The sequence below is a fragment of the Gluconobacter sp. DsW_056 genome (genome assembly GCF_002153595.1).
GTDB lineage: Bacteria > Pseudomonadota > Alphaproteobacteria > Acetobacterales > Acetobacteraceae > Gluconobacter > Gluconobacter albidus.
Window position 1 is genome coordinate 343,790 of the sequence record NZ_JOPF01000009.1, and the last position, 182,387, is coordinate 526,176.

Sequence of the window (182,387 nt, forward strand, 5' to 3'; positions counted from 1 at the left end):
TGGGTTCTGCTCAAGGGTCTGGAAACGCTCCAGCTCCGGACGGACGCCATGGCCCGCAATGCCGCTGCCGTCGCCGATGCGCTGGCCGAACTGCCGGGTGTTGTTCAGGTCCGCTACCCGGGTCGCGCCGACCATCCGCAGCATGAACTTGCCGCAAAACAAATGAGTAATGGTGGCTCCATGGTGGCGTTCGTGGTGGACAAAGGCCGTGAAGGCGCATTCGCCTTCATGAATGCCTTCAAGGTCATCGCGATTTCCAACAATCTTGGCGACGCCCGCAGCCTTGCAACGCATCCCGCCACGACGACCCATATGCGCGTCAGCGAAGACGAACGCGCGCGCCTGGGCATCACGGACGGAGCCATTCGCCTCTCCGTCGGCCTCGAAGATCCTGCAGACCTGATCGACGATCTGAAGCGCGGTGCCGCAGCAGTTGCGGCCCTTGCATAAGTTTTCCTGACAAAAGGGCGGGATGGCTTTACAATGGCATTATGCCTGACAAGTCATCCCACCCCCTTCTCCATGCCGACCCCGAAACGGCACTCGCCGAAGCCATGGAAACTGCACCATGCTTCAGCAAAACCACGGACGACGTGACAGTCACGGTCCGGACCTTCTGGCTGGACGACCAGTCCCATCCTGAAGACCACCAGTACGCCTGGGCCTATCACATCAGCATCGAGAACGAGCGGAAAGACACCTTCCAGCTCCTGTCCCGGAGTTGGGAAATCGTGGATGGACTGGGCCGCAAGGAGCATGTCCATGGCGATGGCGTCGTCGGCGAACAGCCGGTGATCGCCCCGCAGGAACAGTTCGACTACACGTCCGGCGCAATGCTGACCACGCCCTCGGGATTCATGCACGGCACCTATCATATGCTGGAGCCGCGTTCGGGCCATCGCTTCGACGTCAGCATCCCCGTGTTCAGCCTCGACAGCCCCCACGACAGCACGCTGATCCACTGACAGGCCGTGCCGGGAACCTGCGCAGAACGGCGCGGACAGCAGCGCGACCTTGACGTCCCTGCCGTCCCGGCCCATTCCTCCCCCATGCGTATCGCTGCCCTTCTTCTCGCTGCCGGTCGTGGCCGGCGCTTCGATGCGTCCTCGCCGAACGGGGACAATTCTTCCAAGCAGTTTCGGATGCTGCGGGGCAAACCCGTCATCCGCAGAGCCGCCGAAGCCCTCCTGCCGCATGTGGACGTGCTCCTGCCGGTTGGGGACGATCCCCTGCTGGCCGACAGCCTGAAAGGGCTGGACGTGTTGCCGCCCGTCAGTGGTGGCGCGGAACGCCATGACAGCGTGCGCAACGGCCTCGAAACCCTTGCTGCCCTCCCCGAGCCGCCCGATCTGGTGCTGGTTCATGACGGCGCCCGCCCCTGCGTCCCGGCAGACGTCGTACAAAACGTCATCAACGCGCTGAAAACCCATGAGGGCGTGATCCCGGCCGTCGCCGTCATCGACACGATCAAGAAGGCCACCGACGGCATCATCGTCGACACCGTCCCGCGGGACGGACTGTGGCGTGCCCAGACCCCGCAGGGCTTCCGCTTCGGCACCCTGCTCGAACTTCACCGTACCCTGCGCGATGCCCGCACCGACGACGCCGCCCTGCTCGAACAGGCAGGCCATCCGGTGGCGATCGTTCAGGGGTCGGAAGACAATATCAAATTGACTGTTGCGGAGGACCTGATGCGTCTTGAAGGTGTGATTGACCGGAACCTGCTGCCCCGCGTCGGACTGGGCTATGACGTCCATGCCTTCGAGGAAGGCCGCAAGCTGATCCTGTGTGGTATCGAGGTGCCCCATACGAAGGGCCTCGCCGGGCATTCCGACGCCGATGTCGGCATCCACACGCTGTGCGATGCCATTTACGGCGCACTGGCTGAAGGCGATATCGGCCGCCATTTCCCGCCTTCCGACAATGAATGGAAGGACATGGACTCGGCACGCTTCCTAATCCACGCTGGCGAACGCATCCGCGAGCGCGGCGGATTCCTCGTGAACGCCGACATCACGCTAATCTGCGAACGCCCCAAGATCGGCCCCCATGCCGAAGCCATGCGTCAGCGCCTTGCCGATCTGCTGAAGGTCAGCGTCAGCCGCATCTCGGTCAAAGCCACGACCTCCGAGCGCCTGGGCTTTACGGGCCGTGAAGAAGGGATTGCCGCCACCGCGACCGTCAGCATCATGGTCCCGGATAACGGAGAAGCCTGACCGGCAGTTCCGGTTACGAAAAAGCCCGGCCTTCCTCACGGAAACCGGGCTTTTTTATTGCCTGAATAACCGGAAAATCAGCCGTGAATGGCGCACACCACTACGATCAGCGGTGTCGCAGCCAGAAAAAGCCAAGCTCCTATGGAGCAGGTTTTCACGATACGGGTACCCATGTGACGCAGCAGGGGCTTACGAACGGATACAGACATAATTTCCTCGACTCTGACAGTATTCGACAGAACCGGAAATAGCGCCCGGGCCCTGGCGGGGGCGAGTCACCAATCATCTCGTTCTGTCACATGGCAAGGCCTTCAATGATCCCCGAATATGGCAAGATCATGCCCCATTCAGGGCATTTTCCTCTCAGATCGAAACCTTGCGCCCCAGTGTCAGGAACAGTCCCGCATCGAGAATATCTTTCTCGCGATTTTCCATCGTGCGGACGAGTTCCTCATCCTGCCCCCATGTCGCAAGCTGGGACTTTTCGTCGTGATTAGCCCAGAAAACCGTATCCACGAGGCTGACAGCCCCTCCCACGACCGCAAGCGACAGAAGCAGGCTGCCCGTCGCCTGTGCCAGAACGCCCAGAACCGCAAGTTCCAGATCGTCCCGCCCTGCCAGCAGCTGGGCCAAAGCGTCCAGATATCCCTCCTGCTGTACGACCGGCATGAGACCATCGGTTACACTCGGGTGGATCCCGTAACCCGAAAGCCAGGCAAAAACCTGCTTCGCAACTGGCCCGATCCCGTCTTCGCAATAACAGAGTCCGTCATCCACCCCGAGTCCGAGGAGCATGTCCCGTGCTGCCCGCGGCTCCGGCGCGATCCTCTCGATCATCGTCCCGGCGATCCGGGTCAGGGGCAGCGCATCAGGCGTGAAGGACGCATTTTCCGCAATCCCTCCCCACTCCCCGGCAATAGCCTCGGCCAGAGCAGACGACCGGACGGCCAGAACCCGTCCCTGCGGCAGACGGATCGGCCGTCCATCCAGACGCGGTTCGAACAGGCCGTTCTCGGATACTACCGAAACCGCTTTCCAGAAACGCTTGTGCCCGCTCAATGCAGAACTCCCAGAGCGCGCAGGATGTCCCCGGCTTTCGAATGATGGACCTTGACCGCCTCGGGGGCCGGACCCGGCTGTCCCTCACGCGCAGCAGCGAGGGGCGCCGTGCATGGATCGGCAGCATTGCCATCCCCGCCGATCGTTACATGGAAATTGCCGCCCGCATCCCGGTCCTGCGCGACATGCGGCGCCTCCAGCGTGCCCGTCAGAACCACGGGTGTGGACGCCCCCGCGCCTTCAAAATCCACCACCGGCAGAAGGCGCAGATCCAGAACCTGCGTCCCAAGACCGACCGTCCCACTCCCGGAGACAGAAAAGCGCCCGGACTGGAGCCCCAGCGTGTCGATATGCGCCATATCGTTTGCAATACTCATATGCAGCCCCAGACAGCGCAGCGACCAATCCCCTTTCCCAAGGACCACACTGGCCGCAGACCCTGCCATCTGCCCGAGCAGCGCGCTCTGCACCTGACCGTCCACCATCGAGAGGCCCAGATGTCCCTCCAGCGACTGCCGCATTTCGTCAGCGCTGTTGCCCCGGGCCGAGAGATACCCCACGACCTGCACAGGCCCCTGAAGCAGAAGCGGCATTCCAAGCCGCGTCTCCAGCAGACCGGCCGGCAGAATAAGCGGCTGGAACGTCACGTTCCCCGTAACCGGAAGCGCACCGGCATCCAGCTCCGCCATCCCTGAAAGCGTCAGCCCCTGCGCCTGCCCGGAAATCGGGTCCAGACGCAGATGGCCGCCCGAAAGCGTCAGGCGCGTCGCCAGACCGGTATACTCCCGCCCCGCAAACACGACGTGATCAGCCGCCAGACGCAGGTTCAGATCCTGCGCCCGCAGACGCCTGACCCAGACTGGCGTGGGATCCGGAGCGCTCTGGATCCCGGCGGACGGATGTTCCTCCGCCTGGGCCGGAACGCTCTTCACGTCCTGCGACGGGCTTTCCGTCGCATTCGGAGCGGCCGCAACCGGCGCAGCAGCAGCTTTGGGGGCCGGCTCAAGCCAGAGCCCCTTGAGCACGTCCAGATCCATGTTCGCGGCATGAATGTTTCCGCTCACGACCGGCGGCACGCCCTGCCCCAGAACCACCTTCAGAGCCCCATCCACAGACAGTTCCTGACTGCCGAATGTCAGGCCATCAAGCGAAAGGCTTTCGCGGTCATGTGTCTCCAGCGTGCCATGCAGGCTCACATCATGCAGGAGCGCACCCGGCAGATGGAGTGTTTTGCCGCTCCCTTCCGCCACCAGATGCCCACTCTCCGCACCAACCGTTCCCGAAACGGCGACACGGGCCTTGTCCTGCGCATTGAGGGATGGCGCACCGGAGAGGAGCGTGGTCTGGCTGCGCAGTTCCGCCGTCAGCGGCACCGCAGTCTGCAGGCCATTCCGCCAGGCCGTAAGCGCCTGCTGCATCGTTCCGGCCCCGGCTTCCACATGCCACCCCGTATCGCGCCACTGCGTATCCGCCGTGACCGTCAGCGCCGCATCCGGAGCCGCAGCATCAAGATGGAGATTCTGGACCGCACCCTGTCTCAGCCCGACAGAACCGGCATGCAGATGAACGCGCGTGGGCGTCATCGTCTCCACAAGCCGGTGCAGCAGCGCGCTCCCGTCCAGACCGGCCAGCGAACCGGGGCTGCCCTGAAGCGCGACATCTCCGCCCAGAGACGGAACATTCGGCAGGTTGGCATGCGGGAACAGACGATGCGCGTCCTGAAGGTTGGGCCACTCGCCCTGGACCGTCAGCAGCACGTTTTCCATCCGGGACGGATTGCCGATCCGCCCGTCCAGATTGAGCCAGTCCCGCCTGTCGCCCTCACCCAGCGTCGTGCCGACGCTGAACGCCCAAGGCTGTACATTCCCCGGCTGGGTACCCCGCAGCTGCGACAGATTGCCGATATGCCCCTTGAGCGTGAACGGCGTCCCGGCATGATGTCCCTGAAGGCTGATCCACGGACTGGGGCTGCGCAGCCCCGCCAGATCCAGCACATCCAGACCGAACGATCCGCTGGTGCGGGTCAGACGATCATTCCAGAGAACAGCGGTCTGCGTGACATGCAGCCCATCAAGCGACAGGTCCCAGTGCGCATGAATCCGCTGGCCGCTCCGTGTCTTCACCGGCAGGGAGGCATCCTCGTCCTCACGATCCGGCGTCAGAGACCAGTTGGCCTGTCCATCCGAACCGCGCACCAGATTGACCGTCGCCTTCTCGATCACAACGTCCTGAAACCGCACCTCACGGTGTAGCAGGGCGAAAATGGCAATCCCCGCATGGATCGTATGAGCCTTGAGAACCGGCGTCTGTCCATCGCGCGTCAGAACGACATCGGAGGCCTCGAAGGCCGGCCAGGGCAGAAGCTGCACCGACGAATGACGGACCTGCATCGAAAGCCCGGTCTGGTGCCGGAGCGCCACGGCCACACGCTCGCGGAGCGCATCCTGATCAATCAGGACATGGGTGGCCACGCTCACACCGACAAAAGCAACGATGACGGCAATCAGACCGCCGGTGAGCTTCTTCATTTCGCAGGCCCCCGGCCCTTGCTGCTGCTCCCGCTGCCCCGAACGCGCTTGGGCGCGGGCGTTTCACCCGGCACGAAGCCCAGCGTCCGGAACGTCTCGCGCATATGCGGCGGCAGAGGGGCCGTCACGATCAGGCGCCCACCGGCAGGATGGGGAATATCAAGCTGGCGCGCATGCAGATGCAGCCGGTCGATAAACCCTTCCGGATGCGCGGCCTTCCCGCCATAGCGCGGATCGCCAAGGATCGGTGTGCCGATGGATTCGGTATGCACACGAAGCTGATGCGTCCGCCCGGTCAGCGGAGACAGCTTCAGCCAGCTCAGCTTCTTTCCGGCCGCGTCCAGCGTCGCATAGTCCGTCTTGGCCGACGCCGCGTCTTCCTCATCGCGTGAGGCCGCGATCACCAGAGCCGCGCCACCCGCACCGATCTTGGCCAGAGGCTGGTCGATGATGCCGGATTCCGGCGAAGGCCGCCCGACAACCACAGCCCAGTACGTCTTCTCCACATCGCGACCGCGGAACGCCGCCGCAAGCTTCGCCGCCACACCTGGCGTGCGCGCAATTAGCAGGATGCCGGACGTATCACGGTCGATGCGGTGCACCAGACGCGGACGATCCCCGCCCTCGGGCCGCAGGCCGTCCAGCATCATGTCCACGTGCTTCGTAATGCCCGGACCGCCCTGCGTCGCAAGACCGGACGGCTTGTCGAGAACCAGCAGATGCTCGTCCTCGTAAATCACCATCTTGCGGATCTCGCGCTCCAGCATCGGGTCCGGTGGGGGCAGCGGAGCGGGCTTGTCCACATCCGGCAGCGGCGGGATGCGAACGCTCTGTCCGGGGATCAGGCGCGTATTGGTCTGAACACGGCCTCCCTCCACGCGGATCTGTCCCTTGCGGCACAGCTTCTGGAGCGCGCCCTGCGTCAGATTGGGGTAGTGACGTCTGAACCAGCGGTCGAGGCGAATATCGGCCTCATCCTCGGTCACGATGCGGTTGGTAACTGTCATGGTTCGCGGGATGCCCTCTTGGCGGCCCGCATGTCCAGAAGTTTTCTGATACGCCCCTCATGTCCGCGGTCCGTGGGATGATAAAGGGACGCTCTGGGCATCCCTTCCGGAAAGTAGTTCTGACCCGAAAATGCGTCCTCGCTGTCGTGGTCGTATTCATAGCCCTTGCCGTACCCGATATCCTTCATCAGGGACGTCGGCGCATTCAGAATATGCGACGGCGGCATCAGACTACCGGTATCACGCGCCAGAGCCCGGGCCGCTTTATAAGCCGCATAGACCGCATTGGATTTCGGCGCTGTCGCCAGATGCACAACGACCTGCGCCAGCGCCAGCTCCCCTTCCGGAGAGCCCAGCCGCTCATAGGTCTGCCATCCCGCCACGGCCATCGGCAGCGCGGAGGGATCGGCCTGCCCCACATCCTCGGCCGCGAACCGCGTCAGACGCCGGGCGATGTAGCGCGGGTCCTCCCCGCCCTCCAGCATCCGCGCAAACCAGTACAGAGCCGCATCCGGATCACTGCCCCGCAGCGATTTGTGCAGGGCGGAAATGAGGTTGTAGTGCTCTTCCCGGTCCCGGTCATAGAGGATCGCCCGGCGGGACAGGATCGCTGCCAGATCACGCGGCGTCAGCACTTTTGATGGATCAAGCGCCACAAGCTGCTCGACCATGTTCAGCAGATAACGCCCGTCTCCATCCGCCATGGCGCGCAGACTGGCCCTCGCTTCGGGATCGAGCGGCAGCGGACGGCCGACTTCCTCTTCCGCATGTTCCAGCAGACTTTCAAGGCTCGCATCATCCAGCCGGTTCAGCACCAGAACCTGACACCGCGAGAGCAGCGCCGCATTCAGCGCAAAGGACGGATTTTCGGTGGTCGCTCCCACCAGAACCACCGTTCCGCGCTCCACATAGGGCAGAAACCCGTCCTGCTGTGCGCGATTGAAGCGATGGATCTCGTCCACGAACAGCAGCGTGCCCTTGCCGGTCGCCGCCTGTTTCTGATCCGCTTCCTCAAACGCCCGGCGCAGATCCGCCACGCCCGAAAAGACCGCCGAAATCTGGGAATAAAACAGCCCGGCCCGTCCTGCGAGCAGCCGCGCGATCGTCGTCTTGCCACATCCCGGACCGCCCCACAGGATCAGGCTGGACAGCGTCCCGCGCGCCAGCATCCGCGTTAACGTGCCCTCAGGCCCGAGCAGATGATCCTGCCCCCGCACGTCTTCCAGCCGCTTCGGCCGAAGACGATCCGCCAGAGGCTGCGTGCGCGAGGGCGGACGGCGCTGCACCTGCGGCGCTTCGACCGAACGCTCTCGCCGCGCAGGCTCCGGAGCATGGCTGGACGGACGCTTCCCCCCGGGAGCGCCGCCGAAAAGATCTGTCATGTCCGTCACTGGCGTCCCCCGCTCCGCGAATGTCCTTCGAATTCTTCCTCAGATATGGGACGTCCGGCCCGTCAGGATAATCCCTGACCGCTCTCTTAATGCAGAATACGCCGCAGAACGCCCGGCAACAGCATCGACAGCGGATTGACCGACAGATCGGGTTTTTCAACCGTTCCATGCAGCTCAAACGTCGCCGCAAGCAGTCCGCCGCCCTTTTCGGGGGCCATCAGATGCCCCAGAACCGGCAGCTTTCCCGGAAGCGCATTCAGCCCGAAAACCGGCACGATCGTCCCGTTGAGGTTCAGTCCGGACGTCTTCAGATCAATCGGCCCTTCCATCGTGGCGCCCAGCGCCTGATTGCCAATCACCCCGTCATGCAGCACCAGCATGTTCCCCGCCAGACTGAGCCGCGTGGAGAGGTGGCTGATCTCGAAGCGGTCCAGATGATTGGTCAGCCAGTGCAGCGGTGAGAGGTCGGAGACTGCCGTCAGCGTCAGCGGCGGCCTCAGGAACTCCGACGGTCCCATGTCCACATGCCCCCGGAACGGCGGCAGGCCTCCCCACAGACCCGCCGACTTCGCACTCCGCCCTTCCGGAACCTTCCGCACGCTGGTTTCGTCCGGCGTAAAAACCCCTTCCAGATGCGTCTTCCCGCCCTGGATACGATCATACAGCCCCAGATTTTTCAGCAGCAGGCCCAGATTGTCGATATCCAGCACGAACGGATGCTCACGCCCCGTATCGTCCAGAACCGCCCGCACCCGGGTCGGCGCATCCAGCGCAAACCGCCCCGATGTCAGATGTCCGTTGCGCAGTTCGATCTGCGAGACGACACCCCCCACCTGCGCCTTCGGACCATAATAGACATGCGGCGCGTTCAGCGCGATGGACCAGCTGTCGCCCATGGACGCGCTTTTCCCGCCCGGTCCGCCCTGCGATCCGGTATCCGCCACCGCTGGATGCGGCGCGAACATCGGCGCCAGATCCAGCGGATCGGCATCGACCGTCACGCCGACCGGCTGTTCCGCACTCTGCGGCAGGGCAATGCGTGCATCTCCCTGCGTCCGCCCGATACGGAAACCTTCCAGCACGATCCCGGTCAGCTTGCCTGCACGTGTGACGCCCCTGCCCGCCACGGAAAGATCAGTCCCGTGCGCCTGCAAGCCGTCCAGAGCCGACATTTTCCCGTTCTGAAACGCGATATGCACCATGGCCGTCGCAGGCTCACCCAGCGGCTTGGCCCAGATCGGCACGCTCAGAGCGGCCTGGGCCATGTCCAGCGACAGTTTCAGATCAGACGCCTCGTTGGCCTGCTGCACGAAATGCGCATTCAGGACCGCATGGCCATCAAACAGCCCCACCGGCGCGATCCGCGCCTTGGCCACAGACTGTGGGTCCAGAACCGAGCGCGCATCAATCGTCTGCAACACGCGCGACGGCGCCCCGCCCCGGAAATTCTCGTGCAGGACGACATGCGTGGGAATCCCCGCAAGCTGGCCGTCTCCCGTGAGGTCCAGCGCGTCCTCGGTGGCGGACATCCTGCCCGCAGTGCCATCCACCGCACGCCCCATCAGGACATTACCCAGATGCACGCCCGAGAACGCAGCCTGCGTCCAGACATGCAGCGCCCCGTCCGGAATATGCGCCACAAGCGGCAGCGTCATGCGGACATGCGCGTCCACCATGCCCGCGGGCTGTGTGAACGGCAGCGGATGCCGCGACAGCAGATGCAGCCTCGGATGCGCCAGAGCGGACATGAACGCCGCCAGAGACCCCGTCAGATGCGTGGAAATATCGCCCGTCTGGTCCTTGGCGTAGAGCTTGCCAATCCGAATTTCCCCCTCGGGCAGCAGCACGTTCTGCTTCACATCTGTGGGCTGGACACCATGGCTCAGATCAATAACGAGCGTTTCCGGACCATCAAAATGCAGGGACGCATCAAGCCCTGTGGCCGGAGGAACAGGACGCAGCCAGTGGACTGTCAGGCCATGTCCCGTCAGCTTTCCCTCGACGGAAGTCGGCAGGATCCTGTCCAGGCCATGATCGCTGTGCAGATGGGCTTTGACGTGAAGATCCCGCCCGTTCCCATCCGTAATGTTCTTTGAAACCCAGCGGCGGCCACCCTTGACGATCGTTGCGGGCCAGATGGACCCCAGCGTTGCAAAACGGATCGTATCCAGCCCGGCCTCCGCGTCGCCATCCAGAACGTTCGGCCTGAGCAGATTGTCCAGCCTGACACCGGCTGAAGCCTGCAGATGGGTCAGCTCACCGTTGGTATCCGCCACGTCCAGCGTTGCTGACGGCACGTCGAGCCGCGCGCCACCCTTCAGCCCCGGACGGTCCATCTGCAGATGCACACGCGCCTGTCCCGCATGAAGGTGGAGCGGATCGGCGGTTTTCTGAAAAACCTTCCCCTCCCCGAGAGACAGGTTCAGCGTCAGTTCCGACGGCAACGCATCCATGCCCTGCGGCACAAAGACCGCATCCGCCCCGATGGACACGGGAACGTGCCAGTCCGCAGCCACGGGGTTGAAAACCCCGAGCTGTGCCGGCTCAAAGGGCGTCGCCTCCAGATGCAGCACACCGTTATGCCCGACCTGGCGCGCCTGCGCCGTCAGGGTGGTGCGGAAACCGTCGAGCGCAATCGTGGTATGCCCGGACCCGACCCAGACGAAATCCCGTGAATGCGGCGCCACCCGGATCCGGCGCGCTTTCATGTCCACGTCTCCGATCACAGCGGTCCGGTCCTTTGGAAGCCCGGCAAAGGTGATGGACACATGATGGACATCTACGGCCCGCAGACGGTCGAGCCGTGTCGGCACGCCCCGGCCACCCCGTTTCTGCTCCGGCAGATCCATGTCCACATCGCCGTCTGGCAGACGGCGCAGGGCCAGAGTGGCGCCTTCAAGACGCAGGGTCCGAGGCGCAATCACGCCTTCAAAAAGCGCACTCAGCGAGAGAACAGCATCGGCCTCAGTCGCGCGTTCTGCCACCAGATTGTCAAACCGGGTGACTTTCAGTCCACGCGCCATCAGCACCAGCCCGGCCGGAACACCGCCCGCGCTCGGCTGCCACTGGATCCAGAGCCTGTCCCAGCTCAGGCGGCCAGCCGGATGTCCGGGACGTTTGCCCGCCGCAATCGAGACCGGCTCCACGAGATGAGAGACGCGCGTGATATCCACGGGGCCATGGGCCAGTTTCCACAGGAACACGCTGCCTGTCGCAGCCGCGAGCGCGACCGGCGTCACGCAGATCAGCGCGGCCCAGCGCGCCACATGCCAGTGTCGCGGCATATGCGGCCCCGGGCAGAACGGATGCAGACGCCTGCGAGGAGGAAGCGGGAAGTCGTGGACGGCCATAGACGGTCATCGGCGCGTTTCCGGCCTGTCTCCCTCGTGAGAGTTGGGGGTGTAAGCCCTCAGGCTTCCGGAAGGTTCCGGGAAGCCTCCGCCACCAGAGCGGCATGTGCAGCAGGTTTTACCTTCCGCCACACGTTACGGATGACGCCCTGGCCATCCACCAGAAAGGAACTGCGCTCCATCCCCATATAGGTCCGGCCATACATGGATTTCTCAACCCAGGTTCCGTAAGCCTCAGCGACGGCATGGTCCTCGTCCGAAGCCAGCGGGAACTTGAGACCATATTTGGTGGAGAATTTCTCAATTTTCGCCACAGGGTCCGGGCTCACACCGATGATCGTCAGACCCTCGGCATCAAATTCGGGCAGAACGTCCTGAAGACCACAGGCCTGCGTCGTACAGCCGGGTGTGTCTGCTTTCGGATAGAAATACAGCAGATAAGGCTTCCCGCTCAGTGCGGCACTGCTGACAGTCCGCCCGGCGGAAGCGGGAAGCGTAAAATCTGGCGCCCGGTCGCCCGGTTGTAGGTCTGTATTCTGTGAAGAAACGGTCATAAGCGGCATGATTGCCCGACCCGTCCGATCCGATCAAGGCAAACCGGACGAAAACCGTTCAGTATTCCGGGATCAGTATCCCGGATACATCACAACAGGGGGCGGCCCGTAAACCACCCGTGGCGGAGGCGCATAGACGACCGGCGGCGGAGCATAGACCACCTGTGGCGGCGGAGGCGGCGGAGCATAGGGCTGGGCCAGAAGGGCACCGCCTACGGCGCCCAGAGCCAGACCACCCAGAATGCCGCCAACAATGGCGCCGGAATGGTTGTGATACCCGCCATGCCAGCCACCGCGCCCACCGCCGGGAGGGCCACCATATCCATAACCGCGACCGTAGCCCGGACCATATCCCGGCCCGCCCCCATGCCAGTGAGCCTGTGCCTGCGGCACGACAGCATTCGGGACGATTGCGGAACCGATCAGCAGCGGAGCGGCCATAAGAACTGCACGTGTGATGCGACGCATGGCATCTTTCTCCTCGAAACACGTGGTCCGGAAGAGCCGGTCAAAAACAGGCTTTTCCGTCCATGAGAAAGATCATGCCCGCTGAAAATGGCAGCAAGAGGCGCCAATCATGGCAGGAGCCGGACAAATTGTAACAGACACCGGCCCCATCCCGGAGCCTCCGGCTCAGCGCGGCGACTCGACCCGGCGATAACCCGGCGGCGGGTCGAAAACCTCCAGCGGCTGCGGAGAACGACTGACCGAAACCGCTTCCACGACCGGCTTTCCGTCATGAACCGCCCCCAGCATCAACCCGTCCTCCGTGTAACAGAAGGTGGTCGGATGGCGGTCGGTGTCCGTGCTTTCCCAGATCGTGCAGGCTTCCCCGGCGATCCGGCCCTGCCCCATTCTGCGCCATGATCCGGCGGCGGGAGTCCCGGGGGCCGCAAAGCTCCCGCCCGGCGCAGGCATGACCGTGGCCGTGCGCTTCGTCCCGTCCAGCACCATCAGAATATGGGTGTGATAATCCGTCAGCATGACCGTGGCCGACCCTTCGGGCTCGATCCGCTGCCGCCACGACGTGGACGTCCAGCGCATCCGCTGATGCAGATGCTGCCCGGCAGGGCCCGTCAGGACATAGTCGATATCGGCATCATGCAGCGGCGTCACGAGCGGGGCCTGCGCCTGAAGCGGAGGGGAGGCTGCAACGTCCGCCTTTGCTGAAAATCCGACCACAGCCCCCATCAGCACACAGACCGCCGTTCCCGCTGCACGCAACACCGTCAGTCTCATTTGCGATTTCCATTGGCCGGGCCACTCGGCGGTTGATCCGGCGCGGACACGGAGCCATCCCCTGAAGAATCATTGGAAACGGAAGGCTGCGTCGTATCGGGCTGAGCACTCTGCCCCGGTAGTAATGTCGTATGCGCACCCGGCGTTGTCGTGGCCGGGGCGGGCGTATCCCTGTCTCCGATCACGGGCGTATCGGAATCTGACACATCGGGGGCCGCAGCCTCATGCGTGGTCGTCTTCATCTCCGAGCCGGCATCAGTACCCGACGCCTCAGGCACCGGAGAGGGCGTCGCACTGCCCGCCTGGCTCTGATGGGCCGGACGCATTTTCGGCTCCAGTACATGAAACCCTGCCGGAGGCTCGAACGTGGAGGACGGAATGTCCTGATAGGACACCGAAAGCGCCTTTATGGAGCCTTCCACCCCGTCCGCATCCACGCCGTTTTCCGCCAGGATGACGCCATCCTGCGTCACGCAGGCGCTGGCCTTACCGTGGCTGCTCTGGATGGTCCAGCGGTCGCACGCCACGCCCGCCACGGTGTCATGACCGGCGGCCTTATACTGCATGTCCAGGTCGAGCATGAACGGATTGTGCAGACCGTGGCTCGGATGAAGGCGCGTATAGACCTGCTGCTTCATCATTACGAGCGTGACCTGCTGCGCCGGACGATCAAGAATCGTCACCCCGTTGCCATCCTGCGAATCGATCCGCAACAGGTCTCCCGCGCCCGAGAACGCTACCCGGACGGTATCGGGATGGCCTTTCGCCGTGCTCGACGGCGTGGAAAGCTCATACACCACCGTAACATCCCGCGTCGGCGTCAGACGTGGATGGTCGTCTGCACGGGCGGGGCCCGCCAGAGACAACCCGGCCGCCAGCAGCCCGAACGGCGCGACAGACATGAGGAGGGAGCGCGTGAAAACAGTCATGGCGGATCTCCGGCAGGCGCGCGCCCGGGAAGCGAACGCAGGGACGCGATGGATTCACGCAGGGCCTGAAGGCTGAAATCGTCAGGCCAGACCGCACGCACGGTCAGCGCCTGATGAAGCAGGGACTGATAATCCTCCGCCGGAATCCCGATCCCACCCAACCCCGTCAGATGGGGCGTGGTGTATTGCGTATCCAGCAGCGTGTATCGCCCCTGTCGCAGCCCTGCGACAAGATGGACCAGCGCCACCTTAGAAGCATCACGTTCCCGCGAAAACATGCTCTCGCCGAAAAAAGCCCCCCGCAGCGACACACCATACAGGCCACCCACCAGCGCCTCACCGTCCCAGACTTCAATGGAATGGGCGTTTCCCTGACGGTGCAGGACACCATAAAGATGTCGGATGCGCGCGCTGATCCATGTCGTCTCGCGCCCCGGAGCAGCTTCGGCACAGGCGAGCATGACGTCATCGAACGCCCGGTCCGCCGTCACCGTCATCCTGCCCGACATCACGAGACGCATGAGCTTTTTCGGAACATGCATCCCGTCCAGCGGCATGATCCCGCGTTCTTCAGGCAGATACCATGTCAGTTCCGCGCTTTCCGCGTCCGGGGCCATGGGAAAAATTCCCGAGGCATAGGCCTGAAGCAGCAGGTCCGGCGTTATCTCGTCCATGATGACACAGTCTTTACCCGTTTCCTGAACCGCGGCGTCGCAGACCACGTGCGTGAAGCCCCCGCCATGGAGCCTGCCGCGCGAAATCATGGCCGTACGGCCAGCGACCATGATAAGGGTGGCATGCCATAGGGAGACCGCCAGTGCCGCTTGCCTTCATTTACGCCATCATTCTCGTCATACTCGGCGTCCTGCGCCTGCTGATGCCCGAAACACACGGCCTGATGATGGTTCTGGCCAAAGTCAGCGCGACCTGTCTGGTCATCTCGGCCCTCATAGACCTGTGGATGATGCGTGAGGGCAAGCCTCCCCCGTCCCTGACCGAGGCCTCCTTCACAGCAGACTGATCAGCACAAGCATCAAACCAGCCATTGAAATGCCCCAGATCAGACTGCGGATCGCACCCCATCCCAAGGCATAGGCCGGGATATAGATTGCCCGCATCAGAAAATAGATCCCGCCCCCCCAGCCCGTCAGCGGGCTGTAACGGCCCGAGACCCAGGACAGCAGGACGGCGCCGATGAAAATCGGTAGCGTCTCCGCCAGATTGGCCTGCGCACGTTTCAGCCGCGCCGCCATCCCGGTGTAACGGGGAGGTTCCCCGTCACGGTTGCTGCTCGCCCATTGCAGCCCGTCCTGCTGGCGGCAGGCGGCAGCGGTCAGGAAGAGCTGAACGAACGCCAGCACCAGTGTCCATCCAAGCCAGACAAGACCGATCGGCATGGGCGTTTCTCCGGGAAATCCTGAAAATCAGGAAAATGTTTCAGATGTGCCCATTCCCCCTGCACGCAGGTCGGCAGCAGCCTCCTTAACGGCCAGCCCATGGGTGCGTTCCAGACGACGGATTGTGAAATGGGCCCGCGCCAGCGCCCGGTAATGCGCCAGAAATGCCGTGTTGAGCGACGCCCCGCACAAAGCCCCCGCCACCGGCACCATCTGCAACGCGAACTTGCGCGACAGGCCGATTCCGTAATGCGACGCCACTTCCGCCATCAGCATCACGATGGGGCGTCCCCGCAGCAGCGCACGCGCCGAGAAGAAACCCAGTTCACCTTCCTCGTCGCTCTGACGCGCCGGGAAACTACGCAGCGCAAAGACTTCCAGACACGCCCGGCGCGTATCCTCGTTGCGCAGATCCTCGCCTTCCTCGCGGGCGATGCGGGCGATTTCGCGCATGATGGCCAGCGTCGTGAAGCCGACATCCGGCGCAAGACCAAAAATCCCCCCGAAACCACCCAGCGCACCGGAGACGGCAACCGCGGCCTGCCCCAGGTTCTCACGCATGGGATCACGCGGGGCGGGCGCATCGTTGTCAATACCCAGAACAGCCACGCGGAATGCACGTTCGATGGCCATTTCCGCCGTCTTGTGGAATTTTTCCTGCACCGCCGGGGCCAGTCCGAGTCCCTGCATGCCGAGTCGCGTGGCCTGTCCGACCGCGCCACCCATCAGGTCGGCCAGCCGCACGAGAACCCCACGGCCCTGCTCCACCTTTTCAAGGACCGACTGAAGCTGTGCCAGGGAATCCCCGTCCAGCGCCGCCGAGGCGAATTTGCTGGTCGGAAGCTGCGTGTCATTCACTGAGGTCATGACGATCAAAACTCCTGTTCGTAAGACCCGAAACCGTTTACCGGATAGCAGGTTTCATATCCTAACATGGCACCATCATGGGGATATCGGCGCCATAAGACTACCCGGGCCAACTATCCGGACGAGCACCGTCGGGGTGAGGAGAATTATACCAATGACCGCATTATCGCGCTGGATCCTGTCTGCTCCGCTGGCCGTCAGCCTCCTCGTTCCGGCCGGTTCCTCGGCTTTTGCCGCCCAGGCCCACCCCCGCCATCACGCCTCTCACGGGACCGCCAACCTGCCGCAGATGGGGCCGACTGCCGGACAGATCGTCGGCGCACCGGCAAAGCCGCTGACTCCGGCCCAGCAGGCCGCGCTCCCCGATGAAGGCGCTCCGCCCCCGCCGCACGGCTATACGGAAGTGGAAGACTCGGAAACCGCCCTCGCCAGCTACAGCGACCGGGTGCGGACGCATCTTCCAGTCGGCATGCCCGGCCCGAACGCGCAGCAGAAAACCAACGGCCCCAACAACCTGCCGTCCCATTTCTCCCTGTTCGGCATGCCGGTAAAGTTCAACGCGCCCGTGCAGTCGCCTTATGAAGATGAAGACTCACCGACGAGCTATGCCGGTCATCCGGTCAATGGCCAGACGAACATCCTCGTGAACGGCGACGCCTCTCCCATTCATTAAGAAAGACGCACCCACCCCCCGATCTGCGTCAGGTGACGGAACTCCTCCTCCGTCACCGGTGCTACGGACAGTCTGGACTGTTTGAGCAGCGCCATGTCCGCCAGAGCCGGGTCAGCCTTGATCTCGGCGAGGCTGACGGGACGGCTCAAAGCCCCCATCGCCTTCACATCCACACAGACCCAGCGCGGATCGTCCGCAGTCGGGTCCGGATAGGCCTCCCGCACGACTTGCACCACGCCCACAATCCGTTTTTCGCTGACGGAATGATAGAAAAACGCCAGATCGCCGTTTTTCATGGCCGAGAGGTTGTTGCGCGCCTGATAGTTGCGCACCCCCGTCCACGGCTCGACGCCGTTCTGGACCTGCTGCGCCCACGAGAATGCCTCGGGTTCCGATTTCACCAGCCAGAAAGCCATCTCTCACTCCCGCCACAAAGGCCGCCCCAAGGGCTGCCTCGGGGCCGCCCTGGGGCATTTAGCGCTCAATTCCGTGAAACGTGATAACAGTGATCGGAACAATGGGACAACGCGCCTCTTCCGAATATGATTGCTTCGGACTATTTCAATGGGGAACCTGTCGCGGGGAACCCATCGCCGCGTTGCCACTCTGCCGAGGTCCGTGTCCCAGTGCGCCCTACCCCCAACCTGCTCCATCGCTATGCCAATCCGGGGCAGTTCCTGCGTCTGGCGCGCACGCTGCTGCCTTGGCTGACGGCTGGCGCGATCGTGTTTCTCGTGGTCGGCGTCATCTGGGGGCTGTTCATCGCCCCGGCCGACTGGCAGCAGGGCGACACCGTGCGCATCATGTATGTGCATGTTCCGATGGCCTGGCTGGCATCGTCCTGCTACCTCGGGCTTGCAGCCTGCGGCGTGCTTTCGCTGGTCTGGCGACACCCGCTGGCCGATCTGGCCGCCATTGAAATCGGACCCGTCGGCGCCTGCGCCGCCGCTTTGTGCCTGATTACGGGCTCGCTGTGGGGTGAGCCGATGTGGGGCACCTGGTGGGTCTGGGACGCGCGCCTGACATCCATGCTGGTGCTGTTCTTCCTGTATCTCGGCCATATCGCCCTGATCCGCGCCTTCGATGAGCCTGCCCGCGGCCAGCGCGCCGCCGCGATCCTCGCTCTGGCCGGCGTCATCGACCTTCCGATCATCAAGTTCAGCGTCCAGTGGTGGAACACCCTGCACCAGCCCGACAGCATCACCCTGACCGGCGCACCCACCATGTCCATGATGATGCTCTGGCCGCTGCTGATCTGCACGATCGGCTTCACACTCGGTGTTGCGGCCGTCATTTTCACCCGGCTCAGCGCCGCCATCCATGAAAGCCGCGCACGCCAGATGATGGCCCGTTCGCGTCTCGACCGCAGGGACAGTCAAGCAGCATGATGCATCTCCCGAACCACTGGCCGTATATCGCGGCCTCCTATGCCCTGACGCTGGGCTGCTCCCTTGTCCTCGGTGTTGGTGCCGCCCTGCGCCTTCGGAAGTCCAAGGCCCGTCTGGCCGCCGTCGAAGGCCATGCCCGCCGTCGTGAAAGGTCAGCCTCATGACCCGCAAGACCCGTCGTCTCTGGATCGTCATTGCCTGTCTGGCCTGTGTCGGCTCCGCCGCCGCCCTGACGCTGCGGGCCTTTTCGTCCAACATCGTCTTTTTCATGGCGCCATCGCAGGTGAAGGCCAGTCCGCCCTCACCCGATCGCACCATCCGCCTCGGCGGCATGGTCATGGCCGGCAGCCTGCATCGCATCAACGAAAACGGCACCCCCGTGAACGCCTTTCAGGTGACGGACGGACAGGCCGCGGTCGAGGTCCATTACACCGGAATCCTCCCCGACCTGTTCCGCGAAGGACAGAGCGTTGTCGCCCTCGGCACCGTCCAGAAAGACGGTGGCTTCACCGCCAGCGAAGTCCTCGCCAAGCATGACGAGACCTACATGCCCAAGGAAGTCGCGGACGAACTCAAGCGTACCGGCAAATGGGACCCGCGCTTCGGCAAAGCGCCGGACGCGTCGAGCTGGGACACCATGACCGCAAAGAAAGCAGGGGGCTGATCGCCTGATGTTCGGACCAGAACAGGGCCATTTCGCCCTGGCCCTCGCCTGCGTGCTCGCCCTCGTGCAGTTCGCCGTCCCGCTCTGGGGCGCCAGCCGCCGCGACGCGCGCCTCGTGGGGCTTGCGCCCTATCTCGCGGTCTCGCAGTTGCTTGCGCTGGGCTATTCGTTCCTGTGCCTCGTAATGTGCGCCGTCAGCGACGATTTCTCGGTCCAGAACGTTGCGGCGAACTCCGCCGTCTCCAAGCCGCTGCTGTATAAAATCACGGGCGTCTGGGGAAACCATGAAGGCTCTGTACTGCTCTGGACGCTGATCCTCGCTGTCTGCGGCGGGGCGGTCTCACTGTTCGGCCGCAACCTGCCGGATATCTTGCGCGGGCGCGTTCTGGCCATTCTCGGCGGCGTCTCCGCCGGATTCCAGATGTTCTGCCTCCTGACGTCAGATCCATTTGAGCGCGTCTTCCCCGCTCCAATGGACGGTCAGGGCATGAACCCGCTCCTTCAGGACCCGGGCCTCGCCTTCCATCCCCCCATTCTCTACACCGGCTATGTCGGTTTCGCCGTTCCCTTCGCCTTCGCCGTCGCCGCCCTGATCGAAGGCCGTGTCGATGCCGCATGGGGCCGCTGGGTCCGTCCCTGGGCCGTGGCCGCCTGGTGCTTCCTGACCTGCGGCATCGCACTCGGTTCGTGGTGGTCCTATTATGTGCTGGGCTGGGGCGGCTACTGGTTCTGGGACCCGGTGGAAAACGCCTCCCTCATTCCATGGCTGACGGGTACGGCCCTCGTGCATTCCGCCATCGTCGTGGAAAAGCGCGAGGGCCTGAAGATCTGGACGGTCCTGCTAGCCATCGCGACCTTCTCATTCTCCCTGTCCGGCACGTTCCTTGTCCGCTCTGGCATCCTGAACTCGGTCCATGCCTTTGCCAACGATCCCGCCCGCGGCGTGTTCATCCTCGCCCTGCTCGCCATCGTCATCGGCGGCTCGCTCGCTCTGTTTGCGTGGCGCGCGCCCTCCCTCACCTCGACAGGCCTGTTCTCGCCGGTCTCGCGTGAAGGCTCGCTGGTCCTGAACAACATCCTGCTGTGCTCGATCTGCGCCGTCGTCGTGACGGGCACGATGTACCCGCCCTTCATGCAGCTTCTGGCCGGGCGCACCATTTCCGTCGGCAAGCCGTTCTTTGACGCCGCCACGATCCCGCTGACCCTGCCGCTTCTGCTGGCCATGGGCATCGGCACCGCCCTGCCCTGGAAACGCGCGCAACTCGCCCGGACATTCTCGCATCTCTATGCCGCCGCCGGCATTGCCGCGATCGGGCTGGCCCTGTGCTTCTGGAAGCTTTCCGGCATCCTGCCCATCGCATGCGGCGCGCTGGCCGTCTGGGTCATCGCGGCTTCCATGTCGGACGTGCTGCGCCGGATTGGCATCGGCCATACGTCCGCCCAGGGCGTATGGGAGCGCATGAAGAACCTGCCGCGTTCAAGCTGGGGTGCAGCGCTCGCCCATATCGGCGCAGGCATCACCATCCTTGGGCTGTGCGGCATGTCTCAGGCCGAGCACGCCATTGTCGAAGTCCATATCGGCGAAACGCGCTCTCTGGCCGGGGACGACTGGACTCTTCTCGATGTGCACGACTATATCGGCCCGAACTACAAGGCCATGCAGGCCGACATCGCCATCCGTCACAACGGCAAACTCGTGACCATCCTGCATCCTGAAAAGCGCGACTTCACGACGCAGAGCCAGACCACGACCGAAGTCGCCATCCACACCAATTTCATCACCGACCTGTACGGCGTGGTCGGTGACCGGCACGGTACGGGCAAGGACACGACCTATGTCCTGCGCCTGCACCGCAATCCGCTCGCGCCCTGGATGTGGCTGGGCGGACTGGTCATGGCCATCGGCGGCGCATTCTCGCTCTCCGACCGCCGGATGCGGATTGGCGCCCCCAAGCGTGCCGCTGCCCGCAACATGGCCCGCGCCTGAGGAGAAACGGACATGAGCGTAACACGACGAGGCATCCTCACGGCCGTGCCCATTATCGGCGCAGGCGTTCTGGGCGTCGGGTTCTGGCGGATGCTGAGCGACATGCGCAGCGGCGCCTTCGACCCGCGCGCGATCAAGAACCCCAATGTTGGCAAACCCATCCCGAGCTTCGCCATGCCGGGCCTCCCCGGCCTTGGGGACGGCTTCACGGATGCCGAACTCAAAGCCCAGCACCGCCCGGTTCTGGTCAATTTCTTCGCCTCATGGTGCATTCCCTGCGTGGCGGAAATGCCCGGCCTGCGCGCCATTTCGCGCAACATGCCGATCTGGGGCATCGCCTATGAGGACAAGCCCGAAAACGCCAGTGCCTTCATCCAGCGCGACGGCTCGCCTTACGCCCGCGTCGCCTCAGACCGGCATGGCCGCGTGGCCATCGACTGGGGCGTAACCGGCGTGCCCGAGAGCTTTCTGGTTGCCCCAGGCGGCCGCATCATCTGGCACGGCAGCGCTGCCCTCGACCCGCAGATCTACGAGGCGGAAATCCGCCCAAGGCTGGCCGGATTATGAAGGCCTCCAGACGTTTTCCGGCCCTGCTGCTTGCGGTTGGCCTGATCGGCGGCGGCGTAGCCCTTGCCGTGGACGATCCCGCCGAAATGCTGTCCAACCCGGCGCAGGAAAAACGCGCCGAAGCCATCGGCGCCCATCTGCGCTGTCTGGTCTGTCAGAACGAGAGCATCGAGGACAGCAGCGCTCCCCTCGCCCGCGATCTGCGCAAGGTTGTCCGCGAACAGGTCGCGGCAGGCAAAAGCGATCAGCAGATCATGGACTGGATGACCGAACGCTACGGCGAATTCATCCGTCTGGCCCCACAGTTTTCATGGTCCACCGCCCTGCTCTGGCTGATGCCGGCGCTCGCGCTGGTGGCCGGACTTGTCATTGCATGGCGTACGGCCAGACGCCGCGTCATCGCCACGCCTGCGCCGCTCACGGATGACGAGCGCGCGCGTCTGGATGCCCTTTCGGGCCGGGAGTAGTCTTGTTGTTCTGGTTGGGAATCCTGATTATCGCCGCGGTGGCCCTGTGCCCCGCATTTCTGGGCCTACGGACCCTGCGTCGCCGCGTGAACGCCCGCGACTCTGCCCTGACGCTGTATCGTGGACAGCTTGGTGATCTGGAGCGCGATCACGCCCTCGCACTCATCAATGATGAAGAATACCACGCCGCCCGCCTTGAAGTTCAGCGACGCCTTCTGGCCACTGACGGAGAAGCCGCCGTTGAGGATCTTTCGGCTGAACCCGCAAAGCGCAGCCGGATTCTTCCTGTTCTGGCGGTCGGACTTAGTATCCCGGTACTGGCTTTTGCGCTCTATATCGTTAATGGACACCCGTCCCTCCCGCCCCAGCCGCTGAGCGGGCGTCAGACGGGACCAGACGCGAAGGGTCTGGAAACAATTCATAAACTTCAGACCGAAGTCGCCATGATTCCTGCCACGTCATCGACTTATGCGACCGGACACTTCATGTTAGGAGAGGTCGAGGCCAAGTCCGGTCTGACGGAAGATGCGATCCGGGACTGGAAAGCTGCCCTCGACGCCCATTTCGAGCCCGAGCTTGCCATTCGTCTCGCCGAGCTTGAAAGTCGTAACGGCAGCCATATTTCTGCCGAAAGCCTCGACCTCTATCGCCGCGCCCTGGCCGCGGCACCGGCCGATGCGCCCTGGCGTATGGCCGTGGAAGCCCGTATCGCGGTTGGCGAACATCAGGAGAATAACGGTCAGTGAGAAAACCCGAAGCCAACGCCATCGCGCTGTGCCCCGTCTGTCGCAAACCCATGCGTCCGACATCGGAGAAATGCCCACATTGCGGTGCTGAACGTCATTACGGCCCACGGCTCCTCGAATCCGCCGTCTGCGCCTTTGCCGGAATGGTCCTGCTTTCGGCGGTTTCCACCCTGCTCCTGCCGATTTCGCTCTGGACCATCATGTTCGCCGCCATCGGGCTGGTTGCTGGTTTTCTCTTTTCCCACAACCGTTTCAGCGGCGATCGCTGGCTGAAATAAAGGCTCGGGGTGCCCGGCGCGGTACGATCCGGCCATCCCGCTTCCGACACTCTTCCCGGATCCGGAACATTCCTGCTAATGGGCAGGAATGACCCAATCTTCCGGACGTTCCCTGCCCTTTTTCGTCGCCGTGGCCATCCTGTCCTGGGCGAGCGCCTATCCCGTCGTCCGGATTGCCTTGCATGATTTCGCGCCCGTACCTCTGGCCGCATTACGCTACGCCGTCGCGGCTGTCATGGCGGCTCTCTGGCTTTTCTGGAAACGCCCCGCCCGCCCCCTGACATCCGATATCCCGCAGATCCTCGCCTGCGGCATGATCGGGATCATGCTCTACAACATCCTGTTCAACTGCGGGGAAGTGACCGTCTCGTCCGGAGCGGCCAGCCTTCTTATCAGCGCAGCGCCCCTGATGGCCGGGCTTCTGGCCATGGCATTCCTTGGCGAGCGCATGTCCCGCTGGGGCTGGGCCGGGTCGATCCTGAGCTTCAGTGGCGTCGCCATGATCGCCAAAGGACAAAGCGGCGGTCTTTCCTTTGGTTCCGGCGCCACACTGGTGTTTGGCGCGGCCGTCTGCGCGGCGTTTTACACGATCCTCCAGAAAGGCCTGATCCGCCGCTACGGCGCCCTGCCGACAATCGCCTATGTCCTGATTTCCGGTGCGATTTTCCTTACTCCCTGGCTGCCGCAGGGCCTCACGAATTTCTCCCATGCCTCATGGCAGGGACAGGCGGCTGTGCTGGAACTCGGGATTTTCCCGGCGGCGTTCGGCTATGCCGCCTGGGGTTTCGTCATCGGGCATCTCGGCGCCTCACGCGGTGCAGCCCTGCTTTACCTGCTGCCACCCGTGACGATGGTTCTGGCCTATTTCCTCACTGGCGAAATCCCGTCCCTACGCACCCTGATCGGCGGCGCAATCGTCATGGCCGGCGTGATCCTGACCAATACCTATGGCCGCCACCTGGTCGCTCAGATCGTGGAATCCTGAAGCCGTTTCCTCGCTGTGACGGCATCCTGATTTTCTATGGCTGTCTTCCTTTGTCTTGCGGCGATTGTGCGATAATTTCCCTCGTGAAATGAGCCGGATCACCCGCAGGAAAGCCGAAAACAGACAATGAGCCGTACCGAAACCGATGGCATGGGCCCGATCGAAGTCGCTGACGATGTGCTGTGGGGGGCCCAGACCCAGCGCTCCCTGAAATATTTCAGCATCGGCCGCGAACTGATGCCGCGTGAAATGATCGAGGCCTATGCGATCATGAAGCGCGCCTGCGCCACGGCCAATGCCGCAAGCGGCCGTCTGTCTCAGGAGCGCGCGGATCTGATCCATACGGTCTGCGACGAGATCACGAAGGGCGAGCATGACCGGATGTTCCCGCTTCATGTCTGGATGACGGGCTCGGGCACGCAGTTCAACATGAACGTCAACGAGGTCATCGCGAACCGTGGCTGCCAGATCACCGGCAATCCGCTGGGCAGCAAGACGCCGCTGCACCCGAACGATCACGTCAACATGTCGCAGTCCACCAACTGCAACTTCCCGACCGCCATGCATATCGCGGCCGTCCTCGGCACGCATCGTCGCCTGATCCCGGCCCTGACGCGCCTGCGTGACGCCATGGCCGCCAAAGCAGAGGAGTGGCGCGATCTGGTCAAGGTCGGCCGCACGCATCTTCAGGATGCCGTGCCCATCACGCTGGGTCAGGAATGGCACGGCTATGCCGGGATGCTGACGGACAATATCGTCCGTCTGGAACAGGCCCGCGACGGTCTGTTCCCGCTCGCCCTCGGCGGCACGGCACTCGGCACGGGTGTGAGCACGGATGAAGGCTTCGACCGCCGCGCCTGCGCGGAAATTGCCCGCCTGACGGGCCTCGGCTTCACGGCTGGCGAGAACAAGTTCGCACTTCAGGGCGCGCATGACGCGCTGGTGCATCTGTCGGGTGCGCTGCGCACGACGGCGGGCAGCCTCTTCAAGATCGCCAATGACGTCCGCCTGCTCGCCTGCGGACCACGCGCCGGTCTGGGCGAACTGCACCTGCCGGAGAATGAGCCGGGATCGTCGATCATGCCGGGCAAGATCAACCCGACGCAGGCCGAGGCGCTGGCCATGCTCGCCCTTCAGGTCATGAGCAATGATGTTGCGGTAGGCCTGGGCGGGGCTGCGGGCATGCTGGACATGAATGTCTACAAGCCGCTCATGATCCATAACATCATGCAGGGCATCACCCTTCTGCATGACGGCTCGGAAAACTTCCGCCGCTTCCTCGTCGAAGGCACGAAAGCCAATACGGACAAGCTGAAACAGGACCTGGAACGCTCTCTGGTCCTCGTCACGGCCCTTTCGCCAGCCATCGGCTACGACCGCGCCGCACAAGTCGCGCATCACGCCATGGAAAAGGATCTGAGCCCGCGTGAAGCCGCGCTGGAACTGGGCTTTATGACATCCGAAGAGTATGACCGCGTCGCCGATCCGCGCCTGATGCTGCGCCCCAACATCACGCTCCCCGGAACCTGATTGAACGCCAGCTTCAAACTGCTTCCGCATGACGAAAACTTCATGCGGAAGCGATGGCCGTTACGTCTCAGGACTGATACGGCGGACTCTTCTGCTTTTTTCCCGGAGATGCCCGTCAGATGATGACCCGCCGCGCAGCCCTGCTCGCTTTAACGCTCCTCTCCCCCGTCTGTACGGCTGCGGCGGCCGATGCCCCCAAGACCGACGCCAGCAAGCTCGAAGCCGGCAAGGCAACCGACGCCTTCACGGGCGAACCCGCCCTGCTCCCGGCGGATTCCGTCACGCAGCATCATCTGAACGGCATCGCCTACACTGCCCATGCCGGCACGCTCATCCTGCGCGGCCCTGACGGCAAACCCACGGCCCGCATGTTCTACGTGTCCTACACGAAGGATGGCGTCCCGGCTGGCACCCGTCCGGTCTCGTATTTCTTCAACGGCGGACCGGGCGCGGCCACGGCCTATCTGAACCTCGGTGCTGCAGGCCCCAAGGCCCTGACCATGCCTGCCAAGGACCCGACGGACGGCACGCACGCCACGATGGGTGACAACCCCGACAGCTGGCTCCCCGTCACCGACATGGTCTTCATCGACGCCGTGGGCACGGGCTATTCCCGCCCCACCGATACGGCCAAGGCCGGAGACCAGTTCTATGGCGTCAAACAGGATGCCAGCACCTTTGCCAAGGCCATCGGCCTGTGGACGGCAGCGAATGGTCGTGAAGCCTCGCCGCATTATCTCGTAGGCGAAAGCTATGGCGGCATCCGCTCCATCCAGGTCGCGAATGCGCTTCAGATGGAACAGGGCATCCTGCTCAACGGCATCGTGATGATCTCCCCGGCCATCGAGATGCCCCTGCTGGATTCGGACGAAAATCCGCTTTCCGCAGCTCTCATGATGCCGAGCCTCATCGCCGCGCATCAGAGCCCGAACGTGACGGAAAAAACGGCTGAAGACGCCTATCAGTGGTCCCTGAGCACCTACCTGCCAAAGATCGCCGGAAAGCTACCGTCCGGCAGCGAAGGTCAGGCCCTCTATGCCGAGATCGCCCAGCGCACCGGCCTCCCGCAGGACGTGATAGCCCGTCAGCACGGCATCCCGGCCATCGGCTCGCATGACATCATGTCCCGCAACGGTCGCCTGTACGGACTGTACGACTTCACGCAGTCCATCGCCGACCCCTCGGCCGATGGTCTCGACGAAAGCCCCGATCCGACGCTGTTCGGCTTTGGCCGCGCCTATGGCAACGCCTTCTCGGGCTATGCCGCGAACGATCTGGGATTCAAGACACCCCTGACCTACGATCTGCTGTCTTTCAAGGTGAACGGAAGCTGGAAGTGGAGCTCAGGCGGCCCGTCGCCGATCCATCAGATCCCGGTTCTGAACCGCCTTCTGGCCCTCGATCCGGGACTGCGCGTCTTCGTGGCGAATGGCTATTATGACGTCGCCTGCCCGTTCGCGACCGCGCGCTGGATGAAGGATCACCTGACGGTCGGCGCCGACCGCGTGTCGCTGCATCTCTATCAGGGTGGTCATATGCTCTACACGCGCCCGGCCAGCCGCCATGCCCTCTCAGCCGATGTGGCATCCTGGATCCAGGCAGACGGTCGCCAGCCCTGAAATATCCAAACCTGAAATACAATGTCATAAATTGACAGCCGACGGTGAGGAACAGATAATGCACAGAGTAACTTCTGGACCTCACCTGACCGGGCCTCTCCCTACTGAGAAGGCCGCCTCTAACAGGGAGCCTTTCATGTCAGACGCTTTTCAAACTGCCTCGGCGCACTGGAGACCGTCTGCCCGGCAGGCAGTCTCTTCCTCCCTCAGGCGGACCGCCGCTTGACGGTGCAGCGTCAGGCGGGCTCGGAGCCGGGCTATTCGCTGGAACATGCCGTCACAACCTCCTGTGACCGGGAGCCCATTCAGCGGCCGGATGCCATTCAGCCGCATGGCCTTCTGCTGATTGCCGACATCGCGAGCCTCACCGTGCTTGGCGGCGCGGGAGACATCGAAGGCCGCCTGACCCCCGACTGGCTTGGACGTAATCTCGCGAGCATCTTGGACGTCCCGACCGGGCGCTTTGAAGACGCAAGACATGTCTCCCTGTCCGATCTTCGGATTTCAGGGCTCGCAGGCGAGACCTTCAGCGTCGTCTGTCACGCCCAGGACACGCATTTTCTCGTCGAACTTGAACCCATCGAGTCCCACAATCTGCTTACTTGGGATATTTTTGGCGAGATCGACAGGACGGCAGACCGTTTTGAACGCTGCCCGGATATCGCGTCCGTCTGTCGTCATGGTGCAACGATCTTTCAGCGCGTCACCGGCTTTGACCGCGTTCTGGTCTATCGCTTCATGGAAGACGGCACGGGCCGCGTTGTGGGCGAAAGTCGTAACGACACCTTCCCGTCCCTGATGAACCACCATTTCCCGGCCAGCGACATCCCCACGCAGGCCCGGGCTCTCTATGTCCGCAACCGCATCCGCGTTATCCCGGACATCACCTACGAAGCCGCCCCCATCCGTCCATCCGACGCCGGACTTGCGGGCCTCAATCTCAGCGACGTCCAGCTCCGCAGCGTCTCGCCGATCCACCTTCAGTACATGGCCAATATGGGCGTCCGGGCCTCGGCCTCCGTCTCGCTGGTCGTCGATGGCGTGCTGTGGGGGCTGATCGCCTGCCATAATTCGTCTCCGAAACCTCTGCCCGAAGACATCCGAGCCGCCTGCCGGACTCTGGCCGGCGTCATGTCCCGCCAGTTGCGGAACAAGGAAGAGCTGGTCACCTATCAGGAGCGTCTGCGCCTGCGCAACGCGATGGAATCCGTCACGTCCCATTTCGACGTGCGCCGTCCGCTAGAAAACAATCTTCGCAGTTGCATCAACGAGTTGCAGGCCCTCTTTCCCTGCAACGGCTTTGCGGTCATCAGTGACGAAACCATCAGTGCAACCGGCATACTTCCCGATACGAAAAGCCTTCACCAGCTGCATGACTGGCTGAGAGCGGGCAACCATGGCGGCATCTTCAGCAGCGCCCTGCTGGGCCGGGATTATCCCCCGGCAGCCGACTGGCCTGAACGCTGCGCCGGGCTCCTGGCCATCACACTCCCGCTCCGCACGCCCATCTGTCTCCTCTGGAGCCGGGTCGAAATCATCCAGACGATCGAATGGGCCGGAAATCCCCACAAAGACGATGCAGACAGCGACGGCATCCTGCGCCCGCGCACGTCTTTCAGAACATGGGAGCAGACCATCCGCGGGCACAGCACCCGCTGGACCGGCGAGCAGAAACAGGCCGCCCGCCGCCTGCGTCGCGTCCTGATTGCGGACGACCAGACCCAGCAGCTCCGCGAACTCAACGCGACCCTCGCCGCCACGCTGGAGGAACGCGAAGACCTGCTGCGCCAGAAGGACTTCCTGATCCGTGAGGTCAATCACCGCGTCCAGAACTCGCTTCAGATGGTCGCATCCTTCCTCAAACTTCAGGCCCGCAGCGCATCAAATGACGACACCACCACCGCCCTGAAGGAAGCCCAGCACCGGATCGCCGCCATCGGGCTCGTGCACCGTCGCCTGTATCGTGACGAACATGTCGGCGTCGTGGATCTGGGCCGGTATATCGAAGAGTTAATGGAGGAACTGTGCACGTCACTGGGTGAGGGCTGGCACGACCAGATGCATCTCTCTCTCTTCCCGATCATGATTGCCGCAGACCGCGCCATCAATATCGGCCTGATCCTGACGGAACTGATCATCAACACCAGCAAATACGCCTATAGCGGCCATGCCGGGCCGCTGTATGTCGGACTGGCCCAGGCGGGCACCCGACTGGTTCTGACGGTCTCGGATCAGGGTGAATGCACCCCCCAGCTCAAGGGAACGGGGTTCGGGACACGCATGATGAATGCCGTCGTCAGCAGCCTTGCCGGCACCCTGACCTACACGACGCTGAATCCGGGGCTGGAAGCTGTCATGACACTGCCTCTGGACTCTCTGCTCCCTACGGAAACGCAGCCCCGTCCCAGGGACACGTCCTCACAGACGCCCTATCCATATCCCTGAACACCACCCAACAAAAAAGGCGCCAGACCAGCAGGTCGGGCGCCTTTCTCACAACACGTCGCCGTCAGCGGGTTACGCGACGAGATTGCCTTCCTTGTCCACCAGCTGGATCGGATAATCCCCGGTGAAGCAGGCGTCGCAATAACGGCGCGCACCCTCGGCACGGTTCGCATGGCCCAGCGCACGGTAGAGCCCGTCGAAGCTGACAAACGCCAGACTATCCACACCGATCGCCCGCGCCATTTCCTCAAGCGTATGGGTCGCAGCCATCAGCTTGCTCTCTTCAGGCGTATCAATGCCATAGAAGCAGGCATGTTTCGTCGGCGGAGACGTGATGCGCATATGCACTTCCGTCGCCCCCGCGGCACGGACCATGTCCACAATCTTGCGCGACGTCGTGCCACGGACGATCGAGTCATCCACCAGAATGACGCGCTTGCCAGCCAGAACCGGCCGGTTGGCCGAGTGCTTCATCTTCACGCCGAGATTGCGGATCTGGTCGGTCGGTTCAATGAAGGTCCGACCCACATAGTGGTTGCGGATGATACCGAGTTCGAACGGAATACCACTTTCCGCCGCATAGCCAATCGCGGACGGCACACCGGAATCCGGCACTGGCACCACAACATCGGCCTCGACTGCGCTTTCCCGTGCCAGTTCGCAACCGATCTGGCGGCGTGCTTCATAGACCGGCTGGCCTTCAAGCACGGAATCAGGCCGCGCGAAGTAGATGTATTCGAACACACAGAACCGGCCGCCCTGATCCCCGAAAGGACGCAGCGAGCGCAGACCGTCATTGTTGATGACGACAATCTCGCCCGGTTCGATGTCGCGGACATAATCCGCCCCGATGATGTCCAGCGCACAGGTCTCGCTGGCCAGAACCCAGCCACCATTGCCCTGCTCATGACCCGGCATCCGGCCCAGAACGAGCGGACGCACACCGAGCGGATCGCGCATGCCAATCAGACCGTCATCGGGGGTCAGCGTAATCAGCGAATAGGCACCCTTGACCTGTTTGACCGCATCAATGAAGCGGTCGAGCACGGTCGTATAGAGCGAAATGGCGATCAGATGGATGAAGACTTCCGTATCCGTCGAGGAATGGAAAATGCATCCCCGCTTGACCAGCGCCTGCTTGAGCGTCGCGGAATTCGTCAGGTTGCCATTATGCGCAACCGCCAGACCACCGAACTCATAATCGGCATAAAGCGGCTGAACGTTACGGACATGCGTTCCACCCGTCGTGGCGTAACGGTTGTGGCCGATGGCGACCGTGCCGGGCAACGTCGCCATGACGCGGCTGTCTCCGAACACATCGCCCACCAGACCCAGACCCTTGTGCTGGTGGAATCGTTCGCCATCGAAACTGACGATACCCGCAGCTTCCTGTCCACGATGCTGGAGGGCGTGCAGGCCCAGGGCTGTCAGGGCCGATGCATCAGGCACACCCCAGACGCCAAAAACCCCGCATTCTTCATAGGGGCGGTTGAGACTGTCGGACTGGGTCATGCGGCGCGGCCTTTCCGGACTGGTTTCACAAGGACGCCTCATGGCCGCTTGTGACCTCAGACGCAAGATGCGGTTGCAGGAAATGAGGCAGATAACCTGTCAGATGGGTCGCCCCGGCGGCAATGTAAGGGCCGATGAGGCTTCCCTGCATCACATAGGACATCCACGAGCCAAAAAAAGAGCCTGCCAGCAGATAAAGGACGATCAGGGCCACATAACCCCGCGCCACACCGAACACGGCCCCCAGAATGCGGTCTACGCCCCCGAACAGAACACCCCGCGCCGCAGCCCCCACCCTGGCACCGATCATGGTGAAAACCAGCAGCACGACAACGAACAGAATTGCTGTACTCGCACTTCCGGCCAGCGCAGCCTGATGGAGGTAGGGCGCCAGATAGGGTTCAAGCAGTCCATGAAACCGGTAGGTCAGAACGATCGCCCCGACCCATGCCAGCAGTCCGGCAAGTTCGGTTGCAAAACCACGCGTCAGCCCCCAGAGGGCCGAAAGCGCCATGATGCCCAGAGCGACGAGATCGAGACGGGTCAGATCGGCAGGCGTGATATGGGAAAGGTCTGGCAGGGGCGGCATGTCACGGCAGCTTCGTCGAACGAAAACGGCCCCCCTTGTAGGGACGTATTCCACCAACGCGCAACTCGTCCGCCAGGCGGATGCGCTCCTCGATCTCCGCCCAGACCAATCCGGCCTCGACGTCCCGCGCTTTCCAGATTTTCTCCAGCAACACAATAAACGCTGCGCTGTCGCGTACCAGAGCAGGCCGGTCGTTGATCATGACATCAAGAACACAGGCCGCACTCGAAACTCCCAGACGCTGCGAAAGCTTCGTTACTTTTCGATTCTTACGGAATGGAACTGATTTTTCCTGTGGTGTCATCACGACATGATGAGCGGAAGACCGATGTCAGGCAAGCCGTCGCTGCGCTTTTCCGGGGCATACTGCGGACGGTTTTCCTGAAAAAATATTTATTCCGGCACAGGAACACATTTCAGAACAAATATTGCCGTGATGATTTGTCATTGATGTTTTCTTTTTTGAAATATGCGTGATCTTGAACCCGCATCATCCAATAATTAACTCTTTTCGTGAGAAAATGCTCAACAGGTCAGGTGTGGAACTCCTTCCTCTCGCTCCTGACACCATCAGGACATCATGAGATGACGAACTACTGGATTGGCGGTGTAAACGGCGACTGGTTCGCAGCGGCAAACTGGAGCGAAGGTGTGGCTCCTCCCAATAAAGGATGGGTGGACGTCCTGGCCGGAAAGCCCGACGGAAGCGCGGTGACAATCAATGTCGCGCAGGCCAACGCAACACAGATCACCACCTTAAAGGTCGGCAGCAATGCCACACTCAACGTCACCGCAACGTCCGCCACGCCCAGCGCTACGGCATTTTATGCCAACAGCCTGACCGTTGCGCAGGACGGAACGATGATTGTTGACACCCCAAGTGCCGTCAATCTCGGTAGCAATCCGACCATCAATGGCACCCTCCAGATTTCGGGCAACCCGTCCATTTCAATCAGCAGCAACAGTGTCGGCGGCACCGGAATGCTGATTCTGGATCATACAACTCTGGGCAGCACCAACGCCCAGTTCCAGATGGGCTCCTCCCTGACAACGGTTCTTCAGAATGGCGCGTCCCTGTACGTCAACAACGCCACGGCTGGCGGAAGGATCGTGTTTGGCCGCGACGCCGTGGACGGTTCTCCGAACCAGCTGCTTCTGGCCGACTACAACCAGACAGTCTCCACCCCGATCACGGGCTACGATGCCGCTTCGGTCATCACTGTCGGCCACGGCGGATCGCCTCCCATCAGCGCGACATTCGTTGCCAACAGCAACGGCACCTACACGCTGAAAATTGCCTTCGACCAATACAATAACGGCATCACGCTCTCGAACGTCTCTTTCGGCCCCAACTCCACCCCCGGCACACCGAAAATCGTTCAGAACACGAACGGAAGCTGGAGCGTCGTCGGTGGGGCGACCGGGTATAATGGACAGATCTGCTATCTGGCTGGATCCATGATTCTCACCCCCGACGGCGAACGCGCAATCGAGACCCTGCAGGCCGGAGATCAGGTTACGGTTTGCGAAAACGGAGACCTCCACAGCCAGACGATACTGCGCGTCGGGCATGCCCATACGACAGTCGGCACCACCGGTCTGGCGGACATGGACGCTGTGCCCGTCCGCATCCGCGCGGATGCTCTGGCAGATGGCATTCCAAGCCGCGATCTTCTGGTGACGCCGGAGCACTGCATGATGCTCGAAGGCACCTTCATTCCCGTGCGGATGCTCGTCAACGGCATGACCATCGCCTATGACCACTCCATCACCGAATATGACTATTATCACCTCGAAACCGAAAAGCACGCCATCCTGACTGCAAACGGCGCGCTGTCAGAAAGCTTCATGGATGTCGGCCATCGTCCAGATGCCCTCATGCAGGGATATCAGATCGAGCGTTTGCATGCCCTGAGCTGGGAAAAGGACGCAGCCGCACCGCTGGTCACCGACCGCTCGCATGTCGAACCGATTTTCGCAGCACTCGCACTGCGTGCGCAGGCTCTTGGCTACACCGGCCCTCAAACTCTTCCATTGACGGAAAGCGCGGATGAAACCCGTCTCGTTCTGGAAGATGGAACGGTTCTATACCCCATTCGCACCAACGGCGAACAGTTCGTCTTCATGCTGCCCGAAGGCTGCCAGAGTGTCCGCATCCTGAGCGCCGCAGCCCGTCCGGCTGACCGGATCGGACCTTTCGTGGACGATCGCCGGATGCTGGGCGTTCTGGTGGGAGACGTTACCGTCTGGAGCGATGAACAGACACAGCATCTGTCCCGCCATCTGTCAGACCCTTATGCTGACGGCTGGTGGGGCGTCGAAAGCAGCTACGTCCGCTGGACCGCAGGCAATGCACGACTGGATCTTGGGAACGTGCTGAAAACGTCGGGAGGAATCCTGAGCCTCCATATTCTGTCGCATGGAGCTCAGACAGCCGCTGCGGCCTGAAATCCTCCCAAGCCTGAACGAAACAAAAAAAGGCAGACCCTTTACAAAAGGTCTGCCTTTTATGACCTGAAAAAAGAGAGCGGAAAAATCCGCCCTTTCCTCATTCAGGCTGCTACGGATTTGGACGTCTTGAGCTGGCGCTCCTGCCACAGCGTGGCCAGCGCCTCCACCAGTTCGTCGATCATCTCGTTCGTATGAAGCGGCGTCGGCGTAATGCGCAGACGTTCCGTGCCACGCGGGACAGTCGGGAAATTGATGGGCTGGATGTAGTTACCGAAACGGTTCAGCAACTCATCCGACAGGCTGCGGCACAGTTCGGCTTCACCTACCATGACCGGCACGATATGGCTCGGGTTCATGACATGGGGCAGGCCCGCCTTGTCGAGAGCCTGTCGCAGATAGGCCACGGCCCGCTGCTGGCCTTCACGCTCGGCACTGCTGTTGCGCAGATACCGCACGCTGGCCAGAGCGCCAGCCGCGATCATCGGCGGAAGGGCCGTGGAAAAAATGAACCCGGACCCGAACGAGCGGACAAAGTCGCAAAGCGCAGCAGAGGCAGCAATATAGCCGCCCACGACGCCATAGCCCTTGCCCAGCGTTCCCTCGATCACCGTCAGACGGTGGGACAGGCCCAGCTTCTCGGCCACACCCGCACCATGGTCGCCATACATGCCAACCGCATGAACCTCGTCGAGGTAGGTCATGGCGCCATATTTGTCGGCTAGGTCACAGAACGCCTCAATCGGAGCGATATCGCCGTCCATCGAATAGACGGACTCGAACGCGATGATCTTGGGAACGTCCGCAGGAAGTTCCTTCAGCCGACGCTCCAGATCCGCAACATCATTATGACGGAAGATCTGTTTCTCGGCCCGCGAGTGACGGATGCCTTCGATCATGGAGGCATGATTGAGCTCGTCGGACAACACGACACAGTTGCGAAGACGTCCTGCAATGGTCCCGAGCGTCACCCAGTTTGACAGATAACCGGAGTTGAAAAGCAGTGCGCTTTCCTTGCCATGCAGGGAAGCGAGCTCTTTTTCCAGCTCCACATGATAGTGGTTGGTTCCCGAAATATTGCGGGTTCCACCAGCTCCGGCGCCCGTTTCGTCCAGTGCGTCGTGCATGGCCGTCAGGACTTCGGGGTGCTGGCCCATGCCGAGATAGTCGTTCGAGCACCAGACCGTTACATCACGGCCCAGGCCATGATGGAAAGCCTTGGGAAAATGACCTGCCCGGCGTTCCAGATCCGCAAAGTAACGGTAACTGCCATCCGCATGCAGACCGTCGAGAGCGGACTGAAACATCGCATCATAGTTCATCGCGTTTTCTCCTGCCCGGCACTGTAATCCTGTGACACGGTCTCGCCAAGATCTCCCACCGGATAAGACCGTAACCGCAGCCGTTTATTTCCCACCCCTGGAAGTCAACCGACCTGCATGACGTGACGGATCTACCATGTCGTTCCTGGAAACTGTGCATTTCCATACTTTCCATTTTCTCCCTGACCACCCCACCCCATTATCTTCAGCAAGACATCAATCAGGAGCATAACGCCATGCTGGACATCAGACCCTTCGCCACTCTCGGTCATGCCGATCACGGCTGGCTCGACGCCCATTATCATTTTTCCTTTTCCGACTATCAGGATCGTAACCGGATGCACTGGGGGCGGCTGCGCGTATGGAACGACGATCGCATCGCGCCCCATAACGGCTTCGGCGCACACCCGCACCGCGACATGGAAATCATTACTTATGTCCGCACAGGCGCGATCACACATGAAGACAGCCTCGGCAATCGCGGCCGGACCGAAACGGGGGATGTGCAGGTCATGTCGGCAGGCAGCGGGATCACGCATTCCGAGTTCAATCGAGAAGACGAAGCCACAACGCTCTTTCAGATCTGGCTGATCCCGGATGGGACGGGTGGCAAACCATCATGGGGCACCCGTCCGTTTCCACGTCATGAGCGCAACGGGCGCCTCGTGCCCCTTGCTTCGGGTTTTCCGGAAGATAACGCCCTCCCCATCCGCACACGCGGGCGGGTCTGCGGCGCCACACTCAGGGCAGGAGAAACCCTGACCTTCCAGACGGACAGCACCATGTTTACCTATCTCGTTCCTGCTACAGGCAGCGTGGAAATCGACGGACGGATCGTTGGACACCGGGACGGTGCAGCCCTTCATGATGTGGAAAGCATCACGATCACCGCGCGGGAAGATGCGGAAATCGTCCTCGTGGAAAGCGCGGCCTTGCGCTGACAGGAAGGGCAGTCAGGCTTTGTGACAAGAGGAGGAATTTCTGTGACAAACAACACAGAAAGGTGTTTCTTCCTTCTCGCATCCCGATCAGGGAACAGACGTTATTGTGAGAGGGCCACCAGCCCGGAAAAGGCCCGTTTTCTTCTGACAGAAGGAACCTGACAATGACCATCCAGAGCACATACACAACGAAGTCCGGCAAGGGCCAGACCGAAGCCCAGGCCTCAACATCCGTTTTCACCCGTTTTGGTGACTGGCTGAGTGGAGCCAGTACTGATCGCTCGGGTCTGACTGAAGTCACGATCAGGATGATGAAGGAAGACTGTCAGTTTGCCACGACGATCAGTGAAGTCCGCGTTCCCCCCTCGACCCCGCTTTCACCGGAGCAGGTCGAGGATCTCATGGGGGAAAAAAGGATAAACCACATCTGCGAGCAGACAGGCCAGTCGCCGGAAGCTGTTGAGACAGCCCTCACCGAAGTGCTTCCCATGCTGGCTTCCATGCTTCGGGAAAACCCGGAACGCCTCTTCAGTTACCAATGCAAGATCAACTGAATTCTTCCTTCGGTCACTGATCAGAAATTGCAGAGACCGGGAATTGCAGGTTTTTGAACGGCGGAGGTCTCGTCAGAGACCTTCCGCCGTTCTCGCCATACGTCGACGACGCGGCCGCCCTGCGTTTTCTTCAAATCGTTCACTGATCTGGGCGGTCGTTTCCGGCGCAGCCAGAACAGCCCCGGATGCTTCAACACATCCGACTTTCTGTACGAATGCAAGAAGATCCGGAAAGTCCACTCCCACACCCCGTACCTTCAAGCCGAGCGCTTTCACGGCTTCAAGGGCCGCCCGGTAGAAAAGCATAGCGCTTTCATCCAACAGCGGAGCCTGCCCCGACTGCCGCCATGTCATGTCCGAGGGTGCCAGCAGAGACGCGTCGAACTGAACGCCGTCCAACAACCCCCCGACAGCACGCTCACGCAAAAGGCTCAGGCTGGAGGGGGCACTTCCAAACCCACCAAGAAAAATCTGGCATCCCTGATCGCGCAGGGCGGAGAGCGTGTAACAGGTCTCCTTGTCCTCCTGAGCCAGGCCGCTTTCCTGAAAAACCAGATCCAGACGGCTGACAGGAAAGTCGCTACTTTGAAGAACCGCATTCAGGCGACCGTTAAAGTCTCCGTCAGGAGCCTGATCGTCCTCCAGAGAGACCATCAGACGCATCCCATCCGGCCATGTCGCGGCCTGTGAACACGCATTTCCCAGCAGATCCGAGTCAAACTCCCTCTGCTGCTGGCCCAGACTCTTGCGCCGACTCTTGCGAAGGGTCCGACGTGGGACCGAGAGCCAGAGCTGGCTCATGTCCACCTGCGCCCCGAGCACCTTGTCTGTTCCGCTGCGTCCCAGCACGAAGCGCGGCAGCCATCGCAGAGGCGGCAGGGCACTTTTCTGCCGGGCCCTGCGACTCCGCAGCGTCGTGGCAAACATTCCCGCACTGGACTCAGCCATGGAAGCTGCATAGTCCGGTTTACCTTCGGGCGGTTCGGACAGCCCATCCACCCTGCCTGTCTGACCGACATACAGGTCCTGAGGAGTTGCCGCCACCGAAGTCGCTCCCCGTCCTAGATCATCCAATGCGGACACCTCCGTTCTTCATGTCGGGACATTGCCGCTCAACACCCTAATTTTTCCTTAATGGTGCAGGCTTTTCTGATGTCGTTTGAACCCGGATTACCGGCCTATACCCGCCTGGCCTATCGCCCCCGGCATGCCGAAACTCTTCGTTCGATCAATCCGTACAAAGCTGCTACGGTTTCGTGTCCGGACCTTCTTCCGGGCCTGTGACACCCTTGGGCGTGGGGTCTTTTCCCCTCCGAGACAGGACCATTCTGCATGACGGATGCCACAACCCGCTCCGCCGTATCTTCATCTTCCCAAGGCTCCCTTGTTGCGCTCCTGCCCTACTGGCAGGTCACTTTTGCCTCGTTTCTGGGCTGGTTTCTGGATGCCTTCGACCAGACGACGCTCATGTTCACGCTCCCCGACATCGCCCATGATTTCGGATGCACGATCTCTGATCTGGGAGCTGTGCTGATGGGGCAGTCCATCGGTCGGGCCGTCGGCAATACCGGCTGGGGATGGCTGGCTGACCGCTACGGTCGCAAGCCGGCTTTCATGCTCGGCGTGGTCTGGTTTGCGGTCTTTTCGGCCATGACCGGCCTCTCGCATCACTTTTATGTGCTGATGGCCGTGCAGTTCATGTTCGGAATCGGCTTTGGCGGCGAATGGACGGCCTCTGCCGCCCTCCTGATGGAAAGTGTCCCAGCCTGGACGCGCCCCATGGCCTCCGCACTCATGATGTCCGGCTATGAAGTCGGCTATTTCGTCGCGGCTGGCGTACAGGCCCTGATCCTGCCGCATTATGGATGGCGCGTACTGTTCTTCATCGGCCTCGCCCCTGCCGCGCTGGCACTGTTTATCCGGATCGGTGTACCGGAAAGCCCGGTCTGGCTGCGCAATCGCGAAGAACGTCTGGCTGGCAAGCAGCACCATGCAGCCCCGCCACCGCGCCCCAAATTCCGCCTGACGGGCGCGGCCCTTCAAGCCATCGCTTTCATGAGCTTTCTCGAATTCCAGAAGGCCGCGATCTACACCTATTACCCGACCATCCTGCGTGGCAGCCACCATCTCACGCAACAGGCGGTTTTCTGGCCTGTGACACTCTATTGTCTTGGATCGTTTGGCGGAAAGGTCCTGTGCGGCTGGCTTGCTGAACTGTTCGGCGAGGTCCGCGTCATGATCAGCGCGCTTGTCGTCGTGATGCTCGCGATCTGGCCGTTCCTGAGCGCCCCAACCTGGAACATGCTGCTGGTTGCGGCCTTCGTCATGGGAGCTGCGGCTTCGGGGATTTTCGCCCTTGTCCCGCATTATCTGGCGCAGCGTTTCCCGTCCGACACCCGCAGCTTCGGCATGGGGCTGGGCTATGCGCTCGGCTCCATCGGACAGGGCATGGCCCAGAAACTGGTGCCCATGTTCGGCCCGACCATCCTGACCCTGCCGCTCTCAGCCGAGCTTTTCGTACTGGGCACCAGTGTCGTGACAGGCGCCATCGCCCTGATCCGTCCGAAGGAACTTCCCGGCAAGCATATGTGAAGGGTGTGCAGCGGCTTCTTAAAGAGAGGCCGCAAGCCACTCCGCCGCCCGGATGCCATCAATCCCGGCGGAAAGAATGCCACCGGCATAGCCCGCCCCCTCGCCCGCCGGAAACAGCCCGCGCAGGGTCGGGCTTTGACCGTCACGGTCACGCCGCAGGCGGATCGGCGATGATGTCCGCGTCTCCACGCCTGTCATGACGGCGTCATCCATGGAAAAACCGCGCAGCTTGCGCTCGAACTGCGGCAGGGCTTCACGGATGGCGTCCGTCACGAAAGCCGGCAGGCACAGCGTCAGATCCGTCGGCGTTACACCGGGCTGATAGGACGGCACGACATCCCCCAGTGACGTGGACGGACACCCGGCCAGAAAATCTCCAACCCGCTGGGCGGGGGCATTGTAGTTGCTCCCCCCAGCGATGAACGCCGCCTTTTCCCACTGGCGCTGAAACGCCATGCCGCCCAGAACGTCGTCCGGGAAATCCAGCTCGGGCTTCACCTCAACGACGATACCGCTATTGGCATTGCGCTCGGCCCGCGAATACTGGCTCATCCCGTTGGTGACGACCTGCCCTTCCTCGGAGGTCGCCGCCACAACCTGGCCGCCCGGGCACATGCAGAACGAATAGACTGCACGGCCATTCGACGCATGATGGACGAGCTTGTAATCCGCAGCCCCCAGCATCTCGTGTCCGGCACTGGCGCCGAAACGGGCCACATCAATCACGGACTGGGGGTGTTCGATCCGTACGCCGATGGAGAATGGCTTGGGGTCCATCTCCACATGGGCCTGACGCAGCATTTCAAACGTATCGCGCGCTGAATGCCCGACCGCCAGAATGACCCGTTCCGCCGGAAGCGTTTCACCCTTCGACAGATGCAGTCCGCGCAAACGCCGTTCCGTCCCTTCGCCGTCCATCTCAAACCCCTCAACCCGGGTCTCGAAACGATATTCACCCCCCAGACGCTCAATCTCGGCGCGGATGAACATGACCATCGTGACCAGCCGGAACGTGCCGATATGGGGCTTGGAAATGGTCAGGATTTCTTCCGGGGCCCCCGCACGGACGAATTCTTCCAGAACATGCCGCCCCAGATGCCGCGCGTCCGAAACGCCGGAATAGAGCTTGCCGTCCGAGAACGTCCCGGCTCCACCTTCGCCAAATTGAACGTTGCTCTCAGGCGTCAGGACGGATTTGCGCCACAGGGCGAACGTATCGACCGTCCGCGCCTTCACGTCCTTGCCGCGCTCGATAATGATCGGCTTCAGACCGGCCTGCGCCAGTGTCAGCGCCGCCATGATTCCGCACGGCCCCGCCCCGATCACGACAGGGCGCGGCATCCCTTCCAGCAACGTCGCCTTGGGCAAATGATAGGTCGTGTCCGGCGTCGGGCGGATATGCTGATCGCTCGCATGCGCGGCCAGAACTGCGGCCTCGTCCGCAACGTCACAGTCCACACTATAGACCAGCACGATATGGCCACGCTTGCGGGCATCATATCCGCGGCGCGCCACGGTCAGGCTGTTCAGATCTTCAGAAGCAATGTTCAGACGCGCAAGCACGGCTTCGCGCAGCGCCTCCGCCGCATGATCGAGCGGGAGGCGCAGTTCGGTTATGCGGATCATCAGCGGTGTCCGTTCCCCGAATCATTCCCTGCCTTTCCCGCAACCGGCGGCGCGGGATCGGCATGATGCGTATCCGGTGAGCCCTCCATGATCCGGTCCATGATGGCCATCAGCACACCGGAGACGACGAAGGCCAGATGGATGCCGACGCTCCATTCCAGAGCGCGTGTCGAGGTCTCGTCCACGCGGATGAAATCCGCCAGCACATGGATCGCGGACATCGCCACGATCGACGCCATCAGCTTGATCTTGATGTCCCCGAACGTGACATGCCCGATCCAGCTCGGGTAATCCTCATGACTGCGGATATCGAGCCGCGAAACGAAGTTCTCGTAGCCCGAGAACATCACGATCAGCAGAAGATTGGCCAGCAGGACCAGATCAATCAGATCCAGCACACCGACGAACACATCGTCGAAATCCAGCCCCGTTGCCTTCAACACCAGTCCAATCAACTGCTGGAAGAATTTGAACGCCACCAGCAGCAGCCCGATCGTCAGGCCGAAATAAAGCGGTGCGGCGATCCAGCGGGTCGCGAAGAAGGCGCGCTCCATCATGCCCTCGGCACGGCCGAAACTGCCGGTACGTCGGGTGGACTGCGGATCGGGAGAAGGAGAGGAAGTCGTCATGCTTCCTCTCTACGATTTCAGGGGGCGTTTCGCCACCATGTTGTGAGCATGGGGGCGTGAGCGATCCGCTGCCCATCCCTTACGGTGTGATCTGCGTACCCAGAACCTTGAGGAACTGCCCGATCCAGGCCGGATGCGCGGGCCATGCCGGACCGGTGACAAACTGCCCGTCCGTCACAGCGCCATCCATCGGAAGGGCCTGATATTCGGCCCCGGCGAGCAGCACTTCCGCACGACAGGCCGGATAGGCCGAAATCTTTTTGCCTTTGATGACGCCTGCCGCCGCCAGAAGCTGCGGACCGTGACACACGGCCGCCACTGGCTTGCCGCTCTCGACGAACGCCCGGACCAGATCCAGCACACTCTCATCGGTGCCGAGCTGCTCCGGCGCACGTCCACCCGGAATGACCAGCGCGTCGTAAGAATCTGCCGTCACGCCGGCATAGGTCGCGTTCAGCGTGAAATTATGGCCGCGCTTTTCGGTGTAGGTCTGATGGCCTTCGAAGTCATGGATCGCCGTGGCGATCTGCTCCCCGGCCTTCTTGCCCGGCGAGACCACATCGACCTTGTGCCCGACCAGAAGCAGCATCTGGAACGGCACCATGATTTCGTAATCCTCAACGAAATCACCCGCGATGATGAGAATACGTTTTTCGGCCATCGTTTCCTGTCCTTCTTCATAGGCGCAGTCCCAGGGGCTGCGGCCAGTCTTCACCCTGTAACGACACCACGCCCCGTGCCGTTCGGCAATATCGTCACGCATGGGGATATAGAGATGGGACGGTCGCGTCACATGGGGTAAGGTCATGCCTTCATTCTTGCAGCACTGGCTTCCATGACTTCAGATCCCCACCACGCCTGCGATCACGCCCATCATGACGCCGCCCCGCATGACCATGCAGGACACGACCACGCGGACCATGACCACCACGATCATGACCACGGGGATTGCGACGGGCACAGTCATGGCTTCGGATTCGGCCACCAGCACGTCCATGCTCCGGCAAGTTTCGGTGCGGCCTTCGCCATTGGCATCGCCCTGAACGCGGCCTATGTCGCAGGCGAAGCACTTTGGGGCGTCTGGGCCCATTCGATGTCCCTGCTGGCCGATGCGGGACACAACCTGTCCGACGTATTGGGTCTCGCGGGGGCATGGCTGGCGCAGGTTCTGGCGACCCGTCCCTCCAGCGCACGCTTCACCTACGGGCTGCGCCGCTCCACGATCCTCTCGGCCCTTGCAAACGCCACGATCCTGCTGTTGGTGACCGGCGGCATCGTCTGGGAATCCGTCCTGCGCCTGTTCTCCCACGAGATGGTGCAGGGCGAGATCATCAGCTGGGTCGCGCTGGTCGGGATCGCCGTCAACACCGTCACGGCCCTGCTGTTCATGAAAGGCGCCTCGAACGATCTCAACATCCGTGGCGCCTTCCTGCACATGGCAGCGGATGCCGTCATGGCGTTTTCGGTCGTCATCGCCGGACTGCTCATTTCGTTTACGGGTTATACGATCATCGACCCGATCATGAGCCTGATCGTCTCTGCGTCCATCGTCGCCGGCACATGGTCCCTGCTGCGCCATTCGCTGGATCTGGCGCTGGATGCGGTCCCGGCGGGGATCGACCCCGGGGCGGTTCAGACAGCCCTCCTGTCCGTCGAAGGCGTGTCCGGTCTGCATCATCTGCATATCTGGGCCATGAGCACGACCGAGACTGCCCTGACCGTTCATCTCCTCTGCGATCCTGCACATCCCGTTTCTCCGGACCGGATCATCGCGAGCGCCGCCGCGCTGCTGCGGACGCAGTTTGACATCGCCCACCCCACTTTCCAACTTGAAACACAGCCCTCTGTCTGCGACACGCACCAGCCCTGCTGCTGAGGACGCGTCATGACATCAACCCGCATCAAGGTCGCCCGGGCCTCCATCACACTGAGCGTGGTGGTCCTTGCCATCAAATACGCGGCCTATGCGGTCTCGGGCTCCAGCGCCCTGCTTTCGGACGCGATCGAGACCATCCTGAACGTGGTGGCGGCTGTCGGAACGCTCTGGGCCATGTCCGTCGCGGCCCTTCCGGCCGACGACAACCATCCCTACGGCCACGGCAAAGCGGAATATCTGTCCGCCGTCCTCGAAGGCGTTCTGGTCGTCCTGACGGCCATCGGCATTCTGGTCATCGCCGTTCATGACTGGCGCCATCCCGAACCCATCCGCGCGCCCTTCTCCGGCGTGGCCCTCAACGCACTGGCCGGGCTGGTCAATCTCGTCTGGGGCCGCATCCTGATCGCGGTTGGCCGCAAACAGTCCTCACAGGCGCTTCAGGCGGCGGGCGAACACGTCGTTTCGGATGTATGGGCGACCGTGGCGCTCGTGATCGGCGTCTCCCTGATCCCGCTGCTCAAATGGGACCGCCTCGACGCCGTTCTGTCCGGACTGGTCGCGCTGAACGTCATGCGCGCCGGTTTTTCCATGATGAAGCATTCCCTGTCCGGCCTGATGGACGAAGCGCCGTCGCCCGAGCAGATGGAGGCGGTCAAGGCCGTGATTTCCGCCAGCGCCACTGGCGCGCTGGAGGCCCACGACCTCCGCATCCGCAAGGTCGGCGCCCTATCCTTCGTGGAATTCCATCTCGTGGTGCCGAGCGCCCTGACCGTCCATGACGCCCATGAAATCTGCGACCAGATCGAGGCCGCCATCCGGTCCGAACTGGGCCGTGCCTCCATCCACATCCATGTCGAGCCTGAAGACAAGGCCAAACATTCTGGCGCCCTTGTCCTGAGCTGAAGCCACAGACTCACTTCATGGGGACAGCGGACGCTACTGTGCGGTTTATGACACAGCCCGGAACGGATTCGATCCATCGCGCCTCATCGGCGGAGAACCCTTGACCCCCCTCCTGCGTTGGTGGCAGGTGCACATCATCAGCGCACGGGCCTGAACCGGGCGTATCCTCCACAGCCCGACCCTCCTTCCCGGACGTCCGAATATTGGCCGATACACCGCCTCCTTCTCCCGTTGCCGCTGTTCCCGCAGAGCTTCCGGCCACGGACGTACGTTCCTCTGCCCATGCCATGCGCCGCAAAGACCGCATTCTGCATCTGAAGCGTTCGGCACAAGTAACGACAAACCAGTGGCGCCGCACGGCGCTCTACTGGCTGGGCGCAGTTCTGGTCGGTACTGTAGCTGTGCTGTTTGCGAGACTGGGCGACTGGGCGGCGGGTGTGCGCCATCAGATCATCGCTTGGCACCCTGCGGCCATGCTGGTCGTGGCCCCGGTCGGACTGGCGCTTATTACATGGGCCACACGGACCATCTTCAAGGGTGCACAGGGCTCCGGCATCCCCCAGACGATCGCAACCCTGCATATCGAGAATGTTGCGGTCGTGGATCGCGTGCTGTCTCTCAAGACCTCACTTGGCAAGATCCTGCTGACGTCCTTTGGCCTGATCTGCGGCGCGTCCATCGGCCGTGAAGGCCCGAGCGTGCAGGTCGGGGCGTCCATCATGCACGCCTTCTCGCGGCTGCTGGGACAGTCGAACATCGCCGCGCGGCGCAGCATGATTCTTGCGGGCGGCGCAGCAGGCATGGCCGCCGCCTTCAACACGCCCCTCGCCGGAATCATGTTCGCCATCGAGGAACTTTCGCACTCTTTCGAACAGAAGACCTCGGGCCGCACACTCACGGTTGTCGTCCTGTCCGGCGTCACCGCCATCGCGCTGATCGGGAACTACACGTATTTCGGCCATGCGGATGTGGACGTTCCGGTTGGCACTGCCTGGATCGCGGTTCTGACCTGCGGCATTCTGGGTGGCCTTGCGGGAGGCAGCTTCTCGGCCATCCTCATTAAAGCCTCACGCGGCATTCCCGGCCGCGTGGGCCACTTCGCCGCCACGCGGCCCATCGCCTTTGCGGCATCCTGCGGCTTCGTGCTGGCCCTGATCGGCCTTCTCTCCAAAGGCGCGACCTATGGCACGGGCTACGATCAGGCCCGCGCCATTTTCAACGGCACCGAGCATTATCCCGCTTCGTTCTTCATCCTCAAATATCTGGCGATGATCGTCTCATACTGCTCCGGCATACCGGGCGGCATGTTCGCCCCCTCCCTTGCCATCGGCGCGGGAATTGGCGGCTGGGTGGAGCAGTTCCTGCCGCATACCACACCCGGCGCGGTCGTCCTGCTTGGCACGGTGGCTTATTTCTGCGGCATGTCGCAGTCCCCCCTGACCGCAACCATCATCGTCATGGAAATGTGCGACAACCAGCAGGTTACACTTGCGCTGCTGGCCACGTCCTTTCTGGCCTTCGGCGTATCAAAAATGATCTGCCCGCATTCGCTCTACAGCTGCCTCGCCGACCGCTTCATGGAGGCCAATGATCGCGGTGCCCATCATAGGCCGCCCGCCTCTGACAAGGAAAAACCGGCGCCCTGATTTTTCAGAAGCGCCGGCCCTCCCTCTCTTACGGCTCGCTCAAAAGGGAGTGCGTCGCAGCCTCCTGTTCCATGGCGCAGCGCGCCGCATCGGGCGCCACAGGATGCCCCTGCATCGCCAGAAGTTCACGACGCGCCTCTGCCAGATCATCCTGAAGCTCCGGGTTTGCCAGAAGCGCATCCATCAGGGACGATGCATTCAGATAGCCCGCCTGAACGTCAGATTTCCAATGTGCGCCACAGACAATCCGGCTCTCCCCGAAGACGCGGCCGCGCTGGAGAAGCGCCGTAGCGTGCTCCGGCATCAGATGTGCCAGAAGCAGCGCCATACCATATCCCGCCGTCGTATGCCCTGAGGGATAGGACGAATGCAGCCCGAGCCCATCAGGGGACGTGCAGATCGGCAGATTCGTGCCCACGAAGGGGCGCGTGCGATGCCAGTATGTCTTGGCTTCGGATGTCCGGTGTCCAACAGCTTGGCGGATGCGCTCCAGAACGCGTCTGAGATGCGGTGCCCGGGCAAGGTCGAGATCAAAACCGGCAGCACAGGAGAAATCCCGGACCAGATGCGTCGGGTCCAGATCCGCATCGCTCTGGGCCAATTGCCAGCGCGCTGTATCCTTCAGGGCGCGCGTGGCACGAAAGACCCGGTCATCGTCAAGCTGCGCTGCGCTCCCTGCCACGGGCGGAGGTGCCAGAACGAGCCGCTCGTCCGGTGCTGCGCTTTCAGGCAACGCTCCGTTGTGCCGCGCTGAGGGCGCACAGGCCGAAAGGACAGTCGCACATACAAGCAAGGCAACAGGCAAACGAGGGGCAGAACGCATGGGCCGGAAAATCCCGTCAGAGCATTGGAACAGAATAACACTCCGTACCCTTAACGTCGGGCGACCCTGACGCGAAGACTTTTCCGCGTGATGCCTTCATGACAGTGTCACTGCCTGAAATCCCAGAGCCCGACAGGATCGCCTCATGACGTCCACTGCTCCCCGCGTCTCCATCCGCTACTGCACACAGTGCAACTGGCTGCTCCGTTCCGGCTGGATGGCCCAAGAACTGCTTTCGACATTCGGTCAGGATCTGGGAGAAGTCGCACTGATCCCGGACACCGGTGGCCGCTTTGAAATTCATGTCAACGAAACGCTGGTCTGGGAGCGCAAGCGCGACGGAGGATTTCCCGGTCCCAAGGAACTGAAACAGCGCGTGCGGGACATCATCGCCCCTGAACGCGACCTCGGGCACACGGACCGCCCCTCCGGCCAGCAATCCTGATCAGGCCATCTTCTCGAAAGCCTTCCGCACCTTGTCGAGACTGTAGGGTTTGGGAACAAACAGACCGCGCACCGGCAACCGAACCTGATCGGCGGGAATATCCGCGGAGGTGAGGATGATTTTCACGGGCGGCCAGCGCCTGCGTGCGATTTCCGCCAGTATCTGACCGTCCTCACCATCAGGCAGATGAATGTCGGCAAACAGGTAACCGATCGTCGGATCCGTCTCCAGAAACGCAATGGCCTCCGACGTCGAGCGCGCGCTCAGGATCCTGAAACCGGCCGTCTCGAAGTAGTCTTCCGTCATCATGCGAATGAAGACGATATCTTCGACAATCAGGATCGTAGGCCGTGGGTCAGGGTCCTGGGGCATGAAAATCACGGGTCTCCGGTCAGTCTCAGAGTGTTGCGAGCGACAGCGTCGGGGCGGTCAGGTCCGCACATAAACCCGTTGACGCATAATGAAGTTCCGTTTTTCCGTGCCGACCCAGTCCGGCCTTGAGAAGACGCACACCAAATCCGGTCCGCTCCGGCGGTGTAACCGACGGCCCGCCAGCCTCCCGCCACGTGAGCGTCATGACGGCCTCGGCGCCCGTAATCGTCCAGTTCAGGGACACCTTCCCCTGCGGAACGCTGAGCGCACCATATTTCATGGCGTTTGTCGCCAGTTCGTGCAGCACCATTGAAAAAGATGTCGCCGTATCGGGACCAAGTTTGAGAAACGGTCCCGATACCTCGACCCGGTCTTCAACGCCCAGCGGCGTCAGCACACCACACACCAGACTGGCCAGATCGGTAGACTGCCAGTTCCGTCGCATCAGCAGATCATGCGCGGCGCTGAGGGCCACCAGACGGGACGTGAACGTCCTGAGCGGCCCCTGATCGTCCACGTTCCGAAACCCCTGATGTGCAAGGCTCTGGACGATGCTGAGCGTGTTCTTGAGGCGATGCAGGATCTCGTGATTGACGATTTCCTGCTGCGCTTCGGTATCCCATTCGTCCAGCGCCGTAAAAATCCGGTCGGCAGTCGTGCGGATGAAAGACGCTTCATCCAGCGTCCAGCCGCGCGGCGTGGCACTGTGGACGAACAGACATCCCGTCAGCTCGCCATGATCCATTTTTGGCACGACGATCTGTGCCTCCACTTCCAACGCACGGCAGGCATCCTGCTCTTCCTGCATCCAGGACGGGCTGGAGAGATCGTCCAGAATGAGAACGGCTCCACTTCGCAGGAAATCGGACGTGCGGCGAAACGTCTGGAACAGAAAATCACCCGAAATCGGCGACACATCCGGGCTGCACCAGCCATGATCAATGGTGAAAAGTTCATCACGCACCGTAATGGTCGCAAACCCGACACGCTGGACTTCAAGCCTGCGCCCCAGAAGGCCGCATGCCTCTGCCAGCGCCTGCCTGCGCGTCGTGGCGGCACGCAGGGCGTCCTCAACCGCCAGCAGGGTGGTCAGACGACTGGTCGCGTTTTTTTCGGGGGTGATATCCTGAAGCGTTCCAATCAGCCGGATCGCACGTCCGGCCCCGTCCCTGTCCAGAACGCCCTGTCGCCGGACCCAGCGTTCCTGCCGGTTATCATCCCGGATAATGCGGTAGTCCAGTTTCAGCGGCGCCGAACCGTCCAGAAGTTCTGACAGAAGGGGAATATGTACCCTGTCGTCCTGATGCACACGCTGGGCCCACTGCGGCGCCGTCACAATCTCGGTGACGGGCATACCGATAATGCGACAGACTTCCGGAGAGACCGTGATATCCCCGCTGACCAGATCGTATTCATAAATACCCACGCCACCTGCCGCGCCCGCGGCCTGCTGGAGAGCATATTTTTCGCGGGCGTGCCGCCGTTCCGCATCCGCCTGCCGGGCCTCTCGGGCGACACGCTTGCGGCGGAGCTGCTGTGCGGCCAGACGCCGCTCTTGGGCGATCGTCTCCCGACGCAGTTCCATCAGGCGCATGGCCTGGCGGGCCAGAGCGGCCAGACCGTCATTTTCCCGCTCAGACAACCCCTGCGGACGGCTGTACAGATCCACGACACATAGCGTTCCAAAAGTCTCGTTTTCGGCTGTAAACAGCGGATACCCGGCATAGAACCGGAGCCCCGGCCCTCCGCAGACAAGACTGTTCTTTCGCGTTTCGGGATCGGCCATCATATCGGGGATCACCACCGGAGCCCCTCGTGCGATGACGGCCGCACATCCGGAATTCGCCAGCGCTCCATACGTCTGGTCCGTTCCGACACGTGCGGAAAACCAGAGCTGATCTCCGTCCAGAATGCTGACCAGCGCAATGGGGGTGCGGCACAAGGCCGCCGCAGCAATGGCAAGATCGTCCAGATCGAGATCCGAAAAGGCTTCCAGATCTCCATAAGCGCCCGGTCCGGCAGCTCTGCCCGGCGGCGCAGCAGACGATGACACAGTCTCCAGATACGCCTCCTGAACAGGATCCCTGTCCTGCATCAGACAGATATAGCGTGTTTTCGCCGCTGCAACAATTGACCCGCCGCATCGGCCTGCATCTGGAGCAAGCTGTGGCTCAATTACCGCTGGAGAGGTCGATCGCAGCCAGAACCCCGTCTTCGGTCCCGAAAGCCAGCGCGCCCCCCTGAGGCGTAAAGCCCAGCGATGTCACCTTGCCGCGCTTGGTGTCCTGTCCCGAACACAGCGGCAATACGCGTTGATCGCCGCCGCCGATTTCCGCCAGAACGACCGTGCCGTCCTCATAACCCGCCGCGATGATATCTTCCTTCGGGTTCGGACAGACCGCGCTGACGAAAAGCCCTGGCAGTCGCGCCAGTTCAGCCGGCGCTTTGCCCATCGGGCCACCGCCCGTGAACGGCCACAATACGATCGCATCCGCCCCGGCCGTTGCCAGCCAGCGCCCGTTACGCGTGAAGCCCATGGACTTCACCTGCTTCGGATAGCCGCTCATGCGCATGTTGTGCCCGTCCGACAGGCGCCAGCCATGCAGGTCGTTTTCCTGCATGGACGTCACAAGCGCCTCCCCGCCCGGATGGATGGCAATCGCGATATGGCTGCCCTTCCACTCAAACGGCCGCACGCTGTCGACCCTGGCCTGCACGAACCACATCGACACACCATTATAATGTGACGCCGCAATCCGCTTGCCCTTCGTATCGAACACGATGCCGGTCACGGTCGAGGGATGTTCCAGAACCTTGAGCGTCTGCCGCCCTTCCGCCGCACGGACCTCGATCTGCTTGCCGGACGAGAACGCCAGATGGTCCGTCGTGCTGGCCACGCAGTCGATCCAGCGACGGCCCTCATGCAGAATTTCGCTTCGTCCATCGGCAAAGGTCCGGACGAGCTTCCCGTCCTCCCCGCCCGTCAGAAACACATCCGCCGCACAGTCCTGCGCCAGACACAGCCCGCCATCATGCACGGTCACGACCGTCCAGCTTTCCGCATCCCGCAGACGGTCCCGAGGAATGAGAACAAGCTCCCCATCCACCGTCAGCGCCGCAAAGCTGTGCCCATCGCGCGAGGACACCACATGCACAATCGGGCTCTCGAACCGGCGCTCCGCACCCCGGTCCGCCAGAAGATCACTCATCATCCTGCAATGCAGCTTTCAAAGCCGCGCCGAAGCTGCGGACGGTTCAGATTGCGCCCGATAAACACCAGACGGGAATCCCGGCTCTCGCCCTCACGGAACGGACCGATGAAGTCTCCGTCCGCCATCATATGCACGGCTTGGAACGCGAAGCGGTTCTGCTCGCCCTTGAAGTGCAGGATGCCCTTGGCCCGCAGAATGTCCGCCCCCTGCTCCTGGAGAATCGCGCCAATCCAAGCCTGAAAACGCGGCTGGTCGATCGGTTCCCTGATGCTCAGGGAAATGCTGGTAATGCCTTCCTCGTGGGAGTGATGCTCGTTTTCCAGAAAGTCGGGCATCGTCTTGAGCGCGCGCGCCAGGTCGAAGCCGCCACGATCAAGGATATCCGTCAGCTTCACGCCGCCATGCTGCGCCTCGTGGATCTGCGCCACGGCATTGATCTTGCGCAGACGCGCCACGATGTCGCGGCGACGTTCTCCGTCTGCCAGATCGACCTTGTTCAGCACAATCACATCGGCAAACGCGATCTGGTTTACGGACTCAGGGCTTTCGCCCAGCGTCTCCATGACATTGAACGCGTCCACAACCGTCACAACCGCGTCCAGACGCGCCTTTTCGCGAAGGTTCTCGTCCACGAAGAAGGTCTGCGCGACCGGAGCCGGATCGGCCAGTCCGGTCGTCTCGACGATGATGCCGTCAAACCGGTTCCGACGCCGCAGCAGACTGCCCAGAATGCGGATCAGATCCCCGCGCACCGTGCAGCAGATACAGCCGTTGTTCATTTCAAACACTTCCTCGTCAGCATCCACGACGAGGTCGTTATCAATCCCGAGTTCACCGAATTCATTCACGACAACCGCATATTTGCGGCCATGCTCGGCCGTCAGGATATGATTGAGAAGCGTCGTCTTGCCGGCGCCGAGAAAGCCGGTCAGGACCGTTACGGGAACGGTGCCACTCCGGTCAGACGCTGCAGTCTCGCGGGTGGTATCAGGGGTGCTGGACATAAGGCCTCCGTAATCTGCCTTACGATATAGGCCGGACCCCGCCCGCTTGAAACCCGTTCCGTATCGGGGACGGCCGATAGGCCAGGGCCAGCCCCAGAAGCAGGAACCCCCAGCCACTCAGCGGCAGGTTCAGGAAATCCGACGTGGAGGCGATCGGCCATTCCTGAATCAGCACCGCCGCAAACAGACCGATTGCAATCGCGCGCCCGTCCCTACCCGGCCAGATCGCCTTCAGCCATGTTGCGATCATCAGCACGAACAACAGAAGTCCCGGCACGCCGGCATTGACCAGAGCCTGAAGATAATGGTTGTGAGGGTGCTGCACGCACAGATCCAACCACCCTCTCGCCGGTACGGCCTCCGACAGCCCTGACAGCCCGTGGAAGGTGGACGGATCCGAACAGAAATGCCGGTAGGCATCATACCCCTGCCCGATCCAGGGATGCGCCTGTGCCATGACAACCGCATGGGTATAGATTTCCCCATAAGGCGACTGGCCGAAATGCGTGAGTTGCTCGTGCGCCAGTGTCACGAGATGAAAGAAGCTGCCCGGCGAAAACAGCCGCGCCAGCAGTACCAGAACCGGCAACATCGCCGCCGCCGCCAGCGCCGCAGGACGCATGGGTCGGTACAGCACCGCACATACGCCGATCCCCAGAAGCGAGAGCACAAGCGGCATCCGCTGCCCCGCCAGTACCATGATCCCGACAGCCAGAATTGTGGCGGCACACAGCCCGAGCGTCCGCCTCAGACGACTCCGCGCCCCCTCCGCCACCGCACAGCCCACCATCAGCAGCGGCAGAACCAGCCGGGACAGCGGCGCCGCAGCTCGGGGATGTGCGTAAGGGCCCGTCAGCGTTCCGTCATGAAAGCGCGGAATCCCGAAAAGATTGCGCCCGAACACAGCCTGAACCAGCATCTGCACCGCAATATAAACGCCACAGGCACAGGTCAGCCACAGCACACGCCTGCGCCAGACCACATCCCGGAGCAGCCAACAGCCCAGCGCGGCGGCCGAAAGTGGAAAACGGATCGCCAGCAGCGCCTGAACCAGCGCCCCATGTCCCGGCGACACCCACAGCGTGCACAGAACCTGCCAGCCCCACCAGCAGAACGTCGCGACAACCCATGGCTCGCGGAACCAGTCCCATCCGCCCTGCCGCCGCCCGGTCAGGGACGAATGGAGCAGCAGAAGAACTGCTAGAAGATCAAGATCGGCCTCACCTGCCACGCGCACATGCGTCAGGGCCAGAGGCAGAACCAGGGCGGCCCATCGGCCAATCCGGGTCACGGTGGAAGGAGAGAAGCGCATCTTCAGTGGATGGAAGGTTTCCGCTTCGCATGCAACCACTTACAGTCCGAAGCGCTTTTTCGTTACTGTCTATTTCCAGTGGAGACAATCATGGCATCCGACACCATCCTCATCCCCGGCATCGACACGCCCCTCTCCCGCGTAGCACTTGGCACATGGGCCATCGGCGGCTGGATGTGGGGCGGGCCGGACGATGACAATGGCGTCCGCACCATTCACGCGGCCCTCGACGAAGGTATCAACCTGATCGACACCGCCCCGGTCTATGGCTTCGGCCATTCCGAAGAAATCGTCGGCCGCGCCCTCGCCGAAAAACCGAATAAAGCCCACATTGCCACCAAGCTCGGCCTGCACTGGGTCGGTGAAGACGAAAAGAACATGAAGGTTCTCCGGGACTCCCGCCCGGCCCGTATCCGCAGGGAAGTCGAGGACTCGCTGCGTCGTCTGCGGGTAGAGACGATCGACCTCGAACAGATCCACTGGCCCGACGACAAGACCCCCATCGACGAGAGCGCCCGTGAACTCCAGAAGCTCCATCAGGAAGGCAAGATCCGCGCCCTCGGCGTCAGCAATTTCTCGCCCGAACAGATGGACATTTTCCGCGAAGTCGCCCCGATCGCCACGATCCAGCCGCCGCTGAACCTGTTCGAACGCACGATCGAAAAGGACATCCTTCCCTACGCCGAAAAGCACAATGCCGTCATTCTGGCTTACGGCGCCCTGTGTCGCGGCTTGCTGACCGGCAAGATGAGCCAGGACACGACCTTCCCCAAGGACGATCTGCGCTCGAACGATCCGAAGTTCCAGAAGCCGAACTTCGAGAGCTATCTTGCAGCCGTCGAAGAGTTCAAAAAGCTCGCCGAGAAGCGTGGCAAATCCACCATGGCCTTCGCCGTCCGCTGGGTTCTCGATCAGGGTCCGGTCATCGCCCTGTGGGGTGCCCGCAAGCCCGAACAGGTCTCAGGGGTGAAGGATGTCTTCGGCTGGACCCTGACGGACGAGGAAAAGAAAGCCGTGGACGACATTCTGGCACGCCACGTGCCGAACGCCATCGACCCGACCTTCATGGCCCCGCCCCAGCGGGACTGAGGCTCTTAGGATCGCGGCAGGCGCCCGGCAAATACAATCGCCGCCTGCCGCAGTTCTTCCACGCGAAAACGGGCCGCCCCGACATCAAACAGGGTCGCCCGCTCACGCCCTTTTGCGCCCAGCCTTACCCTCAGACCGTCATCGTCCATCAGACGGCTCAGGGCCTGCTCCAGCGCTCCTGGATCGTCCGGTGCCGCCAGAAGCGCCGCGTCCCCGACCAGATCAGACAACGCGCCCACAGGCGACGCCACAACCGCGGCGCCACACCCCATGGCTTCCAGCGCGGTCATGCCGAATGGCTCCTGCCAGCGACTCGGCACCACAACAATCGCGGCCTCCGCCATTGCGTCCAAAACCGCGTCATGGGGCCGGTATCCTGTCATCATGACCCCGGCAGCTGCCGCCAGCGGCCGAAGCTGCTTCAGATAAGGCGTTTCCGGAGAGTCTGGCCCGAACCGATCCGCCCCCATGATAACAGCCTGCCATTCCGGATGAGACGCCCGGATGTGCCCCCAGGCGCGCACGAACGCATCCACGCCCTTGTCCGCCACAACCCGCCCGGCAAACAGGACTGTCTTCTCCCGGTCTCGCGAAACCGGGAGTACGGACAGATCAAGGCAGTTAGGCTGCACTTCAGTCCGGATCGGACCGCAGCCTTCCCTGAAACGCTGGATGACCCAGTCCGAAACGCCACAAACCAGTACATGCCGCGCCAGAGCCTCACGCTGTCGGACCGACCGTGCACCTCGCATCCCGCAGGGATCATTATGCAGAACCAGACGGACCGGCCCGAACCGTGCCAGAAAACGTGCCAGATCGGGCCGATTATGAATTTCCGTCAAAGCCGGCTGGTACGACCGCATCATGGCCACGCACGCCAGCCGCAGACGCCAGGCGTGCGGCAGAGGAACCCGCGGCAGGACTAACGGCCGATATTGCCCGCCAGACAGAGGCACGCCTACCGCTCCGTTGCCCGCCACATGGTCCCCGGCGCTGGCGAGCCGGCTGACCAACAGGGAGATTGCCCCCGCATGGCCCGCTTCGTAACGCTCGCGGGGCGGCAGGATGGTCAGAATCCGCGCATGAATCGTGTCATATTCGTTCTCAGCAACATTTTGTTGCAGTTTGAGCGATTCCTGACTGTTCGACATTTCCAGTTTCTTAACAGAAGCCGAGGCATCTTACCTCGAGATTAAAGGATGGAAATGATTGTGCGTATTTCCCAGAGAACAGGTCAGGAAGGAGAACGCCCGTGCGCGGACATATGCCTTTCGAAGACTGCGTCCCGGGAAAACATCGCGACACTCTTTCCCATTCACCATCTCGCCGACGCCTCCAGCGAAGGACTGGCCATTCTGTATCAGGACCGGATCATTGAGGCCAACAGGCCTCTCCTTTCCTGCCTCGGGACCGATCTCCAGAATTCCCTCTTACTCGAAAATCTTCTTCCCGCAGCCCTGAAAGTCGCGCCGGACAATCAGTATCATTCCGGACAACTCATGACCCTGCAGGACGGAGCCGTTCCCGTCCAGTTCCGACTGGCTCCCCTTCGCCGGAACGACAAGGACTGCCTGGCGCTGGCCGTCACATTCCTCACACCCATCTCCGCTGCCACCGCCTTTCCGCCTCCTGAATCCGCTACGAATCTGTGCAGCAAGCAGGAATTTGAAAAGCAGCTGGAAGGCTTCTTCAACAACAATACGGTGCCGCAACCTGCAGGCATTCTTCTGCACGTCAACATCAACCGCTTCCGCACCATCAACGAGCGTTACGGCACCAGAATTGCCAATGACCTTCTCAGCGCGATCGGGCAACGGCTTCAGACATTTCTGACCGAGGACTGCATCGTCTCACGGTTCGGCGGAGACGAGTTCGGGATTTTCTGCCCTTTTCCCTACGAACATCCGGCTCAGGCCACGCGCTGGGCCCAGATTATGCGGGATGTCTTTCACACCACCCTTCCGGTGGATGGACACAGAATTCACATAACAGCCAGTATCGGCTGCTGCCTTCTGCCGTTCGATACCTACCGCTTCGAGACAGCGTGTCATTATGCCGAACTCGCCCTGAGTGAAGCCCGGCGCCTTCAGTCTCCGGACTGGATCAGCTTCAATCCGGTTATGCAGGCCGATGTCCAGCATCGCTGCGAGATGGAACACGACCTGCACCGGGCTCTTGAATCAAACGAATTTTTTCTAGAATTCCAGCCCCTGATCTGCCTGAAGACGAACAGGGTCGAATGTGTTGAAGCCCTGTTGCGCTGGCAGCATCCCGTAAGAGGCGTGATCGCGCCGAACGAGTTCATTCCGGTTGCTGAAGACTGCAATCTGATTGTCCCGATCGGCCGGTGGGTGCTTCTGGAAGCCTGTGCCCAGGCGAGCAGACTGCCGCCGCATATCAGGATCGCAGTCAACATTTCTGCCGTCCAGTTCGCGCATGACGACATGTATGCCGCGGTCATCCAGACCCTTTTTCAGACAGGGCTCGCTGCTGAAAGGCTCGAACTCGAACTGACGGAGAGCATATTTCTGGACGCCGTACAGCGTAATCTGGAAACCATGGGCAAGATCCGCGCTCTGGGCGTCAAGATTGTCATGGACGACTTCGGTATCGGGTTCTCAAGCCTCAACTATTTGCGCAGCTTTCCCTTTGACCGGATCAAGATTGACCGCTCCTTCATCCGGGACATGTTGAACGATCCACAGGCCCAGAGCATCGTCAGCGCCATCATGACACTGGGACATGCCATGTCGATGGAAGTGATCGCCGAAGGCGTGGAAACGGCTGCACAACTCGACATGCTGCGCCATACGTCCTGCACGACGGCACAGGGCTTCCTGATGGGGCGCCCTGCCCCTCTGGCAGATCTATCAGCCTGTCCGGGCATGACCGATACGACGGCCCTACCCCGGCAAAGCGCCAGAATTTCCAGAGATCATCTGTCCTGACCTCTTTCAGGTTTGCGTGTCTCAGCCAGACGCTCCCGTCTGACGATACGACGTGTCTCACGTAACAGACGATATTTCTCAACTGCGCTCAGAGAACTTTTTTCCGCAAGATCGCATCCTCCGGACTGCTGAAGCTTAGAGGAAATGCGAGGCAGGGATGTCTCCGTGTTCCTGTAAGACGCCATCATCTTTCCATTCAGACTATTTGATACAAATTGTAACTATCATATCGCAGCCTGTCGAGCGCTTTCCAGACCCCCGCTTTCATACAATGACACGCCCTCTTCCGGGACAAGAACGGCCAGACTGTCAGGGCCAACCATGATCCCCTGCACTCCTGCTGCTTGTGCAGCCTGCATGTCAGTCGGCTGGTCTCCAAACAGGACGCAGCGCGCAGGATCCAGTTCCCATCGTTGTAACAGGTCGAGAAGCATGCCGGCCCCCGGTTTACGGTCGGCGCTGTGTCCGCGATATCGCGCGATCCGGGCATCAGGATGCATGGGACAGTACCGCCAGTCATCCACGGTACCGCCGTATTCGCGAATACTATCGATGACCCAGTCCATAAGTGTCTCTAGGTCGCTTTCAGAATAAAATCCGCGCGCAATCCCGGATTGATTGGTCACGATAAAAACGTGATGACCGTTATCAGTCATCCGGGCCACGGCTTCGCGGGCACCCGGTTCCCATTCGAAGCGCTCTCGCGTTCCTACCCACCCGAAGTCCTGGTTAATGACACCGTCGCGATCAAGGAAAACAGCAGCACGACGCAACCGCAGCGACATCTCCTCTAGGATTTTTTCCAATCCGCTGTCACTGGCAGAGCTATAGAAATCTCCTGCCAGTGAAACCCCCCGGAGAGTCCCGTTTTTCGCCAGTTTCGGAAGCACATCCCGCTCAAGAGAGCAGGTTTCCGTCAGGATTTCACAAATCGCGGCATCGAAAAGACACAGTCCAGTGCTGAACTGTGCAGACTGGCCCGCAGTTCCAGGGCTCTGGTGAAACGACACAGATCCCTCTTCGCCCAAAAGGATTTCTGTCTGTTGGTCCCGCGAAGCAGCAGAACGCAACAGCATCCAGTGTCCATTCCGGGCGACTTTCAGAAAGTGTGCCAGATTGCAGGAGAACAGCGTGTTCGCAGGGCAGAGAAAAAACCTCTCATGCAGACATGACCGGACATGACGGAGAGCCCCTCCGGTTCCCATTCCGGGCGGTATAACGCTTGTGACCGTTGTTGCAGGTTTGGGGAGAAAAGATCCGAGATTCTCAATGGAGGTCAGAATGTCCACAGATCCATGCGCAGTCAGGACCACAAACTCCTCGACACCGAAGCGCTGCATTTCCCGCATGACCCAGGCGAGAAACGGCCTGTTTCCACAGAGAGTGAGCGAAAGGGGCAGCGCACCTGATACAGGGTCTTCAAGCAGAATGACGCACTGATGAACCGTAACGCTGTGCACAGCAGAACTCTCCCATGACCCAATCAATCCTGCGGGACAAAGCCTCTGCCTTTTCCCAATGCCCTTGCCCATCCACCGGTGCTTACCTAAACTTTAACACGAATATCGTTTGACAGACCGGCGTCCTTGTCGGCCGCCCCAAAGCTAGTCCGGACATATGCAAGCAGATTATACCATCTGGATCGACGTCGAAGACATTTTCCAGTATTTCGAAAACAACTCGCGCCCCAGCGGAATTCAGCGGCTTGTCTACGAAATCCTGCATGTCATCCGCAAACAGGCCGCGACCAAACCAGGCATCGGCAATATTTCACTGATCCGACGCGGGCAGGATAAAACGCAGCTTTTCTCCACGGTCTCCTTTGATGATCTGGAAAACCTTTTTGCCGTCCGCGCCGATGAAAAAGTCGAACAGATCAGCCGCCCGGCACCCCAATCACGGACGACACCCCGGGCCTTTGTTCGGAAGCTGCGTCATACCGTCATCAGGCGCATCGAGAGCCTGCCACCCGAGCTGGCACGCCCACTGCTGACGATAGCTGTCAACCAGTTGCGCGTCCTGCGTCTGCTGCGCCGTTTCGTACAAAAGCAGCTGACCCGCAGTTCGGAAACAGGAGCGGCACGGACGGCGGCTGTGGTGCAGCCTCAGGCAGTATCCTCTACAGCCCATCAGCCAAAGCCCGGCGATATCTTCCTGATCCTCGGTGCGGCATGGTCGGAACCCGACTTCGGCGAACGGCTGGCCCGGATGCGCAAGGCTTACGGCATCCAGCCTGTCCTCTTGCTGTCCGATCTCATTCCCGCCATCCGGCCGGAATGGTGCGCACTGTCCCTGATCCGTGATTTCCGACACTGGCTGGATACCACTCTGCCACAGTGCGGACGCCTTCTTGCTATCAGCCACGCCACAGCGAAAACCATTGATGACTACACCCGTAAGCACCGCCTGAAGCTGCTGGCGCCCGTACAGACCGTTCCAATCGGCAGCGGCTTCGGGCCACCTCGCAAGGTAACAGGGGAGCGGCCAAAGGGGCTGCCTGCGCCGGAAAGCTATGTCCTGTTCGTCTCCACGATCGAGGCGCGCAAGAACCACATTCTGGCGTTTCGTGTCTGGCGTCGTCTGGTCGCTGACCTGCCTCCCGAACAGGTGCCGACACTCGTTTTTGCAGGTCGGGTCGGCTGGCTCGTCTCCGACCTCATGCAACAGCTTGAAAACACCGACTGGCTACGCGGCAAGATCCGCCTCCTGCGGGACCCGTCGGATGACGAACTGGCGCATCTGTATGATGGCTGCATGTTCACGCTGTTTCCCTCCCTGTTTGAAGGATGGGGCCTTCCGGTGACGGAAAGCCTGATCAACGGGCGTCCCTGCGTGGCGTCGAACGCAACCTCCATTCCAGAAGCGGGCGGCCCGCTGTCGCGCTATTTCGATCCGGAAAACACCGACGATGCCTATCGCGTCGTCCGTGAAACGATCGAAGACCGCGAAGGCCTGACGAAATGGCAGGAGCAGGTCCGGACGCAGTTCAAACCCACCCCGTGGGAACATACTGCTGACGCCATTCTGGACGCCTGTCACGCCGCGTATGTGGACGGGAGAACGTCATGACCCTTTGGATCGACGTCGACGACCTGCTGTTCCACCTCGTGCATCATGGCCGTCCGAGCGGCATTCAGCGTGTGGTGTTCGAGCTCTGCGCGGGCCTGCGGACCCTACACGGCCACAACGTCCAGTTCGTACGCCGCGGGGCGAACAAACACGACCCGCGCGATTTCCGCACCATTGACTGGTCGGTAGTCGACACGCTGCTACGGCAAGTTATGAAAGACAGCGGCGCCAAAGCCGCAAAAGCCTCCGCGCCGCTGTTTTCCGCCATGCAGTTCGCCGAAAACGAAACACACCGTCAGGCATTAACCGGCATCCTGCAAACGGAAGCGCAGGTTCTGGGTGGGCTGGCGAGCCTGTGGGCCGGGCTGGGACGACTGGCAGTCAGCGGAGGCAAGGCGGCTCTGCGCCGCCGACGTCAGCAGTCGAGCACCGACGTCGCGCAGCACGCCGAGGGAACGCCTCTGACGCAAGCCGTGGAGGCCGGCGATGTCTTCCTGACGCTGGGCTCACCGTGGCATCACGGGAATTATGTCCAGACGGTCCGATGGCTGCGCGATGAACTGCGGGTCTCGTTCGGGCTTTTGATGCATGATCTGGCTCCCATCCGTTGCCCGGAATGGTGCCATATCGGCGTCATCACGACATTCCGGGCCTGGCATCATGCCGTGCTGCCTTTGGCGGACATGATCTTCGCCAACAGCCGTGCCACGGCTCAGGACGTCCAGTCCTATCTCGCGGAAGAAGGCATCGGAACGGGCATCACGGTCCAGCACGTTCCCATGGGAACTGAGTTCGGACTGGCGGAAACCGCCATGCCTGCCGAACGCCTGGTGAGTGAGCCCTATGTCCTGTTCGTCTCCACGATCGAGGCGCGCAAGAACCACATGCTCCTCTTCCGCATCTGGCGGCAGATGCTGGAAGACATGCCCGCCGAGCAGGTGCCGACCCTCGTGTTCGCCGGACGTCCGGGCTGGCTGGTTTCCGATCTCATGCAGCAGCTTGAGAATACGAAATGGCTGGATGGCAAGATCCGCTTCATCCAGAATCCGTCCGATGCCGAACTGCGACGCCTCTATTCCGATTGCAGCTTCTCGGTCTTCCCGTCCTTCTTCGAGGGCTGGGGCCTTCCGGTGACGGAAGGTCTGGCCATGGGCCGCCCCTGCATCGCCTCCAACACGACCTCCATCCCTGAAGCAGGCGGAGCACTGGGGCGCTACTTCAATCCCCGAAACCTCAGCGAGGCCTATGCCCTGATCCGTCAGGTTATCGACAATCCGGAAGATCTGGCTGCGTGGACCCAGAAGGTGCGGAGCGAGTTCAAACCTGTTCCGTGGACCACTGGTGCAAAAGTCATCCTCGACGCCGTCCAGCGCTGAAAATCCTGCGTCTTCAGCCCCCCTGCCCCCTGTGCATGAAAGTTTCACGCGCAGGGGCTTGAGTCAGGCCCGCAGATCACGCACATGCAGGAACCACAGGTTCCATCAGCATGGGGGCGTCCCGCACCCCGGCTGCAGCCCCGTCTTTCCGGCATTCCGAGGAGCGCTCCCTTGAAAATCAACGGCATTTCCTATCGCAGCCTCTGGCGCCCTTCCGATGATGCCAGCAGCATCCGGATTTTCGACCAGACCCGCTTTCCCTGGAACGTGGAGCTTCTGGAACTCCGGGACGTCGGCGGTGTGGCTGAAGCCATTACGTCCATGCAGGTGCGCGGGGCGCCGCTGATCGGGGCTGTTGCAGCCTATGGTCTGGTATTCGCCCTTCAGGACGATGCTTCCGACGATGCTCTGGACAAGGCCGCAGCTTTCCTCGTCGCCACGCGCCCGACCGCCATCAACCTGCGCTGGGCCATCGAGCGTATGGTCAAACACCTCAAGGCTGTTCCGGAAGCCGCGCGTGTCACCGCGGGCTATGCCGAAGCCGATGCAATCTGCGACGAAGACGTGCAGGTCAACGAATCCATCGGCCGTCACGGTCTGGAACTGATCCGCGAGATCTGGGAACGCAAGGGCCGTCAGGGGCAGGTGAACCTGCTGACGCACTGCAACGCGGGCTGGATCGCCACCGTCGACTGGGGCACGGCCCTCGCCCCGATCTATATGGCGCATGACGAAGGCATTCCGGTCCATGTGTGGGTGGACGAAACGCGCCCCCGCAATCAGGGCAGTCTACTGACGGCATGGGAACTTGGCAGCCACGGCGTGCCGCACACTGTCATCGCAGACAACGCGGGCGGCCATTACATGCAGACCGGACGGGTGGATATGGTCATCGTCGGCACGGACCGCGTCACGGCGCAGGGTGACGTGGCCAACAAGATCGGCACCTATCTCAAGGCCCTTGCCGCGCATGACAACAACGTGCCGTTCTGGGTGGCGCTGCCGTCCTCGACGATCGACTGGCGTGTGCGTGACGGCGTGAAGGAAATCCCGATTGAAGAGCGCAGCGCCGACGAAGTGCTGTTCATGACAGGCCTCGACAGCCGGGGAGACGCCAGCCGCGTCCGCATCGCGCCCCTCGGCAGTCCGGCCGCAAACCCGGCCTTCGACGTCACGCCAGCCCGCCTCGTGACGGGTCTCATCACAGAGCGCGGCCGCTGCGAGGCCAGCGAAATCGGACTGCGGTCGCTATTTCCAGACAGTCCGTGAAGTCTGCACACCCCTGCAAGGCCTGCGCTCCGCTATGGTTTCGGATCGTTCGGGCGTTCCTTGCAGGCCGTGGCCTCTCCATCAGCCCGCACCCGTCCTTGACGCTCTGTGTCACATGCCGTTCAAGTTGAAGTCATGATGGGTACACGAGGATAACAGTGCCAGATTCGCATCTTTTCAGGCGAGCAGCCGCTACGGCCGCCCTGCTCGCACTGGCTGCATGTTCCAGCCAGCAGAGTGTCAGCCCGTATCCGGCCCGCACGCCGAACGCCCAGTATGCGAACGGAACCACTGGTCCGGCAGGTTACGACGTCCATGTTCCGGACTTCGCCACCCGCAATTTCGAGCCGTTCAACCGGCAGGATGTCGCGGCCATCGCCCTGCGCGAATGGCGGATGTTCGGCTCCCCCGTCTCGGACGACAACCCCGAAGATCGTCCCGAACCCACAGATGCGGCGCTGAAGCCCGAACGGCTTCCGGGCCTTTGGCAGCGGATCGGCGAGTACTGGTGGATCGGACAGGACCCGTATGAGACGGAAGTCGGCTGGACGGGCAAGACGGATTCCCAGGGGACCCGCTTCGAGATCGCGCATGACGGCCATTATGCCTGGTCCGCTGCATTCATCTCGTATGTAATGCGCATCGCGGGCGCCAATGGGCGTTTTCCATACTCTCCCAATCACTCGACCTATATCAACGCCGCCGCCAGCGGGCAGTCCAGCGGCGTGACGGCCCATGATCCCGGAATCTATGCCCCCAGACTCGGCGATCTGATCTGCGTCGGGCGCGGCAAGAGCAAGACCGTCACCTTTTCCATGCTGCCGACCAGCTACGGCTTTCCAGCCCATTGCGGCATCGTGTCGGCCACCAACCAGAATGCTCAGCCTTTCGGACACGAGCTGAGCATTGTCGGTGGCAACGTGGATGATGCCGTGGCCCTTACCCATGTTCCCACGGACGCCAACGGCATGATCGCCGACAGTTCAGGGCACAGCTACGACAGCCGCTATCCCTGGTGCGCCGTGCTGGAAGTGCATTACGACGCGGATCAGGAACCCGACAGCGGCATGTAAGCCGACGGCAGGCCGCTGGAACGCCAGCCCTTGCCGGGTCCGTGCTGGTCTTCGAATCCGTCCACGATATTGCTGACATCCGCATAGCCGGCATTTTCCGCCAGCAGTGCGGCATGATGGGAGCGTACGCCCGACCGGCACAGGAACAGAAGCGGCGTCTGCTGGTCGGGAACGGCTTCGAGCAGGGCTTCAAGGAATTCGCGCTGAAGGTCCGGCTGCCAGGTCACGCACAGAAGCGGCGCGGTCATTGCATCTGCGTCGGGCAGTCCCACATGCATCCATTCCGGCGGGGTGCGCACATCCACCAGAACAGGCTGCGCGTCGTTTTCAGGGGCCGTTGCATGCTTTTTTTCAAGCATGTCCCACGCCTGCCTTGCTGTCAGAACCTTCATGCTCTTTCTCATCCTTCCAAAACGCGTTCTATAATTCATCCAGCACGGGCCAGCACAGGAGTTACCGTATGACCGACCTCTCTCCGAACCGCCAGGCTGCCACGATCGGATGGCAGACCGTCTCCCCGGGTATGACCGCCGCGATCGGGGGGACGCCCCTCATCCGCCTTGAACGCGCTTCCGAGGAAACCGGCTGCAATATCTACGGCAAGGCCGAATTCATGAATCCCGGCGGCTCCGTCAAGGACCGCGCCGCTCTTGCGATCATCAATGATGCCCTGAAAAGCGGCGCCCTGAAACCCGGCGGCACGGTCGTTGAGGGAACGGCCGGCAATACGGGAATCGGCCTGACGCTGGTCGCCCATGCGGTGGGCTGCAAGGCCGTGATCGTCGTGCCGGAAACACAGAGCCGTGAGAAGCTGGACTTCCTGCGCATGATCGGCGCGGATCTGCGGCTCGTGCCCGCCAAGCCTTATCGCGATCCGGGCAATTACGTCCATGTTTCGCGCCGTCTCGCTGAAGAAATCGGCGGGTTCTGGGCCAACCAGTTTGACAACACCGCCAACCGGGAAGGCCACCGCGCCACCACGGCCCGCGAAATCTGGGAACAGACGGACGGAAAAATCGACGCCTTCACCTGTGCCTGCGGCACGGGTGGCACGCTGGCCGGAATCGCGCTGGGCCTGCGCGATCAGGCTGCAGCAGCCGGAAAGGCCGCACCGCGCGTCGTTCTCGCCGATCCGGAAGGCTCGGCCCTTTACGGCTGGGTGAAGTCCAACGACCTTACCGCCACCGGAAATTCGATCACCGAAGGAATCGGTCAGGGCCGCGTGACCGCCAATCTGGAAGGCTCGGCCCCCGATGACGCAGAACGCATTCCTGACGCCGAGGCGCTGGAGCAGATTTTCTCCCTGACATCAAACGAAGGTCTCTCGGTCGGCGGCTCATCCGGCATCAATGTCGCTGCCGCAATCCGGACCGCACGTCGCCTTGGACCCGGACATACGATTGTTACAATTCTGTGCGACGGTGGTGCCCGATATCAGTCCAAGCTGTTCAACCCGGAGTTCCTGCGTGCGAAAAACCTGCCTGTCCCGCCCTGGCTGGCCTGACCTCGCCTCCGTGTCGCCCCTCGTCCGGGGCGACACCAGCAGTCCGAACGCGGTCACAGCATTCCTGAAAGGCCCCTGGTCATGAGCACGGAAACACTGCCCCATCTTCTGGTCGTGGATGATGACCGCGAAATCCGCGAACTGCTGAGCCAGTTCCTCGAGCGCAATCATTTCCGCGTGACGGCTGCCCGTGACGCCCGAGAAGCCCGCAAGGCCTGGGCCAACGGCCATTACCAGCTCGTGGTGCTGGACCTGATGCTGCCCGGCGAGAGTGGCCTTGAAGTCGCGCGCTGGCTGCGCACGCAGGACAATGTTCCCATCATCATGCTCACCGCCATGAGCGACGAGACCGACCGGATCATCGGCCTCGAATTCGGCGCGGATGATTACGTCGCCAAGCCCTTCAACCCGCGCGAACTTCTGGCCCGGATCCGCGCGGTCCTGCGCCGGACGAGCGATGTCGAAGACAAGCGGCAGGTTGCCGATACCCGCAAGATCCATTTCGCAGGCTGGTGCCTCGATCCCGTCCGCCGTCGCCTGCTGAACCCGGACGGTGCGGAAGTCTCCCTCACGGGGGGCGAGTACGACCTGCTGATGGCCCTGCTTGAGCGCGCCAACCGCGTTCTGACGCGCGACATGCTGCTGGAACTCCTGCGGGGCCGTCAGGCGGGCCCATTCGACCGCGCCATCGACGTCGCGGTCAGCCGCCTGCGTCGCAAGCTCGAAGATGACGGCCGCAACGCTCAGGTCATCAAGACGGTGCGCGGCGGGGGCTATGTCCTCGCGGCGGAAGTCGAGCGTCTCTGACCGTAATGCACATCCTTCCGCGATCTCTCGTCACCCGCACCAGCCTTCTGCTGATCGTGGGGCTTGCCATCGTGGAAGCCGCCGGACTGGCCATCCATGCGCTGGACCGCTTCGATCTGGAAGAGCGCAGCCAGGTCCATGAAGAACAGGTGCAGGTCTTTTCGATCTACCGCACGGTCGCGGAAGCCAGCCCCGCTGACCGTCACGATGCGATCGAAGACCTGCACATCCCCTCCAACGTCACAGTCCTGCTTCTCAAGCAGCCGGACCCGTTGATTGAGGGGCATGAAATTCCCCTCCCGCCGAAAGTATCCTCCCCTTTCCTGCACCATCCGCGCGACGGCTTTCCCCAGCCCGGCATGATGGACGAAAACGGCCCCCATCCCGGTGCGGACATGCCCCCACACATGGGACCACCGGGTTTTCCCGAACCCGGCATGAACGGGCCGGATTTCCACATGCTCCCCGGCTCTCCCGGTACGCCTCCGGGTGGCCCCATGGCAGGTCCAATGGGGAGCCCGATGGACAGCCATATGCCTCCCCCGATGGAAGGAGGCCCCCGCTTTCCAGGGAGCGTGCACCATCGCGACATGCCGCCCTTCGTGCGGTGGGCGCTGCTGCCGTCATCGCTTTATCCGCGCAAGGTCCTGATCGGCCAGAAACTGCGAACCCACTCCACTTCGATCCTCCTGCCGGACCGGGACTGCTGGATCGTCGTCCGGTTCGTCACCCCTCTGCCCAACCCGTTCGGATCGCCGACCTTCCTGATCGCGTTCCTCGTCATGTCCATTGCCGGCAGTGCGATGATCGTCTGGGCCACACGGCGCCTGATCGCACCCGTCACCACACTCGCCAATGCCGCCGAAGCACTGGGCCGGGATGTCAACACAGCGGCCCTGCCCGAAAACGGTCCCTCCGAAATCCGGCGCGCGGCCATTGCCTTCAACACGATGGCCACGCGCATCCGCCGTTTCGTGACGGACCGCACGCTCATGCTGACCGCCATCGGCCATGATCTGCGTACCCCCATCACGCGCCTGAAGCTGCGCGCCGAATTCATCGACGATGACGAACTGCGCAACAAGGTGCTCGCCGATCTGGACGAGATGGAAGCCATGGTCTCCGCCACGCTGGCCTTCGGACGCGACAGCGCCTCTGCCGAGCCCATCGTCACGCTGGACCTGCGCGCCCTGCTCCAGACCATCATGGACGAAGCTGCCGAAAGCCTGCCGGACAAGGCGGACGACCTGTTTTACGAACCGCCCAACGTACCCGTCCGCATCAAGGCCCGTTCGGTCGCGCTGAAACGCGCCCTGAACAACCTGATCCTCAATGCCATGAAATATGGCGGGAACGCGCATGTCACGCTCATTCCGGCCACCCGCCCCGGCGAGAAAGGCAATGCGGTCCGCATCCTGATCGAGGACAATGGTCCTGGTCTGCCTGAAAACGAGCTGGACCGCGTGTTCGAACCCTTCGTCCGCATCGAGAGCAGCCGCAATCGGGAGACGGGCGGAACCGGCCTTGGTCTCGCCATTGCCCGCACCATCCTGCACGGTCAGGGTGGAGATGTCCGCCTTGAAAACCGGACCGCCGGTGGCTTGCGCGTCATCGTCACGCTGGCCCCATAAACGGGGCGTGAAGACGGCCCCGCCTTGATCAATGGCCCGGCTCTGTCCATGCTAGGGGCTTCCCTATTTTTCTGATCAGGTCTTTTCCATGAAACAGCGTGAACTTGGCCGCACCGGCATTGCCGTCAGCGAAATCTGCCTCGGCACCATGACCTTCGGTCAGCAGAACACCGAAACCGAGGGCCACGCCCAGCTCGACATGGCGCTGGACCACGGCATCAATTTCATCGACACCGCCGAACTTTATTCCATCCCGCCCCGCGCCGAGACACAGGGCGCGACGGAAACCATTATCGGAAGCTGGCTGAAGGCACGCGGCGGCCGTGACCGCCTCGTCATCGCCAGCAAGGTCGTCGGACGGACGGCCATGCCGTGGTTCCGCCCCGATGGCGAAGAAGCACGCCTCACCCCGCGCCAGATCCGCTATGCGCTCGAAGGCTCCCTGCGCCGCCTCGGCACCGATTACATCGACCTTTACCAGCTCCACTGGCCCGACCGGAAGGTGGGTCTGTTCGGCGAAGGTGGCACGACCTTCCGCGACCTGCCAGAAGACTCTGCCGTTCCATTCGAAGATACACTCGGCGTGCTCGGCGATCTCGTGAACGAAGGCAAGATCCGCCATGTCGGCCTCTCCAACGAGACCGCATGGGGCGTTTCGAAATTCCTGGAAGCCTCCCGTACGGGCCTGCCGCGCGTCGCCTCCATCCAGAACGCCTATAACCTGATTAACCGGACCTTCGAAATCGGTCTTGCCGAAATGGCACTGCACGAAAAGGTCGGACTGCTGGCGTATTCCCCACTCGCACAGGGCTACCTGACCGGGAAGTATCTGAATGGCGCCCGCCCCGCCGGGGCCCGCACCACGCTGTTTGACCGTGGCCAGCGCTACCAGAAGCCCGGCGTTGACGATGCCATCACGGCCTATCACGCCCTGGCCCGCGAAGAAGGGATCGACCCCATTCAGCTCGCGATCGCGTTCGTGACCTCACGCCCGTTCGTGACGTCCAACATTATTGGCGCCACCAGCGTCGATCAGCTCCGTACCCTTCTCGGCGCGACGGATGTCATCATCACGCCCGAGCTGGAAGAAAAGATCAACGCCATCCATCAGGTCCATTCCAACCCTGCCCCCTGAAGGCAGCACATCAGGCATCGGGAAACACTCCCGATGCCGACCGGACTCAGACCTTGATCAGACGCGCGGCAAAGAAGCCGTCCATGCCGCCAAGTTCGCTCCAAAGGCCCGGATGGGTGCGGAACATCCCGTCCCATGTCCGGGCAACGGCCATATCGGCCAGTTCCGCTTCCGAGAACGGATCGAACTTCCAGCCACCGCGCGCAATCGCCGCCTTGATCCGCTCCGGACCTTCTTCGTCCTGAAGCGAGCAGACGGCATAAAGCAGCACGCCACCCGGTTTAAGCATTTCATGCGCGGCGTCGATCAGCGCATCCTGACCTTCCGCCAGCGCCGTCACGTCCCGCGGGCGTTTGATCCACAACACATCAGGATGACGACGCAGCGTGCCCGTCGCGGAACAGGGCGCATCCAGAAGAACCATGTCCACCGGAGCGTCCGGGCGCCATGTCGCGGCATCCGCAATAACCGTCTTCGCCGAGAGCTTCAGCCGCGCGATATTTTCCTCAAGCCGCTTCGCCCGCGCTTCCTCACGCTCAACCGCCACAACCTGCGCACCCGCCGTCGCAAGCTGCGCCGTCTTGCCGCCCGGAGCCGCGCAGAGATCCACGACGGTTTTGCCTGCCACGTCTCCCATCAGCTTCACCGGCATCGTCGCCGCGACATCCTGCGCCCAGAACGCGCCGTCCTCGAACCCTTCCAGCGCCATGATCCGCGTCCCGGCCGGATAGCGGACGGACCCTGTCGGCAGCACCTCGCCCCCCTCCGGTGCGACTGCTCCCGGACGCAGCGTCAGATCCAGCGGCGCCTCACGATGCAGGCCGCGCGAAATCGCCCGTGCCCGCTTGCCCCAGGCACTCCACAGCCAGGGCGGCACATCCAGCCGGTCCTCGTCCAGACCGTCCAGCAGCTCCTGCCCCTCACGCGAAACACGCCGCAGCACGGCATTGGCGAGCCCCGCGAACGGCGCCAGACCGCGACGGCGCAGAAGATCCACGATCGTGCCGACAGCCGCATGAGGCGGCGTTTCAAGATGCAGCAGCTGCGCCACCCCCATCAGCAGCGCGCAACGCACAGGCTCGGGCGGTTCACGACGCAGCAGCGGCTGCAGCAGTTCGGTCATGCTGCCGAGATGACGCAGGGTCGTCGCCGCCAGACGATGGGCCGACGCGCGATCCCGCGGGTCCAGTCCCTGCCCCGCACGATCCAGCGTCGTCTCCAGCATCCGGCGATGTTCGACCACGCCGCACACGATATCGAACGCAAGGTCGCGCGTCGGGTCTGGGGCAGGACGGCGCTCGGGCGTACGGCCCCCTTGCAAACGGCGGGGGCCGCCGTTCCGGGTTCCGGAGGCCGGATTACGGGGAGGCTTGTTGGATGGGGGCTGGGTCATGACAGGCTATCGATCTCTCGCATCCTGCCGAAATCGCATCTTGCGGCCACGGACGCAATGGCGTCTTCTCCCGACATGTCCGATCTTATTGCCCAAAACCTCGCCGCCATCCGTCATCGTATCGCTCAGGCCTGCGAAAAGGCCGGGCGCCCGGAGGCGGACGTTTCTCTCGTGGCCGTCAGCAAGTTCCACCCGATCGAGAGCGTCGAAGCCGCACTGAAAGCCGGCCAGCGCCTTTTCGGCGAAAACCGCGTGCAGGAAGCCGCCTCCAAGTTTCCGCAGCTTCGCAACCATTTTCCGGACCTGCGCCTACACATCATCGGCGGCCTTCAGACCAACAAGGCCCTCGAAGCCTGCCAGATCGCGGACATGATCGAGAGCCTCGACCGCCCGTCCCTGTCAGACGCGATTGAAAAAGCCGCGCAGAAAGCCGGGCGCCTCCCCGAGCTTCTCGTTCAGGTCAACACCGGCGACGAACCGCAGAAATCCGGTATTCCCCGCGAAGAAGCCGATGCGTTCATCGAAACCTCCCTTAAAAAATTCGGCCCGAAAATCCGTGGCCTGATGTGCATCCCCCCCGAGAACGAAGATCCCGCATCCCATTTCCGCTTCCTGCGCAGAACGGGCGACCGCCACGGACTTCCGGTGCTCTCGATGGGCATGTCCGCCGATTTTGAAACCGCCATTGCCGAAAACGCGACGCTCGTCCGGGTGGGAAGCGCCATTTTCGGAAGCCGTCCCGTGCCACAATCCTGACGCACGGCTTGCGTCCGTCGCAGAAATCTTGTCATGAGGGGAAGTTGCCGTGATGTGGAGCGCGCTTGACGAGTGCTGCGACAGGAGATGACGGCACTCTACTGACGCCCGTAAATGGAACCAGCAATGCCTGAACATGACGGTGACCGCGCCTCCAATTCTCCTCATGGCGTAGGGATTCCCAACGACTCCGGCGACATCGTCCAGACGATCGAGCAGGCCCGTTCGGACGGCCATACCCACGAAATCGGCGGCGAAAACGACGGCTCCAGCCACAAGCGCCCCGCAGGCATGGGCGCGCTGCTCACGGTTCTGGGCGTGGTTTACGGCGATATCGGCACAAGCCCGCTCTATGCGCTGCAATCCTCCGTCAGCATTGTCAGCTCCCCCAAGGCCCCCGCACAGCCCTGGGAAATCATGGGCCTTGCCAGCCTGACGTTCTGGGCGCTGATGCTCATCGTCACCATCAAATATGTCATCCTCATCATGCGGGCCGATCATGATGGCGAAGGCGGCATCATCGCCCTCATGTCCCTCGCCCAGCGCGTCTGCAAGTCGCAGCATTTCCGATGGCTGTTCGGCCTCGTGGGCATCGCGGGCACCTGCCTGTTCTTCGGCGACAGCATCATCACCCCGGCCATTTCAGTGCTCTCGGCCGTGGAAGGCATTGAAACCGCCGTGCCCTCGGCAAGCCACATCATCATCCCGCTGGCGATGATCGTGCTGGTGGGCCTGTTCTCGGTTCAGGTGCTAGGAACCGGCAAGATCGGCAAGGCTTTTGGCCCGATCATGGTCGCATGGTTTGCGGTTCTCGCCATTCTCGGCGTCAAGGGGATCTTGCTCTACCCCCATATCCTGCTCGCCCTGTCGCCGACCTTCGCGCTCGAATTCATCATCATGCACGGCTACCTATCGTTCATCGCACTCGGTTCGGTCGTCCTGTCCGTCACGGGTGCGGAAGCGCTTTATGCCGATATGGGCCATTTCGGGCGCGCCCCGATCCGCAAGGCCTGGCTGTTCTTCGTCCTGCCGTCGCTGACACTGAACTATTTCGGACAGGCCGCCCTGCTGATCCATAATCCGCATGCCCTGTCCAACCCGTTCTATCTGCTGGTGCCCCACTGGGCACAGATCCCGATGCTGATCCTTGCGACCTTCGCAACCGTGATTGCCTCGCAAGCCGGTATCTCGGGCAGCTTCTCGCTGTGCCGCCAGCTCATCCAGCTCGGCTACCTGCCCCGCACCCGCATCATGCACACCAACGCATCGGAAGAAGCGCAGATCTATCTGCCCTCCCTGAACTGGATCCTGGCATTCGGCGCGCTGGTTCTGGTGCTGTCGTTCCGCACGTCATCGGCCCTTGCCGCGGCTTACGGCATTGCCGTGACGGGAACGTTCCTGTGCACCTGCGTACTGGCGATGGTCGTGTTCCGCCGCGTCTTCAAATGGAAGACCGCAACGGTTGCGATCGTCTTCGGCTTTTTCTTCATCGTGGACAGCATTTTCTTCTCGGCGAACGTGCTCAAAATCCCCGATGGCGGATGGGTCCCGCTGGCGATCGGCATCATCAGCACCATCATCATGACCACCTGGAAGCGCGGACGCAGCCTCATCGCTGCCCGTCAGCAGGCGGATTCCATGCCGATGGGCTCCTTCCTCGCCCGTCTGCCGCAGTCGCGCACGATCCGCGTTCCCGGTCTGGCCGTCTTCCTGACCGCCAATCCGGACATCGTGCCGAACTCGCTGCTGCATAACCTCAAGCACAACAAGGTCCTGCACGACCATATCCTGTTCGTGACGGTCCAGAACCTCGACCAGCCGGAAGCCGAGCGCGGCCACCGCGCCATCGTTCAGGAACTGGCCCCCAACATTCACCGCGTCATCGTCCGCTACGGCTTCATGGAGATGCCCAACCTGCCTCGCGCCCTGCTGGAACTGAACGCGCTCGGCGTGGCGTTCGACGCCATTCAGGCATCCTATTTCACGTCCCATGAACTCGTCGTCCGCTCCCGCGTGCCGAAGATGCAGCTCTGGCGCATGTGGATCTTCCTCCTGCTCCAGCGCAATGCGGCCTCCACGACCGAGTTCCTGCGCATCCCGCCTGACCGCGTGGTGGAATTCGGCGTCCGGATCGCCATTTGACCTCCCGTCCTTTGGCCAAGCCGCTTTCCCTCTACATTCACTGGCCGTTCTGTCTGGCGAAATGCCCCTACTGCGATTTCAACTCCCATGTCCGGGACGTGATCCCGCAGCAGCGCTTCGCCGCAGCCCTGCGTCGTGAACTGGCCCATGACGCCGCCCGCCTGACCCGCGATGGCGTCAGACGCCCCCTGCGTTCAATCTTTTTCGGCGGTGGCACCCCCTCGCTCATGGCTCCCGAAACCGTCGCGGCCCTGATCGAAGACGCACACCGCCTATTCGACGCACAGGACGATCTGGAAATCACGCTCGAAGCCAATCCGACCAGCGTCGAGGCCGGAAAATTCGCGGCGTTCCGTCAGGCCGGGGTCAACCGCGTCTCGCTCGGCGTGCAGAGCCTGCGGGACGATGCGCTGCACAAGCTCGGCCGCGAACACTCCGCCACACAGGCCATCCGCGCCCTTGAAACCGCCCGCACCCTGTTCCCACGCATTTCCTTCGACCTGATCTATGCCCGCCCGGGCCAGAGCGACGCCGACTGGACGGACGAGCTGACCACAGCGCTCGACCTCGTGGCCGACCACCTGTCGCTGTACCAGCTCACCATCGAGCCCGGCACGAAGTTCGAAGCCATGCACCGTCGCGGCGAACTGACCCTGCCCGACGAAGACACCGCCGCCCGCCTCTATGACCTGACCGGCGACATCGCCGCCCGTCACGGCCTGCTGCCCTATGAGGTCTCGAACTACGCCCGCCCCGGCGCCGAAAGCCGCCATAACCTGACCTACTGGCGCTATGCGGATTATATCGGCATCGGCCCCGGCGCTCATGGACGCCTGACTCTGGACGGCGAACTGTACGCCACCCGCCGTCACCGTGCGCCCGAACCCTGGGCCGACCGGGTTGAAAAGACCGGCTCCGGCAGTACCGAGGAAACCCTGCTCACGCCGGAAGAAAAAGGCCGCGAAGCCCTGCTGATGGGCCTGCGCCTGTCTGAAGGCATCGACGAGGCGGCCTTCGCCACCCGTACGGGCCGCGCACTTATGGATTGTGTGGACCCTGCCCTACTTGAAGCCTGCATCGAGGAAAACTACCTCGAACGGGACAGCGGTATCCTGCGCGCGACCGGCGAAGGACGGCTTCGTCTTGAAGCGATACTGGCGCGCCTCGTCACTTGAGGGCATGATCCGGTCTTAATCCATCTGGAAGAGACCATGCGCCGATCCATTCTCTCTGCCCTTCTGGCTGCCTGCACCGTACTCGCCCCGCTTTCCGTTGCGACGGCTGCTCCTGCTCCGAATTACGTCGTGCTCGACAACGACTTCCTCGGTCCGGGCGGCTCCAACATCCAGTCCATCATTCCCCTGCTCAACCGCCCGGGCGTGACGCTGCTCGGCCTGACCTCCGTCGTCGGCGATGACTGGGAGAACGCGGGCACGGCGCATGCCCTGCGCTTTCTGGAAATCGCCCGCCAGACACAGATCCCGGTCGCCGATGGCGCCACCACGCCGCTGGTCAACACGGTCGCGGAGACGAAACTGCGCGAACAGCAGTTCGGAATCATTCCCTGGAAGGGTGCATGGGGTGGCCTCGGCTCCATCGAACACGTCCCGGCCACACAGCCTCCCGTCAGCAAACTGCCCGAAGGCGCGCCCCATACCGCCGCCGATGCGCTTCCAGCCGCCATGTTCCTGATCCGCGAGGTCCACGCCCATCCGCATCAGGTCACGATCATCGCCGCCGGCCCGCTGACAAACCTCGCCCTCGCCATCCGGATCGACCCGACCTTCGCCGAGACAGCCAAACAGCTCGTCTTCATGGGCGGCCTGCTCGATGCCAGCATGATGTCCGTCACCGGCAACGCCGACTTTGCATCCGATTTTAACCTGATCATGGACCCCGAAGCCGCCCGCATTGCCCTGACCGCACCATGGGCCGCCATCACCTGCGTCGGCAACGTCTCGAACGACATCATGATGACGCCCGAACTCGCAGACCGGATTGATACGAAGCACAACGCCGTCACGGACTATCTGAAAAAGTATCAGGCGCCCCTGCCGCTCTGGGATGAACTGACGTCGGCCATCGCCGTTGATCCGACACTGATCACGACATCCGTCACGGCCATCATGGACGTCAATATCGACCACGGGATGGATTACGGTCACGCCCATATCTGGCCGGATTCCACGGCGCCGAAGGGCATGGGCCTGCGGAAGGTGAAGATCGTGCAGTCCATCGACAAGGCGCGCTTCATCAATGAGTTCGTCTCGCAGTCCCAGAACGCCATGGGCACGCACTAAGAGCTTGCAGGAGGGCATCCGACACCTATGCTGAACATCATCAAACTGGCCGTCGGCTGCCCGAGCATCGAAGTCCTGCGCGAACGGCTGAACCACTACCGCATCAACGGCCACGCCACCGTCCAGACCCGCACCATGCCCAAACGGGCCGAGGAGATTCTGGACGGCGGTTCCCTGTATCGCGTGATGGACGGCATGGTCCTGTGCCGCCAGCCCATCATCGGGCTGGAGAGTGCCCAGCGCGCGGATGGCAGCACGGGCACGCTGATCGTCGTGTCCGACGAGATCATCCCTGTGCAGCCGCGGCCAATGCGCCCCTTTCAGGGCTGGCGCTATCTGGAACCCAAGGACGCCCCGCCCGATCTGGGCAGCAGCCTCGGTCAGGACGGCATTGCTGATCTCCCACCCCGGCTCCGCAAGGAACTGGCCGAACTCGCCCTGATCTGACCCCCCAGGGCCGCGCCACATTTTTGCTGCATTCCGGGAACGGAATGGGACATGAGACGTCATGCCCTTATTACGGGGAGCCACAGGACGTTCCCCTTCCGACCTGCCGATCGTCCCGAAGGCGCTCCGTGCAGATCCGAACAGAAGGAGTGCCGCCTTTGCCGCCCTTTTCCCACCCTTTCCGAGCCGGCACGGCCGCCGTCACGCTGTCGGCAGCCCTCACCCTTGGCTTAGGCCTGACAGTCTTCGCTTCCGATGCGCTTGCCCAGACGGCAGACACCGCTGAGACGCCAGCAGCCATTTCAAAAACCTTGCCCGGCAAGATCGTCTACACACAGCTCACAACGCCCGACCTGGCCAAAGCCAAGGCTTTTTATGGCGCACTGCTGGGCTGGACCTTTCAGGATCGCCCCGTCTCGCGCGGCCATTACGCCGAGGCGCTGGTCAACGGTCATGTCGTAGCCGGACTGGTCGAGCGTCCCCTGCCCGATACGGAAAACCCGCCCCAGCCGCTCTGGCTTCCGTTCATTTCGGCACTCGACGTTCCGACAGTGGCCAAAGCCTCGCTACAGTGGGGCGGCAAAGTGCTATATCGCCCGACCATCGTTCCGGGCCGCGGCGAACAGGCCATCATCGCCGACCCGCAGGGCGGACTTTTTGCCGCGCTGCACGCCCCTCATGGTGACCGGGACGATACGGACGCCACGGTTCAGGGGGACTGGATCTGGAATGCAATCCTGACTCCCGCCCCCGCAACCAGCGCCGGATTTTACCAGAAGCTCTTCGGTTATCAGGTTGAAGACGCGCCCCCTCCCGACACACACCAGCGCTACATTCTGGATTCACAGTCCATCGCCCGTGCGACCGTCAACCCCCTGCCAGCCCGCCTGCCGCCGGATGCCAGCGCGCGCTGGATCGGCTTCGTACAGGTAGACAGCGTCGGGAGTACCGCCGAAAAAGCCGTGCAGCTCGGAGGACGTGTTCTCGTGCAGCCCCATCCCGATCATCAGAACAGCATGATCGCCGTCCTCGCCGACCCGAGCGGCGCCGTCTTCGGCGTTATGGAATGGCATGATCCCAGCGCGGCAGGAGATGCGAAATGACCCGTTGGACAACAAAATCCCTCCTCCGCCTCGGTGGAGCGCTCTGCCTTCTGGGAGTTCTGTCGGGCTGCAGTGACTATGAATACGGCGGCCCCGGCCAATACGGCAGCTACTATGGCGGCGGGGGCTATTACAGCAGCACCTATAACCGCGGCTGGGGCAGCACGTGGGGCCCCGGATGGGGATGGGGACCGGGTTATGGCGTCGGCCCCTATCCCGGACGTGGACCAGGGCGGCGGCCTCCCGGTTTCCGCCCCGGACCTGGAGGCCCCGGTCATGGTCCCGGCGGACAGGGTAGACCCGGAAATGGACCCGGCGGCGGAAGGCCCGGGGGCGGTTCGGGACCAGGAAGGCCGGGAGGCGGAGGGCCGGGCGCCGGAGGCATGGGCGGCGGCAACCATGGCGGTGGTCCGGGCGGTCACGGTCATGGCCCCGGTGGACGTCGCTGAGCGTCTCCCTTCACGGGCACAAAAAACCGGAGGCATACAACCGCCTCCGGCATCAGTCAGCTTTGCGGCCTGCACGCTCCAGAGCTGCGATCTCGGCCATGACATCGCCGTTTTCGACCTTCCGGGCAATATCGTCGAAGGGAGCGCCTGCCTCCAGAGCCTTCGCCGTAGCACTCCAGCGCTCCCCGGCCTGCACATCGCCTTCGCATAGCCCTGCTGAAATATCAAACCGCAGCAGTGTCGCCTCTCCGCTCAGACGGCGCAGCGCCCGCAGCAGCGCATGAGCCTGCGTTGCGCGTTCCCCCACAGCCGAAACTCCACCCAGAACAGGCAATGAGCCTCTGGCGAATTCCGCCCGTGTCGTATCAATTCCGGCCTGACGCTGGACGCGATCCGTCATAACGGGATCTTCCCGTTTGAGCACAGCCGCCACATAGCGCAGATTGCCGACCACGGCCGTCTGCAACAGGTCGTCCATGTCCTGCCCCCGCCGCTGCGGACAGACCGTGAAAGCACACAGGAGCCCGATGACACTACCGAGCGTATTGTCGAGCATCCGCATCCAGGCCACGCCCTGCGAGGGCATGAGCATTTCGGTCACAACGATGAACTGAGCGCTGATGAACACCACCAGCATCGTGTAATTGACCGCACGCATGGCAATCGCGCCAATCACGAAGGCCGCCACGGCAACCAGCATTTGCGCCGATCCCGGCAGGAACGGCGTCAACAACAGTGCAAGGACACCACCACCGAGCGTCCCGAGCACGCGCTCAAGGGCCCGCACCAGCGTCGTCTGCCCGGAAGGCTGGACCACCAGCAACAGCGCCACCAGCGCCCAGAAGCCGAAATCCAGCTCCAGCCACCAGCTCGTCATATAGGTGGCCAAAAGCCCGACCACGAGGCGCAGCGCATGTTGCCAGATCGTCGGTGTCAGGCGCGCCACATGACGTGGCAGATCTCCATCGAACGGCAGACGCGCCTTCTGAGCCAGCCCCTCGGCCAGCGTTCCCAGCGTCCGGGCACTGGTCGCCACGAGCTCGCCAACCGGCCCGGCCGTTGCAGGAATACTCCCCGCAAGTGCCAGCCCTTCTGCGGCGAGATGTTCAAGATCCGGCATGGGCTCAAGGGCCGCATCGCTCGCGTGCTGGCAGAGAGAGGAAAAGGCGGCCAGCGTACCCCGCGCCTCGAAATCCAGCCCCCGTGTCTCGACAAGGTGCTCCACGGCCAGCATCGCCGTAAACAGGCGTTCAGCCCCGGCGAGCGAGGCAATCAGGCGCCCGCGCATACCATAACTCGCATGCCCGGCATCAATCTGAAGCGCCATCCCACGGGCACGCTCAATCGCCGCACGCACATTCTGCCGATGAACGGTTTCCTGAAGCCGTCCGGCCGCAATTTCCCCTGCCATGACCGAAAGCAGCCGGTAACAGGCTCCTACGGCCCGACGTGCGGGAGCATAGGGATGCTGCGGCCAGACAACGAGACACAGGAATGCAGCCCAGAGGCCGCCTCCTCCAAACGCCAAGGCGATCACGCCAGCGTCCTGAAGGGTCTGTGCCGGAAAGCCCGTGCCCGCAAGCATGACACAGCCCAGCAACGCACAGAGCAACGCCAGAGACGGTGTCAGCGCCCGGGACATTCCCACCATCAGGCCGGTTACAACCAGCCAGGGCAGCACCCCCCAGAGCGGGTAAACCGCAATCAGGGAGGTCACGCCCCCGAGGATCGCGCCGCAGACTGTAAAGAGTCCAAGAATGCGAAACTGTTCGCGCGCCGTCCCGCCCGGCTCGATCAGGCAGCTCCAGAAGGCGGCAAAGCCAGCCCAGGCCAGAACGGCCTGATGTTCATAAATCGCGGGAAGAAGCGCCACGACCGTCGCCACCGCCGCCCGGCTCCCTTCCGCCGGAGCAATCTGCTCCGGACTGACGGGAACCGAATGACGCGCCAGAAACTGCCTCAGGAACTCAAGCGGTCTCTCCCGGCCCTGAGGAGCCCGGGATGCTGACGTCTGGCGGGAAAGCGGCGGGTCGGAGGCCATCAGCGACCGGTCAGGATACGCTCCACGAGCTGGCCGACCGTCGGGACAAAGCCATTCGCGTAGAACGGGTCCGTTCCGAAACGCCACGCATTCGTGCCGCCGAACATGAGATTGTGATCCACCACATCATCTTCATCCGCACCGGTCGGAATATGGGAAATGGTCTGGAGCGTCTTCTGGATGCAGAAAGAGCGCGGATCAGCCTTCTGGCCGTTGGTATAGGGCTCGCGCTGCATCCAGTTGGAGAACCGGCATTGCGAGAGACATCCCATGCAGGCCGTCTGGTCGGCAAGGATCTCGCGGGCGCTTTCCGGCGTCACGAACACCAGCGTGTCATCCGGCGTCCGCAGAGCTTCCGTAAAGCCTGCGGCTTCCCATTCCGCAATCCGGGGACGATCGACCGCCGGCACGAACACTTCGCGCTTGCGGGCACCGACGCCATAGGACGCCTCGTAGCCATCACCGGTTTCCTGGCTGTACGCCACCTGACGCTCGGAGCGGTCGCACAGATCCTGCAGGAAGCTGTTGCGGACGGCCGAGGAATAGAACCCGGTCGGGGAGAAGCGGTTGAGATACACATCCCCCTTCTTCAGCGTCAGAAGGCGGCGCTTCCACGCATCGGGGATCGGGCTTTCCTGCGTCAGAAGCGGACGGGTCCCGAACTGGAACGCAATCGGCCCGAGTTCCGGGTTGCCAATCCAGTCCTGCCAGTCCTCAAGATGCCAGACGCCACCCGCCATGATGATCGGGGTCTCGTCCAGACCGTAGTTCCGCATGACGCGGCGCAGTTCGAGAACGCGCGGATAGGGATCTTCCGGAGAGAGCGGATTTTCCGTGTTGGACAGGCCATTATGACCACCCGCACGCCACGGATCCTCATAAACCACGCCACCCAGCAGTTCCGGCGCCTTGCCGTACGCACGGCGCCACAGGGCGTTGAATGCGCGTCCCGAAGACACGATCGGATAGTAGGGAAGCCCGAAACGAACCGCGATGTCGGACAGGCGATACGGCATCCCCGCACCGCACGTCACGCCATGCACCAGTCCCGGAGCACCTTCGAGAATCCCGATGATGACCTCTTCGGCCCCCCCCATTTCCCACAGGATATTGACGTTAATCCGGCCTTTGCCGCCTGAAATATCATGGGCGATCTTCGCCTGCGCAATACCGCCGTCAATCGCATAACGGATCAGTTCCTGCTGGCGCTCACGGCGCGTACGGCCATGGTAGACCTGCGGAACCGGATGACCATCCTGATCGTAGCTGTCCGCATTGACGGCAGAAATGGTCCCGATCCCGCCCGCAGCGGCCCAGTGTCCGGCCGAGACGCCCGTAGAGACGGAGACACCTTTGCCCCCTTCGATCAGAGGCAGCACATCCTGACCACCAAAACGGAGGGTATCAATAGATTTCATGGGGACTGGCTGTCTCCGAAACTCAGAAAAAAAAGGGCGGGGCCTTGTGAGCCCCGCCCCAACACTCACTCGGCGTCGCGACGGGGCGGACGGCCAGGTCTGGCCCCCACGCTTTCCGTAATATCGGCACCCGTAGCCTGATCGACAACCCTCATGGAGAGCTTGACTTTGCCCCGATCATCAAACCCGATGACCTTGACCTTCACGGCATCACCCTGCTTGACGACATCGGACGTCTTTGCAACGCGGCCTTCAGCCAGTTCGGAAATGTGAACGAGGCCGTCACGCGGACCAAGGAAGTTCACGAACGCGCCGAAATCGGCGGTCTTGACGACCTTGCCGTCATAGATGCGGCCGATTTCCGGCTCGGCGACAATGCCTTCGATCCGGGAGATGGCCTTCTGGGCCTGTTCGTCGTTCGCAGCAGCAATGGTCACGGTGCCATCATCGCCGATATCGACCTTCGCGCCCGAATATTCGACGATCTCGCGGATCACCTTGCCACCGGAGCCGATCACGTCGCGGATCTTTTCCTTCGGCACGGAAATCGTCGTGATCTTCGGAGCATTGCCCGAAACGTCAGAACGGCCTTCCGTCAGCGCCTTGGACATTTCGCCAAGGATGTGGATCCGGCCTTCGCGGGCCTGTTCCAGCGCGATCTTCATGATTTCCGGCGTGATGGACGTGATCTTGATGTCCATCTGAAGCGCGGTCACGCCGTCAGCCGTACCAGCCACCTTGAAGTCCATGTCGCCGAGGTGATCTTCATCACCCAGGATGTCGGACAGCACAGCGTAACCACGATCTTCCTTGATAAGACCCATGGCAATGCCAGCCACCGGACGCGGCAGCGGAACGCCGGCATCCATCAGCGCGAGCGACGAGCCGCAGACGGTCGCCATGGAAGACGAGCCATTGCTTTCCGTGATCTCGGAAACCACACGCATCGTGTACGGGAAGGCCTCCTTGGTCGGCAGCAGCGGATGGATCGCGCGCCATGCCAGCTTGCCATGACCGATCTCGCGACGGCCCGGGGATCCCATGCGACCACACTCGCCAACCGAATACGGCGGGAAATTGTAGTGCAGCAGGAAGTTGGAACGGTATTCCCCCTCCAGCGCGTCGATGATCTGTTCGTCCTGACCCGTGCCGAGCGTTGCGACCACGAGGGCCTGCGTCTCGCCACGCGTGAACAGGGACGATCCATGAGCGCGCGGCAGGATGCCGACTTCAGCCAGGATCGGGCGGACCGTCTTCAGGTCACGGCCATCAATCCGGATGCCCGTCTTGAGGATGGAACCGCGAACGACCTGTGCCTCAAGCTCCTTGAGCATCGGCTTGGCAAGTTCAAGGTCCAGACCTTCCTCGGCCAGAATCTCGTTGATCCGGTCCTTGGCTTCGGCAACCTTCTTGTAACGGGCCTGCTTCTGACGTTCCTTGTAGGCGTCCGCCATCAGCTTGTTGCCGACCTTCTCGACGCGCTTGCGAAGGGCGATTTCTTCCTTCGTCAGCGACGGCAGATCCCACGGAGCCTTCGCAGCGTGCTCGGCCAGTGCGATAATGGCGTCGATAACCGGCTGGAAGGAGGTGTGACCCAGCGTGACGGCTTCAAGCATCGTCTCTTCCGAAAGCTCGCTGGCTTCGGATTCGACCATCAGCACGCCTTCGGCCGTACCGGCGACCATCAGGTCGAGCGTGCTGTCCTTGAGTTCGTCATGAACAGGGTTCACAACCAGCTTGCCGTCGATGCGGCCGATACGGGCGCAGGCAACGGGGCCGAAGAACGGAATGCCGGAGAGCGTCAGCGCAGCCGAGCAGCCGATCAGCGACACAAGTGCCGGATCGTTCTCGTTGTCGTAGCTCAGAACCGTTGCGGTGATCTGGACTTCGTTGCGGAAGTTCTCCGGGAACAGCGGACGGATCGGACGATCGATCAGACGGGCGTTCAGGACTTCGGCTTCGGACGGACGGCCTTCACGCTTGAAGAACCCACCCGGGATCTTGCCGGCGGCGTAAGCCTTTTCCTGGTAGTTGACCGTCAGCGGGAAAAAGTCCTGTCCCGGCTTGACGTTCTTGGCGCCAACGGCGGTGCAAAGCACAACCGTGTCGCCGTATGTGATCATGACGGCGCCGTCTGCCTGGCGTGCGACCTTGCCGGTCTCCAGGATCAGAGGGCGTCCGGCCCATTCGATTTCCTTGCGGAAATAATCAAACATGCATGTTTTCCCAAATTAAGGATGGAACCATCCCCCGGGTAAACCATCTCCGGGCGTCCGGCAGGTGGCGGAGCAGCGTTTCGGACGGCATGGCGGTGATGGCGGGAAGTCCCCGGCATGACACCATGTGGCCTGAAACGCCGGTCGCGCACCCGCACCGCCGGACAGGCGATGGCGGGGGTGTCCGGGAGCGTGCTCCCGGACAAATCAGCTCAGCGACGCAGGCCGAGACGCTCGATCAGGCTCTGGTAACGAGCCTGGTCCTTGCGCTTCAGATAGTCCAGCAGGCTACGACGCTGACCGACCATCATCAGAAGACCACGGCGGGAGTGGAAGTCCTTCTTGTGGGTCTTGAGGTGCTCGGTCAGGTTGACGATACGCTCGGACAGGATTGCAACCTGTACTTCCGGCGAACCCGTATCCGTCTCGCTCTGCTTGTACTCAGAAATCAGTGCCGTGCGGCGTTCTGCGGTAATCGACATCGTGTTCTCCAAAAAACTCGTGGTTTTCCAGCATACGCGCTGCCCTGAGCCGCCCATGACGGACATGACACAGACCCAGCACGTGCTCTCCGATCATCGCGCGCCACAGGTGGTCCTCCCCCTGCGACGATGCCGGCAGAGGATGCACGAGGTCCAGGGGATCTATCGACTGCCCCCAGACAAGCATCCTTCCCTCCGCATCGGTGACGGCCAGCGCCGGGATGTCGACCAGCGCGGTCGCCGCATCCAGCAGAGGAGCCGGAAGAGCATCGGCGTTGTCCACAGTTTGAGTCGATTTGTCCAGTGATATCTGATCGATCGTCAGGGCGTGACCCAGATCGAACGGCCCACACTTCGTTCGCCGCAGCACCGAAATATGCCCGACCGTTCCACAGGCCAGCGCAATGTCCCGCGCCAGCGAGCGCATATAGACCCCTTTGCCCGACTGCACGTCAAAAACGGCTGTATCCGCATCCGGACGTTCCACAAGCGTTATCGAATCGATCCGCGCTGGACGGGGCGGAAGCTCGGGCGGACGGCCCGCGCGCGCCATATCATAAGCCCGCTCTCCCCCGACCCGAAGTGCCGAAAACACGGGAGGCACCTGCATGACATTGCCCGTCAGCGCAGGCAGGACGGCCAGGATCTGGTCATCGGTCGGACGGTTCGGCGATGTCGCCAGAACCTCGCCTTCAAGGTCATCCGTCGTACGGCTTTCCCCGAAGGTCAGAGTGAAGCGATAACGTTTTGTCGCATCCATGATGTAGGGAATGGTCCGCGTCGCCTTGCCGAACGCAATCGGCAGCACGCCGGAGGCCAGCGGATCAAGCGTCCCGCCATGCCCGGCTTTCTTCGCATCGAACGCCCATCGCAGCTTGTTGACCATATCCGTGGAGGTCGGACCCAGCGGCTTGTCCAGAATCAGCCACCCGTCGATATCGCGTCCACGTTTCCTGCCCATACATCCCGTCCTTGCTTGTGAAGGCCGCTGATAGACCAGCACAGGGACGGAATGCAAAAAAAACGCCCCTCACCGAACGGGAGGGGCGTTTCTGAAAATTATTCCGGATCTTTTTCCAGATCCCGCCGGACTTCCGGAGACCGCATGATCTCGTCGAGTTCCATGGCGTTATCCAGAGCCGTATCAGGCTGGAAGTGGATCTCCGGAACCGTCCGGAGATTAAGGGACTTGGAAAGTCCCGTTCTCAGGAATGGTGCCACCCGCTTGAGGGCGGGCAGAAGAACCTCCACGTCGCTCCGTCCCAGACGCGTCACGAAAGCCGTGGCATGCCTGAAATCCGGCGAGATGCGGACTTCCGTTACCGTGATGCGCACATCCAGAAGTTCCGGGTCACGGAACTCCGTCCGAGCGAACAGCTCCGCCAGAACACGGCGGACCTCTTCAGCCACTCGGAGCTGGCGGGTGCTTGGCCCCTGGGCGGTGACGCCGGCAGGGCCCTTCAGGTCATGTCTCGAACGCGAACTCAAGCCGGGATCACTTCCATTTCATAGCACTCGACCATGTCGCCTTCGCGCAGGTCGTTATAGCCCGCAAACGACAGACCACACTCATAGCCGCGGGCCACTTCCTTGACGTCATCCTTGAAGCGCTTGAGCTGGCTCAGCTCGCCCTCATGAATGACCACGTTGTCACGCAGCAGACGCACGCCACAGCCGCGCTTGACGAGACCTTCGGTGACATAGCAACCCGCGACCTTGCCGGTCTTGGTGATGTTGAAGACCTGACGGATCTCGGCATAGCCCAGGAACTTCTCGCGGTGCTTCGGCGCGACCTTGCCCTTGACCAGCTGCTCCACATCATCGGCCACCTGATAGATGATCGAATAGTAGCGGATATCCACACCCTCGCGCTGGGCCAGTTCACGGGCCTGCGTGGTTGCACGGACATTGAACGCCACGATGATGGCATTCGAAGCCTTGGCAAGCTGGATGTCGCTTTCCGTGATCTGACCGACACTGGCGTTCAGAACGCGAACCGCAACTTCCTCATGGGCCAGCTTCTGCACGGTCGCGGAAATCGCCTCGGCCGAACCCTGAACGTCCGCCTTGATGAGAAGGGCAACTTCCTTCTGCACACCGGCCTGGATCCGGGCCAGCATCTGATCGAGGGTTCCGCGAGCCGCAACCTGCGAGGCCGCTTCCTTGTCCTTGATCTTCCGCTGACGGAATTCGCTGATTTCACGGGCCCGTGCATCGTTTTCGACAACGACAAACGGCTCACCCGCACCCGGCACACCCGTTAGGCCGAGAACCTCGACCGGCATGGACGGACCGGCATCCTTGAGCTGGCGACCACGATCGTCGAGCACGGCGCGGACACGGCCCCATTCGGAACCGGCCACCAGGATATCGCCGCGACGCAGCGTTCCCTTCTGGACGAGAACAGCGGCAACAGGGCCACGCCCACGATCCAGACGGCTTTCGATCACCACACCTTCGGCAACACGGTCCGGATTGGCGCGCAGGTCCAGCATTTCGGACTGAAGCAGGATGCACTCTTCCAGCTTGTCCAGCCCGGTCCGCTTGAGGGCCGAAACCTCGACATCCTGGGTGTCGCCACCCATTTCCTCGACCACGATCTCGTGGCTCAGGAGTTCCTGGCGGACACGGTTCGGATTGGCACCCGGCTTGTCGATCTTGTTGATCGCCACGATGATCGGAGCATTGGCAGCCTTGGCATGCTTGATGGCTTCGATCGTCTGCGGCATCACACCGTCATCGGCTGCCACGACCAGCACCACGATATCGGTGACGGACGCACCGCGGGCACGCATGGAGGTGAAAGCCTCATGACCCGGCGTGTCGATGAAGGTGATCTTCTTCCCCGACGGTGCCGTGATCTGATACGCGCCGATATGCTGCGTAATACCACCGGCTTCGCTTGCCGCCACATCCGTGGTGCGCAGGGCGTCTAGCAGGGAGGTCTTGCCGTGATCGACATGCCCCATAACCGTCACGACCGGAGCACGCGGCAGCAGTTCCTCGGCGCTGTCTTCAACGCCTTCAATGCCGATTTCAACGTCGCTCTCGGACACACGCTTGATGCGATGACCGAATTCCTCAACCACCAGCTCGGCGGTATCGCCGTCGATGCTCTGGGCGGCCGTTGCCATGACACCCATCTTCATGAGCGCCTTGATGACTTCACCCTGACGGGACGCCATACGGTTGGCCAGCTCGGCAACCGTGATGGTTTCCGGCACGATGACATCACGCACGACGCGGACCTGATCGGAACGCAGACGCTCCAGCTCGGCCTGACGACGCTCACGGTCGCGCTGGCGGCGAACCGAGGCCAGCGAACGGGTCTTGTCGTCATCCCCTTCGATCGCAGCACGGACGTCGATACGTCCCGAGCGGCGGTCGCTGCCACCGGCCTTGCGGGACGGTGCCGACGGACGACGCGGCGGTGCCGGAGGCGCCCCCGGGCCACTACGGCGCGGCGCAGGACGACGTTCCTCTTCACCAGCAGCCGCTGCACCCGAGCGCAGATGCAGGGTCTCGTTATTACGGGCAGGAGCGGCAGAAGGCGCGGGACGCGACGGCTGAACCGGACGCGGCGGCATGATGGCACGCTCGGCCAGCGGACGCAGACGCTGCACCGGAGCGGCAAGCTGCACACCACCGGTCGAATGCGTACGCGGGTCCAGAGGAGCCGCACGCGCGGCTTCCTCAGCCTCACGGGCAGCCGCTTCAGCGGCCGCCTGCTCCGCAGCGCGTGCGGCGGCTTCGGCAGCAGCCTGTTCCCGCGCGGCCTGCTGCTCGCTTTCCTTCAACGCAGCGATTTCCGCTGCCTTCTGTTCGGCGATCAGACGCTCTTCCTCGGCGGCGCGACGCGCGGCCTCGGCAGCAGACATGATCTGGATCTTTTCTTCTTCGCGCCGCGCCGCTTCTTCAGCCGCAGCCTGACGCTGCCCTTCCAGAGCGCGCTGACGGGCTGCCAGCTCGGCTGCCGTCAGGGCACGACCACCCGGCCGGCCACCGCGTGCCGCCGCACCGGCGCCCGGGCCAGTGGCATTGCGTTTGGGTTTGCGCACTTCAACCTGCACGACCTTGGAACGGCCGTGACTGAAGCTCTGACGCACGGAGCCAGCATCCACAGTACGCCCGACCTCCGGCCGTCCAGCGGGGCGAAGCGACAGGCGGCTGCTTCTGGTCTGTTCGCCGCCCTGCGATGGGGTGTTGTTTCCGTCCTGGTTGCGCTCGTTGCCGTCGCTCATAGTTCCGCCTGTTCCTTACTGACCCCTTCGGGGTCTGGGAGCGGACGTCCTGCCACTCCCGAAAATCTCTCATGTTCGGCGATCAGGCGCTGTGCCAGCGCACCAGGCGCCATCACCGCATAGACCGCCCGGTCCCGGCTGAACGCCGATTCCAGGACCCGATCGGGAACTGTCACAACCGGCAGAGAACGCCGGCCCGACACCAGTCTGGAAAATTCGTCCGGACTTGCACTTTCCGAACGGATCACCACCCCTACCCTGCCGGAGGTAAGCCACTCCCGGCATTTCTGAAATCCGCAGACCGTCTGACCGGCTCTCCGGGCCAGACTGACTGCATCCAGCATCCGCTGTACCAGAGCCCCGCCGACAAGATCGGCAAGGTTTTCCGGTACGGTCACCTGGGCTTTTGCCGCTCTGGCGAAAGCCTGTCGTGTTCGGGCGCTATCTAACACATCCCGGCTGGCACTCAACCACATTCCCCGACCCGGAAGTTTTCCGGCGAGGTCGGGGACAACCCGGTTATCGGGGCTGACCACGAAGCGGATCATGCGTTCGGGCGGCTTCTGCTCTCGCGTTACGATGCATCGCCGCTCCGAGCCGCGACGCCCTAGAGCACCACGAACGGGACCATTATCAGTATCAGAAAGATCAGACGTCGGTCGACTCCCCGTCATCGTTTTCCGTTTTTACCGAGTCGGCTTCTTCACCATCGAACCAGTGTGCACGGGCTGCCATGATGATCTCATTGGCGGCATCCTCGTCGATGGCCTCGTCACCGAGGATCTCCACCAGTTCGTCACCTGCGAGATCGGCCAGATCATCGAGCGTCTTCACGCCCTTCTCACCCAGCGTGACCAGCATCTGGTTCGTAAAGGTTCCCAGCTCGGCCACATCGTCCGTAACACCCAGCGCCTTGCGCTGGTCGTCTAGAGCCTGTTCCTTGCTGGCCAGATAATCGTTGGCGCGATGCATGAGCTCTTCAGCCACGCTCTCGTCAAAGCCTTCGATATCGTTCAGCTCGCCCGGCTCCGTGTAGGCCAGTTCCTCGATGGTGTGGAAGCCTTCCGTCACCAGCAGGCCCGCGATCACGTCATCGACGTCCAGCGCCTCGACAAACTGCGAGGAGCGCTTGCGGAACTCTTCCTGACGGCGCTCCGATTCCTCGGCTTCCGTCAGGATGTCGATGTCCCAGCGAGTCAGCTGGCTGGCGAGACGCACGTTCTGTCCACGGCGACCGATGGCGAGCGAAAGCTGCTCATCTGGAACCACGACTTCGACACGTCCTGCTTCTTCATCCATCACGACCTTGCTGACTTCAGCAGGAGCCAGAGCATTGACGACAAACGTCGCGGCCTGCGGGCTCCAGGGAATGATGTCGATCTTTTCGCCCTGCAGTTCGGCCACGACAGCCTGAACGCGGGAGCCACGCATACCAACGCACGCACCGACCGGATCAATCGCGGCATCGCGCGAAATCACGGCCATTTTGGCGCGCGATCCCGGATCACGGGACACAGCCTTGATTTCAATGATTCCGTCGTAGATTTCCGGAACTTCCTGCGCAAACAACTTGGCAAGGAAGGCCGGATGCGTGCGGGACAGAAAAATCTGCGGACCGCGCGGCTCATCACGCACATCATAGATATAGGCGCGGATACGATCGGAATTGCGGAAGGATTCGCGGGGGATCAACTCGTCACGACGCAGCAGAGCTTCGGTATGACCGATCTCCACCATAAGGTTGCCGTACTCGGTCCGCTTGACGGTCCCGTTGACAATCTCGCCCACGCGGTCCTTGAACTCGTTGTACTGGCGCTTGCGCTCATATTCGCGCACACGCTGCACGATGACCTGCTTGGCGGTCTGCGCGGCGATACGGCCGAAATCAATCGGAGGCAGCGGATCGACCAGATGCTCGCCAGCCTTGATTTCCGGCTGGAACTTCCGGGCGATATGCAGCGGGATCTGCGTGTCTTCGTTCTCGACCTGCTCGACCGCCTCGGTCCAGCGGCTTAGACGGACTTCACCGCTCTTGCGATCAATCGTCGCGCGGATGTCCTTTTCATGCCCGTACTTTGCGCGGCCAGCCTTCTGGATGGCCTGCTCCATCGCTTCGAGCACTTCCTCGCGGTCAATATTCTTCTCGCGGGAGACTGCATCGGCAACCAGCAGCAGTTCGGGACGTGTAACAGACGTGTCCATCAGATCGGACCTCCAGCCAGCATGAGACGGGTCATCACTTCTTTCCCGGCTTTTTCGGATTCAGTTTGGGCGCCTGGCGCGCTTCGCCGCCATCTTCCCCTTCAGGATCGAGCCCTGCAAGAGCAGCGCTCGCCTCGATCAGCGCATCGGTCAGGACCAGGCGGGCCTTGCGAATATCTACCAACGGCAGCACCGCCTCGGTTCCGTCATCCAGGCGGATGAGGGCATTTCCGTCCCGCGCGCCCATGACGGTCCCCGAAAAACGGCGACGACCATTGAGCGGCACGTCCAGTTCCGCCTTCGCCAGATGGCCTGCGAATCGTTCCCAGTCCTTGGCGCGCGTCAGCGGACGGTCGATCCCGGAGGACGACACTTCCAGCATCCATGCACCGGGGATGGGATCGTCAACGTCCAGAATGGCGCCCACGGCGTGACTGATCTGTTCGCAGTCTTCCACTGAAATCAGGGAACCGTTCGCACGGTCTGCCATGATCTGGATCGTCGGGGTATCGCGCCCCAGCACCGAAAGACGCACGAGTTCGTAGCCCAGATCGGCCAGGGTCGGCGCGATCCGTTCCGCGATACGGGCTTCCAGCCCCGTAAGGTGAGGCAGTTCGATGTCGGAAGAGGCGTGCTGCTGAGACAAGACAAAAAAGGCGGCCCGTCAGGGCCACCCCCCAAATGAGCGGAAGATGAATGGAATGTGCCTTATGTAAGTCACCTCCTCTCAAGACGCAAGAGGAACGCAAATCCCTTTATTCCTGAAGGCCTTGTCCATTGGGCGAGTCGAAAGATTTGTTTACATTCCGATGCCCCGAAAGCCCTTGTCTTCGGACGCTGTCGGGAGTGAGATGGTTCTGAAATGACTGTCCAGCCCGAGCCCCGACCGGAACTGCGCCCCGAACCGCGCCCGCAACCTCTGCCCGCCGATCCCGCTTCCCGGAGCCGGGCTCTGTGGGGTGGAGGTGGCCTGATCGCGGCCCTGACCGTCGGTGCGGGTGCTTTTTTCTACACCCACAACACGGCCACACCCCCCGCGCCTGCGATGGCGCCCCCATCCCAGAACGTTCCGGCCATTCCCGCTGCCCAGACAGCCGCGGTTCAGCTTTCGATGCTGCCACCTGCCAAGGCTCCGGCCGCCCTTGCCAGAAGCGGCTTCAGTCCGGCGGACCGCGCCCGCATTCTAGCCGCTGTGAAGGACGGCAAGATGCGCCTCGTGGAAATGCCTGTGCTGGATGCGTCGGGCGCCGTCGGCCAGAGCATTGACGTCACGGTCTCCGGCCTGACACAGCGTATTGTCCTGACGGGCAAGTTCCAGCATCTCGTCATCCCCATTGTCGAAGCCGGACAGATTCTCATTGCTCCTATCAGCATCCCGCATGCACCTGCCCTCATCGTCGGCGCCCTCACGGCCCTCGGCCCCGAAGCTCTGCCTGCCCTGACGACGCTCGACCAGCGCGTCCTGCTCAATGTGATCGTCCAGTAAGGAACCGCCCGGTGTTCAAGTCTCTCGTGCCCATGCTCAACCGGGCCATGCCGCTGATGATGGCCGCCTTTCTCATTCTGGCGGTCATTCAGGTCGCGGTCATGCTACACCTGTCACTGAACGGGCTGTGGGCCGCCATCGAATGGGGACGGCGTTTCTATCTTCCGCTGGCAGGCATCAGCGCCCTTCTGGCAGTCACGGGGCTGGCGTATGAAACGTCAGCCGAAAAACTGGCGCGTCGCGGACTGCGCCGCAGGAAAGGTCTCATCATGGATGTTCTCAGCCGTCTGACGAACCGCGGAGCCCTTGAAGAGCTCATGGCCCGCGAACAGCGCGAAACCGTTCTCGACGCCGACGAACTGGCCGCGTCCCTCCGCGCCCGCGTCATCGGACAGGATCAGGTCTGCGAGGATATCGCCCAGCAGATGCGCCGCCGCTTAGCCCTTCAGGTCCGCGGTAAGCCTGTGGGCATTTTCCTGCTCGCAGGCCCTCCGGGCACCGGCAAGACCTACCTCGCCAAACAGATGGCCAAGCAGATGGAACGCCCCCTGCTGCATTTCGACATGACGCAGATGTCCAGCGCCCATGCCGCAACACAGCTCTTCGGCTCGCCCAAAGGCTATGTCGGCTCCGACACGTTCGGCAAGCTCACAGGAGGCCTCAAGGATCATCCGGACGCCGTGGTCCTGCTCGACGAAATCGAAAAGGCCCATCCGGACGTCTTCAAGAAGTTCCTCACCGCCTGGAACGATGGCCACGTCACGGAAGCCTCCACCGGCGAGCAGGTCTCGACCACGCGCGCGATTTTCATGCTGACGTCCAACATCGCCACCGAAGCCCTGACCGAAATCGCCGATCGTCTCGCCAACGAACCCGAAAAGATGCGTGCCGAGTCGGTCGAGGCCCTGCGCAAATCCGGCTTTGCTCCGGAAGTCCTCAACCGTCTGGACCGGATTTTCATTTTCCGCGCCCTGCGTGGGCTGGACCTTGCCCGCGTCGCGGCACTCGAAATCGAAGCCATGATCGAAGGTTATGGCCTGCATGTCGAAACCGGCGGCATCGACGCCGGTGTCCTGTTCCAGGTCATGGTCAAGCAGAAGAACCTTGGCACCGGCGCCAGCGCGCGCGATCTCGTCCGCTCCATCGAGGACATGGTCAGCGAAAGCCTGATCGTTGCGCGTCAGCAGGGCGCCAAGCGCGTGCGCCTCGTCACGCAGGACGACGGCACCGTCATCACGGAAATCGCCAGCGATTCCGAAGCCCAGCTCGGTCGGGTGAGTCACTGATCCATGACGGCATTCGGACGGCTCTGGCGACGCGCGCCCCTGTGGCGCACGAGCGTGATTGTAACAGTCGGCGCGCTCGGCATGGCCGCCTTCTATCCCACCCCCGCGCTCAAGAAGGCCATGCCCTGGCTTCCGGGGCATCTGCCGGGCGCGGCACCACCGGGTAATGCCGGTTCCGGCGCTTCACAGCCGGACGCGCAGGGGGCACAGCCCAATGGTGCGCCCGGCCTCGGTGACCAGATCGGCGTTCCCGATCCTGGCATCACCGAACACGGCAGCCTGACCATTGCCGGACGCATCCTCCCGCTTCCGGCCGGAGACTGGCATCCGATCCTGACCGCCCGCAGCGGGGCGCATGGAGAACTCTCCCAGCAGGTTCTGGCCCGGACCGATCGCGGCGTCGTCTCCGGGGTCATCGTCGTGCGCGCCACGCAGCAGCCCGTCCCGGCCGATCTGGCCGAACAGCTCGAAACCCCCTGTCATGACGACCGCGATTACGCTGCGCATATTTCAGACAGGCCCGGCATCTCGCAGGAATGCAGCTATACCAGCAACGCCGTGTTGGAAAACCAGAGCGTCAGCACGGACCCGTTCATCACGGCAGCGTTTTCGCGAATGCGCACCCTGGGCTTTCCGATCCCGAGCCTGATGATCAATGTCGGCTGGTATTATGCCGCAGCGGCTGGCAAGGGCACCGCTCATATCGAAACGGTCGAGACGCTCGTCGCCCCCATCGAGCGCGGATCGCGCCAGCTTCTGGCGCCCCCGCAATACTGGAACAAGGCCTCGGTTCACAAAAACCCGGAGGCCTCCCAGTTCATTGACGCTCTGGACCGATGGATGATCGGGTGGTCGCGTGTTCTGCGTCAGGGCTTTGACGGAACGCTGAATACGGCGACTCTTGTTTCCCCGCTCATCAACGATCCATCTGCCCCTCAGCCGTCCTGAACAGAGACCGGGCACCCGGTTTTAGTGGTGCCCGGCTCCCGAGAAACCGCGTCCGAGCCGTCGCTCGGCCATGCGCGCCAGCCGCACGAACGGCAGTCCGAGCAGCAGATACGCCATGCCCACCATGATCCCCGTTCCGAAATAATCGTAATAGGTGGACGACAGCCGCACATAGGTCTGGCTCAGTTCCGTTAACGTAATAACGGAAACGAGTGAGCTGTCCTTGAGCAGTGAAATGAAGTCGTTGGTCATGACCGGCACGACAGTGCGGAACGCCTGCGGCACGATCACGAGCCGCAGCGCCTGCCAGTGCGTCATGTTCAGCGCAATCGCCGCTTCCATCTGCCCGCGCGGGACGGACAGAAGCCCGGCGCGATAGTTTTCCGCTTCATAGGCTGCATAGTTCAGGCCCAGCGAAATCACACCCGCCACGAAAGGCGACAGCCGGATCCCGAATGCCGGCAGCCCATAGAAAATGAACAGCACCTGAATCAGAAGCGGCGTCCCGCGGACGACCTCGACATAGATCCCCGCAACAAAACGCAGCGGAGCCGCGCCATAGTGCCGCGCGAGCGCGAGCAGAAGGCCGAGCGCCACAGCCAGAACCATGGCCAGCGCCGAAACCGCCAGCGTCATCAGCGCCGCCTGCCCGATCAGCGGCAGGAAACTGACATAACGCCGCATCAGAACACGCCAGCCGCTGCCGGTCGTGTTTGCCATGGCCTCCTGATAACGGTTCCATTCCGTCGGCGCGATATCCGGCTGGCTGTTGTCCCCCGTGTAGTTCGCCATCAGCGGCGTCCACAGGTTCCAGCGCGCCAGAATGCGATGAAGCGTTCCATCCTTGATGATTTCGCCGAGCGCCGCATCCACCTGATCGCGCAACTCCCGGTTTTCGGGCGAGAACGCAATCCCGTATTCCATGCTCCCGATCGGCTCACCAACGAGCTTCATATCCGGCGAGATGCTGCCATAATAAAGTGCGATCGGCGCATCGAGTAGGATCGCATCCAGCCGCCCGTTCCGCAGATCCGAGAACGCATTCGTCTCTTCTTCATAGGACCGCACGTTCGAGCCACCTTGCCGACGCAGCATCCGCTCCGCCGTCGTGTCCTTGATCGTCCCGACGGTATGGCCCTTGAGGGCTTCCATCGTGTCCAGTCCGGTCTGGTCATGCCGGACAATGATCCGCTCACTCGTCACATAATACGGACGCGAAAACAGGACGGCCGCTTTATGCTCCGGCGTCATCTCGATGCCGTCCAGCACCATCCCGTACAGCCCGCGTGACAGGCCGGGAATCAGGCCGTCCCAGTCGTTCTGGATAAAGGTCGCCTTGCGATGCAGCCGCTCGGCAATCGCGTCCGCCAGTTCATATTCGAAGCCGGTCATCCGCGATTCATGGGCCGGATCATGAAAGACGTAAGGCACATTCGCCTCACCGTCAGACGCCCAGAGCAGTTCCTGAGGGGCAGCAGCCGGCGCATCGGCCAGCGCGACAGAAACAGGGCTGCCCGCAAGAGCCAGCACAAGCGCAAGAATTTTCTTCATCACAGAAGTGTCCGCAGGAACTGGCGTGTCCGTCCCTCCCTGGGGTTGGCGAACATCAGGTCCGGATCACCGCTCTCAACGATTTCCCCGCCCTCAACAAACAGAACACGGTCCGAAGCCGCCCGCGCAAAACGCATGTCATGCGTCACGACAAGCTGCGTCATGCCATCATCATCCAGCGCCCGCATCACGGACAGGACTTCTTCGGAAAGCTCGGGGTCCAGCGCGGACGTCGGCTCGTCATACAGCATGACAGACGGCTTCATCGCGAGCGCCCGCGCAATGGCCGCGCGCTGTTTCTGCCCGCCCGAAAGACTGTCCGGATAGCGGTCCTTGGTCGCGGCAAGGCCGACCTTTTCCAGCAGCTCGCAGGCAATGGACTGCGCCTCGTCACGGGACATCTTCTTGACCTGGATCGGCGCCATCATGACGTTATCGAGCACCGTACGATGGGGAAACAGATTGAAGGCCTGAAACACCATCCCGACATGCGCACGCAGTTTATGGGCCTCGGCCTCGTTGGCGCGGCTCCAGTGCTTGCCCGTACACGCAACCGTCACATCCTCGATCCGGACAGACCCCGCATCCGGATGCTCCAGAAAGTTGAGGCAACGCAGGAACGTGGATTTTCCACATCCCGAAGGCCCGATCATCGAGATCAGTTCGCCACGCTCCACATCGAGCGACAGGCCCTTCAGAACCTCGTTCCCACCAAAAGATTTGGCGATACCACTCGCCTGCAGCACCAGATCAGCCAGTTCCGGAAACCCTTGAAAAAAGACGCACGATCACACGACCGTGCAGCCCTCATAACGGACCTGAGCACGGGTATCGAGACCTTAATGCAGCTCATGTCACGATTCATACGATCATCATATTTCTTTCGCCCCTCCCGGCCACCTGCTCTACGCCAGCCCTTGCGAAGGACGCCCGCAGGGTCTCTAAAACAGAAAGACACACACCGGGACAGAACCGAACCCCGCGCATGAGACCTTCCGATGACCACCCCGTCTGATTTTCCACCACCTCCCACGCCCGGACGCCTGCTCGATGTAGAGGACGTCACGGTGTTCCGTGGAGACCGGCTGGTGCTCGACGGGGTGTCCCTGGCGCTGGACGGCGGGGACGCCATGATCCTCACGGGGCCGAACGGGGCCGGGAAATCCACCCTCCTCCGCACGATCTCCGGCCTGCGGCGCCCCGATTCAGGCGACGTCGTGCGTTATGGCGCCCTCGCCTGGCTCGGCCATCAGGATGCCCTCAAGCCAGGGCTGACGCTGGCGCAGAACCTCGCTCTGGCCGAAAAACTCGGGACAACCAGCCTGCCCGACGCGCTTGACGCCCTTGATCTCACACATCTGACCGATCTTCCCGCGCGCCTGCTGTCCTCGGGGCAGAAGCGCCGCGCCGCTTTCGCCCGCGTCATGCTGTCCGGCGCGCCGCTCTGGCTGCTCGATGAACCCACGGTCGGGCTGGACGTCGCCAGCATAGAGCGCCTCGGGGCCGTCATGGCCGCCCATCGCGCAAAGGGCGGTGCGATGATCGTCACAACACATGTGCCGCTTCCCCTCGACAACACCCGCTCGCACGAACTGCCCTCGCTCGCGCATGTGGAATCCTTCTGGCTGTCATGACCGCTTTTCTCGCCCTGATCGACCGTGACCTCCGTCTGGCGTTCCGCTTCGGCGCCGACACGCTCGCCTCGCTGCTCTTCTTTATACTGTGTGGCAGCCTGTTCCCGCTCGCCCTCGGCCCCTCGCCCGACCTTCTGCGACATATGGGGCCGGGCATCATCTGGGTCTGCGCGCTGCTGGCCTGTCTCCTGCCGCTGGACCGTCTGTTCGGAGCCGAACTCGAAGACGGCTCTCTCGATCTGCTGATGCTGACCGGTCCGGCCCCCGCCGCCGTGGCCTTCGCCAAAATGGCTGCGCACTGGCTGACAACCGGCCTTCCACTATTAATTGCCAGTATCCCGCTCGGCATCATGCTGGGCGTCAACGGTTCCGAACTTCCCCTTCTGCTGACCGGTCTTGCGATGGGCACGATGTCCCTCTCACTTCTGGGCGGCATGGCAGCCTCGATCGTGCTTGGCGCTCGGCGTGGCGGCGTGCTGCTCCCGCTGCTCGTTCTGCCACTGGCAACACCCGTCCTGATTTTTGGCGCGGCCTCGTCCTATGCCGGGCAGCTCGCAACTTCTCCTGCCGCAAGCCTTGATCTGCTGGGAGCATGCCTTTTCGCCTGCCTGCCGCTATGCCCCCTCGCCGCCGGACAGGGCCTCAAGGCCGCCGTGGGCTGAACGAAGTGTTATATCTTAACAGGATGTCATCCGGGGGCCTTTGACGCGATGACACCTTTATGAAACGACTGGACCATATTCGTTTCATATCGAGATCATCGCCATGCTCCAACGCTCCTCGCTCAGAAACTCCCTCCTGTCCTGCGCAGCCCTGATGGGCTTCAGTCTCGGCGTTGCCCAGGCAGAGCCGGGCTATCTGCGTGAGCCCTCGATTTCCGGCCAGACCGTCCTGTTCAACGCCGAACAGTCCGTCTGGAGCGTTCCCCTCGCAGGCGGTCAGGCCCAGCGCCTGACGACCGTGCCGCAGGGCGCCAACGCCATCGACCCGCATCCCGTCATTTCTCCGGACGGCACCCAGATCGCATTCGCCGCCAATTTCGACGGCCCGACCGAAATCTACGTCATGCCCCGCAGCGGTGGCACGCCGCACCGCCTGACGTTCGAGAACGTCGCGCGTCTGAAGATCATTGGCTGGGACGCGCATGCCGGGGTGCTCTATGCCAGCCCCGCCGCAACGGGCCCCTATTACACCCAGACCGTCTCCGCCATTGATCCGAAAACCGGCGCAACACGCGTCTTCCCGCTTTCCGGCGTGAACGATGCCACCCTCAGCCCGGACGGACACTGGCTTTATGCGGTCCGCTTTGGCCTCGCCACGACCGGCGATCACATGCGCGCCTATCGCGGCGGCGCGCTGTCCCAGCTCTGGCGCTTCGATCTTCAGAACGGCAAGGAAGCCGAGCGCATCGGCACGCATGACGCCAACCTGATCCGCCCGATGCCCTGGCGCGACCGCCTGATCGTCATTTCCGACGAAGATGGACGTTATAATCTGTGGAGCCTCGCCACCGACGGCTCGGACGCGAAACAGCTCACCCATTTTACGGATTACAGCGTTCTCGAAGCCTCCATCTCCGGCGATCACATCGTCCTGCGCAAAGGCGCGGACCTGTTCGATTTCAATCTGGCCAGCGGTGAGACCACGCCCGTCAAAGTCGATCTGACCTCCGACAACCTGCCCCGCAGCCCGTACTGGCTGGAAAAGCCGACGCGCTTCCTGACGTCCTCGACCATTTCTCCCAAGGGGGACGCCGCCGCCTTCACCATGCGCGGTCATGTTGTGGTTGCCGGCGCTTCACCCCGCCGGGTCGTCGTGCTCGCCACCCCCGATAACGTCCGCCTGCGTCTCGCCCAGATCACGCCGGACGGCAAATCCGTCATTGCCTTCAGCGATGCAGGCGGCGATTCCGCCCTGTGGCGCTTTGCAGCCGACGGCAGCGGCAAGGGCGAGGCCATCACCCAGCCCTCCTCCACCGAACCCGTGGCGCTGTCTCTTTCCCCGGATGGCAAATACGCCGCCCATACCGACCTTCTGGGCCGCCTCTGGCTGACGGACCTGTCCACAAAGGCCGACAAGTTGGTCGATAACGCCACGCTGGACGGCACCAACGTCTTTGACTCAGTATCATGGTCCCCGGATGGACATGTTCTGGCCTACGTCCGCACACGCGGCACGAACCTGCGTCGCCAGATCGCCCTTTACGTCCCCGCCACCGGCCAGTCGAACTGGGTAACGGACGGGCGCTATGAATCCTATACGCCCAGCTTCTCCCCGGATGGCAAATGGCTGTGGTTCCTGTCGGACCGCACGTTCTCGCTCGCCAATGGCTCGCCCTGGGGAGACCGCAATATCGGACCGGCCTTCCCCAAGCGCACCGGACTCTACGCCCTTGCCCTTCAGTCCGGCGAACGCTTCCCGTTCCAGCCCGCGACCGAACTGGACCCGACAGACAAGAAGCCCGACGCCGATAAAAAGGACGACAAGAAGAAAGACGGCGACAAGAAAAAATCCCTTCCCGCCATCGAATGGGCCGGGATCACCACACGCCTTTATCAGGCTCCCATCCCGGCCGGCGACTATGAAGGCCTTGGCGTCTCTGACGACTATCTCTTCACGATCGACAATTCCGGCTCAGGCGACGGTCCGGGCGATCTGAAGTCGATCCATATCGACAATAACGAACACAAGATCGAAACCTACGCGGCAAAGATCTCGGGCTTCGACATCACCCCGGACGGCAAGACCCTTCTGACCCTCAGCCGCCGCGGCAAAAACGCCCCCGAACTGCTCCTGACGCCCTCTGGCGAGAAGCAGCCCAAGGAACTGGCCGGCAAGAAGATCGAACTCGACCATCTGCGCCTGCGGATCGACCCCGGACAGGAATGGTCGGACGAATTCGTGGACGCCTGGCGCCTGCACCGCGACCACTACTATGACCGCGACCTGCACGGCGTGGACTGGAAAGCCGTACGCGCCCATTTCGCACCATTCGTGGACCGTCTTGGAGACCGTGCAGATCTCGACGATCTGCTCGGCCAGATGGTTGCGGAAATCGGCGCGATGCACTCGCAGCTCCATGCGCCCACGACATTCGACCAGCCCGCTTCCAGCCTCATTGCAGGCCTCGGCGCGCATCTGACGCATGAGGACAAAGGCTTCCGGATAGACCACATCTATCAGGGCGACCGCGACCTCCCCGATCAGCAGTCCCCGCTGGCCGCTCCCGGCGTGGACGCCCGGAACGGCGATCTCATCACCGCAATCAACGGCCAGCCGACCGCAGGACAGCCCGACCTCGGCTCGCTTCTTGCCGATCAGGCCGGAAAGCAGGTTCTCCTGACGCTCGCGCGCGGCGGGAAAGACCACAAGATCATCGTAACGCCCGTGCCTTATATGAAGGAGCGTGACCTGCGCGCGCGGGACTGGGAAGTCAGTCGCGCGGATATCGTCGACCGCGCCAGCCATGGCCGCATCGGCTACCTGCATCTGCAATCCATGGTCGGCGACGACATGGAAGCCTTCGCCCGCGAATTCTATGCCAATATCGACAAGGACGGCCTGATCGTCGACGTCCGCGGCAACACAGGCGGCAATATCGACAGTTGGGTCCTCACACAGCTCATGCGTCGCCCGTGGATGTTCTGGGGCCGCTACGGCAACGCACCGTCGGTGGATATGCAGCAGTCCTTTCAGGGCCGCCTGATCGTCCTGTCCGATGAAATGACCTACTCGGACGGTGAGACCTTCTCGCAGGGTATCAAGTCCCTGCATATCGCCCCGCTGCTGGGTGAGCGTACCGCAGGCGCGGGCGTCTGGCTCTCGGACGGAGACCGCCTGATCGACAACGGCAATGCCCGGACGGCCGAAAATCCCTATTTCGACCTGAACGGACAGTGGCTGGTCGAGAACAGGGGCGTCGCTCCGGACATCGAGGTCGAAAACATGCCGGTCGCCACCTTCAATGGACAGGACCAGCAGCTTGACGCCGCCCTCACATGGCTGGGCAAGGACATGGCCGACCATCCGCGTCCGGCCCTGAAACCGGCTCCCTTCCCGGTCCAGCAACCCGCTGCGCCTCGTTAATCCTCAAAGGTTCTGATGGGTCGGCTGACTGCTGATCCATCAGGATACGAAGACATGCCGGATGTTAAAGAAGTCATCAGATCTGCCGATGACTCCGTGAAATCAGGTCAGACCCGATGATGGAATTTTCGTTAGCGGTTCTGGCTGCAGTTTCAGGTCTTCTATTTACATATATTATATTCAATCGTAGAAATATTTTCGTTCATAAAAATAAATCCGGAAATATAATTCTGTTGCTATTTATAATTCTTCTGTTTCTAATTATATTCTATGCTTTTTATATAATTTATCTGCTTATTTTCACAATTCAATAAAGCACAACCTGCAAACTCTATGGACCAGCATTCAGAGCATCCGGTCCATGACCTTGTCCTTGCGGCCATAGCGATGCAGCAGTCCCGCAATTCCATGCCCGGCGATCAGGATACCCAGAATCCATGACGAAAACTGGTGCAGCACATTCACCAGTGGCACGAACACAGGCGCCTTGTGCGCCAGAGGCGGCAGATCGACGACCCACATCATGGGGATCGGCAGGCCATGAACGGAACTCCGCACCCACCCCGTCAACGGCACGAGCAGCATCATCGCATACAACCCGAAATGCCCGACCTGCACCGCCAGACGCTCTTCTTCGGGAATATCCGATGACATCGCGGGTGGCCGATGCGTCGCCCGCCAGACAAGCCGCAAAACCGTCAGGATAATGATGAACGGCCCGATTTCCTTGTGGATCAGCAGCAGAAGCGCTTTCTGCGGGGTTGCCGCATGCGGCATGATCCGCCCCACATAAAACCCCAGCAGCCACAGTGGAATGATGATCGCCGCCATACCCCAGTGGAACAGTCTGGCCACAGGGGAATAACGCTGAAACGACGCAAGGGTCTTGTCCATGAAACGGCAGCACTCCGGAAGAACGATTTCGCTTGCTATAGCCGTTCGCTTACCGAAACACATGTTGCACAGAGTTACGGATTTGCAAGCTCCCGCAGGCCGGGTAGGACAGTACGGACGTTTTTACTGGAAGATCAGACCATCATGCTGACACTGCTCTACACCCGCATCACCGAACTGGCCGCCTCTCCGCGGGCTGTCTGGTGGCTGATCGTCGTCGCCGTGGCAGAATCTTCCGTATTTCCACTTCCGGTGGACCTGATGCTCGTACCCATGCTGCTCGCCAATCGCGAACGGGCGTGGTTCCTGGCCTCCGTCTGCACGGCAGCCAGCGTCGTGGGCGGACTGATCGGCTGGGTGCTGGGGGCGTTTCTGATGGAACATGTCGGCATGCCGATCGCGCATTTCTATCATGCCGACCAGCGCATCCTGAATCTGGAAGCCATGTTCCGCCGCTACGGCGTCTGGATCATCCTCGCCAAAGGCCTGACCCCACTGCCCTACAAGTTCGTTACGCTGGCGGCAGGTGCGGCGCATTTCCCACTCCTGCCCTTCATTGCCGCCAGCGTCGTCACCCGGGGCGCACGCTTCTTTCTCGAAGCCGCCCTGCTCCGCGCTTTTGGAGAGCCCATTCGCGATTTCATCGAAAAGCGTCTGGCGCTGGTCCTGTTCGGGGCCCTGATCCTGATCGCAGGCGGCATCGCCCTGGTCGAATTTCTTTAAGGCACTCGAATCCTAGTTCCAGGCCTTAGTTCAGGACCTCAGTTGAGGGCCATGCGCTCATGCGCCATGGCCTGCTCTTCCCCAAAAGACGGCCATTCAGAACGCGTCAACGCCTTCAGCGACGGAGACGGCAGCCCCATGCGGTGCGCATACAGCCAGGTATAGGTCAGGGCGCGATGGACATAATCCCGCGTCTCGCCATTGGGCAACGTTTCCATGAAGAACAGCGGATCATGCATATCCGCCTTCTGCGCGCCTTCCCAGCGGGCAATCGCCCCCGGCCCGGCATTGTAGGACGCCAGAACCCGGACCAGATCGCCGCCCTCAGGCGGAGTCACCGTTGCAACCCGGTTCGACTGATTCGCCAGATACAGCACGTAAAGCTGTCCGATCTCCAGATTGGAAGACGGATTGTGCAGGCGGCTGACCATATCGGGCGCCACCGGTATCACCGCCACGCCATGCGAGTCATACGTCATGTGCGACGCGGTCACGAAACTCGCCGTCACCGGGCGGATCTGCATCAGCCCGTGCGCCCCTGCCCCTGACGTCGCCGATGGATCGAAGTTGGATTCAACCCGCGTCAGCGCATAGACCAGCGCCGGATTCATCCGGAAACCATGGCTTGGCTTCAGGGCGGGCAGAGGCAGCGGCGTCGGTGGCGTCACCTGCGATTCCCGATGCATGATAAGAGATGCAAGCTGCTCGGACAGGTCCTCGTAACCCGCGGCCTGAGCCACAAGCTGAAGCGAGCGCGAGCGCGCGCTGTCCGAGGCGACATCCACCCACATACGTCGGATCAGGTTCTCTGCCCGTGTGCGCTCACCAACCTGAAGGAGCGCAAAAAGCTGGCGTCCCTGCGACAGGGCGCCCACAGCCTCGACGTCGATTTCGGCAAGCACAGGCACCGGATCATGCAGCGTGACCTCGATCCGGCCGCCGGGCAGACGCGCATGACCATGGCGCCCAAGCTCCAGCGTCTGGGAGGCCAGCATGCCATAGAAGGTTTCGTGATGGGTGGCCGCACGATGCAGCCACTTCACATAGCCCGCCATATCATGACGACGCCCCTCGGCCCGCGCTGCCCAGAACGCGGCAGCCGCACGGATTTCCAGCGCCGTAACGGGCGCATTGGCCGCAGACTGGAACAGGTCATAGGCCGCCTCGACATGCCCTTCGCGCCAGGCAGCAAGCCCGGCAACATAAGCGGGCAGCCCAACCTGATGGTCCCCGCGACCAAATCCAGCACTTGCATTCCGCAACGCCGCAAGGGTTTCCCCCTGTGACAGCAGACCCAGTGCAATCTCGCCGTAAAGCTGCGCCGCATAAGGGGCGCTCATCCCCGGCGTGATGTCCACGAGATGCAACGCACTTTCCGCACCCCGCACACCCGTCAGAACCCGTTCCTGAACCGTCCGGTCCAGCAGCGGATTGCGGGCGAATGCATGCATCAGCGGATCGACGGGAGAGGCCGTGCCCTTCATATTGTCAGCCCGCGCATCAGCAGCAAGCGGACGAACGAAAGACTGCATCTGCACCGTTCCCGGCAGCGCGATTTTCAAAAGAAGAGCCTGAATGTTCGATGCATCGGGCTGGGACGCATAGTCATGCAGCCACTCCCGAAGCTGTTCGGCCGCAGGATGCGCGCCCGGTGCGAGATAACGCTCAGCCAGCACATCAGGCAGCAGGACATGGTCAGTCAGCAGACGCATCTGCTCCTGAACAACGCGGAAATTGCCTTGGCGCTGCGCCTGAAAGATCAATCGATACCGGCTAGCCATGGCCGCCGTCAGCGGATGGGGCAGCGAAACAACGCCATCCCCGCCCAGAGACGGCCGGGCTTCGGCAAACGCAGTCTCATCCCCGACCGGTTCCGGCTGGGGAGGGAGGTTGCGTGTGCTGTCCGCACGCGCCGGAGACAGTGAGCCGCCGGCCAGAATCAGTACGCTGACGAGCAAAGCCCGGGCGCTACTGCCTGAAATGAAAGGGGATGTCCTTCGCATAGCAGCGGGTTGCTACCTGCTTTGCAGGCCCTTGGCAAGAACTTGTTAAGTTCTACACATCCTTGGACTGGGCAATGATATAACCCAACCCTAAAACAATCCAGTGGCAAACACCTGTCATCGCGCGTTTTTTTACGTTTTTCCGAAGTTTTTTAACGGTAGTATTTGTACCCAATTAGTCCTCATTCTTCCGGAGAGAGTTTCTCCATCAGAATCAGCAGATCCTGCCAGGCATTCCGCCGTGCAGCCGCACTTGCCCGCAGTTGCAAAGGGTGTCGCATCGGCAGAAGCGGCAATGGAGTCGCAAGCCCCGGAACCGATACGTCCGTCCACCGACCCCGCATCCGTCCGACAGCAGCATCCGGCCCCACCAGCATCCGCAGCGGCGTCACACCCATCGTCACCAGAAACCCTGGCCGACACAGGGCGATCGTCCGCAACAGAAGCGGAAGACAGGCCTGCATTTCCGCATCGCTCGGCGTTCGCCCGCCAGGCGGACGCCACGGCAGGGCGGGCGCCATCGAAATCCGTCCGCGCTCCAACCCCGCAGACCGCAGCATTTTCTCCAGCAATGCCCCGCCCTCGCCCGCAAACAGCGTTCCGGAACGGTCCTCATCCGCATCAGGCGCCTCGCCGATCAGCATGAACGGCGCCCCTTCCACGAACACCGGCTCCAGCCGATGTGTGGCGGTCCGGGCCAGAAACAGGTCGCCCGGCGCTTCGGTCAGACGCATCAGCGTCGACAGATCCGGCGCTTCTTCCACTGCCCGCCCGGAAAGCCCGTTCGCCGACGCTCCGACCGCCTTCGCAGGCCTCAGGCGCGCTCCATCGCCTTCCGGAAAAGCATCTGGCAAACGTTGTGCAGCGTCCTGCCGCTCCGCGCTCACACGCGGCGGCAACTGTGGCGTCGCCTCGGACAGGCGATCCACCGGCATTTCGCACAAGGCCTCGTCCACACCCCAGTCATACTGAAGTTGAAGCGCGGCCAGCAGATCGGCACGGCTCGGCACGGCCGATACACTACTGACTGGGGGCGTCATGATTGATCCGTCCTGATGGCCTCCCACTCCGTCGCCAAACAGCCCCCGAAGGGATGCCGGTTGGCGTGGAGCCTCAAGAGGGCTAGAGTTTCTTCCATTATGCAGATCACACGCGGCTGGCCCAGATCATTCGAGGAATTTTCCCGCCCGCTCCGTCTGGTGCTTCCCGCCCTGGCGCTGGGCGGCTGCCTGACAGGGAGCGCGCAGGCCGCACTTCCTCCGGCCGTAAAACCCACCGTTAATCCGGAGAATTCCCTGACCGGCTGGATGCTGGCGGCAACGGTCATGATGGAACGTGGAGACGTTCCCGCCGCCAATCTTGCCCTCTCCCACGCCCTGCCGCTCGCACCACATAACCTTCAGCTACAACACGATGCGCTGCGCTATGCGGCCATGGCCGGTCATCAGACCGAAGCCGTCAAACTGGCCAATGCCCTACCCGATCAGGGCGCCGGCAGCGATATCGGCACGCTCATTCTCGCGCAGGACGCCTTTGTCCGTCAGGACTGGGCCGCGATGCGCCGCATCCTCACCCGCAGCCCCCATCACGGTCCACTCGTCACGATCGCAGCACCCGTCCTCATGGGCTGGAGCCTCGCTGCCGAAGGCCACCCCGACAAGGCCCTGAACCTGCTGGCGGAAGCCGCAGGTCAGCCCACGACCCGCAGGCTCTATCTCCTGCATGCGGCCATGGTTGCGGAACACCTGCCCACTCCTCTGCTCGCCGGACAGCTCTATCACCGCACAGGAAGCGCATCCGGAGACCCACTGACGCTCCAGATCCTTTATGCGCGGCTCTATGGCGGCTGGCTCGAACGGCACGGCCATCACAAGGAGGCCAGTGACGCCATCGCCGCTCTGGGCGTGACCTCGCCGCTGGCCGCCCTCGTCATCGGCCCGCTCCAGCAGAGCCTCCCGAGCCTGAAAAGCCCGACCCCGGCCCTTGGCGGAGCGGTGCTAAACCTTCAGATGGCCCTCATGATCACGGATGCCATCCAGCAGGACGGTATTCCGCGCGATCCGGCCATCATCGCCCTGCAACAGGCCATTTCCCTTGATCCCGGTTTGACAATCGCGCGCATCTTTCTGGCCGATACTTTCCGCGAGGCCAACCAGATCACCAGCGGCCTGGCCGAACTGAACACTATCTCACCCTCCGATCCCCTTGCCGCCCTGGCCGCACAGGAGCGCATCAACCTTGCCCTGCGCTCGGGAGACCTCGAACAGGAAGCTGATGCCCTGCACCGCGCGCTGGCCCTGCGCCCCGAAAACCCGGAATTCCTGATCCAGCTTGCTGAAGTTGAAGACCAGCAGGGTCATCATACAGACGCCGTCGCACTCTACACCCGCGCCCTCAAGGCCTCGCCGCCCCGCAAGGAAATCCTCTGGCCCATCCTGCTGGGGCGCGCGATGGCCGCTCAGGAAAGCGGGAACTGGCCCATGGTGCAGGATGACATGAAACATGCGCTGGAACTCGCCCCCGGCCAGCCCGAAGTCCTGAACTTCGTCGGCTATGCCAATATCGAGCATGATGCCGATCAGGCGCAGTCTCTCGCCATGCTGAAAAAAGCCGTCGATCTCCAGCCCGCGGACGCTTCCATTCAGGACAGCTACGCCTGGGCCCTTCTCAAATACCGCGCGGACCTCAAAACCGCGCTTCCCATACTGGTGCAGGCCGCCGAACACGCACCCGGGGATGCCGAAATCGGCTATCATCTCGGCGTCGCCTACTGGTATCTCGGACGGCACACCGAGGCGCAGGACCAGTGGAACCAGTCCCTCGACGATAACCCCCAACCGCAGGATCGCGCCCTTCTGATTCAGGCGCTCCAGAACGGCGGCCCCCATCTCGCAGCTTTCGAACAGAAACCATGACCTTCCCAGACGCACCCCAGAGCACGGCACACGCCAAAATCAACCTGTTCCTGCACATCACCGGCCGACGCGAAGACGGATACCACCTGCTCGACAGCCTCGCGGTTTTCGCAGGCGCCGCAGACCGCATCACGCTTGAAGGCCCCGCCGATGCGATGTCGCTTACAATCGACGGCCCGTTCGGTCAGGGGCTGGAAGCTGACAGCCAGAATCTCGTCCTGCGCGCCGCCCGCGCCCTCCAGGCCAAGGCCGGCACGACAGCCAACGGCCTGACCGAATCCTTTCGTCTGAAACTGGAAAAGAACCTGCCCGTCTCCTCCGGCATCGGGGGAGGTTCCGCGGACGCTGCAGCAACGCTGCGCCTGCTGGCCCAGGAATGGGACGTGGAACAGGCCACACTTTTCCCGATTGCGGAGACACTGGGAGCGGACGTTCCCGTCTGCATCGCGCAGCGTCCGGCCCGGATGCAGGGGATCGGAGAAATCCTCGCCCCGGCCCCGATCCTGCCTGATGCGGGTCTTCTGCTCGTCAATCCCGGCGTCGGCGTTTCGACACCCGAGGTCTTCCGGGCCTTTGCCGCAGGTGGCGGCATCACGGAACGGCCTGAAGCGCTTCTTCCAACCCGTTGGGACAGCGCAGCAGCCATGGTTGCCGACCTGAACGCCACAACCAATGACCTTCAGGCCCCGGCCCTGTCTCAGTGTCCGGTGATCGGCACGGTTCTGGCGTCCATCGCCAGCCTTCCCGAGTGCCTCCTCGCGCGCATGAGCGGTTCAGGCGCCACCTGCTTCGGCATTTTCCCCAGTCCCGACAGCGCCATGAACGCCGCCCGTGTCCTGAACAAACGAAGTGCACGCCTGAATTGGTGGACATGGGCGGGAGGCTTCCACCACACTGGGTCTTCAACCTGATCACATCACAACCGGGCAGGGAGCCGAACATCATGACAGCCCCACGCATGCAGGTCACACGTTCCGAAGACGGCAAGACGGCCATCCTGTCCTTTCTTGAAGGCAGCGGCGTTTCAGGCAGTCTTTCCCTTGACGAAGCCCAGTTGTCCCAGCTGATCGCAAGTTTGGGTCTGGCCCATGCCGCCCTGATTGAAAAACGCCCGCCGGCACCGATTGCAGGCGCGCGCTTTACCCCCGTCTACACCACGAACTGGGCCCTGCAGATCGACGCCCTGACCGAAGGATCAATGCTGGCATTCCAGCATCCGGCCTACGGTCCGGTCGGCGTTGTCTTTGGCCCCCAGGACGTCGAACAGATCATTCGCGGCCTGCAAAAACAGCGCACCATGATCCGCTCCAACCCCCAGGATGCCAGCACACCAAGCTGATCCCTCAGAACAGCTCAACCTCTCCTGAACCTACTGACGGCTGAGGGGCTTCCGCCAGCAGACGCTGACGGATCTCTCCCATCGTCAAACGATCCACAGCCGACCGCTGGACCTGCACAGCTTCTACGCCCGGCTCCCGGCTAAGCCCGTCACAGCACGTCGCCAACTGATCCAGAACCTGGGCGATCCTGTCGAAATCCTGCAACTCCAAAGGATTTTCTCCCAGAAGAGCCTTCAGACAGACGGCCTCCAGTCTCCGCAGTTCCTGAAGACTGACGGCAAGCTGTACCCCAAGCCCTTCAAGAACCTGCGGCAACGGAAGCTCCTTTGAATCCTCAAGCACCGCAGATCGGCCCAAACACGGCTTCGATGCGGGATTTGAGCGAGCTGGCCGTGAACGGCTTGGCCAGAAAATTATTCACGCCCTCCGCAATGGCCTGCTGCACCAGTTCCTTGCTCGCCTGTCCGGTCAACATGATGAAACCCGTTTTCGCAGTGCGGGCATTGCTTCTGACAGCCTTCAGCAATTCCAGCCCGTCCATGTCAGGCATGTTGAAGTCCGAAATGATCAGATGAACCGAATTGCCCTTCAGATGCTCCAGAGCCTCCACCCCATTCCGGACACCAGCAATCTGAACAAAACCGATCTGGGCAAGCGTATTGCGCAGGATCGAGCGGATGGAAGTCTGGTCGTCCACGAGGAGCACGGACATGGAAGATGCGGAAATCATGGATACGTCTCCAGAGAACGGCGTTCACAAAGATTGAGAATAGCGGGGCCAATGGCGGACAGCGGAAGCTGCGTGTCCACCGCGCCCAGTTCAAAGGCAGCACGTGGCATGCCATAGATGACAGAACTTGCCCGGTCCTGCCCGATCGTACAGGCGCCGGCATTGCGCATGGCCAGCAAACCCTGCGCGCCATCGCATTCCATTCCGGTCAGAATGACGCCCACAGCGTTTTTTCCCACTGTGGCGGCAAGAGAATAAAACAACTCATCCACAGACGGTCGATGCCCATTAACGGGTGGCGCCGTCACCAGCTGACAGACATACTCCCCGGGCCGTGCACCACTTCTAATACGCAGATGACGCTCTCCACCGGACGCGACATAAACGAGACCCGGCCTCAGCACGTCGCCCTCTTCCGCCAGTCTGACGTCAGGCTTCACAATCCTGTCCAGACGGCGCGCGAAGCTTTCGGAAAACTGCTTTGGCATGTGCTGCACGATGACTGTCGCGGGGCAATCCTTTGGAAAGTGCTCGAGCACATCCGTCAGCGCCTCTACACCGCCGGTCGAGGCACCGATGCCAACAACAGCTCCGGTTTTCGTGGCCGCCAGAACTCTGGCGCCCAGACTGACCCCTGCCGATACGGCAGGTTGCTCTTTTGTGGCGGCGGCCCGAACAATCGCGTCTCCCAGACCGGCAAAAGGCTCCTCCCCGCTTCCGAGCGCCATTTTCGAATACCATTCGGCAGCGCCCATCCGGAGCGCCTGCTCCACCAGCCCCTGATGACTGGAGAGACGCCCCGACACCATCACCACAGGCATCGGACGCAGGCGCATGATCTTTTCAAGAAACTGCAATCCATTCATGGACGGCATTTCGTAATCAAGCGTCAGCACATCGGGATTCAGCCGCACGATCAGGTCGCGTGCCTCAAAAGGCGTTCCAGCCGTTCCAACAACCTTAACGCGGAGATCACGCTTGAGCGCTGCTGCAATCAGCGCGCGTGTCGTCAGGGAATCATCGACAACAACAACCGTCAAAGGTTTTGAGCCACTCACGGAGACACCTCCGCGGTCGAGACCCTGCGATAGGCATTATATCCGATGCTTTCCATTCCGAAACGCTCAGGATGGGCGATACGCTCCGAGTGTCCCAGATAAAGCTCGCCCCCCGGAAAAATTCGCGCCGAAAGGTTGCCCCAGAGCCTATCCTGAGTTTCCCGATCGAAATAAATCGCGACATTCCGGCAGAAAATGGCGTGAAACCGCGATGAAAACGGCCAGGGCTCCACCAGATTGAGGCGCCGGAACCGGATCATGTCCCGAATTTTCTCAGACATGACGACCCGGTTTCTTTCAAGTCGGCAGAATGACAGAACACCAGCTTCAAACAGAGCTTCAGCTTCCACGGAATCATAACTGCCCAGTTTGGCCTGGCTGAGGATGTCGGAATCAATATCTGTCGCCAGAATTTTCGCCTTCAGCCCCGGCACTGCGGACAGACACTTCATGACCGTCATGGCGATCGAATACGCTTCTTCGCCGCTCGAACATGCGGCCGACCAGATCCTGAGTTCTTCACCACGTTCAACGCGAGAGTATAATTTCTGGCGCAATAACTGCTCCAGATACGCAAAATGATGCTTTTCACGATAGAAGCTTGTGACGTTCGTCGTCAGTGCCGAAACAAGATGATTTCTTTCATCAACCCCCGCACCGCTTACGAGAAAATTGCAATAATCGTCAAAGGACCCAAATCCTTCCTGCCTGACGCGACGTGAAATCCGCGAATAGACAAGACTTTTTTTCTTTTCGGACAGGGAAATCCCAGCAGATTTTTTTGCGATCCTCGCAATAATCCGAAAATTTTCATCTGATATTTCCTGTGCGTCCGGTAGTTCCATCACTGTCATTGCAGACTTCCTTCAAACAGCGACGAAACATTCACAGAAAAAACCAGACGCCCCCCCAAAGACAAAATCCCGTTTGAATAATATTTGAGATTATCACTGGAGAGCTCGGGAAGAGGTCTGAAGTCTTCCTCATCAATATCCGAGATGTCAGTGACATTCGAAACCGAAAAACCAATGATCTTTTTGTCGTATTTCAAAAAAATAATGGCTTTTTTCTCGTCATTATTGTTAGAAACTCCCATCATCTGCGCCATGTTCACGAGCGGGATCACCGAGCCGCGAACATTGACCACCCCTTCCACAAAAGCCGGAGCCGCGGGAAACGGGGTCGCCTTCGCCCATCCCTTGATTTCCTTCACGGCAGAAATTTGAACAGAAAATTCCTGGTTTCCCAGAGAAAAGACCAGAGCTTTTTCCATGATCATACTCTTTCCTCCAACGAACTTTCTCTTTTTTTCAGAAGCTCACCAAACAGAAATTCAACATCCAGAATAAATGCCACATTCCCGTCCCCAAGAATGGTTGCAGTCGAAAAACAGGCGATTTTTCTATAGTTGTCCTCAAGATTTTTTACTACAAACCTTGAATGATCAATGATTTTATCAACAATAAATGCCAATTTTTCTTCATTTTCATTTTCTATAACAAAGCAAATTTTCTGATTTAACCCATCAGATGAAGCCCCGATAATATCAGAAGCGTAAATTACAGATAAATAACCATCCCGATAAGGATATCCGTATTTACTTTCTCCTATATGAAAAGCTTTTCTGGAATCGAATATTATTGTTTCAAGAACGTTATTTACCGGAATAACAAAATCCTGACCTTCCGCCTTGAAAATAATTCCTTCAATAACCGACAGCGTAAATGGCAGCGATATCGAGAAGGTCGTTCCCTTTCCTTTTGCAGAGCTGATGAAAATCCTGCCGTTAATCTGCTGAAGGCTCTGTTTGACCACGTCCATTCCCACACCGCGCCCTGACACATCCGTGACCTCGGCAACGGTCGAAAACCCCGGCTCAAAAATCAGGGAATAGATTTCGTCCCGATCAAGCCTCTGCCCTCTTTCAATAATTTGCTTTTCAATGGCTTTCTCGTAAATCCTGTCAGGGTCCAGACCAGCACCGTCATCCTGAATTTCCACGATGATCCGTCCCGAACGCTGAAAAGCCCTGAGCCTGAGCAGACCTTCCGGATCCTTGCCAGCCTGTGCCCTGACCTGCGGACTTTCGATGCCATGATCGATCGCATTACGAACCATATGCGTCAAAGGATCAGACAACTTTTCGAGGATGGACCGGTCCACCTCCGTGTCTTCTCCCTCCAGCACAAGCCGAACCTGCTTTTCCGTTAGTCTTGCCGTTTCACGCACGACCCGGCCCAGCTTCTGGAAAACGGTTTTGATAGGATAGGCCCGCATGGTGATGACGTTTTCCTGAAGCTCGTGAATAAGCTGCTCCTGCGCCGTCACGACATTCCCCAGAACAGAATCTCCATGAACCTTGTTACGCCGCATCTGTGACTGGATGGCGCCCTGATTGATCACCAGTTCCCCAATCAGATCGACGAGTTTGTCGATCCTCTGGATGTCGACACGAACAGTCGCAGAATCCTTTCGGTCAACGGATTTTCTGACCTGAGGATCTGTTTTTTCTTCAACTGCCACGGGCAGAGATGCAGGGGCATCATCAACATTTTCAGAGGCAAGCGTAATCGTCGCCTGCAGATCGTCCCCGGACCATTCGAAAATTTCCTCGATATCGACTTGTGACTTCTGAGTTACCAGCAGGAGTTTCCACGTCAGATAACTCTGTTCAGGGAAGATATCGCCAATCAATGGAACGCGGTCAGTATCAACCTTAACCTGAAGCTGTCCCAGTTCCTCCAGCGCGATCAGAATATTCCGGACATCATCGCCGCGTTCGTAAAATTCCGGAGTTACTGTCAGGGTAATTGAAAAATTCTGCTCCATCGGAGCATCGATTTCAATTTTAACCGGCGCAAAGGCCATCCCGAAAATATCATCCATCTCGGCATCTTCAGGCGCCTGTTCCGGCTCAGATGTTTCGGAGTGAAGATACCTCTCAAGTTCAGAAATCGTATCAGGAGCGACCTCACAGTCTCCCCCGCCATTTTTAAAAGCCGCAACAATATCGAACAGCGCATCCTTACATTTCAGAAATGTGGAGACACTATCGTTTGTGACGGAGTGAGTTCCTGATCGAAACAGGTCAAGCACGCTCTCAAAAAGATGAGAAAATTTGACCAGTTCTTCCATTCCAAAGGCCGCTGCTCCGCCTTTGATGGAATGAACGCACCGAAAGATCGTATTGATCTTTTCTCCGTTCTCTAACTCTTCACCGAGCGTCGTCAGTTCTTCTTCAAGAAGCGCGAGTTGTTCGTCACACTCATCAAAGAAAATCTGCCGGATCGCATCCATGTCATCCGTAAATTCTTCAGTACTCATGAGCTGACCCGCCTTACTGCAGCGAGCAGTTTAGGGCCGTCAAACGGCTTGACGATCCATCCTGTCGCCCCGGCTTCACGTGCTGCACGGCGCAGTTCGTCTCCGGATTCCGTCGTCAGAAAGATGATGGGGACAAACTTCGTCTCGGCCTGGGCGCGCAGAGCCTGGGTCAGCTCCAACCCGTTCATGCGCGGCATGTTGAGATCCGTTATGATAACGGCGGGGGAAAAACCTTTTATTTTTCCTAGTGCGTCTATGCCGTCTTCAGCCGTTTCGACCTCATATCCGCCGTTGCGAAGTTCCCGGCTGACAAGGTCCCGCATGGTTCTGGAATCATCAACAACCAGAATATTCATGCCTCACCTGCCCCTTGCAGAAGAAAATCCCCACCCAGAAGCAAAAGGTTTTCTTTCATTCCCTCGGAAACGTTTCTGATTTCAAAAGGGACGTTCAACGCCTGCGCGGTCGTAAATGCTGAAACGAGCAGCTGAAAGCAGAGCCCTCCCACACGCGCCACGCTCCCCCCATCCAGAAGAAAACCGTCTTCCTGCTTTTTCAGGAGGTCCGAAAACGGCACCGAATATCTGGTGTCCAGTAATTCAGGAAGAATGAGCGCCTCCATTACCGGAACTCCTCCCAGCCTTCATCCGACGTCTGAAAAGAATTCTCCCCCCACTGCGGGGATGACGGCGCCAGAATGGTGTCCTTTTTTTCGAAACCGAGATCGTCATCTCCATGATCCTGCAAATGGAACCGCTGAAGACTTCCAACGAGCTCTCGGGCTTCAGCACTCAGATTATGACTGGCTGCCGTTGCTTCTTCGACCATGGCGGCGTTCTGCTGGGTGTTCTGATCCATCTGGCTGACGGCGACACTGATTTCCGACAGATCATTCGCCTGACTCCGTGCCGCCGTAGCGATTTCACCGATCAGGACACTGATCTCACTGACGTTTTCCACGATGGATTTCATCGCAACACCCGTCTCTTCAACCAGAGAACTGCCGCGACTGACCTGTTGTGCGCTGGAGGTAATCAGTCCTTTGATTTCCTTGGCTGCATCCGCTGACCGCTGGGCAAGCGCACGCACCTCAGCCGCGACGACCGCAAATCCCTTGCCCGCATCCCCGGCTCTGGCGGCCTCAACGCCCGCATTCAGCGCCAGCAGATTGGTCTGAAAAGCGATATCGTCGATCAGTCCGAGAATCTGTGCGATGTGGATGGAAGACTTCTGGATGTCCTGCATGGCCGCCGTGGCAGCCGTCATCACTTCTCCTGACCTTTCGGCGCGATCACGCGTCTGGCTGGCGACTTCGCTCGCATGAACCGATGCCGCAGCCGTCTTGCGGACGGTTTCTGTCACATTCCCGACGGAAATCGTCGTCTCTTCAAGACGTGCGACCTGAAGCTCTGTGCGACGGGCCAGATCATCCGCCGCTGAAGCAATTTCAGCAGACCCCGATGAAATGGTCGAAATACTGTCGTTCAGCGAAACCATCACTTTCTGAAGGGTTACTGCCGTTTCGTTGAAATCCTGTCGCAGCCGCTCATAGCGGGCAGGCAAAGCCTCTTCGAGACGGAATCCCAGTTCGCCATCGCGCAGATTCGCCATGGCATTCCCCAGAACCTCAATCACCCGCTCATGCTCGGCAGCTTCTTCCTTGGCCGACTGACGCGCATCTTCAGCTTCGATCCGAACAGCGGCAAGCGCGGACTGTGCCTGCGATGCCAGAACTTCGCTTCTCTCGGAATTCGTACGCGCCTCACCCAGCATGACCTGCAAGCGGACCAGACTGCCTTCCTGCGTATCTTTTGGCAGGGTTCCCTGTGCGGCCAACTGCCTGACCGCATCCGTCAACGCATCTCCGCGAGCCGCCACCTGAACAAATGCAAAAATTCCAGAAACTGCAAACAGTCCAAGCAGCGTGATCTCAGGAAAAAGCGACTGCCTGAGAAAGGCAGCGCCCCCGGTCGCCTGCAGTTCCCAGACCAGTCCACTGATCCCGACGACCACAGGAACGGCAAATGCCAGGAGCACCCGCCGACGAAGCAGGACACTCCCTTGCATGGGAACAGAGCGTATGTCGGACATGCCAGGCCGTCTCCAGAAACACAGATCACACCACGCCGGCCACAGGCAGCCGGCCAGATGCTTTCCTTCCTAGAGAACAGTTGATTGAAACTCCGTTAATGCCTCTTCAGACAATCGCAGGGGAGGAAGGCTGGCTCAGCGAGGAGACGCTGGAATATCGACATCATGCTGCACGAACATCTGGTTGCCGTAGCGGGGGATCCAGATCCGGTAATGCTTCAGAACATCCGCACCCAGAAGCGCATCCGTATCGGACAGCCCTTCCCCCACCCTCAGAGAAACATCGCGGAAAACGATGTCACCCACCTGAAGAGTATCAAAGTGATGAAGATAATTTTTTACCGGGTCCCTTGTGAGACCATATCCGATTGAAACAGGGTCTTTTTCCAGCATGGCACGCGTGACACCCGCCGCCCGCGCCGCGTCCAGACTGATCATGGTCGTTCCCGCCCCCGTATCCAGCGTCGCATCCGTCGGATGGCCGTTGAGGCGTATTTCCAGAGTGGTCTTGTGCCCTTCGTTGTAGATATGACTGATCCGCACCGTATGGACAGGCCCCTCCCATCCCGGAGTGGGAGTTTCACAGTCTTCTGTCTCGACCAGCCTGACACGATGTGAAGGCATGTCCACGACCGTATCGTACCGTCCGAGAAAATCGCGCCCGAACAGCCCCACAATTGGAAGGCCTGCAATTTTTCCAACAAACTTGCCCGCCCCGGCAACGGCGATGTTGGTCGCTTTGGAGCTGCCCATGTCCAGAGTGTCGATCGTCACGACACGTCCATAGTCCTGCCCTCCGACACCATGGATCAGCACCGTTGCCCCGGTATCATTCAGGCCGAGAGGCTCGACAAAACTCTGTCCAACCGTCGTGGAGAAAGCGCCCGTATCGACAATAAGCGCAACAGGATGTCCGTTGATCGCGGCCCGCACGATCGGGCTGCCCCAGTCATTCAGCACCAGCATGTTCCCGCTCGTGATCAGCTTGCACTGATGCGGACCCGTCTCGCATCCGGCAAGACCCGCCCCCAGCAACAGCAGTGCAGCCAGTCGTCCCAACCTCATGAGGCCCTCCCGCCTGTATCGTTCCGTTACACAGGACACGCCCCCTTCCTGCCGGGCAAGGCAGTTTTTTGATCCAAAAGGCTTTTTTTTGAAAAAACCCTCTTGTCACCCCAAGGGCAGACTGTTAAATCACCGCCACCGACCAAGAGGAAGCCAAACAGCTTCCAGATGGAAGGTCCCAAGGTACTGAAAAGTGCCTCTGCGGGTGTAGCTCAGTTGGTTAGAGCGCCGGCCTGTCACGCCGGAGGTCGCGGGTTCGAGCCCCGTCACTCGCGCCACTCCTCTCATGGAGTTGGCCACATTCTTTCCAAAAAAAATTCTTGAAGAAAATGCTCCCCGACTTCAGGGAAGAGTATGATTTTCTTTATTCTGAAATGCCTGATTTCAGGACTCCTGATCGCCGCAGCCTCAGGCATCGCACGCCGCTATCCGGGCTTTGGCGCGCTGATTGCCTCCCTGCCTCTTGTGTCGGTGCTGGGCATGATCTGGCTTTGGCTGGAAAAGCCTGACCGCGTTATCATGAGCCGTCATGCGGAAGCAACATTTTGGTATGTGCTTCCTTCCCTGCCCATGTTTTTGCTGATCCCGCGACTGCTTCGGGCAGGCATGCCGTTCTGGCTCGCCCTGTCGGCAGGATGCGCCCTTACGATCGTTCTGTATCTCTGCACGACATGGGCCCTCGCCCGTTTCGGTACGGGCGGCTGAGACTGACCTCTTAGCCAGCCTCTTGCAGATAGACGTCCAGAACCTCGTCCGGTGTTCCGTCCATTCGGATATGCCCGTTCTCAAGCCAGATGACGCGCGTACACCACTGTCGCATGACCTTGGGCTGATGGGTGGACAGCACGAGGATTTCCGCTTGTCGGACGAGTTCTTCGAGGCGCGCCTTGGCCTTGTTCATGAAAACCCCGTCCCCCGCGAGAAACCACTCATCCATCAGCAGGATTTCCGGAGCAGACGCCGTCGCCAGGCCAAACGCCAGACGAACACTCATGCCCGCACTATAGGCCTTCATGGGCATGTCCATATAAGGACCGAGCTCAGCGAAATCCTGTACGTCCTGCTCGATCCGAGCGATCTGCTGACGTGAAAGCCCCTCATATCGCCCCTTGAGGCGAATATTCTCACGCCCCGTCAGATCGGGATTCATTCCCAGACCGCTGTCCAGCAGCGTCCGCATCGTTCCCTCGAGCCGTACGCGCCCCGAAACAGGTTCGTAAATGCCTGCCAGTGCACGCAGAAGCGTGGTCTTGCCAGCGCCATTACTACCGATCAGCCCCAGCCGCTCGCCGGAATTCAGCGTAAAGCTGATCTCCCGCAGCACGCTCACGATCGTACGCTCCCGCAGGTCCTGCATCAGATGGGCCGAGGGCGACGACGGCGCAAACCGGGCCAGCGTCTTGCCGACCTGGCGCTTCAGGGAGCGGCTCTGCCCATGATACAGCGGAAAATCAATACAGAGGCGATCAACAACAATCCCGGGCATCAGATCAGATCCAGTAAGGAATGCGCGACCGCATCCGGCAGAACAGGACGGCCGCCAGAAGCCACAGAAGTACACTGTGCGCGATGGCCGCCTCCCACACGACGGGAGCCACCGTCTGCCCCAGAAGGGGCGCACGTACGATTTCAAGCAGCGGATAAAACGGATCCAGCAGCAGATACTGCCGTCCGGTCGTAATCAGTTCCGGCTTCCAGATCACCGGCGTCACGAAAAAGAAGATCTGCATCAGCGACGCCACGATGGGCGCAATGTCCCGAAACCGCGCGCCCAGCATCCCGATCAGCAGAATGACGCAAAAGCTGTCCATAATCCACAGCGACAGGCTGAACAACAGGCTCCAGACCTGCTGTGGCCAGACATGGAAGACCGCAAACACGGCAACGACCACCACCATATTATGAAGCAGGATCAGCAGATTCCTGACGATCACCTGCACCACTGGCAGGCTGACCGGAATCCGCATCGCATGAAACAGCGACGTGCTCTGCGTAAAGACCGTTCCCGCGTCGTTGATGACGGTACCGCCATATCCCCACAACACGATCGAAAGTGACAGGAACGGCAGATAGGCTTTCAGGTCCATATGAAAGAGAAAGCCATACACAACGCCCATCGCGCCGATCATGACAGCCGTGGAGAGCGTCAGCCACAGCGGCCCCAGAATGGAGCCGCGATACCGCATCTTGATATCCAGCCAGCCGAGCGTCACCGCCAGCGGCAACAGCCGCAGACCCGCCCGCAGATCGCTCCAGGCGGCGCGGACAAGCCCCCATCCCCGCAGGGGCTGAAGGGTCAGAACAGGAGAACGGGCATTCATGTCTTCCATGCGCCTTCCCTACCATGAAAGCAGGCCCTGCCCATCCCCCTTGCCTGCGAAACATCCCTCTTCGCATGACACCATCAGGCCGGGATGATGATTTCCCTTGCATCCTGCGCCAACCTCGCCGACATGCTGCGATCATGTCATATGCTGTGAAGGAAATGTTCGTGACCCTCCAGGGCGAGGGTGCACAGACAGGCCGTGCCTCGGTGTTCTGCCGGTTCGCGGGCTGCAACCTGTGGTCGGGCCGCGAACAGGATCGCGCCACGGCCGCCTGTACGTTCTGCGACACCGATTTCATCGGCACGAACGGTGAAGGCGGCGGCCGCTTTGATACCGCCGAGGCACTTGCTGCCACCATCGCGGCCTGCTGGACCGGCATCGCCGATGAGAGCGGCCGCCGCTACGTCGTCTTCACGGGCGGCGAACCGCTGCTTCAGCTTGAGGATGCCCTGATTGCCGCCGTAAAGGCCCAGGGCTTCGAGATTGCCGTGGAAACCAATGGTACGATCGCAGCCCCTGCGGGAATCGACTGGGTCTGCGTCAGCCCCAAACCCAGCAGCACGCTCGTCCAGACCGACGGCGCGGAACTCAAGCTGATCTACCCCCAGCCCGACCTGCCGCCCGAACTGTTCGAGAAACTTTCCTTCCGTCATTTCTGGCTTCAGCCGATGGACGGCCCCGACCGCATCGCCAACACACAGGCCGCCGTTGCCTACTGCCTGCGCCACCCGCGCTGGCGCCTGTCGCTTCAGACGCACAAGCTGATCGGAATCCCCTGACCATGAGCACGAACCCGGCCATCAGCAGCAACACCGCTCTTGTCCTGTTCTCCGGCGGCCAGGATTCCGCAACCTGCCTCGCCTGGGCCCTCTCCCGCTTTGATCGCGTCGAGACGGTCGGCTATGCCTACGGGCAGCGCCACGCCATCGAACTCGAATGCCGCGACACGCTACGCGAACAGATGGCCGCGTTTTCGCCGGAGTGGAAAGCGCGCCTTGGCGACGATCACACGATCGACCTTGCCTCCCTTGGTGCCCTGTCCGAAACGGCGCTGACCCGCGAAGCCGAGATCGGACTGAGCGAAAACGGGCTGCCAAACACGTTCGTGCCGGGCCGCAACATCATCTTCCTGACCTTCGCAGCCGCTCTCGCCGTCCGCCGCAATGCACGCCACATCGTCACTGGCGTCTGCGAAACTGACTATTCCGGCTATCCCGACTGCCGCGATGACACGATCAAAGCCCTTCAGGTCGCGCTGAACCTCGGCATGGACCAGCGTTTCGTCCTCCACACGCCCCTGATGTGGATCGACAAAGCCCAAACATGGGACCTGACCGAGCAGCTCGGCGGCCAGACGCTCGTGGACGTCATCAACCGGGACAGCCATTCATGCTATATGGGCGACCGCACCCATCAGCATGACTGGGGCTATGGCTGCGGCAGCTGCCCGGCCTGCAATCTGCGTGCCGACGGATGGCGCCGCTACCAGCAAAGCCGCCACCACGGAGGCGCCGCATGACCGCCGAACTCGTCTTCACCCGGCGTTTCTGCATGGGTCATAGGCTCATTACGGGCGCCAGCGAACGCTGCGCCATCCCGCATGGTCATAACGAATATGTCCGCGTGAAGCTGCGCCCGGCCAGACAGACCCGGCTGGACGGACACGCGAACATGATCCTGCCCTTCGCCGAAGCCAAGACACGCTGGCACCATTTCGTAGACAACAGCCTCGATCACGCGCTCCAGCTTTCGGAAACGGACCCGCTACTTGCGTGGTTCCGCGCCAATGAGCCCGAACGCGCCAGCCGGATTGTTGTGACGCCCGGCGATCCGACAACGGAGCTGATGGCGGCCCTCATGCTCGCCAAACTGACCGCCATCCTCGCGGATCAGGGCGACATCCTGCGCGTTCACGAGATCGAACTGGAAGAAACACCCACCAACACCGTGCGTCTCGGCGGCAATCCGCAGCATTACCTGCCCGCCGTTTCAAGGCCCCCGGAACAGTGCTGGTGGAATAAAGCGGACGCCAGTATTTCCTGACGTCCGGACGACGCCTCAGACCTTGTGGACCGAAGCGTCGTAGATTTCCTCAATCACCTCTCCCAGCGCTGCATCGAACTGCGCATCATCCATCTGATGACGCAGATCCCCGATCAGCGCGCGGGAGAAACTCGCAATCATCCGCTGATTGTGCCGCAGCTTTTCGCAGGCCTGATCCAGCGGATAGCCCCCTGACAGCGCCACGACCCGCACCATCCGCGGATCACGCGCGATGTCATCATACAGGTCCGCAACGTCCGGGATCGTCACCTTCAGCATGATCCGTGCGTCTTCGGGCAGCTTTTGCAGCTCTTCCAGAACATAATCATGCAGAAGCTGCTCACACGCTGCCTTGTCCGGGCTCTTGATGAGCACTTCCGGCTCCAGAATGGGCACCAGCCCATGTTTACGGACCTGTTCGGCCACTGCGAACTGCTGCCGGACAATGGCCCGGATGCCGCTTTCGGATGGCAGACGGATCGTGGAACGTTCCTTCGTCCCGTAAACGCCCAGCTTGGCCGCCCGCGCCAGCAGGGCATCCAGATCAGGCATCGGCTTCATGAGCTGAACGCCGTCCGCTTCCGCCTCCAGACCCTTGTCGATCTTCACAAACGGCACAACGCCTCGTTCGCGCCACAGATAGGCCGGAACGGGCTCACCGTTCACATCCCCATCCATCGTGCGTTCAAACAGAATGGCCCCGATCACCTTATCGCCGATAAAGGAAGGCGCCGTGATGATCCGAACCCGCATGTCGTGCATCAGCGCAAACATCTGGCTTTCATCAGAATATTCGCTCTCGGCAATACCGTACTGCTTCAGCGCGCCTGGCGTGGAGCCGCCACTCTGGTCCAGGGCAGCAATAAACCCGCCCTTATCCGCCATCTGTGACATCATCTTATCTGCGGTGCTCATCAAGATTCCCTTCGATACAGGAAGAACCGTCACCGCTTTCGAAGGACCTCACGGATCACCCCCTCGCAGTACGTTTCCCGACACAGTCCAATCGCGCCGATGCCCGGAATGGTTCCTGCCCGACCAGTTCGGTAAACCATAGCGCAGCCCCGACACCCGATGAAGCGGCTCCCCGCTCACCAAATCAGGATCAGCCGTCTTCAGAGCCGTTCGGGGCATTTTCATAAAGCTCAAGAAACGCCTCGATATCGTCGCTCATCAGCGCTCCGCAGCGCTCTTTCACAAGCGTTTCCGGCCATTCCCACCAGGCCAGCGCCAGCAGTCGCGCAATGATGCTTTCGGGAAAACGGTAGCGGATCACTTTTGCCGGATTACCTCCCACAATCGCATATGGAGGCACCGATTTCGTAACAAGCGCCTGCGCTGCAATCACGGCGCCATCGCCAATCGTCACTCCGGACATCAGGGTCGCATGCGCCCCGATCCAGACGTCATTGCCAATCACGACGTCCCCCTTGCTGGAATGATCGGCCTGCCCCTCTTCCGCGGATGGCCAGAAATGCGACAGCGTTTTGAAGGGATAGGTGCTCACCAGATCGGCGCGGTGATTGCCAAGGATGATCGTGACATTTGGCCCGATCGAACAGTAATCGCCGATGATCAACCCGGCCTCGCCTACTTCAAGAACAGCAGGGGCGCCATAGGTATGAGGACCGATCCGCCAGCCCCATTCATCAATCTGATACGCAAGCGCATACTGCGTCAGGGCCTGAAATGCGCGATTTCCGAATGCCATGCGGAATACTCCCAGCTTCTGCTGCCAGACTGGACGAACCCGAGTCCGCCCCCCGGCATCATGTCACCGAGCGGAGATCCACCATAGCCTGCATGTCCTCATCCCAAAGGACGTTGCTCCGGGCTTCACGAATTCCATCCCACCAGGTCAGGATCTTCACGTTCTGAAAGGCCGGATGGGCGTCATGACATGCCAGCAGCCTGTAATTCGGTATTCCCGGCGCCATGTGATGGACATGATGCGTGCCAATGTCTCCCGTGAACCAGCGCATGATCCGCGAGAAGCGCAGGAACGAACACCCCGTCACCACGGCATCATAATTGTTCCATTGCGGATGCTCGGCCCACTGCACACCCTCAAACTTGTGCTGGACAAGAAAGAGCCACACGCCCGTCACGGCGGCCGGATAGATCACCATGAAGCTGACCAGCAGAACGAGCTTCCATCCAACCAGCCAGGACAGCCCGCCGAACATCGCCACCAGACACAGATTGGTTGCGTACACGCCAGCCCGCTCGCGGATCCAGTGCCGGGGCGTATCGAAAGCAAACCGGTAGACAATAAAGAAAATCACCGGTGGCATCAGAAAGACCGTCAGGAGCGGGTTCTTGCTCATCCGGTACAGAAACTTCTTCAGGCGCGTCATTTTCCGGTATTCGGCAACGGTAATACAGTCGGAATACAGATCAGACAGCCGCCCGCGCGTATCCATGTTGTTCCAGGACCCGTGATGCAGCCCGTGATGCTTTTTCCAGTGGTCATAGGGCGTCAAGGTCAACAGAGAGCAAAGCCAGCCCGTCACGTCATTGGTCCAGCGCTTTTTGAACAGCGATCCGTGCCCGCAGTCATGCTGAAGGACAAACGTCCGGATGGACAGGCCCGATGCCAGTGGTGTGAGTACCAGAGACCACCACCAGCCCCGCATCAACCCCGCATAGATCAGCACATAACACAGCAGAAGCAGACTGATGGTTGACAGGACCTGAAACAGGCTGGTCCAGAAATGCGAGCCCTGATATTTCCGGACCGATCGCGCTGTCTCGTCGGAACATCCTGACGTTTCCAGTTTATTTTCCCCGAAACCTGTCATGATATTCCATAAATTATTTTATCTGTCTCAATAATACATGAACGAAATATTATCAATGAGATAAGAATTTAAGATTTGTAACATGCAATAATTATTTAATAATTCATAACATTACATCGCCGTTTCATATTTCTTCCAGCCAGGGTGTATTTTTAGGCTCAAGACCCAGAAGACTTCTGGCCCTCTGATTGCCCCCCCCGCTCAGAGCATTCTGATAATAGGCGGCCTCTTCGCCCAGACGCAGGACCGCGTCGTCTTCTGCAAGATGCCCTGGAGGTGCCGCCCCGACCCACCTTGCATAGGCGGGCAGCCATCGGGAGAATTCCGTCGGCTCATCATCGACCACAGTGTAGATCCCCGCAGGCGCCCGGAGCGCCGCAGCCGTTGCCTGCGCTGCATCATCCACATGAATGAACGAAAACATGCCCCGCCCTACGCCAATGACGGGGACCTCACCTTTACGGACATGCAGGCTGAACGCACCATCCGGCCAGTACCAGGTACGCGGACCGTAGAAAAACCCATACCGCAGCGCCACGCCTTCCATGACGCCGTCGCTCAGAACGCGCTTTTCCAGCGCTTCATACATCCGCGCGCTCTCCCCGATCCCGCCGGGAGCATCCGTTCTCAACGGGGACTCCTCGGTCGCAAGTCCTCCCTCACCATTCAGGTAAAACCCGCAGGACTGCTGGATATAACGCCGCACCCCCACAGCCCGGGCGGCATCATGGAGATTACCCCCGCCCTCCAGACGCAGCACCCGATCCGCAGGCAGCCTCTGCGCCAGATCGAACGGACTGGACGGGAGGGACGTCAGTTGGTCAATCACGACATCCGGCCGCACCCGATCCAGCAGAGCGAACATCCCGGCCCGGTCCAGCGCATCGCCTTCAACCGGAAACGCGCCCAGCGCCTGAATGACGGGCAGATTTTCGGCACGCCGCACCATGCCCCAGACCTCATGCCCCTCTCTCAGCAAACACGCGATCAGCGGACGCCCGACAGCGCCACTTGCCCCGGCCAGCAGAATTTTCATGACTTCTGTTCTTCAGCCATTACTTTGCAGGGAAGACAAACGGCGCAGCCTTGTCCTTGACGAAAACCGCCAGAAACTGCGCAGGCTCGGTCTGGCTGGCATTGCGCCCGACCAGATGAACATCGTCCGGCCCTTCAAAGAAGGTCTGCCCCGGATGCAGGGTCACGGCCTCTCCACCCCGGACCTGCATGACAACACAGCCCTTCAGCACATACACAAACACCGAGGCATTATGCCGATGGATCGGGTCGGAACCGCCGGGGGGATAGTCCACCGTCAGCATCGCGCCCTCTTTTCCGGGAATGCCTGGCAGGTCATGCGCCAGAAGCGGCGTGACTTTCGTCGCGGCATGAAGGGAAGGCGTGCAGACGCACAAAGCCAAGGCGCCAAGCGCAATAAAACGACGCATAATTCTGTTTCCTGATAGTGGATGTGAAAGAAAAATTCAGACCGTGTCCGGGTTTCGCCGCTGCCTGACCCTGCTGGTCCGGCGTGTCTGGACCCGGTTCTCAAGCCATCCCTGCGCCTCCCCCAGAAACGCAGGCGCCGCCTTGTCCCGGACAGATGCCGCCAGATCAGCCAAAGACGTCCGCGCCAGTTCCTCGCGCATGGTCTGCTCGGCCCGCAGCATGACCGCATGAATGCTGCACACACCCTTCGTGGCCCATTGCGGCGGCGTGTCGTCGAACAGGACGCAACGCCCGCGAATTTCCTGACAGTTAAAGAGGCTTTTGCGGCCTTCCGCCGCGTCCACAACGTCCAGCACGCTGATCTGCGCCGGAGGGCGGGCCAGCCTGTAGCCGCCCTTCAGCCCTTCGGAAGCCACCAGAATCCCGGCTTTCTCCAGCTTCGGAAGCTGCTTGGCCATAAATGCCGCCGGGATATCCTGAAGTTCCGCCAGATCCAGACTGCTGACCGGTCCGGGATGATCCACGAGCCACAACAGACTGTGCAGGACGTATTCGGTGCTTGCGCCATAAAGTGCCATACGCGGACCATATAAGTCCGCGTTTTGATTCGCAAGGCATCAACGCGCAAAAACGCGGGCATCAGAAGCTGCGAGACATCATCCGTTTTTTTAGTCTTACAAGCCGTCCGGCGCAGATCAGCTCCGCAGGAGCGACATGATCTCCATCCGCGCCGCACTGTCGCGCAGCCAGCTTCCACGCGCGATGGACGTCACGGTCGTGGAGCCGGGCGAGCGCACGCCGCGCATGCTCATGCACATGTGCTCAGCTTCAATGACAACCAGAACGGCTTCCGGCGCCAGAACATCTTCCATGCCCTGCGCGATCTGATCCGTCAGACGCTCCTGAAGCTGCGGACGACGCGCAAAGCCTTCCACAAGCCGCGCAATCTTGCTCAATCCCGTCAGACGCCCACCCGCTGGCAGATAGGCCACATGCGCCTTGCCATAAACCGGCAGCAGATGATGCTCGCACATCGAATGGAAACGGATATCCTTGACGAGCACCGCGCCATGATGCCGGTCCGCAGAGAACTGCGTCTTCAGATGGTCCCGCGGGTCCTGATGCAGGCCGCTGAACACTTCCAGATACATCTTCGCAACACGCTGCGGCGTATCCAGCAGACCCTCGCGATCCGGGTTTTCACCCAGCGCCTCAAGAATCTGGCGCACGGCCCCCGCAATCCGCACTTCCGCATCCGCAGGCAGCGGCAACGCTCCCATCGGGCGACGCTCCTCGGACGAGAGGCTCTCCTGACTGTCCGACTGATAGGCCGATGCGGTGGCTACGGTCGTGGCGTTCAGGTTGGTCATGCGGGTTCAGGCTCCTCTATGCCCCGACGACCCGTGCCGTCAGGGACGCGCCGGGTCACATCCCCCGGGCTCCGCGGCAGGACTGCTAGCGCGTCCCGCACGCGACGTCCACCAATGACATGATCTGGATCAATTTCCGCCAGCGGCTCCAGCACGAAAGCCCGCTCGAACAGACAGGCATGCGGCAGCGTCAGAACCCGGTCCCGAACCTCCCGCGTGCCATAATAAAGAACATCAATATCGACGGCCCGCGCGCCCCAGCGTACGCCCGGCACACGTCCCAGCTCCGCCTCGATCGCCTTGCACATCCGCAGAAGCGTATGAGGCTCCAGCGTCGTCCGCCCGGTCGCACAAATATTGACGAATGCCGGCTGCTCCACTCCGCCCCAGGGCGCACTGTCATACAGCGACGACACCTGCACGATCTCCAGCCCGTCCACGCCGGACAGCCGATCCACCGCCGCCGCCAGAACAGCCTCCCGCTCGCCCAGATTGCTGCCCAGCGAGAACGCCACGTCATGAACCCGGCCCTGTTCCACAGCCACCGCCGTTCCCGACACCACATACGGCACTGGCGCGGACGGTTTGCGCACTTCAACCCGAACCCACTCCACACGCTCCAGCCGCGCCAGAACGGCTTCGGCAATCCGTCCCGCTACCGTCTCGATGAGCTGAAGTGGCTTTCCGGTCACGATGTCCGAAGCGATATCGCACAGCGTCCCGTAACAGACGGCCTGTTCGTAATCATCGCCCGCAATCGCACCCGACAGATCTGCACGGATCTCGATATCCACTACAAAACGCTGCCCGATCCGCGTCTCTTCGGGCAGTACGCCATGATAGCCAAACAGACACAGGTCCCGCACGAAAACGGAAGTCAGGGCAGGTACGATCATCGGACATCCTTCAGAATCTGGCGAATTGTCAATGCATCCACATGCTCGCGCACGTCATGCACCCGCAACATCGCAGCGCCCTGCTCCACCCCGTACAGATGGGTCGCCAGCGTCCCCGCCAGCCGCTCGGACGCCGCACGCCCCAGAAAATGCCCGAACATGGACTTGCGCGACACCCCCAGCAGAACCGGCAGCCCATAGTCGGCCCGCAGATCGCCCAGCCGCGCCACGGCCTCAACATTCTGCGCCTGCGTCTTGCCGAACCCTACACCCGGATCCAGCACAATCCGATCACGCGCAAGTCCGGCGTGTTCCGCCAGTTCCAGAGACCGATCAAAGAAGCGCCGCCAGTCCGCCCGCAGATCCAGAGCCTCGTCCACGTCATGACGGTTGTGCATCACGATAGCCGTCGCCTCCGAATCCGCTACTACGGACGCCATGTCCGGGTCCGCCTGCAAACCCCAGACATCGTTGATGACCGCCACACCGGCCTCAAGCGCCCGTCTGGCGACGAAAGCCTTGGTCGTGTCCACCGAAACGGTCACTCCGTCGCCCACAAACTGCCCAACGACCGGTGCAAGGCGCGCCCATTCCTCTTCTGCCGGAACCGGTATAAAGCCCGGCCGCGTGGATTCAGCACCCACATCCAAAAGATCCGCCCCGTCCGCCACAAGCGTCCGACCATGCGCCAGAGCAGCCTCAGGCCGCAGAAAACGCCCGCCGTCGGAGAAGGAATCCGGCGTGATATTCACGATCCCCATCACTGCCACAGGCCCGTTTCCAAACCGGCTCATCCAGCTTTCCCCCATCCGCGTTTCCCCATTTTTTCAGGACAGATCAGCCACACGCCGCCCCCAGAAGAGCGGAACATCTTCCTCCGGCACCGGGCGCCCCAGATAGAACCCCTGCACTTCCGTACAGCCCTGTTCCTGAAGATGGCGGCAATGCTCCGGCGACGACACGCCCTCCGCCGTCACCGCAACACCGAGATCCCGCCCCAGCGCGATCACGTTCCGCACCACCGCCGCACTGCGCGCATCCTGCAACATGTCCTGAATGAAGGCTGCATCCAGCTTGATCTTGGAAAACGGAAACTGTCGCAGATACATCAGCGTCGAAAATCCTTTGCCGAAATCGTCCAGCGCAATCCCCACCCCCCTGCTTTCAAGCTCACGGAAAGCATGGTGCACAAGCGGTCCGACCTCCAGCGCCTGCGTTTCCGTCACTTCGATCTGCAACCGATACGGCTCCAGCCCAACCTGCTCCAGAACCCGAAAAATACGCACCGCAATATCAGGGAGGGAAAAATGCGTCGCCGTCATATTGACCGAAACCCATAAGGGAACAGGCCAGCGTCGCGCCACCCGGCACGCGTTTTCCAGAACCCAGAAGTCGAATTCCAGCCCGCTCCCGGTCTCGGCAATCGTGTCGATGACCTTCCCGATCGACAGATGCCTGTGCGCCGACCCTTTCCACCGTGACAGCGCCTCAAATCCGATCACCATCCCGGTCTGGGCATTCACGATAGGCTGGTACACCAGAGCAAAGGCTTTCTGCCGCAGGGCCTGCCGCACATCACGAAACAGGGTCTGCTGGCGGCTTCCCGCCATTTCCTCACAAGGATCGAAAATGCTGTAGCGCCCGACCCGCTCGCCCTGGGCATCGCGCAGCGCCGTCTCGACGGCTTCCACCAGAACCTCGCCGTCTCCGGTCGTCGAGACCGCCATGCCAATCGCAGGCTCAACGTCAATCACGTCCCCAGCCACCTCCCCAGCCACCTCCGCAGCCCCATCCTCGACCACACTGACGGGGCCACTCAGCGTCAACAGGAGTTCCAGAGCCAGGGCCTCCAGGAAATGACGCTTCCCTTCGCCCGGAATCCCCGTCACGACCGCCAGATCCATCGCGCCATACCGCGCTACAAAACAGCCCCCCGCTCCGTTCAGATCTGCAGGCACATGCCGGGCAAGACAGGCATTCAGACGCGACAGGCTTATCTGCAGAACCGCCGCCACCTCATCCGGCGTCATCACACGACGACGCCCGAGGCTGGAGACCTCCAGCGAAATAAGAATGACCACGAACGCCTGCGCGCCGCGCATTGTCTCCAGCAGGCTTTTCTGAAGATGCTCCTGACAGGCCAGCCGGTTCGGCAGCCCGGTCAGGACATCATGCCGCACGCGATAAAAATGCCGCTCCCTGATCATCTGTAGGGCCGTCACATCCGCGCCGACCCCCAGATACCCCCGGAACACCCCGTCCCGGAAGACAGGTTCTCCCGTCAGCATCCACCAGCGTGCCTCCGGCACGGCCACAGCGCGAACAACCAGTTCACGAAATGCCAGTCGGTTCGTCAGACAATACGCCAGATGCCGTTCCGGAGAGATCGGACCGGACAGCTCGGCACCAGGCACGGGAATATCCAGCAGACTTCCCAATGTCCTGCCCGCGATCTGCGTCTCATCGCGCCCCAGAAGGCGACAAAGTCCCGCCGAGGGATTACGCAGAACACCCGCCTCATCGGTCTCCCAGAGCCACCGCCCGGTCGGCGCCGCCGACCGCCGCGTAAGAAGCGACAGAATATCCGCCTGTTCGCGCTGTTTCAGACGCGCCATCTGCATCCGCCACAGCAGAACGCCCACCAGCCGGCTGATCCCAACGACAAAAAGCCCGCAGACCGTGGTCATCAGAAAAAACGACGTCGTAAACAGAACGGACCGGTAAAAACGGCCCTCCAGCAGAGCACCATACGCCCCTGCGATGATCGGCACCACCATGGCTTCGACCGCCCCGTTTACCGGAGCACAGAGCAGCAGGGGCGCCATAAATCCAAAACACACGCCGAGCGTCAGAAGATGGATGTCTTCACAGCGCAGCCGGAAGACCAGAATAATGAAAACGAACCAGACAGACCCAAGAACCCCGTTCAGTGCCCGCAGCGCCCATCGGAGCGCCGCGTAATCCGCAAGGCTCCTCATGGTTCTGACATTTGGCTGAACCCTGGAAAACCAGAGCAGCAGAACACCTTCGATCCCCGCAAGCAGCAGGAGGGCCAGCCAGGGGCTCGACGACCACACCCCGAGCGCCACCACCGGCGCGCTGACGGCCTGAGCCAGAAGATGAAGGGGGAGAAGAAGCCTCAGGGTCCGCAACTGGCCCCGGTTGAATGCGGTCTGAAAATACGCCGGAACCTGTGTCGCCCGGAAGAACAGGTCTTTCCCCAGACCGGAGGCACGGATGCGATTGAAAACCCGAAATAAGGCCCATCGCACAAACAGCGATCGCCGGAACCACCTTTTCAGGCGCTTTCCCCCGGAACCCTGCCGGTCAGGCTCTTCAGCGTGGGATCCATCCTGACACTCAGCCGCGCCGGAAGCCTCGGATCCCCGTTCCCCCCCAGCACTGCTCCCCGCGCCGGACCGTCTGTCGTCTGTCATACACCATCATACCAGTGGAGCACGTCAAAAGTCCGAAACGGCCCCCCGGATCAGAAGAATGCCGTTTCACGAAAACCGGGAAACCATAACGGCAAAAACGCACTTCCCCAAACCCCGGAAAAGCGGTTCTTCATGCGTTCCTTTAACGTTCACGAAGTTTCCTTCGGCGAACCCCGGCGACACCACCGATTTTGAACTTTCCAGAACGGCCTCCATGGCCCGATCCATCAGGCCTTCCGGGCGCGCTCCAGAAAAGCATCCATCTGATCTGCTTCAAGCGCGCCCGGAGCCACGGCGGCCGTCCCGAAAATGAACGTCGGCGTCCCGTCCAGACCAACAGCACGTCCCTGATCCAGATTGGTCGTGATCAGCGCCACCGTCTGGGGCGAACTCATATCCGCCGTCAGCTTCTTCGCATCCAGCCCATTGGCCTGTGCCAGGGCGACGATCCGCTCCATGCTGGGCTTGGTGGTGTCTTCCATCAGCGCCTTGCGCATAACGTCATATTTGCCCTGCGCACTGGCCGCGAAAATGGCCCGCGTGTCCAGAACACTGTTACTCCCCAGAACCGGCACAACCTTCTCGACAAGCCGCACATCCGGATGGCGGCTGAGGAAACTGTCCACCTGCCCCATCATGGAGCGACAGTACGAACAGCGCGGATCATAGAATTCCACAACCGTGATCTTCCCGTGCGGATTGCCCCGGATGGCAAAATCAGGCGCGGTCTGAAGCTCGGACTGATGCGCCTTCACGGCCGCCAGCGTCGAATCCTGCTTCTGCTCCTCGGCCTTTTCACGGATTGAACGGATGGCATCCGTGAGGATGCTCGGGTCATTCTGCAACGCATCGCGCATGATGCCGACAATCTCGGCGCGCTGGGCTGGCGTGAACGACGTGGCCGGAGCCGCCAGAGCCTGACCGCCCGCAAGAAAGGCCATTCCGGCAACAACAGCAGACGCCGTGGCAAGCAGATGGTGTTTCAATGGAAAGCTCCGGATCAGCTGAAAGAAAGACAGAACGTCTGATCCATACGCCATAAAGAACGTCCACCGCAAAGAGAAGACACCAACTCGCCCCTCCCACAAACAGCAGATTACCGTTATGAGGGAACAAGAGCCGGAACCGGACCCACGGCGCAGACCTGTCTGCCCGCGCCCGTACTCCGCCAAGGCCACGAGGCCGGACAGTCGTGACCAGACATTGGAGAAACGCCAGGTGGCGCATCGTCAGCACCAGATTTCCACCCCGGACGCCACACAGACCCGTCGCATCGCGTCCCGTCTCCCGGCCTCACTAATGGCCTCGGTGGCTTCGGGCCTGCTTTTGGGCGCCTGCTCATGGATCCCGGGCTCCCACCTCGTGGGCATCAGCGAAACAGCCGCGCCCGCAGGCGGCAGCATCGGCACGGTCGTCGCCGACGAGCCCCAGGCCGCGCTGGTCGGCCATGACGTGCTGGCCCGCGGCGGCAACGCTGCCGATGCCGCAACCGCCACGGCCCTCGCCCTTGGCGTTACCCTGCCCTCCCGCGCCTCCTATGGCGGCGGCGGCGCGTGCCTGATCAGCCGACCCGGCGAAGCGGCGCAGTCCATTTCCTTCCTGCCCCGCCCCGGCACCAGCAAGGGCGCCGACCGCCCGGCCGGCACGCCTGCCAGCTTCCGTGGTCTGTATCTGATGCAACTCCATTACGGCACAGTCGAGTTCAACGATCTGATCGCCCCGGCCCTGAACCTCGCCAGCACGGGCATCACCGTCAGCCGTGCTCTGGCAACCGATCTGGCCGCCGTCCACACCGCACTTCTCGCGGATGAAAGTGCGCGCACCATTTTCGGACGCGGCGAAGCCTCCACGCTCGCCGCAGGCGACAGCCTGGCCCAGCCCCGGCTCGCAGGCTTCCTCGAACGCATCCGCGTCGCAGGCGTCGGCGACCTCTATAACGGCGCCCTCGCCGACGTTTACGTCACCGCCGCCCAGAAAGCGGGTGGCGGCCTGAACGACGACGACATGCGACAGACCCTCCCCGTCCAGACGGATGCGCTGATGACCCATCAGGGTGGCATGACCGCCTCGTTCCTCGCCCCGCCCGCCGATGGCGGCCTCGGCGCGGCCATCCGATACACGACGGGCGCTTCCGCACAGGGCGCTGTCGCCGCATGGCGCGCCTCCGGCAACACGACCCTCGCCGCCGCTCAGGCAGCCCTCGACAGCGGCCGTTCCGGCAGCGGCAGCCTGCCGTCCCTTCCGGCTTCGACGTCCTTCGTCGTGACCGACCATTCGGGCATGGCCGTCGCCTGCGCCCTGAGCGAAAACAACCTGTTCGGAACAGGCCGCATCGCTGGCAGCACCGGTGTTGTCCTCAGCGCCTCCCCGGCCCGGACGCCACAGCCGCTGCTTTCCGCTGCAATCCTGCGTGACCAGCGCAGTCTGCGTGCCGTCATCGCCGCTTCGGGGCAGAACGAAGCTGCGGATGCCGTTGGAAACGCTGCCCGCGCCGCCGCCCATGACACCCCGATCCCTCATGAAGGAGCCGGCCGTATCAACGCAATTGTCTGCCACGGCGACGATTCGTGCCGCGGCGTGACGGACCCCCGCGCCGCAGGCCTCGCGGCCGGCACCACAAACGACAGCGCCCACTAACAAAAAAAGCCCCGCCGGTTTCTGAACCGGCGGGGCTTTTTCATATCCGGGTCCTATCCGGTAAAACTTCGCACCAGACTTCCCGCCACCAGTGACCATCCGTCAACGACCACGAAAAAGATCAGCTTGAACGGAAGCGACACGGTACTTGGCGGCAGCATCATCATGCCAAGGCTCATCAACACGCTGGACACCACCAGATCGATGACCAGAAACGGCAGATAGAGCAGAAATCCCATCTCGAAACCGCGGCGCAGTTCCCCGATCATGAACGCTGGAACCAGCACACGCCAGGGCGTGTCGCCGATCTTCGCAGGCGGCTTTTCATGCGCAATATTGAGGAACGTTGCCACATCCGCAGGCCGCGCCGTCACCGCCATGAAGTCGTGAAACGGCTGGGCCGCCGCCGTCAGCCCCTCCATTTCCCCGACATGCCCCGCCATCATCGGCTCGATCCCCGAATCCCACGATTTCTGAAGCGTCGGCTGCATCACGAACAGGGTCAGAAACAGCGACAGCCCGATCAGAACCGTATTGGGCGGCGTCCCCTGCGCGCCAAGCGCACTGCGAAGCAGCGACAGCACGATCACGATCCGCGTAAACGCCGTAATCATCACCAGCAGGCTCGGCGCCAGAGACAGAACCGTAATCAGCGCCGTAAGCTGCACCAGGCGACTGGTCGTCCCAGCCCCGCCCGCAGCCCCGTTCTGCCCCAGATCAATGCTCACGGCCTGTGCATGCGCCAGATGCGGCACACACACACACGCCAGCAGGATCATAAGCGGAAAAAGCGCCCCAAGCCGCATCAGAGCCTGCCTCACGCCACGTCCTCCGTAGCGGACTCATCCAGCGCCGAGGCAAAAGTCTCCCGCTCCGTCCAGTCCATCAGAATGTCCTGATTGCCCCCCGTGAGGACCAGAACCTCCCGCGCGCCATACCGCACAACCGAAAGACGCCGCGTCCGGTCGAGCGCCATCTGCCCCACAAGCGACAGCCCCGCCTGTCCACCCCGCGCACCGCTCTTTTTCTGCTCCAGAAAACGCAACAGGGGGCGGGCACAGAAAATCAGTACGACAATGAAAATCAGCGCGGCAATCGCATTCACGCATTCATGCAGGGTCATAGGTCAGTCATCCTCATTCCCCGGCATGATGCCCAAGATCGGTTAATGACCGCTTAATTGATGACGGATTCCACGCGAGAGGCTGACAACAGCCTTGGAAACACGCGGTGCATATCGAGCGACCACCCCCGAATCTGCGGCTCAGGCAACCATTTATTAAAGATTTCACGCCATCATGTCCCTCGCCGGCATTTTCCCGGCTCCTGCATGACGGAGACTGTCGCGATGCGGAATATCGACTCAACCAGCGCAGGCGGCACCGACCTCTTTTCCCTGGGCCGTGACCGCATGAACTGGCTTCAGGCCCGTCAGCAGGTGCTGGCTGGCAATATCGCCAACTCGGACACGCCGGACTATCAGGCCAGAGACGTCTCCCCGTTCGAAGCCGCCCTGGGCGAGTTCGACATCACCCCGACCGTCACGCAGCCCGATCATATCGGATACACCGCCTCCGGCGCGCACGTCATCGAGACGTCGTCGGAACAGTCCCTGGACGGAAACCAGATCTCACTGGACCAGCAGATGGAACAGGTCGCGGATGTCAACGACCAGCAGCACCTCGCTGTAAACGTCTATTCCAAATATCTGAGCATGTTCCAGACGGCGCTCGGAAAATAAAGGACGCTGACGGATGAACCTGTCCACCACCATCGGCATTTCCGCAAGCGGCATGGACGCACAGGCCCAGCGCCTGCGCATCGTTGCGGAAAACCTCGCCAATCAGGATACGACCGGCTCCCAGCCGGGCGCTGATCCCTATCGCCGCAAGACCATCACCTTTGCCGAACAGGTGGACAACGAAAGCGGCGCCTCGACCGTCGGTGTCCAGAACATCGGTCAGGACATGTCGGATTTCGACACCCGCTACGACCCGTCTCATCCCGCCGCCGACGAGCGCGGTTACGTCAAAGTTTCCAACGTGGATTCCATGACTGAAATGATGGATATGCGTGAAGCCGAGCGCTCCTATGAAGCCAACCTGAACGCCATGCAGAGCAGCCGGACCATGCTGTCCCGCACGCTCGACCTGCTGAAGTAACCCACATGCTCACCTCCCTCTCCCATGCCCATAACGCCTACGCCGTCCAGAGCCTCCAGAGCCGCCTGGAGGGCGTTACGGACGATATCGCGGACGGCATTCAGAACTCGTCCGCAACGGGCAGCAGCAGTTCCGGAACGGATTTCGGCTCCATCCTGTCCCAGTCCGTCAGCAGCGTCATCGACAGCGGTCATGATGCCGAGGCCAAGGCCGCTCAGGGCCTCAAGGGCGGTGGCGACATGACTCAGATCGTCACCGCCATTTCCAATGCACAGCTCGCCCTCCAGACCACGACCGTGATCCGCGACCGAATGGTGCAGGCGTATCAGGATGTGATGAAAATGACGATCTGACCATGCAGGCCATCGATCTCGGTGCCATTCTGGAGCAGACATTCATTGTTGCTCTCAAACTGAGCGCCCCAGCCCTGCTGACCGCACTCGGGGTCGGCCTTCTGGTCTCCCTCGTACAGGCCGTGACCCAGCTCAACGAAGCCACACTGTCCTTTGTCCCGAAGGTTCTGGCCATTGGGGCCGTCATGGTGATGGCAGGGTCCTTCATGACCGCAACGCTCATCAGTTTCGCCCGACACCTCTTCGATCAGCTCATTCTCGTCGGCACGACCTGAGCCTGCTGCCTTTCAGATCCGGATTTGACTGACATGTGCGTGCCCAAAGCAACCGTTCTGTGAACACGGGTCTTACCGATACGGCAGTCCCCACAGCGCTCCAGGGGCTTGACCTCAGCGGCCCGGTTCTGAGCGTCTGGGCGCTTGCTTTCGTTCTGGTTCTCTCCCGGACCGGCGGGGTCGTCATGCTCATGCCGGGCATCGGCGAACAGTCCATGCCCATGATGGTCCGCGCCGGATGCGCTTTCACCCTGACGGTCCTGCTCCTTCCGCTCGTCGCCCCCCTTCTGATGCAGACGCATCTGGACGCCCTCGCCCCCCTCGCCCTGTGCGGCATGATTGCCGTTGAGCTTTTCGCGGGGGTTCTGATCGGCTGGATGGCCCGCCTGATCTGTATGGCTCTGCCGATTTCCGGTCAGATCATCGCAGTCTGTATGGGAATTTCCAGCGTCCTTCAGCCCGATCCGGATCTGGGCTCCGGCAGCTCTGCTCCCGCCCGTTTCCTCAATCTGCTGGCGCCGCTCGTGCTGCTCGTGACGGGTGCCTATATTCTGCCCATCCGCGCGATCCTCGGGAGCTACACCATCATCCCCCCAGGCGGTGCGCTCCTCCTTGCCACGACACATGCCCACTGGAATTTGCTGGGCGATTCCGCGCAGGGCGTCATCCAGCTTACGGAACACAGCTTCGCTCTGGGACTGGAACTCAGCGCACCCTTTCTGATCCTGTCCCTCGTCTGGCAGGGCATGCTGGGCATCATGACACGCCTGCTCCCGACGCTACAGATCTACAACGCCGCCAGCCCCCTGCAACTTCTGGGCGGCATCGCCCTTCTCGGCCTCACCCTCAGCACCATGATCGCCATCTGGCAGGGACAGGCCTTCGACGTCCTCCGAGCACTTCCGGGTCTCTGAACGATGTCTGACTCCGACGACAAAACAGAAGCCCCATCAGCCCACCGCCTCCAGAAAGCGCGCGAGGACGGTCAGATTGTCATGTCCCGCGAGGCCATGAGCTTTGTGGCCCTTCTGGGAGGGTTCGCAGGAATTTTCATGATCCTGCCCCACCTCGTGACGGATTTTGTCCACAGCATGAAGGCCCTCATGGCCAATGCAGGCACGGTCCCGATGGCGCAGGGCGGTTTGCTGAGCAGTACCAATCACGCCATTGAGGCGGGGCTCTCTCTGGCCGTTCCCATGGCGGCCACCGTGGCGGCTTTCTGCCTCGGCGCGGGATTTCTGCAAACGGGCTTCCTCATCCATCCCGAGTCATTGCTGCCAAAGTTCGAACGGGTCTCTCCACTCGCCGGCTTCAAGCGCATTGCGGGCGGCGGAACCCTGCCGGACACGTTCAAGGCTCTCGCAAAATTTGTCATCTTCGCCGCCGTGCTCTGGCACATCACCAGAAATGCCATTCCAACCGCGTCCCGGATGGTCGGGCTGGAACCCGGCCCGCTCCTGAAAATGATGACAGACCTCGGATTCAGCGCCGCTGCCGCGATGATCGGCGCACAGCTGGTGATCGCGGGCTTCGATATTTTCTGGATGCGCTTCCGCCATACGTCCAAGCTGAAAATGAGTCGGGAAGACCTCAAGGACGAATATCGGAATGCGGAGGGCGACCCCCATGTGAAAGGCCGCCAGAAAGCCCTGCGCGCCAAGGCTGCCAAACAACGCATGATGGCAGCCGTCAAAACAGCCACCGTTGTCGTCACCAACCCTACGCACTACGCGGTCGCCCTTGTCTATGAAAAGGGCACAGGTGGCGCCCCAAGAATCGTTGCCAAAGGCATGGATGACGTGGCCGCCAGAATCAGGGAAATCGCACAGGACAACCGTGTCCCGGTTGTTGCCAACCCGCCTCTGGCCCGCGCCCTCTTCACCCTCCCGCTGGAAAGCGAGATCCCGGCCGAACATTTCAAGGTTGTGGCGGCCATTATTGCCTATGTCTGGAAACTTAAACGCCCTGCAGGCCTTTCCGCCCCACTGAGGTAAGCCAGCCCCTCGCCCACGGAAAAAATCTTCCACCAAAGCCTGTCTTCCCCTTGGCGTCGCGGGGGGCAAACATGATATGCCTCTCAGAAGAACATTTTGCGAACACGGGAAGGCGATAACCGTGACTGATGCAGTGCTTTGCGAGAATGGCTGCCCGGTCTATCGTACCCTGCACACGCCAGCCCAAACCTATTGCGAGGATTGAATGGACAAGACCAAGGCGCTTGAAGGCGCACTCAGCCAGATTGAGCGTGCTTTCGGCAAGGGCTCGATCATGCGCATGGGCCAACGGCCAAAAGTGGAAGCCAATGTGATTTCAACCGGCTCCATCGGACTGGACATTGCGCTTGGGATCGGCGGCATGCCGCGCGGCCGTATCGTTGAAATCTACGGACCGGAAAGCTCGGGCAAAACCACGCTCGCCCTGCATGTTCTGGCCGAAGCCCAGAAGAAGGGCGGCACCGTCGCATTCATCGACGCCGAACATGCGCTCGACCCCGGCTACGCCCGCAAACTCGGCGTCAATATCGACGATCTTCTTCTGAGCCAGCCCGATGCCGGCGAACAGGCTCTGGAAATCGCCGATACGCTCGTCCGGTCTGGCGCAGTAGACGTGCTGGTCGTGGATTCCGTGGCAGCCCTCGTCCCGCGCGCCGAGCTTGAGGGCGACATGGGCGACAGCCATGTCGGTCTGCATGCCCGCCTCATGAGCCAGGCCCTCCGCAAACTGACGGGAACGGTCTCGCGGTCCAACACGCTCGTGATCTTCCTCAACCAGATCCGCATGAAAATCGGCGTGATGTTTGGCAATCCCGAGACGACCACGGGCGGCAACGCTCTGAAGTTCTACTCCTCCATCCGCCTCGACATCCGCCGCATCGGGTCCATCAAGGACAAGGATGAGGTCGTCGGCAACCAGACCCGCGTCAAGGTCGTCAAGAACAAGATGGCCCCGCCGTTCCGCCAGGTTGAATTCGACATCATGTATGGCGAAGGCATCAGCAAGATGGGCGAACTGCTCGATCTGGGCGTGAAGGGCAACATCGTCGAGAAATCCGGCGCATGGTTCTCTTTCGACAGCCAGCGGATTGGTCAGGGACGTGAGAACGCCAAGCAGTTCCTGCGTGACCATCCGGACATGGCGTCCGAAATCGAACGACGCATCCGGGCCGAAGCCGGCGTCCTCGCCGACGCCCTGATGACGGACCCCGAACCCGACGCAGACGGCGCTTCGGAAGACTGAAACGAAAAAGGGCTCCCGCAACGGAGCCCTTTTTTATGACCTGTCTCTCCTGGGAAGAGAACCGTTCAGGCCGCAACCCGATTGCGAACCCGATCCCACAGCTTCGCACCTTTGATCATCGCCCGCGCAATCGCCGGTGTGGTCGTGGGTCGCAGCAGCCGCGGGTCATACCCCGCAAACCGGCGGTCGTTTTCATCCAGACAGAGCTGCATGAGATCCGGGACCTTGACGTCCATGGCCGTCATGTCCTTGGCGCCCGTAACGGTGAAATTATTGTCCTGAGTGTGCTCTTCGCCATTCTCGTCAATCGAACGGGCCAGCCCCATGCGCTCATAGGCGAGGAACAGCCACACGCCGATCACACGCAGCTCAAACCAGGGCCGCTTCCAGAACGGCATGGTTGCCCGATGCCAGGCCAGCCAGTTCGCGAACAGCAGGATATGGCGGCATTCTTCCTGCATCACCGGCTCGAACGTCTCAATCAGTTCCTGCGGAAACAGACCTGCCCGCTCGGCCAGCGCAAACAGACCGAATGCGAAGAAGCTGTCCACACATTCCGAAAAACCCGTAACCAGATAGGCCCATTCCGTGTCTTTCGGCGTGATGTACGGAGGCTCCGGCGCCATCGGAATCTTGTAGGCCTCGACCAGCTTGGACAGGACCTCTTTGTGCCGGTTCTCTTCCCACGCATTCCGCGAGAGCGCGTCCTTCATGTCCGGATCGGTGATCATATCCGCATAGGCGGCCATGCGCAGACGCGCCTTGCCCTCGGTCTGGACCGCAATATCCCAGATCGGCAGGGACGTGATGCGATGCAGCGTCTCGGGATCCAGCGTCGGCCAGTCGATCACGGAGGGCTTGTACGGATTGAACGTATCGCGGAACATCGCGGCGACGGCCCGCTTGTGCTCTTCCGTACCGGGCTTGAGCGGGCCCTGGATCGGGCTGCTCCAGTGGCGCGCTTCGTAATCAACGCGCTCTAGCGTCTTCTCCGACGGTGCGTCGGGAAGATGGGAATAGATTTCGGCCAGACTTTTCATAATGGTCTTCGCGGCGTGCCCGAAGACACGCCGTGCCCCTTGGAGCTTGTAGTTTTACTTCAGGTCGGTCGCAGAACTGATGATGCGGTTCACAAGCCCGTATTCGATCGCTTCCTGCGCCGACATCCAGTAGTTGCGGTCCGTATCCTTGGCGACCTTCTCGTAGGTCTGCCCGGTTTCCCTGGCGAAAAGACGGTTCAGACGCTCGCGCATCTTGATGATCTCGCGGGCCTCGATGTCGATATCCGTTGCCGGACCGCGCACTCCACCCATCGGCTGGTGCAGCAGAAAGCGCGTGTTCGGCAGACAGACGCGCCGCTCGGGACGGCCAGCTGCGTAAATCAGCGCCCCGGCTGAGGCGACCCAGCCGGTCCCGATCATATTGATCGGCGCAATCGAATCCACAAAGCGGATCATGTCATGGATGGTGTCGCCACTCTCCACATGACCGCCCGGCGAGTTCACATAGACATCGATCGGCTTGTCGGACGTCCCGGCCAGCGCCAGCAGGCGCCCCGTCACGTCACGGGCGATCTTGTCGTTGATACCGCCGAAAATCAGAACTTTCCGCTGATCGAACAGACGGCCTTCAAGCTCGCTGATCGGGCTGTTCAGCGTCTTGTTGTCTTCCTCGCGGGTTTCGCGCTCCGGAGCATCCGGCTCGTCGTCCAGGCGGGTCGGGTTCATTCTGGTGATATCCATATCGTTTCCAGATCCAGCATGCATCTTCATACCCCCTATCCTGCGCTTCGTTTTCGTCGGTGCCAAGTCCTCCTTCCATGTGAAGGGGACAGGAACACTCGCCATCCCGGTCCCGAACGGCTAGTGTCCGCCGTATTTCGACATTCCAAAGACAGCAGGAACGGCACAGTGGCCCCAGGGATCAGCAGGCAGCCCATGACAGCGGCAACACGCAGAACTGCGGGGAAAATCCCGTTTCTCCTGCTGATGACCGCGCCACTTCTGACGGCCTGCCAGCATCGGGACATGACCGATACCGTCACCGGCTGGTGGCATGGCTTCGAAGGCGGCGAAATCGCAAAACTGCGCGCCCCTCCGCCGGGGGAAAACCTGCCCTACCCCCATGTCGGCCGCACTCCCACGCAGGCACCGAACCTCCCGACCCCGGAAGCCCGCCTGTCGCTGACAACCCGCCTTGAGGCGCAGCGGAACCTCGCCCAGCGCGAAAGTGCCGCCCAGGGCGCCCTCCCGACCATCCCGCCGCCGCCCAAACCCACACCGGCCGCCGTAACGACCGCCAACGCCGAACAGAGCGGCATGACCATGACAACCGTTGGCCAGCCTGAGCCCGAAAGCCCGTCGGCCATCAATCCGGCACCCGACACACCCGCCACGGCATCTCCCGCGCCAGCTCAGGCTCCGGCAAAGAAGCCCCCCGTTCAGGCACAGTCACCGGCCCCTGAAGCCGAACTCCCTCCCGTGGTGGCCAAATCCATCCCGCCGACCCCTCCGGGCCAGTTTCCGAAAATCGGAGACCTGCCGCCCCCACCGCCGCAGTTTCCGGGGTTCGACCTCCCGCGTGACGCCATGCTGAGCGGTCCTGTCCAGCCGGATATCGACACCTCAACACCCGAAGGCACCCTGATCCGCTTTCAGCCCGCCACCGACCACGTCATGGGCAACCCGCAGGGCGATTACCAGCATATCGTCTCACAGCGCGGCAACCGCCCCCTGACCATCCGGGGGTTCGGCGCCTTCATGAGCGCGGACGCCGCTCTTGCCCCTGCGGACCAGAACCGGGAAATCGCTCTCGGCCTGCTCCGCGCCCGCGTGGTCGCCCGCGCCCTGATCGAACGCGGCGTCCCGGCCTCGGCCATCATTCTCAAGGCCGAAGCCATCGGCGACGGCGTGCGCGTCACCACGGGAGGCTGACAGAAGGCTTAGCCGAGAGGCCGAAAGACACATTGTGAGATCTGTCACAGTCAGACTGTTCCACTCCTGGAAAAACCTGTCTATCGTCGCGTCTCCCTTTCACCCTCTGCCCCAGAGCTGGTCATGACCGAAGAGTTCCACCGCATCCGCCGCCTGCCGCCCTACGTGTTCGCTGAAGTGAACAAGGCCAAGGCCGCCGCGCGAGCCGCCGGTGACGACATCATCGACCTGGGCATGGGCAATCCCGACAGCGCACCGCCCGCGCATGTCGTGCAGAAGCTGATTGAGACGGTCGGCAATCCGCGCGCGCACGGCTACTCCGTCAGCCGCGGCATTCCGGGCCTGCGCAAGGCCATGGCGAACTATTACGAGCGCCGCTTCAACGTCTCGCTGGACCCGGAAACCGAGGTCATCGCAACACTAGGCTCCAAGGAAGGGCTGGCGAACCTCTCCGCCGCCATCACGAGCCCTGGCGACACGATCCTAGTCCCGAACCCGTCCTACCCGATCCACCAGTTCGGCTTCATCATCGCCGGAGCCTCCGTCCGCTCGATCCCGGCCACACCGGACGAGGACATGCTTCGCGCTCTGGACCGTGCCGTCCGCCATTCCGTGCCCAAGCCGACGGCGCTGATCGTCAACTTCCCGTCCAACCCGACGGCTTTTGTCGCGAACCTCGATTTCTACAAGGAACTTGTGGCCTTCGCGCGACGGGAAAACATCTGGATCCTCTCCGATCTGGCTTACGCGGAAATCTATTTCAACGAGAACGAGCCGCCCCCGTCCATTCTCGCCGTTCCCGGTGCCAAGGACGTGGCCGTCGAGTTCACGTCCATGTCCAAAACCTATTCCATGGCGGGCTGGCGCATGGGCTTTGCGGTCGGCAATCCGAAGCTGATCCAGGCCCTCACACGCATCAAATCCTATCTGGATTATGGCGCCTTCACGCCCATTCAGGTCGCTTCGGTCGCCGCACTGAACGGCCCGCAGGACTACGTGTCCGAAATCCGCGCCATGTACAAAGACCGCCGGGACGTTCTCCTGCGCGGCCTTCAGACCGCCGGATGGGACGTGCCCGTTCCCGCGGGCTCGATGTTCGCCTGGGCCCCCATTCCCCCCGCCTTCGCCGAAATGGGCAGCGTCGCCTTCTCCAAACTCCTGCTCAAGGAAGCAGGGGTTGCAGTTGCACCCGGCCTCGGATTCGGGGAATACGGCGAGGGCTTTGTCCGGATCGGACTTGTCGAAAACACCCAGCGGCTGCGTCAGGCGACGCGGGCCATCAAGAGCTTCATGACCCGGCACGGCGCCGGGGCCGGAACCGCTGACCTTCTTGGAGCTGCATCATCGTGAAACCACTGCGGATCGGACTGGCTGGACTTGGAACTGTCGGAATCGGTGTCATTCGTCTCCTGCGTGAGAATGCTGACCTGATTACCGCCCGGGCCGGCCGGCCGATCGAAGTCGTGGCCATCACGGCCCGTGACCGCACGCGCGACCGCGGCGCCGACCTGTCCGCCATGCGCTGGCACGACAGTGCCATCGCCGTGGCACAGGACCCGGAGATCGACGTGGCCGTCGAACTCATCGGCGGATCCGAAGGCCCGGCGCATGACATGGTCCGCACCGCGCTCGAACGCGGCCTTCCGGTCGTGACCGCCAACAAGGCGCTCGTGGCCCTGCATGGCGACAGGCTCAGCCGCCTGTCTTCGGAAAAGAACGCCCCCCTCCTGTTCGAAGCCGCGGTGGCGGGTGGCATTCCCGCCATCAAGCTCGTCCGCGAAGGACTGGCTGCTGACCGCCTTCTCAGCGTGGGTGGCATCCTGAACGGGACCTGCAACTACATCCTGACCGAAATGCGCGCCACCGGCCGGGATTTCACGGACGTTCTGACCGAAGCGCAGGCCAAGGGTTATGCCGAAGCCGAACCCTCCACGGACGTGGATGGCTGGGATACGGCCCACAAGCTCGCCATTCTGGCCGGTCTGGCCTTCCGCCCCATCGCCTTCAGCACCCTCTCCGTTCAGGGCATCCGCGACATCACCGCGACCGACCTGAAATTCGCCGACGAACTCGGATACCGCATCAAGCTCCTCGGCATGGCCCGCCAGGCTGAAAACGGCAGCGTCGCAGCCTGGGTCCGCCCCTGCCTCGTTCCCGCCAAAGCCCCCATCGCCGCCGTCGAGGGCGTCTTCAACGCCGTCACCACACAGGGCGTCTTCAGCGGTCCGATGACCATCTCTGGTCGCGGCGCAGGCGAAGGCCCGACCGCCAGCGCCGTCGTCGCCGATTTGATTGATCTGGCGCGGGGAACCGCCATTCCGGTGTGGGGCACAACCACCGTGCCAGCCGCCGCCGACTGCGCCAGTCTCGCTGATTTGAACAGCGCTTTCTATTTACGTCTGAACGTTCAGGACCGTCCGGGCGTAATGGCAGAGCTGACATCGGTTCTCCGGGACCATGATGTCTCCGTTCACTTTGTTTCCCAGCATGATGCTGCAACCGGATGCGCCGACCTGACAATCATCACCCATCAGGTTCCTGAAAAAGCCATTCATGCAGCCGCAACAGCACTCGCCGTCCTTCCTGTCGTGACCGGAAAGCCGCTTGTGCTCAAAATCGAGGATCCCCTTGCGTGATCGACCCTCAGAACATCCCCCCCTATCGCGTCACTGACCGCAACCTGGCCCTTGAGCTCGTCCGCGTCACGGAGGCGGCCGCAATCGCCTCCGCGCACTGGACCGGTCGCGGCCAGAAGAACGAGGCCGACGGCGCAGCCGTACAGGCCATGCGCGCGGCCTTCGACACCGTCGCCATCGACGGCATCGTCACCATCGGCGAAGGCGAGATGGACGAAGCCCCGATGCTCTACATCGGCGAGAAAGTCGGCTCCGGCGGACCGGCGATGGACATCGCGGTCGATCCGCTCGAAGGCACGAATCTGTGCGCCAAGAGCCTGCCCAACGCCCTGACGGTCGTGGCGCTGGCCGAACGCGGCAAGTTCCTCCACGCCCCCGACATCTACATGGAAAAGATCGTCGTCGGCCCGGATCTTCCTGAAGGCGTCGTGGATCTGGACGCTTCGATCGGCAACAATCTCCGCTCGCTGGCCAAGGCCAAGAAGCGCAACGTGTCGGACATGGTCCTGTGCGCGCTTGACCGTGAAAGACATGAAGAGCTGATCGCCTACGCCCGCGAAGCCGGCGCCCGCGTGATGCTTCTCAGCGATGGCGACGTCGCGGCCGCCATCGCAACCTGCGTGGACGGCGGCGGCGTGGATCTGTACGCCGGTTCCGGCGGTGCGCCCGAGGGCGTTCTGGCCGCAGCAGCCATCCGCTGCATGGAAGGCCAGATGCAGGGCCGCCTCCTGTTCGAGGACGACACCCAGCGCCAGCGGGCGCGCGAAATGGCGAATGGCCTCGACCCGGCCCGCAAGCTCTACCTGCACGACATGGCCTCCGGCAACGTTCTGTTCTCCGCAACGGGCGTCACATCCGGCCCGCTCCTGAAGGGCGTGGAACGTCCGAGCGCGACCCGCGCGCGCACGCATTCCATCGTGATGCGTTCAAAATCCCGCACGGTGCGCTATATAGAGAGCCATCACAGCTTCAAACCACAGGCAGAACCCGCGTCCTGAACGGAGAACCATGCTCGCAGACGATACGGGCGCCGTCCTCGGCGTAACCCGAAGTGCAGGAAACCGCCGCTGGATCTGGCGCGATCCCAGGCTGGCGGAAGCAGACAACCGCCTGGCCCTCGCTCTCGCCCAGCAGGCCAACATTCCTGAGCTTCTGGCCCGTATCCTCTCGGCACGGGGCGTCGCACCCCACGACGCCTCCTCGTTCCTCAATCCCCGCCTGCGCGACGCCATGCCCGACCCTTCCTGCCTGCAGGATATGGACCGGGCCGCCGAACGCCTCGCACAGGCCGTCCGCAACCACGAGCATGTCGGTCTGTTCGGCGATTACGACGTGGACGGCGCCTGCGGCACGGCCCTCGTCTGCGACACCCTGCGCGAACTCGGCTGTACCGTCAGCACCCATATCCCCGACCGTCTGACCGAAGGCTACGGCCCCAACACCGCAGCCCTCGAAAACCTGCTGTCGGAAGGTGCCACCCTGCTTGTCTGCATCGACTGCGGCACCGCTGCGATCGACATCCTCAACGGCCTGACAGACCGTGCCGACATCATCGTCCTCGATCATCACAAACCCGATGGCGCAGCCCTGCCCAAGGGGGTCGTGGTCAACCCGAACCGGCTGGACTGTGCATCGGGCCTGAACAACATCTGTGCCACCGCCGTCGCCTTTCTCACCATGGTCGCCACGATCCGCCTCCTGCGCCGCACCAACTGGTTCGACGGCGGGCAGGCCATCCCCGATCTGCTCCAGCGCCTCGACCTCACGGCCCTCGCCACCATCTGCGACGTCATGCCCCTGACCGGCTTGAACCGTGCGCTCGTCATGCAGGGTCTGCGCGTCATGTCACGCGGGGAGCGCCTCGGACTGGCCACACTCTCCTCCGTTGCGGGCGTGAAGGAAGAAGCCAGCGCCATGGCCTGCGGCTTTGCCCTCGGCCCCCGCATCAATGCCGGAGGCCGCATCGCACAGGCCGATCTGGGCCTGAAACTTCTGCTCTCCGAAGACGTCGTGGAGGCCCGCGCCCTCGCCGAACAGCTCGATCGCGTCAATCACCAGCGCCAGACCGTCGAATCCACAATCCTCGATTCCGCCATGGAACAGGCCCAGCAGCAGCTCGATGCAGGCCACGCCGTCATCTTCCTGCATGGTGAGAACTGGCATCCGGGCGTCGTCGGCATCGTCGCTGGCCGACTGAAAGAGCGCTACAACCGTCCTGCCCTGGTCGCCGCCCTGACCGATGGCATCATCAAAGGCTCAGCCCGCTCGGTTCCCGGACTGGACCTCGGAACCGCCATCATCGCCGCCCGCCAGAACGGCCTCCTCCTCACAGGCGGCGGACACGCCATGGCCGCCGGGTTCTCCCTTGCCGCAGACCGCGCGGAAGACTTCCACGCCGCCCTGAACACACAACTCTCCACAGCACTCGCGCTCCCCAAACAGGACGCGCTGAAACTCGACGGCATCATAACACTGGCCGGAGCCTCCATTGCCGTGGCCGATCAACTCTCCCGACTGGAGCCCTTTGGCCCCGGCAATGAAGAGCCCGTTCTTGCCATCAGCAATGTCCGCTGCGTCAAAAGCGAACGCATCGGCAAGGATGGCAATACGCTCCGCGTCATTCTTCAGGGCGAGGACGGAAACACCCGTCTGCGGGGTCTGGTCTTCCGTGCAGGCGACAAACCCTTCGCCCCCCTGCTGGAGGACCGCGCCATGCCGCTGGTCCATGTCGCAGGCACATTGCGCGCCGAAACATGGCAGGAGCGAAAAAATCTATCTTTTTTCATTTCCGACGCAACAGCCGCTTGACGCCCTCCGAAACCCCTTCTATACACCCGCTCACGCCTCCAGTCCCGTTCGTCTAGAGGCCTAGGACACTGCCCTTTCACGGCGGCAACACGGGTTCGAATCCCGTACGGGACACCAATTTTTGGTAATGATATCAGCGTATTAGAGCTGTATCGGGCGCCAAAATTAAAAATTAAGTAGCGGTTTTGGACCAATTCTGGACCAATGACGATTCCGTCCCCTTTCGGAGTTCGTCTCATGGCCCGTATAAAGTCCGCCGAGAATGCCAAAGATCCTGCAACAGGACGCCCTCTGCCTGATGGCGTGAATTGCCGGGGGCCCAAGCAATACAGGGCCCGCAAGCCGGCCAGCGGCCAGCGGATCACCAGAACATTTGACACCGCCCGTCTTGCCCGCGCGTGGCTCGAGGAAACCTCGGTCAAAGTGCGCGAAGGGCGTCATATCGACGTCCGGGCCCTGGATGGCCTCGTGCTCCGAACCCTGATTGAGCGCTACCGTGACGAATGCATGGCTCATCGCGAGGCTGACCGGACAGGCCATATCCCGGCACTGCTTAGTGATCCCATCGCAGACCTGAATCTCTCTCGCCTGACAGTTCCAGCAGTTCGAGGCTTTCGCGACCGTCAGGGCAAGATCTGGCCGCTGCGACAGTCGTCAAGCGGCTCAATCTCCTGGCCTCCATCCTCAATCATGCCATGAGTGAATGGGATGTCCCGCTCTCGCTGAACCCGGCTTCGGGACGCATGATCAAGCGGCCGACAGGCGCCGATCGCAAGCGCAACCGACGACTGCAGGAAGACGCTCCGGAGAGCCCAATGCCCCCTCTTCCTCCCAACATGACAGAAGCCAGCGAATATGACCGCCTGCTTGCCGCAGTGACGTCCGAAAGCCATGCGGTTCACCTTCATGTTGCCGCCCGAACAGGCAACGCATCAACTCCGTGCACTTGTCCAGAACGCCAACACCGCTGCCCTGCATCAGAATAATCCTGTTCGATCGACCAAGAGACAGGCGTCATATCACGTCTGAGTAAGAGATGGGCAAGCTTGCGCATCCGCCTAAAAGAAACCAGCAACACGCAGATGGGATTTAAGACTATGCAGGAAGGCGCGGACACTGGCCTGCGTATATTTCCGGTTGGGCAACACGGCATGAAGGTCGATTTTCTCCCCCTGCAGATCAGGGAAAATCCGCATGAGCCTTCCCTGTTCCAGATCATGCTTCACATCGCAAAGGAGCTTGTAGGCGATTCCTTCTCCCGAAAGCGCCCAGTCATGGATGATCTCAGCATTCGTGCTCGAAAGACGGGGTTCGACCGTAATGATCTCCGTCTGCAGATCGTTACCGATGACCCAGCGGTCGAGAAGGGCCATTGTCTTGTTGCGCCTCAGACAGAGACAGTGATGGGTCGCCAGGTCCTGCGGCGTTACCAGCGGGGGATGGCGGGCCAGATACTCAGGCGATGCACATAGGACCCGCACTGTCGAGGCCAGTCTGGTGACAACCGCATCCGGAGAATCAGGAAGGCCCAGACGCAGGACGACATCGAGAGAATCACTGGTGTCATAAAAACCTTCCGAGGCCAGTGCCAGATTGACCAGCAGGTCCGGATGCGTGGCACTGAAAGTGGCCAGAAAAGGTGCGATCAGGCGTCGCCCGAGTTCTACTGGAGCACCGATCCCGAGCGTTCCCCGGGGAATATTGGTATTGGATGAGATCTCCTCTTCCAGACTGTCAATGAGCGCCAGAATTTCCACGGCGCGCTCATGGTAGATCCGCCCGTTTTCACTCAGCCCGAAATGCCGCGTATTCCGGACGACCAGCAGGCTGCCCAGCCGGCTTTCCAGACGGGCGAGACGACGGGACACAGTCGCGGGCGATGTCTGGAGATTGCGGGCACAGACGGTCAGACTGCCGGAGGCGACAAGATGGGCGAAGAAGCGCAGGTCCCCTGTTTCGTCATGGCGCATCCTGCCCCCCTAAAAGCGGAATTCGATTCATTCTTGCATCTGACGTAATATTCCCTTTCCGATGATGCGCCTACTGAAAGGTGATCGGCCTGCGTTATAGAACGCCCAGAAACGCCACACAGGGTCGGGAAAACAGCATGGTTTCAGTCTTTCGAGTCACGACATCCGATGACGGAAACCCGAAACAACCAACGCTGAAAGATCAGCTTGTCGGCACCTGGAATCTCGTTTCCTACCGGGTGGAGGAAAAGGATACGGGAACATTCATTAATGCGATGGGCCCTTCACCACGCGGACGGGTCATTTTTACGCCTGATGGATGGGTGGCATTCAACCTGGAGGGCAGCCATCGCCATCCAGCTGAAACGGAAGCCGATTATCCGGCCCTTATGAAAACGCTGGTAGCCTATATCGGGCGCTATCGCGTCGAGGGAAACCAGTGGATTACGCAGGTTCAGACAGCCTGGGCACCAGAATGGGTGGGCACGGAACAACGCCGGACCGTTGTGGTCAGCGGCACAACCGCAGACGTTACGACGCCGTGGCGGAAGATGCCGAACTGGGCTCAGGGACGGCTGTCGCGCAGCCTGATCCGCTTCCAGCGCGCGGATGACCGGACATAAAGGACCCACATCATTTCTTATGCAATATGATTACTGCCACATAGAGATGCGCAGTTTCTTCAGCCTTCTGCCACCCCGTTCTGCTTTATCCGTCGCCAGATCGGCACATCATTGCGCACGCGGCCCATAGTCTCCAGAAAATAGTTACCGCTGTTTTAATCCCCCAAAACTGCGGATACCGTCGATATGGAGGCAGGAATTTGATTCAGGTTTCATAAAAAACCTAAAAACAAGCGATTGCTATGGATGGATAGACGACCTTCCACCTCACTGGAACCGGTCTCTTCCTAGAAAAAGATTATACATTAAAATGGAATATTCTTATGGATATTTCACATGAATATTCATATCATATCGCTTCCGAACAGAAAAGGACGCGGGCATGGTTTTGGCTTCTCCCCGAGGGATCATTGCGTTATTCGCCAGCGCCTATGTGCTCTCGTTCGTGGACCGGCAAATTCTTGCTTTGCTGGTTGGCCCTATCAAAACTGCTCTTTTGCTTTCGGATTTTCAGTTTGCCCTGCTTAATGGACTGGCATTCTCGCTTCTGTACTCGATACTCGGCCTGCCTATTGCAGCCCTCAGTGATCGGATAGCCCGTCCCCCCATCATCGTCGCTGGCATCATCATCTGGAGCGTAGCAACGATTTCCTGTGGTTTTGCACAAAATTTCTGGCAACTTTTCATATGCCGTATGGCCGTTGGTGTCGGTGAGGCAGCCCTTGTTCCAGCCGTATATTCCTTTTTGGCTGATATTGTCACGCCTTATAAGCTCGGCCAGACACTCGCACTGTTTTCGCTTGGCTCCTTTATTGGAGCAGGTATCGCTTTCCTGTTCGGCGGAATGCTGATCGGCCTGTTGCATACGACACATGAATGGCACGGCATCATTGCCTGGAAACTCTGTTTTGTGTGTGTCGGATTGCCAGGCCTGCCTCTGGCCCTGCTTATTGCACTGACTGTTCGCGAATCTGGCAGACGTCACGCCAATTTTCAGAAGGAAGATACATCTTCGGAAACAGCCTGGGGGTTTTTTCGACTTCACTGGAAATTCTTTACCTGTCACTTTCTCGGCTATTCCTCCACAGCCATCATATTGTTTTCCCTCCTGAGCTGGATGCCTGCGCTGTTCTTAAGGTACAGACATTTTTCCCATCAAAGCGTCGGGGAAATTATGGGGCTGACAGCTATTTTCTGCGGATGTGCAGGAGCATATGTCAGCGGGTGGCTTATTGATTTCCTTGGCCGTCGCAATCATCCATTTCCAGCAGCCACAATGGGCATTACCGGTGCCCTGTCTGCCCCCGCATTGCTCTGGGGATCTATCGCTTCACCGAATATCCCGTTTGGTATCATGCTCTTTGCGATGTCGTTCTTTTGTGCCGCACTGCCGATGCCGCCGTCAGCCATTGTCTTACAACAGTCGGTTCCAAAAACATTCCGATCCCAGTTTTCGGCAGTACTGCTTTTCTGTAATGCGCTAATTGGTCTGTCGGGGGGCTCAATGCTGGTCGGATATCTCGATGACCATGTGGCCGGCGTCGCAATTTCCTTGCCGTTGGTAACATGTGGCGGCGGCCTGCTGGCGGCGTTGCTACTTTATGGCTCGACCCGGTTTGATAAAAAGGTTCTTTTTTAAAAGAAAGAACCGGAAAACTTGCCTGGGTTTATGAGCAGAATGTTTCCTGCAGATGCTTCCACAGCAGTTGTTCTCCCTGCCCGGCGGCACAGAACAGAACGCTGGACCAGCGCTCGGTTCTGGTCTCTCCCTGTGTCTGGATTTCACGATAGAATGCCAGCATCCCCCCCTCGAAAGCATGAAGAACTTTCACGTCCTCGATTTCCATGACCAGGCCCGGACGACTGCCACGAAGCGAGGGCAGGACTTTCGCAAACATTTCGAACGTCACCAGACGCCCGGCCGCCCCCACCATCATGTAGTCCGGCGTCATGCGATCCAGAATATCCTTCGGATCACTGCTGCCCACTCCACAAAACCAGTCCTGAAGCAGACGATGAAGTTCGATGATCTCTGCCGATGCAGCGCTTTCAGTATTTTGCATGAACGTGGTCTTTCGTAAAAACAGATTAGGGGTTCATCAGAACAGAGTGCTTTGGAAATGTCTCGGCCCATCCACTTTTCAGGGGAGAAATAAACACGTTTTCCGTTCGTGTCCGAGCAATTTTCCAGACACCGTCTTCGCGACGGAACAGGTTGTTCAGCCGGCTGGACCGTAGAAGCGAGGATCCATCACTAAAGATCCAGGGTTGGCAATGAATCCACTGTCCGTCTGCATGATCGCCGTGAACATGGATCTGTTCCGACGTCAGATAATGCACGTTCAGCAGAAGTTCGGGGTCACGCTTTTGGCCCCAGAAAGCCTGAAAATGCGACCGGATTGCGTTCTTGCCGACGCAGCGGCCGAACTGGTTGTCATAATACTCGCCGACACCTTCCCAGACTGCATCTTCAGTATACAGGTCCATAATCCGGTCCACGCGCTGCCCATCGTCTTTCACATCAGCTTCAGGGCAGGGTGTGTCGCACAGGAACATGTAACGCGCCTGGATCCTGCGGATGTCAGCCTCTGCTTCCAGTGTGACAACACGCTGTTCCAGCATTTCCAGTCGCGTCAGAAGTTCACTCATGACCGGTATCCTGCACGCAAATGGAGGGAATAGGGCGTGCAGGAAAAAGCGTTTCAGCCCATGTGGCATAATCCAGCAGGGATTCATCCTCACCAAATGCGCCCAGAAGCTGAATCCCGACTGGCAGGCCGTTTACACCCGTAAAGCCGGGAAGCGTGACGGTTGGCAAACGCAGAAGCGTCCATATGCGGCTGAAAATCGGGCTGCCTGTCCCGTCTTCTTTCTTTGGCGCCTCCCCAGGAGCCGCAGGAGCCAGCAACAGATCATAACGCGTAAAAACATCGGCAATCTGTGCACGCAACCTGTCTGCTTCCGCGAGAGCCTGCCGATACGTCGCATAGTCGATCGCACGTCCCGCTTCGATCAAGCTGACAATCTGGCTGCTGAGCAAGGCACGTTGCTCGGCATATTCCCAGCCCAGCGCCTGGCAGGCCTCATAGCTCATGATCGTCACATGCAGGTCAGCAGCGGCTTTGAATACAGACAGATCGACGTCTTCAACAGTTGTCTCTCCACCCAGGCAGGCACCTGCCTTTTGCAAAGCCATACGGGTCGAGTCCTCAGCCTGATCCCACCAAGGCGTACGGCAGACTCCTACCCGCTTCGGGACAGCGGATTTCACCGTACTGGCAGTCGGAACCGGCCCTTTTAAAACGCTATCTGCAAGAACCGCTGTTTTAACATCCGGCGTAATTGTGCCCAGCGTATCAAAAGACGGTGCCAGTCCTTTGATTCCCGCCCCGGCATAACGTCCATAAGACGGTTTGAACCCCACCACGCCGCAATAGGATGCAGGCCGTGTAAGAGAGGCTGCCGTCTGGGACGCCAGTCCGATGTCGATCATGCCGGCTCCCACAGCCGCCGCCGAGCCACTCGACGACCCCCCTGGCGTGCGTGAAAAATCATAGGGATTGACTGTCGGACCAGCCCGGAAAAAAGCAAATTCCGTTGTCACCGTCTTGCCGACACACAGGGCCCCGGCCGCCTTGAGCTGAGTGACACATGCGGCATCATTTGGAGTATGATGCCCTGCGTAGATCGGTGATCCATGCGCTGTTGGGTAATAGGCCGTGTCGATGATATCCTTCACCCCGACACTGAGGCCCGAAAGCGGCCCCTTTGGTGCATTACCGGCGTCATGACGCAAACGGACCGGATCGTAAGAGCTGAAAGCCTGAATGCTGGCTTCGTGACGTTCAATCCGCGCCAGAAGAACGGTGGCAGTATCGGGAGTATTTTCGCTCATCGGGAGCCTCTTTTCTGGATAGGGAAGAATTCAGGCGAGAAGGTCGAACGTGCCTCGATAATAAAGCAGAGGAGGCATCTCGCCATCCTCGTTCATTGTGATGTGCACGGGACGGGCGAGGAAGATTTCATGTGTTCCACCCCGCAGGGTCTCAATGACTTCCACCCCGATCTGCACCAGGGCATCACGAACAAAACACGTACCATCATCGTGGCGGATACAGTGTTCGTCCATGGATTTGGCATGGGACGGCATGGCGAAATGCCGGGCAATGCCTTCCTGCGAATTCGTGAGAATACTGATGCCAAAGCGCTGGCTCTGCTCGATAGCCCGGCATGTCGCGCTTTTGCGGTTCAGGCAGATCAGCAGCGTCAGCGGATCAAGTGAAACGGAACTCAGGGCACTGATCGTTGCCCCCTGCTCTCCCTCATCCGAAGTTGCCGTCACCACAGCGACACCTGTCGCAAAATGTGCCATCGCCTTGCGAAAAACGTCTGAAGTTACGCTCGTCATGCCTTGTCTCCTGTCCAGAGCGGTCCACGTTCCTTGCGCATCTTGCGCACAGCGGCATCAAACATCCTGTCTGCCGCCGATGATCCGGAAATCAGGGTGGCGGCGTCTCGCGCGCATCCCCGTTTGATATCGTCGGAAATCAGCACATCCGGACCAGGAATCTGCCCTGCATGGCACTGAATTTCCGCAGCACGCTGCACGATCCACAACAGGAAGAACGTGCGCGCCACATCAGCTTCTCCTACGGCAATGCCATGATTGCGCAGAACGAGAACATGCTTGTCGCCCAGGCTTTCGAGCATCCGGGGGCGCTCTTCGTCATAAAGGGTGATGCCTTCGAAGGCATGATAACCCACCCGCTCAAAGAGCTGCGCGCCGTAAAAATTATCATGGCTGAACCCGGCCTGCTTCATTGCCACGGCACAGACTGCGTTCGTATGGGTATGGATGACACAGTGAATATCATCACGGGCAGTATGAATGGCGCCATGAAGGGCAAAGCCGGCAGGATTGGGTTTGTGTTCCGCCTCGGTGATCAACTGCCCGTCGGCATTAACGACCAGCAGGTTGTCAGGCGTCACCTCGTCGTAATTAAGACCAAACGGGTTGACGAGATAACGTGTTGGCGTGCCCGGAAGGCGGACGGAAATATGATTGAAAATCATCTCCGTCCAGCCGTAATGATTGATCAGATGATAGCACTCGGCCAGCCGTACTCTCAGCTGCATTTCTTCAGTCGTCATGTCCATCGTCATGATCGTATTCCCTGTGCCTGCACGCGTTGTGCGGCCTTGAAGGTTGCCAGTTCAAGAACGGTTGACATAACGGGCATCGGCACATCATGCGCCTGCCCGATTTTCGCAATTGTCCAGCCGATTGCGTCCAGCTCCAGTATGCGCCCCGCACAGTAATCCTGAAGCATCGAGGTACGGTGTGGACCTGCCTTCGCAATGGTGTCCCGGATCTCATCCACGTCATGCAGGTTGGAAAGACCGCAGGCAGTCCCGACTGCGAGGGTTTCTTTAAGGATGTCAGCAATAACAGCCTCTGTTGATACTGCGCCTGCCAGAGTGGAAAGGCTGGCTTCACAGACCACCGAAAGCGGATTGGTCGCCAGATTGGCAGCAATCTTGTTCCAGATATCGCATCGGATCTGCGGACTGGACCGTGCCGTAATCCCCGCCTGCTGCAGGACATGAAGGACATGGCTCAACCTGTCATCAGGCATGCCGTCCACCATCCCCAGAACCAGCATCGGAGCGCGGGCGGAAGACACCACTCCCGGTGCCGTCTGTTCTGTCATGGCATAAGCCACGGCGCCGACGAGGCAGGAGCGAGAAAACAGGTCTGACAGGCGTCCATCTGGATCCAGCACAGGTACCGCTGCCTCAAACGCTCCGTTTGGGTCGGTGGCCATCCACCATGGCAGACCATTCACGACCGGAATGACAAGCGTCTGACGGCCAACAGCATGCCTGACGGTTTCAGTCAGTTGAGGTAACTGGTGAGACTTTCCAGCCAGCAGGATCACATCCTGATGACAGTCCGGCGCTCGCGTATCCGCTATGGGATGGCAGATACTGCGGTCCTGTCCATCATCCAGAACCAGCCCGTTTTCGTGCAGTGCCTGAAGCGTTGCACCCCGCGCCACGACCGAAAGGGAGGCCTCTGTCCGCGCCAGCATCGCGGCCAGGGTTCCCCCCAGCGCTCCAACACCTGCGACGCAGATTTTCAGCCCTGCCATTACAGATCCACAACCAGCAACGGCGACTTTGCGCGCGAACAGCACAGTGCGATCTGGTCAGTCCGTTCATCTTCGGTCAGATACTCATCCCGGTGGTCAGGGTCGCCTTCGAGAAGGTCAACAACACAGGTCCCGCAGATCCCCTGCTCGCAGCTGACCGTGACCTTCACGCCTGCCCGTGCCAAAGCGGTGGTAATGGGTTCGTCTGCACCAACCTGCACCCGGACGCCGGCTTTTGCAGCCAGAACCTCGAATGTTTCTCCTTCACTGATCGGAAGTGCGGAAAAAGCTTCCCGGTGGATCTGCGCTTCCGTCAGGCCAAGAGCAAGGGCTGCCTCCTGCACCCCATCCATCAATGCAACCGGACCACAGGTATAGACATGTCCACGTCCAATGCCCTGCAGCACAGAAGACAGATCAGGCCGGGACGTGGACGGATTACTCCGGTCATGTATCTGCACACGGTCAGCAAAAGACGAAGCCTGCAGGAAAGCTGCAAAGGCAGGATCGCGCGCGACATAGTGCAGGGTGAACGGCACATTTCGGTCACCAAGCTCATGCGCCATGGCGATCAGAGGCGTTACTCCAATCCCGCCGCCAATCAGGACATCAGGCCCTTCGGACGGCACCAGTGGAAACAGATTGCGGGGTGCACCGATTTTGAACACGGCACCCGGCCTGACTGTTTCGTGCACGGTGCGTGAACCGCCCCGGGAATTTTCTTCCAGGAGCACGGCCAGACAGTACCGTGTCTTATCCGCCGGATCGCCGCACAGGGAGTACTGGCGAACAAGGTCATCTCCCAAAATCAGATCGATATGCGCACCTGCCTCCCAGGCCGGCAGTTCGCCCGTTACGGGAAACAGATCGAAAGACAGGACTTTCCCGATCAGTTCACATGATCCGACACGGACTTCGATCGTCTGTGTGCTCATCGCATGTACAATCCGCTATTAATGTCGATTGTGGAGCCCGTGATAGCCCCTGACAGGGGATGCGCCAGTTCCGCGACCATACGCGCCACGGAAAGCGGGTTGCCGAGCTGCCCTGTAGGCAGTCCGGCTATCAGCCCCGGCATTTTCTCGGCACCGATTGTCTCCGCCACGGATGGAAGATCCAGCGGCCCCGGAGCAATCGCATTCACCGTGATGCCAAAGGGGGCGAGGTCGCGTGCGAAAACTTTCGTCAGTGTATGGATCGCGCCTTTCGAGGCTGCATAATGCGCACCCGTTGCCGTGCCGCCGTTTTCACCGGCCAGTGACCCTATATTGACGATCCGCCCCGGAGCGTTCTGCGTCCGCAGCCTGCGCGCAAATCGCTGACATCCCAGAAACGTGCCGCGCACATTGACCGCCATGACCGCATCGAACGTATTGATATCGATCTCGAGAACCTTCTGCGCCTTCATGACTGCGGCATTGTTCACCACGAGCCAGGGCAGGCCGAAATGCCGTTCCACCGCATCCAGACCGGCCTCAACCGAAGCTTCGGACGCAACATCCATTTTCAGGGCAAACGCCTGATCGCCCCAGTCCGCGACAGAAGCCTTCGCGGCATCAAGATCCAGATCAGCCGTAACAACCCTGTATCCCTCTGACAGAAGATGCCCGGCGATACAGGCTCCCAGACCCCGCGCAGCCCCTGTGACCAGTGCAACCCGGCTCAAAGGATATAACTCACAGCGGTCAGCGCCTCGGTTGAGATCAGCAGACGCACGACCTTGAGCGCGATTTTCAGCCCGTCCTCAGTCATTTCCAGACGATAGTTCAGGTTGGCGGCATAGTCATGAACGCGGCCCTGTCGAAGTTCCTGAAGCATCTGGGCGCAGCGCAGGGTGCAATGCGTGTCACTGCTCTCCAGCATCCGGTAACGCGACAGAAGCCGGACTGTCCGTGCCGGGGGCGCTGCAGAAATAGAACGACCGCTCAACAGCCGTACGACGCGCTTTTCACGCATCTCGGCATCGTCATAAGCGTAATTCAGAACCTTCTCGAAATCTTCCACATCGGGGTCAATCGGAACGACATAGCGCCCTTCTGGCGTATAGAGTTTCAGCCAGTCGTGAAAATCGCCATGGTCGAGCATGTCAGCTTCGAGCGTGATAAGTGAAATGGCATCCTGTAGCGTAATGCTCATGCCCCTGTCTCCTCCGACATCGCAATCAGCCATTGTCTGTAGGCTGCCCGCATCCCTGTTTCGGCACTGACGTCGCTGAACAGATTTCCATCCTCACGCCGTGCTTCATGGCCAAGACCACGATTCAGCAAGATGGAAATATCCTTGCCCGCCAGTGATCCGCGCTGCACCCGGTCCCACGCTTCTGCATCATCGGGAGTTCCGAAGCCCATCGGACCCTGAAAATGTTCGTGAAGCCGCAGACGCGCTTCATTGGCAATATCAGGACCGCCATCCATACCAATGGCGATATGGCGGATTTCGGTCTCGGTTACACTCAAAGGCCGCAGGACCCGGAAAAAGGCCATGGAACAGGCAAGGTTCGGGAAAAGATTGAGATTGAAACCCGATCCACCTACGGCACGTACGATCTTGCGGACCTGCTCGTCAGGATAGTCCTTGGCCAGTTCCGCGGCCAATTCAGCAAAGCGCTCCGGAATAGGGGCATCAAGCCCTTCATCCAGATCAACCAGCTCCGGAATCATGACCATGACCGAGTGCCCATGCCCCAGGTCTTCAACAAAACCTGCACCTTCAACAAAATCGAACGTATTCTGTGTTTCCGCATCGACGGAATCCAGAAAGGACTTGTGGACGATCGGGAAGTGATAGGCGTCCGTTGTGTTTTCGAGCTGGATCTTCCAGTTGCCCGGGAAGGTGAACTTGTGTTCACCCATCGTCTTGACCGGCCAGCCGGCCCCCTGCTTCATGAAGAGATCAATCCAGGGCTTCGCACGGCCCAGCCACTCATCGAGGGACATGATATCCTTGTCGAAACTGGCAAAGATCAGCCCGTTATACTCCTCGACCTTCAGGGAGATGAGCGGCAGTTTGGACTTGTCCAGCTGCCCCGTATAGCCCTCCTGATGAGGAACCCCCCGAAGAGCACCATCCAGACCATATGCCCAGCCATGATAGGGGCAGACGAAACTGGCCGTCTTGCCATGCTTGAGCTCACATACCGTCGCGGCACGATGCCGGCAGCGGTTGAGCATGACATGCACCACACCCTTGCGATCACGCGACACTATGACCGGGTGAGACCCGACGAATGTCGTGATGAAGTCACCGGGTGCCGGCAGATCACTGCGATGCGCAACCCAGATCCAGTTGTGCATGAAGATGCGATCCATCTCCATGTCATACAGATCCGGATTGCTGTAGATCGAGCCATCGGCACGGTCGTCGTCCAGAAGGCTCTTGGGATCGGGCAGGCCCTGCATGTGCAATATTTCCCTTGTTATAGTCTGCAATTATGTTTCGCGGAAATTCAGGAACAAGCGGAATTCATGGATAACCAGGTCGGTTTCCCCGCCCCAGAATGACACGTCCCGCAGCTTCGTAATTGCCTTTCGCCATGAACGCATGCTGTGCAACGACACTGCAGTCCTGCATGCAACGTCCCAGAATATGCTCACTCTGCACAGCAGCGATGCCACCAAGCTCGAAGCACATGCGTGCGACCTGCGCGGCCACCTGGGCAGCATGCGTGGCCGCCAGACGAATACGGTTGGCAAGCGTTTCGGGTACGGTCTGTCCATCCAGAAGCAGGCCCCAGGCTTCTTCTGTTACACCGTAGAAAAAAGCCCGCGCCGCCGAGAGCAGCGCTTCAGCTTCGCCAACAACAGCCTGGACATGAGGACGATCCGCCATGGTAGGCGCACCAGTAATGGAACGGCGCCCCGCTGCCATCGCCGTTACTTCACCTAGCGCCCGACGTGCACAGCCCAGCCCCACGACCGTTAGCACCTGTGCCGCCAGTCCCAGAGACGGGTACTGATAGATCGGTTTGTCCAGCATCGGCTTGCCGCCACGAATGAACGTCCATTCCTCGGCTACCGGGACATTTTCAACGACGACATCATGACTCCCCGTACCGGCAAGGCCAATTGTGTCCCAGGTTTCCTCGATCCGGACGGAAGAGGCAGGCATGACAGCGGTACGCGGCAACCCGCCACTCTCGCCAGCCACGGCAATACCAACACCGATCAGTGACGCTCCGGGGCTGCCGCTAGCATAAGGCCAACGACCGTTGACGATGAAATTATTGCCGACGCGCTTCGCAGCCTGGGGAGGAAAAATGGCACCGGCAAAAACAACATCAGGGCCATCCGCGTAGATCTTTTCCAACGTCGATATGGGCAATGCAGCCAGATAGGTTGCCGAAACCCCAAAGCTTGCGACCCAGCCCGCAGAGGCATCGGCGTGGGCAATCGTTTCGATCAGGCTGAGAAATGCCATCGGAGAAGCCTCAAGCCCTCCGAAGCAGTGTGCCACAAGTGCACGATAAACACCTGCCTTGCGAAACCCTTCAACGATATCCTGCGGAATACGGCGGGCTTTGCGGAATTCCAGCGCACGCTCCCGGATCGTTTCCAGCAGTGGCGCGAGTGCGGGATCTTTCAGGAGTTCACCTGACTGCCCATCGGAAACATGCTTCAACATCAGATGTCCTTGTTCAGGAGCAGCTTTAGCTCCAGAGGCGATCCATAATTGTTACGCTATCGGCATTTAGTGGATTATTCCACTACTTTTTCACAAAAATTTCCGCTGGTGTCTGGAAGCAGCCCAGCGGAAAAATGTCAGAATGCGACCCCGCCCTGAATGTACCACTGACGACCGCGATCGAAGGATTTCTGGTAGTTTCCAAAGCTTCCGGAATAGCTGCCCCAGGCCATGAATTTCTCGTTCGAAGCGTTATCCAGGCCAACCATGGCGTTATATTTCTGGTTTGCACTAACCCAGCGCGCGCTCATGTTCACCGTTATATACTTGGGCTGTATCAGCGCGTTGTACATGATGGCATTCAGATTGGCATTGTAGCGGGACCGATAGGTGGCATCTACCCGAGGGGTAAGGCTACCATATTGACCCAGGTCGATCCTCTTCGAAACGCCAGCATTGGCTGTCCATTTCGACACAAGGACAAACATGGAGTTCAATCCAAGCCCCTGTACGCTTGCGGTTAGACTCGTGTAATGCGCATCCGTTTCTCCAACGGAACCACTTACCGTCCAGCCATCTCCGAGCGCATACTGACTTTCAAGTTCAAAACCCGAAATATGGGCTTTACCCGCATTGGTATAATATGGTCCGATATGCGTGGCATCAGACACCAGAAGCTGCACGTCATCATAAAAAGTGAAAAAGCCAGCGGCACTGATACGCAGACGATGGTTGAGTCCATAAAACTTCAGCCCACCTTCGAAAGTATTGACGCTTTCCGGACGAAATGAAGGAGGAGCATTGGTAATATTCGTCAGGCGCTGCGTAAATCCGCCACCCTTGAACCCTTGTGAGAACGTTGTGTATCCCATCAGTTCCGGCGTAAACTGATAGGAAAGATTGACCATTGGCGTCCAGCGCGCATTGTTGTTGTGATAGGACTGATACGGAACAATGCGGGTTCCAACAGGCGTGGAAACGATGGGGGCACCAATAACTTTGGTAATATACTGATCAGGAGTAAAAGTTTTGTTGTCTTCCGTGTAACGCACACCTGCCGTAAATGTCAGCTTTTTGGTGATATTATAGGTTTCCTGCGCATAGGCAGCATAGTTCTTGTCCTTGAAATATCCGCCACTTTGCAGACTTTCGACATAAAACTCCGTCGGATTTACGTCCGCTCCACTTTGGGCAAAATAGTAAACACCGGCTGAATAATGAAGCCTGTTACTAAGAGCATGCCCGTTGACCTGAAATTCTTCAGAAAACTGCTTTTCGAGATAATGATCCGTAACGTAATTGATCCCGATAGGAGAAGAATCACGATCCTGGGCAAACGCACCGACTGTTTTGCGATAGGCCGTAATGGACTTCAGATCGAAATACTGGGAAAGTTCGTAATCAACAGTGCCCGAAGTCGACCAGCTTGTCAGATTCGAATAATCGGGCTGGCTACCATAGTTCGTGTTCTTGCTAAAATAGCTGGAGTTGTAACAACCTGCCCCCGGACAGTTTAGCAGTGTTCCCCCATGCATGGCGTTGTTAAGCGCTATCATGCTGCCTGTCGCATCCGGATTGACGCCCGTTGTCACATACGGGGCGCCATTGCTCCGATCGCGCGTCCAGTCACCGCGCAAAGTAACATTCAGCTTGTCGATGGGATGCCATCGCAAAGCCCCTTTATAGACCTGTGTGTCCTGGTTGCCGAGTTCGCGCTGGTTTTTCTGGTTAGGGGCATGCACGTAACCATCCTGCATGAAACTACCAGCCGAGAAATTGGCAAACAGCGTCTTGGATAAAGGCACATTGAAAAAGACACGTCCGTTAATCCGGTCAGCCGTTCCGTATTTCACGTCCGCCTTGGCAGAGAGCTGACTGTTCGGTGTCAGTGACGAAACAGAAACCGCCCCGCCAATGGTATTACGCCCGAAAAGTGTTCCCTGCGGGCCGCGGAGAACAGACACATTGGCAATATCGACCATGTTCAGTACAGCCCCGACAGGACTGCCGACATAGACGCCATCAACATACATGCCGACCCCGGGATCGACGCCGAACGAGAAATCCGTCTGTCCGATACCGCGAATGAACACAGCTGCCGCATTTGCAACACCCGAATTGGATGCCACGTTTCCAAAGGAAATATTCGGCGCCATATCCTGAATTTTTGCGAGAGACGTGATGCCGCGCTCGGTAAACTGGGTTCCCGTTACGGTCGTCATGGAAATAGGCGTGCGCTCGATCCGTTCACTCCGGCGCCGAGCCGTGACGGTAACTTCTTCAAGCCGCGTTGCGTTGACGTCCTTGCGTGCCGCCTTATGCGCAACACTCTTCTTGCCCGAAGCGCTGGAGACGGTCTTTTTGACTGCTGCAGCATCTGCCACGTTTGCATCAAGCATAAATGAGAATGCCATAGCCGAGCATCCCGAATATAGAAAAGCGGCCCGGATGGCTCTGGCGGCACAAAGAACGGCCGGTCTGGACGCAGTACTCGATGTTTTCAAGCGCATAATACCTGCTCCTCCTTACTGCGTCGGGTCCGATCTGCGGACGCGAGTTTTCAAGACGATATCGAAACATCATTACGGAGGATGAATGGATCTCCAGATCGCTCTGATTCTGCGAGTTCGTTGCTTCCCCGGATTCTTTCGACAATCTCAACCTCAATATCTTGTGAAGTTTCCACTGAAATGTCCACTTGATTCGTTGCGTTTCCGGCATATTAAATCACGCGGCAGGCGCGGACATTTTTTCAATCCAACGCAAGTGTCAAACAGACTATATGTCTCCACGACCACCATCTTCGAGGTGGCCTGTCCATTGAGGACAATTTCTTATATTACCCTCAATGGACAGAATTTGTTTATCAGTTCTGAAGTAAATTTTATTTCGTATAACCAACAACTCGCCTCAGCACAGAATTAGAATCACTGAATTAGGTTCCCATTCCACGAAAGTATTAATAATAAATATATGGTTGTTATTTTTTATCCGCGACCAAACCCGGTCAATGATTGCGACTTATGAGAAAATTACGGATTTCTTCTATTTCAGACGACTTCAAGACATCAGAAAATTTTGGCATTCCGTAATTTGCCAAGGCTCCTCTCCCAACCACGGCATGGAACCCCTGCATACTTTCAAGAGCGCCGGACCACCGTAAATCAGGTAGAACACCACCTGAAACCGCATTATCGCCATGGCAGGCCATGCAGTAATTCTGATAAATTCCGTAGCCTTCCTGAGCTTTTTTTTGATCGAAAGTCTGTGCTGTTTTGACAGGGCGCTGTGACTGACGTGTCTCCGGTGGAAGGCTGTCATGTCCATTGAGGGCAAATACCAGAAGCCGGGAATGGTTGATGCTTGTATTCCTGATTCGGGCAAGCGCTCCGCCCATCAACGGAAATGCTCCGCCCCAGCCAACTTCTATCGCCACATACTGCCTTCCGCCTACGGCATAGCTCACCGGGGGCGCTACAATTCCTGTATGCGCATCAAACTGGAAAAGCGTTTTGCCCGTATTGGCATCATAAGCCTCAAAAGTGCCCGTAGAGAGGCCCTGGAAAACCAGATCTCCGCCTGTCGCCAACACACCACCATTCCAGGGCGCACTATGCTCTACCCGAAACGCCGGTTTGCCAGCGACAGGATCCCAGGCCAGAAGCCAGCCCTGAACGGTTTTGGAAACGGCCTCCAAAACTTTCGGATCAGCTGGAAGCCCCGTCATGTCGATGCCCAGATTGACGCCAATCTTATGCAGTTGCATGTGTTCATTGGCCTTGAACGGCTCTGGCAGCTGCTGAGCGGGAATATAGACGTATCTGCTCCGCGGACTATAGGCCATCGGCGCCCAGTTATGCCCCCCCAGTGAGCCCGGAATGCCAAACCATGTCTTGCCGCTGACCGACCACATGGCGTCGGGTACAATATCCGGGCGTCCGCTCTTTGGATCAAGGCCTTTGGCCCAGTTCTGGAACGTATACGGCGTGCCAGACAGAAACTCGCCCGTGGCTGCATCCAGCATGTAGAAAAAGCCGTTCTTTGGTGCCTGCACCAGCACATGGCGCATCTTTCCCTTGACCGGCAAATCCAGGATCATCATGGGTTGAGACGCCGTAAAATCCCATTGGTCTTTTGGGGTCTCCTGGAAATGCCAGACATATTCGCCGGTTTCCGGTCGCACCGCGACAATGCTGGCCAAAAAGAGATTGTCCCCCACACCATTAGAGCGGAATTTGTAATTCCATGGGGAGCCGTTTCCGACCCCCAGATACACCAGGTCTGTAACCGGGTCGTAAACAATGGAATCCCATACGGTTCCCCCGCCACCGGAATGTATCCATCCGCCGGTCGGGCTCCATGTCGGATATGCCAGCGAAGAAAGCGCTTTGTCAGACGCTGCGTGATCGGGGGCATTTTCCGGAGCGGGAACCGTAAAGAACCGCCACTTCAGTTTCCCGGTGACTGCATCGAACCCTGAGACGAACCCCCTAGCCCCGAATTCGGATCCCCCATTGCCAATGATGACCACATTCTTCGCAATCCGCGGTGCACCATCAATAGTGTAAGAACGGATGTCCCCCAGTGTCTTGTCCTGCGGGATCGTGTTCACGCTCCAGATCAGTTGCCCGGTTCTGGCGTCCAGTGCGATCAGCCGCCCGTCAAACGTACCAACGTAAACACGGCCATTCAGATAAGCCACTCCGCGATTGACCGTATCGCAGCATCCTCTGGCCGCAATCGTTCCGGGCACCCTGGGATCATACCGCCACAGGACACGCCCCGTAGCTGCATCAAGTGCTTCGACCTTGCTCCAGTTTGTCGTGGTGTACATGACACCATCAATGATCAGCGGCGTTGCCTCCTGCCCTCGCAGGCTATCGAAATCCTGATGCCATACCAGCCCGAGCTTCCCGACATTTCCCGTGTTGATCTGCTTTAGGGGGCTATATCGCTGCTCGAAAGCCGTGCGCCCATGCTGGGGCCAGTCATCGGGCGAACCCACACTGCCCTGCGCAAGCGCCGATCCACCCGAAAGTGCAGTCGCACAGCACAGAACGAGCGCCGTCAGGGGAAAAATTCTAGCCATCCCGAGGCCTCTCAATGCTGGATACAGATGGATTTGGTTTCGGTGAATGCGTCCAGCCATGCTGTTCCAAAATCGCGCCCGATGCCGGATTGCTTGATCCCTCCAAAAGGCATGTTCGGATCAATCATGACATGGCTGTTGACCCACACCGTTCCCGCTTCCATGCGGGGTGGCAGCTTCATCGCTGCTTCCAGATTGTTCGTCCACAAACTCGCAGCCAGTCCGAAATTTGTATCATTTGCTTTTGCAAGGGCTTCTTCGGCGCTGGACACTCGTGTCAATGTCATGACAGGGCCAAATACTTCTTCCCGTGTCAGGGCCAGCGTGTCGTCGGGATTGAGAACCAGCGCAGGGCGAATATAGAACCCGTCCCCTTCCGGGACCTGCGGGCCTCTCAGCATCTCTGCCCCTGCCTCGCTGGCACGGTCCAGATAGGACTGGACTTTCTTCTGCTGCGGTCTGGACACTACGGGATTGATAAATGCCGTCGGGTCCATTCCCGGTCCGATACTCATTCCCGAAAGGGCGATCTCCAACCCGGCAGCGACCCTGTCAAACAGAGGCGCCTCCACATAAATCCGCGAGCAGGCCGCGCAGACCTGACCCTGATTGAGAAAGCCAGCCATTGTCAGACCATTCACGGTCCGCTCGATGTCAGCATCAGCCAGCACGATGGCAGGATTCTTGCCGCCCAGCTCTAGCGAAACGCGCGCCAGCCTCGAGGCGCATTGCTCTGCAATCTGCTTTCCTACAGGGGTCGAGCCCGTAAATGTCACCTTAGCAACATCCGGGTCGCTGACCAGAGCTGCACCAGCCACGGCCCCCATCCCCGTCAGAACATTGAAAACGCCGTCAGGCACGCCGGCTTCAGTGGCCAGCTGCGCAAACCACAACATGGTCAGTGGCGTGATTTCAGACGGTTTGACGACCACCGAACACCCGGCAGCCAGAGCCGGAAGAACTTTCCATACCCCGATCAGGAGCGGAAAATTCCAGGGCACGATACCCGCCACCACGCCAATCGGCTCCTTGCGCGTGTAAGCAGTATAGCGCGCACCAGGTGGCATCGCGATGGAAACATCCAGGCTCTGACCGGTGATCTTGGTTGCCAGACCTGCCACATACCGGATCCAGCTCTGCGCGCCTCCGGCTTCAAGAATCCGAGACAGCGTAATGGACTGCCCCTGTTCTAGGGTTTCAAGCTGGGCAAGAATCTCTGCATCACGCTCTACCAGATCAGCAAGACGCAGCAGGATCCGTTCACGTTCGGAAGGGCGCATATCGCGCCAGACGCCTTTGTCAAAGCTGCGCTTTGCCGAAGCAACCGCGTGCTGGACATCGTCAAATCCGGCATCCGCCACAGATGACAGGACTTTCCCTGTCGCAGGATTGAAAACGGGCAGACGCGTCTGAACGCTGGAATCGACCCATTGACCATCAAGGTAAAGGCCGTGCTTACGGTCCAGAAACATCTGAACGTCAGGAAGAACGGATGTCACGGTCATAGGAATTCTCTCGTTTTGCACGCGCTATGGCAGAAGGACCAAAGCGATACATCTCGATGCTATTCCGGAATGGTGGATAATTCCACTTATTTATCGAGTTTTTGTTTCACGTGCCTTATGCGCACGGAAACACCCGGTGACCTGGGGTTACGACCTTTTGTGCAGTGAGCAGACGTTGCGACAGATTTCAGTAGATATTGTCGTAGATCCGGCGGGTCATCGCCATGAAGGCCTGTATCTCCTCATCCGACGCGTCGCCGAAAGCACGTTCGAAAATATGCCCGGCCTTGGCACGAACCTGAGAGAGCGCAGCCCTACCCTTCTCGGTCAGGCGGACTTCCGTCACCCGGCCGTCCGTCTGGGAGACGCATGTCCTGACCAGATCCTCGCTTTCCATCCGATAAATCAGCTTGGTCATGGTAGACACACGGATCACCGCAAGATCCGCAATCCGGCTTATGGTCGCAAACTCATATTCATGCAGAATATTCAGGACGCGCCAGCGCGGCACATCCATTCCAATCGGTTTTAGATGCGCGTCCATTCGCAAATGATAGAGTCCGACCAGACGAGACAGATGAAAAAACGGCGATGTCTCCGGAGAGAATGCAGGATCGCCGGGATGCGCCTGCCGCCAGGTCTTGCCACGTCTCAAGTCATATTCCTATCAGATCGGTCATGAATATTACGACTAGCCGATAGTTTCAGAACTGGGAAGAATGATCCTCCACAACCTCATGCATCCCACTCCGATACAGCGCCATTGCAGATCCCAGCGCAAGCAGGAAAACATACACCATGATCCCCGTAACACTGCCCGTTCTGTAATACAGCACGGTCGCCAGGAACGGAGAGATCCCTCCTGCCAGGGTGGAGCCCAGTTCATGCGCCAGCGCTACTCCCGAATACTGGCAAAATGGGGGAAAGAGGCGCTCAAGCAGTATGGGCTCCACCGCGATCATGGGGGCATGGCCCAACATCATGATTAAAACAAACCCTCCAATCACCGCGACAGGCTGTCCTGTAGACACCACCCAGAAAAATGGCACTATCAAAAGGACGAGAGCACAGATACCCGCCAGATAGACCTGTGCAGCCCCGAACCGGGTTGAAAGCCACCCGAAGAAAGGCATGGCAAACCCATCTGCGATCAGCCCGCAGGTCATACCCGCAAGCAACAGACTATCCGGCACATGGTGCGCCCGACCGTAAACCAAACCGAACACCGATATCAGATAGATTCCGCCGTTCTCCGCCAGACGGATTCCCACTCCCCGGATCACCGTAAGCGGCTTCTGACGCAGGAACTGCATCAGGCGCGGCTGCCTGGCCTGTGGCAAAGTCTCTTTTCCTGAAAGCTCTCTCTGGGATCTTAGAAAAAGTCCCACTGCCACAAATGGAAGCGTTGCCAGGAAGCCAAATCTCCACCCCCATGAAAGGAAGACGTGTTCAGGCATATGTCGCAAACCCCACATCGTGGCCGTACCCAACACCATGCCCAAGGCCACGCCGGACTGGCTGAGTGCCAACGCGATGTTCCGCTGATCCGGGCGACCTGGGGGGCGGGCTTGCCCGATCACTAGGGTACTTCCAGCCCACTCCCCCCCTGCCGCGATTCCCTGCACCAACCGCAACACTAGCAGAAGCAGCGGTGCCAACAGACCGATCTGTTCGTAGGTCGGCAAAGTGCCGATCAGGGCTGTAGCACCCCCGATAATGAAAAGGGTCCAGCGCAGAGAGGTTACGGATCCGTACCGGTCCCCAATAGCTCCAAAAATCATACCGCCCAAAGGGCGCACGAGAAATCCCAACGCAAATACAGCGATCGTCTCGATTTGCGTCAGAAATGGGTCATGTTGCTGACTGAAAAAGATACGCGAAAAAACCAGCGGGGTCGCTGCCGTGTAGAGCGCAAAATCATACCATTCAACAACATTGCCTATCATCGCGCTGATCGTTGCCAGTTTTACCGTACGCACCCAGATAGCCCCCATAATTCCGTTTTTATATCGGATCGATATTTATAAGAAATTTCAACTGAAATATTTTTGGAATCCTCGTTCTCCGCTATCAGGAAAAAATCGGAAAAATCCCAATCTTAGGCTCAGGGCTCATAGCCAGAACCTGACGGTTGCAGCGAGACAGATGGCCGAGAAGAGGACGGCCGGGCATCGGTTGTAGCGTATTGCGGCCCGCCGCTAGTCTTTGAGCCTTCCAAACATGATCTTGATGCAGTTGCGGCGTTTGTATTTCGGCCTGTCGTATCTGACAGGTCTCCCGCAATATTCCCGTCCTGGAATACAGGGCTTTATCCCTTTCTCTTCCAAGGCATACGTTCTGATCGGTGAGGACTTATGTTTAACAGATGCACATATTCGGTTTTATGGGCTTTTATGAACACTATCTGTTTTTGACTGTGAAGGTGAACGCCTGAAGCAATCTGACCTAAAGGCTGCATGCGTTCGAAAACAGGGCTGTTTTTGAACGCATGGTTCAGCCGGGGTCGGGACGATTTCGGCTGTGATCGGAGTGACAGGATTACCAGAACGGTATCATGAACCATGCCGAACGCAGATTTTGGAGGCGTCGGCGTCTATGAGTTGGACCAATTCTGGACCAATCCCCGTTGCACCACATGACACAACGCGACACGCATCGATACCATAACTCACTGTTTTAATTATATTTATCTAAAAATCTCTTTGATATGAAAAGGTTTGATTCGCCCTTTCACGGCGGCAACACGGGTTCGAATCCCGTACGGGACACCAATTTTTGGTAATGGTATCAGCGCATTAGAGCTGTATCGGGCGCCAAAATTAAAAAATTAAGTAGCGGTTTTGGACCAATGATGATTCCGTCTAATTTCGGAGTTTATCGCGTGGCCCGCACAAAATCGGCCAAGAATGCCAATGATCCTGCGACAGGACGACCGGCAACCTGACGGCGTGAGTTGCCGGGGCCGCAGGCAATACAGAGCCCGCAAGCTGGTCAGAAGGCCAGCGGATTATCAGAACATTTGACATCGCTCGTCTTACCCACGCCTGGCTCGAGGAAACCTCGGTCAAAACGCGCGAAGAGCGTCATATCGACGTTCAGGCCTTGAACGGCCTCCTGCTCCGAACTCTGATTGAGCGCTACCGTGACGAATTCATGGCGCACTGCGACGCTGACCGGACAGGCCATATCCCCGCACTTCTTCGCGACCCCATCGCAGACCTGAAGTTCTCTCGCCTGACGGCTCCAGCAGTTCGAGGCTTTCGCGTCCGTCCGGAGATAAACGCCCGTTTTCTCAATGGTATGCTGCATGTCCTGCGCGTCGGTTGTCCCCGGCGAGATATGCATGAGTGTTATGGCCAGTGGAACTCGGTCTATGTCCGGTTCCGGCGCTGGGCTGAAAGGGTGTCTGGGATGCCCTGCTGCAAACCCCGATAGACTTGAGACTGACTGATGACTGGCAGCATATGCTGTGCCGCGGCCTGTACTCGGTCATGCTCCCATCAGATGATGGGCGATCCCACTGAGGGTGCGTCGCCTTTCTTCCTGAGAAAATAACGGTGCACCGATCAGGAGTTCATCAGGCCTGTATCGCTCCACGAAGGCGGAAATGTTTTGCGCAACGGTTTCTGCCGTTCCCACAAAAGTATGACGCAGTGTACTATCAAGAAGGCGTTGCTCCTGGCCATTCCAGGACACTGAACGGGGTGCAGGAAAAGTCGTCGGACGTCCCTGACGCAAAGCAATGAAATGCTGTTGCAGGGATGTGGCCGCTTGCTGCGCCCTGGCGTTCGTCTCTCCGATCACTGCGTTGATGCCCAGCATGGCGTAAGGTGATTGCAGCCGCTCCGAAGGCTCAAACCGCTCCCGATAGAGCGCCAAGGCATCTTCCATCAGGTCAGGGGCAAAGTGACTGGCGAATGCGAACGGCAGCCCCATGATAGCGGCCAGATGAGCTGAGAACAGGGACGATCCCAGCAGCCAGACCGGTACAGTCAGCCCCGCGCCTGGAACGGCAAAGACTGTCTGCCCTGGTTGCGGCTTTTCAAAATAACGCAGCAGTTCGACGACATCCTGTGGGAAGCGGTCAGCAGAGGTCGGGTCACGGCGCAGTGCGCGCATTGTCGCCTGATCGGAGCCGGGCGCACGTCCAAGCCCGAGATCGATCCGGCCTGGATAAAGGCTTTCCAGCGTGCCGAACGCTTCGGCAACAGCAAGCGGGGCATGGTTCGGCAGCATGATCCCGCCTGCGCCTACCCGGATGGTTTTCGTAGCTCCTGCGACATAGCCAATCACGACCGCAGTCGCGGCGGAAGCAATGCCTGGCATCGAATGATGTTCGGCCAGCCAGAAGCGCTGGAAGCCGAGACTTTCCGCATGCTGCGCAAGATCCGCACTTCGATGAAGCGCCTCGGCGGCCGAACTGCCTTCGGTGATGAACGCGAGATCGAGAACTGAAAGTGGAATCATGTGCAACGCCCTGTCACCGTTTTTCCATACAGGTGGGGTGTGCTGCGGTATGTACCAAGCAGAAAGTGGAGTTGTAGGTTTCTTATGACAGGCAAGAGGGAGCTTTCCCCCAATTTTACTTCGTCCCTCTTTCAAAACCACCTTTTAGCTCGACGAAGATAAAACTTGCAGGGAGTTGTCGCCTTCATCCCGTCCTCAGCTCGATCCGACCATGAAGCTGGCCTCGTCTGATGCGAGAAAAGCAATTACTTTAGCGATCTCCTCTGGCTGAGCCGCACGTCCGATGGGCCGTCTGCATCAATACGGTTGAGAATATTAGTCACGGTATCCCCTGAGCCCACTGCATTGACCGGATCCCACGACCGATTGCTTCCACTGCCAGTATCCGGCATCGACAATAGCGCCGGTACCGTTCGGGATCATCGCACGCATCGCCTCACGCGAGTGCAGGAACACGCCCCGGATATTGACGGCGAAGATGCGGCCGCAGTCCTCAAGCATCATGCCCACCACCAGTTTGTTGATGATGATGCCGGCATTGTTCACAAGAATACCCAATACTCTGCCAGCAGAGGACCAAGATGGCCGGCCGCGATGAGAGGCTGGGCCTCGCCCTCAACCCGGACGATCTGTCAGCCGAAAGTGTAGCAGGTAGACAGGATGCGACTTTACGATGCCAAAGACCGCGAACCCGCGATGAGAATATCGACGAGGCGTTTTGCACTGCTCTCCCAGCCGGGACCGGCCGAAAAATTTGAAACGCCCGCCAGCGCGCGGAGCAGATCCAGAGGCTCGATGTCCGCGCGAAACTCACCGGCTGCGATGGCAGCGGAGACAAGGCTGTTGACTGCGGCTTTCAGAACATCGCCGGAATGCGCATAGAGCGCCCCTGTTCCCCCGACCAACCCGTTGAGCGCGGGAGCGATGACCTGCTTGGCGGCGATGTAATCCACGAACAGTCGCATCCATGCACGCAGCGCCTCCACGGGTGGATGCTGCGCGGCCAGCACGGGGGCCGCTTCAGCGAGGCGATCCAGTTCAGCGCGATAAACCGCCTCGATAAGAGCGTCGCGATTGGGAAAGTGGCGGTAGAGCGTGCCGATGCCAACGCCCGCACGCCGCGCGACTTCATCCAGAGGAATGTCCACTTCGCCCATCGTAAACGCGGTTTTGGCCACGTCCAGGAGCTGTTCCCGGTTGCGCTGTCCGTCGCTGCGCGGTCGGCGACGAGATTTTTTCACGTCGGTCACCTGTCCTCCCCTTGTTAAACGGAGCATTGCTCCGTATATGCAAACGGAGCGATGCTCCACATAAGACATTCCATACCATTTCGGCAAGGAATGGATGCACCATTTCAGGGAGTTCCACCCATGACTCAGGTTTTTGGCGCAACCTCAACGACTGATGATGTTCTCTCCGGCGTGTCCCTGAAGAACAAGCGCGTTCTCGTGACCGGCGTTTCCGCTGGACTGGGTGTCGAAACAGCCCGGGCGCTGGCGGCTCATGGCGCGCATGTCGTAGGCGCGGTACGCGATCTTGCAAAAGCGAAGCGCGCAACCGATCAGGTCCGCGAGGCTGCGGCGCAGGGAGGCGGCGCATTCGAACTTACCGCGCTGGACCTTGCGGATCTGGCGAGCGTCCGCGCCTGCGCCGACCGTCTGAATGCACAAGGCGCGCCGTTCGACCTGGTGATCGCCAATGCGGGCGTGATGGCGACGCCGTTCGGACATACGAAAGACGGGTTCGAGACGCAGTTCGGCACCAACCATCTGGGACATTTCGTTCTGATCAACCGTATCGCCGCCCTGCTGCGCGATGGTGCACGTGTGGTCAATGTGTCCTCGGCCGGACATCGCTTCGCCGACGTCGATCTGGACGACCCGAATTTCGACCATACGCCTTACGTGCCGTTTGTGGCCTATGGACGCTCCAAGACCGCCAATATTCTCTTTGCCGTCGCCTTTGATGCGCGGCATCGCTCACGGGGCGTGCGGGCAACAGCTGTTCACCCCGGTGCAATCATGACGGAACTGGTGCGGCATATGGCGCCGGGCGAGATCGAAGCCATGGTGAGTCAGGTCAACGAACAGGCCATCGCCGATGGCCATGAGCCGTTCCAGTTCAAGACCATCCCGCAGGGTGCCGCAACCTCGGTCTGGGCCGGCGGCGTGGCTGATGCCGATGCAGTAGGGGCGCATTACTGTGAGGACTGCCACGTCAGCGATGTGATCCCGGACGACCAGCCGATCAGTCTGGCCAATCCGGGAGTCCGCGCCTATGCTGTCGATGCGACACGCGCCGAAGCCCTGTGGACAAAGAGCGAAGAGATGGTCGGAGAACGCTTCGCCTAAAGCCTTCGCGCGAACAATACTTCGGTATGGCACAAGCTCACGGCTGTGCCCGGGACGCCGATGGCCATCGCAAGCCGTCGGCTTCCCCTATCCATGAGGATATCCACACGCGTGCGCATTATTGTATTCGGCCTGCTTTTATCGATCGTGATCCTGAACTGGTTATGGCCACTTCCTCTTCCGGTCGCCGTGAAACTCCTGGTGGCCGTCTCCGTCATCGTGGCATCGCAATACCAGTTCTGGAGCAGGCTCTCCTCCGGATCGATCTTTGCGCCGGAGTTCCCGAAACCGCTTATCATCCTGTTCAACTGGGCGGTCGGGACGATCCTGTTTCTCACGCTGTTTCAGCTCGCGGTTGATCTCGGTGCGCTGTTGGTTGCACTGATTACGTGGCAACCGGTTCGTATTTGTACCGAAGCCCGCGTCGCAGTAGCTGGACTGGCCGGGTTGCTCGCGGCCATCGGCGTTGCCAATGCTCTGCGGGTGCCCCCTGTCAGGGATGTCACCGTCACCATACGCGGATTATCGCCGCTATTTGATGGGTACCGACTGCTCCAGCTGAGTGATCTGCACATCACGCGGCTTTTCTCTGCAAAGTGGGCCGCTCGTGTCGTGACGCGCGCCAATGCGGCCGCTGCTGATCTGATTGTCGTGACGGGGGATTTCATCGACGGGTCGGTGGAGATGCGCCGTGCCGACGTCGCACCGCTCGCAGACCTGCGTGCGCCCGATGGCGTACTGGCCGCTCCGGGCAACCATGAATATTTCTTCGATTATGCCGCCTGGATGCGCCATCTGTCGGCACTAGGTTTCGATGTGCTGGAAAACCAGCACAGGGTCATCACGCGCGGAATGGCCCATCTGGTAATCGCGGGCGTAACGGATCGTTCGGCGCGCGGGCACAGCCAAGTTGGCCCGGATCTTGAGGCGGCTTTGACGGACTGTCCGGCCCATGCTCCGGTTGTTCTGCTCGATCATCAGCCTGGCGACGCCCGGACCGCGGCGGCTCGGGGCGTGGCGCTTCAGCTCTCGGGTCACACGCATGGTGGGATGATCCGCGGCCTCGACATGCTCGTGGCACGAGGCAATAACGGCTTTGTCTCCGGACGCTACCAGGTTGGCGGCATGACGCTTTATGTCAGCAATGGGACTGGTCTATGGCCCGGCTTCGCGCTCCGCCTGGGCGTGCCAGCCGAAATCACGCGCTTTCATCTGCGGGCCGGATAAGGAAGAGGCCAGCTCACAATCTCTTTCCGATGACCGGCTATTTCTGCAATCGTGAATGGCCCTCTATGCCGTTGAATGAACGGCAGGAAACGCCTTGAGGGTTCTTTTAAAACGGAAATTTCGTCTCCACTCACAAAAAGCCAACTTTTTTCCTGCACTCTTAAATCTTCCGCTGCTCAATCATAGAAGATGCGACAAGCTCGAAATTCCGGACTTTCAAAGTGCCTTCGCAGGCTCATGCATCACACTCGAACCGCCTGCCAAGGCGTCCTGATCCTCAACTGGCCTTCGCCATCAGATCACGGGCATGGTCAGCCAAAGCGTGCAAACTGCTCATGGACGTATCCGCGACCATACTGACCCCCAGCCCGTTCTGGGCCCAGAGATAACCCGGCAGATGCCGCATCGGGCGCATGGGGGCGGTAACGTCCACGCCGTACATGGGACGCACGAACAGGGAGATCCGGGCACCGCTGTCATCATTATAGAAAAAGACACAGGCCGGCCCATGATCCGTCGTCACCAGTTGTCCTCCCACCAGGTGGTAGCCCGCTGCGGACAGATCCGGCGGCTGTACCGGGCGCCCCAGTGCTTTGCCGCCCCATGCTGCGAGTTGCGCAACATTGCTTTCCGTCATCGTGCTCCCTTTGCTGGCCTCACGCACGATGGTCGCTTCCTGCTCAACAGCAGCCAACCCGACGGGCACACGTCGATCCCGCAGAAACCATCCACTGCCAAACCCTACCGACAGCGCAAGGGCAATAGAGGCCGCCATTCGCGGCATGTTGGAATGCATACCTCTGCGTTGCCGCAGGTTTGAAATATTGAAGCGCGCTGACACAGGCTCCCGGAGTTCCGGCTCCAACCCTGTGCGGAGGGCCTCACGCTCGTTTCTCCACGCCATGACGCGCCGCAGTGTTTCGGGATGGCTGTCGAGCCAGTTTTCCACTGTGCGCAAACGTTCGGGAGACAGAAATCCATCAACCCAGGCCTGCAGATCATCTTCGGTCACGGGGCGATCAGGCTGGGTCATTTCACTCTCCGGAGCGTAGGGCGTTCCTCATGCTCAACAAGACTGTGCAGGGCAGCACGCGCCCGGGACAGACGCGACATCACGGTCCCGATCGGCAGATCCAGAATTTCTGCGACAACGCCATATTGAAGCCCTTCAACACCAACGAGCATCATGATCTGTCGATGATCGTCAGACAGACGTCCAAACGCATGCACAACTTCCTGCCACTCCAGATGAGGGATCTGTCCGGCTTCCTGCAATGGTTCAGGCGGCGTGGTTTCGCCCCATGACACGACCCGCCGGAAACGCCGCCAGTGATTAACATTGAGACGATGCGCGATCGTGAACAGCCACGCACGCAGATCAGACTGTCCACGCACCTGATGCAGTCGCGTAAGCGCGCGTTCCAGACAATCCTGTACGAGATCGTCCGCCTGGGACGGATCACGGGTCAGGACACGAGCGTATCGTCTCAACGCCGGAATGGCAGCCTGCAACCTGATATGCGCATCATCAGTCAACTCCGTCTTTGCCTTTCGCAGGGTCATTCTCACAGACAGAGACGTTCTGGGAGGCAGTTTATTCCGCATCAAAGCGCAGGATGCGAAAATATTTTCCAGTAACGCGTTTTCCCGGGAATAAAGCCAGCCTGCCTGACGTCTTTGCGGACGATAACCGCATCGGATCAAAACCCATGGCACAGAAACCTGCCCCCCCACCCATACTGGCCCTCCGCTGGCTCGGCGTTGGCGCCGTACCTGCGGCACTTGCGCTGGCCTTCCTCTGGGCTGGTGGCTGTTTTTCTCCCGGCCGTGTGACACAGAACCGCCTGATGGGCGAACTGCACAATGCCGGAAGCTACGGACATGGTTTTCGAAGAGCTCACGCCAAGGGGGTCTGTGTCAGCGGATGGTTTGACGCTAGTGGTGACGCTTCGCATCTGTCACGCGCAGCAGTTTTCCATGAGCAGCATGTGCCTGTCATTGGGCGGTTCGCTCTCGCCGTGGGGCAGCCTTATGCGTCGGACAACGCAGCCACCGTGCGAAGTATGGCACTACGCTTCATGCCGCCCGATGCCCCTGAATGGCGGACGGGTATGAATGACCCGCCGGTTCTGCCGCTACGCGATGCGCATGATGTCTCGGATTTTTTTACAGCGCAGCAGAGTGATCCGGCAACCGGAAAGCCTGATCCGGCCCGCGTAAAAGCGTTCGGCGCAACCCATCCCTGGCTCAGATCCGCAGCCGATGTAAACGCCCACCGGTTCATTTCATCAGGGTTCGCAGACGATACGTTTCACAGTCTCGATAGCTTCGTCCTGAGCGCCGCAGACGGCACGACAACAGCGGTTCGCTGGACCATGATACCAACGCAGCCGGTGACCCCAAGTGATGCCAAAGCGGGCGATCGTGAGTATCTGTTCCGTGAACTGATCAGCGACATTCATACCCATGCCCTGCACTGGCATCTGATGATGACCGTGGCAGGTCCACATGATGCCATCAACGATCCAAGCCAGATCTGGGCGCAGGATGACCAGACGCTTGACGCCGGAACCCTGACCCTCAATTCCATTGAAAGTGAGGATGGCGGCCCCTGCACAGGCATCACCTTTGATCCTCTCGTTTTGCCGCCAGGCATTCAGCCATCGGATGACCCAATCCTTCAGGTCCGCTCTGCCGCTTACATGCGGTCTTTCTCTCTCCGAGCTGGTGAAAGCCGCAGTTCAAGCGCTGTGACACCTACCCTGATTCAGACCCCTGAAAGCAAAAAATCATGAACGGCATGGCTACCTTCCCGCTTCTGTCGCGCGTCTTGCACTGGCTCATGGCCGTCATGATTTTGGCTATGCTGTTTATTGGCCTTTTTATGGCCTCTTCAGTCGGCCCCGATTATCATCGACTGGTGACGCTGCATCGCCCTCTGGGCATCGCGATCCTGATGCTGGCAATCCTGCGCGTGGCAAATCGCCTTCGATCCTCAGTTCCGACACTTCCGGAGGATTTGCCACGACTTTTAAGGCGCATCGCTACGACTTCACATATTCTGCTGTACGGGCTGATGATTGTTCTGCCGTTTGTGGGCTGGGGAATGCTATCCGCAGGCGGGTTTCCCATTCCATTATGGGGACAGTCCCTCCTTCTCCCCCCTATCCTGCCGCATAATCCTGCCCTCTGGTCCTGGCTGCGTTCCGCTCACACAATTCTGGCATTCGCGCTCTTCGGGCTGGTTCTGGCGCATATCGGGGCGGCCCTGTTCCATGGCCTCATCCGACGTGATGGTGTGTTGCGGAGCATGTGTGCAAAGGAAGCTCCTTCACCGGATTTGCAAGAACAGAAACCGGTTTGAGAGTTTGGTCAGTGTGTTTCACACTACGAATGTGGACGCCCAAGCCGATGTCCAGATCGAAACCCGTGGGACCGGGCCTGCCATGTGATCAGAAAGCCAACACCGGCAAGCCCCAGCACAGCCCAGGGAAACGATGTTGCCCCCCAGGTCTGAAGCAGCACACCTCCCAGAATTCCACCACCCGCTATGGCGCTGTTCCAGACAACAACATTCATTGACAACGCGACGTCCACGCCATCACCGGCCGCATCGGCAAGTGCCGTCTGGAGCAAGGTCGCGGCTCCTCCAAAAGTCAGCCCCCATATCGTAACTCCAATCACGATCACCACTGGCGACGCAGACCCAATTACAAAGACACCCGCAACAACAGCGAAAGTCGCCAGACTGGCCAGAACGGAAAGGCGCAGGGCACGATCGACCGTACGACTGGTCAGCCAGATGCCAACAAGAGCCGCGAGACCAAAAAGCAGAAGGACCCGGTCTGCCTGTCCTGCCAGCCCGGCAGGTGAGATAAAGGGCACGATATAGGTGTAGAGAACATTGTGGGCGAGCATCCAGACCACCACCACTCCCAGAACAAACCGCACGCCCGGAGTTCGCAGAACGCGCCCGAACGGCAGACGCTCATGCTGCGCAACTCCCGGGAAATCAGGGACGCTCTTCAGAACCCAGACAATCAGCAGCAGGGTCGAGGCCGACATGATTCCGAAGGCCAGCCTCCAGCCCATCAGAGCTCCCAGCCAGGTTCCGGTCGGAACACCCAACGATAGCGCGACTGGCGTACCCACCATGGCAATGGCCAGTGCACGCCCCTGCTGGGAGCGTGTCACCATTTTGCGCGCATAACCCGCCAGCAATGCCCAGGCGAGGCCCGCAGCGGCACCCGCACCATAACGGGCCATAAGGATGAGGCCGTAATGTGTCGAAACCGCCGTGATTGAATTGAAGATCACAAAACCGATGATCGCCAGCAGCAGCACCCGCCTCCGCCGCCAGCGCTGTGTGGCGAGTGTCAGTGGGATCGCGGCACTCAGGGAGCCCAGAGCATAAGATGTCACCATCTGTCCTGCCAATGCCGGGGAAATGTGCAGGCTCACCCCGATCTGAGGCAGCAGACCGGCGGGCAGCGTTTCGGTCATGATGCAGATGAAGCCGGTCATGGCCAGTGCGAGCAGACCGGCTATAGGCAGCCTGTCATCAGCCCTCTGCGCGGGGGATGTCGTATTGGATGTCATACGGCTCTCATATATGGAACGATCGGTATATATATGAGAGCCTCAAAACCTTGGCAATCACTTCTGGATCACTTAATATGAAAGTCTTTCAGCAGGAGCAGCACCATGGCGCGGACAGGGCGTCCCCGTGAGTTTGACAGGGACAAGGCAATTGATGCCGCCACGGCGCTTTTCTGGGCGCAGGGCTACGAGCCGACGTCCCTGACGCAGCTCAAATCCTGCATGGGCAATATTTCGCCCGCAAGTTTCTATGCAGCGTTTGGCTCGAAAGAAGCCCTGTTCCGCGAAGTCGTGCAGCATTATCTGGCGACCTATGGGCAGGTGATGGCGCCCTTATGGGACGAAAACCTGACACCGCGGGATGCGATTGAACGGGCTTTGCGCGGTTCGGCGCGCATGCAGGCTTCCCGGACGCATCCCTGTGGCTGTCTGGTCGTGTCGGGCGCCAGTAACTGTTCGCCCGAAAACGAAGCCGTTCAGGCCCTTCTCGCTGCAGAGCGCCAGCG

178 protein-coding genes, 3 tRNA genes and 1 pseudogene (1 of these 182 cut by a window edge) are annotated in these 182,387 nt (G+C 60.7%); 82 read left to right on the forward strand and 100 right to left on the reverse strand.

Annotated features, from left to right (window positions below; all coding sequences use genetic code 11):
* The 3 genes from metZ to HK22_RS08830 form a co-directional block, all read left to right on the forward strand.
* Positions 1-450, forward strand: the end of a protein-coding gene (metZ, locus tag HK22_RS08820) for an O-succinylhomoserine sulfhydrylase (protein ID WP_198945515.1). 744 nt of this gene lie to the left of the window's left edge; only the last 450 of its 1,194 coding nucleotides appear in the window; the start codon falls outside the window, past its left edge; its stop codon occupies positions 448-450.
* A 41-nt stretch (positions 451-491) separates the two neighbouring features.
* On the forward strand, positions 492-965 hold the full coding sequence (gene apaG, locus HK22_RS08825) for a Co2+/Mg2+ efflux protein ApaG (protein WP_062030082.1): 474 nt from the start codon (positions 492-494) through the stop codon (positions 963-965).
* Positions 966-1,049: 84 nt separating this feature from the next.
* Positions 1,050-2,216, forward strand: a complete 1,167-nt coding sequence (locus HK22_RS08830; RefSeq protein ID WP_086649116.1) for a bifunctional 2-C-methyl-D-erythritol 4-phosphate cytidylyltransferase/2-C-methyl-D-erythritol 2,4-cyclodiphosphate synthase — start codon at positions 1,050-1,052, stop codon at positions 2,214-2,216.
* A gap of 77 nt (positions 2,217-2,293) precedes the next feature.
* Here HK22_RS08830 and HK22_RS15445 read toward each other — a convergent pair whose 3' ends face one another.
* From HK22_RS15445 to aat, 11 genes are all read right to left on the reverse strand, one after another.
* Positions 2,294-2,425 (reverse strand): hypothetical protein, encoded by a 132-nt coding sequence (locus HK22_RS15445; RefSeq protein ID WP_255308563.1) that lies wholly within the window; start codon positions 2,423-2,425, stop codon positions 2,294-2,296.
* Positions 2,426-2,579: 154 nt separating this feature from the next.
* Complete coding sequence (locus HK22_RS08835) at positions 2,580-3,275, reverse strand: ATP12 family protein (RefSeq protein WP_086648995.1); 696 nt, start codon at positions 3,273-3,275, stop codon at positions 2,580-2,582.
* Positions 3,272-5,803 (reverse strand): AsmA family protein, encoded by a 2,532-nt coding sequence (locus HK22_RS08840; RefSeq protein WP_086648996.1) that lies wholly within the window; start codon positions 5,801-5,803, stop codon positions 3,272-3,274. Before HK22_RS08840 ends, HK22_RS08835 begins: the two co-directional genes overlap by 4 nt.
* Positions 5,800-6,810 (reverse strand): RluA family pseudouridine synthase, encoded by a 1,011-nt coding sequence (locus tag HK22_RS08845; protein ID WP_062030088.1) that lies wholly within the window; start codon positions 6,808-6,810, stop codon positions 5,800-5,802. Before HK22_RS08845 ends, HK22_RS08840 begins: the two co-directional genes overlap by 4 nt.
* On the reverse strand, positions 6,807-8,192 hold the full coding sequence (locus tag HK22_RS08850) for a replication-associated recombination protein A (protein WP_198945516.1): 1,386 nt from the start codon (positions 8,190-8,192) through the stop codon (positions 6,807-6,809). The genes HK22_RS08845 and HK22_RS08850 overlap by 4 nt, the downstream gene beginning before the upstream one ends.
* 95 nt (positions 8,193-8,287) lie before the next feature.
* The gene (locus tag HK22_RS08855; protein ID WP_086648998.1) at positions 8,288-11,551 is read right to left on the reverse strand and encodes an AsmA-like C-terminal region-containing protein; all 3,264 of its coding nucleotides are present in this window, start codon (positions 11,549-11,551) and stop codon (positions 8,288-8,290) included.
* A 59-nt stretch (positions 11,552-11,610) separates the two neighbouring features.
* Complete coding sequence (gene bcp / locus HK22_RS08860; RefSeq protein ID WP_086648999.1) at positions 11,611-12,114, reverse strand: thioredoxin-dependent thiol peroxidase; 504 nt, start codon at positions 12,112-12,114, stop codon at positions 11,611-11,613.
* A gap of 63 nt (positions 12,115-12,177) precedes the next feature.
* Complete coding sequence (locus tag HK22_RS08865) at positions 12,178-12,573, reverse strand: hypothetical protein (RefSeq protein WP_062109003.1); 396 nt, start codon at positions 12,571-12,573, stop codon at positions 12,178-12,180.
* Between the two features lie 165 nt (positions 12,574-12,738).
* Entirely contained in the window at positions 12,739-13,344 is a 606-nt protein-coding gene (locus tag HK22_RS08870) for a hypothetical protein (RefSeq protein ID WP_086649000.1), read from the reverse strand.
* Positions 13,341-14,273 carry a hypothetical protein gene (locus tag HK22_RS08875; protein ID WP_086649001.1) on the reverse strand — a complete coding sequence of 311 codons (933 nt, stop codon included), beginning with the start codon at positions 14,271-14,273 and terminating at the stop codon, positions 13,341-13,343. Before HK22_RS08875 ends, HK22_RS08870 begins: the two co-directional genes overlap by 4 nt.
* The gene (aat, locus tag HK22_RS08880) at positions 14,270-14,947 is read right to left on the reverse strand and encodes a leucyl/phenylalanyl-tRNA--protein transferase (RefSeq protein WP_062030191.1); all 678 of its coding nucleotides are present in this window, start codon (positions 14,945-14,947) and stop codon (positions 14,270-14,272) included. Before aat ends, HK22_RS08875 begins: the two co-directional genes overlap by 4 nt.
* 143 nt (positions 14,948-15,090) lie before the next feature.
* Here aat and HK22_RS08885 point away from each other — a divergent pair, with 143 nt between their 5' ends.
* Positions 15,091-15,294: a hypothetical protein gene (locus HK22_RS08885; protein ID WP_062108998.1), complete on the forward strand. Its 204-nt coding sequence runs from the start codon at positions 15,091-15,093 to the stop codon at positions 15,292-15,294.
* On the opposite strand, the gene HK22_RS08890 is transcribed toward HK22_RS08885, so the two are convergent.
* Positions 15,281-15,670 carry an MAPEG family protein gene (locus HK22_RS08890; protein ID WP_086649002.1) on the reverse strand — a complete coding sequence of 130 codons (390 nt, stop codon included), beginning with the start codon at positions 15,668-15,670 and terminating at the stop codon, positions 15,281-15,283. The genes HK22_RS08885 and HK22_RS08890 overlap by 14 nt on opposite strands.
* Positions 15,671-15,697: 27 nt before the next feature.
* Positions 15,698-16,537: an EcsC family protein gene (locus tag HK22_RS08895; RefSeq protein ID WP_062030109.1), complete on the reverse strand. Its 840-nt coding sequence runs from the start codon at positions 16,535-16,537 to the stop codon at positions 15,698-15,700.
* 154 nt (positions 16,538-16,691) lie between these two features.
* On the opposite strand from HK22_RS08895, the gene HK22_RS08900 reads away from it, so the two are divergent.
* Positions 16,692-17,210, forward strand: coding sequence for a hypothetical protein (locus tag HK22_RS08900; RefSeq protein WP_086649003.1), 519 nt, complete (start codon positions 16,692-16,694; stop codon positions 17,208-17,210).
* On the opposite strand, the gene HK22_RS08905 is transcribed toward HK22_RS08900, so the two are convergent.
* Positions 17,207-17,626 carry an EVE domain-containing protein gene (locus HK22_RS08905; RefSeq protein WP_086649004.1) on the reverse strand — a complete coding sequence of 140 codons (420 nt, stop codon included), beginning with the start codon at positions 17,624-17,626 and terminating at the stop codon, positions 17,207-17,209. The genes HK22_RS08900 and HK22_RS08905 overlap by 4 nt on opposite strands.
* A 210-nt stretch (positions 17,627-17,836) precedes the next feature.
* On the opposite strand from HK22_RS08905, the gene HK22_RS08910 reads away from it, so the two are divergent.
* The 12 genes from HK22_RS08910 to HK22_RS08960 all read left to right on the forward strand — a co-directional run bounded on the left by HK22_RS08910 (position 17,837) and on the right by HK22_RS08960 (position 29,886).
* Complete coding sequence (locus HK22_RS08910; RefSeq protein ID WP_062030193.1) at positions 17,837-18,598, forward strand: heme ABC transporter permease; 762 nt, start codon at positions 17,837-17,839, stop codon at positions 18,596-18,598.
* The gene (locus HK22_RS15195) at positions 18,595-18,762 is read left to right on the forward strand and encodes a hypothetical protein (RefSeq protein WP_167315815.1); all 168 of its coding nucleotides are present in this window, start codon (positions 18,595-18,597) and stop codon (positions 18,760-18,762) included. The genes HK22_RS08910 and HK22_RS15195 overlap by 4 nt, the downstream gene beginning before the upstream one ends.
* On the forward strand, positions 18,759-19,262 hold the full coding sequence (gene ccmE / locus HK22_RS08915) for a cytochrome c maturation protein CcmE (protein WP_062030116.1): 504 nt from the start codon (positions 18,759-18,761) through the stop codon (positions 19,260-19,262). Before HK22_RS15195 ends, ccmE begins: the two co-directional genes overlap by 4 nt.
* A gap of 7 nt (positions 19,263-19,269) precedes the next feature.
* Entirely contained in the window at positions 19,270-21,249 is a 1,980-nt protein-coding gene (locus HK22_RS08920; RefSeq protein ID WP_086649005.1) for a heme lyase CcmF/NrfE family subunit, read from the forward strand.
* Positions 21,250-21,261: 12 nt separating this feature from the next.
* Positions 21,262-21,816, forward strand: coding sequence for a DsbE family thiol:disulfide interchange protein (locus HK22_RS08925; protein WP_062030120.1), 555 nt, complete (start codon positions 21,262-21,264; stop codon positions 21,814-21,816).
* Positions 21,813-22,283 (forward strand): cytochrome c-type biogenesis protein, encoded by a 471-nt coding sequence (locus HK22_RS08930; RefSeq protein WP_077802329.1) that lies wholly within the window; start codon positions 21,813-21,815, stop codon positions 22,281-22,283. Before HK22_RS08925 ends, HK22_RS08930 begins: the two co-directional genes overlap by 4 nt.
* Positions 22,284-22,285: 2 nt before the next feature.
* The gene (gene ccmI / locus HK22_RS08935) at positions 22,286-23,029 is read left to right on the forward strand and encodes a c-type cytochrome biogenesis protein CcmI (protein ID WP_233142512.1); all 744 of its coding nucleotides are present in this window, start codon (positions 22,286-22,288) and stop codon (positions 23,027-23,029) included.
* Positions 23,026-23,307 (forward strand): hypothetical protein, encoded by a 282-nt coding sequence (locus tag HK22_RS08940; RefSeq protein WP_062030124.1) that lies wholly within the window; start codon positions 23,026-23,028, stop codon positions 23,305-23,307. Before ccmI ends, HK22_RS08940 begins: the two co-directional genes overlap by 4 nt.
* A gap of 88 nt (positions 23,308-23,395) precedes the next feature.
* Positions 23,396-24,292 (forward strand): DMT family transporter, encoded by an 897-nt coding sequence (locus HK22_RS08945; RefSeq protein WP_086649006.1) that lies wholly within the window; start codon positions 23,396-23,398, stop codon positions 24,290-24,292.
* Between the two features lie 126 nt (positions 24,293-24,418).
* A complete protein-coding gene (locus tag HK22_RS08950; RefSeq protein ID WP_086649007.1) occupies positions 24,419-25,822 on the forward strand; it encodes a lyase family protein in 1,404 nt (467 codons plus the stop codon).
* 119 nt (positions 25,823-25,941) lie between these two features.
* On the forward strand, positions 25,942-27,441 hold the full coding sequence (locus HK22_RS08955) for a S10 family peptidase (RefSeq protein ID WP_086649008.1): 1,500 nt from the start codon (positions 25,942-25,944) through the stop codon (positions 27,439-27,441).
* A 228-nt stretch (positions 27,442-27,669) separates the two neighbouring features.
* The gene (locus HK22_RS08960) at positions 27,670-29,886 is read left to right on the forward strand and encodes a histidine kinase dimerization/phosphoacceptor domain -containing protein (RefSeq protein ID WP_086649118.1); all 2,217 of its coding nucleotides are present in this window, start codon (positions 27,670-27,672) and stop codon (positions 29,884-29,886) included.
* Positions 29,887-29,958: 72 nt separating this feature from the next.
* On the opposite strand, the gene purF is transcribed toward HK22_RS08960, so the two are convergent.
* From purF to HK22_RS08975, 3 genes are read right to left on the reverse strand one after another with little or no spacing between them, the layout of a single operon-like run.
* Positions 29,959-31,398, reverse strand: a complete 1,440-nt coding sequence (gene purF, locus HK22_RS08965; RefSeq protein ID WP_077802325.1) for an amidophosphoribosyltransferase — start codon at positions 31,396-31,398, stop codon at positions 29,959-29,961.
* A gap of 25 nt (positions 31,399-31,423) precedes the next feature.
* Positions 31,424-31,987 carry a CvpA family protein gene (locus HK22_RS08970; protein WP_086649009.1) on the reverse strand — a complete coding sequence of 188 codons (564 nt, stop codon included), beginning with the start codon at positions 31,985-31,987 and terminating at the stop codon, positions 31,424-31,426.
* Between the two features lies 1 nt (position 31,988).
* On the reverse strand, positions 31,989-32,291 hold the full coding sequence (locus tag HK22_RS08975; RefSeq protein ID WP_062030136.1) for a hypothetical protein: 303 nt from the start codon (positions 32,289-32,291) through the stop codon (positions 31,989-31,991).
* 281 nt (positions 32,292-32,572) lie between these two features.
* Between HK22_RS08975 and HK22_RS08980 the strand changes: the two genes are divergently transcribed.
* On the forward strand, positions 32,573-34,435 hold the full coding sequence (locus HK22_RS08980; RefSeq protein WP_086649010.1) for a Hint domain-containing protein: 1,863 nt from the start codon (positions 32,573-32,575) through the stop codon (positions 34,433-34,435).
* A 104-nt stretch (positions 34,436-34,539) separates the two neighbouring features.
* On the opposite strand, the gene hemA is transcribed toward HK22_RS08980, so the two are convergent.
* Positions 34,540-35,757 carry a 5-aminolevulinate synthase gene (gene hemA, locus HK22_RS08985; protein ID WP_086649011.1) on the reverse strand — a complete coding sequence of 406 codons (1,218 nt, stop codon included), beginning with the start codon at positions 35,755-35,757 and terminating at the stop codon, positions 34,540-34,542.
* Positions 35,758-35,993: 236 nt separating this feature from the next.
* Here hemA and HK22_RS08990 point away from each other — a divergent pair, with 236 nt between their 5' ends.
* Both HK22_RS08990 and HK22_RS08995 read left to right on the forward strand, forming a co-directional pair.
* The gene (locus HK22_RS08990; protein ID WP_086649012.1) at positions 35,994-36,698 is read left to right on the forward strand and encodes a pirin family protein; all 705 of its coding nucleotides are present in this window, start codon (positions 35,994-35,996) and stop codon (positions 36,696-36,698) included.
* 164 nt (positions 36,699-36,862) lie between these two features.
* Entirely contained in the window at positions 36,863-37,252 is a 390-nt protein-coding gene (locus tag HK22_RS08995) for a YidB family protein (RefSeq protein ID WP_062108956.1), read from the forward strand.
* Positions 37,253-37,324: 72 nt separating this feature from the next.
* Here HK22_RS08995 and HK22_RS09000 read toward each other — a convergent pair whose 3' ends face one another.
* Entirely contained in the window at positions 37,325-38,296 is a 972-nt protein-coding gene (locus HK22_RS09000; protein ID WP_233142515.1) for an EAL domain-containing protein, read from the reverse strand.
* Positions 38,297-38,404: 108 nt separating this feature from the next.
* Between HK22_RS09000 and HK22_RS15450 the strand changes: the two genes are divergently transcribed.
* Positions 38,405-38,536 carry a hypothetical protein gene (locus tag HK22_RS15450; protein WP_255376038.1) on the forward strand — a complete coding sequence of 44 codons (132 nt, stop codon included), beginning with the start codon at positions 38,405-38,407 and terminating at the stop codon, positions 38,534-38,536.
* A gap of 48 nt (positions 38,537-38,584) precedes the next feature.
* The gene (locus tag HK22_RS09005; protein ID WP_086649013.1) at positions 38,585-39,844 is read left to right on the forward strand and encodes an MFS transporter; all 1,260 of its coding nucleotides are present in this window, start codon (positions 38,585-38,587) and stop codon (positions 39,842-39,844) included.
* 18 nt (positions 39,845-39,862) lie between these two features.
* Here the strand turns inward: HK22_RS09005 and HK22_RS09010 are convergent, their stop codons facing one another.
* The 3 genes from HK22_RS09010 to HK22_RS09020 form a co-directional block, all read right to left on the reverse strand.
* Positions 39,863-41,470, reverse strand: coding sequence for an NAD(P)/FAD-dependent oxidoreductase (locus HK22_RS09010; RefSeq protein ID WP_086649014.1), 1,608 nt, complete (start codon positions 41,468-41,470; stop codon positions 39,863-39,865).
* Entirely contained in the window at positions 41,470-42,099 is a 630-nt protein-coding gene (locus HK22_RS09015) for a TIGR00645 family protein (protein ID WP_086649015.1), read from the reverse strand. Before HK22_RS09015 ends, HK22_RS09010 begins: the two co-directional genes overlap by 1 nt.
* Positions 42,100-42,178: 79 nt before the next feature.
* The gene (locus HK22_RS09020; RefSeq protein ID WP_086649120.1) at positions 42,179-42,760 is read right to left on the reverse strand and encodes a DJ-1/PfpI family protein; all 582 of its coding nucleotides are present in this window, start codon (positions 42,758-42,760) and stop codon (positions 42,179-42,181) included.
* A 174-nt stretch (positions 42,761-42,934) separates the two neighbouring features.
* On the opposite strand from HK22_RS09020, the gene HK22_RS09025 reads away from it, so the two are divergent.
* The 3 genes from HK22_RS09025 to HK22_RS09035 all read left to right on the forward strand — a co-directional run bounded on the left by HK22_RS09025 (position 42,935) and on the right by HK22_RS09035 (position 46,524).
* On the forward strand, positions 42,935-43,975 hold the full coding sequence (locus tag HK22_RS09025; RefSeq protein WP_062030153.1) for a cation diffusion facilitator family transporter: 1,041 nt from the start codon (positions 42,935-42,937) through the stop codon (positions 43,973-43,975).
* A 9-nt stretch (positions 43,976-43,984) separates the two neighbouring features.
* Positions 43,985-44,878, forward strand: a complete 894-nt coding sequence (locus HK22_RS09030; protein ID WP_086649016.1) for a cation diffusion facilitator family transporter — start codon at positions 43,985-43,987, stop codon at positions 44,876-44,878.
* A 203-nt stretch (positions 44,879-45,081) separates the two neighbouring features.
* Positions 45,082-46,524, forward strand: a complete 1,443-nt coding sequence (locus tag HK22_RS09035; protein WP_062108938.1) for a chloride channel protein — start codon at positions 45,082-45,084, stop codon at positions 46,522-46,524.
* Between the two features lie 28 nt (positions 46,525-46,552).
* On the opposite strand, the gene HK22_RS09040 is transcribed toward HK22_RS09035, so the two are convergent.
* The gene (locus tag HK22_RS09040) at positions 46,553-47,347 is read right to left on the reverse strand and encodes a phosphatase PAP2 family protein (RefSeq protein WP_086649017.1); all 795 of its coding nucleotides are present in this window, start codon (positions 47,345-47,347) and stop codon (positions 46,553-46,555) included.
* 145 nt (positions 47,348-47,492) lie between these two features.
* Here HK22_RS09040 and HK22_RS09045 point away from each other — a divergent pair, with 145 nt between their 5' ends.
* Complete coding sequence (locus tag HK22_RS09045; RefSeq protein ID WP_062030161.1) at positions 47,493-47,792, forward strand: SelT/SelW/SelH family protein; 300 nt, start codon at positions 47,493-47,495, stop codon at positions 47,790-47,792.
* Here HK22_RS09045 and HK22_RS09050 read toward each other — a convergent pair whose 3' ends face one another.
* From HK22_RS09050 to HK22_RS09070, 5 genes are all read right to left on the reverse strand, one after another.
* Positions 47,793-48,164, reverse strand: coding sequence for a response regulator (locus HK22_RS09050; protein ID WP_086649018.1), 372 nt, complete (start codon positions 48,162-48,164; stop codon positions 47,793-47,795).
* Positions 48,165-48,189: 25 nt separating this feature from the next.
* Positions 48,190-50,217, reverse strand: coding sequence for a GAF domain-containing protein (locus HK22_RS09055; RefSeq protein WP_158093551.1), 2,028 nt, complete (start codon positions 50,215-50,217; stop codon positions 48,190-48,192).
* Between the two features lie 118 nt (positions 50,218-50,335).
* Positions 50,336-51,376 (reverse strand): WD40 repeat domain-containing protein, encoded by a 1,041-nt coding sequence (locus HK22_RS09060; protein ID WP_086649020.1) that lies wholly within the window; start codon positions 51,374-51,376, stop codon positions 50,336-50,338.
* Positions 51,373-52,380: a GTP-binding protein gene (locus HK22_RS09065; protein ID WP_086649021.1), complete on the reverse strand. Its 1,008-nt coding sequence runs from the start codon at positions 52,378-52,380 to the stop codon at positions 51,373-51,375. Before HK22_RS09065 ends, HK22_RS09060 begins: the two co-directional genes overlap by 4 nt.
* A 19-nt stretch (positions 52,381-52,399) precedes the next feature.
* Positions 52,400-53,692 (reverse strand): O-antigen ligase, encoded by a 1,293-nt coding sequence (locus tag HK22_RS09070; RefSeq protein WP_086649122.1) that lies wholly within the window; start codon positions 53,690-53,692, stop codon positions 52,400-52,402.
* Positions 53,693-53,782: 90 nt separating this feature from the next.
* Here HK22_RS09070 and HK22_RS09075 point away from each other — a divergent pair, with 90 nt between their 5' ends.
* Complete coding sequence (locus HK22_RS09075; protein ID WP_062109098.1) at positions 53,783-54,781, forward strand: aldo/keto reductase; 999 nt, start codon at positions 53,783-53,785, stop codon at positions 54,779-54,781.
* A gap of 5 nt (positions 54,782-54,786) precedes the next feature.
* Here the strand turns inward: HK22_RS09075 and HK22_RS09080 are convergent, their stop codons facing one another.
* Complete coding sequence (locus tag HK22_RS09080) at positions 54,787-55,932, reverse strand: glycosyltransferase family 4 protein (protein WP_086649022.1); 1,146 nt, start codon at positions 55,930-55,932, stop codon at positions 54,787-54,789.
* Positions 55,933-55,992: 60 nt separating this feature from the next.
* Between HK22_RS09080 and HK22_RS09085 the strand changes: the two genes are divergently transcribed.
* Positions 55,993-57,729 carry a bifunctional diguanylate cyclase/phosphodiesterase gene (locus HK22_RS09085; protein WP_158093552.1) on the forward strand — a complete coding sequence of 579 codons (1,737 nt, stop codon included), beginning with the start codon at positions 55,993-55,995 and terminating at the stop codon, positions 57,727-57,729.
* A gap of 224 nt (positions 57,730-57,953) precedes the next feature.
* Here the strand turns inward: HK22_RS09085 and HK22_RS09090 are convergent, their stop codons facing one another.
* The gene (locus HK22_RS09090; protein WP_086649123.1) at positions 57,954-58,514 is read right to left on the reverse strand and encodes an HAD family hydrolase; all 561 of its coding nucleotides are present in this window, start codon (positions 58,512-58,514) and stop codon (positions 57,954-57,956) included.
* Positions 58,515-59,346: 832 nt separating this feature from the next.
* On the opposite strand from HK22_RS09090, the gene HK22_RS09095 reads away from it, so the two are divergent.
* From HK22_RS09095 to HK22_RS09110, 4 genes are all read left to right on the forward strand, one after another.
* A complete protein-coding gene (locus HK22_RS09095; protein WP_086649024.1) occupies positions 59,347-60,798 on the forward strand; it encodes a glycosyltransferase family 1 protein in 1,452 nt (483 codons plus the stop codon).
* Complete coding sequence (locus HK22_RS09100) at positions 60,795-62,174, forward strand: glycosyltransferase family 1 protein (RefSeq protein WP_086649025.1); 1,380 nt, start codon at positions 60,795-60,797, stop codon at positions 62,172-62,174. The genes HK22_RS09095 and HK22_RS09100 overlap by 4 nt, the downstream gene beginning before the upstream one ends.
* Positions 62,175-62,345: 171 nt before the next feature.
* Positions 62,346-63,443 (forward strand): S-methyl-5-thioribose-1-phosphate isomerase, encoded by a 1,098-nt coding sequence (gene mtnA, locus HK22_RS09105; protein ID WP_086649026.1) that lies wholly within the window; start codon positions 62,346-62,348, stop codon positions 63,441-63,443.
* Positions 63,444-63,595: 152 nt separating this feature from the next.
* Positions 63,596-64,516 (forward strand): DUF2272 domain-containing protein, encoded by a 921-nt coding sequence (locus HK22_RS09110; protein ID WP_086649027.1) that lies wholly within the window; start codon positions 63,596-63,598, stop codon positions 64,514-64,516.
* Here the strand turns inward: HK22_RS09110 and HK22_RS09115 are convergent.
* A complete protein-coding gene (locus HK22_RS09115; protein WP_086649028.1) occupies positions 64,492-64,908 on the reverse strand; it encodes a rhodanese-like domain-containing protein in 417 nt (138 codons plus the stop codon). The genes HK22_RS09110 and HK22_RS09115 overlap by 25 nt on opposite strands.
* A 68-nt stretch (positions 64,909-64,976) precedes the next feature.
* Between HK22_RS09115 and HK22_RS09120 the strand changes: the two genes are divergently transcribed.
* The 4 genes from HK22_RS09120 to HK22_RS09135 all read left to right on the forward strand — a co-directional run bounded on the left by HK22_RS09120 (position 64,977) and on the right by HK22_RS09135 (position 69,593).
* Positions 64,977-66,020 (forward strand): cysteine synthase A, encoded by a 1,044-nt coding sequence (locus HK22_RS09120; RefSeq protein WP_086649029.1) that lies wholly within the window; start codon positions 64,977-64,979, stop codon positions 66,018-66,020.
* Positions 66,021-66,101: 81 nt separating this feature from the next.
* Positions 66,102-66,827 (forward strand): response regulator, encoded by a 726-nt coding sequence (locus HK22_RS09125; protein ID WP_062108919.1) that lies wholly within the window; start codon positions 66,102-66,104, stop codon positions 66,825-66,827.
* Between the two features lie 5 nt (positions 66,828-66,832).
* Complete coding sequence (locus HK22_RS09130) at positions 66,833-68,458, forward strand: ATP-binding protein (protein ID WP_086649030.1); 1,626 nt, start codon at positions 66,833-66,835, stop codon at positions 68,456-68,458.
* A gap of 88 nt (positions 68,459-68,546) precedes the next feature.
* The gene (locus tag HK22_RS09135) at positions 68,547-69,593 is read left to right on the forward strand and encodes an aldo/keto reductase (RefSeq protein WP_086649031.1); all 1,047 of its coding nucleotides are present in this window, start codon (positions 68,547-68,549) and stop codon (positions 69,591-69,593) included.
* Positions 69,594-69,639: 46 nt separating this feature from the next.
* Here the strand turns inward: HK22_RS09135 and HK22_RS09140 are convergent, their stop codons facing one another.
* Complete coding sequence (locus HK22_RS09140) at positions 69,640-70,986, reverse strand: RsmB/NOP family class I SAM-dependent RNA methyltransferase (RefSeq protein ID WP_086649032.1); 1,347 nt, start codon at positions 70,984-70,986, stop codon at positions 69,640-69,642.
* 57 nt (positions 70,987-71,043) lie between these two features.
* On the opposite strand from HK22_RS09140, the gene HK22_RS09145 reads away from it, so the two are divergent.
* The 7 genes from HK22_RS09145 (at position 71,044) to HK22_RS09175 (ending at position 78,183) form a co-directional block, all read left to right on the forward strand.
* A complete protein-coding gene (locus HK22_RS09145) occupies positions 71,044-71,742 on the forward strand; it encodes a YggS family pyridoxal phosphate-dependent enzyme (protein WP_086649033.1) in 699 nt (232 codons plus the stop codon).
* 114 nt (positions 71,743-71,856) lie between these two features.
* Positions 71,857-73,884, forward strand: a complete 2,028-nt coding sequence (locus HK22_RS09150; protein ID WP_062030337.1) for a potassium transporter Kup — start codon at positions 71,857-71,859, stop codon at positions 73,882-73,884.
* Between the two features lie 11 nt (positions 73,885-73,895).
* The gene (hemW, locus tag HK22_RS09155; RefSeq protein ID WP_086649124.1) at positions 73,896-75,059 is read left to right on the forward strand and encodes a radical SAM family heme chaperone HemW; all 1,164 of its coding nucleotides are present in this window, start codon (positions 73,896-73,898) and stop codon (positions 75,057-75,059) included.
* Between the two features lie 36 nt (positions 75,060-75,095).
* Positions 75,096-76,184, forward strand: a complete 1,089-nt coding sequence (locus HK22_RS09160) for a nucleoside hydrolase (protein ID WP_086649034.1) — start codon at positions 75,096-75,098, stop codon at positions 76,182-76,184.
* Between the two features lie 27 nt (positions 76,185-76,211).
* Positions 76,212-76,631 (forward strand): DUF1489 family protein, encoded by a 420-nt coding sequence (locus tag HK22_RS09165; RefSeq protein WP_086649035.1) that lies wholly within the window; start codon positions 76,212-76,214, stop codon positions 76,629-76,631.
* 158 nt (positions 76,632-76,789) lie between these two features.
* A complete protein-coding gene (locus HK22_RS09170; protein WP_233142517.1) occupies positions 76,790-77,734 on the forward strand; it encodes a VOC family protein in 945 nt (314 codons plus the stop codon).
* Complete coding sequence (locus HK22_RS09175; protein WP_086649036.1) at positions 77,731-78,183, forward strand: hypothetical protein; 453 nt, start codon at positions 77,731-77,733, stop codon at positions 78,181-78,183. Before HK22_RS09170 ends, HK22_RS09175 begins: the two co-directional genes overlap by 4 nt.
* Before the next feature lie 52 nt (positions 78,184-78,235).
* Here the strand turns inward: HK22_RS09175 and HK22_RS09180 are convergent, their stop codons facing one another.
* From HK22_RS09180 to rimP, 10 genes are all read right to left on the reverse strand, one after another.
* Positions 78,236-80,224, reverse strand: a complete 1,989-nt coding sequence (locus HK22_RS09180; protein ID WP_086649037.1) for an FUSC family protein — start codon at positions 80,222-80,224, stop codon at positions 78,236-78,238.
* Positions 80,224-81,642, reverse strand: a complete 1,419-nt coding sequence (locus HK22_RS09185; protein ID WP_086649038.1) for a nitronate monooxygenase family protein — start codon at positions 81,640-81,642, stop codon at positions 80,224-80,226. Before HK22_RS09185 ends, HK22_RS09180 begins: the two co-directional genes overlap by 1 nt.
* Positions 81,643-81,707: 65 nt before the next feature.
* Positions 81,708-83,858: a polyribonucleotide nucleotidyltransferase gene (pnp, locus tag HK22_RS09190; RefSeq protein WP_062030348.1), complete on the reverse strand. Its 2,151-nt coding sequence runs from the start codon at positions 83,856-83,858 to the stop codon at positions 81,708-81,710.
* Positions 83,859-84,070: 212 nt separating this feature from the next.
* Positions 84,071-84,340 (reverse strand): 30S ribosomal protein S15, encoded by a 270-nt coding sequence (gene rpsO, locus HK22_RS09195; RefSeq protein ID WP_011253110.1) that lies wholly within the window; start codon positions 84,338-84,340, stop codon positions 84,071-84,073.
* Positions 84,300-85,301: a tRNA pseudouridine(55) synthase TruB gene (truB, locus tag HK22_RS09200; RefSeq protein WP_062108904.1), complete on the reverse strand. Its 1,002-nt coding sequence runs from the start codon at positions 85,299-85,301 to the stop codon at positions 84,300-84,302. The genes rpsO and truB overlap by 41 nt, the downstream gene beginning before the upstream one ends.
* 98 nt (positions 85,302-85,399) lie before the next feature.
* Entirely contained in the window at positions 85,400-85,828 is a 429-nt protein-coding gene (gene rbfA, locus HK22_RS09205; RefSeq protein WP_198945518.1) for a 30S ribosome-binding factor RbfA, read from the reverse strand.
* Positions 85,825-88,581, reverse strand: coding sequence for a translation initiation factor IF-2 (gene infB, locus HK22_RS09210; protein WP_086649039.1), 2,757 nt, complete (start codon positions 88,579-88,581; stop codon positions 85,825-85,827). Before infB ends, rbfA begins: the two co-directional genes overlap by 4 nt.
* Entirely contained in the window at positions 88,578-89,255 is a 678-nt protein-coding gene (locus tag HK22_RS09215; protein ID WP_077802295.1) for an RNA-binding protein, read from the reverse strand. Before HK22_RS09215 ends, infB begins: the two co-directional genes overlap by 4 nt.
* Positions 89,230-90,783 carry a transcription termination factor NusA gene (gene nusA / locus HK22_RS09220; RefSeq protein ID WP_062030354.1) on the reverse strand — a complete coding sequence of 518 codons (1,554 nt, stop codon included), beginning with the start codon at positions 90,781-90,783 and terminating at the stop codon, positions 89,230-89,232. The genes HK22_RS09215 and nusA overlap by 26 nt, the downstream gene beginning before the upstream one ends.
* Before the next feature lie 34 nt (positions 90,784-90,817).
* Positions 90,818-91,429 carry a ribosome maturation factor RimP gene (gene rimP / locus HK22_RS09225; RefSeq protein WP_062030356.1) on the reverse strand — a complete coding sequence of 204 codons (612 nt, stop codon included), beginning with the start codon at positions 91,427-91,429 and terminating at the stop codon, positions 90,818-90,820.
* Positions 91,430-91,645: 216 nt separating this feature from the next.
* Between rimP and HK22_RS09230 the strand changes: the two genes are divergently transcribed.
* Genes HK22_RS09230 through HK22_RS09240 form a run of 3 tightly spaced genes read left to right on the forward strand, consistent with a single transcriptional unit; the run spans position 91,646 to position 94,503 of the window.
* A complete protein-coding gene (locus HK22_RS09230; protein ID WP_062108901.1) occupies positions 91,646-92,269 on the forward strand; it encodes a hypothetical protein in 624 nt (207 codons plus the stop codon).
* 32 nt (positions 92,270-92,301) lie between these two features.
* Positions 92,302-93,555: an AAA family ATPase gene (locus HK22_RS09235; protein WP_062030466.1), complete on the forward strand. Its 1,254-nt coding sequence runs from the start codon at positions 92,302-92,304 to the stop codon at positions 93,553-93,555.
* Between the two features lie 3 nt (positions 93,556-93,558).
* On the forward strand, positions 93,559-94,503 hold the full coding sequence (locus tag HK22_RS09240; RefSeq protein ID WP_062030360.1) for a hypothetical protein: 945 nt from the start codon (positions 93,559-93,561) through the stop codon (positions 94,501-94,503).
* Positions 94,504-94,524: 21 nt separating this feature from the next.
* Here the strand turns inward: HK22_RS09240 and HK22_RS09245 are convergent, their stop codons facing one another.
* Positions 94,525-96,054: an ABC transporter substrate-binding protein/permease gene (locus tag HK22_RS09245; protein ID WP_086649040.1), complete on the reverse strand. Its 1,530-nt coding sequence runs from the start codon at positions 96,052-96,054 to the stop codon at positions 94,525-94,527.
* Positions 96,054-96,800 (reverse strand): amino acid ABC transporter ATP-binding protein, encoded by a 747-nt coding sequence (locus tag HK22_RS09250; protein WP_062030364.1) that lies wholly within the window; start codon positions 96,798-96,800, stop codon positions 96,054-96,056. The genes HK22_RS09245 and HK22_RS09250 overlap by 1 nt, the downstream gene beginning before the upstream one ends.
* 252 nt (positions 96,801-97,052) lie before the next feature.
* Between HK22_RS09250 and ccmA the strand changes: the two genes are divergently transcribed.
* From ccmA to HK22_RS09265, 3 genes are all read left to right on the forward strand, one after another.
* Entirely contained in the window at positions 97,053-97,688 is a 636-nt protein-coding gene (ccmA, locus tag HK22_RS09255) for a heme ABC exporter ATP-binding protein CcmA (RefSeq protein ID WP_086649041.1), read from the forward strand.
* A complete protein-coding gene (ccmB, locus tag HK22_RS09260) occupies positions 97,685-98,350 on the forward strand; it encodes a heme exporter protein CcmB (RefSeq protein WP_086649042.1) in 666 nt (221 codons plus the stop codon). The genes ccmA and ccmB overlap by 4 nt, the downstream gene beginning before the upstream one ends.
* 103 nt (positions 98,351-98,453) lie before the next feature.
* Positions 98,454-101,774, forward strand: a complete 3,321-nt coding sequence (locus HK22_RS09265) for a S41 family peptidase (RefSeq protein ID WP_086649043.1) — start codon at positions 98,454-98,456, stop codon at positions 101,772-101,774.
* Between the two features lie 345 nt (positions 101,775-102,119).
* Here the strand turns inward: HK22_RS09265 and HK22_RS09270 are convergent, their stop codons facing one another.
* The gene (locus HK22_RS09270) at positions 102,120-102,668 is read right to left on the reverse strand and encodes a cytochrome b (RefSeq protein ID WP_086649044.1); all 549 of its coding nucleotides are present in this window, start codon (positions 102,666-102,668) and stop codon (positions 102,120-102,122) included.
* A 144-nt stretch (positions 102,669-102,812) separates the two neighbouring features.
* Here HK22_RS09270 and HK22_RS09275 point away from each other — a divergent pair, with 144 nt between their 5' ends.
* Positions 102,813-103,391: a YqaA family protein gene (locus HK22_RS09275; protein WP_077802289.1), complete on the forward strand. Its 579-nt coding sequence runs from the start codon at positions 102,813-102,815 to the stop codon at positions 103,389-103,391.
* A 38-nt stretch (positions 103,392-103,429) separates the two neighbouring features.
* Here the strand turns inward: HK22_RS09275 and HK22_RS09280 are convergent, their stop codons facing one another.
* Complete coding sequence (locus HK22_RS09280) at positions 103,430-105,394, reverse strand: transglycosylase SLT domain-containing protein (protein ID WP_198945519.1); 1,965 nt, start codon at positions 105,392-105,394, stop codon at positions 103,430-103,432.
* 182 nt (positions 105,395-105,576) lie between these two features.
* Positions 105,577-106,434, reverse strand: coding sequence for a uracil-DNA glycosylase (locus tag HK22_RS09285; protein WP_086649046.1), 858 nt, complete (start codon positions 106,432-106,434; stop codon positions 105,577-105,579).
* Between the two features lie 99 nt (positions 106,435-106,533).
* Here HK22_RS09285 and HK22_RS09290 point away from each other — a divergent pair, with 99 nt between their 5' ends.
* Genes HK22_RS09290 through HK22_RS09300 form a run of 3 tightly spaced genes read left to right on the forward strand, consistent with a single transcriptional unit; the run spans position 106,534 to position 109,648 of the window.
* The gene (locus HK22_RS09290) at positions 106,534-108,309 is read left to right on the forward strand and encodes a tetratricopeptide repeat protein (RefSeq protein ID WP_086649047.1); all 1,776 of its coding nucleotides are present in this window, start codon (positions 106,534-106,536) and stop codon (positions 108,307-108,309) included.
* Positions 108,306-109,220: a 4-(cytidine 5'-diphospho)-2-C-methyl-D-erythritol kinase gene (locus HK22_RS09295; RefSeq protein WP_086649048.1), complete on the forward strand. Its 915-nt coding sequence runs from the start codon at positions 108,306-108,308 to the stop codon at positions 109,218-109,220. Before HK22_RS09290 ends, HK22_RS09295 begins: the two co-directional genes overlap by 4 nt.
* Positions 109,221-109,267: 47 nt before the next feature.
* Positions 109,268-109,648, forward strand: a complete 381-nt coding sequence (locus HK22_RS09300) for a hypothetical protein (RefSeq protein WP_086649049.1) — start codon at positions 109,268-109,270, stop codon at positions 109,646-109,648.
* A 4-nt stretch (positions 109,649-109,652) separates the two neighbouring features.
* Here the strand turns inward: HK22_RS09300 and HK22_RS09305 are convergent, their stop codons facing one another.
* From HK22_RS09305 to HK22_RS09350, 10 genes are all read right to left on the reverse strand, one after another.
* Positions 109,653-109,964, reverse strand: a complete 312-nt coding sequence (locus tag HK22_RS09305) for a hypothetical protein (protein WP_086649050.1) — start codon at positions 109,962-109,964, stop codon at positions 109,653-109,655.
* A 19-nt stretch (positions 109,965-109,983) separates the two neighbouring features.
* Positions 109,984-110,379 (reverse strand): response regulator, encoded by a 396-nt coding sequence (locus HK22_RS09310; protein ID WP_062030388.1) that lies wholly within the window; start codon positions 110,377-110,379, stop codon positions 109,984-109,986.
* A complete protein-coding gene (locus HK22_RS09315; RefSeq protein WP_086649051.1) occupies positions 110,376-111,437 on the reverse strand; it encodes a chemotaxis response regulator protein-glutamate methylesterase in 1,062 nt (353 codons plus the stop codon). Before HK22_RS09315 ends, HK22_RS09310 begins: the two co-directional genes overlap by 4 nt.
* Positions 111,434-112,291 carry a protein-glutamate O-methyltransferase CheR gene (locus HK22_RS09320; protein ID WP_086649052.1) on the reverse strand — a complete coding sequence of 286 codons (858 nt, stop codon included), beginning with the start codon at positions 112,289-112,291 and terminating at the stop codon, positions 111,434-111,436. The genes HK22_RS09315 and HK22_RS09320 overlap by 4 nt, the downstream gene beginning before the upstream one ends.
* A complete protein-coding gene (locus tag HK22_RS09325) occupies positions 112,288-112,710 on the reverse strand; it encodes a chemotaxis protein CheW (protein ID WP_158093554.1) in 423 nt (140 codons plus the stop codon). The genes HK22_RS09320 and HK22_RS09325 overlap by 4 nt, the downstream gene beginning before the upstream one ends.
* A 2-nt stretch (positions 112,711-112,712) precedes the next feature.
* On the reverse strand, positions 112,713-114,761 hold the full coding sequence (locus HK22_RS09330) for a chemotaxis protein CheA (RefSeq protein ID WP_086649054.1): 2,049 nt from the start codon (positions 114,759-114,761) through the stop codon (positions 112,713-112,715).
* A complete protein-coding gene (locus tag HK22_RS09335) occupies positions 114,758-115,117 on the reverse strand; it encodes a response regulator (protein WP_062030398.1) in 360 nt (119 codons plus the stop codon). The genes HK22_RS09330 and HK22_RS09335 overlap by 4 nt, the downstream gene beginning before the upstream one ends.
* A complete protein-coding gene (locus HK22_RS09340; protein WP_086649055.1) occupies positions 115,114-115,383 on the reverse strand; it encodes an anti-sigma factor antagonist in 270 nt (89 codons plus the stop codon). Before HK22_RS09340 ends, HK22_RS09335 begins: the two co-directional genes overlap by 4 nt.
* On the reverse strand, positions 115,383-116,852 hold the full coding sequence (locus HK22_RS09345) for a methyl-accepting chemotaxis protein (RefSeq protein ID WP_086649056.1): 1,470 nt from the start codon (positions 116,850-116,852) through the stop codon (positions 115,383-115,385). The genes HK22_RS09340 and HK22_RS09345 overlap by 1 nt, the downstream gene beginning before the upstream one ends.
* A gap of 135 nt (positions 116,853-116,987) precedes the next feature.
* Positions 116,988-117,917 (reverse strand): retroviral-like aspartic protease family protein, encoded by a 930-nt coding sequence (locus HK22_RS09350; RefSeq protein WP_086649057.1) that lies wholly within the window; start codon positions 117,915-117,917, stop codon positions 116,988-116,990.
* Between the two features lie 201 nt (positions 117,918-118,118).
* Here HK22_RS09350 and HK22_RS09355 point away from each other — a divergent pair.
* A tRNA-Asp gene (locus HK22_RS09355) sits at positions 118,119-118,195 on the forward strand.
* Positions 118,196-118,271: 76 nt separating this feature from the next.
* A complete protein-coding gene (locus HK22_RS09360) occupies positions 118,272-118,622 on the forward strand; it encodes a DUF3147 family protein (RefSeq protein WP_086649058.1) in 351 nt (116 codons plus the stop codon).
* 10 nt (positions 118,623-118,632) lie between these two features.
* Here HK22_RS09360 and HK22_RS09365 read toward each other — a convergent pair whose 3' ends face one another.
* Positions 118,633-119,403, reverse strand: a complete 771-nt coding sequence (locus tag HK22_RS09365) for an ABC transporter ATP-binding protein (protein WP_062030408.1) — start codon at positions 119,401-119,403, stop codon at positions 118,633-118,635.
* A 4-nt stretch (positions 119,404-119,407) separates the two neighbouring features.
* Entirely contained in the window at positions 119,408-120,247 is an 840-nt protein-coding gene (locus HK22_RS09370) for an ABC transporter permease (RefSeq protein WP_086649059.1), read from the reverse strand.
* Between the two features lie 134 nt (positions 120,248-120,381).
* On the opposite strand from HK22_RS09370, the gene queE reads away from it, so the two are divergent.
* Genes queE through HK22_RS09385 form a run of 3 tightly spaced genes read left to right on the forward strand, consistent with a single transcriptional unit; the run spans position 120,382 to position 122,287 of the window.
* A complete protein-coding gene (gene queE / locus HK22_RS09375; protein WP_086649060.1) occupies positions 120,382-121,023 on the forward strand; it encodes a 7-carboxy-7-deazaguanine synthase in 642 nt (213 codons plus the stop codon).
* Positions 121,024-121,025: 2 nt separating this feature from the next.
* Positions 121,026-121,763, forward strand: coding sequence for a 7-cyano-7-deazaguanine synthase QueC (gene queC / locus HK22_RS09380; RefSeq protein WP_086649061.1), 738 nt, complete (start codon positions 121,026-121,028; stop codon positions 121,761-121,763).
* Complete coding sequence (locus HK22_RS09385; protein ID WP_086649062.1) at positions 121,760-122,287, forward strand: 6-carboxytetrahydropterin synthase; 528 nt, start codon at positions 121,760-121,762, stop codon at positions 122,285-122,287. The genes queC and HK22_RS09385 overlap by 4 nt, the downstream gene beginning before the upstream one ends.
* A 15-nt stretch (positions 122,288-122,302) precedes the next feature.
* Here HK22_RS09385 and HK22_RS09390 read toward each other — a convergent pair whose 3' ends face one another.
* The 11 genes from HK22_RS09390 to HK22_RS09440 all read right to left on the reverse strand — a co-directional run bounded on the left by HK22_RS09390 (position 122,303) and on the right by HK22_RS09440 (position 133,223).
* Complete coding sequence (locus HK22_RS09390) at positions 122,303-123,202, reverse strand: fructose bisphosphate aldolase (RefSeq protein ID WP_086649063.1); 900 nt, start codon at positions 123,200-123,202, stop codon at positions 122,303-122,305.
* A gap of 190 nt (positions 123,203-123,392) precedes the next feature.
* Positions 123,393-123,998, reverse strand: coding sequence for a CatB-related O-acetyltransferase (locus HK22_RS09395; protein WP_062108854.1), 606 nt, complete (start codon positions 123,996-123,998; stop codon positions 123,393-123,395).
* Positions 123,999-124,056: 58 nt separating this feature from the next.
* Positions 124,057-125,088, reverse strand: a complete 1,032-nt coding sequence (locus HK22_RS09400; protein WP_086649064.1) for a fatty acid desaturase — start codon at positions 125,086-125,088, stop codon at positions 124,057-124,059.
* A gap of 124 nt (positions 125,089-125,212) precedes the next feature.
* A complete protein-coding gene (locus tag HK22_RS09405; RefSeq protein WP_086649065.1) occupies positions 125,213-126,124 on the reverse strand; it encodes an NAD(P)-dependent oxidoreductase in 912 nt (303 codons plus the stop codon).
* A 19-nt stretch (positions 126,125-126,143) separates the two neighbouring features.
* Complete coding sequence (locus HK22_RS09410) at positions 126,144-126,533, reverse strand: cupin domain-containing protein (protein ID WP_086649066.1); 390 nt, start codon at positions 126,531-126,533, stop codon at positions 126,144-126,146.
* Between the two features lie 36 nt (positions 126,534-126,569).
* Positions 126,570-127,112: an Rrf2 family transcriptional regulator gene (locus HK22_RS09415; protein ID WP_086649067.1), complete on the reverse strand. Its 543-nt coding sequence runs from the start codon at positions 127,110-127,112 to the stop codon at positions 126,570-126,572.
* Positions 127,113-127,229: 117 nt separating this feature from the next.
* Entirely contained in the window at positions 127,230-127,904 is a 675-nt protein-coding gene (gene folE, locus HK22_RS09420; RefSeq protein WP_233142521.1) for a GTP cyclohydrolase I FolE, read from the reverse strand.
* Entirely contained in the window at positions 127,901-128,800 is a 900-nt protein-coding gene (gene folK / locus HK22_RS09425) for a 2-amino-4-hydroxy-6-hydroxymethyldihydropteridine diphosphokinase (RefSeq protein ID WP_086649068.1), read from the reverse strand. The genes folE and folK overlap by 4 nt, the downstream gene beginning before the upstream one ends.
* Positions 128,797-129,594 (reverse strand): dihydropteroate synthase, encoded by a 798-nt coding sequence (gene folP, locus HK22_RS09430; RefSeq protein WP_233142523.1) that lies wholly within the window; start codon positions 129,592-129,594, stop codon positions 128,797-128,799. The genes folK and folP overlap by 4 nt, the downstream gene beginning before the upstream one ends.
* Before the next feature lie 33 nt (positions 129,595-129,627).
* Positions 129,628-132,072: a bifunctional diguanylate cyclase/phosphodiesterase gene (locus HK22_RS09435; protein WP_158093555.1), complete on the reverse strand. Its 2,445-nt coding sequence runs from the start codon at positions 132,070-132,072 to the stop codon at positions 129,628-129,630.
* A gap of 392 nt (positions 132,073-132,464) precedes the next feature.
* Positions 132,465-133,223, reverse strand: a complete 759-nt coding sequence (locus tag HK22_RS09440; protein WP_233142524.1) for a DsbA family protein — start codon at positions 133,221-133,223, stop codon at positions 132,465-132,467.
* 232 nt (positions 133,224-133,455) lie between these two features.
* Between HK22_RS09440 and HK22_RS09445 the strand changes: the two genes are divergently transcribed.
* The gene (locus HK22_RS09445; RefSeq protein WP_086649127.1) at positions 133,456-134,874 is read left to right on the forward strand and encodes a gamma-glutamyltransferase; all 1,419 of its coding nucleotides are present in this window, start codon (positions 133,456-133,458) and stop codon (positions 134,872-134,874) included.
* A gap of 53 nt (positions 134,875-134,927) precedes the next feature.
* Here HK22_RS09445 and fliP read toward each other — a convergent pair whose 3' ends face one another.
* Entirely contained in the window at positions 134,928-135,653 is a 726-nt protein-coding gene (gene fliP / locus HK22_RS09450) for a flagellar type III secretion system pore protein FliP (protein WP_369827243.1), read from the reverse strand.
* Between the two features lie 38 nt (positions 135,654-135,691).
* A complete protein-coding gene (locus tag HK22_RS09455) occupies positions 135,692-135,997 on the reverse strand; it encodes a flagellar biosynthetic protein FliO (protein WP_086649072.1) in 306 nt (101 codons plus the stop codon).
* 225 nt (positions 135,998-136,222) lie between these two features.
* Between HK22_RS09455 and HK22_RS09460 the strand changes: the two genes are divergently transcribed.
* The 7 genes from HK22_RS09460 (at position 136,223) to recA (ending at position 140,901) form a co-directional block, all read left to right on the forward strand.
* Positions 136,223-136,615 (forward strand): flagellar basal body protein, encoded by a 393-nt coding sequence (locus HK22_RS09460; protein ID WP_062108840.1) that lies wholly within the window; start codon positions 136,223-136,225, stop codon positions 136,613-136,615.
* A gap of 13 nt (positions 136,616-136,628) precedes the next feature.
* Positions 136,629-137,036: a flagellar basal body rod protein FlgC gene (gene flgC, locus HK22_RS09465; protein ID WP_086649073.1), complete on the forward strand. Its 408-nt coding sequence runs from the start codon at positions 136,629-136,631 to the stop codon at positions 137,034-137,036.
* Between the two features lie 5 nt (positions 137,037-137,041).
* Positions 137,042-137,389, forward strand: a complete 348-nt coding sequence (gene fliE / locus HK22_RS09470) for a flagellar hook-basal body complex protein FliE (protein WP_062030446.1) — start codon at positions 137,042-137,044, stop codon at positions 137,387-137,389.
* Between the two features lie 2 nt (positions 137,390-137,391).
* On the forward strand, positions 137,392-137,664 hold the full coding sequence (locus HK22_RS09475) for a flagellar biosynthetic protein FliQ (protein ID WP_062030448.1): 273 nt from the start codon (positions 137,392-137,394) through the stop codon (positions 137,662-137,664).
* 59 nt (positions 137,665-137,723) lie between these two features.
* On the forward strand, positions 137,724-138,578 hold the full coding sequence (locus HK22_RS09480; protein WP_086649129.1) for a flagellar biosynthetic protein FliR: 855 nt from the start codon (positions 137,724-137,726) through the stop codon (positions 138,576-138,578).
* Between the two features lie 3 nt (positions 138,579-138,581).
* Positions 138,582-139,658 carry a flagellar biosynthesis protein FlhB gene (locus HK22_RS09485; RefSeq protein WP_086649074.1) on the forward strand — a complete coding sequence of 359 codons (1,077 nt, stop codon included), beginning with the start codon at positions 138,582-138,584 and terminating at the stop codon, positions 139,656-139,658.
* Between the two features lie 205 nt (positions 139,659-139,863).
* Positions 139,864-140,901 (forward strand): recombinase RecA, encoded by a 1,038-nt coding sequence (gene recA, locus HK22_RS09490; RefSeq protein WP_062108834.1) that lies wholly within the window; start codon positions 139,864-139,866, stop codon positions 140,899-140,901.
* A 65-nt stretch (positions 140,902-140,966) separates the two neighbouring features.
* On the opposite strand, the gene HK22_RS09495 is transcribed toward recA, so the two are convergent.
* A complete protein-coding gene (locus tag HK22_RS09495; protein WP_062030454.1) occupies positions 140,967-141,941 on the reverse strand; it encodes a hypothetical protein in 975 nt (324 codons plus the stop codon).
* Positions 141,942-141,995: 54 nt separating this feature from the next.
* Positions 141,996-142,673 carry an ATP-dependent Clp protease proteolytic subunit gene (locus HK22_RS09500; RefSeq protein WP_086649075.1) on the reverse strand — a complete coding sequence of 226 codons (678 nt, stop codon included), beginning with the start codon at positions 142,671-142,673 and terminating at the stop codon, positions 141,996-141,998.
* A gap of 165 nt (positions 142,674-142,838) precedes the next feature.
* Between HK22_RS09500 and HK22_RS09505 the strand changes: the two genes are divergently transcribed.
* The 7 genes from HK22_RS09505 to HK22_RS09535 all read left to right on the forward strand — a co-directional run bounded on the left by HK22_RS09505 (position 142,839) and on the right by HK22_RS09535 (position 149,977).
* The gene (locus tag HK22_RS09505) at positions 142,839-143,834 is read left to right on the forward strand and encodes a hypothetical protein (protein ID WP_086649076.1); all 996 of its coding nucleotides are present in this window, start codon (positions 142,839-142,841) and stop codon (positions 143,832-143,834) included.
* Positions 143,835-143,957: 123 nt separating this feature from the next.
* Entirely contained in the window at positions 143,958-145,184 is a 1,227-nt protein-coding gene (locus HK22_RS09510; protein ID WP_062027526.1) for an LL-diaminopimelate aminotransferase, read from the forward strand.
* Positions 145,181-146,470 carry a homoserine dehydrogenase gene (locus HK22_RS09515; RefSeq protein WP_062027528.1) on the forward strand — a complete coding sequence of 430 codons (1,290 nt, stop codon included), beginning with the start codon at positions 145,181-145,183 and terminating at the stop codon, positions 146,468-146,470. Before HK22_RS09510 ends, HK22_RS09515 begins: the two co-directional genes overlap by 4 nt.
* On the forward strand, positions 146,467-147,468 hold the full coding sequence (gene glpX / locus HK22_RS09520; protein WP_062027529.1) for a class II fructose-bisphosphatase: 1,002 nt from the start codon (positions 146,467-146,469) through the stop codon (positions 147,466-147,468). The genes HK22_RS09515 and glpX overlap by 4 nt, the downstream gene beginning before the upstream one ends.
* 10 nt (positions 147,469-147,478) lie before the next feature.
* Entirely contained in the window at positions 147,479-149,278 is a 1,800-nt protein-coding gene (gene recJ, locus HK22_RS09525; RefSeq protein ID WP_086649077.1) for a single-stranded-DNA-specific exonuclease RecJ, read from the forward strand.
* Between the two features lie 41 nt (positions 149,279-149,319).
* Positions 149,320-149,395, forward strand: a tRNA-Glu gene (locus HK22_RS09530).
* A gap of 120 nt (positions 149,396-149,515) precedes the next feature.
* Positions 149,516-149,977 (forward strand): hypothetical protein, encoded by a 462-nt coding sequence (locus tag HK22_RS09535; protein ID WP_233142528.1) that lies wholly within the window; start codon positions 149,516-149,518, stop codon positions 149,975-149,977.
* Positions 149,978-150,336: 359 nt separating this feature from the next.
* Here HK22_RS09535 and HK22_RS09540 read toward each other — a convergent pair whose 3' ends face one another.
* Complete coding sequence (locus HK22_RS09540; protein ID WP_086649078.1) at positions 150,337-151,248, reverse strand: LysR family transcriptional regulator; 912 nt, start codon at positions 151,246-151,248, stop codon at positions 150,337-150,339.
* Positions 151,249-151,385: 137 nt separating this feature from the next.
* On the opposite strand from HK22_RS09540, the gene HK22_RS09545 reads away from it, so the two are divergent.
* Positions 151,386-151,871: a lipocalin-like domain-containing protein gene (locus HK22_RS09545; protein WP_086649079.1), complete on the forward strand. Its 486-nt coding sequence runs from the start codon at positions 151,386-151,388 to the stop codon at positions 151,869-151,871.
* Between the two features lie 382 nt (positions 151,872-152,253).
* Positions 152,254-153,510, forward strand: coding sequence for an MFS transporter (locus HK22_RS09550; RefSeq protein ID WP_086649080.1), 1,257 nt, complete (start codon positions 152,254-152,256; stop codon positions 153,508-153,510).
* Positions 153,511-153,538: 28 nt separating this feature from the next.
* Here HK22_RS09550 and HK22_RS09555 read toward each other — a convergent pair whose 3' ends face one another.
* The 17 genes and pseudogenes from HK22_RS09555 to HK22_RS09635 all read right to left on the reverse strand — a co-directional run.
* Positions 153,539-153,934, reverse strand: a complete 396-nt coding sequence (locus HK22_RS09555) for a hypothetical protein (protein WP_062108814.1) — start codon at positions 153,932-153,934, stop codon at positions 153,539-153,541.
* A 25-nt stretch (positions 153,935-153,959) separates the two neighbouring features.
* On the reverse strand, positions 153,960-154,520 hold the full coding sequence (locus tag HK22_RS09560; RefSeq protein ID WP_062108812.1) for a nuclear transport factor 2 family protein: 561 nt from the start codon (positions 154,518-154,520) through the stop codon (positions 153,960-153,962).
* The gene (locus HK22_RS09565; RefSeq protein WP_062108810.1) at positions 154,513-155,766 is read right to left on the reverse strand and encodes an amidase; all 1,254 of its coding nucleotides are present in this window, start codon (positions 155,764-155,766) and stop codon (positions 154,513-154,515) included. The genes HK22_RS09560 and HK22_RS09565 overlap by 8 nt, the downstream gene beginning before the upstream one ends.
* 30 nt (positions 155,767-155,796) lie before the next feature.
* A complete protein-coding gene (locus HK22_RS09570; protein ID WP_062108808.1) occupies positions 155,797-156,279 on the reverse strand; it encodes a flavin reductase family protein in 483 nt (160 codons plus the stop codon).
* Complete coding sequence (locus tag HK22_RS09575) at positions 156,276-157,022, reverse strand: class II aldolase/adducin family protein (RefSeq protein ID WP_233142530.1); 747 nt, start codon at positions 157,020-157,022, stop codon at positions 156,276-156,278. The genes HK22_RS09570 and HK22_RS09575 overlap by 4 nt, the downstream gene beginning before the upstream one ends.
* Before the next feature lie 8 nt (positions 157,023-157,030).
* Positions 157,031-158,023, reverse strand: coding sequence for a ketopantoate reductase family protein (locus HK22_RS09580; protein ID WP_086649081.1), 993 nt, complete (start codon positions 158,021-158,023; stop codon positions 157,031-157,033).
* Positions 158,023-158,958 (reverse strand): PDR/VanB family oxidoreductase, encoded by a 936-nt coding sequence (locus tag HK22_RS09585; protein WP_062108802.1) that lies wholly within the window; start codon positions 158,956-158,958, stop codon positions 158,023-158,025. The genes HK22_RS09580 and HK22_RS09585 overlap by 1 nt, the downstream gene beginning before the upstream one ends.
* Positions 158,955-159,689 carry an SDR family NAD(P)-dependent oxidoreductase gene (locus HK22_RS09590; RefSeq protein WP_086649082.1) on the reverse strand — a complete coding sequence of 245 codons (735 nt, stop codon included), beginning with the start codon at positions 159,687-159,689 and terminating at the stop codon, positions 158,955-158,957. The genes HK22_RS09585 and HK22_RS09590 overlap by 4 nt, the downstream gene beginning before the upstream one ends.
* Entirely contained in the window at positions 159,686-160,159 is a 474-nt protein-coding gene (locus HK22_RS09595; RefSeq protein ID WP_062108797.1) for an aromatic-ring-hydroxylating dioxygenase subunit beta, read from the reverse strand. Before HK22_RS09595 ends, HK22_RS09590 begins: the two co-directional genes overlap by 4 nt.
* A complete protein-coding gene (locus HK22_RS09600) occupies positions 160,156-161,421 on the reverse strand; it encodes a Rieske 2Fe-2S domain-containing protein (RefSeq protein WP_086649083.1) in 1,266 nt (421 codons plus the stop codon). The genes HK22_RS09595 and HK22_RS09600 overlap by 4 nt, the downstream gene beginning before the upstream one ends.
* A 64-nt stretch (positions 161,422-161,485) precedes the next feature.
* Entirely contained in the window at positions 161,486-162,643 is a 1,158-nt protein-coding gene (locus HK22_RS09605; protein WP_086649084.1) for an acyl-CoA dehydrogenase family protein, read from the reverse strand.
* A gap of 137 nt (positions 162,644-162,780) precedes the next feature.
* Positions 162,781-165,057 (reverse strand): TonB-dependent receptor, encoded by a 2,277-nt coding sequence (locus HK22_RS09610; protein ID WP_233142532.1) that lies wholly within the window; start codon positions 165,055-165,057, stop codon positions 162,781-162,783.
* A gap of 593 nt (positions 165,058-165,650) precedes the next feature.
* Complete coding sequence (locus HK22_RS09615; RefSeq protein ID WP_086649086.1) at positions 165,651-167,732, reverse strand: PQQ-dependent dehydrogenase, methanol/ethanol family; 2,082 nt, start codon at positions 167,730-167,732, stop codon at positions 165,651-165,653.
* A gap of 11 nt (positions 167,733-167,743) precedes the next feature.
* Entirely contained in the window at positions 167,744-169,237 is a 1,494-nt protein-coding gene (locus tag HK22_RS09620; RefSeq protein WP_062108789.1) for an aldehyde dehydrogenase family protein, read from the reverse strand.
* Between the two features lie 187 nt (positions 169,238-169,424).
* Positions 169,425-169,892: a MarR family winged helix-turn-helix transcriptional regulator gene (locus tag HK22_RS09625; protein ID WP_062108787.1), complete on the reverse strand. Its 468-nt coding sequence runs from the start codon at positions 169,890-169,892 to the stop codon at positions 169,425-169,427.
* 49 nt (positions 169,893-169,941) lie between these two features.
* Positions 169,942-171,231, reverse strand: coding sequence for an MFS transporter (locus HK22_RS09630; protein ID WP_233142533.1), 1,290 nt, complete (start codon positions 171,229-171,231; stop codon positions 169,942-169,944).
* A gap of 117 nt (positions 171,232-171,348) precedes the next feature.
* A pseudogene (locus tag HK22_RS09635) lies at positions 171,349-171,567 on the reverse strand (IS5/IS1182 family transposase); the annotation flags it as partial.
* A gap of 372 nt (positions 171,568-171,939) precedes the next feature.
* Between HK22_RS09635 and HK22_RS15100 the strand changes: the two are divergent.
* Positions 171,940-172,008 (forward strand) — tRNA-OTHER (locus HK22_RS15100).
* 220 nt (positions 172,009-172,228) lie between these two features.
* Here the strand turns inward: HK22_RS15100 and HK22_RS15320 are convergent.
* Positions 172,229-172,582, reverse strand: a complete 354-nt coding sequence (locus tag HK22_RS15320; RefSeq protein WP_233142535.1) for a hypothetical protein — start codon at positions 172,580-172,582, stop codon at positions 172,229-172,231.
* On the opposite strand from HK22_RS15320, the gene HK22_RS15515 reads away from it, so the two are divergent.
* Positions 172,538-172,672 carry a transposase gene (locus HK22_RS15515; protein ID WP_369827244.1) on the forward strand — a complete coding sequence of 45 codons (135 nt, stop codon included), beginning with the start codon at positions 172,538-172,540 and terminating at the stop codon, positions 172,670-172,672. The two genes, HK22_RS15320 and HK22_RS15515, sit on opposite strands and share 45 nt — an antisense overlap.
* A gap of 54 nt (positions 172,673-172,726) precedes the next feature.
* Here HK22_RS15515 and HK22_RS09645 read toward each other — a convergent pair whose 3' ends face one another.
* The 4 genes from HK22_RS09645 to HK22_RS09655 all read right to left on the reverse strand — a co-directional run bounded on the left by HK22_RS09645 (position 172,727) and on the right by HK22_RS09655 (position 174,954).
* The gene (locus HK22_RS09645; RefSeq protein WP_086649087.1) at positions 172,727-173,704 is read right to left on the reverse strand and encodes an LLM class flavin-dependent oxidoreductase; all 978 of its coding nucleotides are present in this window, start codon (positions 173,702-173,704) and stop codon (positions 172,727-172,729) included.
* A 195-nt stretch (positions 173,705-173,899) separates the two neighbouring features.
* Positions 173,900-173,989, reverse strand: a complete 90-nt coding sequence (locus HK22_RS15205) for an SDR family oxidoreductase (protein WP_197458958.1) — start codon at positions 173,987-173,989, stop codon at positions 173,900-173,902.
* A 30-nt stretch (positions 173,990-174,019) separates the two neighbouring features.
* Positions 174,020-174,262: an SDR family NAD(P)-dependent oxidoreductase gene (locus HK22_RS15210; protein WP_198945521.1), complete on the reverse strand. Its 243-nt coding sequence runs from the start codon at positions 174,260-174,262 to the stop codon at positions 174,020-174,022.
* A gap of 110 nt (positions 174,263-174,372) precedes the next feature.
* Positions 174,373-174,954, reverse strand: coding sequence for a TetR/AcrR family transcriptional regulator (locus tag HK22_RS09655; RefSeq protein ID WP_062027534.1), 582 nt, complete (start codon positions 174,952-174,954; stop codon positions 174,373-174,375).
* A gap of 120 nt (positions 174,955-175,074) precedes the next feature.
* On the opposite strand from HK22_RS09655, the gene HK22_RS09660 reads away from it, so the two are divergent.
* Together HK22_RS09660 and HK22_RS09665 are read left to right on the forward strand one after the other, a co-directional pair.
* Complete coding sequence (locus HK22_RS09660) at positions 175,075-176,055, forward strand: SDR family NAD(P)-dependent oxidoreductase (protein ID WP_086649088.1); 981 nt, start codon at positions 175,075-175,077, stop codon at positions 176,053-176,055.
* A gap of 111 nt (positions 176,056-176,166) precedes the next feature.
* Positions 176,167-177,282: a metallophosphoesterase gene (locus tag HK22_RS09665; protein WP_086649089.1), complete on the forward strand. Its 1,116-nt coding sequence runs from the start codon at positions 176,167-176,169 to the stop codon at positions 177,280-177,282.
* Between the two features lie 277 nt (positions 177,283-177,559).
* Here HK22_RS09665 and HK22_RS09670 read toward each other — a convergent pair whose 3' ends face one another.
* Together HK22_RS09670 and HK22_RS09675 are read right to left on the reverse strand one after the other, a co-directional pair.
* Entirely contained in the window at positions 177,560-178,315 is a 756-nt protein-coding gene (locus tag HK22_RS09670) for an anti-sigma factor (protein ID WP_086649090.1), read from the reverse strand.
* Entirely contained in the window at positions 178,312-178,845 is a 534-nt protein-coding gene (locus tag HK22_RS09675) for an RNA polymerase sigma factor (RefSeq protein WP_231878113.1), read from the reverse strand. The genes HK22_RS09670 and HK22_RS09675 overlap by 4 nt, the downstream gene beginning before the upstream one ends.
* A 146-nt stretch (positions 178,846-178,991) precedes the next feature.
* Between HK22_RS09675 and HK22_RS09680 the strand changes: the two genes are divergently transcribed.
* Positions 178,992-180,077 carry a catalase family peroxidase gene (locus HK22_RS09680; protein WP_086649131.1) on the forward strand — a complete coding sequence of 362 codons (1,086 nt, stop codon included), beginning with the start codon at positions 178,992-178,994 and terminating at the stop codon, positions 180,075-180,077.
* Positions 180,074-180,646: a cytochrome b gene (locus tag HK22_RS09685; RefSeq protein ID WP_077802260.1), complete on the forward strand. Its 573-nt coding sequence runs from the start codon at positions 180,074-180,076 to the stop codon at positions 180,644-180,646. The genes HK22_RS09680 and HK22_RS09685 overlap by 4 nt, the downstream gene beginning before the upstream one ends.
* A 23-nt stretch (positions 180,647-180,669) precedes the next feature.
* On the opposite strand, the gene HK22_RS09690 is transcribed toward HK22_RS09685, so the two are convergent.
* Positions 180,670-181,881, reverse strand: a complete 1,212-nt coding sequence (locus HK22_RS09690) for an MFS transporter (RefSeq protein ID WP_086649091.1) — start codon at positions 181,879-181,881, stop codon at positions 180,670-180,672.
* A 105-nt stretch (positions 181,882-181,986) separates the two neighbouring features.
* Between HK22_RS09690 and HK22_RS09695 the strand changes: the two genes are divergently transcribed.
* A partial coding sequence (locus HK22_RS09695) for a TetR/AcrR family transcriptional regulator (RefSeq protein ID WP_143412396.1) occupies positions 181,987-182,387 on the forward strand: 401 nt, incomplete at its 3' end.

What these genes read in the sequence shown, in the direction of transcription:
- apaG (WP_062030082.1), top strand. Translation starts at nt 492, where the DNA reads ATGCCTGACAAGTCATCCCACCCCCTTCTCCATGCCGACCCCGAAACG.
- HK22_RS08830 (WP_086649116.1), top strand. Translation starts at nt 1,050, where the DNA reads ATGCGTATCGCTGCCCTTCTTCTCGCTGCCGGTCGTGGCCGGCGCTTC.
- HK22_RS15445 (WP_255308563.1), bottom strand. Translation starts at nt 2,425, where the DNA reads ATGTCTGTATCCGTTCGTAAGCCCCTGCTGCGTCACATGGGTACCCGT.
- HK22_RS08840 (WP_086648996.1), bottom strand. Translation starts at nt 5,803, where the DNA reads ATGAAGAAGCTCACCGGCGGTCTGATTGCCGTCATCGTTGCTTTTGTC.
- HK22_RS08845 (WP_062030088.1), bottom strand. Translation starts at nt 6,810, where the DNA reads ATGACAGTTACCAACCGCATCGTGACCGAGGATGAGGCCGATATTCGC.
- HK22_RS08850 (WP_198945516.1), bottom strand. Translation starts at nt 8,192, where the DNA reads ATGACAGATCTTTTCGGCGGCGCTCCCGGGGGGAAGCGTCCGTCCAGC.
- HK22_RS08855 (WP_086648998.1), bottom strand. Translation starts at nt 11,551, where the DNA reads ATGGCCGTCCACGACTTCCCGCTTCCTCCTCGCAGGCGTCTGCATCCG.
- bcp (WP_086648999.1), bottom strand. Translation starts at nt 12,114, where the DNA reads ATGCCGCTTATGACCGTTTCTTCACAGAATACAGACCTACAACCGGGC.
- HK22_RS08865 (WP_062109003.1), bottom strand. Translation starts at nt 12,573, where the DNA reads ATGCGTCGCATCACACGTGCAGTTCTTATGGCCGCTCCGCTGCTGATC.
- HK22_RS08870 (WP_086649000.1), bottom strand. Translation starts at nt 13,344, where the DNA reads ATGAGACTGACGGTGTTGCGTGCAGCGGGAACGGCGGTCTGTGTGCTG.
- HK22_RS08875 (WP_086649001.1), bottom strand. Translation starts at nt 14,273, where the DNA reads ATGACTGTTTTCACGCGCTCCCTCCTCATGTCTGTCGCGCCGTTCGGG.
- aat (WP_062030191.1), bottom strand. Translation starts at nt 14,947, where the DNA reads ATGGACGAGATAACGCCGGACCTGCTGCTTCAGGCCTATGCCTCGGGA.
- HK22_RS08890 (WP_086649002.1), bottom strand. Translation starts at nt 15,670, where the DNA reads ATGCCGATCGGTCTTGTCTGGCTTGGATGGACACTGGTGCTGGCGTTC.
- HK22_RS08895 (WP_062030109.1), bottom strand. Translation starts at nt 16,537, where the DNA reads ATGACCTCAGTGAATGACACGCAGCTTCCGACCAGCAAATTCGCCTCG.
- HK22_RS08900 (WP_086649003.1), top strand. Translation starts at nt 16,692, where the DNA reads ATGACCGCATTATCGCGCTGGATCCTGTCTGCTCCGCTGGCCGTCAGC.
- HK22_RS08905 (WP_086649004.1), bottom strand. Translation starts at nt 17,626, where the DNA reads ATGGCTTTCTGGCTGGTGAAATCGGAACCCGAGGCATTCTCGTGGGCG.
- HK22_RS15195 (WP_167315815.1), top strand. Translation starts at nt 18,595, where the DNA reads ATGATGCATCTCCCGAACCACTGGCCGTATATCGCGGCCTCCTATGCC.
- ccmE (WP_062030116.1), top strand. Translation starts at nt 18,759, where the DNA reads ATGACCCGCAAGACCCGTCGTCTCTGGATCGTCATTGCCTGTCTGGCC.
- HK22_RS08920 (WP_086649005.1), top strand. Translation starts at nt 19,270, where the DNA reads ATGTTCGGACCAGAACAGGGCCATTTCGCCCTGGCCCTCGCCTGCGTG.
- HK22_RS08925 (WP_062030120.1), top strand. Translation starts at nt 21,262, where the DNA reads ATGAGCGTAACACGACGAGGCATCCTCACGGCCGTGCCCATTATCGGC.
- HK22_RS08930 (WP_077802329.1), top strand. Translation starts at nt 21,813, where the DNA reads ATGAAGGCCTCCAGACGTTTTCCGGCCCTGCTGCTTGCGGTTGGCCTG.
- HK22_RS08945 (WP_086649006.1), top strand. Translation starts at nt 23,396, where the DNA reads ATGACCCAATCTTCCGGACGTTCCCTGCCCTTTTTCGTCGCCGTGGCC.
- HK22_RS08950 (WP_086649007.1), top strand. Translation starts at nt 24,419, where the DNA reads ATGAGCCGTACCGAAACCGATGGCATGGGCCCGATCGAAGTCGCTGAC.
- HK22_RS08955 (WP_086649008.1), top strand. Translation starts at nt 25,942, where the DNA reads ATGATGACCCGCCGCGCAGCCCTGCTCGCTTTAACGCTCCTCTCCCCC.
- purF (WP_077802325.1), bottom strand. Translation starts at nt 31,398, where the DNA reads ATGACCCAGTCCGACAGTCTCAACCGCCCCTATGAAGAATGCGGGGTT.
- HK22_RS08970 (WP_086649009.1), bottom strand. Translation starts at nt 31,987, where the DNA reads ATGCCGCCCCTGCCAGACCTTTCCCATATCACGCCTGCCGATCTGACC.
- HK22_RS08975 (WP_062030136.1), bottom strand. Translation starts at nt 32,291, where the DNA reads ATGACACCACAGGAAAAATCAGTTCCATTCCGTAAGAATCGAAAAGTA.
- HK22_RS08980 (WP_086649010.1), top strand. Translation starts at nt 32,573, where the DNA reads ATGACGAACTACTGGATTGGCGGTGTAAACGGCGACTGGTTCGCAGCG.
- hemA (WP_086649011.1), bottom strand. Translation starts at nt 35,757, where the DNA reads ATGAACTATGATGCGATGTTTCAGTCCGCTCTCGACGGTCTGCATGCG.
- HK22_RS08990 (WP_086649012.1), top strand. Translation starts at nt 35,994, where the DNA reads ATGCTGGACATCAGACCCTTCGCCACTCTCGGTCATGCCGATCACGGC.
- HK22_RS08995 (WP_062108956.1), top strand. Translation starts at nt 36,863, where the DNA reads ATGACCATCCAGAGCACATACACAACGAAGTCCGGCAAGGGCCAGACC.
- HK22_RS15450 (WP_255376038.1), top strand. Translation starts at nt 38,405, where the DNA reads ATGTCGTTTGAACCCGGATTACCGGCCTATACCCGCCTGGCCTATCGC.
- HK22_RS09005 (WP_086649013.1), top strand. Translation starts at nt 38,585, where the DNA reads ATGACGGATGCCACAACCCGCTCCGCCGTATCTTCATCTTCCCAAGGC.
- HK22_RS09010 (WP_086649014.1), bottom strand. Translation starts at nt 41,470, where the DNA reads ATGATCCGCATAACCGAACTGCGCCTCCCGCTCGATCATGCGGCGGAG.
- HK22_RS09015 (WP_086649015.1), bottom strand. Translation starts at nt 42,099, where the DNA reads ATGACGACTTCCTCTCCTTCTCCCGATCCGCAGTCCACCCGACGTACC.
- HK22_RS09020 (WP_086649120.1), bottom strand. Translation starts at nt 42,760, where the DNA reads ATGGCCGAAAAACGTATTCTCATCATCGCGGGTGATTTCGTTGAGGAT.
- HK22_RS09025 (WP_062030153.1), top strand. Translation starts at nt 42,935, where the DNA reads ATGACTTCAGATCCCCACCACGCCTGCGATCACGCCCATCATGACGCC.
- HK22_RS09030 (WP_086649016.1), top strand. Translation starts at nt 43,985, where the DNA reads ATGACATCAACCCGCATCAAGGTCGCCCGGGCCTCCATCACACTGAGC.
- HK22_RS09040 (WP_086649017.1), bottom strand. Translation starts at nt 47,347, where the DNA reads ATGCGTTCTGCCCCTCGTTTGCCTGTTGCCTTGCTTGTATGTGCGACT.
- HK22_RS09045 (WP_062030161.1), top strand. Translation starts at nt 47,493, where the DNA reads ATGACGTCCACTGCTCCCCGCGTCTCCATCCGCTACTGCACACAGTGC.
- HK22_RS09050 (WP_086649018.1), bottom strand. Translation starts at nt 48,164, where the DNA reads ATGCCCCAGGACCCTGACCCACGGCCTACGATCCTGATTGTCGAAGAT.
- HK22_RS09060 (WP_086649020.1), bottom strand. Translation starts at nt 51,376, where the DNA reads ATGATGAGTGATCTTCTGGCGGACCGGGGTGCGGAGCGCCGGTTCGAG.
- HK22_RS09065 (WP_086649021.1), bottom strand. Translation starts at nt 52,380, where the DNA reads ATGTCCAGCACCCCTGATACCACCCGCGAGACTGCAGCGTCTGACCGG.
- HK22_RS09070 (WP_086649122.1), bottom strand. Translation starts at nt 53,692, where the DNA reads ATGCGCTTCTCTCCTTCCACCGTGACCCGGATTGGCCGATGGGCCGCC.
- HK22_RS09075 (WP_062109098.1), top strand. Translation starts at nt 53,783, where the DNA reads ATGGCATCCGACACCATCCTCATCCCCGGCATCGACACGCCCCTCTCC.
- HK22_RS09080 (WP_086649022.1), bottom strand. Translation starts at nt 55,932, where the DNA reads ATGTCGAACAGTCAGGAATCGCTCAAACTGCAACAAAATGTTGCTGAG.
- HK22_RS09090 (WP_086649123.1), bottom strand. Translation starts at nt 58,514, where the DNA reads ATGTCGCTGCGGTTGCGTCGTGCTGCTGTTTTCCTTGATCGCGACGGT.
- HK22_RS09095 (WP_086649024.1), top strand. Translation starts at nt 59,347, where the DNA reads ATGCAAGCAGATTATACCATCTGGATCGACGTCGAAGACATTTTCCAG.
- HK22_RS09100 (WP_086649025.1), top strand. Translation starts at nt 60,795, where the DNA reads ATGACCCTTTGGATCGACGTCGACGACCTGCTGTTCCACCTCGTGCAT.
- HK22_RS09115 (WP_086649028.1), bottom strand. Translation starts at nt 64,908, where the DNA reads ATGAAGGTTCTGACAGCAAGGCAGGCGTGGGACATGCTTGAAAAAAAG.
- HK22_RS09120 (WP_086649029.1), top strand. Translation starts at nt 64,977, where the DNA reads ATGACCGACCTCTCTCCGAACCGCCAGGCTGCCACGATCGGATGGCAG.
- HK22_RS09125 (WP_062108919.1), top strand. Translation starts at nt 66,102, where the DNA reads ATGAGCACGGAAACACTGCCCCATCTTCTGGTCGTGGATGATGACCGC.
- HK22_RS09130 (WP_086649030.1), top strand. Translation starts at nt 66,833, where the DNA reads ATGCACATCCTTCCGCGATCTCTCGTCACCCGCACCAGCCTTCTGCTG.
- HK22_RS09135 (WP_086649031.1), top strand. Translation starts at nt 68,547, where the DNA reads ATGAAACAGCGTGAACTTGGCCGCACCGGCATTGCCGTCAGCGAAATC.
- HK22_RS09140 (WP_086649032.1), bottom strand. Translation starts at nt 70,986, where the DNA reads ATGACCCAGCCCCCATCCAACAAGCCTCCCCGTAATCCGGCCTCCGGA.
- HK22_RS09145 (WP_086649033.1), top strand. Translation starts at nt 71,044, where the DNA reads ATGGCGTCTTCTCCCGACATGTCCGATCTTATTGCCCAAAACCTCGCC.
- HK22_RS09150 (WP_062030337.1), top strand. Translation starts at nt 71,857, where the DNA reads ATGGAACCAGCAATGCCTGAACATGACGGTGACCGCGCCTCCAATTCT.
- HK22_RS09160 (WP_086649034.1), top strand. Translation starts at nt 75,096, where the DNA reads ATGCGCCGATCCATTCTCTCTGCCCTTCTGGCTGCCTGCACCGTACTC.
- HK22_RS09165 (WP_086649035.1), top strand. Translation starts at nt 76,212, where the DNA reads ATGCTGAACATCATCAAACTGGCCGTCGGCTGCCCGAGCATCGAAGTC.
- HK22_RS09175 (WP_086649036.1), top strand. Translation starts at nt 77,731, where the DNA reads ATGACCCGTTGGACAACAAAATCCCTCCTCCGCCTCGGTGGAGCGCTC.
- HK22_RS09180 (WP_086649037.1), bottom strand. Translation starts at nt 80,224, where the DNA reads ATGGCCTCCGACCCGCCGCTTTCCCGCCAGACGTCAGCATCCCGGGCT.
- HK22_RS09185 (WP_086649038.1), bottom strand. Translation starts at nt 81,642, where the DNA reads ATGAAATCTATTGATACCCTCCGTTTTGGTGGTCAGGATGTGCTGCCT.
- pnp (WP_062030348.1), bottom strand. Translation starts at nt 83,858, where the DNA reads ATGTTTGATTATTTCCGCAAGGAAATCGAATGGGCCGGACGCCCTCTG.
- rpsO (WP_011253110.1), bottom strand. Translation starts at nt 84,340, where the DNA reads ATGTCGATTACCGCAGAACGCCGCACGGCACTGATTTCTGAGTACAAG.
- truB (WP_062108904.1), bottom strand. Translation starts at nt 85,301, where the DNA reads ATGGGCAGGAAACGTGGACGCGATATCGACGGGTGGCTGATTCTGGAC.
- infB (WP_086649039.1), bottom strand. Translation starts at nt 88,581, where the DNA reads ATGAGCGACGGCAACGAGCGCAACCAGGACGGAAACAACACCCCATCG.
- HK22_RS09215 (WP_077802295.1), bottom strand. Translation starts at nt 89,255, where the DNA reads ATGACGGGGAGTCGACCGACGTCTGATCTTTCTGATACTGATAATGGT.
- nusA (WP_062030354.1), bottom strand. Translation starts at nt 90,783, where the DNA reads ATGGACACGTCTGTTACACGTCCCGAACTGCTGCTGGTTGCCGATGCA.
- HK22_RS09230 (WP_062108901.1), top strand. Translation starts at nt 91,646, where the DNA reads ATGACTGTCCAGCCCGAGCCCCGACCGGAACTGCGCCCCGAACCGCGC.
- HK22_RS09235 (WP_062030466.1), top strand. Translation starts at nt 92,302, where the DNA reads ATGCTCAACCGGGCCATGCCGCTGATGATGGCCGCCTTTCTCATTCTG.
- HK22_RS09240 (WP_062030360.1), top strand. Translation starts at nt 93,559, where the DNA reads ATGACGGCATTCGGACGGCTCTGGCGACGCGCGCCCCTGTGGCGCACG.
- HK22_RS09245 (WP_086649040.1), bottom strand. Translation starts at nt 96,054, where the DNA reads ATGAAGAAAATTCTTGCGCTTGTGCTGGCTCTTGCGGGCAGCCCTGTT.
- ccmA (WP_086649041.1), top strand. Translation starts at nt 97,053, where the DNA reads ATGACCACCCCGTCTGATTTTCCACCACCTCCCACGCCCGGACGCCTG.
- ccmB (WP_086649042.1), top strand. Translation starts at nt 97,685, where the DNA reads ATGACCGCTTTTCTCGCCCTGATCGACCGTGACCTCCGTCTGGCGTTC.
- HK22_RS09265 (WP_086649043.1), top strand. Translation starts at nt 98,454, where the DNA reads ATGCTCCAACGCTCCTCGCTCAGAAACTCCCTCCTGTCCTGCGCAGCC.
- HK22_RS09270 (WP_086649044.1), bottom strand. Translation starts at nt 102,668, where the DNA reads ATGGACAAGACCCTTGCGTCGTTTCAGCGTTATTCCCCTGTGGCCAGA.
- HK22_RS09275 (WP_077802289.1), top strand. Translation starts at nt 102,813, where the DNA reads ATGCTGACACTGCTCTACACCCGCATCACCGAACTGGCCGCCTCTCCG.
- HK22_RS09280 (WP_198945519.1), bottom strand. Translation starts at nt 105,394, where the DNA reads ATGCGAAGGACATCCCCTTTCATTTCAGGCAGTAGCGCCCGGGCTTTG.
- HK22_RS09285 (WP_086649046.1), bottom strand. Translation starts at nt 106,434, where the DNA reads ATGACGCCCCCAGTCAGTAGTGTATCGGCCGTGCCGAGCCGTGCCGAT.
- HK22_RS09290 (WP_086649047.1), top strand. Translation starts at nt 106,534, where the DNA reads ATGCAGATCACACGCGGCTGGCCCAGATCATTCGAGGAATTTTCCCGC.
- HK22_RS09295 (WP_086649048.1), top strand. Translation starts at nt 108,306, where the DNA reads ATGACCTTCCCAGACGCACCCCAGAGCACGGCACACGCCAAAATCAAC.
- HK22_RS09300 (WP_086649049.1), top strand. Translation starts at nt 109,268, where the DNA reads ATGCAGGTCACACGTTCCGAAGACGGCAAGACGGCCATCCTGTCCTTT.
- HK22_RS09310 (WP_062030388.1), bottom strand. Translation starts at nt 110,379, where the DNA reads ATGATTTCCGCATCTTCCATGTCCGTGCTCCTCGTGGACGACCAGACT.
- HK22_RS09320 (WP_086649052.1), bottom strand. Translation starts at nt 112,291, where the DNA reads ATGACAGTGATGGAACTACCGGACGCACAGGAAATATCAGATGAAAAT.
- HK22_RS09325 (WP_158093554.1), bottom strand. Translation starts at nt 112,710, where the DNA reads ATGGAAAAAGCTCTGGTCTTTTCTCTGGGAAACCAGGAATTTTCTGTT.
- HK22_RS09330 (WP_086649054.1), bottom strand. Translation starts at nt 114,761, where the DNA reads ATGAGTACTGAAGAATTTACGGATGACATGGATGCGATCCGGCAGATT.
- HK22_RS09335 (WP_062030398.1), bottom strand. Translation starts at nt 115,117, where the DNA reads ATGAATATTCTGGTTGTTGATGATTCCAGAACCATGCGGGACCTTGTC.
- HK22_RS09340 (WP_086649055.1), bottom strand. Translation starts at nt 115,383, where the DNA reads ATGGAGGCGCTCATTCTTCCTGAATTACTGGACACCAGATATTCGGTG.
- HK22_RS09345 (WP_086649056.1), bottom strand. Translation starts at nt 116,852, where the DNA reads ATGTCCGACATACGCTCTGTTCCCATGCAAGGGAGTGTCCTGCTTCGT.
- HK22_RS09350 (WP_086649057.1), bottom strand. Translation starts at nt 117,917, where the DNA reads ATGAGGTTGGGACGACTGGCTGCACTGCTGTTGCTGGGGGCGGGTCTT.
- HK22_RS09360 (WP_086649058.1), top strand. Translation starts at nt 118,272, where the DNA reads ATGATTTTCTTTATTCTGAAATGCCTGATTTCAGGACTCCTGATCGCC.
- HK22_RS09365 (WP_062030408.1), bottom strand. Translation starts at nt 119,403, where the DNA reads ATGCCCGGGATTGTTGTTGATCGCCTCTGTATTGATTTTCCGCTGTAT.
- HK22_RS09370 (WP_086649059.1), bottom strand. Translation starts at nt 120,247, where the DNA reads ATGGAAGACATGAATGCCCGTTCTCCTGTTCTGACCCTTCAGCCCCTG.
- queE (WP_086649060.1), top strand. Translation starts at nt 120,382, where the DNA reads ATGTCATATGCTGTGAAGGAAATGTTCGTGACCCTCCAGGGCGAGGGT.
- queC (WP_086649061.1), top strand. Translation starts at nt 121,026, where the DNA reads ATGAGCACGAACCCGGCCATCAGCAGCAACACCGCTCTTGTCCTGTTC.
- HK22_RS09385 (WP_086649062.1), top strand. Translation starts at nt 121,760, where the DNA reads ATGACCGCCGAACTCGTCTTCACCCGGCGTTTCTGCATGGGTCATAGG.
- HK22_RS09390 (WP_086649063.1), bottom strand. Translation starts at nt 123,202, where the DNA reads ATGAGCACCGCAGATAAGATGATGTCACAGATGGCGGATAAGGGCGGG.
- HK22_RS09395 (WP_062108854.1), bottom strand. Translation starts at nt 123,998, where the DNA reads ATGGCATTCGGAAATCGCGCATTTCAGGCCCTGACGCAGTATGCGCTT.
- HK22_RS09400 (WP_086649064.1), bottom strand. Translation starts at nt 125,088, where the DNA reads ATGACAGGTTTCGGGGAAAATAAACTGGAAACGTCAGGATGTTCCGAC.
- HK22_RS09405 (WP_086649065.1), bottom strand. Translation starts at nt 126,124, where the DNA reads ATGAAAATTCTGCTGGCCGGGGCAAGTGGCGCTGTCGGGCGTCCGCTG.
- HK22_RS09410 (WP_086649066.1), bottom strand. Translation starts at nt 126,533, where the DNA reads ATGCGTCGTTTTATTGCGCTTGGCGCCTTGGCTTTGTGCGTCTGCACG.
- HK22_RS09415 (WP_086649067.1), bottom strand. Translation starts at nt 127,112, where the DNA reads ATGGCACTTTATGGCGCAAGCACCGAATACGTCCTGCACAGTCTGTTG.
- folE (WP_233142521.1), bottom strand. Translation starts at nt 127,904, where the DNA reads ATGACCAACCTGAACGCCACGACCGTAGCCACCGCATCGGCCTATCAG.
- folK (WP_086649068.1), bottom strand. Translation starts at nt 128,800, where the DNA reads ATGATCGTACCTGCCCTGACTTCCGTTTTCGTGCGGGACCTGTGTCTG.
- folP (WP_233142523.1), bottom strand. Translation starts at nt 129,594, where the DNA reads ATGAGCCGGTTTGGAAACGGGCCTGTGGCAGTGATGGGGATCGTGAAT.
- fliP (WP_369827243.1), bottom strand. Translation starts at nt 135,653, where the DNA reads ATGATCCTGCTGGCGTGTGTGTGTGTGCCGCATCTGGCGCATGCACAG.
- HK22_RS09455 (WP_086649072.1), bottom strand. Translation starts at nt 135,997, where the DNA reads ATGACCCTGCATGAATGCGTGAATGCGATTGCCGCGCTGATTTTCATT.
- HK22_RS09460 (WP_062108840.1), top strand. Translation starts at nt 136,223, where the DNA reads ATGCGGAATATCGACTCAACCAGCGCAGGCGGCACCGACCTCTTTTCC.
- flgC (WP_086649073.1), top strand. Translation starts at nt 136,629, where the DNA reads ATGAACCTGTCCACCACCATCGGCATTTCCGCAAGCGGCATGGACGCA.
- fliE (WP_062030446.1), top strand. Translation starts at nt 137,042, where the DNA reads ATGCTCACCTCCCTCTCCCATGCCCATAACGCCTACGCCGTCCAGAGC.
- HK22_RS09475 (WP_062030448.1), top strand. Translation starts at nt 137,392, where the DNA reads ATGCAGGCCATCGATCTCGGTGCCATTCTGGAGCAGACATTCATTGTT.
- HK22_RS09485 (WP_086649074.1), top strand. Translation starts at nt 138,582, where the DNA reads ATGTCTGACTCCGACGACAAAACAGAAGCCCCATCAGCCCACCGCCTC.
- recA (WP_062108834.1), top strand. Translation starts at nt 139,864, where the DNA reads ATGGACAAGACCAAGGCGCTTGAAGGCGCACTCAGCCAGATTGAGCGT.
- HK22_RS09495 (WP_062030454.1), bottom strand. Translation starts at nt 141,941, where the DNA reads ATGAAAAGTCTGGCCGAAATCTATTCCCATCTTCCCGACGCACCGTCG.
- HK22_RS09500 (WP_086649075.1), bottom strand. Translation starts at nt 142,673, where the DNA reads ATGAAGATGCATGCTGGATCTGGAAACGATATGGATATCACCAGAATG.
- HK22_RS09505 (WP_086649076.1), top strand. Translation starts at nt 142,839, where the DNA reads ATGACAGCGGCAACACGCAGAACTGCGGGGAAAATCCCGTTTCTCCTG.
- HK22_RS09510 (WP_062027526.1), top strand. Translation starts at nt 143,958, where the DNA reads ATGACCGAAGAGTTCCACCGCATCCGCCGCCTGCCGCCCTACGTGTTC.
- recJ (WP_086649077.1), top strand. Translation starts at nt 147,479, where the DNA reads ATGCTCGCAGACGATACGGGCGCCGTCCTCGGCGTAACCCGAAGTGCA.
- HK22_RS09535 (WP_233142528.1), top strand. Translation starts at nt 149,516, where the DNA reads ATGGCCCGTATAAAGTCCGCCGAGAATGCCAAAGATCCTGCAACAGGA.
- HK22_RS09540 (WP_086649078.1), bottom strand. Translation starts at nt 151,248, where the DNA reads ATGCGCCATGACGAAACAGGGGACCTGCGCTTCTTCGCCCATCTTGTC.
- HK22_RS09545 (WP_086649079.1), top strand. Translation starts at nt 151,386, where the DNA reads ATGGTTTCAGTCTTTCGAGTCACGACATCCGATGACGGAAACCCGAAA.
- HK22_RS09550 (WP_086649080.1), top strand. Translation starts at nt 152,254, where the DNA reads ATGGTTTTGGCTTCTCCCCGAGGGATCATTGCGTTATTCGCCAGCGCC.
- HK22_RS09555 (WP_062108814.1), bottom strand. Translation starts at nt 153,934, where the DNA reads ATGCAAAATACTGAAAGCGCTGCATCGGCAGAGATCATCGAACTTCAT.
- HK22_RS09560 (WP_062108812.1), bottom strand. Translation starts at nt 154,520, where the DNA reads ATGAGTGAACTTCTGACGCGACTGGAAATGCTGGAACAGCGTGTTGTC.
- HK22_RS09565 (WP_062108810.1), bottom strand. Translation starts at nt 155,766, where the DNA reads ATGAGCGAAAATACTCCCGATACTGCCACCGTTCTTCTGGCGCGGATT.
- HK22_RS09570 (WP_062108808.1), bottom strand. Translation starts at nt 156,279, where the DNA reads ATGACGAGCGTAACTTCAGACGTTTTTCGCAAGGCGATGGCACATTTT.
- HK22_RS09575 (WP_233142530.1), bottom strand. Translation starts at nt 157,022, where the DNA reads ATGACGACTGAAGAAATGCAGCTGAGAGTACGGCTGGCCGAGTGCTAT.
- HK22_RS09580 (WP_086649081.1), bottom strand. Translation starts at nt 158,023, where the DNA reads ATGGCAGGGCTGAAAATCTGCGTCGCAGGTGTTGGAGCGCTGGGGGGA.
- HK22_RS09585 (WP_062108802.1), bottom strand. Translation starts at nt 158,958, where the DNA reads ATGAGCACACAGACGATCGAAGTCCGTGTCGGATCATGTGAACTGATC.
- HK22_RS09595 (WP_062108797.1), bottom strand. Translation starts at nt 160,159, where the DNA reads ATGAGCATTACGCTACAGGATGCCATTTCACTTATCACGCTCGAAGCT.
- HK22_RS09600 (WP_086649083.1), bottom strand. Translation starts at nt 161,421, where the DNA reads ATGCAGGGCCTGCCCGATCCCAAGAGCCTTCTGGACGACGACCGTGCC.
- HK22_RS09605 (WP_086649084.1), bottom strand. Translation starts at nt 162,643, where the DNA reads ATGTTGAAGCATGTTTCCGATGGGCAGTCAGGTGAACTCCTGAAAGAT.
- HK22_RS09610 (WP_233142532.1), bottom strand. Translation starts at nt 165,057, where the DNA reads ATGGCATTCTCATTTATGCTTGATGCAAACGTGGCAGATGCTGCAGCA.
- HK22_RS09615 (WP_086649086.1), bottom strand. Translation starts at nt 167,732, where the DNA reads ATGGCTAGAATTTTTCCCCTGACGGCGCTCGTTCTGTGCTGTGCGACT.
- HK22_RS09620 (WP_062108789.1), bottom strand. Translation starts at nt 169,237, where the DNA reads ATGACCGTGACATCCGTTCTTCCTGACGTTCAGATGTTTCTGGACCGT.
- HK22_RS09630 (WP_233142533.1), bottom strand. Translation starts at nt 171,231, where the DNA reads ATGGGGGCTATCTGGGTGCGTACGGTAAAACTGGCAACGATCAGCGCG.
- HK22_RS15515 (WP_369827244.1), top strand. Translation starts at nt 172,538, where the DNA reads ATGCTGCATGTCCTGCGCGTCGGTTGTCCCCGGCGAGATATGCATGAG.
- HK22_RS15320 (WP_233142535.1), bottom strand. Translation starts at nt 172,582, where the DNA reads ATGCATATCTCGCCGGGGACAACCGACGCGCAGGACATGCAGCATACC.
- HK22_RS09645 (WP_086649087.1), bottom strand. Translation starts at nt 173,704, where the DNA reads ATGATTCCACTTTCAGTTCTCGATCTCGCGTTCATCACCGAAGGCAGT.
- HK22_RS09660 (WP_086649088.1), top strand. Translation starts at nt 175,075, where the DNA reads ATGACTCAGGTTTTTGGCGCAACCTCAACGACTGATGATGTTCTCTCC.
- HK22_RS09670 (WP_086649090.1), bottom strand. Translation starts at nt 178,315, where the DNA reads ATGACCCAGCCTGATCGCCCCGTGACCGAAGATGATCTGCAGGCCTGG.
- HK22_RS09675 (WP_231878113.1), bottom strand. Translation starts at nt 178,845, where the DNA reads ATGACCCTGCGAAAGGCAAAGACGGAGTTGACTGATGATGCGCATATC.
- HK22_RS09680 (WP_086649131.1), top strand. Translation starts at nt 178,992, where the DNA reads ATGGCACAGAAACCTGCCCCCCCACCCATACTGGCCCTCCGCTGGCTC.
- HK22_RS09685 (WP_077802260.1), top strand. Translation starts at nt 180,074, where the DNA reads ATGAACGGCATGGCTACCTTCCCGCTTCTGTCGCGCGTCTTGCACTGG.
- HK22_RS09690 (WP_086649091.1), bottom strand. Translation starts at nt 181,881, where the DNA reads ATGACATCCAATACGACATCCCCCGCGCAGAGGGCTGATGACAGGCTG.